This window comes from Gilvimarinus agarilyticus (genome assembly GCF_000832015.1).
In the GTDB taxonomy this organism is placed as follows: domain Bacteria; phylum Pseudomonadota; class Gammaproteobacteria; order Pseudomonadales; family Cellvibrionaceae; genus Gilvimarinus; species Gilvimarinus agarilyticus.
On record NZ_JXCJ01000001.1, the window covers coordinates 1,345,898 to 1,576,583 of the forward strand.

Annotated in this window: 208 protein-coding genes and 1 other RNA gene (1 of these 209 only partly in view); 124 read left to right on the forward strand and 85 right to left on the reverse strand. The window is 54.2% G+C overall.

Annotation, left to right across the window (positions count from 1 at the left end):
- Positions 1-145: 145 nt before the first annotated feature.
- The 7 genes from SD69_RS05810 to SD69_RS05840 form a co-directional block, all read right to left on the reverse strand.
- A complete protein-coding gene (locus SD69_RS05810) occupies positions 146-1,426 on the reverse strand; it encodes an aminotransferase class I/II-fold pyridoxal phosphate-dependent enzyme (protein ID WP_041522463.1) in 1,281 nt (426 codons plus the stop codon).
- A 101-nt stretch (positions 1,427-1,527) separates the two neighbouring features.
- Positions 1,528-3,453 (reverse strand): M48 family metallopeptidase, encoded by a 1,926-nt coding sequence (locus SD69_RS05815; protein WP_041522464.1) that lies wholly within the window; start codon positions 3,451-3,453, stop codon positions 1,528-1,530.
- 27 nt (positions 3,454-3,480) lie between these two features.
- Entirely contained in the window at positions 3,481-4,077 is a 597-nt protein-coding gene (locus SD69_RS05820; RefSeq protein WP_041522465.1) for a LemA family protein, read from the reverse strand.
- A 21-nt stretch (positions 4,078-4,098) separates the two neighbouring features.
- The gene (locus SD69_RS05825; protein WP_041522466.1) at positions 4,099-4,677 is read right to left on the reverse strand and encodes a BON domain-containing protein; all 579 of its coding nucleotides are present in this window, start codon (positions 4,675-4,677) and stop codon (positions 4,099-4,101) included.
- A complete protein-coding gene (locus tag SD69_RS05830) occupies positions 4,677-5,264 on the reverse strand; it encodes an SIS domain-containing protein (RefSeq protein ID WP_041524482.1) in 588 nt (195 codons plus the stop codon). The genes SD69_RS05825 and SD69_RS05830 overlap by 1 nt, the downstream gene beginning before the upstream one ends.
- A gap of 23 nt (positions 5,265-5,287) precedes the next feature.
- On the reverse strand, positions 5,288-5,677 hold the full coding sequence (locus SD69_RS05835) for a YraN family protein (RefSeq protein ID WP_041522467.1): 390 nt from the start codon (positions 5,675-5,677) through the stop codon (positions 5,288-5,290).
- Positions 5,674-7,680 carry a penicillin-binding protein activator gene (locus SD69_RS05840; protein WP_052480922.1) on the reverse strand — a complete coding sequence of 669 codons (2,007 nt, stop codon included), beginning with the start codon at positions 7,678-7,680 and terminating at the stop codon, positions 5,674-5,676. The genes SD69_RS05835 and SD69_RS05840 overlap by 4 nt, the downstream gene beginning before the upstream one ends.
- A 76-nt stretch (positions 7,681-7,756) precedes the next feature.
- On the opposite strand from SD69_RS05840, the gene rsmI reads away from it, so the two are divergent.
- From rsmI to SD69_RS05945, 22 genes are all read left to right on the forward strand, one after another.
- Positions 7,757-8,602 carry a 16S rRNA (cytidine(1402)-2'-O)-methyltransferase gene (gene rsmI / locus SD69_RS05845; RefSeq protein WP_041522468.1) on the forward strand — a complete coding sequence of 282 codons (846 nt, stop codon included), beginning with the start codon at positions 7,757-7,759 and terminating at the stop codon, positions 8,600-8,602.
- A 52-nt stretch (positions 8,603-8,654) separates the two neighbouring features.
- An RNA gene (rnpB, locus tag SD69_RS18280) (RNase P RNA component class A) lies at positions 8,655-9,005 on the forward strand.
- A gap of 324 nt (positions 9,006-9,329) precedes the next feature.
- Complete coding sequence (mraZ, locus tag SD69_RS05850) at positions 9,330-9,770, forward strand: division/cell wall cluster transcriptional repressor MraZ (protein ID WP_041522469.1); 441 nt, start codon at positions 9,330-9,332, stop codon at positions 9,768-9,770.
- Positions 9,771-9,778: 8 nt separating this feature from the next.
- Complete coding sequence (gene rsmH, locus SD69_RS05855) at positions 9,779-10,711, forward strand: 16S rRNA (cytosine(1402)-N(4))-methyltransferase RsmH (protein WP_041522470.1); 933 nt, start codon at positions 9,779-9,781, stop codon at positions 10,709-10,711.
- Positions 10,712-10,716: 5 nt separating this feature from the next.
- The gene (ftsL, locus tag SD69_RS05860) at positions 10,717-11,019 is read left to right on the forward strand and encodes a cell division protein FtsL (protein ID WP_052480923.1); all 303 of its coding nucleotides are present in this window, start codon (positions 10,717-10,719) and stop codon (positions 11,017-11,019) included.
- 51 nt (positions 11,020-11,070) lie between these two features.
- Complete coding sequence (locus SD69_RS05865) at positions 11,071-12,768, forward strand: peptidoglycan D,D-transpeptidase FtsI family protein (protein ID WP_084591663.1); 1,698 nt, start codon at positions 11,071-11,073, stop codon at positions 12,766-12,768.
- Complete coding sequence (locus tag SD69_RS05870) at positions 12,765-14,297, forward strand: UDP-N-acetylmuramoyl-L-alanyl-D-glutamate--2,6-diaminopimelate ligase (protein ID WP_052480925.1); 1,533 nt, start codon at positions 12,765-12,767, stop codon at positions 14,295-14,297. Before SD69_RS05865 ends, SD69_RS05870 begins: the two co-directional genes overlap by 4 nt.
- Complete coding sequence (locus SD69_RS05875) at positions 14,294-15,670, forward strand: UDP-N-acetylmuramoyl-tripeptide--D-alanyl-D-alanine ligase (protein ID WP_041522471.1); 1,377 nt, start codon at positions 14,294-14,296, stop codon at positions 15,668-15,670. Before SD69_RS05870 ends, SD69_RS05875 begins: the two co-directional genes overlap by 4 nt.
- Positions 15,671-16,753 (forward strand): phospho-N-acetylmuramoyl-pentapeptide-transferase, encoded by a 1,083-nt coding sequence (gene mraY / locus SD69_RS05880; RefSeq protein ID WP_041522472.1) that lies wholly within the window; start codon positions 15,671-15,673, stop codon positions 16,751-16,753. It abuts the gene before it with no gap.
- 20 nt (positions 16,754-16,773) lie between these two features.
- Positions 16,774-18,117: a UDP-N-acetylmuramoyl-L-alanine--D-glutamate ligase gene (murD, locus tag SD69_RS05885; RefSeq protein ID WP_232301156.1), complete on the forward strand. Its 1,344-nt coding sequence runs from the start codon at positions 16,774-16,776 to the stop codon at positions 18,115-18,117.
- Positions 18,114-19,319 (forward strand): putative lipid II flippase FtsW, encoded by a 1,206-nt coding sequence (gene ftsW, locus SD69_RS05890; protein WP_052480926.1) that lies wholly within the window; start codon positions 18,114-18,116, stop codon positions 19,317-19,319. The genes murD and ftsW overlap by 4 nt, the downstream gene beginning before the upstream one ends.
- On the forward strand, positions 19,316-20,386 hold the full coding sequence (gene murG / locus SD69_RS05895) for an undecaprenyldiphospho-muramoylpentapeptide beta-N-acetylglucosaminyltransferase (protein WP_041522473.1): 1,071 nt from the start codon (positions 19,316-19,318) through the stop codon (positions 20,384-20,386). Before ftsW ends, murG begins: the two co-directional genes overlap by 4 nt.
- Entirely contained in the window at positions 20,379-21,806 is a 1,428-nt protein-coding gene (gene murC / locus SD69_RS05900; RefSeq protein ID WP_041522474.1) for a UDP-N-acetylmuramate--L-alanine ligase, read from the forward strand. The genes murG and murC overlap by 8 nt, the downstream gene beginning before the upstream one ends.
- 11 nt (positions 21,807-21,817) lie before the next feature.
- The gene (locus tag SD69_RS05905) at positions 21,818-22,750 is read left to right on the forward strand and encodes a D-alanine--D-alanine ligase (RefSeq protein WP_041522475.1); all 933 of its coding nucleotides are present in this window, start codon (positions 21,818-21,820) and stop codon (positions 22,748-22,750) included.
- Positions 22,750-23,568, forward strand: coding sequence for a cell division protein FtsQ/DivIB (locus SD69_RS05910; protein ID WP_041522476.1), 819 nt, complete (start codon positions 22,750-22,752; stop codon positions 23,566-23,568). Before SD69_RS05905 ends, SD69_RS05910 begins: the two co-directional genes overlap by 1 nt.
- Positions 23,569-23,607: 39 nt before the next feature.
- Entirely contained in the window at positions 23,608-24,843 is a 1,236-nt protein-coding gene (gene ftsA, locus SD69_RS05915) for a cell division protein FtsA (protein WP_041522477.1), read from the forward strand.
- Between the two features lie 58 nt (positions 24,844-24,901).
- Positions 24,902-26,056, forward strand: a complete 1,155-nt coding sequence (ftsZ, locus tag SD69_RS05920) for a cell division protein FtsZ (protein WP_041522478.1) — start codon at positions 24,902-24,904, stop codon at positions 26,054-26,056.
- A 326-nt stretch (positions 26,057-26,382) separates the two neighbouring features.
- The gene (lpxC, locus tag SD69_RS05925; RefSeq protein ID WP_041524489.1) at positions 26,383-27,294 is read left to right on the forward strand and encodes a UDP-3-O-acyl-N-acetylglucosamine deacetylase; all 912 of its coding nucleotides are present in this window, start codon (positions 26,383-26,385) and stop codon (positions 27,292-27,294) included.
- Between the two features lie 265 nt (positions 27,295-27,559).
- Positions 27,560-28,492: a M23 family metallopeptidase gene (locus SD69_RS05930; protein ID WP_041524490.1), complete on the forward strand. Its 933-nt coding sequence runs from the start codon at positions 27,560-27,562 to the stop codon at positions 28,490-28,492.
- A gap of 108 nt (positions 28,493-28,600) precedes the next feature.
- Positions 28,601-31,321, forward strand: a complete 2,721-nt coding sequence (gene secA, locus SD69_RS05935) for a preprotein translocase subunit SecA (RefSeq protein ID WP_041522479.1) — start codon at positions 28,601-28,603, stop codon at positions 31,319-31,321.
- 13 nt (positions 31,322-31,334) lie between these two features.
- Entirely contained in the window at positions 31,335-32,555 is a 1,221-nt protein-coding gene (argJ, locus tag SD69_RS05940; protein ID WP_041522480.1) for a bifunctional glutamate N-acetyltransferase/amino-acid acetyltransferase ArgJ, read from the forward strand.
- 1 nt (position 32,556) lies between these two features.
- Positions 32,557-33,519 (forward strand): Nudix family hydrolase, encoded by a 963-nt coding sequence (locus SD69_RS05945; protein ID WP_041522481.1) that lies wholly within the window; start codon positions 32,557-32,559, stop codon positions 33,517-33,519.
- A gap of 159 nt (positions 33,520-33,678) precedes the next feature.
- On the opposite strand, the gene yacG is transcribed toward SD69_RS05945, so the two are convergent.
- The 5 genes from yacG to pilB all read right to left on the reverse strand — a co-directional run bounded on the left by yacG (position 33,679) and on the right by pilB (position 38,665).
- On the reverse strand, positions 33,679-33,864 hold the full coding sequence (yacG, locus tag SD69_RS05950; protein WP_041524491.1) for a DNA gyrase inhibitor YacG: 186 nt from the start codon (positions 33,862-33,864) through the stop codon (positions 33,679-33,681).
- A 205-nt stretch (positions 33,865-34,069) separates the two neighbouring features.
- Positions 34,070-34,681 (reverse strand): dephospho-CoA kinase, encoded by a 612-nt coding sequence (coaE, locus tag SD69_RS05955; protein ID WP_041522482.1) that lies wholly within the window; start codon positions 34,679-34,681, stop codon positions 34,070-34,072.
- 132 nt (positions 34,682-34,813) lie between these two features.
- Positions 34,814-35,689, reverse strand: coding sequence for a prepilin peptidase (locus SD69_RS05960; protein WP_041522483.1), 876 nt, complete (start codon positions 35,687-35,689; stop codon positions 34,814-34,816).
- Positions 35,690-35,693: 4 nt separating this feature from the next.
- On the reverse strand, positions 35,694-36,953 hold the full coding sequence (locus SD69_RS05965) for a type II secretion system F family protein (protein ID WP_052480927.1): 1,260 nt from the start codon (positions 36,951-36,953) through the stop codon (positions 35,694-35,696).
- 2 nt (positions 36,954-36,955) lie between these two features.
- Positions 36,956-38,665, reverse strand: a complete 1,710-nt coding sequence (gene pilB, locus SD69_RS05970) for a type IV-A pilus assembly ATPase PilB (protein WP_041522484.1) — start codon at positions 38,663-38,665, stop codon at positions 36,956-36,958.
- A gap of 333 nt (positions 38,666-38,998) precedes the next feature.
- On the opposite strand from pilB, the gene SD69_RS05975 reads away from it, so the two are divergent.
- Both SD69_RS05975 and SD69_RS05980 read left to right on the forward strand, forming a co-directional pair.
- Entirely contained in the window at positions 38,999-39,484 is a 486-nt protein-coding gene (locus SD69_RS05975; protein WP_041522485.1) for a pilin, read from the forward strand.
- Positions 39,485-39,629: 145 nt separating this feature from the next.
- Complete coding sequence (locus SD69_RS05980) at positions 39,630-40,112, forward strand: pilin (RefSeq protein WP_041522486.1); 483 nt, start codon at positions 39,630-39,632, stop codon at positions 40,110-40,112.
- Positions 40,113-40,298: 186 nt separating this feature from the next.
- On the opposite strand, the gene nadC is transcribed toward SD69_RS05980, so the two are convergent.
- Positions 40,299-41,159, reverse strand: coding sequence for a carboxylating nicotinate-nucleotide diphosphorylase (gene nadC, locus SD69_RS05985; RefSeq protein ID WP_052480928.1), 861 nt, complete (start codon positions 41,157-41,159; stop codon positions 40,299-40,301).
- A 314-nt stretch (positions 41,160-41,473) separates the two neighbouring features.
- On the opposite strand from nadC, the gene SD69_RS05990 reads away from it, so the two are divergent.
- The 4 genes from SD69_RS05990 (at position 41,474) to SD69_RS06005 (ending at position 46,000) form a co-directional block, all read left to right on the forward strand.
- The gene (locus tag SD69_RS05990; RefSeq protein WP_052480929.1) at positions 41,474-43,894 is read left to right on the forward strand and encodes a DUF1631 domain-containing protein; all 2,421 of its coding nucleotides are present in this window, start codon (positions 41,474-41,476) and stop codon (positions 43,892-43,894) included.
- A 118-nt stretch (positions 43,895-44,012) separates the two neighbouring features.
- Positions 44,013-44,585, forward strand: coding sequence for a 1,6-anhydro-N-acetylmuramyl-L-alanine amidase AmpD (gene ampD / locus SD69_RS05995; RefSeq protein WP_041522487.1), 573 nt, complete (start codon positions 44,013-44,015; stop codon positions 44,583-44,585).
- A gap of 12 nt (positions 44,586-44,597) precedes the next feature.
- Positions 44,598-45,506 carry a regulatory signaling modulator protein AmpE gene (ampE, locus tag SD69_RS06000; RefSeq protein WP_041522488.1) on the forward strand — a complete coding sequence of 303 codons (909 nt, stop codon included), beginning with the start codon at positions 44,598-44,600 and terminating at the stop codon, positions 45,504-45,506.
- Positions 45,507-45,517: 11 nt separating this feature from the next.
- Positions 45,518-46,000: a YajQ family cyclic di-GMP-binding protein gene (locus SD69_RS06005; RefSeq protein WP_041522489.1), complete on the forward strand. Its 483-nt coding sequence runs from the start codon at positions 45,518-45,520 to the stop codon at positions 45,998-46,000.
- A gap of 462 nt (positions 46,001-46,462) precedes the next feature.
- Here the strand turns inward: SD69_RS06005 and cysZ are convergent, their stop codons facing one another.
- The 5 genes from cysZ to gatC form a co-directional block, all read right to left on the reverse strand.
- Positions 46,463-47,209 (reverse strand): sulfate transporter CysZ, encoded by a 747-nt coding sequence (cysZ, locus tag SD69_RS06010; protein ID WP_041522490.1) that lies wholly within the window; start codon positions 47,207-47,209, stop codon positions 46,463-46,465.
- Between the two features lie 14 nt (positions 47,210-47,223).
- Positions 47,224-47,520, reverse strand: a complete 297-nt coding sequence (locus tag SD69_RS06015; RefSeq protein WP_041522491.1) for a PA4642 family protein — start codon at positions 47,518-47,520, stop codon at positions 47,224-47,226.
- Complete coding sequence (gene gatB, locus SD69_RS06020) at positions 47,517-48,965, reverse strand: Asp-tRNA(Asn)/Glu-tRNA(Gln) amidotransferase subunit GatB (protein ID WP_041522492.1); 1,449 nt, start codon at positions 48,963-48,965, stop codon at positions 47,517-47,519. The genes SD69_RS06015 and gatB overlap by 4 nt, the downstream gene beginning before the upstream one ends.
- Before the next feature lie 12 nt (positions 48,966-48,977).
- Positions 48,978-50,432, reverse strand: coding sequence for an Asp-tRNA(Asn)/Glu-tRNA(Gln) amidotransferase subunit GatA (gene gatA, locus SD69_RS06025; RefSeq protein ID WP_041522493.1), 1,455 nt, complete (start codon positions 50,430-50,432; stop codon positions 48,978-48,980).
- Between the two features lie 81 nt (positions 50,433-50,513).
- Complete coding sequence (gene gatC, locus SD69_RS06030; protein WP_041522494.1) at positions 50,514-50,801, reverse strand: Asp-tRNA(Asn)/Glu-tRNA(Gln) amidotransferase subunit GatC; 288 nt, start codon at positions 50,799-50,801, stop codon at positions 50,514-50,516.
- A gap of 438 nt (positions 50,802-51,239) precedes the next feature.
- Between gatC and SD69_RS06035 the strand changes: the two genes are divergently transcribed.
- The 6 genes from SD69_RS06035 to SD69_RS06060 all read left to right on the forward strand — a co-directional run bounded on the left by SD69_RS06035 (position 51,240) and on the right by SD69_RS06060 (position 59,909).
- Positions 51,240-52,274, forward strand: a complete 1,035-nt coding sequence (locus SD69_RS06035) for a rod shape-determining protein (RefSeq protein ID WP_041522495.1) — start codon at positions 51,240-51,242, stop codon at positions 52,272-52,274.
- A gap of 97 nt (positions 52,275-52,371) precedes the next feature.
- Positions 52,372-53,193 (forward strand): rod shape-determining protein MreC, encoded by an 822-nt coding sequence (mreC, locus tag SD69_RS06040; RefSeq protein ID WP_232301157.1) that lies wholly within the window; start codon positions 52,372-52,374, stop codon positions 53,191-53,193.
- A 6-nt stretch (positions 53,194-53,199) separates the two neighbouring features.
- The gene (gene mreD, locus SD69_RS06045; RefSeq protein ID WP_041522496.1) at positions 53,200-53,697 is read left to right on the forward strand and encodes a rod shape-determining protein MreD; all 498 of its coding nucleotides are present in this window, start codon (positions 53,200-53,202) and stop codon (positions 53,695-53,697) included.
- A 16-nt stretch (positions 53,698-53,713) separates the two neighbouring features.
- Positions 53,714-54,319, forward strand: coding sequence for a Maf family protein (locus SD69_RS06050; protein WP_041522497.1), 606 nt, complete (start codon positions 53,714-53,716; stop codon positions 54,317-54,319).
- A 57-nt stretch (positions 54,320-54,376) separates the two neighbouring features.
- Positions 54,377-55,846 (forward strand): ribonuclease G, encoded by a 1,470-nt coding sequence (gene rng, locus SD69_RS06055; protein ID WP_041524496.1) that lies wholly within the window; start codon positions 54,377-54,379, stop codon positions 55,844-55,846.
- Between the two features lie 52 nt (positions 55,847-55,898).
- On the forward strand, positions 55,899-59,909 hold the full coding sequence (locus SD69_RS06060; protein ID WP_041522498.1) for a YhdP family protein: 4,011 nt from the start codon (positions 55,899-55,901) through the stop codon (positions 59,907-59,909).
- Between the two features lie 39 nt (positions 59,910-59,948).
- Here the strand turns inward: SD69_RS06060 and yjgA are convergent, their stop codons facing one another.
- The 12 genes from yjgA to SD69_RS06120 form a co-directional block, all read right to left on the reverse strand.
- Positions 59,949-60,470 (reverse strand): ribosome biogenesis factor YjgA, encoded by a 522-nt coding sequence (yjgA, locus tag SD69_RS06065; protein ID WP_041522499.1) that lies wholly within the window; start codon positions 60,468-60,470, stop codon positions 59,949-59,951.
- Between the two features lie 73 nt (positions 60,471-60,543).
- Positions 60,544-60,816, reverse strand: a complete 273-nt coding sequence (locus tag SD69_RS06070) for an HPr family phosphocarrier protein (protein WP_041522500.1) — start codon at positions 60,814-60,816, stop codon at positions 60,544-60,546.
- Positions 60,817-61,695: an RNase adapter RapZ gene (gene rapZ, locus SD69_RS06075; RefSeq protein WP_041522501.1), complete on the reverse strand. Its 879-nt coding sequence runs from the start codon at positions 61,693-61,695 to the stop codon at positions 60,817-60,819.
- Between the two features lie 12 nt (positions 61,696-61,707).
- A complete protein-coding gene (gene ptsN, locus SD69_RS06080; RefSeq protein WP_041522502.1) occupies positions 61,708-62,163 on the reverse strand; it encodes a PTS IIA-like nitrogen regulatory protein PtsN in 456 nt (151 codons plus the stop codon).
- A 13-nt stretch (positions 62,164-62,176) separates the two neighbouring features.
- The gene (gene hpf / locus SD69_RS06085) at positions 62,177-62,467 is read right to left on the reverse strand and encodes a ribosome hibernation-promoting factor, HPF/YfiA family (protein ID WP_041522503.1); all 291 of its coding nucleotides are present in this window, start codon (positions 62,465-62,467) and stop codon (positions 62,177-62,179) included.
- A gap of 124 nt (positions 62,468-62,591) precedes the next feature.
- Entirely contained in the window at positions 62,592-64,121 is a 1,530-nt protein-coding gene (locus SD69_RS06090) for an RNA polymerase factor sigma-54 (RefSeq protein WP_041522504.1), read from the reverse strand.
- Positions 64,122-64,263: 142 nt separating this feature from the next.
- Positions 64,264-64,989 carry an LPS export ABC transporter ATP-binding protein gene (lptB, locus tag SD69_RS06095; RefSeq protein ID WP_041522505.1) on the reverse strand — a complete coding sequence of 242 codons (726 nt, stop codon included), beginning with the start codon at positions 64,987-64,989 and terminating at the stop codon, positions 64,264-64,266.
- A gap of 2 nt (positions 64,990-64,991) precedes the next feature.
- Positions 64,992-65,534, reverse strand: a complete 543-nt coding sequence (lptA, locus tag SD69_RS06100) for a lipopolysaccharide transport periplasmic protein LptA (RefSeq protein ID WP_052480930.1) — start codon at positions 65,532-65,534, stop codon at positions 64,992-64,994.
- Positions 65,524-66,060: an LPS export ABC transporter periplasmic protein LptC gene (gene lptC, locus SD69_RS18000; RefSeq protein ID WP_052480931.1), complete on the reverse strand. Its 537-nt coding sequence runs from the start codon at positions 66,058-66,060 to the stop codon at positions 65,524-65,526. The genes lptA and lptC overlap by 11 nt, the downstream gene beginning before the upstream one ends.
- A gap of 40 nt (positions 66,061-66,100) precedes the next feature.
- Positions 66,101-66,637 carry a KdsC family phosphatase gene (locus SD69_RS06110; RefSeq protein WP_041522506.1) on the reverse strand — a complete coding sequence of 179 codons (537 nt, stop codon included), beginning with the start codon at positions 66,635-66,637 and terminating at the stop codon, positions 66,101-66,103.
- Between the two features lie 38 nt (positions 66,638-66,675).
- Entirely contained in the window at positions 66,676-67,647 is a 972-nt protein-coding gene (locus SD69_RS06115; protein WP_041522507.1) for a KpsF/GutQ family sugar-phosphate isomerase, read from the reverse strand.
- A 51-nt stretch (positions 67,648-67,698) separates the two neighbouring features.
- The gene (locus SD69_RS06120) at positions 67,699-68,661 is read right to left on the reverse strand and encodes a calcium/sodium antiporter (RefSeq protein WP_041522508.1); all 963 of its coding nucleotides are present in this window, start codon (positions 68,659-68,661) and stop codon (positions 67,699-67,701) included.
- A gap of 274 nt (positions 68,662-68,935) precedes the next feature.
- On the opposite strand from SD69_RS06120, the gene SD69_RS06125 reads away from it, so the two are divergent.
- The 5 genes from SD69_RS06125 to hisD all read left to right on the forward strand — a co-directional run bounded on the left by SD69_RS06125 (position 68,936) and on the right by hisD (position 73,170).
- A complete protein-coding gene (locus tag SD69_RS06125) occupies positions 68,936-69,550 on the forward strand; it encodes an MlaC/ttg2D family ABC transporter substrate-binding protein (protein WP_052480932.1) in 615 nt (204 codons plus the stop codon).
- 132 nt (positions 69,551-69,682) lie between these two features.
- The gene (locus tag SD69_RS06130) at positions 69,683-69,925 is read left to right on the forward strand and encodes a BolA family protein (protein WP_041522509.1); all 243 of its coding nucleotides are present in this window, start codon (positions 69,683-69,685) and stop codon (positions 69,923-69,925) included.
- A gap of 12 nt (positions 69,926-69,937) precedes the next feature.
- Complete coding sequence (gene murA / locus SD69_RS06135; RefSeq protein ID WP_041522510.1) at positions 69,938-71,200, forward strand: UDP-N-acetylglucosamine 1-carboxyvinyltransferase; 1,263 nt, start codon at positions 69,938-69,940, stop codon at positions 71,198-71,200.
- 8 nt (positions 71,201-71,208) lie between these two features.
- The gene (hisG, locus tag SD69_RS06140; protein WP_041522511.1) at positions 71,209-71,850 is read left to right on the forward strand and encodes an ATP phosphoribosyltransferase; all 642 of its coding nucleotides are present in this window, start codon (positions 71,209-71,211) and stop codon (positions 71,848-71,850) included.
- A 12-nt stretch (positions 71,851-71,862) separates the two neighbouring features.
- On the forward strand, positions 71,863-73,170 hold the full coding sequence (gene hisD, locus SD69_RS06145; protein WP_041522512.1) for a histidinol dehydrogenase: 1,308 nt from the start codon (positions 71,863-71,865) through the stop codon (positions 73,168-73,170).
- Positions 73,171-73,208: 38 nt separating this feature from the next.
- Here the strand turns inward: hisD and SD69_RS06150 are convergent, their stop codons facing one another.
- Together SD69_RS06150 and SD69_RS06155 are read right to left on the reverse strand one after the other, a co-directional pair.
- A complete protein-coding gene (locus SD69_RS06150) occupies positions 73,209-74,366 on the reverse strand; it encodes a trypsin-like peptidase domain-containing protein (RefSeq protein WP_041522513.1) in 1,158 nt (385 codons plus the stop codon).
- Positions 74,367-74,411: 45 nt separating this feature from the next.
- A complete protein-coding gene (locus tag SD69_RS06155) occupies positions 74,412-74,903 on the reverse strand; it encodes a YhcB family protein (RefSeq protein WP_041522514.1) in 492 nt (163 codons plus the stop codon).
- A gap of 163 nt (positions 74,904-75,066) precedes the next feature.
- Between SD69_RS06155 and SD69_RS06160 the strand changes: the two genes are divergently transcribed.
- The 16 genes from SD69_RS06160 (at position 75,067) to SD69_RS06240 (ending at position 91,949) form a co-directional block, all read left to right on the forward strand.
- On the forward strand, positions 75,067-75,732 hold the full coding sequence (locus SD69_RS06160) for an alpha/beta hydrolase (RefSeq protein ID WP_041522515.1): 666 nt from the start codon (positions 75,067-75,069) through the stop codon (positions 75,730-75,732).
- The gene (gene zapE / locus SD69_RS06165) at positions 75,725-76,843 is read left to right on the forward strand and encodes a cell division protein ZapE (RefSeq protein ID WP_041522516.1); all 1,119 of its coding nucleotides are present in this window, start codon (positions 75,725-75,727) and stop codon (positions 76,841-76,843) included. The genes SD69_RS06160 and zapE overlap by 8 nt, the downstream gene beginning before the upstream one ends.
- Before the next feature lie 150 nt (positions 76,844-76,993).
- Entirely contained in the window at positions 76,994-77,422 is a 429-nt protein-coding gene (rplM, locus tag SD69_RS06170; protein ID WP_041522517.1) for a 50S ribosomal protein L13, read from the forward strand.
- Positions 77,423-77,436: 14 nt separating this feature from the next.
- Positions 77,437-77,829 (forward strand): 30S ribosomal protein S9, encoded by a 393-nt coding sequence (gene rpsI / locus SD69_RS06175; protein WP_041522518.1) that lies wholly within the window; start codon positions 77,437-77,439, stop codon positions 77,827-77,829.
- A gap of 306 nt (positions 77,830-78,135) precedes the next feature.
- The gene (petA, locus tag SD69_RS06185; protein ID WP_041522520.1) at positions 78,136-78,729 is read left to right on the forward strand and encodes a ubiquinol-cytochrome c reductase iron-sulfur subunit; all 594 of its coding nucleotides are present in this window, start codon (positions 78,136-78,138) and stop codon (positions 78,727-78,729) included.
- A 1-nt stretch (position 78,730) separates the two neighbouring features.
- Positions 78,731-80,761 carry a ubiquinol-cytochrome c reductase gene (locus tag SD69_RS06190; protein ID WP_041522521.1) on the forward strand — a complete coding sequence of 677 codons (2,031 nt, stop codon included), beginning with the start codon at positions 78,731-78,733 and terminating at the stop codon, positions 80,759-80,761.
- A 65-nt stretch (positions 80,762-80,826) separates the two neighbouring features.
- Positions 80,827-81,462: a stringent starvation protein SspA gene (sspA, locus tag SD69_RS06195; protein WP_041522522.1), complete on the forward strand. Its 636-nt coding sequence runs from the start codon at positions 80,827-80,829 to the stop codon at positions 81,460-81,462.
- 91 nt (positions 81,463-81,553) lie between these two features.
- Positions 81,554-81,958 carry a ClpXP protease specificity-enhancing factor gene (locus SD69_RS06200; RefSeq protein ID WP_041522523.1) on the forward strand — a complete coding sequence of 135 codons (405 nt, stop codon included), beginning with the start codon at positions 81,554-81,556 and terminating at the stop codon, positions 81,956-81,958.
- 141 nt (positions 81,959-82,099) lie between these two features.
- Positions 82,100-82,717 carry a Yip1 family protein gene (locus SD69_RS06205; RefSeq protein WP_041522524.1) on the forward strand — a complete coding sequence of 206 codons (618 nt, stop codon included), beginning with the start codon at positions 82,100-82,102 and terminating at the stop codon, positions 82,715-82,717.
- 194 nt (positions 82,718-82,911) lie between these two features.
- The gene (locus SD69_RS06210; protein ID WP_041522525.1) at positions 82,912-83,880 is read left to right on the forward strand and encodes a PstS family phosphate ABC transporter substrate-binding protein; all 969 of its coding nucleotides are present in this window, start codon (positions 82,912-82,914) and stop codon (positions 83,878-83,880) included.
- A 149-nt stretch (positions 83,881-84,029) separates the two neighbouring features.
- A complete protein-coding gene (locus SD69_RS06215) occupies positions 84,030-86,315 on the forward strand; it encodes an ABC transporter permease subunit (protein WP_041522526.1) in 2,286 nt (761 codons plus the stop codon).
- 15 nt (positions 86,316-86,330) lie between these two features.
- Positions 86,331-87,998: a phosphate ABC transporter permease PstA gene (gene pstA, locus SD69_RS06220; RefSeq protein WP_041522527.1), complete on the forward strand. Its 1,668-nt coding sequence runs from the start codon at positions 86,331-86,333 to the stop codon at positions 87,996-87,998.
- Between the two features lie 16 nt (positions 87,999-88,014).
- Positions 88,015-88,923, forward strand: coding sequence for a phosphate ABC transporter ATP-binding protein PstB (gene pstB, locus SD69_RS06225; protein ID WP_041522528.1), 909 nt, complete (start codon positions 88,015-88,017; stop codon positions 88,921-88,923).
- A gap of 58 nt (positions 88,924-88,981) precedes the next feature.
- Positions 88,982-89,716, forward strand: coding sequence for a phosphate signaling complex protein PhoU (gene phoU / locus SD69_RS06230; RefSeq protein WP_041524500.1), 735 nt, complete (start codon positions 88,982-88,984; stop codon positions 89,714-89,716).
- Positions 89,717-89,795: 79 nt separating this feature from the next.
- Complete coding sequence (locus SD69_RS06235; protein ID WP_041522529.1) at positions 89,796-90,350, forward strand: thioredoxin family protein; 555 nt, start codon at positions 89,796-89,798, stop codon at positions 90,348-90,350.
- 3 nt (positions 90,351-90,353) lie between these two features.
- Positions 90,354-91,949 carry a mechanosensitive ion channel family protein gene (locus SD69_RS06240; protein ID WP_041522530.1) on the forward strand — a complete coding sequence of 532 codons (1,596 nt, stop codon included), beginning with the start codon at positions 90,354-90,356 and terminating at the stop codon, positions 91,947-91,949.
- A gap of 96 nt (positions 91,950-92,045) precedes the next feature.
- On the opposite strand, the gene purD is transcribed toward SD69_RS06240, so the two are convergent.
- From purD to SD69_RS06290, 10 genes are all read right to left on the reverse strand, one after another.
- On the reverse strand, positions 92,046-93,335 hold the full coding sequence (gene purD, locus SD69_RS06245) for a phosphoribosylamine--glycine ligase (RefSeq protein ID WP_041522531.1): 1,290 nt from the start codon (positions 93,333-93,335) through the stop codon (positions 92,046-92,048).
- 116 nt (positions 93,336-93,451) lie between these two features.
- Positions 93,452-95,023 (reverse strand): bifunctional phosphoribosylaminoimidazolecarboxamide formyltransferase/IMP cyclohydrolase, encoded by a 1,572-nt coding sequence (gene purH / locus SD69_RS06250; protein WP_041522532.1) that lies wholly within the window; start codon positions 95,021-95,023, stop codon positions 93,452-93,454.
- 107 nt (positions 95,024-95,130) lie between these two features.
- Positions 95,131-95,448, reverse strand: coding sequence for a DNA-binding transcriptional regulator Fis (fis, locus tag SD69_RS06255; protein WP_041522533.1), 318 nt, complete (start codon positions 95,446-95,448; stop codon positions 95,131-95,133).
- Positions 95,445-96,434: a tRNA dihydrouridine synthase DusB gene (gene dusB, locus SD69_RS06260; RefSeq protein WP_157471623.1), complete on the reverse strand. Its 990-nt coding sequence runs from the start codon at positions 96,432-96,434 to the stop codon at positions 95,445-95,447. The genes fis and dusB overlap by 4 nt, the downstream gene beginning before the upstream one ends.
- Before the next feature lie 177 nt (positions 96,435-96,611).
- The gene (locus SD69_RS06265; protein ID WP_041522535.1) at positions 96,612-98,213 is read right to left on the reverse strand and encodes a DUF3426 domain-containing protein; all 1,602 of its coding nucleotides are present in this window, start codon (positions 98,211-98,213) and stop codon (positions 96,612-96,614) included.
- 97 nt (positions 98,214-98,310) lie between these two features.
- Positions 98,311-99,192, reverse strand: coding sequence for a 50S ribosomal protein L11 methyltransferase (prmA, locus tag SD69_RS06270; protein WP_041522536.1), 882 nt, complete (start codon positions 99,190-99,192; stop codon positions 98,311-98,313).
- 46 nt (positions 99,193-99,238) lie between these two features.
- A complete protein-coding gene (gene accC, locus SD69_RS06275) occupies positions 99,239-100,582 on the reverse strand; it encodes an acetyl-CoA carboxylase biotin carboxylase subunit (protein ID WP_041522537.1) in 1,344 nt (447 codons plus the stop codon).
- Positions 100,583-100,643: 61 nt separating this feature from the next.
- Positions 100,644-101,102, reverse strand: a complete 459-nt coding sequence (gene accB / locus SD69_RS06280; RefSeq protein ID WP_041522538.1) for an acetyl-CoA carboxylase biotin carboxyl carrier protein — start codon at positions 101,100-101,102, stop codon at positions 100,644-100,646.
- 43 nt (positions 101,103-101,145) lie between these two features.
- Positions 101,146-101,586, reverse strand: a complete 441-nt coding sequence (gene aroQ / locus SD69_RS06285) for a type II 3-dehydroquinate dehydratase (RefSeq protein ID WP_041522539.1) — start codon at positions 101,584-101,586, stop codon at positions 101,146-101,148.
- A 304-nt stretch (positions 101,587-101,890) separates the two neighbouring features.
- Positions 101,891-103,711: a protein-disulfide reductase DsbD family protein gene (locus SD69_RS06290; RefSeq protein WP_052480933.1), complete on the reverse strand. Its 1,821-nt coding sequence runs from the start codon at positions 103,709-103,711 to the stop codon at positions 101,891-101,893.
- Positions 103,712-103,944: 233 nt separating this feature from the next.
- Between SD69_RS06290 and SD69_RS06295 the strand changes: the two genes are divergently transcribed.
- From SD69_RS06295 to SD69_RS06310, 4 genes are all read left to right on the forward strand, one after another.
- Positions 103,945-104,652 carry a hypothetical protein gene (locus SD69_RS06295; RefSeq protein WP_052480934.1) on the forward strand — a complete coding sequence of 236 codons (708 nt, stop codon included), beginning with the start codon at positions 103,945-103,947 and terminating at the stop codon, positions 104,650-104,652.
- A gap of 75 nt (positions 104,653-104,727) precedes the next feature.
- Positions 104,728-105,216 (forward strand): copper chaperone PCu(A)C, encoded by a 489-nt coding sequence (locus SD69_RS06300; protein ID WP_052480935.1) that lies wholly within the window; start codon positions 104,728-104,730, stop codon positions 105,214-105,216.
- A 26-nt stretch (positions 105,217-105,242) separates the two neighbouring features.
- Positions 105,243-106,352 carry a DUF2333 family protein gene (locus tag SD69_RS06305; protein WP_041522540.1) on the forward strand — a complete coding sequence of 370 codons (1,110 nt, stop codon included), beginning with the start codon at positions 105,243-105,245 and terminating at the stop codon, positions 106,350-106,352.
- Between the two features lie 16 nt (positions 106,353-106,368).
- A complete protein-coding gene (locus tag SD69_RS06310) occupies positions 106,369-108,720 on the forward strand; it encodes a DNA polymerase II (RefSeq protein ID WP_041522541.1) in 2,352 nt (783 codons plus the stop codon).
- A 9-nt stretch (positions 108,721-108,729) separates the two neighbouring features.
- On the opposite strand, the gene SD69_RS18005 is transcribed toward SD69_RS06310, so the two are convergent.
- The gene (locus SD69_RS18005) at positions 108,730-109,785 is read right to left on the reverse strand and encodes a CAP domain-containing protein (RefSeq protein WP_052480936.1); all 1,056 of its coding nucleotides are present in this window, start codon (positions 109,783-109,785) and stop codon (positions 108,730-108,732) included.
- A 22-nt stretch (positions 109,786-109,807) separates the two neighbouring features.
- Here SD69_RS18005 and SD69_RS06320 point away from each other — a divergent pair, with 22 nt between their 5' ends.
- On the forward strand, positions 109,808-110,317 hold the full coding sequence (locus tag SD69_RS06320; protein ID WP_041522542.1) for a hypothetical protein: 510 nt from the start codon (positions 109,808-109,810) through the stop codon (positions 110,315-110,317).
- Positions 110,318-110,461: 144 nt separating this feature from the next.
- Complete coding sequence (locus tag SD69_RS06325) at positions 110,462-110,863, forward strand: SMI1/KNR4 family protein (protein WP_041522543.1); 402 nt, start codon at positions 110,462-110,464, stop codon at positions 110,861-110,863.
- A 93-nt stretch (positions 110,864-110,956) separates the two neighbouring features.
- Here the strand turns inward: SD69_RS06325 and SD69_RS06330 are convergent, their stop codons facing one another.
- From SD69_RS06330 to SD69_RS06360, 7 genes are all read right to left on the reverse strand, one after another.
- On the reverse strand, positions 110,957-113,056 hold the full coding sequence (locus SD69_RS06330) for a hypothetical protein (RefSeq protein WP_052480937.1): 2,100 nt from the start codon (positions 113,054-113,056) through the stop codon (positions 110,957-110,959).
- A gap of 223 nt (positions 113,057-113,279) precedes the next feature.
- Positions 113,280-115,118: a hypothetical protein gene (locus SD69_RS06335; protein WP_041522544.1), complete on the reverse strand. Its 1,839-nt coding sequence runs from the start codon at positions 115,116-115,118 to the stop codon at positions 113,280-113,282.
- Between the two features lie 104 nt (positions 115,119-115,222).
- Positions 115,223-115,777 (reverse strand): PA14 domain-containing protein, encoded by a 555-nt coding sequence (locus SD69_RS06340; protein WP_052480938.1) that lies wholly within the window; start codon positions 115,775-115,777, stop codon positions 115,223-115,225.
- The gene (locus SD69_RS06345) at positions 115,777-117,270 is read right to left on the reverse strand and encodes a phospholipid carrier-dependent glycosyltransferase (RefSeq protein ID WP_041522546.1); all 1,494 of its coding nucleotides are present in this window, start codon (positions 117,268-117,270) and stop codon (positions 115,777-115,779) included. Before SD69_RS06345 ends, SD69_RS06340 begins: the two co-directional genes overlap by 1 nt.
- Before the next feature lie 216 nt (positions 117,271-117,486).
- Entirely contained in the window at positions 117,487-119,349 is a 1,863-nt protein-coding gene (locus SD69_RS06350) for a di-heme-cytochrome C peroxidase (protein WP_041522547.1), read from the reverse strand.
- 83 nt (positions 119,350-119,432) lie between these two features.
- Positions 119,433-120,596, reverse strand: coding sequence for a glycerol-3-phosphate dehydrogenase/oxidase (locus SD69_RS06355; protein ID WP_041522548.1), 1,164 nt, complete (start codon positions 120,594-120,596; stop codon positions 119,433-119,435).
- A gap of 237 nt (positions 120,597-120,833) precedes the next feature.
- Positions 120,834-121,160: a DUF1820 family protein gene (locus SD69_RS06360; protein WP_198144062.1), complete on the reverse strand. Its 327-nt coding sequence runs from the start codon at positions 121,158-121,160 to the stop codon at positions 120,834-120,836.
- A gap of 200 nt (positions 121,161-121,360) precedes the next feature.
- Between SD69_RS06360 and miaB the strand changes: the two genes are divergently transcribed.
- From miaB to lnt, 5 genes are all read left to right on the forward strand, one after another.
- Positions 121,361-122,719 carry a tRNA (N6-isopentenyl adenosine(37)-C2)-methylthiotransferase MiaB gene (miaB, locus tag SD69_RS06365; protein ID WP_041522549.1) on the forward strand — a complete coding sequence of 453 codons (1,359 nt, stop codon included), beginning with the start codon at positions 121,361-121,363 and terminating at the stop codon, positions 122,717-122,719.
- A 152-nt stretch (positions 122,720-122,871) separates the two neighbouring features.
- Entirely contained in the window at positions 122,872-123,921 is a 1,050-nt protein-coding gene (locus SD69_RS06370) for a PhoH family protein (RefSeq protein ID WP_041524507.1), read from the forward strand.
- Between the two features lie 3 nt (positions 123,922-123,924).
- Positions 123,925-124,470, forward strand: a complete 546-nt coding sequence (gene ybeY / locus SD69_RS06375) for an rRNA maturation RNase YbeY (protein WP_041522550.1) — start codon at positions 123,925-123,927, stop codon at positions 124,468-124,470.
- Positions 124,467-125,321 (forward strand): HlyC/CorC family transporter, encoded by an 855-nt coding sequence (locus tag SD69_RS06380; protein ID WP_084591500.1) that lies wholly within the window; start codon positions 124,467-124,469, stop codon positions 125,319-125,321. The genes ybeY and SD69_RS06380 overlap by 4 nt, the downstream gene beginning before the upstream one ends.
- Positions 125,308-126,846 carry an apolipoprotein N-acyltransferase gene (gene lnt, locus SD69_RS06385; protein WP_232301158.1) on the forward strand — a complete coding sequence of 513 codons (1,539 nt, stop codon included), beginning with the start codon at positions 125,308-125,310 and terminating at the stop codon, positions 126,844-126,846. The genes SD69_RS06380 and lnt overlap by 14 nt, the downstream gene beginning before the upstream one ends.
- A gap of 9 nt (positions 126,847-126,855) precedes the next feature.
- On the opposite strand, the gene SD69_RS06390 is transcribed toward lnt, so the two are convergent.
- The gene (locus SD69_RS06390) at positions 126,856-127,752 is read right to left on the reverse strand and encodes a DUF2971 domain-containing protein (protein ID WP_041522551.1); all 897 of its coding nucleotides are present in this window, start codon (positions 127,750-127,752) and stop codon (positions 126,856-126,858) included.
- A gap of 247 nt (positions 127,753-127,999) precedes the next feature.
- On the opposite strand from SD69_RS06390, the gene SD69_RS06395 reads away from it, so the two are divergent.
- A complete protein-coding gene (locus SD69_RS06395; RefSeq protein ID WP_041522552.1) occupies positions 128,000-129,016 on the forward strand; it encodes an aspartate carbamoyltransferase in 1,017 nt (338 codons plus the stop codon).
- 20 nt (positions 129,017-129,036) lie between these two features.
- Here SD69_RS06395 and SD69_RS06400 read toward each other — a convergent pair whose 3' ends face one another.
- A complete protein-coding gene (locus tag SD69_RS06400) occupies positions 129,037-130,308 on the reverse strand; it encodes a diguanylate cyclase domain-containing protein (protein ID WP_041522553.1) in 1,272 nt (423 codons plus the stop codon).
- 152 nt (positions 130,309-130,460) lie between these two features.
- Positions 130,461-130,865 (reverse strand): YchJ family protein, encoded by a 405-nt coding sequence (locus SD69_RS06405; RefSeq protein ID WP_052480939.1) that lies wholly within the window; start codon positions 130,863-130,865, stop codon positions 130,461-130,463.
- A 185-nt stretch (positions 130,866-131,050) separates the two neighbouring features.
- Here SD69_RS06405 and SD69_RS06410 point away from each other — a divergent pair, with 185 nt between their 5' ends.
- From SD69_RS06410 to SD69_RS06430, 5 genes are all read left to right on the forward strand, one after another.
- Complete coding sequence (locus SD69_RS06410; RefSeq protein ID WP_041522554.1) at positions 131,051-132,223, forward strand: 1-acyl-sn-glycerol-3-phosphate acyltransferase; 1,173 nt, start codon at positions 131,051-131,053, stop codon at positions 132,221-132,223.
- Complete coding sequence (gene dinG, locus SD69_RS06415; protein ID WP_041522555.1) at positions 132,217-134,352, forward strand: ATP-dependent DNA helicase DinG; 2,136 nt, start codon at positions 132,217-132,219, stop codon at positions 134,350-134,352. Before SD69_RS06410 ends, dinG begins: the two co-directional genes overlap by 7 nt.
- A gap of 35 nt (positions 134,353-134,387) precedes the next feature.
- Positions 134,388-134,708 (forward strand): YqcC family protein, encoded by a 321-nt coding sequence (locus SD69_RS06420; protein WP_041522556.1) that lies wholly within the window; start codon positions 134,388-134,390, stop codon positions 134,706-134,708.
- Between the two features lie 130 nt (positions 134,709-134,838).
- Positions 134,839-135,522, forward strand: a complete 684-nt coding sequence (locus SD69_RS06425) for a DUF3313 family protein (RefSeq protein WP_052480940.1) — start codon at positions 134,839-134,841, stop codon at positions 135,520-135,522.
- 52 nt (positions 135,523-135,574) lie between these two features.
- A complete protein-coding gene (locus SD69_RS06430) occupies positions 135,575-135,931 on the forward strand; it encodes a YidH family protein (RefSeq protein ID WP_041522557.1) in 357 nt (118 codons plus the stop codon).
- A gap of 17 nt (positions 135,932-135,948) precedes the next feature.
- On the opposite strand, the gene SD69_RS06435 is transcribed toward SD69_RS06430, so the two are convergent.
- Positions 135,949-137,196 carry a multidrug effflux MFS transporter gene (locus tag SD69_RS06435; protein WP_041522558.1) on the reverse strand — a complete coding sequence of 416 codons (1,248 nt, stop codon included), beginning with the start codon at positions 137,194-137,196 and terminating at the stop codon, positions 135,949-135,951.
- 432 nt (positions 137,197-137,628) lie between these two features.
- On the opposite strand from SD69_RS06435, the gene SD69_RS18010 reads away from it, so the two are divergent.
- The 4 genes from SD69_RS18010 (at position 137,629) to SD69_RS06455 (ending at position 143,554) form a co-directional block, all read left to right on the forward strand.
- Positions 137,629-138,720: a GGDEF domain-containing protein gene (locus tag SD69_RS18010; RefSeq protein ID WP_198144063.1), complete on the forward strand. Its 1,092-nt coding sequence runs from the start codon at positions 137,629-137,631 to the stop codon at positions 138,718-138,720.
- Positions 138,721-139,021: 301 nt separating this feature from the next.
- A complete protein-coding gene (locus tag SD69_RS06445) occupies positions 139,022-140,608 on the forward strand; it encodes a chitinase (RefSeq protein WP_041522559.1) in 1,587 nt (528 codons plus the stop codon).
- A gap of 160 nt (positions 140,609-140,768) precedes the next feature.
- Positions 140,769-141,902: an aldose epimerase family protein gene (locus tag SD69_RS06450; protein WP_084591501.1), complete on the forward strand. Its 1,134-nt coding sequence runs from the start codon at positions 140,769-140,771 to the stop codon at positions 141,900-141,902.
- Between the two features lie 95 nt (positions 141,903-141,997).
- On the forward strand, positions 141,998-143,554 hold the full coding sequence (locus SD69_RS06455) for a sodium/sugar symporter (protein ID WP_041522560.1): 1,557 nt from the start codon (positions 141,998-142,000) through the stop codon (positions 143,552-143,554).
- Between the two features lie 75 nt (positions 143,555-143,629).
- On the opposite strand, the gene argS is transcribed toward SD69_RS06455, so the two are convergent.
- Complete coding sequence (gene argS, locus SD69_RS06460) at positions 143,630-145,363, reverse strand: arginine--tRNA ligase (RefSeq protein WP_041524514.1); 1,734 nt, start codon at positions 145,361-145,363, stop codon at positions 143,630-143,632.
- A gap of 175 nt (positions 145,364-145,538) precedes the next feature.
- On the opposite strand from argS, the gene SD69_RS06465 reads away from it, so the two are divergent.
- The 3 genes from SD69_RS06465 to SD69_RS06475 all read left to right on the forward strand — a co-directional run bounded on the left by SD69_RS06465 (position 145,539) and on the right by SD69_RS06475 (position 147,826).
- Positions 145,539-146,309: an enoyl-CoA hydratase gene (locus tag SD69_RS06465; RefSeq protein WP_052480942.1), complete on the forward strand. Its 771-nt coding sequence runs from the start codon at positions 145,539-145,541 to the stop codon at positions 146,307-146,309.
- A 3-nt stretch (positions 146,310-146,312) separates the two neighbouring features.
- A complete protein-coding gene (locus tag SD69_RS06470) occupies positions 146,313-147,125 on the forward strand; it encodes an SDR family oxidoreductase (RefSeq protein ID WP_041522561.1) in 813 nt (270 codons plus the stop codon).
- A gap of 71 nt (positions 147,126-147,196) precedes the next feature.
- The gene (locus SD69_RS06475; RefSeq protein ID WP_041522562.1) at positions 147,197-147,826 is read left to right on the forward strand and encodes a hypothetical protein; all 630 of its coding nucleotides are present in this window, start codon (positions 147,197-147,199) and stop codon (positions 147,824-147,826) included.
- 21 nt (positions 147,827-147,847) lie between these two features.
- Here the strand turns inward: SD69_RS06475 and SD69_RS06480 are convergent, their stop codons facing one another.
- The 4 genes from SD69_RS06480 to mobA form a co-directional block, all read right to left on the reverse strand.
- Entirely contained in the window at positions 147,848-148,216 is a 369-nt protein-coding gene (locus SD69_RS06480) for a VanZ family protein (protein ID WP_041522563.1), read from the reverse strand.
- Complete coding sequence (locus SD69_RS06485; RefSeq protein ID WP_041522564.1) at positions 148,216-149,070, reverse strand: universal stress protein; 855 nt, start codon at positions 149,068-149,070, stop codon at positions 148,216-148,218. The genes SD69_RS06480 and SD69_RS06485 overlap by 1 nt, the downstream gene beginning before the upstream one ends.
- A 20-nt stretch (positions 149,071-149,090) precedes the next feature.
- Entirely contained in the window at positions 149,091-150,575 is a 1,485-nt protein-coding gene (locus SD69_RS06490) for a SulP family inorganic anion transporter (RefSeq protein ID WP_041522565.1), read from the reverse strand.
- 331 nt (positions 150,576-150,906) lie between these two features.
- Entirely contained in the window at positions 150,907-151,530 is a 624-nt protein-coding gene (mobA, locus tag SD69_RS06495; RefSeq protein WP_041522566.1) for a molybdenum cofactor guanylyltransferase MobA, read from the reverse strand.
- Between the two features lie 295 nt (positions 151,531-151,825).
- On the opposite strand from mobA, the gene SD69_RS06500 reads away from it, so the two are divergent.
- The 9 genes from SD69_RS06500 (at position 151,826) to tadA (ending at position 165,151) form a co-directional block, all read left to right on the forward strand.
- Positions 151,826-153,274, forward strand: a complete 1,449-nt coding sequence (locus SD69_RS06500) for a catalase (RefSeq protein WP_041522567.1) — start codon at positions 151,826-151,828, stop codon at positions 153,272-153,274.
- Between the two features lie 145 nt (positions 153,275-153,419).
- Positions 153,420-154,082, forward strand: a complete 663-nt coding sequence (pdxH, locus tag SD69_RS06505; RefSeq protein ID WP_052480943.1) for a pyridoxamine 5'-phosphate oxidase — start codon at positions 153,420-153,422, stop codon at positions 154,080-154,082.
- 20 nt (positions 154,083-154,102) lie between these two features.
- The gene (locus tag SD69_RS06510) at positions 154,103-155,077 is read left to right on the forward strand and encodes an NAD(P)H-quinone oxidoreductase (RefSeq protein ID WP_041522568.1); all 975 of its coding nucleotides are present in this window, start codon (positions 154,103-154,105) and stop codon (positions 155,075-155,077) included.
- A 30-nt stretch (positions 155,078-155,107) separates the two neighbouring features.
- Positions 155,108-156,313, forward strand: coding sequence for a CaiB/BaiF CoA transferase family protein (locus tag SD69_RS06515; RefSeq protein ID WP_041522569.1), 1,206 nt, complete (start codon positions 155,108-155,110; stop codon positions 156,311-156,313).
- 391 nt (positions 156,314-156,704) lie between these two features.
- Entirely contained in the window at positions 156,705-159,989 is a 3,285-nt protein-coding gene (locus tag SD69_RS06520) for a TonB-dependent receptor (RefSeq protein WP_041522570.1), read from the forward strand.
- A gap of 165 nt (positions 159,990-160,154) precedes the next feature.
- On the forward strand, positions 160,155-161,171 hold the full coding sequence (locus SD69_RS06525; protein ID WP_041522571.1) for a cupin-like domain-containing protein: 1,017 nt from the start codon (positions 160,155-160,157) through the stop codon (positions 161,169-161,171).
- A 21-nt stretch (positions 161,172-161,192) separates the two neighbouring features.
- Positions 161,193-162,719 (forward strand): tryptophan halogenase family protein, encoded by a 1,527-nt coding sequence (locus SD69_RS06530; RefSeq protein WP_041522572.1) that lies wholly within the window; start codon positions 161,193-161,195, stop codon positions 162,717-162,719.
- 37 nt (positions 162,720-162,756) lie between these two features.
- Entirely contained in the window at positions 162,757-164,271 is a 1,515-nt protein-coding gene (locus SD69_RS06535; RefSeq protein WP_041522573.1) for a tryptophan halogenase family protein, read from the forward strand.
- 118 nt (positions 164,272-164,389) lie between these two features.
- Positions 164,390-165,151, forward strand: coding sequence for a tRNA adenosine(34) deaminase TadA (gene tadA / locus SD69_RS18405; RefSeq protein WP_084591503.1), 762 nt, complete (start codon positions 164,390-164,392; stop codon positions 165,149-165,151).
- 4 nt (positions 165,152-165,155) lie between these two features.
- Here tadA and SD69_RS06545 read toward each other — a convergent pair whose 3' ends face one another.
- Positions 165,156-165,563 (reverse strand): hypothetical protein, encoded by a 408-nt coding sequence (locus SD69_RS06545; RefSeq protein WP_041522574.1) that lies wholly within the window; start codon positions 165,561-165,563, stop codon positions 165,156-165,158.
- Between the two features lie 124 nt (positions 165,564-165,687).
- Complete coding sequence (gene mltF, locus SD69_RS06550) at positions 165,688-167,190, reverse strand: membrane-bound lytic murein transglycosylase MltF (RefSeq protein ID WP_232301159.1); 1,503 nt, start codon at positions 167,188-167,190, stop codon at positions 165,688-165,690.
- A 410-nt stretch (positions 167,191-167,600) separates the two neighbouring features.
- Between mltF and purL the strand changes: the two genes are divergently transcribed.
- The 5 genes from purL (at position 167,601) to SD69_RS06575 (ending at position 173,675) form a co-directional block, all read left to right on the forward strand.
- Entirely contained in the window at positions 167,601-171,473 is a 3,873-nt protein-coding gene (gene purL / locus SD69_RS06555; protein ID WP_041522575.1) for a phosphoribosylformylglycinamidine synthase, read from the forward strand.
- Between the two features lie 136 nt (positions 171,474-171,609).
- On the forward strand, positions 171,610-172,065 hold the full coding sequence (locus tag SD69_RS06560) for a DUF1801 domain-containing protein (RefSeq protein ID WP_084591665.1): 456 nt from the start codon (positions 171,610-171,612) through the stop codon (positions 172,063-172,065).
- Positions 172,066-172,178: 113 nt separating this feature from the next.
- Positions 172,179-172,499 (forward strand): hypothetical protein, encoded by a 321-nt coding sequence (locus SD69_RS06565; RefSeq protein ID WP_041522576.1) that lies wholly within the window; start codon positions 172,179-172,181, stop codon positions 172,497-172,499.
- A gap of 61 nt (positions 172,500-172,560) precedes the next feature.
- Positions 172,561-172,908: a VOC family protein gene (locus SD69_RS06570; protein ID WP_041522577.1), complete on the forward strand. Its 348-nt coding sequence runs from the start codon at positions 172,561-172,563 to the stop codon at positions 172,906-172,908.
- Between the two features lie 236 nt (positions 172,909-173,144).
- A complete protein-coding gene (locus SD69_RS06575) occupies positions 173,145-173,675 on the forward strand; it encodes a cytochrome b (protein WP_041522578.1) in 531 nt (176 codons plus the stop codon).
- A gap of 352 nt (positions 173,676-174,027) precedes the next feature.
- Here SD69_RS06575 and SD69_RS06580 read toward each other — a convergent pair whose 3' ends face one another.
- The 3 genes from SD69_RS06580 to SD69_RS06590 form a co-directional block, all read right to left on the reverse strand.
- Positions 174,028-175,017 carry a glycosyltransferase gene (locus SD69_RS06580; RefSeq protein ID WP_041522579.1) on the reverse strand — a complete coding sequence of 330 codons (990 nt, stop codon included), beginning with the start codon at positions 175,015-175,017 and terminating at the stop codon, positions 174,028-174,030.
- A 387-nt stretch (positions 175,018-175,404) separates the two neighbouring features.
- Positions 175,405-176,664: a PepSY-associated TM helix domain-containing protein gene (locus SD69_RS06585; protein ID WP_041522580.1), complete on the reverse strand. Its 1,260-nt coding sequence runs from the start codon at positions 176,662-176,664 to the stop codon at positions 175,405-175,407.
- A gap of 96 nt (positions 176,665-176,760) precedes the next feature.
- Positions 176,761-178,833: a TonB-dependent siderophore receptor gene (locus SD69_RS06590; RefSeq protein WP_041522581.1), complete on the reverse strand. Its 2,073-nt coding sequence runs from the start codon at positions 178,831-178,833 to the stop codon at positions 176,761-176,763.
- Between the two features lie 426 nt (positions 178,834-179,259).
- Between SD69_RS06590 and SD69_RS18015 the strand changes: the two genes are divergently transcribed.
- Positions 179,260-180,075 carry a CPBP family intramembrane glutamic endopeptidase gene (locus tag SD69_RS18015; RefSeq protein ID WP_157471625.1) on the forward strand — a complete coding sequence of 272 codons (816 nt, stop codon included), beginning with the start codon at positions 179,260-179,262 and terminating at the stop codon, positions 180,073-180,075.
- A 17-nt stretch (positions 180,076-180,092) separates the two neighbouring features.
- Here the strand turns inward: SD69_RS18015 and SD69_RS06600 are convergent, their stop codons facing one another.
- Positions 180,093-180,515 carry a helix-turn-helix domain-containing protein gene (locus SD69_RS06600; protein WP_041522582.1) on the reverse strand — a complete coding sequence of 141 codons (423 nt, stop codon included), beginning with the start codon at positions 180,513-180,515 and terminating at the stop codon, positions 180,093-180,095.
- A gap of 63 nt (positions 180,516-180,578) precedes the next feature.
- Here SD69_RS06600 and SD69_RS06605 point away from each other — a divergent pair, with 63 nt between their 5' ends.
- A complete protein-coding gene (locus tag SD69_RS06605) occupies positions 180,579-181,085 on the forward strand; it encodes a DUF2938 domain-containing protein (RefSeq protein ID WP_198144064.1) in 507 nt (168 codons plus the stop codon).
- A gap of 14 nt (positions 181,086-181,099) precedes the next feature.
- On the opposite strand, the gene SD69_RS06610 is transcribed toward SD69_RS06605, so the two are convergent.
- Both SD69_RS06610 and SD69_RS18020 read right to left on the reverse strand, forming a co-directional pair.
- Positions 181,100-181,960 carry an ion transporter gene (locus tag SD69_RS06610; protein WP_052480946.1) on the reverse strand — a complete coding sequence of 287 codons (861 nt, stop codon included), beginning with the start codon at positions 181,958-181,960 and terminating at the stop codon, positions 181,100-181,102.
- A gap of 302 nt (positions 181,961-182,262) precedes the next feature.
- Entirely contained in the window at positions 182,263-183,051 is a 789-nt protein-coding gene (locus tag SD69_RS18020) for a GIN domain-containing protein (RefSeq protein ID WP_052480947.1), read from the reverse strand.
- A 157-nt stretch (positions 183,052-183,208) separates the two neighbouring features.
- Here SD69_RS18020 and SD69_RS06620 point away from each other — a divergent pair, with 157 nt between their 5' ends.
- The 9 genes from SD69_RS06620 to SD69_RS06660 all read left to right on the forward strand — a co-directional run bounded on the left by SD69_RS06620 (position 183,209) and on the right by SD69_RS06660 (position 193,069).
- Entirely contained in the window at positions 183,209-183,988 is a 780-nt protein-coding gene (locus SD69_RS06620; RefSeq protein ID WP_041522583.1) for an EcsC family protein, read from the forward strand.
- Positions 183,989-184,070: 82 nt separating this feature from the next.
- On the forward strand, positions 184,071-184,496 hold the full coding sequence (locus SD69_RS06625) for an OsmC family protein (protein WP_041522584.1): 426 nt from the start codon (positions 184,071-184,073) through the stop codon (positions 184,494-184,496).
- A gap of 266 nt (positions 184,497-184,762) precedes the next feature.
- Entirely contained in the window at positions 184,763-185,359 is a 597-nt protein-coding gene (locus tag SD69_RS06630; protein ID WP_041524524.1) for an outer membrane beta-barrel protein, read from the forward strand.
- Between the two features lie 111 nt (positions 185,360-185,470).
- Positions 185,471-186,283, forward strand: a complete 813-nt coding sequence (locus SD69_RS18025) for a PRC-barrel domain-containing protein (protein WP_052480948.1) — start codon at positions 185,471-185,473, stop codon at positions 186,281-186,283.
- A gap of 137 nt (positions 186,284-186,420) precedes the next feature.
- On the forward strand, positions 186,421-189,111 hold the full coding sequence (locus SD69_RS06640) for a bifunctional acetate--CoA ligase family protein/GNAT family N-acetyltransferase (RefSeq protein WP_041522585.1): 2,691 nt from the start codon (positions 186,421-186,423) through the stop codon (positions 189,109-189,111).
- 443 nt (positions 189,112-189,554) lie between these two features.
- The gene (locus tag SD69_RS06645) at positions 189,555-190,940 is read left to right on the forward strand and encodes a PIN domain-containing protein (RefSeq protein WP_052480949.1); all 1,386 of its coding nucleotides are present in this window, start codon (positions 189,555-189,557) and stop codon (positions 190,938-190,940) included.
- Between the two features lie 72 nt (positions 190,941-191,012).
- Positions 191,013-191,558, forward strand: a complete 546-nt coding sequence (locus tag SD69_RS06650; RefSeq protein ID WP_041522586.1) for a DUF1444 family protein — start codon at positions 191,013-191,015, stop codon at positions 191,556-191,558.
- 138 nt (positions 191,559-191,696) lie between these two features.
- Entirely contained in the window at positions 191,697-192,566 is an 870-nt protein-coding gene (locus tag SD69_RS06655) for an HNH endonuclease (RefSeq protein WP_084591504.1), read from the forward strand.
- A gap of 38 nt (positions 192,567-192,604) precedes the next feature.
- Entirely contained in the window at positions 192,605-193,069 is a 465-nt protein-coding gene (locus tag SD69_RS06660; protein WP_041522588.1) for a DUF4265 domain-containing protein, read from the forward strand.
- A 144-nt stretch (positions 193,070-193,213) separates the two neighbouring features.
- Here SD69_RS06660 and SD69_RS06665 read toward each other — a convergent pair whose 3' ends face one another.
- The 4 genes from SD69_RS06665 to nagA form a co-directional block, all read right to left on the reverse strand.
- Positions 193,214-194,140 (reverse strand): histone deacetylase family protein, encoded by a 927-nt coding sequence (locus tag SD69_RS06665; protein WP_041522589.1) that lies wholly within the window; start codon positions 194,138-194,140, stop codon positions 193,214-193,216.
- Between the two features lie 75 nt (positions 194,141-194,215).
- Entirely contained in the window at positions 194,216-195,418 is a 1,203-nt protein-coding gene (locus SD69_RS06670) for a DUF5009 domain-containing protein (protein ID WP_041522590.1), read from the reverse strand.
- Between the two features lie 299 nt (positions 195,419-195,717).
- A complete protein-coding gene (gene nagB, locus SD69_RS06675; RefSeq protein ID WP_041522591.1) occupies positions 195,718-196,509 on the reverse strand; it encodes a glucosamine-6-phosphate deaminase in 792 nt (263 codons plus the stop codon).
- Positions 196,506-197,669: an N-acetylglucosamine-6-phosphate deacetylase gene (gene nagA / locus SD69_RS06680; protein WP_041522592.1), complete on the reverse strand. Its 1,164-nt coding sequence runs from the start codon at positions 197,667-197,669 to the stop codon at positions 196,506-196,508. Before nagA ends, nagB begins: the two co-directional genes overlap by 4 nt.
- Before the next feature lie 295 nt (positions 197,670-197,964).
- On the opposite strand from nagA, the gene SD69_RS06685 reads away from it, so the two are divergent.
- Positions 197,965-198,603, forward strand: a complete 639-nt coding sequence (locus SD69_RS06685) for an RpiB/LacA/LacB family sugar-phosphate isomerase (RefSeq protein WP_041522593.1) — start codon at positions 197,965-197,967, stop codon at positions 198,601-198,603.
- Positions 198,604-198,676: 73 nt separating this feature from the next.
- Here SD69_RS06685 and SD69_RS06690 read toward each other — a convergent pair whose 3' ends face one another.
- Positions 198,677-199,495, reverse strand: a complete 819-nt coding sequence (locus SD69_RS06690; protein ID WP_041522594.1) for a universal stress protein — start codon at positions 199,493-199,495, stop codon at positions 198,677-198,679.
- A gap of 170 nt (positions 199,496-199,665) precedes the next feature.
- On the opposite strand from SD69_RS06690, the gene SD69_RS06695 reads away from it, so the two are divergent.
- Positions 199,666-200,130, forward strand: a complete 465-nt coding sequence (locus SD69_RS06695; protein ID WP_041522595.1) for a MaoC family dehydratase — start codon at positions 199,666-199,668, stop codon at positions 200,128-200,130.
- Between the two features lie 2 nt (positions 200,131-200,132).
- Here the strand turns inward: SD69_RS06695 and rnt are convergent, their stop codons facing one another.
- Positions 200,133-200,744, reverse strand: coding sequence for a ribonuclease T (gene rnt, locus SD69_RS06700; protein ID WP_041524527.1), 612 nt, complete (start codon positions 200,742-200,744; stop codon positions 200,133-200,135).
- Positions 200,745-200,862: 118 nt separating this feature from the next.
- The gene (gene pyrC, locus SD69_RS06705; protein ID WP_041522596.1) at positions 200,863-201,903 is read right to left on the reverse strand and encodes a dihydroorotase; all 1,041 of its coding nucleotides are present in this window, start codon (positions 201,901-201,903) and stop codon (positions 200,863-200,865) included.
- A 154-nt stretch (positions 201,904-202,057) separates the two neighbouring features.
- Here pyrC and SD69_RS06710 point away from each other — a divergent pair, with 154 nt between their 5' ends.
- The 4 genes from SD69_RS06710 (at position 202,058) to SD69_RS06725 (ending at position 205,455) form a co-directional block, all read left to right on the forward strand.
- The gene (locus SD69_RS06710) at positions 202,058-203,014 is read left to right on the forward strand and encodes a MotY family protein (RefSeq protein ID WP_052480950.1); all 957 of its coding nucleotides are present in this window, start codon (positions 202,058-202,060) and stop codon (positions 203,012-203,014) included.
- Between the two features lie 190 nt (positions 203,015-203,204).
- A complete protein-coding gene (locus SD69_RS06715; RefSeq protein ID WP_041522597.1) occupies positions 203,205-204,614 on the forward strand; it encodes a DegQ family serine endoprotease in 1,410 nt (469 codons plus the stop codon).
- A gap of 150 nt (positions 204,615-204,764) precedes the next feature.
- Entirely contained in the window at positions 204,765-205,016 is a 252-nt protein-coding gene (locus SD69_RS06720; protein WP_198144065.1) for an FAD assembly factor SdhE, read from the forward strand.
- Between the two features lie 31 nt (positions 205,017-205,047).
- Complete coding sequence (locus tag SD69_RS06725) at positions 205,048-205,455, forward strand: protein YgfX (protein WP_041522598.1); 408 nt, start codon at positions 205,048-205,050, stop codon at positions 205,453-205,455.
- Here SD69_RS06725 and nadB read toward each other — a convergent pair.
- Entirely contained in the window at positions 205,433-207,064 is a 1,632-nt protein-coding gene (gene nadB, locus SD69_RS06730; RefSeq protein ID WP_041522599.1) for an L-aspartate oxidase, read from the reverse strand. The genes SD69_RS06725 and nadB overlap by 23 nt on opposite strands.
- A gap of 338 nt (positions 207,065-207,402) precedes the next feature.
- Between nadB and rpoE the strand changes: the two genes are divergently transcribed.
- From rpoE to SD69_RS06750, 4 genes are all read left to right on the forward strand, one after another.
- The gene (gene rpoE, locus SD69_RS06735; RefSeq protein ID WP_041522600.1) at positions 207,403-207,996 is read left to right on the forward strand and encodes an RNA polymerase sigma factor RpoE; all 594 of its coding nucleotides are present in this window, start codon (positions 207,403-207,405) and stop codon (positions 207,994-207,996) included.
- Positions 207,997-208,188: 192 nt separating this feature from the next.
- The gene (locus SD69_RS06740; RefSeq protein WP_041522601.1) at positions 208,189-208,884 is read left to right on the forward strand and encodes a sigma-E factor negative regulatory protein; all 696 of its coding nucleotides are present in this window, start codon (positions 208,189-208,191) and stop codon (positions 208,882-208,884) included.
- A 3-nt stretch (positions 208,885-208,887) separates the two neighbouring features.
- Positions 208,888-209,982, forward strand: a complete 1,095-nt coding sequence (locus tag SD69_RS06745; protein WP_052480951.1) for a MucB/RseB C-terminal domain-containing protein — start codon at positions 208,888-208,890, stop codon at positions 209,980-209,982.
- Between the two features lie 2 nt (positions 209,983-209,984).
- On the forward strand, positions 209,985-210,440 hold the full coding sequence (locus SD69_RS06750) for a SoxR reducing system RseC family protein (protein ID WP_041522602.1): 456 nt from the start codon (positions 209,985-209,987) through the stop codon (positions 210,438-210,440).
- Positions 210,441-210,486: 46 nt separating this feature from the next.
- Here SD69_RS06750 and SD69_RS06755 read toward each other — a convergent pair whose 3' ends face one another.
- Positions 210,487-211,563 carry an MJ1255/VC2487 family glycosyltransferase gene (locus SD69_RS06755; protein ID WP_052480952.1) on the reverse strand — a complete coding sequence of 359 codons (1,077 nt, stop codon included), beginning with the start codon at positions 211,561-211,563 and terminating at the stop codon, positions 210,487-210,489.
- The gene (locus tag SD69_RS06760; protein WP_041522603.1) at positions 211,560-212,096 is read right to left on the reverse strand and encodes a phosphatase PAP2 family protein; all 537 of its coding nucleotides are present in this window, start codon (positions 212,094-212,096) and stop codon (positions 211,560-211,562) included. The genes SD69_RS06755 and SD69_RS06760 overlap by 4 nt, the downstream gene beginning before the upstream one ends.
- 92 nt (positions 212,097-212,188) lie before the next feature.
- Here SD69_RS06760 and SD69_RS06765 point away from each other — a divergent pair, with 92 nt between their 5' ends.
- The 8 genes from SD69_RS06765 (at position 212,189) to SD69_RS18910 (ending at position 223,444) form a co-directional block, all read left to right on the forward strand.
- Complete coding sequence (locus SD69_RS06765) at positions 212,189-212,560, forward strand: diacylglycerol kinase (RefSeq protein ID WP_041522604.1); 372 nt, start codon at positions 212,189-212,191, stop codon at positions 212,558-212,560.
- Positions 212,561-212,649: 89 nt separating this feature from the next.
- Positions 212,650-213,861 carry an efflux RND transporter periplasmic adaptor subunit gene (locus tag SD69_RS06770; protein ID WP_198144066.1) on the forward strand — a complete coding sequence of 404 codons (1,212 nt, stop codon included), beginning with the start codon at positions 212,650-212,652 and terminating at the stop codon, positions 213,859-213,861.
- Between the two features lie 11 nt (positions 213,862-213,872).
- Complete coding sequence (locus SD69_RS06775; RefSeq protein ID WP_041522606.1) at positions 213,873-217,007, forward strand: efflux RND transporter permease subunit; 3,135 nt, start codon at positions 213,873-213,875, stop codon at positions 217,005-217,007.
- Positions 217,008-217,173: 166 nt separating this feature from the next.
- The gene (locus SD69_RS06780) at positions 217,174-218,337 is read left to right on the forward strand and encodes an efflux RND transporter periplasmic adaptor subunit (protein ID WP_052480953.1); all 1,164 of its coding nucleotides are present in this window, start codon (positions 217,174-217,176) and stop codon (positions 218,335-218,337) included.
- Positions 218,330-221,464 carry an efflux RND transporter permease subunit gene (locus tag SD69_RS06785; protein WP_041524533.1) on the forward strand — a complete coding sequence of 1,045 codons (3,135 nt, stop codon included), beginning with the start codon at positions 218,330-218,332 and terminating at the stop codon, positions 221,462-221,464. The genes SD69_RS06780 and SD69_RS06785 overlap by 8 nt, the downstream gene beginning before the upstream one ends.
- A gap of 46 nt (positions 221,465-221,510) precedes the next feature.
- Positions 221,511-221,825, forward strand: coding sequence for a BolA family protein (locus SD69_RS06790; protein WP_041522607.1), 315 nt, complete (start codon positions 221,511-221,513; stop codon positions 221,823-221,825).
- 136 nt (positions 221,826-221,961) lie between these two features.
- Positions 221,962-222,903 carry an oxygen-dependent tRNA uridine(34) hydroxylase TrhO gene (gene trhO / locus SD69_RS06795; protein WP_041522608.1) on the forward strand — a complete coding sequence of 314 codons (942 nt, stop codon included), beginning with the start codon at positions 221,962-221,964 and terminating at the stop codon, positions 222,901-222,903.
- A 178-nt stretch (positions 222,904-223,081) separates the two neighbouring features.
- A complete protein-coding gene (locus tag SD69_RS18910; protein WP_041522609.1) occupies positions 223,082-223,444 on the forward strand; it encodes a hypothetical protein in 363 nt (120 codons plus the stop codon).
- A 35-nt stretch (positions 223,445-223,479) separates the two neighbouring features.
- On the opposite strand, the gene SD69_RS06805 is transcribed toward SD69_RS18910, so the two are convergent.
- From SD69_RS06805 to fnr, 3 genes are all read right to left on the reverse strand, one after another.
- The gene (locus tag SD69_RS06805) at positions 223,480-224,013 is read right to left on the reverse strand and encodes a hypothetical protein (protein ID WP_041522610.1); all 534 of its coding nucleotides are present in this window, start codon (positions 224,011-224,013) and stop codon (positions 223,480-223,482) included.
- 160 nt (positions 224,014-224,173) lie between these two features.
- Positions 224,174-224,770 (reverse strand): DUF4202 domain-containing protein, encoded by a 597-nt coding sequence (locus tag SD69_RS06810; protein ID WP_041522611.1) that lies wholly within the window; start codon positions 224,768-224,770, stop codon positions 224,174-224,176.
- A gap of 17 nt (positions 224,771-224,787) precedes the next feature.
- A complete protein-coding gene (gene fnr / locus SD69_RS06815; protein WP_052480954.1) occupies positions 224,788-225,525 on the reverse strand; it encodes a fumarate/nitrate reduction transcriptional regulator Fnr in 738 nt (245 codons plus the stop codon).
- Between the two features lie 202 nt (positions 225,526-225,727).
- Between fnr and SD69_RS06820 the strand changes: the two genes are divergently transcribed.
- Positions 225,728-225,934, forward strand: a complete 207-nt coding sequence (locus SD69_RS06820) for a cold-shock protein (RefSeq protein ID WP_041522612.1) — start codon at positions 225,728-225,730, stop codon at positions 225,932-225,934.
- A 63-nt stretch (positions 225,935-225,997) separates the two neighbouring features.
- On the opposite strand, the gene SD69_RS06825 is transcribed toward SD69_RS06820, so the two are convergent.
- Positions 225,998-226,885, reverse strand: coding sequence for a glutaminyl-peptide cyclotransferase (locus SD69_RS06825; RefSeq protein ID WP_052480955.1), 888 nt, complete (start codon positions 226,883-226,885; stop codon positions 225,998-226,000).
- Positions 226,886-226,887: 2 nt separating this feature from the next.
- On the opposite strand from SD69_RS06825, the gene SD69_RS06830 reads away from it, so the two are divergent.
- Positions 226,888-227,514: a DUF502 domain-containing protein gene (locus SD69_RS06830; RefSeq protein WP_041522613.1), complete on the forward strand. Its 627-nt coding sequence runs from the start codon at positions 226,888-226,890 to the stop codon at positions 227,512-227,514.
- Here the strand turns inward: SD69_RS06830 and mnmC are convergent.
- The 4 genes in view from mnmC to trmL are tightly spaced (at most 54 nt apart) and all read right to left on the reverse strand, a layout consistent with a single transcriptional unit that may run on beyond the window.
- Entirely contained in the window at positions 227,498-229,534 is a 2,037-nt protein-coding gene (gene mnmC / locus SD69_RS06835; protein ID WP_041522614.1) for a bifunctional tRNA (5-methylaminomethyl-2-thiouridine)(34)-methyltransferase MnmD/FAD-dependent 5-carboxymethylaminomethyl-2-thiouridine(34) oxidoreductase MnmC, read from the reverse strand. The genes SD69_RS06830 and mnmC overlap by 17 nt on opposite strands.
- Positions 229,531-230,052, reverse strand: coding sequence for a flavodoxin FldB (gene fldB / locus SD69_RS06840; RefSeq protein WP_041522615.1), 522 nt, complete (start codon positions 230,050-230,052; stop codon positions 229,531-229,533). The genes mnmC and fldB overlap by 4 nt, the downstream gene beginning before the upstream one ends.
- A complete protein-coding gene (locus tag SD69_RS06845; RefSeq protein WP_041522616.1) occupies positions 230,049-230,495 on the reverse strand; it encodes a flavodoxin domain-containing protein in 447 nt (148 codons plus the stop codon). The genes fldB and SD69_RS06845 overlap by 4 nt, the downstream gene beginning before the upstream one ends.
- Positions 230,496-230,549: 54 nt before the next feature.
- On the reverse strand, positions 230,550-230,686 hold the 3' portion of the coding sequence (trmL, locus tag SD69_RS06850) for a tRNA (uridine(34)/cytosine(34)/5-carboxymethylaminomethyluridine(34)-2'-O)-methyltransferase TrmL (RefSeq protein ID WP_041522617.1). It continues 328 nt past the right edge of the window; only the last 137 of its 465 coding nucleotides appear in the window; its start codon lies beyond the right edge, outside the window; the stop codon is at positions 230,550-230,552.

Below are 230,686 nucleotides of genomic sequence, written 5' to 3' on the forward strand. Positions count from 1 at the left end.
CGGGAATCTAGTGACTATGTTATTTGCAGTCACTCCGTTCTCCGTACTCCTTTATCTGCTCCAAGTCACGCTCTGGCTTTCCCAGCTCACGTCTGCATTTATAGGGAGGGGGCACCGGCCTGCGCTGCAGGCCGGTGAAAGAGGCTTACTGTTGGCTGAGTGCCTGGCGTACCGAGGCTAACTTGACGCAGGTGACGAAGACTTCCATAGCGCCTACCACTTCCTCGACTGAGGGCACGGATGGGGCGATACGGATGTTGCAGTCGTTCGGGTCGTCGCCGTAGGGGAAGGTGGCGCCGGCCGGGGTAAGCTTAACGCCAGCTTCGGCGGCTAAGCGAACGGTTTCTTTGGCGCAGCCGGGGCGGGTGTCAAACGAGACAAAGTAGCCACCTTGCGGGGTTTCCCAGCTGCCTAAATCGGTACCGCTAAAGGCGCTGTCGAGAGCGGTCAGTACCGCATCAAAGCGCGGTTGTAGCAACTCGGCGTGTTTTTGCATGTGGGTCATCAGAGCGGCACGGTTGGGTAAAAACTGGGCGTGACGCAGTTGGTTGACTTTATCGGGGCCGATGGTCGAGGCACTAAGAAACTTCTTAATGCCCGCCAGGTTGGCGTCGCTAGCCGCCATAAAAGCTACACCGGCGCCGGCGTGTGTAATTTTTGAGGTCGAGGCAAACTGGATGACGGTGTTATCGGTGCCGTGCTTGGCACAGGCGTCAAATACCGAGGCCAGTTCAGGCCCATCGCTGTTTAAGTCGTGCACGGCGTAGGCGTTATCCCACAGTACGCGGAAGTCGGCGTGAGCGATTTTACCCAGTTGCGCGATGCGATCGACGGTTTCATCGGAGTAAACCACACCGGTTGGGTTGGAATACTTGGGCACACACCACATGCCGCGAATGCTGTTGTCGGCTTTAATCAGTGCTTCTACGGCATCCATGTCGGGGCCGGTTGCCGTCATAGGTACGGTGATCATCTCGATGCCGAGTTGCTCGCATACAGTAAAGTGGCGGTCGTAACCGGGCACCGGGCAGATCACTTTAGGGGCCGGGCCGTTTTTCCAGGCGCTATCGGGGCCAGTTAAACCAAAGTGGTGCGCGGTGAGTACGGTTTGGTACATCAGGGTCAGGCTGGCGTTGCCACCTACCAAAATGTTGCTGCTGGGTACGCCCATCAGGTCGGCGCCCAGTCGTTTGGCTTCCGTAATGCCATCGATGCCGCCGTAGTTGCGGGTGTCGGTGCCGTTGTCGGTGATGTATTGGCCTTCTAGTACGCCATCTAATGTGTCCGACAGAGACAATTGCTCGGCGGACGGTTTGCCGCGAGTGACATCAAGGTTGAGCTGTTTGGCGACAATGGCTTGGTATTGCCCGGCCAGTTCAGCTTCCCATTCACGCAGTTGTTCGACAGTGGCTTGATCCAGTTGCAAGGGGTCACCTCAATAGTTGGTTGCGGGGCGCGTCGAGCGCAAGGGGCATCATTATACAACACCGCTGCGCTCTGTTAAGTGTTGGGTACTACTTGAGAGGGTTATTGTCTTGCCAGTGGCGGCACCGGGCAGTTTAAGCTGTCGGCAATGGCGCGAAACAACTCGGCTTCGGTGGCGGTGATCTTGCCGTCGGATTCTATGGTGCGCATCATCGCTTTGAGCAGCTGCGGCTTTTGCAGCGGGCGGGTGCGGTTTAACTCGTTAAGGGCTTTATCCAGTGCCGCAATAGTCAGTTGTGACCGGTCGAGCAGTGGCAGCTCGTTCATGCGCAATAGCTCGAGCGCTTGATTAAAAGCTTGGGTGGCCTCTGCTGTGTTGTCATTGCCAGCATGGGCGAGATACGAGAGTACCAGTTGGCAGCTGTTGCGCATTTGGCGTAGTTGTTTGTGCTGGCTGTGAAAGTTGGGCTCGCCTAATTGGTGAGTAACAATGCGGCGCAAGCTCCACTCGTGCAGATCGGTTTTATTGTCGGCGCTGATGAGCATGTCCATGGCTTGTTGCAGTGTCTGTACTTGCGGCTCGCTCAATGATTTTAACGTGGGAAGGCATAGCTCCAGCAGCGCTAACCTGTCTAACTCATTGACAGTAGCAGCTTGTTTTACGGTGTCGCGCCACTCGTGGAGCAGCGCTTTGCTGTAATGATCGGCGAGTGATTGCCACTGACGTTTGCGTAAGTCACTGTTGACGGTATCGAGTAGCAGCCCAAACACAATGGCGCAGGCGCCTATGGGGGAGTGGGCAGCTTCGCGCAGGGGCTCGCCAATTTGTTGCAGTTGTTGTTGTGCCTGGGATAGGTTCTCGCTCGAGGCTTCGCCAATTTGTTCGACAGCCGCAGCGAGTACGCTAGCTTTAAAAAAACGCTCGCGATCGACGCTTGCGCTGTTTGTCTCGGCGCTGCTGTCGGGCTCGGGCGCCGCAGCGGCGACCGTGAACTCTCCATCCCAGCTGGGCTCGACGCGTTTAATGCGCTCGCTAAGGGGCGGGTGAGTGGCCATTAGGCTGTTAAAGGCTGTGCTGACGCCCTGACTAAAATACATGTGACTAAATTCAGCGCTGTGTGCGGCTTCGAGTTTGCTGCCGGCATTGGCTCCACCAATCTTTTTTAGCGCTCCGGCAATGCCGCTGTTATCGCGGGTAAATTGCACGGCCGAGGCGTCGGCCAGAAACTCTCGCTGGCGACTTACCGCCGCTTTAATGATGTTGCCGAAAAAAGTCCCGGCGTAACCAATAATAATTAAGCCGATGCCCGCAATGGCAATACCGCTGCCTTTGTTGTCGCGATTAGAGCGTCCGACGCTGCTGTACATGGCACCGCGAACCATAAAGTGGCCAATTAATCCGAGCAACAAAATACCGTTTAACAAAGCCACCAAGCGCATGTTTAAGCGCATGTCACCGTGAAAGATGTGGCTGAATTCGTGGGCAATCACACCTTGCAGCTCGTCGCGGTTTAGCTGCTCAATGCAGCCGCGGGTTATACCGATAACGGCATCTTGCGGTGTGTGGCCGGCGGCAAAGGCGTTTATTGCCGACTCCTCCATTAGGTACACTGGAGGTACCGGTGCGCCGGAAGCAATGGCCATTTCTTCGACAACGTTGAGGAGCTTGCGCTCGTTGGCGTCGCGGGTATCGGTGTTAATAAGGCGCCCGCCTAGGGATTCGGCTACCACCCGACCACCACGCCGCAACTGTTGATACTTAAAAAGCCCGCCGATCAGTACCACAGTAATAACAACCATGGAAATTCCGCTAACCGTTTGCCAATCTAGCAGCGTACCCAGGCTGGCCCAAAATCCCAGCCCGGCCGTCTCCATATGGTAGGCGCTGTTGCCGGTTTGCATGTACAGCATGATGCCGGCAAACATTGCGGTAGTGACCGCGATCAGGGATAAAACGGCAAGGATTAATAGCGCAACCAGACGCTTGGTGTTGCGCCTGGCAATGTCTTGTTGCTCAAAGAAGTTCATCGAAACTTAGTCGTCAAAGCGACTCGTTTAAAACGAGACTTTGGGTGCTTCGGCGATGGCTTCGCTGTCGTCAAACTCCAGTAAGCTGGCATCCTGCGCGTGACCAAACATGCCGGCCAGCACGACGGGTGGGAATCCCTGCTTGTAGGTGTTGTAGTTCATGACCGAGTCGTTAAAGGCCTGACGGGCAAAGGCTATACGATTTTCGGTGCTGGTTAGCTCTTCGGATACCTGCTGCATATTCGCGGAGGCTTTTAAGTCGGGGTAGGCTTCCATGACCACGTTTAGGCGGCCCAGTGCGCTGCTTAATGCGCCTTCGGCACCGGCCAGTTGGCCCATGGCGGCGGCGTCTCCGGGGGCGGCCGATGCGGCTTGCAGGCCTGACATGGCTTGGTTGCGCGCCTGAGTGACGGCCTCAAGGGTTTCGCGCTCGTGAGTAATATAGGCCTTGGCGGTCTCGACCAGGTTGGGGATTAGATCGTAGCGCCGCTTCAGTTGCACTTCGATCTGTGCAAAGGCGTTTTCAAAGCGGTTTTTGAGGGCCACCAATTGGTTGTAAACACTGATAACGTAAAGTACCAGGCCGGCGAGAATAACGAGTACAACAATTGTGCTTATATCCATGTGGCAATCCTTTATTAACAATTAGTCGATGTATTCAAATACTCGTACAACTTTTTGCACACCGCCGGTGTGACGGGCGATATCGGTAACCGTTTCGGCCTCGGCTCGTGTCACTAGCCCCATTAAAAAGACCGTGTTGTTCTCGGTAACGATTTGCACCCGGCCGCCTTCGATATCCCGGTTGGTCAATAGCTTAGAGCGAATCTTGGTGCTTAGCCAGCTATCGTTTGCGCCCGCGAGTAAAGAGATGGGCGCCTGAACCTGTAACTCATTATGTACCTGGCGCACATTGGGCATTTTACGCACGGTGTTACCGGCGAGCTCGCGGKCCTCATTGGTGGGCACTTGGCCTACCAGCAGTACCACAGCGTTGAAGCTGTGAACGCTAATAGGGGCGTTGTCCAACACGTTGCTGGCCTTATCGATGTTGACTGAGGCAATCGTTTCAATTTGGTTGTCATCGATTTTGACGCCTAAGGAGCGCTTGCCGGGGTCGATTTTAATTGGCTCGTCGGTGGTGGCGCTAATGATGCTGGTGCAGCCGCTGCCGAGCGCCAAAAAAGCACCAATCAGCAGCCAGCGAGTCAGTACGTGAGGCATTATTCGTGGCTCCCAAACAATTGTTCTTCGATTAAATCACACAGGCAAAATAGGGTGAGCAAGTGAACTTCGTGAATCCGGGCAAAGCTCGCATCGGGGGCCCGTAGCTCGACATCGCGGTTATCCAAGAGGGCAATAACGTCGTCACTGTCGCGTCCGGTTAGGGCGATAACGGTGATGTCACGATCGTGCGCGGCGCTAATCGCTTGTAGCAAATTGCTGGCGCTGCCGGAGGCACTTAATAGCACCAGTACGTCACCCGGTTGCCCCAGTGCGCGAATTTGCTTGGCGTAGATCTCGTTGTAGGTGTAATCGTGAGCAATGGCCGATTGGGTAATGACGTCGGCGCCGATGTTAATGGCCGGTAGGCTGGGGCGCTCGTGTTCAAAGCGGTTTAATAAGCTGGCGCTAAAGGTTTGTGCCAATGCCGCACTGGCGCCGTTGCCGACGGTAATAATTTTACCTTCATTTAGCAGGCTCTCTACGATCAGTTCGCTGCTGTGGGCAATCAGTGGGGCCAGTTGCTCGCCCGCCTGCATTTTGGCTTCGATACTTTCGTGAAAAAGGGTGATGACCCGCTGATCCATAATTGTCTCGTTATCGTTAGGCTTTAAACCGCGCCAAAGGCGTTTTTGATCCACTCGGGCTGTCGCTCCGAGTCCAGTGTTTGCAATGCTACCACATCAAATCGACAGGGGACTTTATCGGTGAGTTTTTCACGCTGAAGGTAGTATTGCGCAGCTTGCAGCAGTTTGCGTTGCTTGGCGGCGTTAACGCTTTCGCTCGCACTGGCAAAGCGCTGATTGCCACGCAGCCTCACTTCGACAAACACCAGCGTTGTTTGTTCGCGCATGATGAGGTCTATCTCGCCACCGCCACCACGGACGTTGGCAGCAACGAAGTTAAGCCCGGCACGCTCTAAAAATTGCCGCGCGCGCTGCTCGGCCTGTGCGCCGCGGCTGCGCTTTGATTGCAGTTTGTTTAGTGCCTGCTTAATCACTGGGTCGAACTGGCGCGTTCAATGGTGCTATTGGTGATAGGGGTGGCTACGCCGCCAATAAACTCTGCCCAAATCTGCTCCCGTACGATGCGGCCGTCTTGCTGCATGCTTAAGGTGCCGGTGGCGCCCAGTACCCGGGTTTGCGGCAGGTGTTTAAGTTGCGGCAGGCGTGGGTATAAATGATAAGCGTCGGCGCCCATGGCGTGCAGCCGCTCGTAGGCCGGTGGCGCATCGGTGTTGGCTTTAATCGATTGCGCCTCCGCCGACTCGGAAAATAACCAGGGCAAGGTGTTAAAGCGAATGCCATTTAGGTCGCGATCGGCCTTGGGGTTGTCGGTGCCGTTGTATATTTGGCTGGTGGCAAATACCGGAATGTCTCCGGCGTAATGAAACGCCAGGGTCGGTTTGATTTGCCGCGCCTGGGGCGGGTTGGCGATCAAGAAAATCATCTCCACATCTTTGCGGCGGCGCGGCTCAAAATGAGTGTTGGTGTAAATGATTTTGCGCAGCTCACTGTGGCGTCGCTCGCTATCGTCGACCAGCAGTGTACGTTTTAATACGTCCGAGTAATCGCCGGCGCCTACATAGCGGCTTAATGCCACCACTTCGCCATCGAGTTGCTGCCACTGGCCGATAAATGCATCGATGCTGCGCTCGGCCCAGTCGATATCGGGCGCTATGATCATGGCGCGGCGATGGCCCTGTAAGTGGGCGTGACGGGCAATTTGTCGCGCTTCATCTTCAGCTGCCAGGCCAAATTGGTACAGTTCCGGTGCGAAAAAGTTGTTGTCGGTGGCTGTTGCCTGAGCGGTATCGCCGTTGCCAAAAGTGGCAGAGCTGGGGCTGACGGGAATAACGCCGGGCAGTTTTGGCTGCATTTGCGGTATGGTTAATTCACCTAAATTAATGCTGGTGATGGGGGCGCTTTGTTCGCTCGATTGCTCGCGATAGTTTAGAGCCAAAACCGGCACCGTTAAGCTTGTCCGCTGTGCGAGGGCATCGACTTTTTCTTTGGCCAGCGGGCCGACAATAAGCTCTGCGCCGTCGCTGACAGCTTGATCGTAAAGCTGATTAATGTCGGCGGACTGGGTGTCGTACTGGCGAATAATCGGGTTTTGCTCGGCGCTGCGTTCGGCAAAGTAAGCCGCCAAAAAACCATCGCGCACGGCGCTTGCCGCACCGGCTAAGCGACCGCTTTGCGGTAGAAGCAAGGCGATAGAGTTGGGTTGCCGGGCAATTAACTGCCCTAGTAACTGCAGGTCACTAGGCAATTCAAGGTTGGCGGGGTGTGTGGGGTTTTGCATGCGCCATAAATCGACTCGCTCAAGTTGCCGATTAAGGTTGGCGGCGCTGTCGCGGGTGACTTGTGCAAGCTCGGCCCAGCGGCCCAGGGTGGGGCTGTTGGGGTTGCCTGCCAAATGGTTAAGCTCGCTCGCCGATAGGCTCATTAAATCCTGCCAAATTGCTTCGTTGTTTAGGTACAGCTCATCGCGCCCCAACAAATAGCCCAGCTCAACGCGAGCGGCCAAACTGGCTTGGTAGTCGCCCAGCACTGAGTTGGTTTGCGCCCTCAGCTCTAGCAGTTGACGCTGTTGGTTGGGGGTAAGGCTGCGCCACAGTTGCTCAAGCCGGTTGCTGCTTAACGCATCGCGCGCAGCAAAAAAATGATCGCTGGCGTAGGCAATGGCGCTGTAGCTTTGCAGGTACGTTAGGTACTGCGCATCACTCATCGCTTGCGGCGATAACGGTTGCAGCAACGAGAACGCCCACTCATCCTGCGCTTGCTCATGCAGCAGGTCGGCGGCTTGCAATAAGTAGGTGACGCGCTCATCGGCGCTGCCTTGCCGGGCTTTGTCTACTAACTGAGACACTTCGCGCTCGAGTTGTTGCGAGCTGTCTTCGCTGGTGGCGGGGGTGTCTGTGCGGGTGGTTTGTGGTGCGCAGGCGGTTAGGATTGCGCCCAGCGTTAAAACAGACAAAGCTCGTGCTAGGTTATTGCGCATGGTTAGACTCTTGTTGGGATGAGCAGCGGTGGCGTGCTCGCGGTGTTAAACTGCACTTTTTACATCAGGTGCAATCATGTCGCAGTCGCTCGGTACATTATATGTCGTCGCTACACCCATCGGAAACTTGGGGGATATGGTACCGCGTGCGGTGCAGGTGCTCCAGTCTGTTGCTTTGATTGCCTGTGAGGATACCCGTCACAGTGCGCGTTTGCTGGAGCATTTTGCCATAACCGGCCGCTGTGTTGCGTACCATGATCACAGTGATGATAAGCGCACGGAGCAAATTCTAGCGCAATTGCAGGCGGGCGAGGAGGTGGCGTTAATCAGTGATGCCGGTACTCCGCTGGTCTCGGACCCCGGGTACCGTTTGGTGCGTGCGGCGCGTCAGGTGGGTGTGCGAGTGGTGCCAATACCCGGGGCTTGCGCCTTTGTGGCCGCCTTGAGCGCGGCCGGGCTGCCGTCTAATCGTTTTACCTTTGAGGGTTTTTTGCCCGCCAAAGCCGGTGCCCGATTGGCCGCCCTGGAGGCACTGGCGGATGAACCGCGCACCTTGATTTTTTATGAGGCGCCCCACCGGGTGCTGGCGTGCGTACAGGATATGGCGCGCGCCTTCGGCCTTGAGCGCGAGTTGGTGATGGCTCGCGAGATCAGCAAGACCTTTGAGACTATTTACACTGCCTGCGCCGGCGATATGGCAGAGTGGATTGCGGCCGATAGCAATCAGCAGCGCGGCGAAATTGTACTGTTGGTGCATGGTGCGCCGGAGCGCAACGTTGGCATGAGTGCCGAGGCCGAGCGCGTGATGCGCATCTTGCTCGATGAGCTGCCGGTAAAGCAGGCGGCGGCGCTGGGCGCCAAGCTGACCGGCGCTAAGAAAAATGAGCTGTATCAATGGGCGCTGGCTAATCGGGCCGACTAAGGTCTGGCAACTTTGCTTGACTTTTTAGGGGGCTACGCTAAGGTGTTGGCTCGGAGTCGGCTCGGCAGTCGCTGCTCGCTTTTGCGGGTGGAGGAAAGTCCGGGCTCCATAGGGCAGAGCGCCAGGTAACGCCTGGGAAGTGCGAGCTTACGGAAAGTGCAGCAGAGAGTAGACCGCCTAAGCAGCTTCGGTTGCCGGTAAGGGTGAAAGGGTGCGGTAAGAGCGCACCGCGCGGCTGGTAACAGTCCGTGGCATGGTAAACCCCGCTCGGAGCAAGACCAAATAGGAATCCACTGGTGTGGCCCGCACTGGATTCGGGTAGGTTGCATGAGGTGTGTGGTGACACACATCCCAGATGAATGACTGTCCCAGACAGAACCCGGCTTACAGGCCGGCTCCGAACTATTCCAATCCGATTGCGCCTCTATATGCCGCGATCGCCTATATCAGATCTCCGCTTAATCCGAAATGATTCCACACTTAAAGTAACTTCTTAAGAGTTGCTTCCATCTGCTTGTTAACTAAAGAAAATCACCCTTATTGCGGCACCCCCTCCCTGCTAGATGTCGACCAGTTAACGAACTTTTCCCCTGCTTTTGTGAATTTTACCTGCATTTTCCTGTGTGCTTGCTTGACTTTGATCCCACCGGATTTATAGTGTGCAATGTGGAAAAAAGTGGGTAATAGTGGTTTTTTGTGGAAGCAGGCCCCAAATAAGTGGTGAAAAGTGTTTACAGGTAGTCATGCCATCAATATGGACGCCAAAGGGCGTATGGCGATACCGACCCGGGTACGTGAAGGGTTGGTGGAGTCGTGTGCCGGGCGTTTGGTGGTGACGGCCCACACCGAAGATCGCTGCTTATTGGTGTTTCCCGAGCCTAAATGGCAGGAGATTCTCCCCAAAATCCAAAGCTTGCCCACTATGAATAAGGCCTCGCGCCGGGTGCAGCGCTTGCTGATCGGCTACGCCTGTTCTCTTGAGATGGATGCGAATGGACGGATTCTTGTGCCGCCTACGCTGCGTTCTTACGCTGATCTGGATAAAAAACTGATGCTTGCAGGGCTTGGTGACAAGCTGGAGTTGTGGAGTGAAAGCAGCTGGTTTGCCCAGATGGAAGAGCCCGGCGACGACGACATGCCCGAAGAACTGCAGTCACTGGTGTTATAGGAGACAACATGGGTGAGCAGCCACATATTACCGTGCTTCTCGATGAGGCGGTTGACGCGTTGGTTGAGAACGCGTCGGGCTTTTATGTCGACGGTACTTTTGGGCGCGGCGGGCATAGTGATCGCATTCTGAGCCGTTTGGGTACCGATGGCCAGTTGTTGGCCATCGATAAAGATGCCAGTGCTATTGAGGTGGMGCATCAACGCTTTGGCGCGGATGCGCGCTTTGCTATTGAGCACACCAGTTTTGCCGAGCTCACCCGCCTGGTGGGCGAGCGCGACATGGCCGGCAAAGTGGACGGCATTTTGTTGGATCTGGGCGTATCTTCGCCTCAGCTGGATGAGCCCGAGCGCGGTTTCAGCTTTTTAAACGATGGCCCGCTCGATATGCGGATGGACCAAACCCGCGGCATAAGTGCGGCCGATTGGGTCAATACCGTTGCTGAAGGCGAGCTTGCCCGAGTGATGAAAGAGTACGGTGAAGAGCGCTTTGCCAAGCGCATGGCCAATGCTGTGGTGCGCGAGCGCGAGCAGTCGCCCATTACGCGTACCGGGCGTTTGGCGCATATTTTAAAAGAGGCCAACCCCGCGTGGGAGAAAGGTAAGCATCCGGCCACTCGCGCGTTTCAGGGTATCCGTATTCACATTAATAACGAGCTTGGTGATTTGGAGAGCGTGCTGGATCAGGCGCTCGAGATGTTGGCCGTTGGTGGGCGTTTGGTGGTGATTAGTTTTCACTCGCTGGAAGATCGTTTAGTGAAGCGATTTATTCGCCGCCATGAAAAGGGCGACCCAGTGCCGCGTGGCGTGCCCTTGATGGAGTCGCAATTAAACCGGCGTTTGCGCAGCCGCTCTAAAGCCGTTAAGGCGGGTGGCGATGAGTTGGGACGCAATGTGCGCGCTCGCAGCGCGGTCATGCGCGTTGCCGAAAAGCTTGCGTAATCACTGTGAGTTACGGGCGGTTAGGTGGCGTAAGTGCGGGGCGCTGGGCATTGGTGGTGGGCCTATGGCTTGTCAATATCGTCTCGGCGCTGGCGGTCGTCGCGGTCACTCAAGAGGTGCGGCGCGATACCAACGAGCTAGAAGCGTTGCGGCGCGAGTCGGCTGATCTGGAAGTTCAATGGGGTCAGTACTTATTAGAGCAAAGTACCTGGGCCTCTTATACCCGGGTGGAAAAACAAGCGAGCGAGCAGTTGGGTATGAAAGTCCCGGATGCGAGCCAAATAATTTTAATCGAGAAGGAGCACTAAGTGCGGCAACTCACGCTAAAGTCCTGGCGTTTTTACAGTGTGGTACTGGCTATGCTAGTGCTTGCTGTTGCGTTGCTTGGGCGAATTGCGTCTTTGCAAGTGTTGCCCGATGCCGACCGCGGCTTTGAGTTTTTGCAGGGGCAGGGCAATGCCCGCACTTTGCGCAGTGAGCCAATCAGCGCCTATCGCGGTGTTATCACCGACCGCAATGGTGAGCCGCTGGCGGTAAGTACCCCGGTTGAATCTATTTGGGCTAACCCGCAAGTGCTATTGCAAAAGCCACAACACTGGGCCGCGTTATCGCAAAAGCTGGGCTGGAGTCAGGCCGAGCTCGAGTCGCGCTTAGCGCGTTTTGCTAATAAAGAATTTATGTACCTGGAGCGCCACTTGCCGCCCCAAGAGGCCAATGCCATTTTAGCGTTGGGAGTGGATGGCGTTTACGCTCAGCGCGAATACCGCCGCTATTACCCCGCGGGCGAAGTGGCGGCACAGTTGGTGGGCATTACCGATGTGGATGATCGTGGTCAGGAGGGAATGGAGCTCGCCTACGATGCCTGGCTCACTGGCGAAAGCGGCGCCAAGCAGGTGATCAAAGATCTGCGCGGGCGTACCGTTAAAGATTTGGGCCTAACCAAGGCCGCCCGTAGTGGGCGGCCTTTGGCGTTAAGCATCGATTTGCGTTTGCAGCATCTTGCCCATCGCGAGCTGAAAAAAGCGGTGCAGGAGTTTGGTGCAAAAGCGGGCTCGGTGGTGGTGTTGGATGTGCACACCGGAGAGATTCTGGCGATGGTGAATCAGCCCTCTTACAACCCGAACGATCGCAACAGTATTAAAACCGCCAGTTTACGCAATCGCGCTTTGACTGATGTTTTTGAGCCGGGCTCGACCATGAAGCCGCTGGCCATGGTTGCTGCATTAGAAACCGGTAAATTTCAGCCCTACAACGTAATTGATACCACGCCCGGCTATGTGCAGGTGGGGCGCAAGGCGCTTTATGACCCAATCGATTACGGCAAATTGGACTTAAGCCGAATTATCGCTAAGTCGAGCCAAGTGGGCATGACCAAGTTGGCGTTAAAGATGGACCCTGACACTGTGCGCAATATGTATTACCGCCTAGGGCTGGGCCAGGGCACGGGTACAGGGTTTCCGGGCGAGGCCGTGGGCGTTTTGCCGTCCTATAGCAAATGGCGACCGATTCAGCAGGCAACCTACGCTTTTGGCTATGGCTTAAACCTTACCATGGTACAGCTTGCGCAGGCTTATGGCGTGCTCGCTAGCGGAGGTATAAAGCATCCCGTTTCGCTGCTGCGCAAAGAGGGGGAGGAGATTCCCGGTGAGCACGTCGTGGACGCGCAGTACACGCAGCAAGTGATGAAAATGCTACGCAAAGTGGTCGCCAAAGGTGGCACTGGCACGCTGGCTAATGTCGACTCTTACAGTGTGGCGGGTAAGACGGGTACAGCGCATAAAGCGGATGCTGGCGGTTACGCCGATAACCGTTATGTTGGGTCGTTTGTCGGGGTGGCGCCGGCGGAGGATCCGGCCATTGTGGTGGCGGTCATGATCGACGAGCCGCGTGATGATAAATACCACGGTGGCCAGGTGGCTGCCCCTCTGTTTTCCAGTATTACCGGCGGGGCGTTGCGATTACTACAGGAGCCACCTGAGAATAAAGGCGCCCGCGTGAGTGTCAGAAAACTAGAGCCAGCGCCGGCATTGGCCCAGCATGGAGGGACGTTGTTGTGATCACCGCCCGAGCCAATGAGCGCGCTATGACGCTGGCGCAGTTATTAGATGACGACTCTTTGCGTGAGCTGGACTCGGTGCGGTGGTCGGTGCTGCAATCCGATAGCCGCCGCATTATGCCTGGACATATCTTTGTGGCGCTGCAGGGCGCGACGGTGGATGGCCGTGATTATATTAATGACGCGATAAATCGCGGCGCTAGCGCGGTATTTATCGAGGCCGATGGCAAGAACAACACGTTGGAGTATCGCGGTGCGGTGCCGCTTATTGCGGTTGCTGGGTTGTCCGGTAAATTGAGCGAGATTGCCGGTCGCGCCTATGCTGACCCAAGCGCCGAGCTCAATATAATTGGCGTGACGGGCACCAACGGAAAAACGACCTGCAGCTTGCTTATTGCGCAATTGCTCGAGGCGCTCGGTGAGCGCTCGGCGGTGGTGGGCACTTTGGGTTATGGCCGGGTGGGTGAGCCGCTGCAGGGCACCGGTTTTACCACGCCCGACGCGATATCGAGCCAGGCGTTGTTACGTGATTTAGCCGAGCAGCGTATTAAAGCCGTGGCCATGGAGGTGTCATCTCACGCGCTGGCCCAGGGGCGAGTTAAAGCTGTGCGGATGTCAACGGCAGTATTTACCAATTTATCCCACGATCATTTGGATTTTCACGGCGACTTAAAAGCCTACGGTAAAGCCAAGGCGCGTTTGTTAAAAGCGCGTGATTTACAGTGCGCGGTGGTTAACCGCGATGACAGCTGGTGTAAATCACTATTGAAAAAAGCCGAGGCCTTGAGCCAAGTGTTGAGCTACTCACTGAGCTCAAAAAAGGCCGATCTCTATTTCGACGGGCTGGAGTACTCCGCCCAAGGTATCACCGGTACGATTCACACGCCTGTGGGTAGTGCGCCGCTAAGTGCATCGCTAATTGGTGATTTTAACGCGAGCAATATTTTAGCCGCTGTTGCCGTGGCGATAGCGCAAGGTTATCCGCTGGATAGCATTATGGCCGCTGTGCCGCAGTTGCAGTCGGCTCCGGGGCGGATGGAGCAGGTAACTGTGCGCGCCGATCAAGGCGTACAGGTGGTGGTTGATTATGCCCACACGCCTGATGCGTTGGAAAAAACTCTGCGTGCACTGCGCCGTCACACTGAGGGTAGCTTGTGGTGTGTGTTTGGTTGTGGTGGCGATCGTGATCGTGAAAAACGCCCGGCCATGGGGCGGGTGGCCGAGAAATCAGCCGATTACACCATAGTGACAAACGATAACCCTCGCGGTGAAGATCCAGCGAGTATCGCCAGTGAAATTGTTCGCGGCATGCACTACCCAGAGCGGTGCCTGGTGATTGCCGAACGCGATAAAGCCATCGACTTGGCCGTACAGCAAGCCCGTGCGGGCGATACCGTGCTATTGGCGGGTAAAGGGCATGAAGCCGTGCAAATATTCTCCCAGCGTCAGTTGCCCTTTAGTGATTTGCAGCAGGCGCGCACGGCCCTAGTGCGCCGGCTGGAGAAGATTGCAGCGGAGGGGCAAGCATGATTGGCACTATGTCGATTGCCCAGTTGCAGCGCGATTTTGCATCGCATTTGACCGCGGTGGCGACTGGCGCCTCGATGGAGTTTACTCGGGTGTGTACCGACTCGAGAGCGATTCAGGCGGGCGATTTATTTGTCGCTTTACGTGGTCCGCGTTTTGACGGGCACCAATATTTATCCGACGTTCAGGCTGGCGGCGCCGTGGCGGCCCTGGTTGATACGCTGGATCCAAGTTGTACGCTGCCACAGTTGCAGGTCGATGATACGGTTCTGGGGCTTGGTGAGATCGCCCGGTTAAACCGCGAGCGATTTGCGGGGCCGGTGGTTGCCATTACCGGTTCGAGCGGCAAAACCTCGGTACGCTCCATGGTTGACGGTATTTTGCGTTGCGAGGGGGATGTAATGTCCACCCAGGGCAACTTGAACAATCACATTGGTGTACCACTGACGCTGTTGCGCCTGGATGGTCATGAAAAACATGCCGTGATAGAGATGGGGGCCAGCGCCATTGGTGAAATCGCTTACCTGTGTGAGTTGGCTCGCCCGGACGTGGCATTGGTGAATAACGTCATGCCGGCGCACCTGGAAGGTTTTGGTTCAATTGAAGGTGTAGCCGACGCGAAGGGCGAAATTTATCAAGGGGTGGCCAACGACGGTACCTGTGTTATCAATATTGATGATCGGTTTGCGCCTCAGTGGCTGGCCCAGCTGCAGAACCGTTCACATCTTTGTTTTGCCCTGGATAACCCCGCCGCTGATTGTTACGCCAGTGATATTCAACAAGCCGGTTTGACGACCCAGTTCACGTTAAATCTATGTGGTGAAGCGTTATCGATTAGCTTGCCTGCCATAGGCTTGCACAGTGTGCGCAACGCGTTGGCGGCCGCCTGCTGTGCTAGGGCGGTAGGGGCGAGCAATACCTCAATCAGCACGGGGCTCAATAATTTCTCGCCAGTATCCGGACGCATGAATATCAGTGTCGGGCGCGGTGGAGTTCGTGTTATTGACGACAGCTACAACGCTAACCCAGGCTCGGTGCGAGCCGCTATTGATGTCCTGGCGCAAATGCCCGGCAACACTATTTTAGTGATTGGCGATATGGGCGAGTTGGGTGAGGAGGCTTATCTGATGCACGCCGAGATAGGCGATTATGCCTCGGAGAAAAAACTTCAGTCGGTATTTAGCTGCGGCACCTTAGCCCAGGCGGTAAGCGATAACTTTACTGGTACAGGTCGGCATTTTGATACGCACGATGAGTTGCTTGCGCACCTCAATCAAGTCGCCGTCGACAGAGATTGCACATTGTTAATTAAAGGCTCGCGTAGTGCCCGAATGGACGTCGTGGTTCGGGCTCTGACTGACGAGGAGAAACAATAAATGTTGTTATGGCTGGCCGAGCAATTACAAGAATATTTTCGCGGCTTTTTTGTCTTCCAGTACTTAACCCTGCGCGCGATATTGGGCGTGATGACAGCACTGGGTATTTCCTTGCTGTTGGGGCCATGGATGATTCGCAAACTGAATCAGTTGCAAATCGGCCAGTCGGTTCGCGATGACGGGCCTCAATCACATTTAAGTAAATCCGGAACGCCCACTATGGGCGGAACCTTAATTTTGGCGGCCATATTTATCAGCAGTTTGCTGTGGTCAGACTTAAGCAACCGTTATGTATGGGTTGTATTGGTGGTAACGGCAATTTTTGGTGCGGTGGGCTGGGTTGATGACTACCGCAAAGTGGTGCAGAAGAATTCGCGTGGCTTGCCTGCGCGCTGGAAGTATTTTTGGCAGTCGGTCGGTGGTTTGGGGGCAGCGATTTACCTATACGCCACCGCAACCTTGCCGGCAGAGACCCAACTGTTTTTACCGTTTTTAAAAAGTTTTGCTTTAGAGCTGGGTATTTTTTACGTGGTGCTTAGCTATTTTGTGGTGGTGGGGGCGAGCAACGCCGTCAACTTAACCGATGGTCTGGACGGCTTGGCAATTATGCCCTCGGTAATGGTGGCCGGTGCGCTAGGGGTTATCGCCTACGTGACCGGCCACTACGAGTTTGCCCAGTATTTGCACATTGCTCATGTTCCGGGCAGCGGCGAATTGGTGGTGTTTTGTGCGGCGTTGTGTGGGGCGGGGCTTGGCTTTTTATGGTTTAACACCTATCCCGCGCAAGTATTTATGGGCGATGTAGGTGCGCTTTCTCTGGGGGCGGCATTGGGGATTATCGCCGTTATTGTTCGCCATGAAGTGGTGTTCTTTATTATGGGCGGCGTCTTTGTAATGGAGACCGTCTCAGTGATTTTGCAGGTTGGCTCTTACAAGTTAACCGGTCGCCGTATTTTTAGGATGGCGCCATTGCATCACCATTTTGAATTAAAAGGTTGGCCAGAGCCGCGCGTTATTGTGCGTTTTTGGATTATTACCGTCATGCTCGTGCTGTTTGGGCTGGCGACACTGAAACTGCGCTAAGCGCATAGGGTATTAACAACGTGAGTAATTTGATCGCCTCAAGCAAAATGATCGCCGTAGTGGGCACCGGAGTATCCGGCTTGTCTGCGGCGCGTTTTTTGCGCGCGCAAAAATTGCCCTTTGTATTATTTGATACCCGTGAGGCGCCTCCGGCGCAGGACGTCATTGTCGCTGAGTTTCCCGACGTGCACTGCCAGTTTGGTGTGTGGGATGAGTCGCTGTTGCAAAGTGCCGACGAGATTGTACTCAGCCCCGGCCTGCCTTTAAGCATGAGTGCGATTGCCGCCGCCCGGGCAGCTGGGGTACCGGTGATTGGTGATGTGGAGTTGTTTGTACGCCATGCCAAGGCGCCGATTGTGGCTATTACCGGCTCTAACGGCAAAAGCACCGTGACCACTTTAGTGGGTGAAATGGCCACGGCAGCGGGCATTAAAGTGGCAGTGGGTGGCAACTTGGGTACGCCGGTGCTCGATCTGCTGAGCGATGATGTTGAGTTGTATGTACTCGAGCTTTCGAGTTTCCAGTTAGAAACCGTCACCAAGCTCGGTGCCACTGTCGCCTGTATTTTAAATATGAGTGCCGATCACCTCGATCGCTATAACGGTATGCCTGAATATCACCGGGCGAAGCAGCGTATCTATTTTGGCGCTCGTCATGTGGTAGTTAACCGCACCGACCCATTAACGCAGCCGCCGCTGGCGGACGATGTGACGCGCAGCTCGTTTGCCGGTAGTGCCGACTTTAAAAACATGGGCGTACGCGAGCAAGAGGGCGACACCTGGCTGTGCGATGACCTTACCCCGGTTATCAAAGCGTCTGAGTTAAAGCTGCCCGGCCGGCATAACATCGACAATGCCTTGGCTGCGATGGCTATTGGTAAAGCGGCCGGTTTGCCTATGGCTTCTATGCTGCAAACGCTGACGAGCTTTAAGGGCCTGGAGCACCGTTGCCAGTGGGTGGCGGAAGTGGCTGACGTGATTTACTACAACGACTCTAAGGGGACTAATGTCGGGGCCACGTTGGCGGCGATCAACGGCCTGGCCAATAGTCACGGTAAGTTGGTCGTTATTTTGGGCGGTGTCGCCAAAGAGCAAACCTTTACGTCACTCTTGCCAGCGTTAAAAGCCCATGCTCGCGGCTGTGTATTAATAGGTGAGGCGGCGGATGAGCTCGCCGCTATGCTGCAAGGCGAGGTCGACTTCGAGCGCGCCGGCTCAATGCCCGAGGCGGTAAGCAAAGCGCAAGCGCAAGCGCATAGTGGCGACCGTGTGTTGCTCAGCCCGGCTTGCGCGAGCTTTGATATGTTTGACAACTATCAAGCGCGCGGTGACGCCTTTTGCGCGGCGGTAGGAGGGTTGCAATGAAGCAGTCCCCGCTTGCTATTTACTCGCGCACATCGGTAGATGGCACCATGGTGTGTTTGTGGCTGGCGTTGTTGTCCATAGGTTTGATTATGGTGGCTTCGGCTTCGGTGGCATTTGCCAGCGCAACCTATGACGACAGTTGGTACTTCTTTAAACGTCATTTAATGTTTTTACTGATCAGTGCCGTGGGAGCCAGTGTAGTGTTACTGGTGCCAAGCGACACCTGGCGCCGTTTTAGTGTGCCGCTATTAATAATTGCCATTGTATTGTTGGTGGCGGTGCTGCTGCCAGGTGTTGGTAAACGGGTGAATGGTGCGCAGCGCTGGATTAATTTTGGGCTGTTTGCCGTACAAATATCCGAGATAGCAAAGTTTGCCGTACTTATGTTTTTCGCCAGCTATTTTGCTCAGCGTTACCCGCAGGGGCTAAGGGGCTGGCGAGAGTTTGGCAAGCTTATTTCGCTGCTGGCGCTGGTGTTGCTATTGCTGGTGTTAGAGCCGGACTTTGGCAGTACGGTGGTGATTGCGGCAACGGTTATCGCGGTGATGTTTATCGCTGGGCTTAAGTTGCGCTACTTTTTTCCGTTGGCAATTGGTGCGGCGGCGGTCATGGCGGCTATCGCGATTATGAGCCCCTACCGGCTCAAGCGGTTGGTGACTTTTATGGATCCCTGGGCCGATCAGTTTAACGCCGGTTATCAGCTGACCCAGTCTCTGATCGCGTTTGGCCGTGGCGAGTGGTTTGGTATGGGGCTTGGCAACAGTTTGCAAAAGTTGTTTTATCTGCCCGAAGCACATACGGATTTTATTTTTGCCATCTACGCCGAAGAGTTCGGCATGGTGGGTGGTGTGGTGCTGCTAGCATTATTTGCGGCGCTGATTCTGCGCATCTTAGCGGTGTTCCGCACGTGTATGAGCCGGGCTAATCACTTTTTAGCGTTTGCGGTATTCGGTGTGGCGGTGCTGTTTTCGCTGCAAGTGTTCATTAACGTTGGGGTGGCATCGGGGTTACTACCGACTAAAGGATTGACTTTGCCCTTTATCAGTTACGGCGGCAGCAGTTTAATTGTCAGCTGCGCGCTGATGGCATTTGTGGTGCGGGCTGATATCGAGATGCGGGCAATCCCGGAGAAAAAAATATCGGTGACTAACCCATCCCGTGTGCGCCATGCGGAGCAAAGCACAGCGGAGGTTAGCGCATGAGTCGGGTACTGATTATGGCAGGCGGTACGGGTGGACATGTATTTCCTGCACTGTCCGTAGCGCGACGCCTATCGGCCGATCAGGTATCGGTTAGTTGGCTCGGTACGCGCAAAGGCATTGAGGCGCGGGTCATCCCCGAGGCCGGCATTGATATTGATTATATTCGTATCGAAGGTGTGCGTGGCCGTGGTGCATTGGGATTGTTAAAAGCCCCATTTTTAATTTTGGCGGCGCTATTTCAGGCCATTGCCGTGTTGCGTCGACAAAAACCTGATGTGGTTGTGGGCTTTGGTGGCTTTGTGTCCGGCCCTGGCGGTTTGGCGGCTTGGCTGTTGCGTATTCCGCTGGTAATTCACGAGCAGAATGCCATTGCCGGTACCACCAATAAGATTTTAGCTCGCTTTGCGCGGGTGATTGCCTCGGGCTTTGCCGAGGTTTTGCCTAAAGCACGTTGGGTGGGTAACCCGGTGCGAGACGAAATTGTAAGCCTGCCGGTGCCCGCAGAGCGTTTTGCCGAGCGCGAGGCCGAGCCGTTACGGTTATTGGTGTTGGGCGGCAGTTTGGGAGCTCGGGCAATTAACGAGTTAATGCCAGCGGCATTGGCCGGTTGTGCTCCGGCGCTTACGTTTGATGTTTGGCATCAATGTGGTGCCCGTCATGAAGAAGCTACGGTGGCCGGTTATGTTGAGCATCAAATGAAGGCTCGGGTGGAGCCTTTTATTAAAGATATGGCTAGCGCCTATAGCTGGGCCGATGTGGTGGTGTGCCGCGCCGGCGCCCTGACTGTGGCCGAATTGGCAGCCGCCGGACTCGGCGCTTTGTACATTCCGCTGCCTAACGCCATTGATGATCACCAGACACATAACGCGGCGGTGATGGCGAGTGCCGGCGCGGGTATCAGCGTTCCTCAGGCGCAGCTAAACGCCGAGAGCTTGGCGCGGTTGCTGAGCGAGCAATTGTCCGATCGCCAAGCGCTAGAGCAAATGGCTAACGCTGCCAGAAGTTTGCATAAAGACGATGCTGCCGGTGCGGTCGCTAAGCTCACCGAGGAGCTTATCAATGGATAAAGTTATGAAGTACTACGAAGTGCCTGAAATGCGCCGCATTCGCCGCATTCATTTTATCGGCATTGGTGGCGCGGGTATGAGTGGCATCGCTGAGGTGCTCATCAACCAGGGTTACGAAATTTCTGGCTCGGATTTAAAAGAGTCCAGTGTGACTCAGCGCTTAGCGGGCTTAGGTGCAACTATCTATTTTGGCCACAGCGCCGGTAATGTTGTGGGCGCGGATGTGGTGGTTAACTCTAGCGCCGTGGATGAGGCTAACCCAGAGATGATCGCCGCGCGGGATAACCGCATACCGGTGGTTCGTCGAGCCGAAATGCTAGGCGAACTGATGCGGTACCGCCACGGTATTGCTGTGGCCGGCACCCACGGTAAAACCACAACTACGAGTTTATTGGCATCGGTGTTGGCGGCGGCCGACCGTCACCCCACGTTTATTATTGGCGGCTTGGTCAATAGTGCCGGCAGCAATGCGCAGCTGGGCGAAAGCCGGTATTTAGTGGCCGAGGCCGACGAAAGCGACGCGTCGTTTTTACACCTACAGCCGATGGTGGCGATTGTCACTAATATCGATGCCGACCATATGGACACCTACGACGGTGACTTTTCGAAGCTAAAGCAAACCTTTGTCGAGTTCCTTCACAACTTGCCCTTTTACGGGTTGGCGGTGCTGTGTGGCGATGACCCGATCGTGCAGGAAATTTTACCCGATGTGGCACGCCCGGTGACGACTTACGGCCTGGATGATGGCTGCGATTTACGTGCGGTAAACATCCGCCAAGACAAAATGTTTAGCGAGTTTGATGTGGTGAGTCGCTCGGACGAGTCGGTGTTGTCAGTGCGCTTAAATATCCCAGGCGTGCACAACATTTTAAACGCTCTAGCGGTTATTGCTGTCGCCCGGGACGAAGGGGTGAGCGACGAGGCGATAGTTGCCGGCCTTGGTAATTTTGCCGGTGTTGGGCGCCGGTTTCAGGTATACGGCGACTACCCGGTTGAAAATGGCAGCGCGATGTTGGTGGACGATTATGGGCATCACCCGCGTGAGGTGGGTGCAACGATTAAAGCAATTCGTGATGGTTGGCCCGAGCGACGCTTGGTGATGGTGTACCAGCCGCACCGCTATACGCGCACCCGCGATTTGTTTGAGGATTTTGTCGATGTTTTATCTGGCGTCGACGCTCTGGTGTTACTGGAGGTTTATAGCGCAGGTGAAGAGTCGATACCAGGCGCCGATGGCCGTCAGTTGTCGCGCAGTATCCGCAACCGTGGTCAGGTAGATCCCATTTTTGTTGAGGGTGTAGAGGGTGTGCCTGGGGTTATTAAAGATATAGCGCGCGCCGGAGATATTGTGATTACCCAGGGCGCGGGCAACGTGGGGGCACTAGCGGTAGAACTCGCTAAGCGTCAACTCATTCAGTAGTGGATGTATTAATGAAAGAACAAAACAGCCAGTTAATCAAGCAGCTTGGGCGCGTCGGCGTATTGTTTGGCGGTCGTTCGGCCGAGCGCGAGATATCGCTGCGCAGCGGTGCGGCGGTAGTTGCCGCGCTGGCTGAGCTGGGTGTCGAGCATGTGGCTATCGATATTGGCGAACACAGCATCGATCACTTGCAAAAAGCCGGTATTGATCGGGCGTTTATTGCGCTACATGGCCCCGGTGGCGAGGACGGCCGTATTCAGGCGGTGCTGGAGTATTTAGATATTCCCTACACCGGTAGCGATGTGCAGGCCTCGGCCATTGGCATGGATAAACTGCGCACCAAGCAGTTGTGGCGCGGTATAGGTGTTAATACTCCGGACTTTGCAGTGCTCAACGAGCAATCAGATTGGGCCGATGTGTTACATACGTTGGGCGGCGACGTGATGGTTAAGCCCGCTCACGAGGGGTCGAGCATCGGTATGGCTCGGGTGAGTAGTCCAGGCGCGCTAAAAAACGCTTACGTGGCAGCGGCTAAGTTTGATGCCGTGGTAATTGCCGAGCGATTGGTTACCGGCGCGGAATACACAGTGGCGATTTTGGGTGAGCGGGCATTGCCACCCATAAAGCTCGAAACAGACCATACCTTTTACGATTACGACGCTAAATATTTTGCCGACGATACCCGCTACTTGTGCCCTTGTGGCTTGGATGAGACGACCGAGCAGCAACTTCAGGCGCAAGCGTTACAAGCATTTCGCAGTATTGGTTGTCGTGGTTGGGGCCGGGTTGATGTGATGCGCGACAGTGCCGGGGTGTTTCAGATGCTTGAAGTGAATACCGTTCCCGGGATGACCGATCACTCATTGGTGCCCATGGCCGCTAAGGCGACGGGGCTGGATTTTAATGCTTTGATACTGGCGATTTTGTCGGAGAGTTTAAGCTGATGAGCAAACGAGCGGCGCGCGCCAAAGGCTACCGTCAGGCGACACCCAAAGGTGCCAGCCGCTCTTCCAGCTCGTCAGTGGTTGCTCGCCTGTTTGTGTTGGTGTCGCGGGTTTCGCTGGTGGTGTTTGTCGCTGGCATTGGCTTTGGTGTTTATCACTATGGTGGTGCCGCGGCCAAGCGGATTTTGCAGCACCCGGTCGACGAAGTGCGAGTCGAAGGCCCGTTTCACTTTGTCAGCCGTGAGGCCGCCACTGACTTAATTGGTGCGGCAATCGATAACGATTTTGTCGATTTGGATATTACTCAGCTAAAGCAAAAAATTGAGCGGCACAGTTGGATTGAACGCGCGGTGATTACCCGCAGCCTGCCCAGTGCATTGGTGGTAACACTAGTCGAGCAAGTGCCTATTGCACGTTGGGGTAACACAGGGTTTTTAAATCAGCGCGGTCAAGTTATTGCCACTCGCGAGACACAGCTGCTAAGCGATTTGCCCGAGCTGAGTGGCCGCGAAGAACAGTCAGCAAGGATTATGCAGCAGTATCAGGATTTGTCTGGTTTGCTGCGCTCACGCAATTTAACCATCGTGCGGCTATGGGTTGATGAGCTCAGCACCTGGCGCATCACCTTAAATGGCGGCGTCGAGCTGGTGTTAGGCAAAGATGATTTGGCGGAAAAAATACAGCGCTTTTTGCTGGTGTATGACGAGCATCTAGTGCCGCAGTTTGACGCCGTAGTGCGAGTTGATTTGCGCTATACCAACGGCCTTGCGGTAGCTTGGTCGGATGAATATGAAGTGCTGGTGGAAGAGGCCAGTTAACTCACACACTTTACGTATTGGGGAAAGAGGTCCATTTAAATGGCGGGCTCAAACGACAACAAAATGATAGTGGGCTTGGATATCGGCACATCCAAAGTGGTAGCCATCGTCGGCGCCATTACCCCGGACGGGGATTTGGAAATCGTCGGTATCGGCTCGTGTCGCTCTAACGGGCTGAAAAAGGGTGTGGTGGTGAATATCGAATCCACCGTCCACTCCATTCAGCGTGCGGTAGAGGAGGCTGAGTTAATGGCTGGCTGCCAAATACACTCGGTTTACGCCGGTATTGCCGGCAGTCACATCCGCAGTTTGAACTCCCATGGGATTGTCGCCATTAGGGATCGCGAGGTGTTCTCGCAGGATGTTGACCGTGTGATTGATGCCGCACAGGCGGTGGCGATTCCGGCCGATCAAAAAATTCTGCATATTTTGCCGCAAGAATTTTTAATCGACGACCAAGAGGGCGTAAAAGAGCCTTTGGGTATGTCGGGTGTGCGGCTTGAGGCAAAAGTGCACCTGGTGACCTGCGCGGTAAATGCCGCGCAAAATATTGAAAAGTGCATTAAGCGCTGCGGCTTAGAGGTTGAAGATGTCATTTTAGAGCAGCTCGCCTCGAGCTACTCGGTACTCACCGATGATGAACGCGATTTGGGTGTTTGTATTGTCGATATCGGTGGTGGTACCACAGATATCGCCATTTTTACCGATGGCGCGATCCGTCATACGGGCGTTATCCCCATCGCCGGCGATCAGGTAACCAACGATATTGCCATGGCCTTGCGCACCCCAACGCAAAATGCCGAAGAGATAAAAATTAAATACGCCTGCGCACTGGCAAAACTGACTGGCCCGGATGAAACCATCAAGGTACCAAGTGTTGGCGATCGCGCCGCCCGCAACTTATCTCGCCAGGCGTTGGCCGAGGTGGTCGAGCCGCGCTATGACGAACTGTTTACCTTGGTGCTGGCCGAGCTACGCCGCAGTGGTTTTGAAGACATGTTGCCCGGGGGCATTGTGTTAACCGGCGGCACCGCAAAAATGGAAGGCGTGGTCGAGTTGGCCGAGGAAATATTTCATATGCCGGTAAGGCTGGGTGCCCCGCAAAACATTACGGGGCTGTCCGATATTGTTAATAACCCGATTTACTCCACCGGTGTGGGGCTGTTGCAGTACGCCGTTAAGCAACATTTAGGTGAAAATCACACAACACCGGCAACGGATAGCGAACCTACTTTTTTTAGCAAACTGAAAAGAATGTTTCAGGGCGAATTTTAATTTTTTAATTTTATTTTTTAACTTTTAAATTTTACTTTACGGAAGAGAGGATAAAGCCATGTTCGAGCTCGTAGACAGCATGCCACAAAATGCAGTGATCAAAGTTATCGGTGTCGGCGGTGGTGGTGGCAACGCCGTAAAACACATGATTGAAAATAATGTCGAGGGTGTAGAGTTTATCTGTGCCAACACCGACGCTCAGGCACTTAAAGATGTCGATGCCCGCGTTGCTCTGCAGTTAGGCAACAGTATGACCAAGGGTCTGGGTGCGGGCGCTAACCCCGAGATCGGCCGCCACGCTGCGATGGAAGATCGCGAGCGTATCGCCGAGGTGCTTGAGGGCGCCGATATGGTCTTTATTGCCGCGGGTATGGGCGGTGGTACCGGTACCGGTGCGGCACCTATTGTGGCCGAAGTGGCTCGCGACATGGATATATTGACGGTTGCGGTGGTCACCAAGCCGTTCCCGTTTGAGGGCCGTAAGCGTATGCAGGTAGCGGAAGCCGGCATTAAAGAGCTGCAGGAGCGTGTTGACTCTTTGATTACCATTCCCAACGAAAAACTGCTGTCGGTGCTGGGTAAGGCCACCAGCTTGCTGGATGCCTTTAAAGCGGCCAACAGTGTGTTGCAGGGAGCTGTACAGGGCATTGCCGATCTGATCATCCGCCCCGGTATGATCAACGTCGACTTTGCCGATGTGAAAACGGTTATGTCTGAAATGGGTATGGCGATGATGGGTACCGCCCACGCCACCGGTGATAACCGTGCCCGTGAAGCGGCCGAAGCGGCTATCCGCAGCCCGCTGCTGGAAGACGTTAACCTGCAGGGTGCGCGCGGCATTTTGGTGAACATTACCGCCGGTATGGATTTGTCGTTGGGTGAGTATGGCGAAGTGGGCGAGACCATTGCCGAGTTCTCTTCCGATGATGCGACCATCGTTGTGGGTACCGTAATCGATCCAGAGCTGCAAGACGAGCTGCGCGTTACTGTGGTAGCTACTGGTCTGGGTATTGCCGAGCAAGCCGCCAAAGCGCCCACCAAAGTGGTGGTGGATAACACTCGTCGCGCCGATGGTCAGCTGGATTACTCCGCACTGGATCGCCCAACGGTTATGCGCAATGCCGGTGGCCAAGCCGCGGCCGCAGCGCCGGCGGTCGACAAGGATATGGAATATCTGGACATTCCAGCATTCTTGCGTCGCCAGGCCGATTAAACCATTAAACAGGTGTGCCCCGTACCGCGATAGTCGCGGTGTGCGGGGCGCTTAAGGCCGCACCAGCTTTGTGCGGCCACTTGTTAATGGCTGGTGAATCTGGGCATTTTTTGCTATAGTTCGCCGCTTTACGCAGCCATAAAAGATGGGCGATATCGCTGTGCGGTGGTTTTGTTGGGGCCTGACGTTTGTATTAGGGTCGAAACTGCTGTGAAAGTGACGGTTAATGTCGGAATCTTCGTCAATTAGTCGTGACTTTGCGCGATCGAGTATAACGCCTGCACGGGATGTTTGTTTACACCATCTATATAGAGCCAAACCCAACAATGATCAGACAGCGTACCCTCAAAAATGCCATTCGCGCCACAGGTGTGGGTCTTCACACCGGGCAAAAAGTTTATCTTACTCTGTTACCTGCCCCCATCGACAGCGGTATTGTGTTTCGTCGCGTCGACCTTGACCCGGTGATTGAGATTGAGGCCAAGGCCGAGAATGTGGGCGATACCACGCTGTCGACCAGCCTGATAAAGGGTGATGTAAAAGTATCCACGGTAGAGCATCTGCTATCGGCCATGGCCGGGCTTGGTATCGACAATGCGATTGTCGAAGTGAGCGCGCCAGAGGTGCCCATTATGGACGGCAGCGCTGGTCCGTTTGTGTTTTTGATTCAATCAGCGGGCATCCAGGAGCAGGCGGCGGCGAAGAAGTTTATTCGCATCAAGCGCCCGGTGACCGTACAAGACGGCGACAAAACCGCCAGCTTTATTCCGTTTGATGGCTTTAAAGTGTCTTTTTCGATCGAGTTTGATCACCCGGTGTTTCAGGGGCGGGCCCTCGAGACCTCCGTCGATTTCTCTAGTACCTCGTTTGTAAAAGAGGTTAGCCGTGCGCGCACCTTTGGTTTTATGCACGAGATTGAGTACTTGCGCTCAAAGGGTTTGGCCAAAGGCGGCAGCGTCGATAACGCCATCGTGGTCGATGAGTACCGTATCCTCAATGAGGATGGCCTGCGCTACGAAGACGAATTTGTTAAACACAAAGTGTTAGACGCCATTGGCGATTTGTACTTGCTGGGTAATAGCTTGATTGGTGAGTTTAAGGCTCATAAATCGGGCCATGCGCTTAACAATAAGTCGTTGCGTCAGCTAATTGCGCAAAAAGACGCTTGGGAAGTGGTCACCTTTGATGACGAAAATGCAGCGCCTATTTCATATATGAAACCGCTGCTCGCTGTATAGCTCTCGACTGGTTATCGTTGCGACGATAATTGGCCGTAAAATGAGGCTCGCAGATTGTACTCTGCGGGCCTTTTTTATATAGTTGGCAAAATTAATCGCGCAAATAATCAAATCGAAATAAAATCACGGCGCGATATAACCATGGTATGTACGTAAAATGGCGTAAAATGTAGCGATATGCTTAGGGTTCTGGGTGTGTCAGTACTTACTTTTTGCTAGCCGTTTAATAAAAGACAAACAAAAGGTTACCCCTAAGCAAACCGACATGAAGATTATTCTGGTCAGTAAACGCCACGGTCACGCGCGCAGCATTACGCTGGGCGGCTGGACGCGTGCGTTACTGTCGGTGTGCATTTTAGGATTGCCGGCGGTTGCAGGTGTTTTGGGTTACCACTTGCTGGTGGCGCAAAATAACAGCGACTTATTTACCGCTGAATCCCGTCGGGCCTGGGATACCGCGCTCGCCGAGCAGCAAAGTCAGGTTTTAGAGAGTCGCCAGCGGGCGCGCTCCGAAGTCGCTGCTCTGACCTTAAAAGTGGCCGAGCTGCAGGCGCGGCTGGTGCGGTTGGATGCTTTGGGCGAGCGTCTCACCAATATAGCCAAGTTAGACTCTGGTGAGTTTGATTTTAGCCAATTGCCCGCGTTAGGTGGCCCGGAGGAGGCCGAGTTAGGTGATGCCTATTCACCTCCTCGCTTTATTGATGCTATCGATGAGCTATCCCGGCAGATCGCCAATCGCGAGCAACAGCTAGAGACTCTGGATGCGCTACTGGTCAACCGGCGCCTTAAAGAAGATATTTTTGTGGCCGGCCGCCCGATCGAAAAAGGCTGGATGTCCTCGCGCTATGGGCGGCGTACTGATCCGTTTAGCGGTAAAGTGGCCTGGCATGGCGGAGTTGATTTTGCCGGCAAGGAAGGCGCCAATGTGATTGCGGTGGCCGCTGGTGTTGTTACCTGGTCGGCCGACCGGGACGGCTACGGGCATTTGGTTGAGGTTAATCACGGTGGTGGCTTCTCGACCCGATATGCCCATAACAAAGAAAACAAAGTAAAAGTTGGCGACGTTGTTAAAAAGGGCCAGGTCATTGCGTTGATGGGCTCGACGGGTCGCTCGACGGGGCCTCATGTGCACTTTGAAGTGTACAAAAATGGCCGCTCTGTCGACCCTGCCTCGTACATACATCGCACCTTGCGATAACCCTCTTTCGGTTTTCATCTCTCTCTCTATTGTGCCTGAGCTTCAGGCTGTAGCGCGGTTGTCTTAGGGCAGCGGCGCAGACGTTTATTGATTTTATGGATTTATTGCATGTTAGCTAAAGTGACTAAGTGGGTCTTGGGCTCCAAAAATGATCGCGTACTGAAACGTATGCGCAAAACCGTAGCGCGCATTAATGAGCTGGAAGAGCAAATGCAGGCCCTCTCCGACGCGGAGCTAAAAGCCAAAACTGCCGAGTTTCAGCAGCGTTTCGCCGACGGTGAAAAAATCGACGCGATTCTGCCGGAGGCTTTTGCCGCCGTGCGAGAGGCCAGCCATCGCGTTTTGGGTATGCGCCACTTTGATGTGCAGTTAATTGGTGGTATGACGCTGCACGAAGGTTGTATCGCTGAGATGCGCACCGGTGAAGGTAAAACCCTGATGGCCACTTTGCCAAGCTATCTGCGGGCGATTACCGGTAAAGGTGTGCATATTGTTACGGTCAACGATTATCTGGCGAGCCGCGATGCGGCCTGGATGCAGCCGCTGTATGAATTTATGGGGCTGAGCGTAGGTGTTATTCAGTCGGGCCAAATGACCGATGCCAAGCGCGAAGCCTACGGCGCCGACATTACCTACGGCACCAACAACGAGTTTGGCTTTGACTACCTGCGCGACAACATGGCCATGCGCAAAGAAGACAAAGTCCAACGCGAGCTGCACTTTGCTGTGGTGGATGAGGTGGATTCGATTCTGATCGATGAGTCGCGCACACCGCTGATCATCTCGGGCCCCACGCAAAACAGCGCCGAGCTGTACCAGCGCATGAATAAACTCATCGGCAGTCTGACTCGTCAGCAAGAAGACGAAGAAGAGGGCGATTACTATGTGGATGAGAAAAGCCGTCAGGTTGAGCTGACCGAGCAGGGTCATCAGCATGTCGAGCAGCTATTGATTGACGCCGAGCTACTGCCAGAAACAGACAGCTTATACTCGGCCGCTAACCTGAGCTTACTGCACCACGTAAACTCGGCACTGCGTGCTCACGCATTGTTTCATCGCGATGTCGAATACATTGTGCAAAATAACGAAGTCGTGCTGATTGACGAGCACACGGGCCGTACCATGGCGGGCCGGCGTTTGTCCGAGGGTTTGCACCAGGCGATTGAGGCAAAAGAGGGCGTGCGGATTCAAAGCGAGAGTCAAACGCTGGCCTCGACCACCTTTCAAAACTACTTTCGCCTGTACCCAACCCTGTCGGGCATGACAGGTACCGCTGATACCGAAGCGTTTGAGTTTCGCGATATTTACAGCTTGGATGTGGTGGTTATCCCCACCAACCGTCCCACCCAACGCATCGATAAAAACGATTTGGTGTACTTATCGATCCCGGAAAAATTTGATGCGATTGTGCACGATATTGAAGAGTATCGTAAAAACAACGCGCCCATTTTGGTGGGTACCGCCTCGATTGAAACCTCCGAGGAAATGTCTAAGCGCTTAAAGCAAGCCGGTATTCCGCACCAGGTGCTTAACGCTAAGTTCCACGAAAAAGAAGCCGAGATTATCGCTCAGGCCGGCCGCCCCGGTAACGTCACTATCGCCACCAACATGGCGGGTCGTGGTACCGATATTGTGTTGGGTGGCAGCTGGGAGGCCGAGGTGGCGGCGCTTGGCAACGCCTCTGAGGCACAAATAGAAAAAGCTAAAAACGAGTGGAAGGTGCGTCACCAGCAAGTCATTGAAGCCGGCGGCTTACACATTATCGGTACCGAGCGGCACGAGTCGCGTCGTATCGATAACCAGCTGCGTGGTCGTGCCGGTCGTCAGGGGGATCCGGGGGTTACCTGTTTTTACCTGTCGCTCGAAGACAACCTGATGCGTATTTTTGCCTCAGATCGCGTGCGTAATTTAATGCAAGCGCTGGGCATGGAAAAAGGCGAGGCGATTGAGCACCGCATGGTGAACAACGCCATCGAAAAAGCGCAGCGCAAAGTCGAAGGGCGCAACTTTGATATTCGTAAGCAACTGTTGGAATACGATGATGTGGCGAACGATCAGCGGCAAATTGTGTATCAGCAGCGCAACGAATTGTTAGAGGCACAAGACATTTCTGACACCGTTGCCAACGTGCGTGAAGATGTAGTGGGTGATTTGGTCAGTGCCCACGTACCGCCGCAATCCATTGAGGATCAGTGGGATATCCTAGGCTTAGAGAAACAATTAGAAGCGGACTTTGGTTTGCAGCTGCCGGTGCAGCAATGGCTGAACGAAGACGACAACCTGCACGAAGAAACCCTGCGCGAGCGTATTCAGCAAGCAGTACAGCAAGCGTATAGCGAGAAGTGTGAGCGCATTGGTGAGGTCATGCGCGAGATCGAGCGTCAGGTGATGCTGCAGGTGCTGGATAACTCGTGGAAAGAGCAGTTAGCCAGTATGGATCATTTGCGCCAGGGCATTAACCTGCGCTCTTACGCGCAGCGTAACCCTAAACAAGAGTACAAGCGCGAAGCCTTTTTCTTGTTCCAGGAAATGCTCGAGACCGTTAAGCGCGAGTCGATTAATATGCTCGCGCGGGTCGAGCCGGTTAGCCGCGAGCAAATGGAAGAAATGGAACGCCGCCGTATGGCGGAAGAGGCTCAGGCGCGTCAAAAAATGCAGCTCACTCACGATGAGGCCTCGGCCATGGGCACCGAGGGCGCTAAACGCCCCGAGGCCGGTCAGGCGGGCGCCGCACCCGTTACCCGCGAAGGCCGCAAAGTGGGCCGCAACGATCCGTGTCCCTGCGGCTCAGGGAAGAAATATAAACAGTGTCACGGTACGCTGACTTAAGAGAGTTCATAACATGGCTGTAGGTGAATATCTGTTTCCCTCTATGCCGCCGGTGGCGGGTGTTGCCATTGCCGCCGCGGGCGCCGGTATTAAAAAGCCTGGGCGCGACGATGTACTGCTGTTTGCGTTGGCGCCCGGCAGTTCTGTGGCCGGGGTTTTTACGCAAAATGCGTTCTGCGCGGCGCCGGTTAAGGTGTGCCGCGCGCATCTTGCCGAGGCCGAGGCGCGTTATTTAATTATTAACTCGGGTAACGCCAACGCCTGCACCGGCGATTCGGGTTACCAAAACGCGTTAACCGTGTGCGCCAGCGTTGCGGCGCAAATGGGTGTCGCTCAGGCACAGGTGTTGCCGTTTTCTACCGGGGTTATCGGCGAGCCACTACCCGTCGCTAAAATTACCTCAGTAATACCCACGCTGTGTCAAAGCACTTGTGAAGATGCGTGGGAGCGCGCAGCACGCGCCATTATGACCACCGATACTAGGCCGAAAGGGGCAACCCGACAGCTGGTGCTGGACGGTCAGACGGTGACCGTGAATGGCGTTGCCAAGGGCGCGGGCATGATCAACCCCAATATGGCGACCATGTTGGGGTACATTGCTACCGATGCCGCCGTGGCGGCCGATGTGTTGCAAAAGTTGGTGCGCGAGTCGGCCGGGTTGTCGTTTAACCGAATCACGATTGATGGCGATACTTCGACCAACGATGCTTGCATGCTTATGGCATCCGGCCAGGCGGGTAACGCGGTTATTAGTGATACCAGCTCAGGCGATTATGCGCTGTTGCGCGCGGCGGTGATCGATGTGGCCACCGAGCTGGCACAGGCCATTGTCGCCGACGGTGAAGGCGCCACTAAGTTCGTTACCATCGATGTGACTGGCGGCGCCAATCACGATGAGTGCTTAAAAGTGGCCTACGCCGTAGCGCACTCGCCACTCATTAAAACGGCGCTGTTTGCCAGTGACCCTAACTGGGGCCGTATCGTGGCTGCCATTGGCTATGCCGGCGTTACAGACCTGGACGACGAGGCCGTGACCGTGCATTTAAACGATGTGTTGATCGTCGAGCACGGCGGCCGCGCGGCCAGCTACACCGAAGAGCAGGGTCAGCAAGTGATGAATGGCGAGCGCATCACCATCGCTATTGATTTGGGCCGTGGTGCGGCACAGGAAACCCTGTGGACTACCGACTTATCCTACGAGTATGTGCGTATAAACGCCGACTACCGCACCTAATATGAAGCAAGTGCATGTGGCCGTTGGTGTACTGACGGATTCAGACGCAAACATCTTAATCGCCAAGCGCCCACAAACCGCTCACCAGGGTGGTTTGTGGGAGTTTCCCGGCGGTAAGGTCGAGCCGGGCGAAACCGTCCAGCAGGCGCTTTCCCGTGAGCTCTATGAAGAGCTAGACGTGCACTGCAATAAGTTTCAGCCGGTGATTCAAATTGCCCACGACTATGGCGATAAGCGCGTATTGCTCGATGTACACCGCGTACTAAACGTTAGCGGTACGCCCATTGGCAAAGAGGGGCAGCCAGTGCGCTGGGTAACGGCCGCCGAGCTTAATCAATACCCGTTCCCCGCTGCCAATTACCCTATCGTCAATGCCTTGCAGTTGCCTGAGCGAATGCTTATTACCGGGCCGTTTGACTCTGAGGCGGATTTTTTAGTGCGACTTGATAACGCGTTAACACAAGGGTTTCGCCTGATTCAGCTGCGCGCCCCACAGTTATCGCCAGACGGATTAAAGCCGTTGGCACAAAAGGTTAAGGCACGTTGCGCCGAGTATGGCGCTAAGCTTGTAATCAATACGGACATTGCGCTTGCAGCGGAATGTGAGTCAGACGGAGTACATTTAAACAGCGAGCGGTTGCACGAGTTGACGCAACGGCCCGCGAGTTTCTCGGGTTGTTTGGTGGGTGGCTCTTGTCATAATGCGCACGATATCGCCCAGGCGAATCATTTAGGGCTCGACTATCTGGTGCTGTCGCCGGTGCAGGCGACCTCCTCACACCCCAATGTCAGTCCTATGGGATGGGATACATTTGCCGAGCTTACCGCTCAGGCAAAGATGCCCGTATACGCATTGGGGGGTATGACCGAATGCGATATTAATAAGGCGCAGCTCGCCGGCGGGCAGGGCGTTGCCGCTATATCGGCGTGGTGGGGCGGTGAAAGTCTGACGTCGGACGGCTGATGTTGGAGCCAAGTTTATGGCTAGGCTCTTGTTAAATTGCTAAGGGAGTCGTCACTCTCTCGCCCTCATTGCCTGCCGAGATTCGCAATTCATCTGCAAAGCGCGCAAGCACCATTTATCTTCAGGCCTGCCGTTCGGCGTCAATCATCCGATCTTCTTTTATTCAAACTCGTCATTCTTAGCCTGGGCATCCTCGCCCGGTATACGGTGACCCTCGCTCGCCCACTCCCCCAAGTCGATTAACTTGCAGCGCTCGGAGCAAAATGGGCGGTGCGGGTACTTGTCATTCCAGTACACAGTGGCTTGGCAGGTGGGGCAGTTGAGTTTAATCACATCATCATTCATGGCCGCGATTATCCCTTGAGTTGAGCGGTGCCGCAAGTTGGCAAAGTACGGCGCGCGGTAAATCAAAGCCACTGGGCTCCCATTTTCATGGGAACGACGGTGAGATGCCGAGCCCAGCACACACTCTACTACACCGTCATCCTGGGCGTAGCGAAGCGGGGACCCGGGATCCAGGGTCTGAGAGCTTGAAATACCACGCGACAACCTAATCGAGCCTACTGCTCAAAGCCAAATAACGTTGATGCAACTTACCAACCTGCACCTCAAGGTCATCCAGGCTGCCATGATTGTGCAGTACATCCTGCGCGCGGGCCAATCGCTCGGTGCGGCTTAACTGGGTCGCCATAATCGCCTCGATTTGCGCCGGTGCAATATTGTCCCGCAGTGCGGCGCGGGCTACTTGTGACTCTGGCGGGCAGTCGATAACCAATATACGATCGGTGAGCTGGTGCTGGGTAGTCTCTAGCAGCAATGGCGATACAAACACCACATACGCCGACTGGGCATTAGTGAGTTGCTCTTTTAAGCGCTGATTGATAATGGGGTGCAGCAGCGCCTCCAGCCAGGCTTTTTGGCTGGGGTCGGCAAAAATAAGTTGCCGCAGTTGCGCTCGGTCAAGTGTGCCATCAGGCTGTATAATTGCGGGGCCAAAGTGTTGGGCGATATCGGCTAGGGCTTGGGTGTTAGGTTCGACGACTTCGCGGGCGACGACGTCGGCATCCACCACGCAAATCCCTAACCGCTCAAAGCAAGCCGACGCGGCACTTTTACCGCTTCCGATACCGCCGGTAAGGCCGATGGTTAAGCGGTGGGCCATGTGAACTCCAGCGAACGCGTTATCTTAGTTGGTGGACGGTGGACGGTGGACGGTGGACGGTGGACGGTGGACGGTGGACGGTGGACGGTGGACGGTACTGCATTAGTTCGTCACGATCCGTTCCCCGTTCCTTCACCCCACCATCGCCACTTGCAAATACTGCGCGACAATTTCATCGCCCCACAGCAGCGCAATCCAGCCGGCAATAGCTAAGTAGGGACCAAACGGAATGGGTATGTTTTTATCGCGGCCCATTATTAAAATCATGCCGATGCCAATAACCGCACCCACCAGCGACGATAAAATAATAATCAGTGGCAGCATCTGCCAGCCCATCCAGGCGCCCAAGGCCGCGAGTAATTTAAAATCGCCGTAGCCCATTCCCTCTTTGCCGGTCAGCAGCTTAAACAGCCAAAATACCGACCAGAGTGATAAATAACCAAATACAGCGCCCCATAAAGCGCTGGGTAAATCGGTGACTAAGCCAAAGTAATTAACAATCAACCCCAGCCACACCAAGGGAAGGGTAATGTCATCGGGCAGTAACTGGGTGTCGATATCAATAACCGTTAATACCAGCAGCGCCCAAGTCAAAAACAGCAGCGCACCAGAGGTGGCGGTTACCCCAAACTTAATCACAATAGCCAGTGACAAAAGCGCTGTTATAGTTTCAATAATTGGGTAGCGGGGGGATATACGTACTTTGCAGTTCGCGCATTTACCCTTAAGCAGTAAATAGCTAATAACCGGTATATTCTGCCAGGGCTTAATAGCGGCTTTGCACTTGGGGCAGTGAGAGGCCGGAAAGGCCAAGCCGAGCTTTTCTGCTGGTGTGTCGTTTGGTTGCTCTAACAGCTCGCAGCACTGCTCACGCCAAGACGCCTCCATAATTTGGGGGAGGCGCAGGATGACTACGTTGAAGAAACTGCCGAGAGTTAAACCAAATAAAACGGCAACAATATACACAAACCAGCTGTACTCGCTGGCTATAAAAGAGGCTGTCGACATCTAGCTAAATAACCTGACCGATTTGGAAAATAGGCAAGTACATGGCGATCATCAAGCCACCCACTAAAACGCCCAGTACTGACATAATCATGGGTTCTAGCAACGACGATAAGCTGTCGACTTTGTTATCCACGGCCTCTTCATAATAAGCTGCTACTTTATCCAGCATCTCGTCCAACGCACCCGACTCTTCACCAATGGCGGCCATCTGGATCAAAAGTGACGGGAATATCCCTTGGTTACGGATGGCGGTATTTAACTGGATACCGGTCGATACGTCTTCTCTTACCCTAACAATGGCGTCGGCGTAAATACGGTTGCCTGCCGCACCGGCAACGGATGTTAGTGCATCGATAAGAGGAACACCTGCTGCGAAGGTGGTTGACAGTGTTCGGGCGAATCGGGCCATTACTGATAAATATAATATATCCCCAATAATAGGGAGTTTAAGCATGTATTTATCGACTGCATAAGCCACTTTAGGGCTGCGTAGTTTAATCTCCTTGAAGACAAAAAATAGCACAATGGCGCCAAACAAAAATTGTATCCAATATGCCCTGGCAAGATCCGAGAGGTGTAATACAAATAGAGTGAAGGCGGGTAACTCAGCACCAAAGTTGCCAAAGGTTTCGGCAAACTGAGGTACTACCTTAATAAGCAAAATAGCGGTAACTACTACAGCCACCAAAATTACGGCAATCGGGTAGGTTAAAGCCTTTTTAATTTTGGCCTTTAGCGCTTCGGTTTTTTCTTTATAGGTGGCAATCCGGTCAAGCATGGTCTCAAGTGCACCGGCCTGTTCACCGGCATCGACTAAGTTACAAAACAAATCGTCAAAGTATCGAGGGTGTTTGCGCAGCGCTGGAGCAAAGCCAGTGCCGGAAGCGACCTCGTCGCGAATTTCATGCACCAGCTCTTTAACCGATGGGTTGTCCAAGCCGTCGGCAACAATATCAAATGCCTGAACCAGTGGTACACCCGCTTTCATCATAGTGGCCATTTGCCGAGAGAATACCGCGATATCGCTAGGTTTAATTTTCTTCTTACTGCCGCCAAATAAGGGTTTCGGTTTTTTCTTAACCGATTTAACAAGTAGGCCTTGCTTTTGTAAGTGAGCACGAATTAATGCCGGGCTGGTACCGCTGGTCTCCCCCTGTACCGCCTTGCCTTTTTTGTCGGTAGCTTTATACACAAAGGTCGAAGAGGTGACGGCTTTGGTTGGCCTGCGTGTTTTTGCTTTTTGTTGCGCGGTTGCGGTCGCCATGGTTAATCCTTGGTCACTCGATTGGCTTCTTCCAAGCTGGTTAGGCCTTGAGCTGCTTTGCGCAGCGCAGAAACTCTTAAGTTATTAAAACCCGCCTCGTTAGCTGCTTTGGCTATTTGAAGTGAGTTTCCCCCCTCCATTATAAGGCTAGATATCGCTGATGTGATGCGAACTACTTCATAGACGCCCACACGGCCTTTATACCCTTTTAAGCAAGAGTCACACCCAACCGGGTGGAACAGCTCAAACTCCTCCCGTGGGATGCCGATATCGTCGAACCCCTCTTCGGTCAAAATCTCCGGTGGTATATCGGTTGCCGGTTTTTTGCACTTGGGGCACAGGCGGCGAGCCAAGCGCTGGGCAATAATTAAGCTAACGCTGGTGGCCACGTTAAACGCTGGCACCCCCATATTAAGCAAGCGGGTTAAGGTCTCGGGGGCGCTGTTGGTGTGCAGGGTAGAGAGTACCAAGTGGCCGGTTTGTGCCGCTTTAATGGCAATCTCGGCTGTTTCCAGGTCGCGAATCTCACCCACCATTACAATATCGGGGTCTTGGCGCAAAAATGAGCGCAACGCCTCGGCAAAGGTTAGGCCTACCTTGGTGTTCATTTGTACCTGATTAATGCCTTCAAGGTTAATTTCCACCGGGTCTTCGGCGGTGGAGATATTGCGCTCCTCGGTATTAAGAATGTTTAAGCCTGTATACAGCGATACGGTTTTACCGCTACCGGTGGGGCCCGTGACCAGAATCATTCCCTGTGGCTGCTCCAGTGCGTCCAGGTACATCTTCTTTTGGGCGTCTTCGTAGCCCAGCGCATCAATGCCCAATTTGGCGGAGCTTGGATCCAGAATCCGCAGTACGATCTTCTCGCCAAACAGCGTTGGTAGCGTGTTCACCCGAAAATCAATGGCCCGGGTTTTGGATATTTTCATTTTAATCCGGCCGTCCTGAGGTACCCGGCGCTCGGAAATGTCCATTTGCGACATCACTTTTAAGCGTGCAGCCAGTCGGGTGGCCAAGTTAATGGGCGGGCGCGACACCTCTTGCAATATGCCGTCGGTGCGCAGCCTAACCCTGTAGGCCTTCTCGTAGGGCTCGAAGTGAATATCAGAAGCGCCAATTTTAATCGCGTCCAGCAGTACTTTATTAATAAAGCGCACAATGGGCGCCTCGTCGGCTTCGCTGGTTTCGTCATCCTCTTTTACTGCGGCCCCTTCGGTGCTTAGCCCGTCTAAGTCTTCATCGTCCAGCCCACCCAAGGCATCGCCAATGCTCTCTTCATTGGCGTTGATGTAGGCCTCGATGGCAACGGTGAGTTTATCTGCCTCGACTAACACGGCCTCGGTGTTAATGCCGGTATTAAATTTAATCTCGTCTAGCGCGTGCAGGTTGGTGGGGTCGACCACGCCGACAAACAAACGGTTGCCACGACGCATTAAGGGCAGAGCGCGGTGCTTTTCAATCAGCTTGGCATCCACCAGTTTGCTGGGCATCGATTGCGGGTTAAGGGCCTTAAGGTCAAATACCGGGGTGCCAAACTCGTCGGCGGCGACCTGAGCCAGGGTTTTGGCATCTAGCACACCGCTCTGCACCAAATAGATAACAAACGGCAATTTTTGTTTGTTTGCTTCGGCCAGCCCGCTCGCGGCTAGAGTTTCATCCAGCAAGCCATCGCTAACCAGTCGCTTTGCCAATCCGTTAAGTGCTGCCATAGGCTTAAATGCTTTTGTTCGTGTAGTAGTTTAGGTTGCAAGCTTAATGCCTTATGTATAAAGGCTCTTATCAGCGTTTACTTTACGAACTGTTGGCCTTGTTGGCAATGTTTGTGTGGTGCGACTCATTTTTACGGCCCCAATGTGACGTTTTTGGTCAATGTTGGTCGTGGGGGGGCAGCGCTTAAGGTTTTTTTAAGCTCGGCGTGCGGTTGTTGAGGCGGCATGTCGCGATCATGATTGTTGGCCCACACTTTGCTCAGGGTAGTTTAGGCTCGTAAGGGCCCGGATAGATATCTAACGATTATACTTTGAGCATTCTTGGAGGCTCTAATGAAAAAAGTACAACAAGGTTTTACTCTGATCGAATTGATGATCGTGGTTGCGATTATCGGTATTCTGGCGGCGGTTGCACTGCCAGCTTACCAAGATTACACCATCCGCTCTCAGGTTACTGAAGGTATGAGCTTGGCATCTGCGGCTAAAACTGCTGTAGCCGAAACTTATATCAACCGTGGTGTAGCGCCGGCAGATCGTACCGGGGCTGGCATGTCCGCAACCCCTACTGACACCAATGGCCAGTATGTTTCTCAGGTTGCGGTGGCAAATGGCGAAATTACTGTGACCTTTGGTGTTAATGTGAACGCCAATATCAATGGTAACACTTTGGTCCTGACTCCTTACGAGTCTGCTGACGGCTCTATCGCGTGGCAGTGTAATAGTGCCACCGCGGGCCCTGTTCCTGGTGGTGCAGCACTTTCTGGTCCTACTCTTGGCACGTTGCCAGCCCAGTACGCTCCTTCACAGTGCCGCACTTAAGATGCATTAAGTTCGGTTAGCTGAGGCTACTGACTAAAAGCCGCCTCTTGGGTAACCAGAGGCGGCTTTTTTTACGCTCGGGCTAGTTTCGTATTCGTTTGGGTTGTTGTGTCGATGAACGCTTTAGAAAATATTTGAGGCTACTATGAAAAACAATGAAGGCTTCACTCTAATAGAGCTAATGATTGTGGTGGCAATTATTGGCATTTTGGCATCGGTAGCGTTGCCAGCTTATAAAGATTACACCATTCGCTCTCAGGTTACGGAGGGGATGAGTTTGGCGTCGGCCGCTAAGTCGGCTATCGCCGAAACCTATATAAATCGTGCCGTGGTTCCGCTTGATAGGGCTGGGGCGGGCATGAGTGCGGCTGCCACCGATACCAGTGGCCAGTATGTGTTGTCCGTAGATGTGGTGGCTGGGGAAATTGTGGTGACCTTTGGTGTTAACGCAAACCCTGAGATCGTGAATAATACTTTGGTGTTAACGGCCTATGAGTCCGCCGACGGCTCACTTGCCTGGCAGTGTAGCAGCGCGTCCAGTGGGCCGCTGCCTAATGGAGTGGCGCTTGGCGGCCCAACCCAGGGAACATTGCCTTCACGCTACGCTCCGACGGAGTGTCGGGCCTAATTACAATAGTTGGCGGCTGGGGCAGGCGGGAGCTCGAGCTGGGCGCGTGCCTTTTATGAGGTTCGAATGCGGAGGAGCCGGGGCTAGGTGCTCAGCCTTGAGGTCCCGGCCCCGTGATTTCTTATGTGAAGAAGTTCCAGTGCTTCAGTTAAGTTCCTTCATCACGGCAGGCGTCCGAAGTCAGCCTTATCCGACCCGCATCGACAAATCCACCGCCCGGCAATGCTTGGTTAGTGCTCCCACAGATATCCGGCTGATATTTTTAAATAAGCTTTTCTGGGCGTTGATTTGCGCAATGTCTACCCCGCCCGATAGCTCTAGCTGTGCCGTAAAGGCTTTGCCTTCTAGGTGACGGTTTACATCTTCTAAACTCATCTCGTCTAGCATCACAATATCCGCGCCGCTGGCCAGGGCTTCATCTAGCTCGGCAAGGGTTTCTACTTCTACCTCTAGCGGTTTCTCGGCGGCGATCTCGCGGGCTTTGGTTACGGCGGCCTTGATGCTGCCGGCGGCGGCTATGTGATTTTCTTTTATCAAGAATGCGTCGTATAGGCCGATACGGTGGTTATGGCAGCCGCCACAAGCGACGGCGTATTTTTGTGCGCTGCGCAGGCCGGGTAGGGTTTTGCGGGTGTCGAGGATTTTTATGGGCAGACCCGCTACCAGCTGGGCGTATTGTTGAGCGGTGGTGGCTACCCCCGAAAGCAGCTGCACAAAGTTAAGGGCGGTGCGCTCGCCGGTAAGCAGGCTGCGGGCTGGGCCGTCTAACTCAAATAGGGTGCTATTGGCGGTGGCGCGCTGACCGTCGGCAAAGTGCCAAGTGATGGTAACGTCTGGGTCTAGTTGACGAAACGTCTCTTCAACCCAGTCTTTACCACAAAAAGTGCAGTCCTCGCGGGTAATAATGCGGGCTTTGGCGTGTTGCTTTGCGGGAATTAATAGGGCGGTAATATCGCCACTGCCGATGTCTTCGTCCAGGGCGGCGGTTACATTTTTAATAAGGTCGCGGTGCAGGCCGGGGATTTGGTCGGCGTATTCGCTAAGCATAGTAAAGCCCTGAGTGGTAAAGGGGCCTATTGTATGAGATTTGCGGCCGGTTGTTGAGTGGCTTGGTTGGCTGATGGCGGACCCGGATAGTGGCGCGATTTAGGCTTATGTTGTAATGCGTGACACCACTTATAACCAAAAATACAGTTATTTTATGGTGGCGCAAGAAAAGTTATAGTTGGAGGCTGTTTTTAGCCTTAAATGTGATAGATGCCGCAATACCGGCTTTTGTTATTGGGAGTTTGTGTTGTGCAGCATATACTTATAGATGTGAACAAGTCCTTATTTTGAGTTTCCCTTACCGGGTTATCACCATGTCCGAATCGTCTAACCACGAAAATGTTGTGTCGCTCAGGGCCGAGCGTGAGGTAAAAGCAACCCAGGGACGAGAACCCCAGGCTGTGCTGGCACGTATGCCGGCGGCTATGCACGCGCTGCGCGAAAAAGCGCGTCAGAGCCTGCAGGGCTTGTTGCGCAATTTATTTGATAAGGCCGACGATGCCTTATTTGAGCTGGCGGACCAAGCCACCAATAATCACGAACAAAACCTCTACTTTGACTCGATGCGTCAGGTGCGTCTGCACCGCAAAGACACCGAGGCGGACTTCTTTTACCAGATTGATGTGGGCTTTGCCCGCATTATGGACGCGCAAGCGTTTCCTGAGCCGAATAGTGACGACGAGTCGACCAACCTCGATAACCTTGCCTTGGTGGCCAACGACGAGCTGGAAGAGATGGTTGCCAGCGAGACCATGGTTAACCGAGCCAACGAGCAATACTCTGAGCGTGTGCAGCACTTAACTCTGCGTATGGATCAGCTGGTACCGGTTAAGGTGTATCAAAAGAACAACCCTGTGGGTTGCGATGCAGTATGTACTGCCTTTGTGACTGCCTCTAGCGGTATCGATATTGATGTAAAGGCGCGCCTGGTGTTGCTCAAACTGTTTGATCGCTTGGTGATGTGCCAGCTGGGCACATTATACGACGAGCTAAACCAGCATTTAATTGAGGCAAACATTTTACCCTCGCTGCGCGGTGGCGCGGTGGCGCGTAAGACCAAGTCCAGTGCCTCAAAATCGGCCGAGAGGCCGCAGCAGTCTAATACCCACGAGGGCGATCAAGGGCAGGACGAAAACGCCGAAGAGCTTTTGGGTACTTTGCGCGAGCTGCTAAAGGCGCAAGGCGGATCGGCGGCCCAGTCACAGGCGGCGCCTGCCGGGCCAAGCCTGTCCTCGCAAGATTTACTGAGTATTTTAACCCTGGCGCAGCAGCGCTCGGCGCCTCAGGCGAGTGCTTCGCACACTCTAAGTGCGGACGACATTAAAACCCAAGTGGGCCACCTGCTGGCGCGCGGGGGCGCCGGTGAGCGGCAGATTAACGATATTGACGAGGACGTTATTAACCTCGTGAGTATGATGTTTGAGTTTATTTTGGAAGATCGCAGCCTGGCAGCCCCCATGAAGGCGCAATTGGCACGCTTGCAGATCCCTATGATTAAAGTGGCCGTGGCTGATAAATCGTTTTTTGGCAAAGGCGGCCACCCCGCGCGGCGCCTGCTGAACGAGATGGCAACGGCGGCTTTAGGTTGGCAAGATACCGGCGAAGAAAATCGCGGTAAAGATATGCTGTACCGCCAGATCGACCAAACCGTGGCGAAGGTACTAAGCGACTTCAGCAAAGATGTGGGCATCTTTGATAGCTTATTGCTGGAGTTTCGCGCCTTTCAGGAGAAAGAAAAGCGCCGCTCAAAGATTTTGGAGCAGCGTACCATTGATGCCGAAGACGGCAAGGCGAAGTCTCAGCGCGCCCGTGCCGACGTCGATGCCGCCCTGGAAGAGGTCACCGCGGGTGTTGCGTTGCCAACAGCTGCTGCCGAGTTACTGGCCAGTGCTTGGTCGAATGTACTGTTTATTACCTGTTTAAAGCAGGGGCCCGAGAGCGAGACGTTTGCTAAGCAATTGCAAACCGCGCGCGAGCTGGTGTGGAGCACCACGGCAGTGATGACCGGTGATAACCGCCAGCGGTTGCTTAAGTTGGTGCCGCGCCTGCTGGCTGAATTACGCAACGGCTTAGAGGATATTGCCTTTAACCCCTACCAAATGGGACAGCTGTTTAAGTCACTTGAAAAGCTGCATTTAGAGATCTTGCGTAGCAAGCCTAAAGCAGCCGCGCCAGAGGCCGCAGCACCGCCCGATAAGCCGGAATCAACGCCGCCGCTTAGCCAGGAGCCTGAAGCGGTTACTCGAGCGAAACAGCCTGAGGTGCCGGCAGCTCCGGTAGTGGCCGAGCCGTCAGTACCCGATACGGTGGCCGTGGTTGAGACTTTAGAGCCCGATTACGGCAAAACGGCCGAAGAAAAACCTGAACCTGTCAGCCCGGCCGTGGCCAGTGCAGAGGTGGTTGAGCCTACAGTCGCCGACACAGCCAGCACGGATGATATTGATACCCAGCATCTCGCGCTGGTGTCTAACCTGACTCAGGGCAGCTGGTTTGAGATGGTCTCGGCCTCTGGTGAGGCATACCGTTGCCGCTTAGCGGCGATTATCAAGCCCACGGGCAAATACATTTTTGTCAATCGCACCGGTATGAAGGTCGCCGAGGAAGACCGTCCAAGCTTAGCCAAAGCCTTAAAAGAAGGGCGCATCCGGGTGCTGGATGACGGCATGCTGTTTGATCGCGCACTGGAATCGGTGATTGGCAGCCTGCGCCAGCCGCGAGGCAATAGCGGCCGCTAATGTAAGTATTTGCGGTTAACGATACAAGCGACAACGGCAGGCTTAGCTCTGCCGTTGTCGTATCTGTCTGGCGCATTGATTATACTGGGGCAACTTAAGGGCCATCAGAGTTGTACCGTTGTTAAACACTCCACAGCACATTCATATTGATGATTCCGGCTGGATTAACCCGGCGCGGCACATTTGCTCACCCAATTTTGGGGCCCGGCCCGCGGGCGCTGAAGTCAGCCTGCTTGTGGTTCATAATATCAGCCTCCCTCCCGGTGAGTTTGGCAACGGCTATATTGAGCAGTTTTTTACCAACCAGCTCGACTTTGATGCCCACCCCTATTTTGCCTCTATTGCCCATTTGCAGGTGTCATCCCACGTGCTTATAAACCGTAGCGGCGAGCTGGTGCAGTTTGTCTCGCTGCTCGATCGTGCCTGGCACGCGGGCCGCTCGTGTTTTGCCGGCGTTACTGAGTGCAACGACTACAGTATAGGGGTGGAGCTAGAGGGTACAGACACTGAGCCCTACACCGATGCACAGTATGGGGCGTTAGGGTGTTTAACGGATGCTTTGTTGGCGTATTTTCCAGCGATAACACCAGAGCGAATTACCGGTCATTGTGATATTGCGCCCGGGCGTAAAACAGACCCGGGCGAGGCGTTTGATTGGGATAAATACTATTCACACATAACAGTGCGTTAAGGCGGAGCGGCCGTGACTTTTATAAGTTTAGTGATTGTGTTGTTACTGGTGCAGTGGTGGGGCTCGGGTAAACCCCTGCATCGCGATCAATGGTTTTTTAATGGCTGGCAGAGGTTGCCGCACGCTAACGCGCGATTGGGGCGCGGCCCATGGTTGTGTGTGCTCGCGGTAGCGGTGCCGGTCGTGCTGCTGGCGGCGCTGGTTGTTTATATTGCGCTGTGCACCTCCGAGTTTTGGCTGCTGTTAATCAATATACCGGTGCTGCTGTATAGCTTGGGGCGCGGGGATTATGCCGGCGCGCTGCACACCTACACTGAGTCGGCCCACGCGGGTGACTCGGTTAAAGCGGCGAGTGTGCTCGACACGATGAACCTGGACCCGGATTTGCGCGGCAGCCGCAATAGCGATGACTGGACCGCGCTCAATCGTGAGGCGCTGCGGGTATTTACCTATCGCGGCTTCGAGCGAATGTTTGCGGTTATTTTTTGGTTTATGGTGGCCGGTGCCCCCGGGGCTTTGGCGTACCGTTTAGCGGTGTTGCTGTGGGGGCATTTGCTGGACGTCAACGACTCCCGCGCTGGCCAGGTGGGGCGTGTTTTGATGATTATCGAGTGGCCTGCGGCGCGCTTACTGGGGCTAAGCTGGGCGCTGGTGGGGCACTTTGAGTGCTGCATGGTGCGCTGGCGCCATTTGTGGTTGTCGTCGCGGACACTAACGCCGGTGTTTTTGGTGTCGGTGTTAGTGGGCGCAATGGGTGAGGAGAGCGACTGGTCTAAAAGTGGCGATGCGCGGCGTTTTCAGCCGGCGGCGCGAATCGAGCCTAGCTATTCATTACATTTGGTTGAGTCGGCGGCAAGTATGTTTTCGCGTGCGCTTTTGCTGTGGGTGTTTGCCGTAGCGGTCGTCACTTTAATGCTTTAACAGGAGATAGTATGCCTTCGTTTGATGTGGTTTCTGAGGTAGAAAAACACGATTTAACCAATGCGGTTGATCAGGTAAGGCGGGTTATTGTAACGCGCTATGATTTTAAAGGCGTTGAGGCTGATTTTGAGCTAAAAGACTACGTGGTTACCATGAAGGCGGAAGCCGAGTTTCAGCTGCAGCAGATGCTCGATATGTTACAAAGTGCACTGCTTAAAAATAAAATCGATATCGCCTGTTTGGAGGTAAAGCCTGCACGGGCTAGCGGTAAAACAACGATACAAGATGTGGTGGTGCGCACCGGTGTCGAGACTGAGCTGGCGAAGAAAATCGTTAAAATGATTAAAGAACAAAAGCTAAAAGTACAGGCGCAAATCCAGGGCGATCAACTGCGGGTGACCGGTAAAAAGCGTGACGATTTGCAGGGTGTAATCGCGTTTTTAAAAAGCTCGGATATTGAGTTGCCGCTGCAGTTTACTAACTTTCGCGATTGATGTTGGTGGGGGTGAGTGATGTGCAGCTCCTTCACTCCATCGCCGTCGTCGTTCCCATGAAAATGGGAGCCCAGTGTCTTTGGTTTATCTTACGCCGTAGCCCCCCGGGACGCTGGATCCCGGGTCTCCGCTTCGCCCGGGATGACGTTGTGGCGGATATGGTGTTGGGCTTCACGCCGCCCCCTCTCCTCGATCGTCGTTCCCATGAAAATGGGAACCCAGTGTCTTTGGTTTGTCTCACTCGGTAGCCCCCCCCCCGGGGACACTGGATCCCGGGTCTCCGCTTCGCTGCGCCCGGGATGACGTTGTGGCGGATATGGTGTTGGGCTTCACGCTGCCCCCACTCCTCGACCGTCGTTCCCATGAAAATGGGAACCCAGTGTCTTTGGGGTTAGTTGATCACCTATAGGTAAGCAACTTACTCATTATCACGTAGAAATATTCTATTAGTTCAGAGCGGTGTTATTGAGCGAGGTTTTGGTGCCGGAGTGATTCGACCCAGTACACGGTGGCTCCGGCAACGGCGATGGGCATGGCGAATATGTTAACAATGGGTATCATGCTGGCGAGCATTACCATACCGCCAAATGGGTAGCTGGTGAGTGGCGCTTGGCCTAACAGGTAGCGCATGCGGTCGAAGGGAGTTTGGTGATTGTCGGCGGGGTAGTCGATATATTGCACGGCCATACACCAAGCTGACCAGAGCGCCCCCACCACGAGAACCACAAGATTTAATCCAGGTATAAACCAACTGACTAACACGAGTAATAAGACCAATAACCCGCGTGTAATAAAATACCAAAGCTTAACCAGCTCGCGACCAAGGGTGCGGGGGATTAGTTGCGCCCAGGTTTCTTCGGGCGGTGTTACGCCGGTGAGTTTTTGCTCGATTTTTTCGGCCAGAATGCCGTAAAAGGGGGCGGCAATTAAGTTGGTGATGACGTTAAAGCTGTAGCCGTACACAAATAAAATGACACAGGCGAAAATAGCCCACAGTAGCCACGCCAGAAACTCTAGCCAGCCGGGTAGCCAACCCATTAAAAACGTTAAAAAATCGCTAAATAGGTGGATGAGTGCGACGGTGGCTAGTGTAAATACCACGATGTTAGCCAGCAGGGGCACGATGATAAATCGTTTTAACCCGGGGGAGACGAGAAGCCCCGCTCCTCGGGTTAAATAATCAACAGCATGGGCTGGGTTGCCTTTCATGCGATGGCGTACCGTTATTTGGCTCCGGCCTGCTCTAGAGCAACAATGTAATCATCGGCAATGCGATGGGTTTTGATAGTCTGTAAAAAGGTTTTTCCGTCAGTGCCTGTGGCATTAAGGTCGTAACCGGCCTCTTGAAAAAACGTTAAAAAGGTGGCGAAGTTTTCTTCGCGCATGCCTCGGTAGGCTTTCTCCAGTAAGTGGAAGTCGCGACTGACGCCTTCGGGTGCAGGGTATTGTAAAAAGCTTTTGATGCGTTCGTTGTCAAAAACTTCGCCCAGTACTTTTTGTTTGTCTTTTTTCAGTGTCATTGCTCGTTCAACTTTTTCAGTAAGATTTCATTAACCGCTTGCGGGTTGGCCTGGCCTTTACTGGCTTTCATGATCTGGCCGACAAAAAAGCCGAGCATTTTGGGGCGCTTGGCTTCGTCGGCATTCACGTAGTTTTGCACTTGCGCCTGATTGTTGGCGATCACCTCATCCACCATTTTCTCGAGTGCACCGGTGTCGCTAACCTGTTTCAGGCCGCGAGCTTCGATAATGGTATCGGCATTGCCCTCGGCGTTGCACATACCCTCAAACACTTGTTTGGCAATTTTACCCGAGATAGTGCCGTCCTTAATGCGACGGATGAGCCCGGCCAGTTGCTCGGCATTAAAGGGGCAATCTTTTAGGGCGGTATCGGTTTTGTTTAAGTAGCCTGCCAAATCGACCATTACCCAGTTGGCTGCCAGTTTAGGCTCGCCGGATTCGCGTGCCGTGGTTTCAAAAAAGTCGGCGGTGGCGCGATCGGTGGTTAATACACCGGCGTCGTAAGCCGATAGCTCGTACTCGCTGACAAACCGGTCGCGCTTGGCGTCGGGCAGCTCGGGTAGGGTGCTTTTGATGGCGGCGATGTAATCGTCGTCTAGCATCACTGGCAGTAAGTCGGGGCAGGGGAAGTAACGGTAGTCGTTGGCCACTTCTTTACTGCGCATCGAGCGGGTTTCGTTTTTGTCGGCGTCGTACAGGCGGGTTTCCTGAGCAATGCTGCCGCCATCTTCGATGATTTCGATTTGCCGTTCGGCCTCGACATTAATGGCTTTTTCGACGAACTTAAACGAGTTGATGTTTTTAATTTCGCAGCGGTTGCCGAGTTTTTCTTCACCTTTTAAGCGCACGGAAACGTTGGCGTCGCAGCGCATTGAGCCCTGGGACATCTCGCCATCGGATATGCCGAGGTAGGTAATGATCGAGTGAATTTTTTTCAGGTAGGCCACGGCCTCTTCGGCCGAGCGCATGTCGGGCTCTGAGACGATCTCAATCAGCGGTGTGCCGGCACGGTTGAGGTCGATACCGCTCATGCCTTGGTAGTCTTCGTGCAGAGATTTACCCGCATCTTCTTCGAGGTGGGCGTGGTGCAACCGTACCGAGCGGGTCTCGCCGTTGGCCAGTTCGATGTCGATGACCCCGGGGCCGACGATGGGCTCTTCTAGCTGTGTGGTTTGGTAGCCTTTGGGTAAGTCGGGGTAAAAGTAGTTTTTGCGCTCAAAGACCGAGCGCTGGCCGATTTCGGAGTTCATCGCCAGGCCAAACATAACCGCGTAACGGAAGGCCTCTTCGTTGGCTACCGGCAAGGTGCCGGGCATGGCCAGATCGATCGCGCAGGCCTGGGTGTTGGCGTCGGCACCAAAAGCGGTACTGGCGCCGGAGAATATTTTTGACTGAGTGGCGAGCTGGACGTGAATCTCAAGCCCGATAACAATTTCCCATTCCATCGTGTCGTCCTCTTAGGCGGTTGCCGGTGCCAGCTGCTGGTGAAAATCGGTCGCGAGCTGAAATTGGTGCGCGACATTCAGGAGTTTGCCCTCGGCAAAATAATTGCCGATTAGCTGTAGGCCAACGGGTTTGTCATCGACCATTCCGCAGGGGATTGATAGCCCGGGCAGACCGGCCAGGTTGGTGGCGATGGTGTAGATGTCTTCGAGGTACATTGCAACCGGATCCTGGGTTTTAGCGCCAAACTCAAACGCCGGGGAGGGCGAGGTGGGCCCCAGGATGACGTCGACGTCTTTAAAGGCGTCGACAAAGTCTTGTTTGATCAAGCGGCGCACTTGCTGCGCTTTGTTGTAGTAAGCGTCGTAGTAGCCGGCCGACAGGGCGTAGGTGCCCACCAGAATACGGCGTTTAACTTCGTCACCAAAGCCTTCGCTGCGCGAGCGTTTGTATAAATCAGCCAGGTCTTTTGGCTCGTCACAGCGGTGGCCGTAACGCACGCCGTCAAAGCGCGACAGGTTGGCCGAGCATTCGGCCGGCGCGATCACGTAGTAAGCCGGTACCGCGAGGTCGGTGTGCGGCAGACTGATTGAGCGCGTTTTAGCGCCCAGTGATTCGTAGGTTTTAATGGCGGCTTGCACGGCTTTGGCGGTGTCCGGGTGCAGGCCCTCGCCAAAGTACTCCTCGGGGATGCCGATGGTTAGCCCGGCCAGGGAATCGCCGAGGGTGGTTGTGTAGTCTTCCAGCGGCTGGTCGACACAAGTTGAATCTTTGGCGTCGAAGCTGGCCATGGTGTTTAGCATTAAGGCTGCGTCTTCGGCGGTGCGGGTGAGGGTGCCGGCCTGATCGAGGCTTGAGGCAAAGGCAATCATGCCCCAGCGCGATACGCGACCGTAGGTGGGTTTTATACCAGTAAGGCCGCACAGCGCAGCGGGCTGGCGAATCGAGCCCCCGGTGTCGCTCGCGGTGGCGGCAGGCGCCAGTAGCGCGGCAACGGCCGCCGCAGAGCCACCTGAAGAGCCACCTGGTACGCAGTTGGTGTTCCAGGGGTTTTTAACTGGGCCATAGTAGCTGGTTTCGTTAGAGGAGCCCATGGCGAATTCGTCCATGTTGGTTTTGCCCAGCATCACCGCGCCGGCGCGCTGATAGTTTTCGACGATGGTGGCATCGTACGGGGCAATAAAGTTGTCCAGCATTTTAGAGGCGCAGCTGGTGCGTACGCCCTGAGTGCAAAAAATGTCTTTGTGGGCGATGGGGATGCCGCACAGTGGCGATGTGTCGCCGTTGGCTAAGCGCTCGTCGGCCGCTTTAGCTTGCGCCAGAGCAATCTCTGGAGTCACGGTAATGAAGCTGTTGTAGCGCGAATCGAGCTCGGCAATCCGATCCAGGTAGTGCTGGGTGAGCTCGACACTGGTTATCTCTTTACTGCGCAGCGCTTTGCCGAGCTGGGCAATGGTTTTGGTGTGCATGGATTTAGTATCCTTTGGAATAACTTACCGGTGGCGCGAGCAGGCTCGCACATGGGTTAGGGCGGTGTCACAAAGGTGCGGTTATTCTATGACCCGTGGTACCAAATAAAGGCCATCTTCGGTAGCCGGCGCCATGGCCTGTAGGGTTTCGCGTTGGTTGGGCTCGGTCACTTCATCGCGGCGCAGGCGCTGCACGGCGTCCAGTGGGTGAGCCATAGGGCTAACGCCGCTGGTATCAACCGCTTGCAGTTGATCGACCAGTGCGAGTACCTCAGAGATGCTTTGCGCCACGTTGGCGGCGGCTTCATCCGAGATATCGATGCGCGACAATTCGGCCAGCTTTTCGATGTCGCTTTTGTTTACTGCCATGGGCGTGCTCCGTCTAGGGCGCCAACGCATTAAAAGCTGTCGGCGCAGGCGTACTCATCGTTAATAAGGCTAATTTTACGGGTAAATGGCCCATTGCGGCCATCATTCGCTAAAAAATAGCGAGATTACCTCAAAAGGCGGTAAAGTTATCACATTTGTGCCTTGCCCTAAATCCCCGCCGTTGATAGAGTGCCAGCATCCCCAAGGGGTCTGTGGTTAGTGGCTCTTACCCTAGTGGCCGGCGCTATGGTCAAAAGGTTACGTTAATACGCCGATAGGGCTATTAAGCACAGCATTTTTGGGACTCGTTAACTGTTTTCGGCGGGCGCTTGGGCGTTTACGCCGCCGTTTGCGTTAGTCCGTAACAACAAATAGAGCCCGGCTCGCCTGCGTTGGGGCGAGTTGAGCAAGACCAGTATCTTAAGGCCATCAACACTCATGTTTAAATATCTTCGCGGCGCGTTCTCCAATGACCTCTCTATCGATCTAGGCACAGCTAACACGCTGATTTACGTGCGCGGACGCGGCATAGTACTCGACGAACCCTCGGTTGTGGCGATTCGTCATCACAACGGGCAAAAAATTGTCGAAGCAGTAGGCATGGAGGCCAAGCGTATGTTGGGTCGTACGCCCGGCAATATCACGGCCATTCGCCCCCTAAAAGACGGTGTGATTGCCGACTTTCAGGTAACCGAGAAAATGCTGCAGCATTTTATTCGCAAAGTTCATGAGAATAGCTGGTTTGCCCCAAGCCCCCGGGTATTGATTAGCGTGCCTTGTTTGTCGACTGAAGTTGAGAAGCGGGCCATTCGCGAGTCGGCCTTAGGCGCCGGCGCGCTGGAAGTTCGCCTGATCGAAGAGCCCATGGCGGCCGCTATTGGTGCCGGTTTAAAAGTGTCTGAGGCCAACGGCTCGATGGTGGTAGACATCGGTGGGGGTACGACCGAGATTGCCGTGATCTCACTTAACGGCGTGGTGTACTCCGACTCAGTACGTATTGGTGGCGATCGCTTTGATGAGGCCATTGTGAACTACGTGCGCCGTCACTACGGCAGCATTATTGGCGATGCTACCGCCGAGCGTATTAAGCAGGAAATTGGCTGTGCGTACGCCAGCAGTGAAGTGCGCGAGATTGATGTACGCGGTCGCAATCTGGCCGAAGGGGTGCCCCGCAGCTTTACCCTTAATAGCGATGAGATTTTAGAGGCGCTGCAAGAGCCGCTGGCGGGTATCGTGCAATCGGTTAAAAGTGCTTTGGAGCAGTCGCCCCCGGAGCTCGCTTCGGATATTGCCGAGAGCGGTGTGGTGTTAACCGGTGGCGGCGCTTTGCTGCGTGATATTGATCGTTTACTGGCCAATGAAACTGGCCTGCCTTTTGTGGTCGCCGAAGACCCTTTGACTTGTGTCGCCCGGGGTGGCGGTATGGCCATGGAGATGAACGACAAACGCAATATCGATCTATTGTCTTCGTAGTTCCGCCCGGATATTGCTCGCGCGGCATTTAGGGGCCACCCTTTGAGCCGCGCCTATCGACGAGTGCGTTGCGCCAGGAGATGCCACCATTAAAACTTTGTTCACTAAAGGCCCTGCTGTCAGCTTTCGCTTTGCCTTTTTTGGCCTGATTGCTCTGGCGTTGGTGTTGATTAGCCTCTACACCGACTGGCTCGACCCGGTGCGACGTGAGCTCAGCACGTTGGCCAAGCCGTTTTATCAAATTACCGATGTACCCCGCCGTATCAGTGACTGGAGCGATGAAACCTTCGTCTCGCGCGGCGAGTTGGTGCAAGAGAAAGAGCGGCTTGCCTCCGAGCTGTTAATTCATCAGCGCAAACTACAGCAAATGGCCGCCCTGGCCGCCGAAAATGTCCGCCTGCGACAGTTGCTTAATGCCACCGAAATCCTCGAAGACGATGTTTTAGTGGCCGAGTTAATCGGTGTATCCCCTAACCCGCTCAGTCATACTCTGGTGCTTAACCGCGGTAGCGACGATGGCGTTTCGGTGGGGCAGCCGGTGCTGGACGCAAAAGGTCTGATGGGGCAAGTCATTGAGGTGGGGCCCGACAGTGCGCGGGTGTTGTTGCTTACTGACCCCTCCCACGCCCTGCCGGTGCAGGTTAATCGCAACGGTATACGTACCATTGCTGAAGGCACCGGCTCCCTGGATAGCCTGACGCTGCGCCATGTGTCGAACACCACGGATATTCGGGTAGGAGACTTGTTGGTCAGTTCGGGCTTGGGCCAACGTTTTCCGGCGGGCTATCCGGTTGCCGTGGTAGAGCACATTGAGCGAGACCCCGGCCAGCCTTTTGCGCAAATCACCGCACGGCCTATGGCTCAAATGGACCGCACACGCAACGTGTTGCTGGTGTTTGAAGCTCCTCAGGTTGATTAGCGCACTATGCTGCCCGATCGCGCATCCGTTTATATTTTAGTCGTGCTAACTGTGTTTGTGGCGATGCTGCTGGATGTTTATCCGCTGGCACTGGAGTATCGGATTTTTCGGCCGCAATTTACGCTGCTGGTGGTGATTTACTGGGTTTATATTCTACCCCAAAGCAGCAGTATGGCGCTGTTGCTGCTACTGGGCTTATTGCAGGATGTGACGGTGGGCGCCCCGCTGGGGCAGCATCCGCTGATGCTAATAATGGTGGGGTATTTGTGCCTGCGCAGTTATCGCCGCGTGCGTCACTTTGCTCGCTGGCAGGAGTCGCTCTGGGTGCTGCTGCTAGTGGCAAGTGCTCAACTGTTAGCCTATTGGGTACAGGCGCTTCACGGGCGGCAAATGGACGGCTTTGAGTTTTTGCTGCCGGCGGTTGCCAGCGCCTGCTGCTGGCCACTGCTGGCGATGGTGTTTGACCGGCTGCGGCGTCATTACCGCATCGCCCGCCAGGTGTAGCTGAGCGAATATCACTATGAGCCTTGCCTCCCCTCAATTGTTTCTCGCGTCCGGCTCGCCAAGGCGCGCCGAGCTGTTGCGTCAAATTGGCGTAGATTTTACCCGGGTGGTCATCGATGTGCCCGAGGTGCCCGCGCCTCAGGAGTCCCCTGAGGATTACGTTACTCGCCTGGCCGGCAGCAAAGCCGAGGCGGGCTGGCGTGCCCTGGAGTCAGCTAGTGGTAATCACGTGGTGCTCGGGGCCGATACTCTCGGCGTGCTCGATGGCCAGTTACTGGAGAAACCTAAGAGCCAGGTACACGCCGCCCAATTGTTGCGGGCGATGTCCGGTCGCAGTCACACGGTGATGACGGCCGTTGCTTTAACCAACGGCACAGATACAGATGTCTCATTGGTACGCACCGAGGTGTGGTTTCGCGAGCTGAGCGACACAGAAATCGCCCAATACTGGCATACCGGCGAGCCCGCCGATAAAGCCGGCGGTTATGGCATTCAGGGGTTGGGGGCGGTGTTTGTGCGCGAAATTCGCGGTAGCTACTCTAATGTGGTGGGTTTGCCGCTAGAGACGACAGCACCCCTGTTGACCAAGTACAATGTACCCTTTTGGCTTGTCCGGGAGTGAGTGCACCGCGCTTTTTGCGAGTGAGTACTGGCGGATGACACGGGTGGGATGCGCACAGTGAGTGAAGAAATTCTGATCAATGTATCTCCGGTGGAGACTCGGGTGGCGCTGGTCGATAACGGCGTACTGCAAGAGTTACACGTCGAGCGCAGTCACGGTCGCGGCTTTGTCGGAAATATCTACAAGGGCAAAGTGGTTAGAGTCTTACCGGGCATGCAGGCCGCGTTCGTCGACATTGGCCTGGAGCGTACCGGTTTTATCCACGCCCAAGAGCTGGTGCCCGAGCACGCCGAAGGTGAGCCGCGCCCATCAGAGCTGCCCGACATCCGCACTCTGGTGCGCGAGGGGCAGACGCTTCTGGTGCAAGTCAGTAAAGATCCTATCAGTACTAAAGGCGCCCGCCTTACCACGCACATCACACTGTCTTCACGTTATCTTGTTTATATGCCCAATAGTCCGCACATTGGAGTGTCGATACGCATTGACGACGACGCCGAGCGCAAGCGCTTGCGCGACGCGGTTGAGGCCAGTGTGCGCGAACAAAATATCAGTGGCGGGTTTATTGTGCGCACTGTGGCTGAGGGCATCGCCGCCGACTCGGTGGTCGGGGATATCCCCTTTCTGCAAAAGCTCTGGCAAGATTTAACTGACCGCCTGGGGGCCATCAAGGCGCCGGCGGTGATTTATGAAGATATGCCGTTGACCTTGCGTTCGCTGCGGGATTTAGCGCGCTTGCCCATCGAGAAAATTCGCGTTGACTCTCGCCAAAGCTGGTCACAAATGCGTGAGTTTGCCAATGAGTATTGCCCGCAATTGATTAACATCATTGAGTGTTATCAAGGCGAGCGACCATTGCTCGATTTATACGGCGTTGAGGATGAAATTGCCCGGGCACTGGACCCGCGGGTGCCGCTTAAGTCAAACGGATACTTGATTGTTGAGCAAACCGAGGCGATGACCACGGTGGACGTCAATACCGGCGCTTTTGTTGGGCGGCGCAACCTGGAAGAGACGATTTTTAAAACCAATATGGAGGCGGCCGGTGCGATTGCCCGCCAGCTTCGGGTGCGCAACATTGGTGGCATTATCGTATTGGATTTTATCGATATGCAAGACCCCGAGCACCAGCGGCAAGTGCTGCGTACCTTAGAAAAAGCACTCGATCGCGATCACGCCAAAACGAATATTACCGGTGTGTCGGAGCTCGGTTTAGTCGAGATGACCCGCAAACGCACCCGCGAGTCTCTGGGGCAGTTACTATGTGAGAGCTGTCCGGTGTGCCAGGGGCGCGGTAAGGTAAAGTCAGCCGAGACCGTGTGCTACGAGGTGTTTCGTGAGATTTTGCGCGAGGCGCGTGCCTACGATAACGAGAAGTTTTTGGTGTTGGCCGCCTCGGTTGTGGTCGACCGTCTGCTCGACGAAGATGCCGCCTATGTGGCCGACCTCGAAGCGTTTATTGGCCGCACCATTGAGTTTCAGGTTGAGCCTTTGTTTACACAGGAGCAGTACGACATTGTCTTGGTGTGAGCGCGCTGTAGGCAACGGATTGCGATTTTTGGTGTGGGGCGAGGTTTAACGGATGCTTCGGGCGCTGGGTTACCTGCTGCGTAAACTTTGCCTGATTTTGGCGGTGCTGGTGATTGCCTTGGCTGTTTTGATTCAGGCCGGCCGCAGCTTTTCTTACTTGGTGGCCGATTACCGACAAGAGCTGGAAGCACTGCTGTCTGAGCAAACCCAGGGGCAGGTAAAACTGGCGCAGGTAAGCGCTGACTGGAGTGGCTTGCAGCCAGTGTTGGAGGTTACCGGCCTCGAGGTAGATACCGCGACCGGTGAGCGTTTACTGGCAATGGATCGGGCGCGTTTACGCCTGGATATTATTGGCTCGGTACTCGCCTGGCGCCCGGTGTGGGGAAACGTCGAGTTAGCCGGTGGGGCGATGGCGCTGCGCCAAGACGACCAAGGCCACTGGCGCCTGCAAGGGGTTAGCAATGACGGTGTGCGCCCAAGCGGTAATCTGCACGACAAAATACTCGATATTTTATTGGCCTCCCGACGTATCGCCTTTAAAGAAACCCACCTCGATTTTTATTTTACCAGCGGCGAGCAAGTTCGCCTCGAGTCGCCCTCACTACTGCTAGAAAACAGTGGCGACTTTCACCGCCTGTTGTTGCAGCTGGATGTTGCCGAACAAGCCGGTGCTTTGTTCTTTTTAATGGAGGGGCGCGGCGACCCGAGAGACAAGCGCTTTAGCGCTGATGCTTACCTGCAGCTACGAAACTTTCCCGCTAATAACGTTATTGCCGCTGCACTCAAAAAAGCGGGGCTGGCACCCGAACAACTGTCGCCCGCTGGCAGTATTAGTGCGAGCTTATGGTTTGGTCGCAAAGCGGCCAATGCCAGTGTCAGCGTAGTGGGGGATGTTGAGCTGGCCGATGTGACGGCTGGGCTGCCCGACACGCCTACCTCGCTAACCCGTGTGCGGGCCGACGTTAGCGGGCAGTTTGCCAGCCTGGATCGCTGGCATGTGGCGCTACAGCAATCGCTTTGGGTGCTCGATGACGATACCCACCTGGAATTTGATTTTGTCGCCGGCAGGGCAGGGCCAGCAGAGCCCGTGAGCGCCCGGGCCTCTCGGTTAGATTTGGCAAAAGTAACGCGAGTATTGCAGCGCGGGCAACTGTTAACACCGTATCCGGCTCTGACCAAGTTGGTCGATAGTTTAGACGCCCGAGGTAAGCTGGAGGCTTTAGAGTTAACGGCTGTTCCCGGCTCATGGGCCGACTGGACGCTCTCGGCAGCGCTCGATACGGTAAGCGTTGGTAGCTGGAATCAGGTGCCCGCCTTTGAACGTGTCTCCGGCTTTGTAACGGCCGGCGTTAAGGGTGGCTACGTACAGCTCGATTCGCGCGATGGTTTTAGTATGGCGTTTCCGGGGGTGTATGAGCGAGCGTTAATGTTTGATTCGGCTCGCGGCCGGGTAGCGTGGCACTTAAGGCCGGAGGATAACCGCATTTTTGTCAATAGCGGCCCGCTCGATGTCACTGACGGCGCCGAGCAAGCACAGGGATATTTTCATTTGGAGATACCCTGGCAGCGCAATAGCGGGCCAATTGATTTAACGGTATATGTTGCCGCGCAGCAGATGGCTGCGGGGCAGTATAAAAAATATTTACCGGCGGTGGTGCCCGAGGATGTAACCGAGTACCTAACTCGCGGTATCGGTGATAGCAACCCGGGCGTCGCCGAGCAGGCCGCTTTTATTTATCGCGGTGCTATCAATAGTCGCGCCCCCGCCGATCACAGTGTTTCGCTCAAGCTTGATATCGATAAGGGCTATTTTAATTACCACCCGGATTGGCCGGCTGCGCGCAATTTACAGGGACGGCTGCTGCTGGATAACGCCGACCTTTACACTTCGCTTAAGCGCGGCCAGATATACAACAGCGATGTGCAAAACGCGACTATTACACTGCGCGATAATCCGGTTGATGATGGCAAAGTCTTGGGTGTCAATGGTCGGTTAGATGGCATTGCCAGCGACGGTTTACGTATTTTACGCCAGAGCGTGTTGCGCGATTACGTCGGCGACAATATGGATACTTGGTATCTGCACGGCGATTTAATCGCGGCGGTTGACTTGGCGATTCCGTTAAGCGCTGGCGCCGCCGGTAGTTATCACGATGTACAAATCGACATCGATGCCTCAAGTTTTGCACTGGATAACTACGACCTGGAGCTGGCTGATTTTAGCGGGCGAATTTTTTATAACAGCGACGACGGGCTTAGCTCCGAGAACCTGCAGGGCCAGCTGTTTGGTCGTGATGCTACGATTACGCTTGACACTGAGTATGAGGGGCCGCAAACGCGTACCGTGATTGATGTGGCCGCGGAGGCAAGTGTGAAACAGCTGGCCGAGTGGCGCTCGCAGCCGGCACTGTTGTTTGCCGAGGGGCAGGTGCCTTTTGATGTGCACGTTGCGTTGGATCATCGTTCGCGAGCCGGTGCGGACGCCGCTGAGCCGAATGAGTTTTTAGCCGATGGCGCAGCAGCGGAAGATGAACTGATTGCCGCTGTGGGGGTGACCGCCGACTTGACCCACACTAGCGTCAGCCTACCTCGGCCACTGAATAAGGCGACAGGTGTAGCCGGCGAATTAGTGGTGAATTATATTTTAGGTAAGCAGACGGCGCTGGCCGATGTGCATTATCTGGACGAGCTGCGGGCGACCTTACACATCGACCCCGAGGCGCAAAGCCTGCTTGGTGGCGCCATTGCTTTAGGTGGCGAGCCAGAATTGTTGCCGCAGCCGGCACTACATGTGAGCGGGCAAATCGATACGATTGATGTGAGCGCCTGGCAGGAGGTGTTAGCGCGACTGGAGACGTATCAGCGTGAGATGCCGGGAGCCTCCGGGGCGGTTACTGCGAACCTCGCCGATGAGCGAACACCGCTGTCTTCCCTGAATGTGCCGCTGGCGGCTGACCTGCGTATCGCCGAGCAGTCACTTGGCGCTCTTGACCTAAAAGCGTTGCGCTTGCAGCTGCGTCAGCTACCGGATGCCTGGGACTTTGTCGTTACCAGCGATCGCTTAACGGGTGAATTAAACTGGCCACTGGATTCGCAGGCCCCGGCGGTACTGGCAATCACACAGCTGCAGTTGCCCCCGGTGGCAAAAAGTGAGCCTGAGGCAAGTGCTGCGGAGCTAAGCCCGGACTCCGCTGTAACCCTGACCCCTGAAACGTTGCAGCGGTTGCGCCGGGCAGAGGTGACGATAGAGCAATTGCAGTTGGGCGAGGCGCATTATGGCCGCTGGCAATTTAACCTGGAGCCGTTTAGCAATACCTTGGTGCTTACGGACCTTGAGGGCGAGGTGCGTGGTTTATCGGTTAAGGGCCGCGAAGGCGGTGGCGGGACGTTGCGCTGGCAACTTGCCCCAGAGGTAACCGAGTTGGAGGTTGCGGTATCGGCCCACGATATGGCCGATGTTATGGATCAATGGCAAGCCCCGCAAAGCATAGAAAGCGAGTCGGCTGAATATCAATTGGCGCTGAGCTGGCCCGGTGGCCCGGCAGCGTTCGAGTTGGCTAAGCTTGAAGGCGATGTGGCGGTAGATATTGGTTCCGGGCGCTTTGTTCGCGACTCGGCGATCGCGGGCGAGGGGTTGCTGCGTTTGATGGGGTTATTTAACTTCGATTCGCTGGCACGTCGCCTGCGGTTAGACTTCTCGGATTTATACAAAAGCGGTTTAACCTTTGATGCCATTACCGGGTCGGTGCGTTTTGAGTCGGGGCAGATGGCGGTCGTCGAGCCGGTACTATTGCGCTCGCCCTCGAGCCGAATGCAGCTTACCGGCACTGTTAACCTGTTGGATCAGACGCTTGATACGCGTTTGGTGGCCACCTTGCCCATGGGGGGTAATTTGACCGTGATTGCCGCGCTTGCCGCCGGTTTGCCCGCAGCTGCGGGGGTGTTTGTCATCAGTAAGTTATTTGAAGAGCAGATGAACAAAGTGACCAGTTTGACCTATCGTATTAGCGGAGGCTGGGACAACCCGGTGACGGCGTTCGACCGGGCGTCGGAGGTGGAGTAACAATATAAGTTTTAATTGGCTGTGGTTGCGGCTCGGGGATTATTCGTGTTGCGCGAGCGTGTCGCGGATACAGCGAAACAGTTTGCGCGATTGCCCGGAGGCCTTTTCTTGTGGTTGCGATTTGCTCGCCTGACGAATGAGCTGACGCAAGTGTTGGATGTCCACCTCGGGGTACTCGCTAATAAAACGATTGAGCGCGTCGTTACCGCCGGTTAAAAGTTCATCGCGCCAACGCTCGATCAGGTGTTGCCGCTGTACGCTTAAGGCCCCCTGAGATTTTATGGCGCTCAATTGCGTCGTAAGCTGCTCGCTGTCGACTAACTGCATGAGCCGACCAATCCGCTGTAACTGACGGCGTCTCGCCTCGCGTTGGCGGATGCGCCCCATCTCGATTACCGCTTCACGCAATTCATCCGGTAGTTCCAGCGCGGCCAAGTGCGCTGCGCTTAATTCTGTGAGTTCTTGCCCGAGTGCCTGCAGCGCATGCATATCTCGCTTGCGCTGAGATTTGCTGGGGCCGTCGTAAAACTCTTCGGTGTCAGATTCAAAATCGGTTGTCATGGTGTTACGGCTGGCTCGTATTGGGTGGGCGCGGGATTATAACAGCTTGTCGGACGAGGCGCAGTGCACAGGATTATTCTTCCTGCTCGTCAAAGCCCGCCTCTATAAGTGTGCAGATGGCCTCGAGCGCCTCGTCCTCGCGAGGGCCATTGGCGCGAACACAAACCTCAGTGTCAATACCGGCGGCCAGCATCATCAGAGCCATCATACTGGCTCCGTCGGCAGATTTATCGGCCACGATCAGCTCGACCTGACAGGGGTACTCTTTGGCCAGTGCTACCAGCTTTGCGGCGGAGCGGGCGTGTAGCCCTTTGCGATTGACGATCGTCACAAATTTCTCAGGCATTTAATGGCTCTCTTTTGTTGCGTGGCCAAGCTCGCGGTGCCTGACCTGAACATTGTCCAGCTCCTGGGCAAAGTGAGCCTGCAACTTTTGGCACAGGTAAACCGAGCGGTGTTGGCCGCCGGTACAGCCTATGGCAATGGTGATATAGCTGCGGTTATTGGCTTGGTAGTGGGGCCACCAGCGCGTTAAATAATTTTTAATATCCTCCAGCATATCCTGCACCAAAGGCTGCTCATCCAAAAACGTCATCACATCCTGTTCGAGCCCGGTTTGTGCTCGCAAGTTAGGGTCCCAGTGGGGGTTGGGTAAGCAGCGGGCATCAAACACCAGGTCGGCATTGTTTGGGGGGCCGTGTTTAAAGCCAAACGATTCAAACAGTACGGCCATACCGACGGCGTTGGGCTCGGCGACGCGCTCTTTAACCAGGTCGCGCAATTGGTGCACGTTAAGTGCGCTGGTGTCGACGACTAAGTCTGCGCTATCGCGCATAGGCAGCAGTAGTTGGTGTTCGGTTTGAATGGCTTCTGTGAGGTTGGTGTGCTTATCACTGAGCGGGTGCTTACGGCGCGTTTCACTAAAGCGCTGAATAATTTTTTCGGCCCCTGCGTCGAGAAAGATTACCGTAAACGGCAGGCGCGCTGCACGTAAAGGCTCGATGGCGCTGGGGAACATGGCGAGATCCTGCCAGGCATCGCGAATATCGATGCCGATGGCAAAGCTCTGGTTGGCCGCGTCTTTGTGCAGCTGGATCTGATCGATCAACGTGGGTAATAAGCTTACCGGCAGGTTGTCGATGCAGTTATAGCCCGAGTCTTCCAGCGCGTTAAGCGCCGTACTTTTGCCCGAGCCGGATAATCCACTGACGATGACTAAGTGCATACGGCTTACCGATTAGTTGTCGTGAGCAATGGCAGCGGCGTACAGCGCCGCTGCTGAGTCTGCATCGCGCAGCGACTGGCGGTAGTCGCTCTCGTTAAGCGCGCCGGCGAGGGCTGCCAGTGTGTGTAAATGCTCGTCATTGGCTTGATCCGGGACGAGCATGGCAAACAGTACGTCTACCGGGTCGCCGTCAATCGCATCAAAGTCGATAGGGTCTTTTAGGGTGATAAGCGCCGCGATGGTGGCATCGCAGCCTGGCAACCGGCTGTGGGGAATGGCTATGCCGTGGCCGATCCCGGTGGAACCGAGTTTTTCCCGGGCAATTAAGCGGCGGAAGATGTCGTCCGCGTCCATGCCGGGGATGCTCTCGGCGATGGTGTTGGCGAGTATCTCCAGGGCGCGCTTTTTGCTGACGCCCTCGATGCGGCTTAATGTGCGTTCCGGCGATAAGATCTGTGCAATTTGCATAGTTATTGAGTCACTAACGGTGGCTGCGAAGTTTTTCTTTGTGTTTTATAAGTTGTCGGTCGAGCTTGTCGGTCATGGCATCGATCGCGGCGTAGAGGTCTTCGGATTCGGCGTCGGCAAATAAATCTTTGCCGTTTACATGTATCTTAGCTTCGGCTTTTTGCGTCAGCTTTTCTACGGATACCGTCACGTTGATGCTGGTAATTAGGTCGCTGTGATGGGTGAGCCGTTCCAGTTTAGATTCGATGTAATTATGAATCGCTTCAGTTACATCTACATGATGGCCGCTGATCGTTACTTGCATACACTACTCCTCGTCTGGCTTACCTAAATAGGCGGCCCCCGCGCCTGTGACGGGCGCGAAGGTCTAGCTTGTGGCAGAACTTCAACATAGCAAGGATTGCCAGTTCTGTCACATGGGCCTCGCCTTAACCGAGCCCTTTGCGCTCGTTGGAAGGCGGAATATTGAGAGACTCGCGATACTTGGCAATGGTGCGGCGCGCAACCCGAATCCCTTGCTCCGATAGCATTTCGGTAATTTTACTATCACTTAAGGGTTTTTTGGGGTTCTCGGCCGCCACTAGCTTTTTAATAATAGCCCGAATTGCGGTGGATGAGCACTCGCCGCCGGAGTCGGTACTAACGTGGCTGGAGAAAAAGTACTTGAGCTCGAATATGCCTTGCGGGGTGTGCATATACTTTTGGGTTGTCACCCGGGAGATGGTCGACTCGTGCATCTCGACCAGCTCGGCAATATCGTGCAGTACCAGAGGCTTCATGGCCTCGGCGCCATACTCCAGAAAGCCGCGTTGTTTTTCAACGATGCAGGTGGCGACTTTTAGCAGCGTCTCATTGCGGCTTTGCAGGCTCTTTAAAAACCAGCGGGCTTCCTGCAGGTTGTCTTTTAAAAAGGTGTTGTCGCGGCTTGAATCGGCGCGCTTAACCATGGAAGCGTAGCCCGAGTTAATGCGCAGCTTAGGCGCAATATCCGGGTTTAGCTCGACCGTCCAGCGGCCCTCTTTTTTATCGACAAAGACATCGGGAACCACATATTCGGTTTCGCTGGTGCTGATGCTGTCGCCAGGATGCGGGTTTAGGGTTTTAATTAGTGCGACGGCCTGGGCCAGCTCGGGCTCTTTAAGCCGGGTTTTGCGCATGAGTTGGCGATAATCACGGCTGCCAAGCAGGGGCAGATACTGGCGCACGATAAGCTGCGCGGCCTCGAGATACGGTGTGTTTTTGTCAAACTGTGCCAGCTGTACCAGTAGGCAGTCGACTAAGTCGATGCTGCAGGTGCCGCACGGGTCAAACTGCTGTAAGCGGTGCTGAACCGCCTGCACTTCGTCGAGCTCCAGGTCATCCCAGTTGGCGGTTAAGCCCTCGTAGATGTCCTCTATGGTACTGCTGAGCAGGCCGGAGGGTTCTACCGAGTCTATGATGGCAAGGGCGATGATCTCGTCCCGCTCGGACATTGGCGTTAGGTTGAGCTGCCACATCAGATGGTCGTACAGCGACTCCGTATTGCCGCGGCGGCTTTCAAAGTCGTTGTCATCGCCTTCATAGTTGCTGGAGGGCAGGGTGGAGGCAGAGCTCTCGTAAACGTCATCCCAGCTGGTATCAACCGGTAAGTCCTGTGGGATGGATTCGTTCCACTCGCCATCGGCCGTGGATTCGTCTGCCTCGGAAGCGGCATTGTTGCTCGGTGCATCGGCGTTGCTCAGCTCGTCCTGGCTGTTGTCGCGGCGTTCTTCTTTGCCGTCGGTGTCACTTTCCTTTTGGTCGCTACCGTTGGTGTCATCGAGGTTCTCCTCGACTTCGAGCATGGGGTTGGAGTCCAGCGCCTCTTGAATCTCTTGTTGCAGATCCAGCGTCGAAAGTTGTAGTAGGCGGATGGCCTGCTGCAACTGCGGCGTCATGGTGAGCTGTTGACCCAACTTTAGCTGTAGGGACTGCTTCATAGTATTAGCAATGGCACTCAGATTATGTGTGGTAACCGTGGAGTTTAGTCATCAACACTGACCCAAGCAAGGGTGTTAAGCAATCTTTGTGCCTGATGGGCAAAAAATAAAAAATGTCAAGGGCGACGGCGCCAGGGCGTCGTTACAGCATGAAGTTGTCGCCAAGATAGACTTTACGCACTTTTTGGTTGGCCAGAATCTGCTCGGAGCTGCCTTCGGCGATGATGCTGCCCTCGCTGACGATGTAGGCTTTTTCGCAGATGCCCAGGGTTTCCCGGACGTTGTGGTCGGTAATAAGGATGCCGATACCGCGATCTTTAAGGTGGCGCACGATGTGCTGGATATCGCTTACCGAGATAGGGTCGACCCCGGCAAAAGGCTCATCCAGCAAAATAAAGGCGGGATTAGTGGCCAGGGCCCGGGCGATCTCGACCCGGCGGCGTTCGCCACCAGACAGCGACATGCCCAGGTTGTCGCGAATGTGGGTAATGTGAAATTCGTGCAGTAGTTGCTCTAGTTGTTCGTTACGCTGCTTTTTGTTGAGGTCGCTGCGGGTTTCTAAGATGGCAAGAATGTTGTTTGCCACGGACAGTTTGCGAAACACCGACGCCTCTTGCGGTAGGTAGCCTATACCCGCCCGTGCCCGGCCGTGAATCGGCAAATGCGTAAGGTCGAGCCCGTCGAGCGTTACCCGGCCGTTGTCGGCTTTGACGAGCCCGGCAATCATGTAAAAGCAGGTGGTTTTACCGGCGCCATTAGGGCCGAGCAAGCCAACGATTTCACCGCTGCTGACCGACATAGAGACATCGGCGACAACCTGACGGCGTTTATAACTTTTGGCGAGGTTTTGTGCAGTAAGAGTTGCCATAATTATTGCGTACCAGCCCCTGCAGGAATCACCATTTTAATGCGCTCGCTAGAGGATTCGTCGCTCTGGGCGTTAATCAGCTCCCGGGTTAAGTCGTAATGGATGCTGTGGCCCTGCATGATGGCGCCGTCTTGTTCAAGTTTGGCGCTGCTGTTAAGTGTCACGGTGCGCTCGTCGTGGTTGTAGCTGATCTCCCGGGCCTCGGCAAACACCTTGCCCTTGTTGGCTTGCGGCTGTTGCTGAAAGTGCGCCGGCGAGCCAGTAGCCTCGATTTTGGCTACCGAGTTGTCGCTTTTAAAGTGGATAACAATACGGTCCGCATCGATAATCAGCGAGCCCTGCTGCAAGCGCGCTGAACCCGTGTAAGTCACCAGGCCGTTTTTTTGGTCAAACAATTGTTTGTCGGCCTGCAGCTGAAAGTCCTGCTCGCGGTCGTCCGGTAGCGCCTGTGCGGAGGTGGCAATAGTCGCCGTCGCTATGAGCGCGGCGACGTATTTAAGCAGCTCGCGCTTATTGAAGTGGCGCAAAAAGTAATTAGGGAGCATAGGTGGCTTTTACCTCGGATAACAATTCAATACGTCCGTTGTTGAGCTCGGCATTGAGGCCTATTGCACGGGTGGTACCGCGCTCGCTACGCATGGTAACAGGTTTGTCGGTATGCGCGTATTGCTGGTCAGTGTCGATAGTGAGCTCATCGGTGGTCAGGGTGACCCAGCCGTATCTACCTTTTTCGTTCCAAACCTGAACATTATTTTGCAAGGTGATGGTGTTGTTTTGGCTGCGCCCTTCTTTGGCGGAGAGCTGCCACGGGGCGGTGTCGGGCGCGCCATAAATGGTGACGTGAGGGTGGTCTACTTCACTGTTGGCGATGGCGCCATCACTGTACGAAACCGCCGAGCGGGCGACCATTTTATGCTCTAGGATGCCGGCGTTGCTGTAAGTGCGATCAACGACGCCCACCATGTACGATTGCGGGTAGCGCTTCTCGTTTGACTTGTCTGCTTCCGGTGCGAGCATCTCATGGGGTGAGTATTGCAACGCGCCATAAATCAAGGCGCAACACAGAGACATGAGCAGGATCCAGGATTTTGGTTGGCGGCGCCGCACGGCACTAGCCCTCTGTTGTGATAAATGAAGCAAGCATATCAGCGTAGGTGCCTTGGGCTTGCATGATTAGGTCACAAGCGTCGCGTACCGCGCCTTCGCCGCCACGGTTGTGGCTGATCCAGTGGGCGCGCTCGGTAACCGCGCTGTGGCCATTGGGTACCGATAGCGCCAGGCCTACCCGGGTCATAATTGTCAGGTCGGGCCAGTCATCGCCCATGTGGGCGATTTCATCGGGGGCGATATTCATGCCTTCGATCATCTCGCCCAGTGCTTGCCATTTGTCTTCGCGGCCTTGGATGAGTAATTCAATACCTAGCTCTCGAGCGCGTCTGGCAACCAGGGCGCTGGTACGGCCGGTAATGATGCCTACCTTAACGCCAGATTTTTGCAGCAACTTAAGCCCTTGTCCATCGAGTGTATTAAAGGCTTTTAGTTCATTGCCGGCGTTATCGAAGTACAGTTTGCAATCGGAAAGTACGCCGTCTACATCCAATAATAAGAGTTTGATGCGGCGTGCTCGTGCGAGAGTGTCTTCAGTCATAAGTCTACAGCTGTATTGGGGTTAGCAAAGCGGCGCGATTAAATCACACCGGCGCGTAATAAGTCATGCATATGCACAACACCGGTGGCAACGCCTTGTTCATCGGTTATCACCAGCGCGGTAATCTTGCGCGTCTCCATTAAATTAAGTGCCTCGGCCGCGAGCGTATCCGGGCCTATGGTGGTGGGCGTGGGGTGCATGATTTCGTGCATTTCGGCGGAGTGAATGTCCACGCCGCGATCGATGCTGCGGCGCAAGTCGCCGTCGGTAAAAATGCCGGCCAGGGTGCCGTCGTCATTGACGATGGTGGTCATGCCGAACCCTTTGGAGGTCATTTCAAGCAGCGCCCGCGCCAGGGTGTCTTTGGGTTTTACGGCGGGCAGGGCGTCGTCATCGTGCATGACGTCGCTAACCCGTAATAACAGCTTGCGTCCCAGTGAGCCGCCCGGGTGCGAAAACGCGAAATCCTCGGCGGTAAAGCCTCGGGCCTCAAGCAGCGCAATGGCAAGTGCATCACCCAATACCGTGGTAACGGTGGCGCTGGAGGTAGGGGCGAGCGCCAGCGGGCAGGCTTCGCGCTCCACCGCGATGCTTAAATGGACCTCGGCGGTTTGCGCTAGCACCGAGTTGGGCGCGCCGGTCATGCTGATCATCGGGACGCCCAGGCGCTTGATCAGTGGCAGTAATGCCAGCAGTTCGGGAGAGTTGCCCGAGTAAGAGATGGCAATGAGTAAGTCGTCTCGGGTCAGCATGCCTAAATCGCCATGGCTGGCTTCACCCGGATGCATAAAAAACGCTGGGGTACCGGTGCTGACGAGGGTGGCCGCTATTTTTTTGCCCATATGGCCGGATTTGCCCATACCTGAAACGATCACGCGGCCGCTGCACTGTAAAATTTGCCGGCAGGCGAGCTCAAACTGCTCGTCGATATGATCGCGCAGTTCTGTTACCGCCTGCGCTTCTAATTCAATGGTGCGCAGCGCTGACTGAGTAAAGTCGAAGTCGGTCATGATCCCTTAGGCGTCTCAAAGCATTTTTTGAATGGGCGCTAGTATAGTGGATTAACCCAGCAGTAGGGCGTAATAGCCCACATACAGCACAAGCAACAATACGCCCAGCGGTTTGCCCAGGGCCGCACCACCGCTATTGCGGCGCATGAGGTAACTTATGTAGAGGGCGAGAGCCAGCACCAACGTTAGGCCGCCCATGGCCATAAAATCGCGGTTAAAGACGGCCGGCTCCATATCGAGCGGTGCGACGATGCCGGGTATTGCCATCACGGCTAATAGGTTAAACAGGTTGGAGCCAATCACGTTGCCAATGGCGATGTCATAGTGGCCTTTTAAAGCGCTGACTACCGAGGCCGCCAGCTCTGGTAGGCTGGTGCCTACCGCCACTACCGTCAGGCCGATCACTAGTGGGCTGACGCCAAACGCCAGGGCTAATTCGCTGGCGCCTCGAACCAGCAAGTCGGAGCTGATGATAAGAATCACCAGGCCGATAACGAACCACGCAATCGAGGCAATCCGGCTCATGACTGGGATATCATCTTCTACCTCTTCGGGGTGATGGCGCTTACTCCAGATGATCAATCCCATGACGCAGGGTAGCAGGGCCAGCAGGATCCAGCCTTCGGCACTGGAGAGAGTGGCGTCACTCAGAAACCACCCGGCGAGGGCGGTGACCAGTAATAATATTGGCAGCTCGATTTTTAGCAGGTGGTTTTGCACGGGCAGAGCGGCAATTAGCGCCGTGGCGCCCAGTACCAGCCCGATATTGGCCAGGTTGGAGCCTAGGGCGTTGCCGATAGCAAGGTCGCCGGCGCCTTTGAGTGCGGCATTTAGCGACACGACGACTTCCGGCGCCGAGGTACCGAAGGCGACGATGGTGAGACCAATGATCAGTTTTGATATGCCAAAGGTGCGCGCCATGGCCGCGCTGCCGGCCACAAATTTATCGGCGCTCCAGATTAAGCCGACAAAGCCGACCAAAACTAATAGGGCGGGGATCCAAAGCTGGGTCATAAAGTGGTCTCGGTAGAATGCTGACTGATTTTTTTACTAAGGGTTGGCACCATTTTACTGAGCGGTTGTCAGTAGGTGGGCGCGGGGCTAAATGGTATAGTGTTCCGCATCGCACAGCAATTAGATGCGGCCAGCTTATGGTTTGTTTAATGTGAATCCTAACGCTGGGTAATCCGGCGAGCTCTGTAGGACGTATCTTTGTTATTAGTCAGGCTCGTACATGGCGTCGGCTAGGGAAGAGTTTGTGGTAATTTACTCGTTAAGGAATGGAAAGATGACTCGATTTTCGTTACAAAAGCCGCTGCAGGTTGCTGTGGTGTTTTTTATGTTTATGTCACTGCTGGCTCGCGCCGAAAGCGCCGACCCTTACCAGGTAGTAGATGACGTAACCAATAAATTGATTAGTGCGGCGCAGGAGCATAATAAAGGCGGTGATAAGGCCACTTTTGATGCTCAGGTCATGGCGGCGCTGGAGCCTGTGGTGGCGTTTGATTACATCGCCCGTGTGGTGATGGGTAACTACTACGGTAAAGCGACCGACGAGCAAAAGCGTGCATTTGCCGATAAATTTCAGTCTGACCTGGTGAACACCTACGCCAAAGGTATCGCGACCTACGCTGACAGTAATATTCAACTAACCCCCGCGTCTGAGCCGGCGGGCGATGCGCGTCGTGTCACCGTCGAGCAGCAAGTAAGCCACGAAGGCTCTACTCACAAGCTGTCCTATACCATGGGTAAAAACCGTGAGGATCAGTGGAAGCTGATCAACGTAGTTCTCAACGGTGTGAATCTCGGCCGCTCGTTCAGCAGTCAGTTTGAGCAGCTGGCCAACAAGTACAATGGCGATATCGATCGGGTTATCAGCCATTGGGACTCGTCAGAAGGCTAAAGATCCCCTGTCAGTAGCGCTCGTGCGCCTTGGAGGTGCGCGGGGCGCTACAATCCGGTAATATTCCCGCCTTGAGATTCCAATTTGTTGGCCCGCTTTGCGCGACGGCCAACCCAGCCCTATGGGAGAGCTATGCAAGCCCACGAGATTCAAGCACTTATAGAAAGCCACATCGCCGATAGTCAGGCACAGGTCACTATTGAAGGTAGTCATGTGCACCTGGTGGTCGTGAGCCCAGCTTTTGCCGGTGTTAGTCCTGTTAAAAAGCAGCAGATGGTGTATGCCGTGCTGACGGATCAAATCGCCAGCGGCGTGATTCACGCCGTACATATGAAAACGCTAACTCCCGAAGAGTTTGCCCGCCAGTCCAGCTAACAGGTAGCCCGCATGGATAAATTGATGATTCAGAGCGCTGGCCCGTTGGCCGGCGAGATTCGTATTTCCGGATCAAAGAACTCGGCGCTGCCTATTCTTGCCGCCACGTTATTGGCCGACACACCGATCAACATCTCGAACTTGCCGCATCTGAATGACATTACCACGATGTTGGCGCTGCTGCGTTGCATGGGGGTGGGTGTGACGGTGGATGAGCGTATGTCGGTTGAGATCGACGCCAATGCCATTAACGATTTTACCGCTCCCTATGAGCTGGTAAAAACCATGCGCGCCTCTATATTGGTGTTGGGCCCGATGCTGGCGCGCCACGGGGTGGCCAACGTGTCCTTCCCGGGTGGTTGTGCCATTGGCTCGCGCCCGGTTGATATCCATTTGCGCGGGCTTGAAGCCATGGGCGCTAATATCGAAGTCGACGAAGGTTATATTCGCGCCACGATGGATGGTCGTTTAAAAGGTGCCCATATCTTTATGGATACCGTAACCGTAGGTGGCACCGAGAACTTACTGATGGCGGCGGTACTCGCCGAGGGCCGCACAGTGCTGGAAAACGCTGCGCGCGAGCCCGAGGTGGTGGATTTGGCGAACTGCCTGGTGGCCATGGGTGCCCAGATCGAAGGCATCGGCACCGCGACCTTGGTGATTAACGGGGTTGAGCGCCTAAGCGGTTGCCATTACAACGTTATGCCCGACCGTATCGAGACCGGCACCTACTTAGTGGCTGCCGCCGCTACCCGTGGCAGCATTCGCGTTAAGGACACCCGCGAGGATATTCTTGAAGGTGTGCTGCTAAAACTGGAAGAGGCCGGTGCCCACATTCGCACGGGCAGCGACTGGATTGAGTTGGACATGAAGGGCAATCGCCCCCGTGCGGTGAGCTTAAAAACCGCGCCTTATCCGGCGTTTCCTACGGATATGCAGGCGCAGTTTACCGCCATGAACGCGATTGCTGAGGGTTCAAGTTCGGTTACCGAAACGATCTTTGAGAACCGTCTGATTCAGGTGCACGAACTCAACCGCATGGGCGCGGATATTACCCTGCAGGGCAATACCGCCATGATCCGCGGGGTGGAGCGGCTTAAAGGCGCGCCGGTGATGGCGACCGACTTGCGGGCATCGGCAAGCTTAGTGATCGCCGGCCTTGTGGCCGAGGGTGCGACGTTGGTGGATCGTATTTACCACATCGATCGCGGTTACGAATGTATTGAAGAAAAGTTGCAAATGCTGGGCGCAAATATTCGCCGGGTTCCCAACTAGGTTAAATTATGAGTGACATGATTACCATTGCCCTAACCAAGGGGCGGATTTTGGAGGAGACGTTGCCACTGTTGGCGGCGGCGGAGATTCTCCCGGAAGAAGATATCAATAAAAGCCGCAAGCTGGTATTTGCCACCAATCAGGCTGACGTTCAGTTACTGGTGTTGCGCGGCGCTGATGTGCCTACCTATGTGCAATTTGGCGCAGCCGATATGGGCATATCCGGTAAAGACACGCTGATGGAGAACGGCGCTGAAGGCTTGTACGAGCCTTTGGATTTGCGTATTGCCCGCTGCCAGTTAATGACGGCGGCCATTAAAGGCGCTGCGACCAAGCCTGGCCGAATCCGCGTGGCAACCAAGTACGTAAATATCGCCAAGCAATACTATGCCGCGCAAGGACGTCAGAGCGATATTATTAAGTTGTATGGTGGCATGGAGCTCGCGCCGATAATGGGGCTGGCTGACGAGATTGTGGATATCGTCGATACCGGTAATACCCTTAAGGCAAATGGGCTTGAGGCCCGTGAGTTTATTGCCGACATCAGCTCGAGGCTGATTGTGAACAAGGCCTCCATGAAGATGAAGCACGTGCGTATTCAGGCCATTATCGACGGTATTGCCCAGGCGGTAAACGCTGGCAACGACTAAGCAGAGAGTACTATGACTGACAACTCCATGATCGCTCGTCTCGATGCGTCCGAGGCTGACTTCTCCGCCCAGCTCGATGAGTTGCTGGCCTGGGACTCGGTGTCTGACACTAAGGTGGCCGATATTGTGGCCGAGATTATCGCGGCGGTAAAACAGCGCGGTGACGCGGCTGTTATAGAGTACACCAATCGCTTTGACCGGCGCAGCGTCGCCGCGATGGATGAGCTGGTGGTACCGGCCGAGCGCATCGCCACGGCGCTCGAGAGTATCTCACGAGCCCAGCGCGAGGCTCTGGAAACCGCAGCCCAGCGCGTGCGCAGCTATCACGAACATCAAAAGCAGGCCTCTTGGCGCTATACCGAGGCCGACGGCACGGTATTGGGGCAGCAGATTACCGCCATGCAGCGAGTAGGGCTGTACGTGCCGGGTGGCAAGGCGTCTTATCCTTCATCGGTGCTGATGAACGCTATCCCCGCTAAGGTGGCCGGCGTTGATGAGTTAACGATGGTCGTGCCCGCTCCCGACGGCGAGCTTAACGATATGGTGTTGGCGGCGGCGGCAATTGCCGGCGTCGATCGCGTTATTACCGTGGGTGGAGCGCAGGCGGTGGCGGCACTTGCCTACGGCACTGAGACGATTGCCCGGGTGGATAAAATTGTCGGGCCGGGCAATATCTTTGTCGCGACCGCTAAGCGAGCGGTATTTGGTCAAGTGGCGATCGATATGATTGCCGGGCCCTCCGAAATTTTAGTGCTGTGCGATGGCGAAACCGATCCTGACTGGATTGCGATGGACCTGTTTAGTCAGGCTGAGCACGACGAGCAGGCGCAATCGATCTTAATCTGCCCTGATCAGCAGTACCTCGATAAAGTGGCAGAGTCGATGTCGCGGCTGCTGCCAACGATGAGCCGAGAGGCTATTATTCGGCCGTCTCTGGCCAACCGTGGTGCGCTTATCAAAGTGGCCGATATGGACGAGGCGGTTGAGCTGTCGAACCGAATCGCTCCGGAGCATTTGGAGCTGTCGGTAGCTGATCCGGAGGCTTTGCTGCCCAGTATTCGCCATGCGGGTGCTATTTTTATGGGCCGTCATACCCCTGAGGCGCTGGGGGATTACTGCGCTGGGCCCAATCACGTGTTACCCACGTCGGGCACCGCACGGTTTTCGTCGCCGCTTGGGGTGTACGACTTTCAAAAGCGCAGCTCGATTATTTTTTGCTCACCCGAAGGGGCGTCGGTGTTGGCCGAGACGGCCTCTGTCTTGGCGCGCAGCGAAGATTTAGAGGCGCACGCTATTTCTGCAGAATACCGCAAACGTTAAGTTTGCCACCGCTGGGGTTGCCCGGCGGTGGTGAGCTATTAAGTGCGGTTAACTTCCAGATTGTCGGGGCGCTCGCCCACAGTAACTTCTATTTCCAGTTCTTCGGGAAGCGAGCCGTTGGTGTGCGGGCGCAGTATTCGCACAGTGACTTTTGTGCCGGGAGATAAGTCGGCCACTTCTCGGAGCCCCTGTCGTTCGTTGCCGATGGGTTGGTCATTAATGTGGGTGATGACGTCGTTGGGGCGAATGCCGGCAATGTGAGCCGGGTTGTTGAGAAACACGTTGGTCACTCGCAGCCCGCTCACGTTTCTCAACCCTAATGCCGCAATGGCGGCCGGTGTTAAGCGTTCGGCGTCCAGCCCCAGCCAGCCGCGGACTACGCGCCCATACTTTATTATGTCTTTGAGCGACTTCATCGCATCGTCGGCCGGTACGGCAAAGCCGATACCAACCGTGTCAAAAATAATCGCGGCGTTAATGCCCAGCAAGTTGCCGTGGTTATCGATCAGCGCGCCGCCCGAGTTACCTGGGTTGATCGCGGCGTCGGTTTGGATGTAATTCTCATAGCTACTGATGCCTAAGCCATAGCGGCTAAGTGCGCTGATGATCCCTTGAGTAACGGTTTGTCCCACACCAAAAGGGTTGCCGATGGCCAGCACCACATCGCCTACGCGCGCTTTGTTGGGATTGCCGATAGTAATGGGGGTCAGGTTATCCAGCTCAATTTTCAGTACGGCCAGGTCGCTGCCGGGGTCGTTGCCAATAATGGTGGCGCCGGCCCGGCGCCCGTCGTGCAGCAGCACTAATATTTCATCGGCGCCCTCAATTACATGGTTGTTGGTCAGCAGGTAGCCCTCGGTGCTGACAATCACCCCCGAGCCCAAGGCGGACTTAACGCGCTCTTGCTGTCCCGAGTTACGAAACATTTTTTCGTACAGGGGGTGGTCGGCCAGTGGGTGGCGACGGGTCTCGATGACCTTGCGCGAATAAATGTTAACCACCGAGGCGGCCGCCCGGTCGACGGCGTGAGCGTAGGATAGGTTGGCAAACGAGTCTTCTTTGGCGTTACTTGCCAGTGTACTTGAAGGCCAGCCTGCCGGGCGCAGCTCAGGGATGGTTATTAGTAGCAATAGTGCGGCCACTAAACCGACCGCAACGGGCCAGGCAAAAAAACTCAGCAGGCGGCTGGGGCGCATGGGGGCTCCTCTTTGGACGCTCTTGTTGTTGCTCGGTGAGTCGTCTTATTTATGTTCAGAGGCAGAGTGCGGCTCGGGCGCAACTGTGTCCGATGCGTCTGAGCTTTGCTCATCCAGGCCGTACTCTTCGCTCAGGGTGGGCTTGTGTCCCTGGCGTTTGGGGGCCCAGTCGCGTGGCGCCTGTATTTGTTGCTCTTGCAGCTCGTGGTGTTTGCCACCGGGCAACTGATGCTCAGCATCGGCCAACAGCTGGCGGCTGATTTCTGGGGTGCTGAGCTTTAACGCGCTGCTGGCTAAGTGCTCGTGCATATCGCGGTAGCTCTCGTTCAAGCTGTTGACCAGTTCGGTGGTGCGGGCAAAGTGGTCGGTAACATCGCGCTGATAATTGTTAAGGGCTTCTTCTGCGTCTATCAGGCGTTTCTCTATATCGGCATTGCGAGCGTTGCCTGGGCGGCCGCGGGAAAACACGTAGCCAGCTATACAGCCTGCAAGCAGGGCGATAAGGGCGCTTATAATGACGGTAGCGAGTGAATACACAACAGCTCTCCTGAAGTAGCCGGATAAAAGAGTCGCAGGTCTTGGCGTGCAAAACCTACCTTGCAGTCGGTATTATACGGTCTTTTAGCTGTCAACGTGAGGTGTCCGGTCATGCTGTCACGAAAAAGTTGTCAGCGTCATCCTAATTTGGTGAATTGAGTTTATGGTAAACGATGTGTTTGACCGCGATCAGCTGCAAGCGCTGGCCGGTCCCGCTGGTTCGCTTGAGGTTTCCGTTAGCGCCGCTGCAGAAGCAGGCACTCTGAAGAGCGCAGCAGGGATCGCTATTGTGTGTCACCCGCATCCGCTGCATGGCGGCACGATGGACAACAAGGTGGTGACCACCTTGATGCGTACTTACCGGGATTTGGGGGTTGCTGTGGTGCGCTTTAATTTTCGCGGTGTGGGTGCCAGTGAAGGGGACTACGCCGAGGGCGTTGGCGAGCGAGATGACTTGCGCGCGGTGGCGGATTCTGTGCGCCGCGAACGTCCGCAGGCGCCGTTGTATATAGCGGGCTTTTCATTTGGTGCTGCCGTGGTGGCAAACACCTGCGGTCAGCTTGGGCCTTTACAGCATATTGCTTTGGTGGCGCCGCCGGTGCCGCGCTATGAACTGTCGCAATTAACAGAGCTGGGTGCCCCTGCCAGTGTGTTTCAAGGGGGGCAGGATGAGCGAGTGGTGGCCCGTGACGTCGCCGACTGGAGTGCGTCACTTGCGGGAGAGGTTAGTTATCACGAGTTTGCCGATGCCGGGCACTTTTTCCATGGCAAACTGAGCCAGCTAAAAGCGGCACTTACTCAGGCGGTACTGGAGGTGGCCGATGAATGACCGGGCTGAAAGTAAGCCTCTGAGTCCGCAGGCGCGTTATCAAGAGGACTTAAAACGGCCGGGCTTTGTCGCCGATGCGACTCAGGCCGATGCTGTGGCCCGGTTGCAGCGCTTGTATGAGCGGCTGCAAGAGCCGGAAACAAAGCCCGGTCTGTGGCAGCGCCTGATGGGACGCGAGCAGAAAGAGCCGGTCGTCGGGTTGTATTTTTGGGGCGGGGTTGGTCGCGGCAAAACTTACTTAATGGACAACTTTTACGAGAGTTTGCCCTTTGAGCGAAAAATGCGGGTGCACTTTCATCGCTTTATGCGCCGTGTGCACGGTGATTTAAAGCAGCTTGCCGGGCGTAAAAACCCGCTGGAGCAGGTGGCGGCAGGGATCGCCGCCGAAGCCCGGGTTATATGTTTTGACGAGTTTTTTGTCAGCGATATTACTGATGCCATGATCTTGGCCGGGCTGCTGCGCGAGTTGTTTGCGCGGGGCGTGACTTTGGTGACCACCTCCAACATCGAGCCTGCGGGGTTGTATCGCGATGGCTTACAGCGCGAGCGCTTTTTGCCGGCAATCGGTTTGCTGCAAAAATACACTGAGGTCGTGAATGTAGATGGTGGTGTTGATTACCGGCTGCGGGCGCTAAGTCAGGCCGAGTTGTATTACTCGCCGTTGGGGGCGGATGCCGAAGCGGCGCTTAGAGCAGCCTTTGAGCGCTTGTTGCCGCCGGGGGCACAGGTGCGCGAGAGCACGACCATCGAGGTCGAGCAGCGCCGCATTAGCGTGCGCAAACAGGCTGATGATGTTGTCTGGTTTGATTTTGCGGCGCTGTGTGACGGGCCGCGCTCGCAAAACGACTACATTGAGTTGGCGCGTGAGTTTCACGCGGTATTGGTGAGCGATATACCGGTGCTCGGTGGCGATAAAGACGATCAGGCGCGACGCTTTATTAACCTGGTAGATGAATTCTACGATCGGGGGGTGAAGTTGATAGTGTCGGCGGCGGCACCACTGACCGATTTGTACGCTGGTGGGCGGTTGGGGTTTGAGTTTGGTCGCACCGAGAGCCGGTTGCTGGAGATGCAGAGTCACGAGTATCTGGCGCGGGAGCATCAGCCCTAATGAATGTTGCGCTGGCGCGAGTTTCGTTGCGGGTTTGAGTGGTCTGCGAAAGCCTGCAAAAAACTTCAAAAAAGGCTTGAATTGGTGCGGCGCGTTATGTAGTATTCGCGCTCTTTTTGTGGGAAGCACCACCTAGTAGGCAGGTATAACATGAAGACATATAGTGCTAAAGCAGAATCAGTCGTTCGCGATTGGTTCGTGATTGATGCAGAAGGTAAGACTCTGGGCCGCATGGCTGCGGAGATCGCTACTCGTCTGCGCGGTAAGCACAAACCTGAGTACACTCCCCATGTTGACACCGGCGACTACATCGTAGTCATCAACGCGGAGAAAGTTCGCGTTACCGGCAAAAAAGCGACTGATAAGATGTATTACCATCACACCGGCTTTGTCGGTGGCATCAAGTCAATCAGCTTTGAGAAGTTGATCGATAAAGCTCCGGAGCGCGTGATTCAGCGTGCTGTTAAAGGCATGTTGCCCCGTGGCCCACTCGGTCGGACTATGTTCAACAAGTTGAAAGTGTACGCAGGTAGTGAGCATCCGCACACTGCTCAGCAGCCGCAAGAACTTAACCTCTAAACGGAAAGCTGATTATGGCAGTTACTCAATATTACGGTACCGGCCGTCGTAAGACCTCGACCGCTCGAGTGTTCATTACTCCCGGCACCGGTAAAGTTACGATTAATGATCGTTCGCTAGACGAGTATTTCGGTCGCGAAGTGGCACGCATGGTCGTGCGCCAGCCTCTGGAGCGCGTCGAGCTGACGGAAAAATTTGATGTTAAGGCCACCGTTGCTGGTGGTGGTAGTTTCGGCCAAGCCGGTGCTATCCGCCACGGTCTTACTCGTGCCCTGATGGAGTACGACGAGACCTTGCGTCAATCGCTGCGTGGAGCAGGTTACGTTACCCGTGACTCGCGTGCGGTTGAGCGTAAGAAAGTTGGTCTGCGTAAAGCACGTAAGAAGCCGCAATTTTCCAAGCGTTAATTCGGCTGTGCCTGGCCTGTCGGTTTACCGGCGGCAGCTGGCTTTTAAAAGCGCTCAGGGTTACCCCTGGGCGCTTTTTCGTTTGTGGGGTGTTGTTTTGCTACCCGCTCGCCGCCTCGGCCAGTGGTTTTCCGGCTTAGCCGGTGCCGCTGCAGCCCTTACGCCACGTGGCCTCGCGTGGTTATTCTTGTAACAGGCGCACAATTTCTTTAAGATTGGCCAATTTTTACAAGACAATAACACGATTCTAAATCGTTGAAATTCAGTGATTTACTGGCCGTTGATGCTGTTAGGGGAGAAGTCGTCATGACCAATGACGTTGTCAATAAAACGCGCCGTCGCGTACTCACCGCCGCTACCACAGTGGTGGGAGCGGTAGGTGCGGTAGGTGCTGCGGTGCCATTTGTGGGTTCCTGGAACCCAAGTGCCAAAGCCAAAGCGGCTGGTGCACCGGTAAAAGTAAATGTCAGTAAGATTGAGCCGGGCGCGATGATTACTGCCGAGTGGCGTGGTCAGCCGGTTTATATCGTGCGTCGTACCGAGCAAGCCTTGAGTACTCTGGAGGGTAACGACGAATTCCTACGTGACCCAGCCTCTGAGAACCCGCAACAACCTACCTACGCGCAGAACCCTACCCGATCTATTAAGCCTGATTACCTGATTTTGGTCGGCCTGTGTACGCATTTGGGGTGCGCGCCCTTGTTTCGCCCCGAGGTAAACTCGGTAGATCTCGATGGCGGCACTTGGCAGGGCGGGTTCTTTTGTCCCTGTCACGGTTCTAAATTCGATCTCGCTGGGCGTGTTTTTAAAGGTGTTCCAGCACCAATTAACCTTCTGGTGCCACCGCATAAGTACGATAGCGATGCTGTGGTGACCATCGGTGTGGATCAGGAGGCATAACATGAATTGGATGAAAGGTTTGTGGAACTGGGTCGATGCGCGTTTGCCGGTACAGCGCGCCTGGGATACCCACATGGGCAAGTACTACGCGCCCAAGAACTTTAATTTTTGGTATTTCTTTGGTGTTTTGTCGCTGCTGGTGCTGGTTAATCAGCTATTAACCGGTATTTGGCTGACCATGAATTACAGCCCCACTCCAGACGGTGCGTTTGCCTCCGTGGAGTACATTATGCGCGATGTCGACTATGGTTGGCTGCTGCGCTATATGCACTCGACCGGCGCCTCGGCGTTTTTTGTGGTGGTGTATCTGCACATGTTCCGCGGTTTGATGTACGGCTCGTATAAGGCCCCGCGTGAGTTGGTGTGGATCTTTGGTATGACGATCTACCTGGCTTTGATGGCGGAAGCCTTTATGGGTTACGTACTGCCTTGGGGGCAGATGTCTTACTGGGGCGCGCAGGTAATTGTGTCCTTGTTTGGCGCGATCCCTGTGGTGGGCGATGGCCTGGTTGAGTGGATCCGCGGTGACTACCTGATCTCGGGTATTACACTGAACCGCTTCTTTGCGTTACACGTGGTTGCCTTGCCCATTGTGTTGCTCGCCCTGGTGGTGCTGCATTTGTTGGCACTGCACGAAGTGGGCTCTAACAACCCTGACGGCATTGAGATTAAAAAGAATAAAGATGAGAACGGAGTGCCTAAAGATGGCGTGCCTTTCCATCCGTTTTACACCGTGCACGACTTGGTGGGCATTGCGGTCTTCTTGTTTGTGTTTTGTTTTGTGTTGTTCTTTATGCCAGAAATGGGCGGCTTCTTTTTGGAGTACGCCAACTTCGAAGAGGCGAATAACCTCAAAACGCCAGAGCATATTGCGCCTGTCTGGTACTTCACGCCGTTTTACGCCATTTTGCGAGCGGTACCCGATAAGTTCTTAGGTTTGGTAGCCATGGGCGCGGCGATTGCGGTGCTGTTTGTGCTGCCTTGGCTGGATCGCAGCCCGGTTAAATCCATGCGTTACAAAGGCCACATTAGCCGTATTGCGTTAATTGTGTTCGCCGCCGCGTTTGTGATTTTGGGCTACTTAGGGGTTAAGGCTCCTACCCCAGGGCGTACAATTCTGGCGCAGATTTGTACTGTGTTGTACTTCCTGTACTTCTTTGCCATGCCGTTTTGGACGAGTCGGGAAAAAACCTTCCCTGTGCCTGAGCGTGTTACCAGCAAAGGTTTGCCAGCTTACTTGGTCATATCAGGATTTATCCTGTTTGCCATCCTGGTGGTGTTGCCCATTAAGGCCGTGGGTGCCGAGAGCCACTTTGCCTGTGGCTCTATTCCCTGTGACGAGATCGAAACTGACCTGTCAGATAAAGCCTCGTTGCAAAGCGGTGCTAAATACTTTGTAAACTACTGCATGGGTTGTCACTCGGCTAAATTCTCACGCTTTGAGCGCGTTGCTGATGACCTGGATATTCCCCACGATTTAATGCTGGAGAATATGATTTTTGCCGATAAGCGGATCGGTGAGCTGATGGAAATCAGCATGAAGCCCGATTTAGCAAAAAAGTGGTTTGGCGCTTCGCCTCCGGATTTAACACTGGTGGCTCGCTCGCGTTCACCCGAGTGGTTGTACACGTACCTGCGTAACTTCTATAAAGACGATGCCCGCCCACTGGGCGTGAACAATCGGGTATTCGCCAACGTGGGTATGCCCCACGTGATGCTGGAGCTGCAAGGCCTGCATGAGTGTGGCGCGGGTCCTAAGCTTGATCACCACGGGCACGCCGAGCGCGATAATCTGGGCAACCCGGTAATGAACGAGCACTGTGGCGCACTGGTTGAAGGCGACATTAAGGGCAGCATGACGGACGAAGAGTTTGATAAGGCGATTTACGACTTAGTTAACTTTTTAGAGTATGTTGCCGAGCCCTCTCGCATGGATAGTGAGCGCATTGGTATTTATGTGCTGCTGTTCTTGTGTGTATTCTTTATCTTTGCCTACCTGTTAAACCGTGAGTACTGGAAAGGTATTCACTAAGTTTTTTTAAAGCGGGCGATATTGTGTCGCCCGCGTCCTATGTTTATAACTATTGAGGTGCCCTAATGGGTGTTGTGACCAAGCGCTCATCCATGACTTTTTTCTCTGACGCCAGTGACCACTATAGTCACCGGGTGCGTATTGTGTTGGCTGAAAAAGGTGTTTCTGTTGACTTAGTGGATGTCGATGTCGATAACAAACCGCAGGAATTGGCGGACTTAAACCCCTACAACTCACTGCCTACGCTAGTGGATCGCGACTTGTCGTTGTATGAGTCGAAAGTAATGATGGAGTATCTGGATGAGCGATTTCCGCATCCACCGTTATTACCGGTCTATCCCGTCGCGCGTGCTCAAAGCCGTCTATGGATGTACCGCCTGGAGCGCGATTGGGCGCCGCTGGTAGATTTGATTCGCAGTAGCGATGACAAAACCATCATCGAAAACGCCCGCAAAGAGTTAAAAGATAGTTTGCTGACTATCGCGCCGATATTTGCTGAAATGCCGTTCTTTATGAGCGAAGAGTTCACTATTGTCGATTGCTGCTTAGGCCCCATTTTGTGGCGCCTCAAGTCTTTGGGTATCGAGTTTCCTAACACCCGTCAAAGTCAGCCGCTGAAGCAGTATATGGAGCGGTTGTTTTCCCGCGAGTCATTCCAGGAAAGCCTGACCGAGTCTGAGCGGGAAATGAACCCCGCTTAATTCGCAGCGGATACGGCTAGCCGGCCGTATCTGCTCGCCCTGGCTACATCAGCAGCTAGGGCGCTCATGCTTTGCGCCGAGGAGAGAAGCCATGACAATGACCTCTAGTCGACCTTATATGATTCGCGCTCTGTACGAGTGGATCGTGGATAACAACTGCACGCCCTATTTGTTGGTTAACGCCCACGCCACTGGCGTTGAAGTGCCGCAAGAGCACATTAACAAAGACGGACAAATTATACTGAATATTGCTCCTGCTTCGGTGGCCGAGCTTAATATGTTGGATGACAGCGTATCCTTTAGCGCCCGGTTTGGCGGTGTGCCACGGGATTTATTCATCCCTTGTTACGCCGTGCTGGGTATTTACGCTCGCGAGAACGGTCAGGGCATGGTGTTTGAAGCCGAGGCCGAGCCCCCAGAGCCGCCCAAGCCGCCAGCGCCTTCTGGCAGCGATGATAGTGATGCCAAACGACCCAGCCTGCGAGTGGTGAAATAAACCACTCGTTCGCTATATTCGGTTGCGCATTTAGTAACCGGATGTATATAGCTAATACTTCTTTGCGGCATTTGCCAGCGCCTTGTTATCTTTGACCTACAGATCCACTGAATAATAAAAACTCAGACGTAGGAGAAGTATATGGCGATGTTGCAACACACCTTAGGCATCTTCACCAACCCCGACCGCGAATGGCAACGCATCCGCAACGAAGAGCACAGCTTTTTTAAGGTCTACTGGACCCATGTGCCGCTATTAGCACTTATCCCCGTTGTATGCGCCTACTTTGGTGTTACTTACCAAGGCTGGAGCATAGGCAGCGGCGGGATGGTTAAACTGACCTCCGAGAGCGCCCTTATCCTCTGCGCTTTTGCCTATCTGGCTGAACTTGCGGCGGTTTACGTGCTGGGCGAATACATTAATTGGATGAGCCAGAGTTTTGGTGTTGATGACGAAGCCAGTAAACGCCATTACGAGGGAACGGCACTGGCAGTCTATTCGGCGACCCCCATGATGCTTGCCGGTATTGTACTTTTGTACCCTGAGTTATGGTTGGTGGCTGGGGTGTTTATCGCTGCGGCTTGCTATTCAACCTACCTTATTTACGAAGGGATACCGATTTTGATGAACATTCCCAAAGAGCGCGGCTTTATTTATGCCAGCTCGGTGATAACCGTAGGGCTCGTGCTGGCGGTGGTGGTGATGGTGGCTACGGTCATCGTCTGGAGCTCTGGTATGGGGCCAATTTACGTAAGCTAAACACTCAATTTGAGCAAAAAAGCGGCTACGGCCGCTTTTTTTGTGCCCGTCAGCTCGTCGATAAGTAAGCCACGCTTAAATATTTCTATTTGGTGACAGTTTTCTTACAGTCTGTCACATAACTGTCATACAGCCTCGATAGAGTGCGCCCCATATCAACATTTTCATGAATGTCATCAATCGAGGAGCGCTCCATGAAAGCCAACACTCTATTTCGCGGTTTAGCCTTGGCCGGGGCACTGTTTAGTGCCGCAACGCAGGCCGACGTCGACCCCAAGCTGCCTAACTATGAAGCTGCCTCCGGCGTTTCAGGCAATGTGAATAGCATTGGTTCTGACACCCTGAACAATCTAATGACCTTATGGGCGGAAGAGTACGCCAAATACTACCCGAACGTGAATATTCAGATTCAGGGGGCGGGCTCGTCCACCGCGCCGCCAGCGCTTACCGAAGGCACAGCCAACTTTGGTCCTATGAGCCGCGAAATGAAAGCCTCCGAGATTCAGTCTTTTGAGGCTCACTTTGGTTACAAGCCCACGGCTGTGCCCGTCGCCATTGATGTGGTTGCGGTGTACGTCAACAAAGATAACCCGATTGAAGGGCTGACCATGGCGCAGGTGGATGCTATTTTCTCGGCCACCCGCAGCTGTGGCTACGGCAAAGACATTACCCGCTGGGGTGACGTAGGCCTTGAGGGTGCGTGGGCGAACCGTGACTTCACGATGTACAGCCGTAACGCTGTATCCGGTACTTATGGTTACTTTAAAGACGTAGGTCTCTGTGGTGGTGATTTTAAAGCCAGCATCAATGAGCAACCGGGTTCGGCATCGGTCGTGCAAGGCGTTAGTGAGTCTATTAACGGCATTGGCTACTCCGGTATCGGCTATGTCACCTCAAGCGTACGGGCATTACCCCTGGCTCCTGAAGAAGGTCAGCCCTTTGCTCCGGCCGATGCCGAGCACGCGGCGGATGGCACCTACCCGATGGCGCGCTTTCTTTACGTTTACATCAACAAGCACCCCAATCGTCCGTTGAATCCACTGCAAGCCGAGTTCTTAAAAATGGTGTTGTCCAAGCAGGGCCAGGAAGTGGTTGTACGCGATGGCTACATCCCACTACCTGCAACGGTTTCCGAGCGTGTTAGCGCTGAGTTAGGGTTGTAATAGCGGCTCAATTCAGACCCGCCGTGGAGTGTTGCGAGCAGCGGGTCAATCTTCGTAAATAGTCTTTAAAATGTGTGGGCTCCGATTGCTTTTAAGTGCGCTTGTTAGCACCGGCCTGCCCGCACATAACACCATCAGGATTACGCATTATGAGTGAGACAACTCCAGCCGTGGCGGGAGGGGAGAGTCTAATGCCCAATGCCCAGCAGCGAGCCAAACTGCGCAACACTCGCCGGTTGAAAGATAAATTTTCACGTTGGGGAGTAGCGAGTGCAGGTCTCGCCGTGGTGGGCGCGCTGGGGCTGATCTTCTTCTACCTTTTCTCTGAGGTGGCGCCTTTGCTAAAAGGGGCCGATGTTGAGGTGTTGGAAACCTATCCGCATACGCAAACTTCACAATCTGAGCGCTCAGAGCACTTGGTTTTAGAGCGTTATGAGCAAATTGGCGCGACCTATACGGCCTCGGGTCAGGTTCAGTTTTTTGTCGCCGATAATGGCAAGCCGATCAGCGTGTTTGATGTCCCTAAAAGTGACGGCGCGAGCTTTAGCAGTATCGGTTACGGCACGCCGGTAGATGGCTTGGTTGCCTACGGTTACAGCAACGGTGAGCTGATGCTGACCCAGCTTAATTACCGGTTAAGCTACCCCAATGACACTCGTAAAATTACCCCCGAGATTCTCTACCCATTAGGCGACGAGCCTGTGGTACTGGATGACCAAGGACATTCACTCGCCCATGTGGCGGTGCAAAAAACCGCACGCGGTTACGCTGTGGTTGGTGTCACCGACGACGGACGCCTGCGTTTTGGGCGCTATAGCACACGTGAAAATATGATGACCGGTAAGGTGACCACTAGCGGCCGTGTGGATGCGTTGCCGGCATTGCCAAACGGCGCCAAAGTTCGTTTTGTCCAGGTTGATAAAACGGCCAGGCACCTGGTAGTGGCCGATGATCAGGCCCGATTGCATATTTATGATGTCTCCGATGCGGCTAACCTAACACTGACTGAATCGGTGCCCACCGGTCGGGGGCAGGTAACGGCGATGCAGTATTTAGTGGGTACCGGCTCGCTGGCGGTAGGCACTGATACCGGCGCGGTCAGTCAATGGTTGTTGGTGCGAGACCCGGACAATGTCTTTCGTTTGCAGCTAGTGCGTGATTTTGAATCACTGCCGGGAGCGATTACCACTATTAGCCCAGAGTATGCTCGCCGCGGCTTCTTGGTGGGAGATGAGCAGGGTTCTTTGGGTATTTATTACGGCACCTCGTCGCGCACACTGTTGGTCGCGAAGGTGGCCGATAATCCCATCGAAAATTTGGCCATATCGCCCATCAACGGCAAGTTACTTATTTACGACACGTCAGGCCAGATTGGTGTGGCCAGCGTCTGGAACGAGCACCCGGAAGTCTCGTTTAGCTCGCTGTGGCAAAAGGTGTGGTACGAGGGGCGCTCTGAACCTGAATACGTTTGGCAGGCCTCTTCTGGTGGCGATGGATTCGAATCAAAGATGAGCCTGGTGCCGCTATCGCTGGGTACCCTTAAAGCGGCGTTCTTCGCCATGCTATTTGCGATTCCTCTGGGCATCGCCGGTGCACTTTATACCGCTTACTTTATGACCCCTAAAATGCGCGGTTTGGTGAAGCCCTCCATTGAAATTATGGAGGCTTTGCCAACGGTGATTCTGGGCTTTTTGGCGGGCCTATGGCTGGCGCCGTTTTTAGAAAATCACTTGCCGGCGGTATTTAGTATTTTAATCTTTATGCCGTTGATGATGGTGATGGTGGGCTTTGGCTGGAGCCGGCTGCCCCAGGCAATTCGCACTCGCGCGCCTGAAGGTTGGGAGGCGGCCATTTTGATTGTGCCGATACTCTTGACGGGTTGGTTGTGCATCGAGCTGAGCCCTCATATGGAGGTATGGTTCTTTGGCGGCAGCATGCGCCAGTGGTTTACCGATTACGGCATTAGCTACGACCAGCGCAATGCGTTAGTGGTGGGCATCGCAATGGGGTTTGCGGTTATTCCGACTATTTTCTCGATTGCGGAAGATGCGGTATTTAACGTGCCGCGTCATCTTACTCAAGGCTCCCTGGCGCTCGGGGCGACTCGTTGGCAAACGGTGGTTGGCGTGGTGCTGCCTACCGCTAGCCCCGGTATTTTCTCGGCTGTAATGATGGGTTTTGGCCGCGCCGTGGGTGAGACCATGATTGTGCTGATGGCTACCGGTAACAGCCCGGTGGTGAACTTCAATATCTTTGAAGGCATGCGCACGCTATCGGCTAACATCGCCGTCGAGCTGCCGGAAACTGCCGTGGCAAGTACACACTTTAGGGTATTGTTTTTGGCGGCTTTGGTGCTGCTGGCATTGACCTTTATCGTCAATACCTGCGCTGAAATTATTCGTCAGCGCCTGCGCAAACGCTACAGCAATTTGTAATTGGGAGTCGAGACAATGAAAAACTGGTTTAAAAGTGGCGCTCCCTGGGTTTGGTTAAACGGCGGTGCAGTGGCGCTTTGTATGGTGATGGTGGTGGGCTTGATAGGTCTGATTGCCATCCGTGGCTTTGGCCACTTTTGGCCTGCAGACGTGGTGCAGCTGACGGCCGTAGAGCGCGATGGTACAGAGCAGCAAGTGTTAGGCGAGATCGTCCGCTCTGAAGTCGTCCCGGCGGCCGTGGTGCGCGATAGCGGCTATGAAATCGCTCCTGAGCAAGAGTTGGTTACTCGCTATTTAATAAAACGAGGCAACCGCGACATAAGCGCGCGGGACTTTAACTGGTACCTCGAAGTCGGCATGAGCGAGTGGCAAAATCCGATCGATGCCATGGTGATTGAGCGCCGCGAGTGGGGTAATTTTTACGGCTACCCGGTATCGCTAAAAGAAAACGGCGACGTTATCGCGCGAGTACAAGACGCCGACTTTTGGCCTCAGGTGCAAGAGCGTATCGAACGCAGCCTGGATTTACACGATGAAATTAATCACCTCGAAAAAGTCGAGATCGGGCGAATCAACCACAAGTTAGAGCGTCTGCGGTTAGAGCGCCGCGGACTTGAGCTTGACGGCGTCGATGCTGCAACACTTGCTGCAGCCGATGCTGAGTTTGCCGCTGAGCGCGCTGAGTTAGACGAGCAATACCGCGTAGTAAAAGCCGAGCGCGATGAGTTGTATCGCCAGTTAAAGCGCGACACCTTAACGGCCGAAGTTATCGACGGCAGTGAGGTTACCATTACTCTGCAGAATATCGTGCGTTTAACACGCCCCAATGCCATGGGGGTATTTGCCAAAATGGGGCAATACCTTGAGCGTTTCTGGGAGTTTTTATCGGACGAGCCCCGCGAAGCGAACACTGAGGGCGGTATTTTTCCGGCGATTTTTGGCACGGTCACCATGGTGATTGTCATGTCCATTATTGTGACGCCGTTTGGTGTGTTGGCAGCCATTTATTTGCGGGAATACGCAAAGCAGGGGCCGGTACTGCGGATTATTCGTATCTCTGTCTATAACTTGGCGGGTGTTCCCTCCATCGTCTACGGTGTGTTCGGCTTGGGCTTTTTTGTCTACTTTTTAGGGGGGAGCCTCGACGAGTTATTTTATCGCGAGTCGCTCCCGGCGCCGACGTTTGGTACTCCAGGTTTGTTCTGGGCATCTTTGACCTTGGCGCTTTTGACCTTGCCGGTGGTGATTGTTTCTACCGAGGAGGGCTTATCGCGTATTCCCAGCACTATCCGGCAGGGCTCGTTGGCACTTGGCGCCACCAAGGCAGAAACCTTGTGGAAGGTCGTTGTGCCTCTGGCGACGCCGGCGATGATGACCGGTTTAATCCTGGCTATCGCCCGTGCTGCCGGTGAAGTGGCGCCACTGATGTTGGTTGGGGTGGTGAAGCTAGCGCCATCGTTGCCCATTGATGGCAATTACCCCTATGTGCATTTAGATCAAAAGATTATGCATCTGGGCTTTCATATTTACGATGTGGGTTTTCAAAGCCCTAACGTTGAGGCCGCCCGCCCGCTGGTATATGCCACTGCACTTACTCTGGTGCTGCTGATTATTGTCTTAAACCTGGCGGCCATCCGAATCCGTAACAGTCTGCGTGAAAAGTACCGCAGCGCATCCGATTGATAACGGGAGTGATATCATGTTAGAACAAACCGATGTTGTCGAGCACCGCGACGCGCCCGCGCCCAGCGCCGCTACAGCGAGCACGGATAGTCTATCCGGTGAGACCGGCGCACAGGCGCCAAACCATAAGCAGACCTTTGATCAGGCAGAACCATTAGCTATGGAAAACGAGAAAATCAAACTTGAAGTGGAAGGCCTAAAACTTTACTACGGTAATGATCAGGCGTTAAAAAATATTAGCCTGCAAATACCCGAAAAGAAGGTGACGGCGTTTATTGGCCCTTCAGGTTGTGGTAAGTCGACCTTGTTACGGTGCTTTAACCGTATGAATGATTTGGTGGATAGCTGCCGCATCGAAGGTAAAATTTTGCTCGATGGCGATAATATTTACGATCCGTCGGTCGATGTGGCCGAGCTGCGTCGTCAGGTGGGGATGGTGTTCCAAAAACCTAACCCATTTCCTAAGTCGATTTATGAAAACGTTGCTTATGGTCTGCGATTGCAGGGCGTTAAGTCTAAGCGCATACTCGACACCGTGGTTGAAAACTCTCTGCGCGGCGCAGCCCTGTGGGATGAAGTGAAAGATCGCTTGCACGACAACGCCTTTGGTTTGTCAGGGGGGCAGCAGCAACGTTTGGTGATTGCCCGGGCCATTGCCATTGAGCCAGAGGTTATCTTGTTGGATGAGCCTGCTTCGGCGCTCGACCCTATCTCGACACTCAAAATTGAAGAGCTAATCTACGAGTTGAAAGACAAATACACCATCGTTATTGTGACCCATAATATGCAACAGGCGGCGCGGGTATCCGATTACACAGCCTTCATGTATATGGGTGATCTGGTGGAAGTGGGCGATACTGACCGCCTCTTTACCAACCCGATTGAAAAACAGACAGAAGATTATATTACTGGCCGCTACGGCTAGTGTGAACGCAGAATTTGCTGCGTGTTAGCGGCGTTATTACGGAGAGACGGTTATGGCTATGGATATTACCAGTCATACACACCATATTTCCCAGCAATTTAACATTGAGCTGGACGATATCAAAACCCACCTGTCAGAGATGGGTGGCATGGCCGAGCGCCAGGTTAACGATGCCATTATGGCGATGATTGAGGTTGACCTGGATAAGGCCGAACAAGTGGTTCGCGGAGATCACAAAGTAAATTCAATGGAGGTCTCCATTGACGAAGAGTGCGTGCGCATTTTGGCTAAGCGTCAGCCAGCGGCCGGCGATTTGCGCCTGGTGATTGCTGTCACCAAGGCCATTACTGATCTTGAGCGCATTGGCGACGAGGCGGCGAAAATCGCCCGTCAGGCGATGGCGCTTGGGCGCGATGGTGCGGCACCTCGCGGCTATGTGGAGGTGCGCCATATTGGTGAGCATGTCTCGCGTATGCTACACGATGCACTGGACTCGTTTGCACGGCTGGATCTCGATGTTGCCTTGAAGGTTGTACAAACCGATCGCACCGTCGATATGGAATACAGCACAGCCATGCGAGAAATGATCACCTATATGATCGAAGACCCGCGTAGCATTACCCGGGTGCTCAACGTCATGTGGTCTCTGCGGGCGCTAGAGCGCATTGGCGACCATGCCCGCAATATTGCTCAGTACGTTGTGTACCTGGTGATGGGGGCCGATGTGCGTCACGGTAGTATTGAAGAGATTGAAGAGCAGATACTGCAGGAGCAAGACGACACCGGGGAATAAGGGCCGTTTTTGCGCGGGTTTTACATTGGGCGCCTCACGCGCTTTAATGACACTGTGCAAATAACAGAAGGAAGCATTTATGGCTCGTACCCCCTCCAATATGTTGCCACTGGGGACCACTCTGCCACAGGTAGAGCTCCCCGATGGGGCCGGTGATCTCTATAATATCAGCGCTAATCTCGGCACTAACGGCCTGGCCGTTATGTTTATCTGCAATCACTGCCCGTTTGTGCTGCATATTGCCGATTTTTTGGCGCCTCTGTCGCGTCAACTCTCCCAGCTGGGAATCGGCTGTGTCGCCATCAGCTCCAATGATGTCGTTAACCACCCGGAAGACTCTCCAGAATATATGGTAGCTTTTGCCGCCAAACACGACTTCCCTTTCCCTTACCTTTACGATGAGACACAAGCGGTGGCCAAGGCGTTTGAAGCGGCTTGTACTCCGGATTTTTATTTATTTGATGGCGATAAAAAACTCGTCTATCGCGGTCAGTTGGATAATTCCCGGCCCGGTAACGATGCGCCTGTTGATGGTCACGATTTACTGACTGCCGCCCATGCTCTGGCTCAGAAAGAGCCAATATCAACCGAGCAAAAGCCAAGTTTGGGTTGCAACATTAAATGGAAGGAATAGCGCTTGAAGGGAATCATAGCTCGCCTACTACTGTGTATAGTCGCGTTACTGGCGGTTAATAGTTTCGCACAGGATCCTGATGTCACCTTAAAAGATATCGTTGAGTCAAATGTACAGGCCGCGGAAGAAGCCGCGCAAATCCAACGCGAGCAGCCCATGTCAACGCCTTTGGGCGCGGTGCTTTTGATTCGTGATGCCGGGCTTCGCCAGCAGTGGGAGCGCATGGCCGAGTACGCTGACTTTCGCTACGTCGAGCCCGATGTTTTGGAGCAGGGACCCGGTAACCTGATGCGCAAGCTGGCCCTGATGTGGGAGCAGTACCAAATTTTTGAGCTGACTGCCATCAACGATACCGAAGAGGGTAACCTTAAAGATGGCCTGCCGCCGTACCGGGAGCTATTGGGTAGCCTCAACCAGGGCTCCGAGCAGTTTGACATTTTGTTGCAGCGCGTCCCCGACGCTAACGGCAATAAAGTCTGGAAAATATCCAACGCCACCGTGGCGCAAATCCCACAGATGTGGGACAACTTTGGCTACCCGCCTCAGCTAGAGCAACTGGAGCAGTGGCTGCCTGAGTTTCGTTTGTTTCATATGCGCAATTGGCAGGTGTTAATGCTGGTTGTGATTGTGGTAGCGGGTTGGTTGATAACGGCGCTTATCCGCTGGATCTTGCTAAAAATTGTCACTCATATCTCTATTTATGGCGACACCATGCAGCGGCTTATTCGGCAGCCGCTGCGACGTTTTTTGTTTTTTTGTTTCGTGAATTGGGCTGTATACCAGTTGGGCTTGCCGTTAAAAGTGCGAGTTATTTTTGATTCGGGATTTTTAGCGTACTTGGCCGGTATGTTTTTAGTGCTGGGTATTGTTGAGTTCTGGCATGCTGTATATATCGCCCGAGCGATGGCTAAAGATGAAAACTTCAGCCCCGGTTTTATTCGTCCATTAGTCACTATTGTAAAAATCCTTGTCATTATTTTTGCTGTACTGCTTTGGCTGCAAAACGCCGGCTACAATATGGCCACTATTTTGACGGGTTTGGGGATTGGTTCGTTGGCGGTGGCGTTGGCGGCGCAAAAAACTTTAGAGAATGTGTTTGGTGCGTTTACGCTGTTTATTGCCCGGCCCATCAAGCCGGGCGACTTCTGCCGTTTTGGCCCCATTTTGGGGACAGTGGAAGAGATTGGTTTGCGCTCTACGATGTTGCGTAAGCTGGACCGCACTTTGGTCAGTGTGCCCAACTCGATCTTTTCGGTAGAGGTGTTGGAGAATTTATCGAAAATCGATCAGAGGTTGTATCGCCAGAGTTTTTATTTGGCGACGGATGTAGAGGCCGGTAAGCTCGAGTCTTTATTGGCTGACATGAACTCGGTGCTCGAGCAGCACGAAAGGGTGTTGTTTGACGCCCGGCGGGTGCGTTTTGAACGTGTCGAGCGCGAAGGGTTTGTTGTACAGGCTAACGCCTACATCAATACCGATGACTACTCTGTGTTTTTGCAGGTGGCCGAGCAGCTGAATCTACAACTGCTGGCGGTGATCGAGCAGCACGACATTACCCTGGCGCGCTGGTTACCAGAGGTGGACGGCGCACGAGCTTAACAATCAGCCACGGCGCAATTCCCTCGCGACAGAACGCAAAAAGCCCCGACTCCTCGGGGCTTTTTGCGTTTACGCCTATAAGGTTAACCGGGCAGGTTAACTTTGTTGCTCGCGGGCGATGGCGCGGTAGGCGATATCGGTACGATAGTTCACCCCATTCCACTTAATACCGCTGGCAAGCTTGTAGGCGCGCTCTTGTGCCTCTTGCACGTTATTGCCCAGTGCGGTGGCGCACAGTACACGACCGCCGTTGGTGACAATGTCATCACCCTGACGGCTGGTGCCAGCGTGGAATACTTTCTCGCCAGCAGTTTCGGTGGTGGGCAGGCCGGAAATCGCATCGCCTTTATTGTAGCTGGCGGGATAGCCGCCGGCGGCTAGTACTACACCTACCGAGGCGCGCGGGTCCCACTCGACGCTGGCGCTGTTTAGCTCGCCTTTGAGGGCCGCGAGGCACAGCGCGACTAAATCAGATTTAAGACGCAGCATAATCGGCTGGGTTTCCGGGTCGCCAAAGCGGCAGTTGTATTCAATCACCTTGGGCGTACCAGATTCGTCAATCATTAAGCCCGCGTATAGAAAGCCGGTGTAGCGATTGCCTTCAGCGGCCATGCCTTTTACCGTTGGATAAATCACTTCATCCATAATACGTTGGTGTACTGCATCCGTGACAACCGGTGCGGGAGAGTAAGCGCCCATGCCGCCGGTATTGGGGCCGGTGTCGCCGTTGCCGGCGCGTTTGTGATCCTGGCTGGTGGCCATGGGCAATACGTTCTCGCCGTCGACCATCACGATAAAGCTCGCCTCTTCACCGCTGAGAAACTCTTCAATAACGACGCGACAACCGGCGTCACCAAAGGCGTTGCCCGATAGCATATCGCGTACGGCGTCTTCGGCTTGCTCAAGAGTCTCTGCCACAATAACGCCTTTACCGGCGGCCAAGCCGTCGGCTTTAACCACGATAGGAGCGCCTTTTTCACGTAAGTAGGCCAGTGCCGGCTCTACTTCGGTGAAGTTTTGATAGTCGGCGGTGGGAATTTGATGACGCTCTAAAAAGTCTTTGGTAAACGCTTTTGAGCCTTCCAGTTGTGCGGCACCTTTGCTGGGGCCAAAGCAGGCGAGATCGCGCTCGGTAAAATAATCGACCACGCCTTCAACCAAGGGCACTTCGGGGCCGACGATGGTCAGTGCGACTTCTTCGGCTTTAGCGAAGTCCGCCAGTGCGGCAAAGTCCAGTACATCAATATCGACATTTTTAAGTTTGTCGTCTAGCGCGGTACCGGCGTTACCGGGTGCGAGATAAACGGTTTCGACTTGCTGGCTTTGCGCCGCTTTCCAGGCCAGTGCATGCTCGCGGCCACCGCCGCCAATGATGAGAATATTCATTTTTTGGTACACGGTGAACGGGGAACGGAGTACGTTCCGGCGTTCTGCCGATCCTCCAGAATTTTGGTTGTCGTTAGTCGGGAGTCGGCTCCGTGAACCGTCTCCCGTTACCCGTCTTAGTGCCTAAAGTGTCGCATGCCGGTAAACACCATGGCGATGCCAGCTTCGTCGGCGGCGGCGATGACTTCCTCATCGCGCATGGAGCCACCTGGCTGGATTACCGCGGCGATACCTGCCGCCGCAGCGTTGTCGATACCGTCGCGAAACGGAAAGAACGCATCCGATGCCATCACCGAGCCGGGTACGGTAAGGCCGGCGTGCTCGGCTTTAATGCCGGCGATGCGCGCCGAGTTGACGCGGCTCATCTGGCCGGCACCAACGCCCACGGTTGCGCCGTCTTTGCCGTAGACAATGGCGTTAGACTTAACCATCTTTGCCACCTTCCAGGTGAACAACAGGTCACGCATTTGCGCTTCGGTGGGCACCTGTTTGGTCACCACTTTTAAGTCTGACTCGCTCACAGTGCCATTGTCTCGATCTTGCACTAACAGGCCACCGGCAACGCGTTTGTAATCGTAATCGGCGGGGCTGGTGCCCCATTCGCCACACTCTAACAAACGGACATTCTTTTTCGCGCTCACCGCCTCAATAGCAGCCGGCTCAATGCTTGGGGCGATAATCACCTCGACAAACTGCTTGTCCACAATGGCTTTGGCGGTAGCGGCGTCGAGCGGGCGGTTAAAAGCGATGATGCCGCCAAAGGATGACTCGGGGTCGGTAGCAAAAGCGCGTTCGTACGCCACTTGTAAAGAGTCGGCACTGGCTACGCCGCAGGGGTTGGCGTGCTTGACGATCACACAGGTCGGGGCGTCGAACAGTTTAACGGTTTCGAGCGCCGCGTCGGTGTCGGCAATATTGTTGTACGAGAGCTCTTTACCCTGCAGTTGTTTGCTGGTGGCAATGGTGCCGGGGGCCGGGTTTTTCTCGATAAAAAAGGCGCTTTTTTGGTGAGAGTTTTCACCGTAACGCAGAGTTTGGACCTGCTGAAACTGACTGTTAAAGGTGCGCGGGAAATCTTCGTTACCACCTTCGACCATGCGACCAAAATAATTGGCAATCGCGCCGTCATAGGCGGCGGTGTGCTCGTAAGCTTTAATCGCTAAATCAAAGCGGGTCTTGTGCGTGGTAGAGCCACCGTTGGCTGACATTTCGGCCAAAACTTTCTCGTAATCAGAGGCGTTAACCACGATGTTAACCCACGCGTGGTTTTTAGCCGCCGCGCGCACCATAGTCGGGCCGCCGATATCGATATTCTCGATGGCGTCTTCCAGGCTGCAGCCTTCTTTAGCTACGGTGTTTTCGAACGGGTAAAGGTTAACCACAACCATGTCGATGGTGCCAATACCGTGTTCACTCATAACGCTATCGTCTTGTCCGCGACGCGCCAGAATGCCACCGTGCACTTTGGGGTGCAGCGTTTTAACCCGGCCGTCCATCATCTCGGGGAAGCCGGTGTAATCGGACACTTCGACCGCGGGAATATCGCTGTCTTTAAGTAAGCGGTAAGTGCCGCCGGTAGAGAGAATTTCAACACCTTGCTGGTGCAGGGCGCGGGCAAAATCTACGATGCCTGTTTTGTCGGAGACGCTGATCAGGGCGCGTTTTACGGGCGCGAGGTCGGTAGTCATGGGGACGCTTCCAGTTGTGGTTAAGCTGAGGTCAAGATTAAAATCTTACAAATAAAAAAGGTGGCCCTGAGCCACCCTTGGGTGCCATGGGCACCAGCGCTTAGCGTTTACAGTAAACCGTATTGCTTAAGCTTTTTGCGCAAGGTGCCACGGTTTAAGCCCAGCGCTTGTGCGGCGCGAGTTTGGTTGTGACGGGTGTATTTTAATACCACCTCAAGCAAAGGTGCTTCGACCTCGGCCATCACCATGTCGTAGACATTGCTCACAGGCTGTCCGTCTAAGTGCTGGAAGTAATTTTCCATAGCCTGCTCGACACTGCCGCGCAGCGATTGTGCCTGCGTAGCGGGTGCCTGTGGTGCTTGCGTGCTCAGTGACTCTTTGGGAGTAATGGACGCTTCGGTGATAAAAGTTTCTACTGAATTCATGCCGCTTTTTCCTCTCTTTCTAACAGTTGTTCGAAGTAGTCCCGAACACTGGCATATTGATCTTGGGCGTTTTCTAACTGGTTGAACGTGGCGCGAAACGGCCCGCTATCGGGCAGAGTTTGCAGGTACCAGCCGAGGTGCTTACGCGAAATGCGCGGCCCCATGACCGGCCCGTAAAATTCGGCCAGTTCTCCCAAATGGGTACAAAGAATATCCCTGATGTCAGTCAGGGGTGGTTCAGCTAACAGTTCACCAGTACGTAGGTAGTGGTCAATCTGTCGAAAAATCCAAGGGCGCCCTTGAGCGGCGCGTCCTATCATGACGGCTTGCGCACCAGTGTGTTGCAGCACTTGTTGTGCTTTGGGCGCACTGTCGATATCGCCATTGCACAGCACCGGAATCGATACGTTTTGCACAACTTGTGCAATGGTGTCGTACTCGGCCTGGCCACCAAAGCGGCAGGCTCGGGTGCGGCCGTGAACGGCCAGCGCTTGTATGCCGCTGTCTTCGGCGAGCCGGGCGATGGTCACGGCGTTGCGTTGCTCGGGGCTCCATCCGGTACGTATCTTTAGAGTCACCGGCACATCGACAGCGCTGACCACGGCATGCAGTATGTCGGCGACTAATGCTTCGTCGCGCAACAGGGCAGAGCCGGCGGCTTTTTTGCAGACTTTTTTGGCCGGGCACCCCATATTGATATCAATGATCTGGGCGCCGTTATCTACATTAAGGCGGGCGGCATCGGCCATCATGGCCGGATCGGCGCCGGCTATTTGCACGGCTATTGGCCCGGTTTCACCCCGGTGATCTAAGCGCTGTCGGCTCTTGCGGCTATGCCAGAGCGACGCGTCAGAGGTGACCATTTCTGAGATCGCAAGCCCCGCTCCCTGTTGCCGGCAAAGCTGGCGAAAGGGGCGATCGGTTACGCCTGCCATAGGCGCCAGAATCACTGGTGCATCGATGTGATAGGGGCCAATCTGGAGCATTGTCAACTACCTTACCGACAGTTCTGCGTATAGCGATTCATTAAATTTCTAGCGGCAGGGCCGGTCGAAAAAGGCTGGCTATGATACCTTTTTGCAACCGGATTGGGAACGCAGATTTCGCACAGATTGGCTTTTTTTTAAGCGAACTTTGGACTTTAATCCCGGTGCCTGAATCCTCTAAGGAATAACCAAGCTGTAATTGATAGCGTTTGCGCCTGGATCGGCCAGCTCAAGGCTTAGGTGTACGGGTTGGTTGGGGGGCATAATCGAGCGTCCACTAAGCTCACCTCGCAGGTATTCCTTTGGGGTAAAGCGGCGCGAGGCCACGGGCTTGTCGTTAATGTCACTAAAAGAAAGCTGTAGTGCGGGGTAGGGCTGCTCGAACTCGGCGTCGTTGAGAATAATGGCGTCGACCATTAAGGCGTCGCTGCGCTCTGGGTGCTGGCGTACTACCAGGTTATAAGCGCGGACCTTAGATGTGTCACGCAGGATGGGCAATTGGCAGCCAAGCACTTGGCAGGCGCTTTGGTAATAACTGCGGTAGGGCTCAATGCGGCTAAAGCGATCCACTTGTAACCAAGCCACTTGCGCCGCCAGAGCAAGAGTCGCCAGGACACACAAACTGCCCCACAGCACGCGCTTGCGCCAGGGGCGATGATGGGCGCTGGCCATTTCGACTGGTTCTGGATCGATACCCATTAACAGCGCGCTGCGCTCGCTGTCGTAGGCACGTAAGTGTCCGGCAAATGCGTTGTGTTCCGGGTCGCTGTCGTCTGGCGCGTCTGAGCGGTCGGCCTTAATGGCGCCCTCGTCTGCGGGGTCGTCCAGCAGGGCAGTGTCCAGCTCGTAACTTTCTGTTGCAAAATTATCTGGCTCATAGTCGTCTGCTTTGCTGCCGCCGTATTCGTCGTACGTCTGCGGGAGCTCATCGTAATCGTTGTCTTCGGGCTGTGACTCGTCATTGTGCTCCGGGTCGCCTGGTTCAAAGCTTACCGACGGCGTTTCACGGGTGATGCTGAGTGGGTTGTCGAATGTGTTGATGTTTTCGCGGCGGCGGGTATCCTCCGGCGAGTCTTCTTCCAGCAGGCTTTCGGCCCAGGATTCGTCGCTGTCATCGACAAATTCGTCCTGCTGTTGTGGTTTTTGGCGCTCAAACAGCGAGTGATCGTTAGTGCTTGGGGCGACGTATAGGTGCGCATCGCCTGAGGAGGGAGGCGCGCCCATGTCGTCGCTGATTAAGATATCGTCATCGAGCTCGCTTTCGAGGTCGATTTGCGCTTGATCAAAACGCAGTAGGCCGCCTGATTCGTTTTTGCTGTCGGCCTCTGAGGTTTCTGGCGCGGGTGCCTCCGAAAGCTCGCTTGCGGCGTCGGGCTCGCTGGGCGGGGCGGCGCCCTGGCTCTGAGTTTCATCGGCCGTTGGGAGTGTTGCCGCCGGTGTGATATCGGGTTCCACCGGGTGCTCGGGCTCTGTCGCCGTACTGGTGAGATTTTCTTGAGGGGCGGCGGGTTGGCTAATCGCCGGTTCAGGGTTTGGCACCGGCTCATCGCTAATGGGTAGTTGCGCCTGGGTCGGGCCGGGCGCCTGCGGGGTGCGCTTGGCAGGTTTACTACGGCTTTCAATTGGCTTGGGGGTGCCGCCGTCGATAAGGTTGTGCTCGGCGTTAAAGATATGCAGGCACGAGCCGCAGCGCACAGCGCCGCGGGCTTTTTGAATTTGCGCAGGCGTAATCCGGAATGACGTACTGCATTGCGGGCAGCGAGTAACCAATTGGGTCATAGCAAACGCGTTTTCCTTGCTGTCACGGGAGAGCTTTCCCGAGCACACTCTAGGGGCAGTTTAGTCGCAAAGCCTGCACGGGTAAATGCGCCACAGTTTAGCGGCTTTTGGTGCCGGTAATACGGACCCATTCGTCTTTTTGTGCGATCGGATCAAACTCAAAATCGTCGCTGTAGGCGGCCATTACGGCTTCGGCTTGTGTCGCCAAAATGCCTGATAAGCATATTTTTCCGCCAGGGCGGGTGAGTCCCGACAGTTGCGGCGCAAGCTCGGCGAGAGGCCCGGCCAGAATGTTGGCGAGCACAATATCCACCTGATCGGACGGGGCTTTGGGGGGCAAGTACACGGGCATGGCGTTCTCGGCCAAATGGTTACGCTGTGCGTTATCACTGGTGGCGATCAATGCTTGTGGGTCGATGTCGACACCCACTACGTGGCGCGCGCCCAATTTTAACGCGGCGATGCCCAAGATACCTGAGCCGCAGCCGTAGTCCACGAGGGTTAAGTCTTCCAGTGGTTGCTGGTCCAGCCACTGCATGCATAAAAAAGTCGTGGGGTGGGTACCGGTGCCAAACGCTAAGCCCGGATCCAGCAGGATGTTGACCTTGTTGGGTTCAGGGGGCGCAATCCAGCTGGGGCAAATCCACAGGCGCTCGCCGCAGCAGATAGGATGATAGTTGCTCATCCATTCCCGTTCCCAGTCTTTATCCTCCAGTTGTTCCCACTGGTACGCGGGCAACTCAGAGTTTAAAGCGTTATGGATTTCGTTGGTGGTGGTGCGGGTATCGATACTGGCGTCAAACAGTCCGGTTATGCGTACTTGATCCCACAGCGGGGTCTCGCCAAGTCCGGGCTCTAAAATTGGCTGGTCGGCATTGTCCTGCAGCGTGACCGAAACAGCGCCGGCGTCCAGTAGGGCATCTTCGAGCTTTGGAGCCTGCTCGCGCACCGTATTAACTTTGATTTGTAACCAGGGCATGGGAATCCGAAAACGTAGGGCCCGACGGGTGCCGGGCCCCGCAGAGTTAACCTTCGAGTTTTTTCTCGAGGTAGTGAATATTAACACCGCCTTCACGGAAGGCTGGGTCGCGTACTAAACGCTGCTGCAGCGGAATGTTGGTGCGAATACCGTCGATAACGGTTTCTTCCAACGCGTTGCGCATACGGTTGAGGGCGATGGTGCGATCTTCACCGTGGGTAATGATCTTGGCGATCATCGAATCGTAGTTAGGCGGTACGGTGTAGCCGCTGTACAGGTGGGAGTCTACCCGTACGCCAAAGCCGCCCGGGGCGTGAAAATTGTTGATGGTGCCAGGGCAGGGCATAAAGGTTTTGGGGTCTTCGGCGTTGATACGACACTCAAACGCGTGCCCGCGAATCACCACATCTTCTTGCTTGATCGAGAGTTTCTCGCCGGCGCAAACGCGAATTTGCTCGCGAATAATGTCGACGCCAGTAACCATCTCGGTAACCGGGTGCTCCACCTGAACACGAGTGTTCATCTCGATAAAGTAAAAGCGGCCGTCTTCGTACAAAAACTCAAAGGTGCCCGCGCCTTTATAGCCGATATCGATACAGGCCTTGACGCAGGCGGCAGCGGTGGATTCGCGAATGTCGTCGGGAATGCCCGGAGCCGGCGCTTCTTCCAGTACTTTTTGGTGGCGACGCTGCAGCGAACAGTCGCGATCACCCAGGTGGATGGCGCTGCCCTGGCCGTCGGACAGAACCTGAATCTCGACGTGACGAGGGTTCTGCAGGAATTTCTCCATGTAGACGGTGTCATCACCAAACGCGCTTTTCGCTTCATTTTGGGTGATTTGGATCGAGCTCATCAGCGACGCTTCTGAGTGGACGACGCGCATGCCACGGCCACCGCCACCAGCGGCTGCCTTAATAATAATGGGGTAGCCAATGCGCTTGGCGGTAGCTTGGCAAGCGGCACTATCTTTAGAGTCCAGCGGGCCATCAGAGCCAGGTACAGTAGGTACGCCGGCCTCTTTCATGGCGACAATGGCCGCGACTTTATCGCCCATGGTGCGGATAACGTCCGGGTCTGGGCCAATAAAAACGAAGCCGCTCTTTTGCACTTGCTCGGCAAAGTCGGCATTTTCGGCCAAAAAGCCGTAGCCTGGGTGAACCGCAATTGACTCGGTCACTTCCATAGCGCTGATAATCGCCGGGATGTTCAGGTAGCTTTGGGGTGATGGGTTCGGCCCGATGCAGACCGACTCGTCGGCCAGTCGCACGTGCTTTAAGTCACGGTCAACCTGCGAGTGCACGGCAACGGTTTTAATGCCCATTTCTTTACAGGCGCGCAAGATCCGCAGGGCAATCTCGCCGCGGTTTGCAATTAGTATTTTCTCAAACATGACACCAACTCCTCGTGTTTAACGGCGCAATGCGCCTAACAGCTGTGCTTAACGATCGTGGTTAAACGATGGTTACCAAGGGTTGGTCAAACTCTACGGGCTCGCCGTCTTCTACCAAAATGGCTTCGATAATGCCTGATTTGTCGGCTTCAATTTGATTCATCATCTTCATCGCTTCAATGATGCAGACAACATCGCCGGCTTTAACCTGTTTGCCTACTTCCACAAACGATGGCGAGCCTGGGCTGGGTGAGCGATAGAAAGTACCGACCATGGGGGATTTGAGCGCGTGACCGGCAGGGCCTTCGGCCTCAGCTGCCACAGGCGCCGGGGCTGGAGCGGCTGCAGGAGCGGGCGCGGGCGCCGCTGCGGGGGCGTAGACCTGTTGTGGTTGCGCGGCAGCGGCGTGGGTAGAGTTACGGCTGATGCGTACTGACTCTTCGCCTTCTTTAATTTCCAGCTCACCGATGTCAGACTCTTCGAGTAGCTCAATCAGTTTTTTAATTTTACGAATGTCCATGTGATCCTCTCTTATGTACCGGATTCAATTTAAACAAATAGGTTTACGACGAGCTGCGAGACAGTGCTGCCGTTAGCGCCAGCTCGTAGCCCTGAGCGCCAAGGCCGCAAATCACGCCCTCGGCAATATCAGAAAAATAAGATGTGTGACGAAACTCTTCGCGTTTATAAACGTTGGAGATGTGTACCTCGATAAACGGAATCCCCACGGCCAACAGCGCATCGCGCAGGGCGACGCTGGTGTGCGTAAACGCGGCGGGGTTGATAATAATAAAGTCCACGCCCTCGTTGCGCGCTTCGTGTACGCGGTCTATAAGTTCGTACTCGGCGTTGCTTTGCAGGCTTAGCAAATGGTGGCCTTGCTCAAGGCAAATATCACTGAGGCGGTTATTGATGTCGGAGAGTGTGGTGGCTCCGTAGACGCCCGGCTCACGAGTACCCAGTAAATTAAGATTGGGGCCGTGTAACACCAGTATGCTCGCCATGAGGAATCCTATGCTGCCTGTGCCAATGATAGGCGGGAGCTGTTCTCCCAGCCGAGTATAAGGCGCGAGTTTGCCGCAAAAAAGCTGATGTGTCCATGATGTGCCGGTATTTTTCTCGAAATCCCGAAAAATGTCGACACGTTTGCGGCCGTTAGTAGGTATTTGTCGGAAGCTGACTGTTTGTTGTCCGGCTTAAGGGCTAAGTTTTGACACGATAGGGGCAGTAACCCTCGGAATGGCGTCCACTTGGTGCAAAGTTGAACATCTTCGTCTAATTTGCAGCTAACGTCGCCCAATGGGCGGTTTAATTGCTATAGGCAGCCGAAAACTCATCCAGCAAGTGCTTTTTACGGAGCAACTGCGGCAAAATGACGGCTTTGCCCGGTGTATCGGGTGCAAACCATAAATAAAGAGGTACGCCGCTGCGGTCGTACTCTTGCAGTAGCGCCGTGATTGCTGGGTCGCCATTGGTCCAATCACCTTTTAAGGTGGCGATGTTATGGGTTTTAAACGCCCCGGTTATCTCGGCGGTACTCAGTACCACCGCCTCGTTGGTTAAACAGGTGACGCACCAATCGGCGGTTAGGTTGACGAAAACCCCACGGCCCTCGCGGCGCAATTTCGTCAGTGCGTCGGCGCTGTAGGGCTGCCAGTGGCTGGTGCTATCCGTTGTTGCGGGCTGAGTTTTGAGGCTGGCCACGGGCAATATCAGCGCGAATGCTACCACAGCGATGGCAAGCAGGTTGATGGCTATTTTTGCTGTGCAGCGCGCTGGCCGGTGTTGGCGCAACCAAAGAGCAAAGCTAAACAGTAGGGCACCCAGCAGAATGATGATAATGCCGTCGCTGCCAGTCTGATGTCCGAGCACCCAAAGTAGCCATAGCGCCGTGAGGTAAATCGGAAACGCGAGCAATTGCTTCAGGGTGTCCATCCAGGGGCCTGGAGCTGGCAAGTGCCGAATCAGGCGCGGGGCATAGCACAGCAATAGCAGCGGTAGTGCCATGCCAAAGCCCAGCGCGATAAACACCAATAATGCGATAGGGGCGGGCTGGGTCAGGGCATAGCCCAGGGCTACTCCCATAAAAGGCGCGGTGCAAGGGCTGGCAACGACGGCGGCCAGAACGCCGGTAAAAAACGAGCCAGATAAGCCCTGGCTCTGGGTTAGCCGCTGGCCGACCCCCATTAGGCTGCTGCCCATGTCTATTAGCCCGGATAACACCAACCCCATTAAGACAAATAGGTAAACCAGTGCGGCGATGACCAGAGGGGACTGTAGCTGAAACCCCCAGCCGGCTGCTTCGCCACTGGCACGGGCCACGAGCAGCAAACAGGCAAAAGCGGCGAAGCTCACTAAGATGCCGGCGGTGTAGGCCCAGCCGTGATGGTGGGCGCTCTGGCGATTGGCCCCGGTAAGGCTTAACACCTTAATAGAAAGCACGGGAAACACGCAGGGCATTAAATTAAGAATCACCCCGCCGGCCAGTGCCAGCGCTAATATGGCCCACAATCCGCGGTTGTTGGCAGCTGTCGTGGGGGGCGTGGTGCCCCCGTCGCTTGCGCCAAGGTTAAAAGTGTCGGCCGTAATTGCGTCGGCGGACTCTTCGGCCGGGTCGATACGCAAATAATCGTCATAGGGGGGGTAACACAGGCCGGCTTCGGCGCAGCCCTGCGACTGAACCTTAAGGTTAAATGGCCTGGTGTCGGCCGGTAGGGGCAAGGTTAACGTGGCTGAGCCAAAGTGCAGCGCCATATTTTTTTCAAAGTACTCGTCGTACTTCTCGACGCTTTCGGAAAATCTTGGTGCCAGCTCGCGGCCCGCGTCAGTCGTAAGCTTAAAGCTTTGCTGATAAAGGTAGTAGCCCGGCTCGATATCCCAGTGCAGGATAAGCGAGCCATCTCTCACCCAGCTGCTTAGCATGTAGGCTTCGGTAACCGGTAAAAACTCGGGTTCGGCCTCTTGTTTAGAGCTGCCTAGAGAGAGGCCATTAGCGGGGCTGGCCGATTTTGGCGGGACCAATTCGAGGCTGTCGGCGCTATAGGCTAGCGCCGACATGCACAGAGCGAGTAACAATAACAACTGGCGGGCGGTGGCCAAGGTGAAGCAGCGGGTTAAGGTGTCAGTCATTACGTGGTGTCAGCTCGCAAACAGAGAATCGAATGAATTTGGTCGCCTATTCTCGCGCCGGTCGCGATCTTTTACAAATATCTCGACCCGGATGCTGGCAACAGGCGTCAGACCGCTCGGCTGGGGCGTGGTTCCACTGCGTTGCCGCCGGGCAAGTGACCGGCTACACTGGCCCACAGAAACCTTGGCTGGTAATTTTAATGGTTTAAAGCGCTTGTGGAGATTTGGTGGTAATGAAGTGTTCAAACGGCTTGGCAGTTTTGGGTATTCTTGTGGCGCTGGCCGGTTGCTCGAGCACGGGCAGTAAACCGCCGTCCCCAGCCCCGGAGCCAGCGGCAGCCAAGCCCACCGTAAGCCCCGAGCAACAGCGAGCCCGAACCATAGCTCGGCTATTGTCGCAGGCAGAGCGCGCACTCGCCCAGGATCGGTTGTTAATGCCCGCTTACGATAACGCTTACGATCGCTATGCCAGCGTGCTACAGCTGGATAACAACAACGAGGCCGCCGAGCTGGGGATGCAGGCTATCGTCTTGCGCTATTTGGATATGGCCCGGGATGCGGCGCAGCGCAGCCGCTATGAGGATGCGCACTCCTACCTCGATCGGGCGGCGAGCATTCTGCCCGATAACGCCGCGGTGAACGCGATGATCAGTGAGCAGCGCAACCAAACCTTACAACCGCAAGCCCCCGTGGTTGCGGATAACGCCGTGATGCTTAATGTGGGCGAGCTGCAAGCGCGCAGCGATACGTTAAAAGTCCAATTAAAAGACCTGGCGCTGCGGGCGCGACGGGACGATCAAATGGTGTTGATCGTTACCGGCAGTGATGCTGAGGGGCGCTGGGTATATCAAACCATGCGCGAAGCGGTAAAAGGCTACTTGTTGCGCGGTGATATAAAAGTCGGCTCGCCCGTTCGCGTAGAGTTTTTGTCGCCGCCCTAGCGAGTGGTTGCGGCCGCTTCAGTCTGCCTAAAAACCAAAGCTGATAAATCTGTTCATCTACTTAAGGAGTCCGTCGTGTCGCTTTTTATAGCTCCGCGTTTAACACGTCTAGTGCGGTCATTATTTGCCTCGTGTTTATTGTTGGCCGTTGCGGCTCAAACTTCAGCGGCGCCCGCTCTTAAGGTGAGTGACGCTACCCTGCAGCTACCGATACCGGGTACGCATAACAGCGCCGTGTATTTGCGCTTGGTCAATACCGGTTCTGAACCGGCCACTTTGGTGGGGGTGACGACCACCATTGCCGAAAAGGCCCAATTGCATTCGCACACTAATATTGACGGCATGATGCGTATGCGGCCAGTGGACTCGCTGACTATCGCACCGGGCGAAACAGTGGTGTTTGAATCGGGCGGTTACCACATTATGTTGTTGGGTGTGCAGCCATCGCTTGCCTCTGGCGATACCGTAGAATTAACCCTTAAATTTGACGACGGCAGCACGACCTCGGCTATGGCGCGTGCCGTAAGCCGGTACGATCGTGCTGACCACTCTCACCATCACTGACGCGTTTTTTCAGGAGTATGACGATAATGGAAAGTCTAGGACGAAGCTGGCGCAAGTTAACTCGCCGCACGAGCGCCGAGGGTGAATCGGCGTCCTTTGGTACGGCTGAAGCCCGCGATGATGAGCCGAGCGCTGCTTCGCCCGAGTCCGAAAGGGGCCCCTGGAAGATATTGCTGACGGTGCTTGTGCTGATATTTCTCGCGTTACTGGCGCTTGGTTGGTACTGGAGCCTGATGCCGTCCACCTTTAATGTTAATGCCCGTACCGAGGCCAAGCTGCACGAGATGGATACCCCGCCGGTGGTGGGCGCCACCACCACTATCACCTTAATGAGTGTTGCCGAGACACTACTGGAAAAGCCGGGTGGTTACCTGAGTAATGATGTGACGCCGCCCAGCTGGTGGCTCGACAATATGCCCAACTGGGAGTACGGCGTACTGATTCAGGTGCGTGACATGAACAAAGCCATGCGCGAGGCGTTTAGTCGCTCACAGTCGCAATCGCTAGAAGATAAAGACCTGGCGCTGGCTGAATCGCGTTTTAATTTTAATAACGATAGCTGGCTGTTTCCTCCATCGGAGAAACAATACCGGCAGGGTATTGGGCACTTGCAGGGTTACCTTGACCGCTTGGTCGACCCGGCCCACAAAGATGCGCAGTTTTTTGCCCGTGCCGATAACCTACGTTACTGGTTAAAAACCGTTGAAACCCGCTTGGGTAATTTATCACAGCGTTTAAGTGCCAGTGTTGGGCAGCAGCGGTTGAACACCGATTTGGCGGGAGATGCGGCGGCGACTGCCTCGACCCCTAAACCGGGTGATGAGTATGTTAAAACCCCTTGGTTGGAAATCGATGATGTTTACTACGAGGCGCGCGGCGCCGCGTGGGCGTTGCTGCACCTGTTGCGCGCGGTGGAGCGGGACTTTGCCGATATTTTAATTAAGAAAAATGCGCTGGTTAGTGTGCGACAAATTATTCGCGAGCTTGAGGCGACGCAAAGCACGGTGTATAGCCCGATGATTTTAAACGGCAGCGGGTTTGGCGTGCTGGCCAACCACTCGTTGGTTATGGCCTCGTACATCTCCCGCGCCAACGCCGCGATTATTGATTTGCGGGAGTTACTCGAGCAGGGCTAACCTGCACCGACGCGCCATGTTGAATGCTTTTTTATTGACGCGCGGCTGGCGCGATACCTCTCGGGGGCTCGAGTTAGAGTTTCACTGGGCAACCGAGGCGGGTGCGGTGTGTACTCGTTTTAGCGGGCAGGAAGCGGTTTTTTTTATCGCCACCCGTAAATGCTCACAAGCCGTTGAGATTTTAAAATCGCTACCCGGATGGCGGCACCGCGATTTATCCTTAAAAACCCGAGACGGCAAAGCCGTTAGCGCTTTTTATTTTCGTACGATGGCCGCCGCCCGCGAGGCCGAAAAACGCCTAACGTCACACACCATTCCCTGCTGGGAGGCGGATATTCGCCCGCCAGAGCGCTTTTTAATGGAGCGCTTTATTACCGCGGGTGCCTGTATCGAGGGCGGCGGCAATAGATCCGGCGCGCTCTACAACCCCAAGCTTTCCCCCGCCGAGTATCGCCCCAATTTGCGCCTGGCCTCGATCGACATCGAGACCACCATGGACGCGCAAACGCTTTACTCTATTGGTGTCTATTCCGCGCAAACACGCTGTGTTTTTATGGTGGCCGGGCAGACCCGAACCCAGCCGCTGGAGGACGGCACAGAGCTTATTGAGTGCGTCGATGAAAAAGCGTGCTTGCAGGCTTTTTTAGATTGGTTAAAACGTGAAGACCCGGACGCCCTGATCGGCTGGAACTTAGTGCAGTTTGATTTGTGGGTGCTGTGCGATATTGCCGCCCGGCTAAAAATGGTGTTGGATTTAGGGCGTGGCGGCGCGCGCGCTTTTTGGCGCGAAGAAAAAGGCGAGGGCGGTCGCCGATTTGTATCTATTCCGGGGCGCGTTGCACTGGACGGTATCGAGCTGCTTAAGCAAGCCAATTATCAGTTCGATAGTTTTGCGCTGGACAATGTGGCCGCTGAGTTACTGGGTGAGGGAAAGTTGCTGCACGGCGCCGGCCGCGGTGAAGATATCTCTCGATTGTTTGAAACAGATAAACCCGCCCTCGCGCGTTACAACATCAAAGATTGTCAGTTGGTGTGGGATATTTTTGTTCGCCAACAACTATTGGAGTTTGCCATCGAACGCAGCCAGTTAACGGGCTTGTTGCTCGATCGTATTGGCGGCTCCGTCGCGGCGTTTGAATACAGCTACTTACCGCGTTTGCATCGCCGTGGTTTTATCGCGCCCAATCTCGGGGAGCTGCGTACCGATATCGTAAGCCCCGGCGGGTTTGTTATGGACTCCGACCCAGGCATTTACCATCACGTACTGGTGCTGGATTTTAAAAGCCTGTACCCCAGTATTATCCGCACTTTTTATATCGATCCCTGTGCCTTTTGGTGTGCCGAGCTATCCAGCAGCAAGCGGCATTTGGTAGAGGGGTTTAATGGTGCCTCGTTTGATCGCGATAACGCTATTTTGCCCGACATGATTGAATCTTTGTGGCAGGCGCGCGACCGAGCTAAGGCGGTTGACAATAAGCCGCTGTCTTACGCCATTAAAATTATTATGAATTCGTTTTACGGTGTGTTGGGGTCTACCGGTTGCCGCTTTTTTGACCCCCGTGTGGCCAGCTCTATTACGTTGCGTGGACACGATATTATTCAATCGAGCAAACGATGGATTGAGCAGCAGGGTTACCGGGTGATTTATGGCGATACCGACTCGGTGTTTGTCTGGCTTTGCAGCGATGAGCCAATGGCGGACGCCAGCGCCACCGCCGTGGGTAAAACATTGGCCGAGGGGTTAAATCGCTGGTGGCACGAAAAGCTCGAGCGCGAGTTTGCCATTGAGTGCGCGCTAGAAATTGAGTTTGAAGCGCACTATAAAAAGTTTTTAATGCCCACGGTGCGCGGCTCTGACGAGGGCAGTAAAAAGCGTTACGCCGGTTTGGTGGGGGAGGTCGGATCCGAAACATTGGTGTTTAAAGGGCTGGAGTCCGCCCGCAGTGACTGGACATTATTGGCCCGAGAGTTTCAGCACGAGCTGTACCGCCGGGTATTTGCCGATGAGCCTTATCAGGCGTATGTGCAATCGTGTGTGCGCGCGCTAATGCGCGGTGAGAGCGACGCCAAGTTAGTGTATAAAAAACGGCTGCGGCGGCGCTTAAGTGAGTACCAAAAAAATGTGCCGCCCCATGTGCAGGCCGCGCGCAAACAAAAGGAGTGGGGGCTGGGCGAGCTAAAGCGAGGCGACTGGGTAAGTTACGTGATTACTTTGCAGGGGCCGGAACCGGTCGCGGGGCGGCGCAGTGAACTTGATTACGAACACTACCGAACCCGACAACTAGCCCCGGTGGCTGATTCTATTTTGTACTTTTTAGATGACTCGCTGGCGGCGATAACCGACCAGCAAATGTCACTGTTTGGTTAAGCGAGGTGGCTACCATTGCTGCAGTTGGCTGCTACTGCCACTGACAATAACATCCACCTTTTTATTGGCGTTGCTAAGGGTTACCACGTCACTTACCAAATCGACGCCCGGGCCAAACGCCGCGACGGTATAGCCACCGCTGGACCGGGCAATGGTGTAGGCGCCCGCGCCATTTGTCATCGTACTGGCGTCGCCCACACTGACGGTGACATTGCCAATCCCCTCTCCCGCACTGTAGCGGCCATTGTTGTCGTCATCGCGGTACACCACCCCTGAGACAAAGTAGTCGCTGCCGTGGCGGGCAAATTTTTGTGTAATCATCGAACTTGGTAGAGCGCCATAGCCCTCAAACTCAAATTCGCCGACACGCTGGCCAACGCCCAACTCGCGGTAGCCACTATTAAGAATATTCTGTCGGTGCCCCGGCGACTCAAATAACCCCTGGTGCTGGCTTATGGCAGCGGCGGTTACGTCGGGTGTGCTGCTGGCGCCCGAGACGGAGATGTTTTCGCCCGCCGCCCAGCTACCGCTTAAGCTGTAACCTTCGGCCGCGATTCGCTCAGCGGCACTGCTATCGGCGACGCCTGTGTGCGAGAACGTATCTGTGTCTAACATCCACTGGCTGTGGCCACGCGCGGCCCGTATTAACAGCTCGTTATAGGCCAGCGGGGGGCGCTGTTCAGCGCTGAGGGTTCCGGGGGCGAGCCCTTCATTTAAATCGATACCAAAGCGCGACGCCTCGGCCGCGGGTGCAAACCGCGCACGATTGACCAGCTCTAGCATCATAGCTTCGCCGGCGCTGACACTAAGCGCTGCGCTCGGTTGTGAAGGCGTGGCGCTGAGCTCGGAGCTGACATCGCCCGCGTTATCGCCAAGCGTGGCGGCTACCACAAAGTAATAGGTTTTTTGATTGCTCAGGCCGCTGATGGTGAGCGGTGGTTGTGCCACGCTTTGCCAGTCGCCATCTCGGTATGCGCCGATATTCTCGGGGGCAATGCCGGCTTCGGACGCATAAAAGACTTCATAGGCTTCTGCCCCCGAAACTGGCAGCCAGTCGAGTACCACTTGATTATTTCCGGCGCCTACCTTGAACGCACCTGGAGCTGGCATCACACTGCTAGAACTAGAACTAGAACTAGAACTAGAACTAGAACTAGAACTAGAACTAGAACTAGAACTAGAACTAGAACTAGAACTAGAACTAGAACTAGAACTAGCGCTGGGTTCGCTGCTACTGGAGGATTGCGAAGAGCTGCTGATCACGCCCGAACTGCTCGATGAGCTGTTGGCGGGCGAGCTGGAGCCCTCAGAGCTCGCGGTACTTGAGCTGGACACTGAACTCGCGCTGCTGCTAGGTGACGATTCCGCGCTGCTGGAAGAGCTGTCGGGTGTCGAGCTGCTGGCTATTGAACTGCTCGATACAGAACTGCTGGTTTCGGCGCTGCTGCTCGAAGCGCTAGACGCGAAGCTGCTTTGTGGCTCGCTGGCGCCAGTGTCGGAGCTGCCCGAGCCGCCGCAGGCGCTGAGCAGGGTGATGAGTAAAAGGGGAAGGAGCGGTTTCACAAGGTACTCTCGGGTTGGGTTGGTACGGTTATAACTGAACATTGGTTATATTCTAACCGGTTGTTACGTAAAATAACTGTAACTGGCACGCAAAAATCACCGGTACGAGCGTGCTTGTACCATGCTCTGGGTGGCGGTAGCATTGCTACCCGATATTAGGTCATGCAACGAGAGAAACATGGAAGACGTACTGGATGAATTACGCGAGCACAATGTCAATGTTCCGGTACCGCTGGAGCTGCCCGATGACGATGCTCTGGTGGTGGTTGAGGAGGAGTTGCTGCTGCCTTTACCACGGGACTTGCGCGATTATTTACTGCAGGCGAGCGATGTGATTTATGGCTCGTTAGAGCCGGTTACCGCCGCCGACCCCTACTCACATACCTATTTGCCCGAAGTGGCGGCCGTGGCCTGGGCTCAGGGTATGCCACGACACCTGGTACCACTGTGTGAAACTCACGGTCACTACTATTGTGTCGACCCAGATGGGGAGGTGCAGTTTTGGCGTGATGGCGAGCTTAGTGACGAAACCTGGGCCTCGGTGTGGCACTGGGTACGCGACGTTTGGCTTGAAAGTTAAGCGGTAGCGCTTATCGCACCGCTGACAAGCGGCGGGTACAAAAAAACCGAGCCTGAGCTCGGTTTTTTTATGGGCTGATGGTGTAGGCCTTTATCAGTAAATGCTTACCGCGCCTGTGGCGTCAGCGCTATTATCCGTTGGCTCCGCATCCGGGCCTTGGCCCGCTTCGCGGTAGGCACTGGTGGCGAGACGGGCACCGTCGCTGGACAACGCAAAGGCACGGCCCAAGCGATCTTGTGAATCGCTAACCGCGGCTTTGACGTAGCTTAGCTGTGACCATACGCCGCCGGCGCCCCGGCCAAGCATATAAAGGGCGCCACTGTTTTCGGCGCTGTTGTCGGTTTCATCGCCATTGATACCTACGGCGGCGCTGTCTTCAAAGTAGGCGCCTACCACAAGATAGGAACCATCCCCCGATAATCGTACCGTGGTGCCAAATGTGTCGCCGGGGCCGGTATTCGAGGCTTTGATGTAGGAGGTTTGCTCCCAGCCGTCCGTTAAATCTTCAAAAATATAAGCCGCGCCGGAGCTAAAAAAGGACTCCATATCACTGCTGTAATCCGGGTCGAGCTCGGTGTAATCTGACGGGTCACCATTGACGCCGGTGGCACGGCTACCCTCACCGGGCGCACCTACCGCCAAGCGCTTGCCATCACTGGATAGATCCACACTGGCGCCAAAACGTAAGCCACTTATGTACGAAAGATAGCCACTGCTGTTGTAGTAGGATAGGCGTATTGAATAACCGGGTTTGATGTAGGCGGTCTGAGCCCACTCACCGGCGCTGCGGTTAAACACAAATACCGCACCGGAGTCTGGTTTTGCCGCCGCATCGGTAGGAATCTCCTGGTTAACGCCGTTGCCGGGCACGTCTTCTCCGTTGGCGCCGACGGCCAGGGTATCGCCGGAGTAGTCGAGTGCCACCGAGAATCCGAATTGATCATCGGCGCGGGGCGTTTCTGCTTTAACGTAGGCTTGCTGCGCCCAATTAGTGCCGTCGTTGGCAAAGACATACACAGCACCGGGGGCGCTAATATCGTTAAGGCTTTCGTCGCCATTAATGCCACCCGAGCTGCTGTCTTCGCCGATGGCGCCGACCGCCAGGGTTTTGCCATCACCCGAGAGTGCGACACTGTGACCAAAGCGGTCACCGGCGGTGGTGGAGCCCACGGATGAGACACTTGAAGACGAGCTGGTGTCTTCACTGGATGAGCTGGAAGAAGAGCTGCTGGAGGAGTCCTCTTCTTCTGGCGTGTTAGAGGCCTTGACGTAAGCGGTTTGTGACCAGCTGCCGTCGCTGCGTTCAAATAAGTAAACGGCGCCAGCGTTTGCCGCGGAATTATCGGTTTCATCACCATTGATACCGGTGGCGTTGCTGTCCTCCAGCAGGGCACCTACCGCGAGTGTGTTGCCGTTATCTGACAAAGAGACTGAATAACCAAAGCGGTCGTTAGAGCGGACTAATTCGTTGCCGTCATCATCCTCAAAGGGTGCTTCGGTGTTCGAGGCTTTCAGGTAAGCTTGTTGTTGCCACTCACCATTGTTGTGGATAAAGACATACACGGCGCCGGCGGCCAGTGTGCTGTTATCGCTTTGGTCGCCATCAACGCCTTGAGCCATAGAGTCTTCTTGCAGGCCCCCGACGGCGAGTGTGGTACCGTCGGCGGATAGATCTAAGCTCCAGCCGAACCAATCATTGGCTTCGGCGTTAGACGCTTTTAAGTAGCCGATGGTGTCGAGCATCGCGTTTATCGCGGTGGCCTCGTTAGAGTTGCTGCAATCGTTGGCGCTGGCGCATGCCTCCACCATGTAGCGAGCTTCGGGCCAGTTGGTCAGGTGCGTGCTGATTTGGTCGTAGGCCTCCGGGGCTGTTAAGTCGTCCCCCACCTGGCTAAAACCGCTGGTGCCATCCGGGTCTTTATACAGGCGGTAAAAACTGGTGCCCTCTACCGCGTCCCAGCTGATGTGCAGGGTGCCGGCACCGGCGCCTTCGATATTCAGGTCGGGCCACTCGCCGTTTCCGGCTGGGGTGGACGAGCTACTGGAGCTACTTGAGGCACTGCTTGCTACGCTGCTGGAGCTGGTTGTGTCATTATCGTCGTCATCGCTGCCACAGCCAACGAGTACCAGTGACGCCACAAGGCAGGGTAATAGGCTACATTTTTTAACCGCGTGCAGAAGCTCGTAACTCATTCAATCGATCCTGAAGTTTATCGTGTGCGGGGGATTCTGTCCGGCCCTGACAGGTGTGTCAATGCAAAGGCGGAAATTAGGCGATAAGCCGCTGTTATTAGTATCCCATAAATAAGCGGGGTTTTGACCTTTAGGGAGGCTGAGGGTTCCTTCAGTTGTACCTAGTGCGGAGCGTACATCAGAGCCCTGATAGAGCTCTGATGTTTAGCGGTGTTGCCGGTTTTTAGTACAGAAAGACTGCGCCACTGTCGATGGTACTGTTATCGCTGCTGTCGCCCGTAACACCCGTGCCGCTGCCGTCTTCGCCGGAGGCCGTGATGGCCAGCGTTTGGCCGTCGCGGCTAAGGGCAAGCGTACGACCAAAGGTGTCGTTGGCATCGGTGTTACTGGCTTTAAGGTAGTTGCCCAAAGCCCAGTGGTCGCCGGTCAGCTGATACACGTATGCGGCCCCGGCGCTGGGCGCCCGATTGTTGTCCCAGTCGCTACCGATGGCCAGAGCGTCCGAGTCGTCGCGCGGGGTGCCGGCTACTAAGGTATTGCCGTCGCCCGATAGCATCACTTGCCAGCTAAACAAATTATCTTCGTCATTCTCTTCGGCTTTTAAATATTGCTGTTGCTGCCAGCTGCCGTCGTACGTAAAGACGTAGGCGGCGCCGGAGTCGGCTTCACCAATAACCTCTGCGTCTGCTTCAGGGCCTGCTTCCGAGCCGTCTTCGTAGGGGGCGCCTACTGCCAATCGGGTGCCGTCGCTTGAGAGCGACAGGCTCAAACCAAACTCGTCGTTGATGCCGGGAACCGCCGCTTTAATATAGTCGCTATGGGCCCAGCCGGCGTCTGTGTAACGCAGGATGTGCACTGCGCCCGAACTGCGGGCTTTAAAGTCTTCGGCATCGCCATTGATGCCGCCGCTGCTGGAGTTATCGCCGGGCGAGCCAACCGCGAGCATGTTGCCGTCATCGGCAAAAGCGAGAGAGTAGCCAAAGCGCGAGGGGGTGGTCGAGTAGCACTCGATACCCGGTGGACGCGGGTCAAAGCACGGGGAGTCGTGCCAGGAGGGAACGCTGGGTTTGATATAAGCTTGTTGGCTCCAGCTGCTGTCGGCCTGCTCGAACAAGTACACGGCGCCAGCTAATTCGACGCTGTTGTCGTCCTGATCGCCATCGATACCTGATGCCTCACTGTCTTCATAGGGGGCACTGGCGGCGAGCCTTGAGCCGTCGGCCGAGAGCGCTACGCGCACACCAAAAAAGTCCTGTTCTTCGGCATTGGAGGCTTTTAAACGTGCCTGTTGTTGCCAGCCGCTATCTCCGGCTTGGTAGACGTACACGGCACCGGAGTCGGCGGTAGAGTTATCGCCGGCTTCGCTGTTTTTTGCACTGTCCTCGTAGGGGGCGCCGATGGCCAGAGTGGTGCCATCCTCAGACAGAGCTAGTGAGTAGCCAAACAGGTCGTCAGAGCCCATGTCGGGCGCGGGGTTTTGCAGCGTGTGGCTGAGTTCCCAGTCGGCGTCACTGGCGGTAAAAATAAAGACGGCGCCACTGTTGGTGCCGGCGTCTTCTGCAATATCAAAGCGAGGTGCACCGACCGCGAGTGTTGCGCCGTCGGCCGAGATGGCCATGGCGAAACCAAATGTTGCTTTTTGTTGCGCTGAGCCGGCCTTTAGGTAACCGATGGCGTCGCTGACCTGATCGTCCAGGTAAATGTCTGAGCCGGCGCTACAGCCGTGGCTGTTACAAGCTTCAACCAAATAGCGGGCGTCGCTCCAGTTGTTCAGGTGAGCGGCCAGCGGGGCCTGAAACTCAGTCGCTTGCAGTTCGCCGCTGATGTCGCTAAAGCCGCTGTTGCCGTCCGGGTCGTGCGAGACACGATAGTACTCGGCGCCACTGACACTGCTCCAGCTGAAGGTTAATGCTTTGGGGGCGACCGCGGCGCTGGCATTGGGTGCGCCGGGAGCTTGGCCGCCGTTATCGTTGTCGTCATCACTGCTGCCGCAGCCGCTCGCGGCCAGTGCGCCAGCGATGCTTAGGCACAGGGCTGTGCGGGGAAAAAATGGCTTAGGCATAGGGTGCTCCGGTCTCTACGGTGTTTGTTCTGTGGTTTTAAGGTAACCAGAGCGCAGACTCTATGCCAGTGGTAAATTGTTAAAAATATTTACCTTTTTGTGCATTAAGGGGTTTGGTATTCGATGCCTTTGATCTTCTCACCCCAAAACTTCAACTTATTGACGCCAGTGGGGGCGGCCTTAAAGGTCAGCCCCGCGTTGCCATAGCCCTGAAAGTAGCGCAGCGTAAGCTGGTGTGGGCCTGCGTTCAGCTGGTGCATACAGGTGTTGCGCCGAAAGGGGCGGTCGCGTTTGTACTGGCAAATAACTTCGCCGTCAATCTCGAGCTGATAGCCGTCGTCGCTGCCCACCTCAAAACGATAGCGCGATGGCTCGGTCACGGTGAACGAGGTCGTGATATCCGCGTAAAAATATTCGCTCCAGCCTAACACGCCGAGTTCTGGGTGCTTAAAGTTGTTGTTTGCGTTTAGCTCCACGCGGTCGATCATTAGGGTGCGGCTGTCGGATATTTGCCGCGGCTGATCGATCTGGTTAATTTGGCCTCTGCTTTTACTCAGTACCATTTTTAACACCGGATCTACCGATGGCGGTATAAGCTTATTAATGGTCAGGGCAATAAAAGCCAACAGCAGTGCCGAAAATATTGTGTTTTTAAGCATTAGCGCACCACCTCTAACTTCCAGTAGTCAAACCAGTCCCTTACTTCAAACTGCGCTTCGGTCAGCTCCCAGCTGTAGGTGAAAGGCGCAAAGATAAAAAACACGCCCACCGTAAAAGCGATAAACACGGCTAAGTTTATATAGGTGTGTCGGCTGGCGGCGAGTAATTGCTCGCGGAAGATATAGCTAAAAACCAGCGCGAGATTAATAATGCCAAACACGAGTGGCACTAAGTAGTGATACATATACATCACGCGCTCGATTTGTAAAATCGCGATCATGTAACTGACGTACAACCCCGTGAAGGCGCAAATCCAGTAGAACAGGGCTGTGTCTTTGACTGGGTTGTTGTACACAAAGCGGCCGATGATGAGCCCGGCGGAAAGAATGATACCTGCCGCTACGCTAAACCACACCACGGGGTTGGCCACCAGATTGTGGTAGCGCACATGGGTGGTGCCATCGATGGTGCGCTTAGACCAGCGATAATTGATGGTTTTGGTGCCCAGCGGCCAGCCGATGGCGGCGCTGCCGTTTTCGCCCTCTTTACAGACATCCAGGCGAGGCACGCCGTCGGCGTAGTTGGACATATACTTGAGGTTATCTTGCATGGCGATAACAAAGGTGCCGGGCGCCCAGCTGTCGCCGGCTTTGATTTTTTGTTGGTACTCGGCGCTCGCGCTGTAATCTTTGTGGGGTGAAATTTGTTGCCCCAGCCCTATGTGGATATAAAACACCGCCAAAAATGTCAGTGCCAGCGGAATCACGCCGGCCGGTACTGTGGTGCATAATCGTTTTAATAGGTCGAGCAAGTTAAACGATTTAATGGCCTGCCATTGATCGACGCCGTATACCATGACAAATAGCAGCAGTAGTACTAACGCATTTACTTTTACTGCCACCGCCAGACCTATGATGACCCCCAGTAATGCGTACTGAGTGAGTGTCGGGCCCCTACTTGATGTGACGATACGTACCGCGTAGTAAATGGCGGCGAGGATAAAAAATAACTGGATGCCCTCGAGCATGGCCGAGCGCGCGTGAATAACCAGCGCATTGTCAAAAATTAAAAAGCAGCAAAAGGCCAGAGCGATATGCGGGTTGCCGGTAGTGCGCCGGATAATGCCAAATAAAAACAGTACCGACAGTGCCATTAGTACGGTGGACGGCAGGCGGTAGCCGTAAAAGCTGATGCCGCCTTGTGGCATATCCGAGTCACGCACATAGTCGGTATTGGTAAAATTTGATTTGTCTTTGTCAGCATTAACCCCAAGCAAGGCCTCGCTGCCGGCCATGAGCAATTTGCCCAATGGCGGGTGAGGCTCCATGTACATCACCCCGTCGATGTATTTTTCGGCGGATGAGATGTGATAATTCTCATCCCAAAACAGCGCGTTTGGCTGGCCGTAGCCGATGATGTATACCGCGGCCGATACCACAAGCAGTAGTAATACATAAATCTTTAGCAGGTGATGTTTTACAAATGAGCGCATAACAGAAATTTAAACCGTTGTTGATATTCTGCGTTATTAAACGTTTATTGTTTTACGATGCTAGCGCCGCTGTGGTTACCAGCCTACGCCTTTTTTTGCGAGCGCCGATCCGCGCGCGATCGCATTGCCGGGCCAATCATACCCCAACAATTTGTAGCTGTCTGGCTCTTGGCGGCATTTTGCGTGTCGCGACACGGTCGTCACTGCGACCTTGAGCTAAAGCGTTTTTAAATACTCCACTAAAGCCAGCCGTTGGCTGTGGTCCAGTGGCGACAGGCGCTTTTCGATCAAATGGCCCTGGCCGTCGCGCAGTGGTTTACCCGCCGGGTCAAACTGCGGTACCGGCGTTACTCCGGCGGCATACTCGTGACCTTGGTTACTGTTGCCCGGCAGAGAGGCATCAAAGATAAACAGCTCGCTATCGGCTGGCGCAGCGGGTTGGCTAAAACCGACCTCGATTGGGTCAAACGCCAACTGCCCGACACTAAAGCGCGGGTGGCGGCAAAGTTGCGCATCGCCTGACTGTTGGCAGCTGGGTAAAAATAACTGGTACAGGCTGCTTACCGAGCCATTGTGCATAAAGGGGGCGGTGGCCCAAATGCCGTTCAGTGGTCGGCCCTTGTACGCCATTAGCGCAGCGGGGCTCAATTCATCAACCTGGTCAAAATCGAGATGTTTACGTGTGGCGGCGGCCGCCTCACTTGAGGCGCCGGCCGGTTTTGCAGCATTGCTCTGCGCTAACGCGCGCTGAATAACGCCAGCGCTGGCGGCACTTAGGGCCGGTAGTGCGGCCGTGGTATCACCAAAGCGAGGCCCGTTGGGCTGCGTAACGCTTTGCGGCAAACCTTTAAAGTAACCCGATTGCCCACCATAAATTAACGCGTTGCGCGCAGCGGCCGGGTCGGTGCCGAGCCGTTCGACCGACGCCATTTGCGCGATGACGCGGCGGTTGGGGTCGGTTCGATCAATGGCTTCATGGCAACGGTGGCACTGGTATTGGAAGTAAAGCGAGCGGCCCTGCTCGGCAAGCTCTAGGTCGATTGGTGGCAGTACTCCGCGCTCGGCCAGTTCGCTCCACTGAGGCGACCATAATTTACTAAGGCGCGCCTCCAGTGCTTCAAGCTCGGGGATTTTTGCCGATGAGGCGAAGCCCGGTTGCGAGGGGTCCGGCTGCAAACTAAAGCTGGCAAACACGCCCAGCACCTCACCGGTGTTACGCGCTAAAGGCCCGAGCCCGGCATTGTTGCCCACGCCATTCCACTGCACAAAATCGTGTTGCGGGGTATCCCATAAAAAAGGGTAGCTGACCGGTGCATTGGGCGGGTTGTGATTGTCCTGGCCGGGGGTTAAGTGACCAAGAATCCGGTTGTAGATGCGTCCAAATGCATCGAGCCGGGCGAAGCCGTAAGGGATACTGGTGGCGCCGTTTAACGAGCGATTGCTTCGGTTGTACTGCGCTATTTCTAGCTGCAGCTCACGCACTTGTTGGCGTAATTGCGCCCGCGCTTGCGGGCCACCGCCGGTGTTAAGCGCGGTGGCCAGGCGGGTTAGTTTGTCGGGCTGTTGCCAGGTGGCGCCAAGCGCTTGCTCTAGCTCTTGCAGCATGGTGTCCATGTCGGCCATCGCGGCGCCGCCGTCGATGCGAATACCAACACCTTTATAATTAAGCTGTGAGGTGTGGCAAGCCGCGCACGTCAGGCCAATATAGTCTTTACCTTGATGATGCTCTTTAACCCAGCCAACCGGCAGGCCTTGCGGGTTGGTGGCGCTGGGATGCTGGGGCAAGTAGCGGTAGCGCCGCATATTAGCCTCGGCGCGAAACAGCTGTTGGCTGTCGGCTTGCTCTAATTGAATAAAGATATCGTAGGGGATTAGATTGGAGCCTTGTGGCGCTGTGTAAAACCACTCGCTGTCTGCCGCGCTCCAGTTTTGCTCGGGGTAAATAATGCGGCTGGCGCTATCGCCAAAGTAATCCTGCTCTGTCGCCATGGCCGCGCGCGTGGGCTCAGGTTCTTGTTTGATGTCGCTGCAGGCACTGGCAATAACGACCAGGGCTGTGAGTAAATAAAAAGGCTTCATGGTTCGATCCCTGAGGCGACGGCTCGCCGGGTCGCGCAATCTTTATGGCGCTATTGTTAAAGCAACGGCCCGCTTTGGCAAGGCTAGCTAACCGGTGTTAGCGCCAGGGTTCGGGTATCGGCACGTCGCGTGCGCTGGGGGAGCTGTGGCGCGAGTTGTTCTAGGGTTTGCTCGGCGGTGGCGCGGTACGTGGTCAGCTTGCCGCCCATTAATGTAAAAACCCGGTTGTGGGAGCCGAGCTCCATAATGGACTCCCGACTGCGCCCAAACGCCTGCTCCGAGCTGCGCGGTAGCACCCGTAAGCCGGCAAAACTCTCGGCGCTGCTGGGTAAAATGTGTAAGTCGGGGAAGTAGTGTTTCAGCACATTTAATAGGTAGTGCATCTCATGGGGGTGGCAGTGGGCGTTTGCCGGCTCCCCGGTGTGGGGTGTTTCGGTGGTGCCTAATAACAGCTTACCTTGCCAAGGTAGGGCAAACACCGCCCGGCCATCACTGGGAGACTCCAGGTAGTAGTGGTGCTTTAGCTGCGGCGGTAGCAGTAAATGCGCGCCCTGAATCAGCTCGATCTCGGGGAGTGCGGGGGTGGGCGATATCAGCTGGTTTACCTGCGGCGCCCAGGGCCCCGCGCAATTGACTAACATAGCCGCCCGGGCTTGTTGTTCACGGCCGTTGTGCCGGTAGCGCAAATCGCAAAACTCCGGTGTGGTTTCGGCGCCGCAAAAGGTGGCCGGCAGCGCCAGCTCGGCTCCCAGCTGTTGCGCCGATTGGACGACAGCGGCTGTTAATGCCCGATCGTCGGTTTGTGCTTCTTGGTAGCGAAATACCGCTTTCAGGTGCTCAGTATTGATGCTATCGAGTTCTGGCCACTGGTCGGGCTTAAGCCGTGAGAATCGGGTGGAGCTGTCAAACCCACTGAGTAGCCGGTAAAGGCTGAGCCCCGCGGCAATGGTCAGCGGAGCCCGCTGTGAGTTGCGATACACCGGGATATGCAAGTTCGCGAGTTTGACCAGCTCGGGGGCGAGCTTAAGCAGCAGGGCGCGCTCGGTCAGGGATTCGCGAACCAACGAAAACTGCGCGCTCTCGAGGTACCTGAGACCGCCGTGGATTAATTTACTGGAGCTGCGCGATGTGGCGCAGGCAATAGCCGTTTGCTCCAGCAGCAATACCTTGTAGCCGGCGGCCGCGGCTGCCTGAGCGACGCCGGCACCGCTAATGCCGGCGCCGATAATGGCGATGTCGTAATCCATGACAATTCTCGTTTGCGAGCGTTTGCGGGCTAATGCCCGGTTCGGGGTTGTGCAATGCTAAGGTAAAGCTAATCGGGTTCAGCTAAAGCCTGCCATTGCAATGAGGCGGCCACCGCCAGATTTATGTAAGGGATAGGCGACGTCGCAGGCTTCTGCAATAGTGGTTAGCAGAAGCCTAAGCTAAAGCGGCTGGCGAGTAAATCGCCAGTGCGGTGCGCGGGGGGGAAAATCGAGTGGTTAGTCGCCGCTGGGGGCCATGCCGCCATAGGGAAAGGGGGTAACTTTATCGCCTTTGGATTCGCGTACTTTGGCCGCGCCCTCTTTTTCTACCTCATCGATGCGGATAATCGAGTGCATAGGGATGTAGGAGCGCTTTACGCCCGAGAACTCACCCTTGAGCTTTTCTTCACCCGGGTCCACCAGCAATTGGCTGCGCTCACCAAAAACAAACTCCTCTACTTCAATAAAGCCGTACATTTCGCTCTGGTATATGGCCCGGGCGAAGACCTCGTACACTTGATCTTGATTGTGAAAGATAACCTTATAGATGGGTTTGCCGATCATAATGCCTCGATGGAATGATGTAACGTCGCTACCGATGGCGCCTGCCGGCCATCAGGGGCGCGAAGAATAGCATATTCTGGATAAATGCCAACAAATTTGCACAAAAAGTAGCCGCTTTTGGGCCGGTGGCCCTGTGATTTGGCTATTGAGATGGCTATAATGCGCAGCCAATTTTATCGTCCCGCAAAGGTTTTCAGCGAATGTCAGCAACCGAAACACCGGTTAAAAAGCTTTATATCAAAACCCACGGCTGCCAGATGAATGAGTACGACTCATCTCGCATGCGCGATTTGCTGGGGGAGTCGCACCAAATGGTGGCGACCGAGAACCCGGAAGAGGCCGATGTACTGCTGATTAACACCTGCTCGATTCGTGAAAAGGCGGCCGATAAGCTGTTTCACCAGCTGGGCCGCTGGAAGCAGCTTAAAGAGAAGAACCCCAACATGATTATTGGCGTGGGCGGCTGTGTGGCCAGCCAAGAGGGCGAGGCCATTGCCGAGCGCGCGCCTTTTGTCGATTTGATTTTTGGCCCCCAAACCTTGCACCGGCTGCCCGAGATGATGGAACAACCGCGCGACAACGGCGCCGTGGTAGTGGATATCAGCTTTCCCGAGATCGAAAAGTTCGACAAGCTGCCCCAGCCCGATGCCGATGGCGTGAGCGCTTTCGTCTCGATTATGGAGGGCTGCTCTAAGTACTGCACGTTTTGTGTGGTGCCTTATACCCGTGGCGAAGAGGTTAGCCGGCCCATGGCCGATGTCATGGCCGAGGTTGTCCATTTGGCCGGCCAGGGGGTACGGGAAATTAACCTCTTAGGGCAAAACGTCAACGCTTATCGCGGCGAATCTGACGATGGCATCGTCGATTTGGCCGAGCTGATTACCTACGTTGCGGCCGTGGATGGCATCGACCGTATCCGTTTTACCACTTCGCACCCAGTGGAGTTCTCCGACTCGCTGATTGACGTTTACGCGGAGGTGCCCGAGCTGGTTAGTCACCTACACCTGCCGGTGCAAAGTGGTTCGGATCGTATTTTGATGGCCATGAAGCGCGGCCATACCGCGCTCGAGTACAAATCTAAAATGCGTCGTATTCGTGCCCATCGGCCTAACATCAGCTTTTCGTCTGACTTTATTATCGGCTTTCCCGGTGAGACTGAAGACGACTTTGCCAAAACCATGAAGCTGATCGCCGACATTGGCTTTGATATGTCGTTTAGCTTTATTTACAGTGCGCGCCCAGGTACGCCGGCAGCGGATTTGGCCGATGACACCCCAATGGAGGTGAAAAAGCAGCGCCTGAAGATCTTGCAAGATCGCATCACCCAGCAATCCCAGCAGATTAGCCGCCAGATGGTAGGCAATATCGAGCGGGTATTGGTGAGCGGTTACAGTAAGAAAGACCCGGGCCAGCTGTCGGGCCGTACCGAAAACAACCGGGTGGTTAACTTCCGTGCCGACGATCCGGCCTTGATTGGCAAGTTCGCCGATATTCGCATTGATGTGGCTTTGCCCAACTCTTTGCTGGGTACGTTAATTAGCTCAGAGTTAGACGATTAAGCGGAGCCCTGTTAGCCGCACAGGGGCAGGTATAACTGGTGGTTTTTTAGCTGAGTGTATTAATAAGCAAATGACCGGTTACTTGCCTTCCCCCAGCGGCGCTAATGGTTTACGCTTTGTTTAATGAACGCGAAAAGAGTGCTTACACATCCTTGAATAAACACGTCACCCCCGAAACCTCACAGGTTACCTGCGAGGTCACTCTGGAGCCCAATGATAACCGTCGCCTCGCCAGTCTGTGTGGTCAGTTTGACCAACACCTGCGTCAGATCGAAAATCGCCTCGATATCGAAATTAGCAACCGCGGCAACCAGTTTGCGTTAGTCGGCGAGCGCGCTGTGACTGCGGCGGCGGCCGCTGTATTGCGCCAACTGTACCGCGAAACCGGCAGCGGCGAGTTAACCCCTGATGAAATCCACCTCGCCTTGCAAAGCGCAGGCATAGAGGAGCTTATGCAGCAACAGAGTGTGTCCGATACGTTAGTCACCGAGGCGGATGACGATCAGCCGATGCCCGCGGGCACGGTACTGATTCGTACCAAAAAAGCCACCATCAAGCCCCGTGGTGCCAATCAGCAGCGTTACGTGCGGGCGGTGCAAACCCACGACATTAATTTTGGCGTGGGCCCGGCCGGTACGGGTAAAACCTACCTGGCGGTGGCCTGTGCGGTCGAGTCGCTGTTGCGTGACGACGTCGAGCGTATTTTGCTAGTGCGCCCCGCGGTCGAGGCTGGTGAAAAGCTTGGCTTTTTGCCGGGCGATTTGGCGCAAAAAGTGGACCCTTATTTACGGCCGCTGTACGACGCGCTGTTTGAGATGCTAGGTTTTGAAACCGTCGGTAAGCTGCTCGAGCGCAATGTCATTGAAGTGGCGCCTTTGGCTTACATGCGCGGTCGCACCTTAAACAACTCGTTTGTGATTCTGGACGAGAGCCAAAACACCACCTGCGAGCAGATGAAGATGTTCCTCACTCGTCTCGGGTTTGGCTCAACCGCCGTGATCACCGGTGATCCGTCTCAGATCGATTTGCCTCGTGGGCAAAAGTCGGGGCTGAAGCATGTGATTGAGGTGCTCGACGGTGTAGAGGGCATCAGCTTTACCCACTTTGGCGCTAAAGATGTGGTGCGCCATCCCCTGGTACAGCGTATCGTGCAAGCCTACGATGCCTTTGAGCAAGCCAACCCCACGGGTGACGAGCGCTAGCGTATGACTCAGGTTCACGTCGATATCGACAGGCAAGTTGACTCCGAGGCAGTGCCCGGTGACGACGAGGTACACCGATGGGTAACGGCTGCTTTGCGCAACGAGCGCGAGGTAGCCGAAGTCAGTGTCTGTATCGTCGATCCGGCCACCAGCGCCGATCTCAATCACCGCTACCGCGGTAAAAATTACCCCACCAATGTGTTGTCTTTTCCGGCCGATCTACCCGCCGAACTCGGCTTGCCTTTACTGGGCGATCTTGTTGTGTGTGCCGATGTGGTTGCGCGCGAGGCGCGTGAGCAAGGCAAAACGGCCGATGCACACTGGGCCCATATGCTTGTGCACGGCACCTTGCATTTGCTAGGTTACGACCACATTGAGGAGCACGAGGCCGAAGCCATGGAGGCGCTCGAGACAGACATAGTTACCGCGCTGGGTTTTGCCCCGCCTTACACCGAAATCACTCAGGGCCAGGCGACATCGCCCGCCCCACAAGCGACCTTGTCCACACAGGAATCAACATCGCCCACACAGGAATCCACAGTGCCATGACGGACGACCCATCGAGTAGCAGCTCAACACGCACTCAAGAGCGCTCTTGGTTAGAGCGATTGCTACATACGTTTTCCACCGAGCCAAAATCACGTGACGATTTGCTCGAGATTATTAAAGACGCCGCCGAGAATAAACTACTCGATCAAGAGGCGCTTAATATTATTGAGGGGGCGCTGGACGTCTCCAGCTTGCAGGCGCGGGAGATTATGATTCCTCGCACGCAAATTGTAGCGGTTAAACTGGACGATAAGCCGCAGGATTTTTTGCCTAAAATCATCGAGTCCGGGCACTCGCGCTTTCCGGTGATTGGCGATTCGATCGATGACATTAAAGGTATTTTGCTGGCTAAAGATTTGCTGCGCATGATGCTGGAAGGTACCACTGATTTTAGCCTCGACAGTATTATTCGCACTGCCAATATCGTGCCCGAGAGCAAGCGGGTTAACGTACTGCTGCGTGAGTTTCGCGAGCAGCGCTATCACATGGCGCTAGTTATTGACGAGTATGGTGGCATCTCCGGCCTGATTACAATTGAAGATATCCTGGAAGAAATCGTCGGTAATATTGAAGATGAAACCGACGAAGAAGTCAGCGATGAACTGATTAAACGGGTCAGCGATACTGATTATGTGATTAAAGCGCTAACCCCGATCGATGATTTTAACGATTACTTCAATGCCGGCTTAAGTGACGAAGATTTCGACACCATGGGCGGGATTTTAATGCAGTCGTTTGGTCACCTGCCTAAGCGTAACGAGGTGACTGAAGTGGGCGGTTTTACCTTTCGGGTGCTTTACGCCGATAACCGACAAATTCACTTGGTAAGACTCACACTTGATCAGCAGTGAAACCATCATTACCGGCCAGGTAAGGCGCGGACTCAACCGCTTGCGTAGTTATAACGCCGCAGCGGCCGCATTGCTGGCTGGGGCGCTGCAGCCGCTGGCGCTGGCGCCTTTTAATCTCTGGCCGCTGGCGTTGATCGGTCTCGGCGTCTTTGCCCTGTTGCTATTTAAAGTTTCTCGTCGCCGCGCGGCATTGGTGGCGGGTTGTTTTGGTGTCGGCTTATACGGGGTAGGCGTTTCCTGGATTTATGTTGCTATTCATCAGTTTGGCGGCGCCTCTATGTTGTTGGCGGGGTTGCTGACGCTGGTGTTTGTGCTGGCAATGGCCGCCATCTACGCACTGCCTTTTATTCTCAGCAGTAAACTGCTTGGTTATGGGCGGCTCGGCATCTTAATGGTGTTTCCGGCCTGTTGTCTGTTGGGTGAATGGCTGCGCTCCTGGCTGCTAACCGGCTTCCCCTGGCTCTATACCGGATATGGTCACATCGATACGCCGCTGGCCGGCTGGGCGCCGCTGCTGGGGGTGATGGGTGTGGGTTACCTGGCCGCGTTTAGTGCCGCTACCGTAGCCGGCTGGTGCTTTTTTGTGCGCCCCTCGGGGAACTTGATTGTTGCCAGTGTCATGGTACTCGGTATTTGGTTACTGGGTTGGCAGCTGCAGGGGGTGCAATGGACACGAATGAACCACGATACCCCTATCGCGGTAGCTATGGTGCAACCCAATATCGCCCAAGAGGTTAAGTGGGATCCAGCACAGGCGCAGCCAACATTAGAGCGCCTGCAGCATTTAAGTGAGCCTCACTGGGGCGCGGACTGGCTAATTTGGCCCGAAGCTGCGGTGCCGCTTACCTACCACCGGGCGCTGGACTTTTTAAACACGGTCAGCCGCCGTGCGAGCGAAACCAACACGGGCTTAATTACCGGCATTATTTACGATGAACAGCAACAGCGGCGCTATTACAACTCGCTGGTGGGGTTGGGCGATGCGCTGGGCATTTACCACAAACGCCGCTTAGTGCCCTTTGGCGAGTACGTGCCTTTGGAGCAGTGGTTGCGCGGCTCGATTGAGTTTTTTGACTTGCCCACCTCGTACATCAATATAGGTCCAGAGCAGCAAAGTGGATTGGTGGTGGACGGTATCGCCATCGCCCCGACCATTTGTTACGAGGTGGTGTATCCGTCGCTGGTGGCCAGCAGCGCTCACAATAGCAATGTGTTGATGACGGTCAGTAACGATGCCTGGTTTGCCGACTCGATTGGCCCCTTGCAGCATTTGCAAATGGCGCAAATGCGCGCGCTGGAGACGGGCCGCTATATGATCCGCAGTACTAACAATGGTGTTAGTGCGATTGTCGACCCGCAGGGGCAAGTGGTGGCTAAAACGCCGCAGTTTGTCGCAACCACATTAACCGGAACGGTGTATCCGGCCTATGGCCAAACGCCGTTTATGCGCTGGGGCAGCGCTCCCTCGGTAATGCTCGCACTGTTGTTGCTGGTGGGGGTTTATACCGCCCGGCGACGTTTTTAAACGTGCGTATTACAGCCGGGTAAATTCGACCTCGTACTTGCCCGCTACCGGCTGGGCCTGAAAAACCTTTGTGTCCGGGTAAGCTTTGTGTAGGGCACTGAGTAGTGCTTTTTTATCGGTTACCGGCATAAAAGCGCCCAGGTAGACGGCTTTTAGTTCGTCTTTTGCGAAGGGGCGATCGACATACCAGTGTTGTTCGTCGTTGTCCCGCACACCGCCTTCGTCTTGCGCCAGGGTAAAGCAGCGCCACTCCTTCTCGCCTTTGGCGCTTGGCGGTTTATTTAAAAACTTTTCTTCAAACGACTCCTGCGGGCGCAGCGGCTGATTGTGCAAAACGGCGTTGAGCTGATCTTTAAGGCTCGAAATCTCGGGGCGAAAGGGGTTGTAGTTAACCGGTTTTGGTTGGGGCAACGAGGTGTGCTCACCACAGGCAAACTTAAGCACCGCCCCGCGATGGCAGTCGGCGTAATATTGCCAGGCGGCCAGATTGTCGGCCTTGGTGCTAAACGAGCAAATACGCAGGGCGCGGGTGTACTGGCGCCAGTCGCTGAGCATTTCATCTATATCACTTTGGCGCTGATCTACCATACGCGCCATCAGTTCGTGCAATGCCTCTTCGGCCTCTTCGGGCGAGGCAAAGCGCTCCTCGTCGCGCCAGCGGCGAATAACCGTGGACAGGGGGGAGTTACCGCGGGGCTCGTCGCGCGCGAAAATCATCCCGCAGGCGGCGCGAATTACGCTGTCGAGTAACGAGTGTGGGTCAAACGCCAGTGTGGTGCGATGGTTTAACTCAAACGGGTCGGCAAATAGCGCGGGCGCGCTCCAACGCATTGTCTGGGTGTCGACAATACTAAGGGCGGTGTGGGCCGGGCAGTATTTTGCCAGTGTGTCTGGGTGTTCGGGCACGGTTTGTCCTTATTATCGTTGCAGGCTGAGGCAATCATGCCTGCCGAATCCTGTTGTCTGAGTGGGTTATAGAATCATTATCGGCCGAGGGCCAGATTTATAAAGGCTTTTTCACTTCCCGGCAAGGCGCATTTTTCATTTTTTGTGGAAACTCTTTGTTTTGCCGTTTGCCATCGCGCTCTTGAGCGTTAAAATAGCCGCGGCAATCTTCTACCACCCACCTGCGGCCCCGCCCTGAGGATTCATCGTGATATTTACCGGCTCTCATATTCTTTCTATTGCACAATTTGACCGCGCGGACATACAGCGTATTTTTGAGGTGGCCGACGCGATGGCCCCTTATGCCCTGCGCCGCCGTGTCACGCGGGTATTAGAAGGTGCCATTTTAGGCAATATGTTCTTTGAGCCAAGCACCCGGACCCGCATCAGCTTTGGCTGCGCATTTAACCTATTGGGCGGTGAAGTTCGTGAGACGACCGGGTTTGAAAGTTCGGCGATTACTAAGGGCGAATCGCTGTACGACACCGCGCGGGTGCTCTCGGGGTTCTCGGATGTGATTTGTATGCGCCACCCGCAAGAGGGATCGGTGGCCGAGTTTGCGGATGCCAGCCGCGTACCTGTGTTAAACGGCGGTGACGGGGCCAACGAGCACCCGAGCCAGGCGCTGCTGGATTTGTACACCATTCGCAAAGAGCTGGCCTCTAAGGGGCGCGAGATCGACGGGTTGAGAATCGCGCTTATTGGCGATTTAAAGTACGGCCGTACTGTGCACTCGCTGTGTAAGCTGCTGTGCCTGTTTAACAATATTCATATTACCTTGGTGTCGCCGGTAGAGCTGGCTATGCCTGGGTCGATCATCGAGCAGATGCGTGAAGCTGGCCACACCGTGGTTGTTACGGACGATTTAGCCCAGAGTATCTCTAGTGTGGATATTGCGTACTCCACCCGTATTCAGGAAGAGCGCTTTGCTACTAAAGAGGAAGCTGACTTGTACCGTGGGCGGTTTCGTTTGAATCAGGCAATCTACACCGAGTACTGCGAGCCCAATACGGTGATTATGCACCCGCTACCGCGCGACTCGCGCGCCGGGGCCAACGAGCTGGATAACGATTTAAACCAAAACCCCAACCTCGCTATTTTCCGCCAGGCCGATAACGGCGTGCTGGTGCGCATGGCGTTGTTTGCGTTGGTGCTGGATGTTGTGGATCAGGTGGATCAGTGCTCGCGCGAGGTTAATTGGTACAACTCATTGCGTACCCTGTAACCGGCGCTAATTCTCAACGATTAGCCGCCGTCGATGAGGCGGCTGGCCATTACCGGTAAGCGTGACAGCTCGCTGGGCAGCGATAAGGATGCGGTGCCGGGCGGGGTATCAAAGATACTGTCGTCACTGAGTATAAACAGCAGCGGTGTGCCCTGAGTGCGCGGTGTCTCGGCTAAACGCTGGGTTAGGGTACGACCCGACTGGTCGGTCATCGCCGGGCTGCACACGATCAGGTCGGGGCGAATGTTAAGGGATAACTCCAGCGCCTCGTCGGTGCTGTCGGCGGTAATCAGGTTGTAGTGAGGCTGCAGCGCCTCGCAGGCTTGCATTTGTATTTCGGTGTCGGGATAGGCCACCACCACAGTGCGGTGGGCGGTCATTTCATCTAGCTCAAAGCAATCGCGGCCCGAGTGCTTTGCCCGGTACAGTGCCCGGTCGGCGGCTTTAATGACCTCCTCCAGGTTGTAACCGCTGGTTTGCGAGCAGCTTGCACCGCCAATTGATACGGTTACGTGGGCGCTGGTGGGGGAAACCTCGTGGGGCACCGCCAATTTGGCCACGGCGCGGCGGATCGACTCACCCACCCGGGTAGCGCCGTTGCCGTCGGTGTCGGGCAGTAGCACAATAAACTCTTCGCCACCGTAGCGCCCCAGTAAATCGAAGGGGCGTTTTAAGCAGCTTTTAATGGCCTCGCCCACGCTCACTAAACAGCGGTCACCGGCGGGATGGCCGTAGTGATCGTTGTACAGCTTAAAGTGGTCCACATCCAGCATTAGCACACAGGTGTGGGTGAGCTGGCGCCCGGCCAGTTGCCACTGCTTTTGCGCGTATTCGTTAAACGTACGGCGGTTGAGTAGCTGGGTTAGGCTGTCGAGCTGGCTTAGCGCTTCTAACTCACTGTTGAGTTTATTGAGTTGGTCGCGCATGTCGGCGATGCGCTCCATCGCCCGGATCTTGGCGTGGATGATCATCTTACTGACGGGCTTGATCAGGTAGTCGTCACCGCCGGCCTCGATTCCCTTACGGTAATCTTCATCGTCGCTCATGCCGGTAACAAAAATGATGGGTATCCAGTGACTMCCCAGCCACTCGCGAATCAGAACCGTAGTTTCAAATCCGTTAAGGCCAGGCATCTCGACGTCCATGATAATCATGTCCACCGGTGTGTCTTCTAACAGTTGTAGCGCCGCCTCACCGCTCTCGGCCACCAGTGGAGTGTGGCCGGAGTCGGTGATGTACTGGCTCATTGCGTGGCGCAATGTCGCGCTGTCCTCAACCAACAGAATTTTCATTCAATAACCCAGAGTGCCCGTGTGCCGATAGCGGCACCCAAAGTAATAGTGTAACGATTGTTGGCGCCAAAAACATCATTCTGTGTCACAGAAATAGGTTGATTTATCAGCCATCGATATCCGGCTTGCCCCTGTAACCGGCGCGCAAAGCTTTAATCGGCGTGGCGAAGGTAGCGCCAAACCCCCGCTTCTCGGCGAAACAGGGATTTCTCGAGGTGATGCTGCTCACGGCCTCCCAGGCGATAGCGGGCGCAAAAGGTCACGCTGCCCTCGTTATCATGTGCCAAGCCGGCCTCGCAGGCGAGTATCTCCAGCCCTAGCCACTGGCAACTACTGGCCCATTCGCGAATGGCCTCGGGCGAGCTGGCGCCGCGCTCCTCTGGGCTCCAGGTCTGCCATAGGTAATCGATGGCCAGCATCGTGTGCGCGGTGTAGCGCGAGCGCATTAACTGCTCGGCGGTTTGCGCCTCACCGCCGTGTAGTATTAACCCGGTACAACAATCCAACGGGCGGTTGCCCGAGCCACAGGGGCAGGATTTAGTCGCTGTGAGTGGCATTTTGCACCTCTTTTGGGTATGTTGTGCGGCTTATTCTACACGCTGGCTTTGGCTTGTTGGCAGCGCTTGGCGCAATTGCCCGGCTTTTTGATCATAACCGGTTAGGTTACCCTGTTCGATGAGCTTTGCAAACGATCGCTGCGCGTGCTTCCTAGTAACCTTGACTGACCACCCGATAATTGCCCATGACTGATTTTGACGATATTCGCCCCTACAACGACGCCGAAGTGCGCCCTGTGCTCGATCGTATTTTGGCTGATCCGGAGCTGGCCGAGGCGGTCACTCGTTTAAAGTTTCCGCGCTTAGCGGGGCCCTTGGGTTTTGTGTTGCGCCCACTGGTGGCCCGGGTGATGCGCCGCCAACTGGCGGGTGTCAATAGCGTCGACGAGTTTCAGTTGGTGGTCGAGAAGTACATGCGTCATATGATCGAAGAGACCACCACTAAAATTACTCACTCGGGGTTGGATAAGCTCGATCCGAGCCGCGCCTACTTATTTATCAGCAACCATCGCGATATTGCGATGGATCCAGCGTTTGTGAACTGGAGCCTGTATCACTCGGGCTTTAAAACACTGCGTATAGCCATTGGTGACAACCTACTGACCAAAGAGTATGTGTCCGATCTAATGCGATTAAACAAAAGTTTTATCGTAAAGCGTGGGGTTAAAGCGCCGCGAGAAAAGCTCAAGGCGGCAAAAAAGCTATCGGCTTATATTCACCACTCGCTCACTGAAGACAAAGCCAATATTTGGATTGCCCAGCGTGAAGGTCGCGCCAAAGATGGCAATGATTTAACCAACTCGGCAGTGGTGGGAATGCTGACGCTTAATCGCCCCAAGACGCAGGATTATGCTGATTACGTGCGCGAGCTTGCCATTGTGCCTGTGTCTATCTCCTACGAGTTGGACCCGTGTGATGAAGCCAAAGCCCACGAGCTGCATCAGCAGCGCACGTCGGGCCGCTATGAAAAAGGTGACCAGGAGGATGTGCAGAGCATCGCCCGTGGCATTGCCGGGCAAAAAGGGCATGTCCATGTGGCCTTTGGTGATGTGTTGAGTGGCGATTTTGCCGATGCAGATGCGGTTACCGCTGAGATCGATCGGCAAATATGGAGCAACTATGTGTTGCATCCCAGCAACTGCATCGCTTTTGATCAAGACGGCGAAGAGGCGCGCTCACTGCCGTACTCTGACAAAGCCTTGCCGTTTGAGCCGAGCAGCGTCAGTGAAGAAAGAGCCAGCTTTGATTTGCGTCTGCAGGCTATTCCGTCGGATTACCGGGACATAGTGAAGGCCATGTACGCCAACCCGGTGCGGCACAAACTAGCGGCAACGGGCGGTCAAAAGCGCGAATGCTAACCGACGATTTAAAGCAAAAAATACAGCAAACCTACTCGGCGTTTTTACAAAGTCGCGAGTTGGGCCCGCGCCATGGGCAAAAGCTTATGATTGCCGAGATTGCCCGTACCCTTGGCGGTATTGGCAGCGATGCCGAGGGGGTGCGTAATACCGGCGCGCATGTGTGTGTGGTAGAGGCGGGCACGGGTACCGGTAAGACCATCGCTTACTTATTACCGGCCATTATTATCGCCAAAGCGTTGGGTAAAAAGCTGGTGGTGTCGACGGCGACCGTTGCCCTGCAAGAGCAAATCGTGCACAAAGATTTGCCCGAGTTGCGCAACCACACAGATTTATCGTTTAGCTTTGCCCTGGCCAAAGGCCGGGGGCGCTATTTGTGTTTGTCTAAGCTCGATAACTTAATGAGTGAGTTTTCGACCGCGGTAGATCCGGCTCGCGCGCTTTACGAAGACGAGCTGCCCAGCGTCGATGCCGAAGGCGTAAAGTTGTACGAGTCGATGATGGATGCGCTGGCCGCCAACAAGTGGGACGGCGAGCGCGACTCCTGGCCCACGCGGCTGGAGCCGAACGACTGGGCGCGGGTGACCACCGATCACCGCCAGTGCACGGGCCGGCGCTGCTCCAATGTGTCGGCCTGCAGCTTTTTTAAAGCGCGCGATGCGCTGCACACGGCTGACTGTATTGTTACTAATCACGATATGGTACTGGCCGATTTAGCTCTGGGCGGCGGCGCTATTTTGCCCGACCCGGAAGACACCATTTACGTGTTTGACGAAGGTCATCATCTACCTGACAAGGCGCTTAACCACTTTGCTCACCACAGTCGCATGCTCTCGACCAGTCGTTGGCTGGAACAGTGCAATAAAGGCTTAGGGGCGGTGCTGGGGCAAATAAGCGGTGCCGGTCGGGTCGATGATTACGCCGAGCAACTGCCCGGTCAGTTGATAGAGTGTAAGCGCGAGCTGGATATGTTGTATCCCTTGCTCGATGAAAAAATTCAATCGTTGCAAGATAACGCTCGCGACTGGAAAAACAATCACTACCGGTTTGTCGGCGGAGTGGTACCGGACAATATTGTCAGTCAGGCCGAGCAGCTGCACTCGAGCTTTGACCGGTTGACGGATTTGCTCACAAAAATTGCCAGCGAGCTGAACGAAGCGATGGAAGACGCCCATTGCCGGGTGCCTAAGGTGGACCTTGAGGCGAATTACCCGCTTATTGGTGCCTGGCAGGCGCGGGCCGAAGCCAATGCAGGCCTATGGCTAAGTTATGCCCGTAGCGACGGCGATAAAAGTGTGCCTAAAGCGCGTTGGTTAACCCTGATCGATTTTAACGGCAACTACGATATCGAAGTTTGCTCCAGCCCTATCTTGGCGGCGCGTACGCTGGAGTTTAGTTTGTGGAATCGCGCCTACGGCGCCGTGCTTACATCGGCGACCTTGACGGCACTGGGAAAGTTTGACCGGTTACAGATGCGTACCGGCACGCCCGATGACAGCCGCTATGCGGTTGTGCCGAGCCCCTTTGACTTTTCGAAAGGCATTTTGCATGTACCTAAAGACGCCGTCGATGCCGGGGACAGCCGCGCTCACACGGCGGCGCTGGTAGAGCAACTGCCCGAACTCTTGCAGCCGGATGAAGGTTCTTTAGTGTTGTTCTCCTCGCGCCGGCAAATGCTGGATGTGTACGATGAATTACCAGCGTTTTGGCAGAGTAAAATTTTGCTGCAGGGCGAGAGCTCTAAGCAAGAAATGCTGGTGGCGCACCGCAAAAAAATTGACAAAGGCGAGGGCAGTGTACTGTTCGGTTTGGCAAGTTTTGCCGAGGGTGTCGACTTGCCGGGCGATTACTGCGCGCACGTGATTATTGCTAAGCTTCCCTTCGCTGTGCCCGACGACCCGATCGAGGCCTCGGTAGCCGAATGGATTGAAGAGCGCGGCGGAAATGCCTTTATGCAAATCACCATCCCCGACGCCTCGTTAAAATTGATTCAGGCCTGTGGTCGGCTGTTGCGCACCGAGGGTGATACGGGACGCATTACGTTGCTCGATCGCCGCGTCGTCACCAAGCGCTACGGTAAGGCGATACTCGACTCTCTGCCGCCATTTAACCGCAAAGTCGAGGCGTAAGTACTTATTGCGAGTATGCTGAGAAAGGGGAACGTATGACTGACAAGCACATTGCGGTTGCCGATATTCTGCTCGATCTTGAGGCGGCGCTGCGTGAGTTACACCTATGGCACAGTGAATCACCAACGCCCGAAGCACTGGCCAGTGTCGCGCCGTTTGCGGTTGACACACTCACCTTTACCCAGTGGTTGCAGTTTATGTTTTTACCTCGGATGCACACGCTGGTTGTCGAGCGCGGCACGCTGCCTGCTAATAGTGCCATCGCCCCCATGGCTGAAGAGTATTTTCGCCCCCAGAGTATCGATGCTACAGCGGTCATCGTACAGCTACAACGAATTGACACATTGCTCCGTTAATCTCGGTGAGCAACGCTTGTGGTCGTTTGGCCCCTGAGCTACATTTAACCTGTTACCTTATTGAAACAGGGCGGGTGCATTTAACCCCGCGTACTTTTTGCCGTTGTGATGGTTGCGTAATGGAGGCTCTATGAGTGCTTTTAAAGTTAAAGCAATGTTAGTTGCAGGTGCGGTTAGCGCACTATTGTTGGCTGGTTGTGCCACGCCACCACCGGCGGTTTCTCACGACGGGCTACACCTGGTGCCGCAAAAGTCCCTGGATGAGGTCTATCTGAAGCCCGGTGTGTCGCTCTCGCAGTTTACGGCTATTCGCCTTGCGCCGTGTACAGTGGCGTTTCGCGCCGACTGGATGCGCAACCAAAACTTTAATCGCTCGGCTGGTACCTCGCGGGTAACAGAAGAGGACATGCAAGTGATCACGGATCGGTTGGCGCGCTCATGCGATGAGCACTTTCTCGAGGCGCTGGAGCGTGAACCTGCCTATCACATTGTGGGCGACGAGGTTACCGATGAGGTCGTGCTTGAAGTACGACCCAGCATCATCGATTTAGATGTCACGGCACCGGATATTAACGAAGTGGGAATCTCTCGAACTTACACGACGTCATCGGGTGAGATGACTCTGTTTTTGGAGGCATTTGACGCAGCCAGCGGCGAGATTATCGCCCGAGTCGTCGATGAGAAAGAGGACTACGATGATATGCGCCTTGAGTGGACCAATCGCGCCACCAACATGGCCGATGCCAACCGCTATCTGCGCAGTTGGACGAAATCATTGCGTGAGAGTTTAGACGTGGCTCGAGCGCAGCAGTAATGCATACAGCCGCGGCGCAACGTTTGATTGCGCCGCATTGCGGATAGAGTTCATGCAAGATCCCCGGGTATTGTTAGCCGCTGAGCGAACCTTGTTGGCCTGGAGCCGCACGGCACTGGGTTTGATTGGTTTTGGTTTTGTGCTGGAGCGCGCGGGGCTGTTAATGAGCGCGTTTGGCCTGGCGTCAACGGCCGACCAATCTTTGACGGCAGCACTTGGACTCGCGTTTATTTTTTTAGGCGTTGTGGCAGCCGTTGGCGCGGCGATTAGACACGCCCGTTACGTGCGTTACCTGTTGGCGCGCGATGGCCCGGCGGATTACCGCTCGCTTTACAGTGTGGCTTTGACTATGGCGCTGGGGTTACTTGGGCTGTTATTGCTGGGGGTGCTTATTTTTATCGGGCATTAACAGGGTTACTAACAGAGTTACGCCGCATTGTTATCCGCTCCGTCGTTTCCCTGATGCAGTGGCCGTAGAGTCAGCAACAGCGCGACGCTAAAGACGACCGAAATTAGCATTACCACCATCACAGGCTTTAAAGTCCCGTCGTAAAAAACACTGCCCAACGCACCCATCCCAGAGCCCAACACAAACATGGACACGGTTTGAATAGCCGCCGCGCTGCCGCCACGGTGGGGCGGGAACATCGCCATAAATCGTGTCATGCCAGCGGGGTTGCTCACCCCAACGCAGCTGACACTGAGAATAATCAGCGGCACCGCTAAGGCTAACGAAAGGGTCTCGAGCCACGCTAAGATCGTTAGCAGCACGACCACCACCGCTTGTACCAGTACACTAATCGCGAACAGTTTCATGGCGGGCATAACGCTTAATAAGCGCGCACTTAACGAGTTGGCGGCAATCAAGCCGATGGCGTTTAAACCAAACAGCAACGAAAACGCGGTCTCGCTAACACCAAAATAACTCATGTACATAAACGATGAGTGGGTAACAAAAATAAGCAGCACACCGGCGGCCGAGCCAATACACAGGGCAAAGCGCAAGGCCAGTAACTGGCCTTGGTAGCGGTGCAGCAAAATGGCGCGATACTGAGAGACGACCCGACCGAGGGAAAGCTTTTGCCGAGGCTCGGTTAAGGTCTCTGGGATCATGCTCAACATAATTACCAGCATTGCTAGAGCATATAGCACCTGAAAAATAAAAATGCTGCGCCAGCCAAAGTGCAGTAGCCCGGTGCCAATCAGCGGTGCTATGACCGGCGCGATCATCATCACCATCATCACGGTGGCAAAACGTCTGCCGATTTCTTCGGCGGGGTAGCTGTCGCGCACTTGTGCCATGGCGGTAATGGTGGCAAAGCCACCACCGAACGCTTGCAACAAGCGCCACAGGTTGATGACTTTGGCTGAGTCGGACAGGGCAATGGCGCCGCTCGCGATAATAAATAAACCCGTGCCCACCACACACACGGTTTTACGCCCTACCTGATCGGAAATAGGGCCCCCCATGAGCTGGCCCAACGCAAAGCCTACTAAAAATGTACTGATTGACGCGTTAAGTACGGCGATGGGCACCCCGAGGGCGTCTGCCATGGAGGGCAGCGCCGGTAGGTAAGCGTCCATCGCCACCGGGCCCAACGCGACCAGGGCGCCCAGATAAAGTAAAAAAAAGCGCGGTAGAGCGCTGGACGGGGTGGAGTTTTGGGTTTTCATACAGCGCGAGCGGATTAGTTGCGGGATTTATTAAAGTGTAACGCACAAGTGCCGCCCGAGGGTGAACAAAAGTGTACCGAAAGGTAAGCATAAACCGTTGTCCAGCAGGCTGTTGTAAAACCCCTTGCATGCTCAGCGTGGCCTGAAGCGTGCAGCTGCTGTGCATTGTCTCGACGGACAGGGTGGCTCCCTTTGCTAGAGACAAGGTGCGGAAGAGGTGCGCTTCAGACCTCGCACTACGGGGCTTCCAGGCTGGTCCGTACTCGTCGTTGCCACTTTTCGATGGGTGGACACACATCTTCAAAATGGCGCCTAGATTACGAGCCAGCCTGAAAGCCTGAGTACGTAAGGGGTTTTTCAACAGCCTGCTAATGGCGTTTTTGAGTAAAGCCGTTAAGCTTAGGGAATAGCTAATGGATTCGGATGAAACTTATGCCGCTAACCGACTGGTTGTCCGGCGTCAACCGCACCACAGCCTTTGCCATTATGAACCCGCAAGGACGTAAGCACGCGGTATTACAAGTTGCCGCGCTGGTGGGGTTGGTGTTGCATATCGCCCTGGCCGGGCTGTTTTCACTACTACAGACTAAGACGCTGATGTGGGTCAATATCGGTAGCATTTGTCTGTGGTTGCTGGCCTGGTTTTGGTTGCGTCATCATCGCGACTCCCGGGCCGCCTATTTGATGTTTGCAGAGCTGGTGGGCCACAGCATAGTGGTTACTGTATTACTTGGGCCCAGTGCTGGGTTTCAGTTTTACCTTTGGCCCGCCGCTTGTCTGGTGGTGGCAAATCCCGGGGTCAGCGTGCGTTATGCCGGTTTCGCCGGCGTATTGTGCATTGTGCTGTTTGCGACACTAGAGCTGTGGGGCGGTGCCGTGCCTTTTACCCGAGCCTTTGGCGAATATCAGCACTGGGTTTACGTGGCCAATGTATTGTTTGGCGGCATTGCCATGATGCTGGGAATAATGAGCGTGCGAGTGGTCAACGAACACCAACAGCGGCAACTTATCGCACTGGCGACCCACGACCCGCTAACCGGTTTGTTAAACCGGCGTTACATGACTGAGCACATGGCGCAGTTAAAAGCGCACGCCGATCGCGAACAGGGCGGCTTTTGTGTGGCTCTGGCCGACGTCGATTATTTTAAGCGTGTTAATGATACCTATGGCCATGATGTTGGCGATCAGGTGCTGCAATGTATTGCGCTGGTATTAAAGGCGCGGCTGCGCAGTATCGATTTATTGGCCCGCTGGGGTGGCGAAGAGTTGTTGTTGGCCCTGAGCAATACCGATGCACAGCGAGCGCTGATGTTAATGGACACTTTGCGCCAGCGAGTGGCCGATTCCAGTGCGATTAAACCCTTGTGTGGCGGTGTTACCTTGAGTTTTGGTGTTGCCGAGTATCAGCCCGGTGAGTCTATTCACGATTTAATCCGACGGGCCGATGTAGGCTTGTATCGGGCCAAGGCTCAGGGGCGCAACCAAGTGGTGCTTGAAGCGATCCAAAAGCCTGCCACCGGGTAGCACTTATCACGTTTAGTTTTTCTCTTCTGTTTTTATATTTCTATTTGAAATCAAAACCGGTACTGCTTCACACCTTGTGACAGCTGGTTTGTTTTAGCGCGTGTCGCGTGGTACTTCTTACGCTGACAACGTTGTCCGAAAGATCTTGACTGTTTTGGTTATGACGACGTAAGTCGATATCAACATTGCGCATGACGCGCTCTTGTCGGGCAGGACTCCCACGCTAGCTTATCGCTACATTGACTCACCGGTTCGCTAATACAGCTTGCGGTGTTGTTAACACAATAAAAGAGGGATACCTATGTACCATAAAAAGTTACTGTCGCTGGCGGTTGTTTGTGCCGCGAGTGCCGTTCTTAATGCGCAAGCGCAAACGCTAAGCTGTGCCGGGCTAAACGACTGGAGTGCGAGTACGGCCTATACCGGAGGCATGCAAGTAAAAGATGCCGGCAGCGCCTACGAGGCTAATTGGTGGACGCGCGGTGATATACCGGCCCAGCACTCGGGGCAGTATCAGCAGTGGACGTCTTTAGGTGTCTGTGGCGATAGCTCCAGCTCATCGAGTAGTTCTAACACGTCCAGCTCATCGTCCAGTAGCTCGTCATCGATCTCTTCCAGCTCGTCGTCGGTGCCCACGGGTAGCTGCGGGTCGCCGGGTTACTTAGCTGGCACCAGCTACAGCGTCGGCGACTTGGTTGATAACCTGGGTAATGAGTACCGCTGTGATATTGCCGGCTGGTGTTCGTCCAATGCGGCCTGGGCCTATGAGCCTGGTGCGGGCGCCCACTGGCAGGATGCCTGGTCGCTGGTGCAAAGCTGTGATGGTGGCTCATCGAGTAGCTCGTCCAGCAGTAGCAGTTCAAGCTCTACTAGCTCGTCCGTCAGCTCGGTTCCCGGCGGTGGTTACACCGGTAACTTCCCCCGTCATGCGTTGGTGGGTTACTGGCATAACTTTCAAAACCCGGCAGGGTGCCCCATTCCGCTATCGCAAATTTCCGATGCCTGGGATGTGATTGACATCGCCTTTGCTGACAATGACCCGGCCAGTAACGGAACGGTACATTTCAACCTGTTTGACGGTTCAGGCTCTAGCTGCGCCGGCTTAGACCCCGCGCAATTTAAGCAAGATATGGCGGCCATGCAGGCGGAGGGKAAGATCTTTGTGTTGTCCCTTGGTGGCGCCGAAGGAACCATTACCCTGAACACAGACGCCGATGAGGCTAACTTTGTTAGCAGCTTAACCGACCTGATTAACGAATGGGGTTTTGACGGTATTGATATCGACCTCGAGAGCGGCTCGCAGCTGTTGCACGGCACGCAAATTCAGGCGCGCCTGCCAGGTGCCATTCGCGCCATCGATACCAACGTTGGCGGCATGGCCTTAACCATGGCGCCGGAGCATCCTTATGTGCAAGGTGGCCACACCGCCTATGGCGGTATTTGGGGCGCTTACCTGCCGATTATCGATCAAACCCGCGACCTGCTCGATCTGTTGCATGTGCAGCTGTACAACAACGGTGGGCTGCAAACGCCCTATGCGCCGCAGTCTTACCCGGCAGGCTCGGTGGATATGATGGTGGCCTCGGCGCGTATGCTGATTGAGGGCTTCCAAACCGCAGGCAATGTTTATTTTGAAGGGCTTGACCCGCAGCAAGTATCCCTGGGGTTACCGTCTGGTCCCGCCTCGGCAGGTTCTGGTCAGGCGACCAATCAGGCCATTATGGATGCGCTTGATTGTATTACCCGGGGCACCCAGTGCGGCTCTATCGATGCCGGTGGTGTCTACCCAGATTTTAGCGGGGTAATGACGTGGTCGATTAACTGGGATATTTACGACGGCTACATTTTTTCGGGGCCTATTGGCGATAAAGTCGACAACCTTCCTTAATACTTTGGTTTACTTTCCTCTCTTTAGGCGGCTGTTAATCAGCCGCCTTTTTTGTGCTTGCCGTCGAGGCTAAAAAGGCTGTAGCCATAGACAGGGCGCCGGAGCTGGGCGACAATCTCTCAATAACATAATTGTCTAAATGACTATAAAGCGAGGTCCCATGCTGCCACTATCCGCCCACCGTATATTTTGCTGTATTCTTTTAACACTCTTAACAGCGCCTGCCCTATCGGCGGTTGTGGTCAGTGAGTTTGGTGAGCTCGGGGACGGCCGTACCGCTCAGTTATACAGCCTAACCAATGCTAGCGGCAGCCGGGCCGATTTAAGCGATTTAGGTGCTCTGTTGGTTAGCCTGACTGTGCCCGATCGCCAAGGAAACTACGCTGATGTCGTGTTGGGCTTTGATAACCCCAAACAGTACTTAACCGATAGCCCATTCTTTGGCGCGACGATTGGCCGTTTTGCCAACCGTATCGCCCGTGGCCGCTTTAGCCTACACGGTGAAGACTATCAGTTGGCCAATAATAACCCGCCCAATCAATTGCACGGCGGCGCCGTGGGTTTTGATAAACGCCTCTGGCAGGGCGAGGTGGTGGATGACTCGGCGGAGCCTGCAGTACGCTTTAATTTGTTAAGCAAAGACGGCGACGAGGGCTACCCCGGTAATTTACGTGTGTCCGTAACCTATCGGTTAACCGCCGACAACGCCTTGCAAATTGATTATCACGCAACATCCGATGCGGATACGGTGGTTAATTTAACCCATCACAGCTACTTTAATTTGTCTGGGCACACCTCGGGCGATATTCTCAATCACCAGCTACAGATTAACGCTGATTTTTATACTCCGGTTGATGAGACTGCCATCCCCACCGGTGAACTCTTATCGGTGCGCGATACCGTGTTTGATTTTACCCAGGCCAAAGCCATAGGGCGGGATATCAACGCCGACAATGCTATGCTCAAAGCAGCGCTTGGCTATGATCATAACTGGGTGTTGCGCCGAGGGGCGTTTGCCGGTGACATGACGCTGGCAGCGACGTTAGCCGACCCTGCCAGTGGGCGTGTGATGCAAGTGCTGACCAGTGAGCCGGGCCTGCAAGTGTATACGGGTAATCATCTAAACGGTAAGACCGCAGCTAAAGGTGGCGCGGCCTATGACAAGCACGCCGGAGTCGCGCTGGAGCCACAGCATTTTGCGGACTCCCCTAATCAACCGCACTTTCCGCGTACTACCCTAAAAGCGGGTGATCGTTATTCCTCGCGTACGGAGTACCGGTTTTCGACCCTGTAGCGAGCGCTCGTGGTTGTAGTCAGAGCCACAAGTAGCGGGCAATCAGGGTATGGCTTGTTGGCAAAATAATAGTAAAGGTTTGAAAGGTTGAGTCCATGGCTATAAATAGTATCGATGTCGGTGTGTTCGTCATCTATTGTGTATTTCTTTTAGTGCTGGCTTGGTGGGTATCACGGGAGAAGTCCGGCCACACCAAAAACAGCTCGGATTATTTTTTAGCGGGTAACGCTTTGCCCTGGTGGGCCATTGGCTCGTCGTTAGTGGCGGCTAATATATCGGCGGAGCAAATCATTGGTATGTCGGGCTCCGGTTATGCCATCGGCCTGGCGATTGCGTCTTACGAGTGGATGGCGGCAATCACGCTGATGGTTATCGGTAAATGGTTTTTACCGATACTGTTAGAGAAAAAAATCTACACCATGCCGCAGTTTTTAGAGCAGCGCTTTGACAAGCGCGTTCAGCTGGTAATGGCGTTCTTTTGGTTGGCGGTTTACACCTTTGTGAATTTAACGGCGGTGCTTTATTTGGGCGCACTGGCCATTAAAACCATCGTCGGTGTCGATATGCTGTATGGGATGTTGTTTTTGGCCGTGTTCTCCATGGCTTACTCACTCTACGGCGGATTAAAAGCGGTAGCACTTACCGATATTGTGCAGGTGACACTGCTGGTGTTAGGTGGTTTATTGGTGAGCTATCTAGCGCTGGTAGAGGTTTCTGGTGGTGCAGGTTTTATTGCCGGGTTCCAGGTGTTGCTGGATAAAACGCCAGAGAGCTTTGATTTAATTTTGTCGCCCGATCACGAGGACTACATTAGCTTGCCGGGTATTTCGGTGCTCATCGGTGGCATGTGGATTATGAACCTTTCCTACTGGGGGTTTAATCAGTACATAACCCAGCGTACTTTGGCCGCTAAAAGCTTACGCGAAGCGCAAAAAGGGGTAGCTTTCGCCGCGTTTTTAAAGCTGTTGATGCCTGTGTTAGTGGTCTTGCCCGGTATTGCCGCCTTGGTGCTGGCGCCGGATTTAGAACGCCCCGATATGGCCTACCCAGAGATGATGAAGCTGGTGCCCACCGGGCTTATGGGCCTGGCTTTTGCCGCGCTGGTTGCGGCTATTGCCTCGTCGCTTAGCTCCATGGCCAACAGTGTTTCCACGATTTTTACTATGGATATTTACCGCCAGTTGCACGGCGGGGTTAACTCTGAGAAAAAACTGGTGATGATCGGCCGGGTAGCGGCTGTGACCGCCATGTTGGTCGCCATGATCATCGCCGAGCCTTTATTGGGGAAAATGGATCAGGCCTTCCAGTATATTCAAGAATTTACCGGCTTCTTTACTCCCGGTGTCGTGGCGATTTTTATTTTGGGCTTTTTTGTTAAACGGGCCAATGCTAACTCGGCACTGTTGGCTGCGGTTTCTTCTGTTGTGTTGTCGATCCTCGCGCGGTGGCTGTGGCCCGAGTTGCCGTTTATGGATCGTGTGGGTTTGATTTTTATTGTTTGTATGGCGCTAGGGCTAGCGGCTTGCTCTAAGAAAAACAGTGATAAAGCCATTGACTTGCAGCAAGTGGACTTTTCTACCAGCGGTGGGTTTAAAATTGCCGCCGCTTGTATTGTGTTGATTTTAATCGCGCTGTACGCCACCTGGTGGTAAGCGTTATTAATGAGTGAAAAAAAGCCCGGCTGCGCGAATGGCAGCCGGGCTTTTTAATGGTGCTAGAGCGCGAGTTTACATGCGCTCGCTGACCTCAATGCCCAGCATGTCCAAACCGGTTGCCAGGGTACGCGATACCGCGTGGCACAAACGCAGGCGGCTGGCGCGCAGCTCGGCAGGCACATCCGATTTTAAAATCGGGCAGGCCTCGTAAAAACGCATATAGAGGCTGGCCAGGTCGTACAAATAGGTGCATAACAAATGCGGCATGGCATCGTGCGCGACTTGCTCTAATACTTCGCCCAATTGCAGTAACTTGATGGCCAGCGCTTTTTCCTGCTCGCTGCCCAACACGATGTCGCCCGTTAAATTGTCTGGGTCAATCTCGGCTTTGCGAAAAATACTTTGAATACGCGTGTAAGCGTACTGCAAATAGGGCGCCGTATTGCCCTCAAAACTGAGCATGGTGTCCCAGTTAAACACGTAATCGTTGGTTCGCGTTTTGGATAAATCCGCGTATTTAACGGCGCCGATACCCACTTTACGGGCGATGTCATTGGCGCCTTCCAGTTCGGGGTTTTTCTCGGTTATAACAGCTGCCGCGCGCTCGACGGCTTCGTCGAGTAGCGCCGATAATTTTACCGTGCCGCCCGAGCGAGTTTTAAACGGCTTACCGTCGGCGCCCATCATAGTGCCAAAAGCGTGGTGCTCTAAGCTCACGTCGCTGTCGACAAAGCCGGCTTTGCGGGCGAGGGTAAACACCTGTTGCATATGCAGGGACTGACGCGCATCGATAAAGTACAAAATGCGGTCGGCACCCAGCTGGCCAGCGCGGTAGCGAATGGCCGCCAAATCAGTGGTAGCGTATAAAAAGCCACCGCCTTGCTTTTGAATAATAACCGGCGAAGGGTTGCCTTCTTTATCGGCCAGTTCTTGAAGAAACACCACTTGGGCGCCCTGATCTTCAACGGCCAGCCCTTGCGCTTGGAGCTCGTGCAGTAGCGGTGCTAAGTCTTCGTTGTAAAAGCTCTCACCGCAGACGTCAGCATCGGTTAGGGTGACGTTGAGCTTGCGGTAAATATCGGCGCTGTGCTCCAGCGAGACCTGCTTAAACTGTTCCCACAACTTCAATACTTCAGCGTCGCCAGATTGCAGCTTAACCACATAGTTACGGGCTTTATCGGCAAAGGCCTCGTCGGCATCAAAGTGTGCTTTTGCCTGCTGGTAAAACACCTCTAAATCCTTTAGAGCCATGGCGGCACTGGCGTCCGTTTGCAGGGTTTCTTCCAGCTCTGCGATCAGCATGCCAAACTGCGTGCCCCAGTCGCCCACGTGATTTTGCCGAATCACCTTGTGGCCCAAACGGGCAAGAATACGCACCAGGGCATCGCCAATAATACTTGAGCGCAAATGGCCTACATGCATCTCTTTGGCAAGGTTGGGGGATGAGTAATCCACCACAATGGTCTGCGGCTGAGGGGCGGGCTTGATGGCCAGTGCCGGATCTTGCTCGGCCTCGCCGACACAGCAGGCCAGCCACTCGGGCTTTAAGTGAATGTTGATAAAGCCTGGGCCGGCGATCTCTAGCTTCTCGGCGATATCGTCCAGCTCAACCAGCTCGACGATTTTGGCCGCTAACTCCCGCGGGTTGGTACCCATCTTTTTGGCGGCGCCCATGGCACCGTTGGCCTGGTAGTCACCAAAACCTGCTTTTTTGGCCGCGGCCACCATGGGGCGACACTCGATAGGGATGCCGGCCAGCGTCATGGCGGTTTGAATTCGGGAGGTTAGCTTTTCGCGGATGTTCATAGTGCCTAAGTCTGTCATTGGGTGAGGCGCAATTGTACCGGTCAGGCGCGAGGGTGTCATCTGTACAAGCCCGATCTGCGGGCCCCAAAGTGTGACAGCCACAGGTTTCGGCCGGGCGATGGAAGGTCTACACTCAAGGGGTATCGTATGAGGAACCAAAACTTTGGAGGTGAGAGTGAATCTGCCGTTGCAGCTGTGTCAGGAAGTACACGCCGAATGTACTCGTTCGGTGCTTAAAATCCAAATCAATCGTCCCGCCCAGAAAAACGCCCTGTCGCTGGCGATGTATCAATCCCTCGCGGACGTTTTAGTGTGGGCTGAGACTGCCGACGAGGTTCGGGTGGTGCGCATTACCGGGAGTGGCGACAGCTTTACCGCAGGGAATGATTTGGCTGATTTCATGTCGGCGCCGGAGTTAACCCCGGAGCATCCGGCGCGCCAGTTTATGCATGCGGTTATGGGGCTGCAAAAACCGCTGGTGGCCGAGGTGAATGGTGCTGCGGTCGGCATTGGTACCACGCTGTTGCTGCATTGCGATTTGGTCTACGCCTGTGAAGATGCGTTCTTTCAGTTGCCGTTCGTCAAGTTGGGTCTGTGCCCCGAGTTTGGCGCGAGTGCGTTATTGGCTGAGCGGGTGGGTGTGGCACGCGCGCGTGAAATGCTCATGTTGGGTGAGCCGATACCTGCGCCGGAAGCTCACCGGTTTGGTTTGATCAATGAGGTATATAGCGATGAGCGCCTCGAAGGCGAAGTCGATTGGGTCTGTCGCGAGCTGGCTAACAGGCCGCCTCAGGCGTTGGCGGTGACTAAGAATTTGCTGCGCGCTGGCGATCAAATCGACCTTGAGGCGATTATAGAGGCCGAGTTGGTCGAGTTTGCCAAGTGCTTGAGCGGCGACGAGTGCCGCGCAGCGGTACAAAAATTAATGTCCGGAAATAAGGGGTAACACGTGTCTGTAACCATTGATTGTGCAGGAAAAACCGTATTAGTGGTGGGCGGCACCAGCGGTATTTGCCGTGGTATTGCCGAGCGCTACGCTAGCTGCGGTGCCAGCGTGTGCGTAATTAGCCGCTCACAGGACAAAATCGACGAGACCGTCAAAGCGCTGAAAGAGCAGGGGGCGCAAGACGCCTGCGGCTACAGCGCCGATGTGCGCGATGGCGAGGCCGTGCGGGAGGCCGTAAGCCAGCTCAATGCGCGTTGGGGCGCGCTCGATGTGGTGATTTCGGGCGCCGCCGGTAATTTTCCGGCCCTTGCGCGGCAATTATCGGACAACGGTTTTGGCGCGGTGGTGGATATCGACCTAAAAGGCACCTGGCATGTAATGAGCGCGGTGTATCCGTATTTGCGCAAACCGGGTGCTTCCATTGTGAATATCTCGGCGCCGCAAGCGCAGCTGGCCATGGCTGGCCAAATTCACGTCTGTGCGGCCAAGGCCGGTGTCGATATGATCACCCGTACGTTAAGCATTGAATGGGGCGCCGAAGGCGTGCGGGTGAACTCCATCATTCCCGGACCCATCGAGGGCACCGAGGGTATGGACCGCTTGGCCCCGGGCGAGCAAATGCGCGATAAAATCCTGCAAACCGTACCGCTTAAACGCATGGGCCGGCCGCGAGATATCGCCGATGCCTGCTTGTTTTTAAGCTCCGATTTGGCCGGCTTTATTACCGGCGCGGTGATTCCGGTGGATGGTGGTTGGCAGTTGGGTGGGGCGGCGTCTATTGGAACCGCATTGGGGAAAATGCTAGAAGATAAATAATACGAGGGGTACAGCACAAAGCCTATACCAGTGGGCTTTGTGTTACTTTCCGCTGGTGGTAAAGACGAATAATGACAATTAATTGGTTTTATACTGTATATCCCCGTGTTGTTGATGGGCTGCTTATCTTTGTTGCTTTGATCGCGATATTTTTTCTAGCTGTGCTAGTGAGTTTTTTTGTAGAGCGTGACTCACAAAAAATGACCAGGCTTACAGTGGTTACGATGTTTGCATTTCTTTCTTCTACGTTGTTTTGGTCAGTTTTAGATCATTTTAAAAAGAAGACTATTGCTGAAGAAGTGTTTGAGCTCGTGAACTCGTCATCGACAAAAGTTTTTATCAACGGGTGCGTGGCTGACAAAGAATGGCTGGTAATGGCGCTGGAGAATATTTTTTTTATTAAGCTACATAGTGGTTCTAGCCCAGCCGAAAGCTACAGAGTAGTTCTGAAAGACGATAGGACAGAATTGGAGTTGAAGCTTGCCCGCGACTCGAGGCAGAAAGACATGTTTTGGGTTAGCCTTCCTAGAATTGAAGGAGGGTCACCTGGTGAGTTTTACTTGATCACAGAATTAGGTGGTTGGACAAGTGTATCGTGTAAGGAGAAAATGATACAAATTGAGGTTGAGCGTGCGCGGGACTTGCTAGGCGCCAGCGATGGGGGCAAAACTTTAAGTATGAGCGGCACTAATACGCATTAACGTTAATTCGCCCGATGTTATTTATTTTAGCGCTCGCCTAACAATCAAAGATACTAGCCACCAAAGCAACAATCCCAACACTATCCCAACGGTATTAGCCGCAATATCGCGCACATCAAAGCTGCGCCAGGGCAGGGTGTATTGAAAACACTCGATACCGGTGGAGAATAAAAACAGCACTAAAAAGCGCCATGCCGCCGAGCGTTTACCAAAGGCAAAACCAATGGATATGCCGGCTACCACGTAACCGCTAAAGTGCATCAGTAAATCGTTAAAATCGCCCATCACGGCGCCCGGATTTTTTGCCACACCAAAGCCAATGTAAATGGCCAGCATGACAAAAAATTGCGCAACACAGAGTGTGCGCCACGCGCGGTAAAACGATGGCATTAGCGCAACACCAGTAATGAGATACGCGTGCGGCAAATCATCGCGGTGGTGGTGGAGCCGACAATAAAGTGACGAATACGCGAGTGGCCGTAGGCGCCCATAATCAATAGGTCGATACCTTGTTGCTCTTGGTAATCGGCCAGAGCTTTTTCCGGGTCGCCGGTGATGAGTGCTGTGGTGGTGTCGAAGCCCGCGGCCTGCAGGGTGGCTTGCGCCCGCTCGAGCGGCTTGCGGTTTTCGGCGGTATCGGTTGCCGCCATCACCAGGTGGCAGGGAATGCCTTTAAACAGAGGGCTGGCGGCTACCATATCGACGCCTTTAAAGGCTGTCTCGCTACCGTCAAAGGCAATCATAAACCGCGTCGGCGCACTAAAGCTTTGTTGTGCGATCAGCACCGGGCACTGCATAGCGCGGATGATGCCCTCCAGGTGGCTGCCAATGTGGCCGTGGGCGCTAGCGGTATCGGCGCCGCGCTTGCCCACTACCAGCATGCGGGTTTCTTGCTCCAGATCTTTTAACGCGTCCAGCAGCTCGCCGTGGCGCTGACGTGACTCGGGCTCACTAATGCCGTTGCTGATGACCCGCTCCCGGGCGGCCTGCAGCATCACTTTACCTTGCTCCAGAGCAATTTTACTGCGGCGTTCATCCAGGCTGGCCAGCTCTTCGAGCAGCGCCTCTTGCGAGCCGAGGCCAATGGTGCCGCTCAAGTTGCTGCTTGCTTTGGTGGGTAACTCATCCAGCACGTGCAGTAAGCTTAACGGGGCATCCATTTGTTTGGCCGACCAGGCGGCGTAATCACACACCGCCTGAGCGTATTGCGAGTCGTCGATACAGGCGATTACTTTATTGCGCATGCGGATCATCCTTTTTATCGTTAGTGGCCCATTAACTGATCGATGGCTTCGGGCTTGTCGTGTACCGCGAAGCGATCAACCAAGGTCGCGCTGGCTTCATTCAGGCCAATCAGCTCCACCTGAGTTCCCTCGCGACGAAATTTGAGTACCACTTTGTCCAGCGAGCTGATGGCGGTAATGTCCCAAAAGTGAGCGCGGTGTAAATCGATGGTAACTTTATCGACGGCTTCTTTGAAGTCGAAGCCGGCGATAAACTGCTCGGCGGAGGTAAAAAATACCTGACCAATGACCTGATAGCTTCGATGCTCGCCGGCATCATCCATGGTGCTGCCAATGTACAAAATATCCCCCACTTTGCGCGCAAAAAAGAGCGCGCTGAGTAACACGCCCAGTAGTACACCCAGTGCCAGGTTGTGGGTGGCTACCACCACAGCAACGGTGCTGACCATTACAATAGACGAGCTTTTGGGGTTGGTGCGTAGCGCGGCTACCGACGACCAGCTAAAGGTACCAATGGATACCATAATCATCACCGCAACCAGCGCAGCCATAGGGATACGGGCGACCCAGTCACCTAAAAACACCACCAAAATAAGCAAAAATACACCGGCCACTAAAGTGGATAAGCGGGTACGACCGCCGGATTTAACGTTGATGACCGACTGGCCGATCATGGCGCAACCGGCCATGCCACCTAAAAAGCCCGAGGCGATGTTGGCGGTGCCCTGACCGACACACTCGCGGTTTTTATTGCTTTCGGTATCGGTTAAATCATCGACGATGGTAGCGGTCATCATAGACTCAAGTAAGCCGACCACCGCCATAGTGATGGCGTAGGGGAAGATGATTTGCAGGGTTTCAAAGTTCAGTGGAATATCCGGCAACAAAAACACCGGCAAGCTATCGGGCAGCTCGCCCATATCGCCTACCGTGCGCACATCGATACCAAAGTAAATGGCCACGATGGTTAGGCTGACAATACACACCAGCGGTGAGGGAATGGCTCGGGTTAGATAGGGGAACAAGTAAATGATACCGAGGCCAGCGGCCAACAATGCGAACACCGGTAGGGTGGCGTTGCTGCCGGTAATCTCAGGCAGTTGGGCTAAAAAGATCAGTATGGCCAGAGCGTTAACAAACCCTGTGACCACCGAGCGGGAAACAAAGCGCATTAAGCCGCCAAGCTTAAACACGCCGGCAATGATCTGAAACACCCCGCACAATACCGAGGCGGCCAATAGGTATTGCAGGCCGTGCTCTTTTACCAAGGTGACCATCAGCAAGGCCATGGCGCCGGTGGCGGCGCTGATCATGGCGGGCCGGCCACCGGTAAAGGCGGTGACAAAGGCAATACAGAATGACGCGTACAAACCGACTTTGGGGTCGACCCCGGCGATAATTGAAAATGCGATGGCTTCGGGGATAAGGGCGAGGGCGACGACGGTGCCCGAGAGCACATCACCGCGAATATTGCCAAGCCAGTGTTGGCGCAAATGGTTCATCATGTTTCTGGTATCCGTGTAGTCAATACTGGCGTGCGTTGAAGTGCGTCGCCGTACTGCATTGTTTTAAACATTAGGATGGCTATCTAGCCTAAGCATTAGCTCGGGAGCTGCCAGATCTAAATCAGGCAGGAGCTTTTGGGGTGCCTCTTTTAGCAGAGGTCTATGGTGGAGTGATCATCGGGTACATAGCAACCGCAGGTTAATCGCTTGGGGTCAATTAATAAGCGCCGCAGTGTAGCAAAACCGGCGGGCTTTGTCCCTTAACGGGCGAGGGTGGCTGCGTTTGCTTTACGTAAAGGCGGCTTCGCTACATGGAATTGCCACGACAGAGCTAGCCTATTTGGCTGAGCAAGTCTTGTGCGTGATACAAATCGGCCGGCGCATTGATATTGATAAATGGGTCGCATGGCTCGCTGGCAAACTCCACTACTGCGTGAGGGCGCTCAGCAATCCAGTGTTGTAGCCAGGGAATGTCGCCACCGGCCGTTAGGGTTGCCGCCAGCTCTGGTAGCAAGCTGCGGTGCCAAAGAGCAAATACCGGTTGCATGTGTCCGCCGGAGCTTGCCACAACAATGGTGGTGGCGCCGGTGCGGGCGGCTTCGAGCTGGGTAACCATATCGGTGGGGAAAAAAGGAGTGTCGCAGGCAAAGCTGGCCAGCCATTCGTTGTCGCCGTCGTGCTCTTGCATCCAGCTCATAGCCGCGTGTATGCCGGCCATAGGGCCAGGGTTGTCGGCGAACACGTCGGGTATAACGGGTAATTTGGTGCGGGCAAAGCGCAAAGCATTGCCATTGGCGCTCAGCAACAGGTGTTTTACCTGATGTTTAGAGCGCTCGACACTGCGAGCCAGTAGCGTTTTGTCTCCTAGCGGTAGAAGGCACTTGTCGCCGCCACCCATGCGGCGGGCAAGGCCTCCGGCCAAAAGGACACCAACGGGTTTGGGATGTTGGCTCATGTCACCTCTGTATTGTAGAAATAAGCGCCAATTATACGGGCGCTAAACGCTGCGCGATAGCCATTTGTACCTGCGAATTCGCACTTCGTCCAATCCTGTTCATTATAGAGCGGTAACCGGGTGTTTGGTTCCGGCAGGCGATAACTTAATACTATCTAATCTATTCAGACAATTAATTTATATTACTGTTGGTGGTTTTCTAGAATGGACACATGCAGCTTGTGATCAAGCTTCTATACTAATGTTCGAGTCTAAAACTCTCGTGTTACAGGCCTAGTTATAAGGAATAGCAACCATGAGCAAAACCACTTTAACCACGTCCGCAGGGGCTCCCGTTACGGATGACAATAACAGTATCAGCGCTGGTGAACGCGGGCCGCTGACTTTTGATAACCATTACCTGTTTGAAAAGCTTGCGCATTTTAATCGCGAGCGAATTCCGGAGCGTGTGGTTCACGCCCGTGGCACAGGTGCCTATGGAACCTTTACGCTGAGTAAGAGCTTAAAAGATCATACCATTGCCGATTTTTTACAGTCTGAGGGCGAGCAAACCGAGGTGTTTTTGCGTTTCTCGACCGTGGGCGGTGGGCAGGATTCGAGCGATTATGCCCGAGACCCACGTGGTTTTGCCGTTAAGTTTTACACCAAACAGGGCAATCTTGATGTGGTGGGAAACAATACCCCGGTGTTCTTTTTGCGCGACCCGATTAAGTTTCCCGACTTTATCCACTCGCAAAAGAAAAACCCGCGTACTAATCTGCCCGACCCACAGGCCGTATACGAGTTTTGGGCCAATCACCCGCAGTCTCTGCATCAAATGACTATTTTGATGAGCGATCGGGGGATTCCTGCCAGTTATCGCCATATGCATGGCTTTAGTTCACACACTTTGAGCTTTTGGAATGCGCAGGGCGAGCGTGTGTGGGTGAAGTGGCACTTTAAATCGAATCAAGGTATTAAAACCCTAACCGACGACGAGGCGATGACACGTCCGGCGTTTGGCGCGCAGCAGGATTTGGTTGAGGCCATTGACCGGGGCGACTACCCAAGCTGGGCGGTTAAGCTGCAAATTATGACCGAGGAGCAGGCGGCGAGTTACCACATTAACCCGTTTGATTTGACTAAGATCTGGCCGCACAAAGATTTTCCACTGCAGGAGGTGGGCACCTTAGAGCTTAACCGCAACGTCGAAAACTACTTTGCCGAGACGGAGCAGGCCGCTTTTGCCCCCAGCAACTTAGTGCCCGGCGTGGGCGCCTCGCCTGATAAAATGTTGCAGGCGCGGTTACTGGCCTATCAGGATGCGCATCGCTACCGGGTTGGGGTAAACCACAATCAGTTGCCGGTAAACAGCCCGCGTTGCCCGGTAAACAACTACCAGCGCGACGGCCAAATGGCGGGCTGCCCTTATCACAGCGGCAGTGTGCAAGGCTCCGGGGCCAACTTTTACCCTAACGACCGCGCCGCCGACGGTGCCCCCGATGTGAGTGATCACGTACCCGAGCCGCCACTGGCGTTGTCGGGTGCGGCAGCTACTCGCTACGATACCTCGGACGATGACCACTTCACGCAGGCGGGCGATCTGTACCGTTTGATGAACGACGATCAAAAACGTCAATTGGTGGGCAACATCGCCGGTGGCTTAAGCCAGGCGGACGCCTCAGTACAAGAGCGCATGGTGGCCTTGATAAGCCGTTGCGACGCCGACTATGGTGCTCAGGTTAAAGCGGCTATCAACGCCTAAGCCGTACCGTTTTAGCGGCTACCTAAAATACCCGCCTCTGTGAGGCGGGTATTTTTTTGTCTGGCAGGTTGCCGCTAAACTTTGGGCCGGCTCAGCGCGTATAATAGCGCTGTGTCCACGCCTGATAATTCGAGATAAGTAACTAATGAATCAAGACCCAAAGCAGCAGCAAAAACTTGAGCAAATGCGTCGCGAATATACCCGTGGCGGTTTGCGCCGACCTGACTTGGCAGCCGACCCACTGGAGCAGTTTCAGCGCTGGTTTGATGAGGCGGTGGTCGCTGGGCTTGGCGATCCTACGGCGATGGTGCTGGCAAGCGTTGCCCCAAGTGGTCAGCCATCGCAGCGCATAGTACTGCTTAAGCGCCTTGATGGTCAGGGTTTTGTGTTTTACACCAATCGCGCCAGCCGCAAGGGGGGTGAGCTTGCCGGCAACCCGCTGGCCAGCGTGTTGTTCCCCTGGCACCCGCTGGATCGCCAGGTAAAAGTAGCGGGCCGGGTTGAGGTACTGGGGCAGGACGATGCCGAGGCTTATTTTACGTCTCGCCCCCGTGACAGTCAGTTGGCGGCCTTGGCGTCAGCGCAGAGCCAGGTAATTGAATCGCGCGACGCGCTAATGGCCGGGTTTGAGTCACTCAAGCAGCGCTACGCCGAACAGCCAATCCCGTTGCCCGAGCACTGGGGGGGGTATCGGCTGGTGCCTATCGAGGTTGAGTTTTGGCAGGGTGGTGCCCATCGCTTGCACGATAACTTTCGCTACCAGCGGCGTGATTCTGGTGAGTGGCATATTGATCGTCTGGCGCCCTAAAGCGAACTACTAGAGGTTTTATGAGTTTACCCACGCGCATCAACGCCCAAGCGATTGTCGATCAGCAATTACAGCGGCAAATCATTGACTGCCCTCGTGCAGGGGCTGAAGAGGTGCTGGTCAAAGTAGAGGCGGCGGGAGTCAATCGGCCCGATGTGATGCAGCGCCAGGGGCTGTACCCGGCGCCGCAAGGGGCGTCGCTTCTGCCAGGGTTGGAAGTGGCCGGCACTGTGGTTGAGTGCGGTGCACACGTTAGTCGCTGGAAAAAGGGTGATCGCGTATGTGCGCTGGTCAATGGCGGTGGTTACGCCGAGTACTGTGTCGCCCCTGCCGGCCAGGTGCTGCCCATACCTACCGGGTTTAGTGCGGTACAGGCGGCCGCCTTGCCCGAAACGTTTTTTACCGTTTGGCACAATGTGTTTCAACGCGGCGCACTGCAGGCGGGCGAAACACTGTTGGTGCACGGTGGCACCAGTGGCATTGGTACTACCGCTATCATGCTCGCTAAAGCCTTTGGCGCCCGGGTGCTGTGTACCGCCGGCAGCGATGAAAAGTGCCATGCCGCGCTGCAGTTGGGGGCCGATGTCGCGATTAATTATCGCACCGACGATTTTGTTGCCCGGGTAAAGGCACAGGGCGGCGCCAATGTGATACTCGATATGGTGGGTGGCGATTATATCCCCCGCAATATTAAAGCGGCGGCACGCGATGGGCGCATTGTTAATATTGCGTTTTTATCGGGCAGTAAGGTCGAGCTGGACTTTACTCCGGTGATGCTCAAGCGTTTAACGCTAACCGGCTCAACCTTGCGGGCGCGTTCAGACGAAACCAAAGCGGCGTTAGCGCAGGCACTAGAGAATCAGGTTTGGCCACTGTTGAACCGTGGCCAAATAACGCCCTTAATTGCCGCCGAGTGGCCGCTGGCCGAGGCGTCCGCCGCTCATGAGTTAATGGAGTCAAGCCGGCATATTGGTAAGATCGTGCTAACCGTATAGAAGCGGCGCTTACAAAAATAAGGAAGGTCCATGAGTCAGTCTGACTCCCGTCCTCTGACGGGTATTCGCATTATCGAGTTTGGCCAGTTAATCGCCGGGCCTTTCGCCGGCTGCCTGTTGGCTTACTTTGGCGCCGAGGTGATTAAAGTCGAGCCGCCCGGTAAAGGCGACCCGATTCGCGGTTGGCGAGCGGTGGAAGAGGGTACCTCGTTTTGGTGGCGCAGTATTGGCCGCAACAAAAAAAGCATCACACTCGATTTAAAAACCGAGCGAGGCCGCGAGTTGGCCCTGCAACTTATGGCGGGCGCCGATGTGGTGATTGAAAACTTTCGCCCAGGAGTGATGGAGGCCTGGGGGCTCGGGCCGGACGAGGCCAAAGCCGAAAACCCAGCGCTGGTGTACGCGCGTATTTCTGGCTACGGCCAGACCGGCCCGTACGCGAGTAAGCCCGGCTTTGCCTCTGTATGCGAAGGCTTTAGCGGTTTTCGCTACGTTAATGGCCATCCGGGCGAGGCGCCCGTTCGGCCCAATCTAAGCATTGGCGACTCGATTGCCGGGTTGCACGCCGCTTTTGGTATTGCGCTGGCACTGCTTGGGCGCCAGCGTGATTCTGAGTCCGCCGGTCAGGTGGTAGACGTGGCCCTGTATGAATCCATGTTTAACTTGATGGAAGCGGTGGTACCAGAATATTCCGGTGCCGGGATCGTGCGCGAGCCATCCGGCAGCACGGTGACGGGCATTGTGCCCACCAACACTTATCGCTGTTTTGATGGTAAATATGTTGTGATCGGCGGCAATGGCGACTCAATATTTCAGCGGTTGATGACAGCGGCGGGACACCCGGAAATGGCCGCCGACCCACGTATGGCCAGCAATACCGGGCGTGTAGCCTGTGAAGAAGAAATTGACCGCGCGCTGGCGAGTTGGTGCGCCGGCCAGGATAGTGCCGACGTGCTAACAACCCTAGAGGCGGCACGTGTTCCCGCCGGCCCCATCTACAATGTTGTCGATATGTTTAACGATGAGCACTTTAATGCCCGGGGCCTGTTTGAACGGGTGGATATTAACGGCCGGCCACTGGATATTCCGGCTATGGTGCCAAAGCTTGCGGAGACACCTGGCCGTACTGAGTGGCCCGGTGGTGAGGTCGGCAGCCATACCCATCAAGTACTGCAACAAGTGTTGGGCTTATCGCCCGAGGAGCTTACGCAACTGCAGCAGCAAGGCGTTATCTAGCGTAAATTACCCTCGCCCCGAGGTGGCTATTCACTCGGGGCGGCATTTTATTGATTATTTGACCTGCTCCATTTTCCTGCCTTTTATTTCCTTAAGTAATTGAAATTAACGCATTTAGCTGGGCTTGTAAGTCCTCGGGTAAATTGCGCTTGTGAGACTTTCGTCGCAAACTCTTGACAACGTTGTCCCTGTCGAGGTAAAACAAATATCTGAGTTTTCCTGAATTTGTGATAGTTAATAACATTTCAGGTGTGCTTTAAAGATAGCGCGCAACTTGGGTCACCTCATTTGGGTAAGTAGTGGAGCGATGGAGTGACGCGGAAACGACAGGGCTTGGGCGCTGAGAAATCTCGTTTCTATAACAAACAATTCAATAGGGGATTAGCTGGCTATGCAATTTCATAAAAAATTACTAAGCATCGCAGTCTGTGCCGCAGCAACCGGGGTAACATTACCCGCGGCCGCTCAGGAACAAGATGTGGACTCACCAGAGCTGGTTGAGGAGGTCGTTGTTCGCGGTATGCGCGTGAGTATCGAAAACGCACAAGACATGAAGCGTTACGCCGATACCGTTAAAGACGTTATTACCGCTTCTGATATTGGCGCTTTGCCAGATAAAAGTGTGACCGAAGCGCTACAGCGTGTTCCGGGCGTCACTATCGAGCGCTTTGCCTCTTCGAGCGATCCAAAGCATTATGCTGATGAAGGTACCGGTGTACTGGTACGTGGCCTGGATCGCGTGCGCTCAGAAATTAACGGCCGCGACGCCTTCAGTGCTAACCCCTATGGTGGCCTAAGCTATGAAGATTTTCCGGCTGAGCTGTTGGGTGCTGTTGAGGTTGTTAAAAACCAAACGGCCGATTTGATCTCCGGCGGTATTGCCGGCACAGTTAATCTAATTACCCGTAAGCCCTTTGACTCTGATGAGCAGCTGATCTCGTTTACCGCTAAGGCAAACTACGGCGATTATCGTGAAGAGGTTACGCCGTCTTTCTCCGCCCTTTTCTCTGATAGCTGGGAAACCGATATTGGTAAATTTGGTTTCTTAATTTCGGGTGCTTACTCAGAATACAAAACCCGTGGTGATGGCGTTGGTATGGGTAATTTCCACAGCCGTGGTTTAGATGAAACACCGGCGGCGAGCTGGGATCTGTGGGGTACTCCGGTAGGCCCGGGCGCTGTAGAGGGTAATTACGATAGTCCTTGTGTGCCTAACGCGCTTGCCGGTGGCTGGGCGCCAGCAGACTGCGAGGGCCCGGCTAATATTATTACTGCGGAAGACGCTTATCAGTCGCCGTACGAAGGTTCGGCGCTCACCGGCCAACCGGCCGACACGACTTGGCACACCCCCGCTAGTTTTCATATGAGCACGGCCGATAATGACCGTGAGCGGACAGGTTTTACTACCTCGCTACAGTGGGCGAACAATGATGAAACCATTGTTGCCACCCTAGAGCACATCAATTCAGAAGCTTCACTGGAATACATCGAGCGTCAAATTGGTCAGGCTGCGCAAGGCTTTAAAAGCTTTATGGCCAGCTCACATGACTGGGTGGGTGACGAAGAAAATGGTTACCCGCGCACAATTGATGAAAATGGCTTTTTGACCTCAGGTATTGCACTGGGAAACAATATCGAAGTGCCTTTAAATTACCGTACCCGCTGGAATTACAACGAAAATACGGTTGAAGATACCTCGTTTAATGTGACACTGACCCCAACAGATCGTTTAACGGTCGAGCTGGATTATCAGCACATCGATTCAGAGCAGATCGTGCACAACTATGGTATGTCTGCCCAAACCCGTGGCGGCCCTGTTGCTGATGTGTCGCCTTATTTTGTCGATTTGCGTGGTGAGCGCCCCACTATCGAGTATCTGAGTGATGCCATTCAGAATCCGGGCTGGGCTCGGGATGCCGATGGCAACCCTCTTGTGAATGTTGAGCCAAACCTGTTTCTGGGTTCCGGTATGGAACAAGAAGAGCACAATACGGCTAAGGCCGATAGTTTTCAGTTAGATGTTGGCTATGCGTTTGACGGTGTGATTACAGGTATTAAAGCCGGCGCTTACTACTCGGATAAAGACTTAACGGTTCGCAACACAAACTACGAAGGTTGGTCTGCCATCGGTACTCCTTGGATTGAGGCCGATCGTGTCGCTGCGGCCTCAATCAATAGCCCTGAGCTATTTGAAGCTGTAGATTTTTCAGATTTTTATGATGGTGAAGTTCTGCAGGGTAGCGTTAATAGCTTCTTGTTCCCAGAGCAAGAGCTTGTTAAAAACTACGCTGAATCCCTGCGCCAAGGTTGTGCAGAAGGCTGGCATAATGCCACTAGCAGTGCTGCTAACGGCGGCGTTTGTGATGGTGTTTATGTGCCTTACACCGATAAGCCTGATCGAGTAGAGGGGCCCTATGCCGCTCATAATATTAGCTCGTCCAACGAAAAGCGCACTGAGTTTTATGTTCGTGGTGACTTTGATTTTGACGATCTGGCTGTACCTATCAAAGGTAATGTTGGTTTACGTTACGTTGGCTACAAGTTGGAGTCTACCGGTGCCTTTGTAAAACCGCCCGCGTCAACTCGTGGTGAACCGGGTACCTCATTGAACGAGGTGATGCAGAACGACTACCCGGATCTGTACAACCTTGCCTCGGGAGAGTCGGTGCTGAGCACTGTTGATGGCACCGATTACGACACGGTGTTGCCAAGCTTAAACTTGAGTTTTGGCGTTGCAGAAGATGTCGTGGTGCGTTTTGCAGCGTCTAAAGGGCTGTATTACCCAAGCTTGGTTGACACGCGAAACATCACTGTGATGAGTATGGATTTTAACCGTGTATTAGAAGATCCAGATTCACCTCAAGACGACGTTACCAACCCGATCGTTGCACTTGAGGATATAAACCTCACAGCATTGGCCAGCAATCCCTATTTGGAGCCGGAAGAGTCAGTTAACCTGGACTTGACTACTGAATGGTACTTTGCTCCAGCGGGCTCTGTGACAGTGGGCCTGTTCCATAAAAAGCTGGATAATATTATCCGCAGTAAGCAGTTCGATCTGGAAGTGGAAGATGGCGGGGCAAGCCATTACGTCTCTGCGTACGGCCCGGATAACACCGGCTCGGGAACTATTCGTGGTGTGGAGTTCTCGTACTCGCAGTTTTACGACTTCTTGCCCGGAGCCTGGAGCGGTCTAGGCTTGCAGTTTAACTTCACTTATATTGATCAAGATGACCTGGAAGATCCAAATGAAATTGCTGCCGGAACTTTGGGTTTTACTGAAGACGGTAGCCGAATTGAGGATAGTCGTAACACCTTCCGCGTATTCACGGATTTGCCATTGCAAGGCTACTCCGACGAAAACCTGAATATCGTGGGTATGTATGAATACGACGCTTACTCGGTTCGTTTGGCATACACATGGCGCTCTGAATACTTATTGACATTGCGCGAGTCTGAGGAATATGTCCCTGCGTATGCTAAAGCTCAAGGTATGATGGACGCTAGCTTCTACTACACGATCAACGACAACTGGAAGGTTGGGCTGGAGGCCAGCAACTTGTTAGGCGCAGATACTGAGACTATGTATCAAATGAACCAAGAAGGTGTTAAAACCGATGCGCTTAACTTTACAACTGACCGCCGTTATGCGTTGGCAGTTCGCGCTACTTTCTAATAGAGGCTTTTTAATAGAAGCTATTTAGTAGAAGGTTTTCAGGAAGGCGCGCAGCAGAAATGCTGCGCGCTTTTTTTGTTATGTTAACGTGTTTATAATCTAAATTGTGGTGTTGCTAGCTGGGATTCTTATGCGGTGGTACGTAATGTCGTTAGTGGGGGTGATATGACAGATTATAAAAACATTCCGGAATACAGCGATCTATCGCCGAGTCAGTTTTTTGAAGATATAGTTCCGCAGCAGAAGCCTATTGTTATTCGTCGGTTTGCGAGTCATTGGCCGCTAGTGAGTGCGGCAAAAAAATCTCCTCAGGATTTTGTGTCATATCTCGTAAGTTTTTATTCTGGGAAAAAGGCTAGAGTTTTACTGGGTCACCCGGATATAAAAGGCTATTTTTTTTACAATGAAGATATGACTGGCTTGAATTACATCGCGGGTGAAGAGCGTTTGGATTTGTATTTGGGGCGACTATTAGAGTTAAGTGCTAAAGACGTTTATCCCTCTGTGTCGGTTCAGAGTGTATCACCAGACGAGTTTTTCCCGGGGCTAATTGAAGAGAATAAAGTCGATTTTTTTCCGGATGTAGAACCTCGCATGTGGATTGGGAATCAAGTAACGGTTGGTGCGCACTTTGATGGTTCCGACAATATTGCTTGTGTAGTTTCCGGTCGTAGAAGATTCACTCTTTTTTCGCCCGAGCAAGTCGCTAATTTGTATCCAGGCTCGATTAACTTTAACCCTGCGGGTGTTCCGGTAAGTTTAGTGAACTTGCATGATCCGGATTTTGAGCGTTACCCACGGTTTAAAACAGCCCTTGAAAATGCTTACTCGGCAGAGCTTGGACCCGGGGATGCCATATACATCCCTATGCTGTGGTGGCACCATGTGGATTCATTAGGAAAGGTTAATGGATTAATGAATTATTGGTGGAGTGGTACGCTGGCCAAGGGCGCGGTTCAACCTAAGCCGTTGGATTGTTTGAATATGGCGATGCTGGCAATGCGTAATCTTACGCCTCGTCAGCGTGATGCTTGGCGAGCCATGTTTGATCATTACCTTTTTAAAAAAAATGTCGATCCGGCCTCTTACATTCCAGAGCAGTGCCAGTATGCGATTGGAAAAATAACTCCGAAAGCCGAAAGAAAGCTCAAAGATGATTTTATAGAAAGATTAAAACAGTAGTTTCTCGTTTTGGACGATGATATGAAAATAAAACGCATAGCGATTGTGGGAGGAGGTAGTGCTGGCTGGCTTAGTGCCAATCACCTTGGGTTAGAGTTGTTGCGTGATTCGGAAGTTGAAATAACTCTGATAGAGTCGGTCGATATTCCAGTGATTGGGGTTGGCGAAGGAACTGTTCCGGCTTTGCGTGCAAGTCTACAGAGCTTTGGTATCCGTGAAGCCGATATTATTTTACAGTGTGATGCCACCTTTAAAACAGGTGTTAAATTTGTTGATTGGATGACGGTTGATAAGCGGGAAAAAGACAACTTTTATTATCACTCCTTTGATTTGACTTACCCTGGTGGCTACGATGTTACGCCGTATTGGTTGGGCAGTAAGAACGTCGAATATTCTAAGCTGTCTTCAGCGTATTGTTTGTCTGAAGAGAATCGTTGCCCTAAAAGAAAAAGCTCCCCATCATATCAAGGCGTTATTAATTATGCCTATCACTTTGATGCCGCTAAGTTTACGACGCTTTTATCTGATAACGCGAAAAAAAGGTTTGGTATAAGGCACATATTTGAAACCATCAAACAGGTTGCTTTGCATGAAGACGGCAGCATACAAGGGTTTTATTATGAGTCAGGTGAATATGAGGAGTTTGATTTTTATATTGATTGTAGCGGCTTTTCGTCTGTGTTGTTTGATAAGGCCCTGGCTGTTCCTTTTGTTGATAGGTCGGATCAAATATTGACCGATTGTGCACTGGCGTTGCAGGTGGCAACTGACCCCCGAGAGGAGATCTTTCCTTATACTAAGGCGACGGCACATGGCTCGGGGTGGGTGTGGGATATTCCACTCACTACGAGGCGTGGTACTGGGTTTGTTTACTCATCACAGCACATGAGCGATGCCGAGGCTATAAGTGAGTTTTCAAAGTATCACGGTAAAGATCTTGAGGACACGGACGTTAGAAAAATACCGATGAAAGCGGGGTTTCGGGAAAAGCTCTGGGAAAAGAACTGCGTCGCCCTTGGCTTGGCTGGCGGTTTTGTTGAGCCGCTCGAGGCAACTTCTCTTTATGTTACGGATTTCTGTGCAAGTATGGTTGCCAAGAGGATCCCGGTAACCCGAGAGGAAATTCCCTTATACGCTAAATCATGTAATGCGATTGCACGTTTGATTTGGGACCGGGTGATTGACTTTATTCGGGTTCATTACGCCGTATCAAATAGACGAGATACATCGTTTTGGCGTGATGTTACTGAGGGGGTTGGTTTATCTGATGTTTTGGCTGAGCGTCTCGAGCTATGGCGGTACTCTATACCTCAGCGTACAGACTTTCCTAGTACGTACGACTTTTTTCTTGTTGAGAGCTACTTAATGGTTCTCTATGGTATGGATTATCCCACCAGAGTTCCGGCGATGACTGAGCGAATAGGGAATTTGTCAAAAAATGCTATTGTTGAGCACCTGAGTCGCTCTTCTGAGTTAGCCGATTCACTGTTGTCACAGAGGCAATGGTTGACAGAATTTAAAGAGTATTCGGCTACCCATAAGTCATGATGACTAATTACAAATGACCTTTCTGTGAGACTGTAAGATGAGCTTTGATGCAAAGAAGCCCAAAAAAATCCTCATTGTGGGTGGTGGCACGGCCGGGTGGATGGCTGCAAACTTAATCATGGCTCATTGGGGCGATGTAGAGGTTTGTCTGTTAGAGTCCAGCGATATTGGCGCTGTTGGTGTGGGTGAGGGGTCAACACCGCATTTGAAGTTATTTTTTGATGCTATGGGCGTTTCTGAGTCGGAGTGGATGCCTCGCTGTAATGCAACCTACAAAAATGGTATTTATTTTTCTGATTGGTCTTTTGTACCTGGCCATAAAGAGTACTTCCACCCCTTTCCCGCGCAGGTTGACGACCTGACCGTGCCGATGTTTTTTCACAATGTTAAAGCACGCATGCAAGGAGAAGAGGCGCAAGCCCACCCGGATCACTACTTTCTTGAATCTTATCTGACCCATAACAATCTTGGACCATTGGCCGCAGAGTGCTTTCCGTTTTCTGTGGGGTATGGGTACCACTTTGATTCAGGCCTTTTAGGCCAATTTCTTGCTGAAAAAGCAATTGAGAAAGGGCTAACTCGAATCGATGGTACCGTGACGGAGGTGGTGCTAGATTCAGAGGGACACATAACATCGGTTAGGCTGGGCGACGATAGCTTACTGGATGCCGATTTTTTTATCGATTGCTCGGGGTTTCGATCGTTACTTTTGCAGGGAGCATTGAAGGTTTCCTTTAAAAGTTACAAAGAGAACTTATTTAATGATGCTGCAGTCGTCCTTCCTACCGAAATATCGGAGGTTATTACGCCGGCGACAAGATCCACGGCACTATCAAATGGTTGGGCCTGGAAGATTCCTCTGGTTAACCGTTATGGTAATGGTTATGTTTATAGCAGTAATTATATCAATGCAGACCAGGCAGAAACGCAGTTGAGGCAACATTTAAATCTAATGGAGGTCGATGTCGACGCTCGACACTTAACCATGAAAGTTGGCCGGGCAGAAAAGCATTGGGAAAAAAACTGCTTGGCGGTTGGTTTGTCTCAAGGCTTTATAGAACCGTTGGAGGCAACGGCTCTTGCGCTTACGTTTGACACAGTCATGTTGTTTATGCGGCATTATGAGGACGGGCATTTTACAAACAAATTTGAGCGTGAATTTAATGATGCTATAAACGTAAAGTTCGAGGCGGTGCGAGATTATATTGTGTGTCACTATAAGGCCAATCAAAGAGTTGATACCGAGTACTGGCGTGATAATGCCGCCAATACGAACTTGTCGGAGCGGCTGCGTGCAATTTTAAACTTGTGGGCCAGCAGTGAAACGTTTGCTAAAGACATGCGCGCGCAGAATCTGGACGTGGGTTATCAGGCCAAATCATGGGCCTGCTTATTGGCTGGGTATGGCGCCTTCCCCCGACAGCGACCTAATAAATCACAAGCCCGCGCCAGCTCCCACGCTGATATGGAGCAATTGGCGGACTTTATCCGTCGGTGTGGCTTAAACTTTAGGGATCACAATGAGTTACTAGCTCACATGTTACCTGAGTGAGTGGGTTTAGCCGTACAGGTCAGTTTTCTTGGGAGCGGTGGTCGTTAGCGGTAGGAGTTGCCAGTGTAATTCGGTCGCAATCCCATTAAAATGGCTGTTTTGACCACAGAGCATTGCTATGCAAATCAGCCCCGGCCTTTACCGCCACTACAAAGGTGGCGAGTATTTTGTTTACCGTATCGCCACTCACAGCGAAACCCGCGAGCCTTTAGTGGTGTATCGCTGCCTGTATGGCGATTTCTCGTGGTGGGTACGGCCCCTCGCTATGTTTACCGAGACGGTTGAGCGAGACGGGCAGACACTGTTGCGCTTTGCTTTTGTCGCGCCTATGAGCCTGGTCGAGGCTGAACGGCTCGCTCACGCTACCGACAGCTGTATTGCACACCGCCCAGAAGATCTGCGTTGGATGCAGGAGGCTCAGGCGCTGGCAGAGCAAGCGGCTGATAACGATGAAGTGCCGGTGGGGGCCGTGGTTGTGCGTGACGGTTTAATTGTCGGGCGCGGCTACAACCGCCCCATTGGCGGTTGTGACCCCACGGCCCATGCCGAGATGATGGCACTGCGCGAGGCGGCTCGTCAGCTGGGCAATTACCGTCTGAACGACTGCACGCTCTATGTGACCCTAGAGCCCTGTACTATGTGTGTGGGTGCCATGGTGCACGCGCGAGTTGGGCGGTTGGTGTATGGCACCACCGAGCCTAAAGCGGGTGTGGTCGAGAGTCAGGCGCAGCTGCTGGATGCGCCTTATTTTAATCACTCAGTGCAGGTGACGGGCGGAGTGGCACGCGAGGCGTGCCAGCAACAGTTAAGTGCATTCTTTAAGCGCCGCCGACACGAGCAAAAACAGCAGCGGCAGTTGCGCGGCGACGCCGACGTTTAACCGCTTAATCGCTGCCTTGGCGCTGCGCCACTGGGGCAATCGCGCGCGTGGCGTCATTGCCGCGTATCGGGTTGCAGTTTTTGATACTGACTTTGCCCTGCAACACGTTGCCTTTTGAGTATTCATTAAAGTGGCACGTGTTGGTCTTGGGGTCGTAGTTCTCAATCCAGAGGTTTTCGTCCTTCCAGGTGGCGGCGATATGCTGCTGGCCATCGGGTACACTGACACTCATTACGCCGCCGTATTTTTTGACAAACACTTGTTCAAAGTGAAAGTAATAAGCGCCCCAGCCCACTAAAAATACCACCACAGAGCTAATCAGTGCGGCTTTCCAGTAGTTGTATTTGCCAAGGCCAATCAGCAGTGCCATGGCTATTGCGATGACGGCGGCCCAATAAAGGTAAGTAATCATGGGTGTTGCTCCGTTGCGAGAAGGTAATGGCTAAAGTGTCTCGCTGCGGCGGGAGTGCTGTCAATAACGTTCTACTCGATCGGTGCCGGGCAGCACAGGCCGCAGCTTGAGTAGTCGGGCTAGGCTACAGCACTGAGGTGGGCATGCTACCGTTGTCGTTGCGCTCGGTTTTGGCCTCGCTTGACTCGTCGGGGGTGCTGTCGGCATTGGTGGCCATGGCTAAACGGCGCTGCTCTTGTTGGTCGTGCCAGGCAATAATGTCGCGAAACCGCAAAATATTATTGACGTACTGAACGGGCTCCCAACCCCGGGCGTAACCGTGTTTTAACGTGCGGTAGTATTTGCGCTTGGCCAGTAGTGGTAGGTATTTTTCCACGTCTTGCCATTTATCCGGGTTGCCGCCGTGGCGCTGGGTTAAGACCCTGGCGTCCTCTAAGTGGCCCATGCCGGTGTTGTAGGCCGCCAGGGCGAGTAAGGTGCGATCCGGATCTTCAATGCGCTCGGGCAGCCGGGAGTACAAATCTTTTAGGTAGGTGGCGCCGCCGCGCATGCTCTGCTCCGGGTCTAGCCGGTTTGTCACGCCCAGCTCTTTGGCGGTGGTGCGCGTTAGCATCATTAGGCCACGTACGCCTGTGTGGGAGCGTGCCTCTGGGTTCCAGTGCGATTCCTGATAGCTGATCGCGGCTAATAACTGCCAGTTGAGGCCCACTTCGTCGGCTACTTGTTGCATCAGTGGTTGCCACTGAGGCAGGCGTTTTTCTAAGCGGTGTGTAAACAGCAGGGCTCCGCCGGTACTCACCGGGTCATCATTGCTAAAAAACTCTGTGACCAGCGAGTCCAGCACGCCATTGTCCTCAATGTGCGCTAAATAAGCCTGTGCCCGCTGGTACAGGCTGCGATCGGCCCTGCGCGGAAACGCCCAGCCCAGCGTCTCGGGCTCGCCTACATCAAACGCCAGTCGTGCCCGGGGAAAGGTCTGGGCGTTGATGTGATAGGCGTTGGAGTCGACGATGGCGTAATCCACCTCACCGCGGTGCACCATCTCCAGCAGGTCGATCATCTCTAGGTTGGGCTCTTCACGCCAGCTGAGCTCGGGGTAGTCGGCTTTTAGCTGCTCCAGGCGCTCCACATGAGATGAGCCGGCAATCACCAGTAAGTCGCCCCCGATGACGTCCTCGATGGATTGTGGCTTGTTGCCACCGCGGTGGTAGACAAGCTGTTGGGTAACCTCTAGGTAGGGCGAGGTGAACTGAACCTGCCGTTGCCTTTGTGGGGTAATCGTGAGCCCGGCGGCGGCGAGCTGGCCGTCGCCATCGGCAATCATATCGAGCATGGTGCCCAGATGTTCTTGCTCGCGAATTTCGAGCGTAACGCCCAGAGAATCGGCAAAACCCTGTAACAGGGCGTATTCAAATCCAGTAGTGCCGTTGGGGCCTTCGTAATAGGTGGTGGGGCCGTTGCGTGAGATGGCTACCAAGGTGCCGCTGGCCAGCACTTGCTCCAGGGCGGTGGGTGGGCGGCTGGCGACCAGGGCGCCACAGAGCATAATCAAGAGTACGCCAAACAGCGTGCGCTTAGATGAAAAGCGCTGCGGCAGCTGCCGTGCGTATTGCCCGAGTTTGCTCATCACCATCAATACCTAACCTTGCCGTTGCCGGCTTTTGGTCGGTGCTGCCACGAGGGGATTACCCCCTGAAGGCAGGTCAGCCGCACAAATTTCGCGCGATTTTAACCATTCTAACCGTGATGTACCACCGAAAACTTGTCAATAAACGTTCACGGGGTTGATTGAATAGTAACCGATGCTCCGGTCGGCGTCCATTTGACGAGCCGCTGCCGTCAGGCATGGCGGTGCTCTCATTGCTCAAATTTTGCCTCTCTAGTGCTGCCAAGGCTGATCAATTGCAGTACAATACCGGCCCTCTCAGTATCGCCTAAAGTCGGCGTCTTCGGTGGTATCGGTAAGCCCGAGTCGAAGTGTCAGGCGGTAAGACGCTCAATCCATCCAACCCCGCAAGCTTGAGGTTGCAGCCTACTATGCTCATATTGCCCGGTGCCCCGGCACTTTCACCGTTTCGCTCACAAAAATTGCTCGCCAATTTGCAGGCCGTTGCGCCCGGTATTACCTCGGTTGCCGCCGAGTTTACCCATTTTGCCGACCTCTCGGCGCCCCTGAGTGAACAGGACCAGCAGGTGCTGGCCCAGCTGTTAACCTATGGCCCGCGTATGGATGAGGTCTCTCACGAGGGTGAGCTGTTTTTGGTATTGCCGCGGTTGGGGACGATTTCGCCCTGGTCCTCTAAGGCCACCGACATCGCCCACAACAGTGGCCTGTTTGAGGTAAACCGCTTAGAGCGGGGCGTAAGCTACCACGTGCAGGGTGATTTTGATGCCAGCGCGCGCGAGGCGATTGCGGCCTTGCTGCACGATCGAATGGTTGAGGTGGTCTTCTCCAGCCTTGAGGCCGCCGGTGGCTTGTTTGATCACGCCGAGCCTGCGCCACAAACCAGTGTTGATGTGATTGGCGGAGGCCGCGAAGCGCTGGTCGCTGCTAACAGTGAGCTGGGGCTGGCTCTGGCCGACGACGAAATCGACTATCTGGTGGAGAATTTTCAGGCGCTGGGGCGCAACCCGGTCGATGTTGAGTTGATGATGTTTGCCCAAGCCAACTCTGAGCACTGCCGCCATAAAATCTTTAACGCATCCTGGACGCTAGACGGTGAAGAGCAGCCGCTAAGTCTGTTTAAGATGATTAAAAACACCAACGAGCTCGGTGGCGAGAATGTGTTATCGGCCTACTCCGATAACGCCGCCGTTGTGGCAGGCCCCGAGGCCGGGCGCTTCTACCCCGACCCGGAAACCGGTGAGTACCGTTATTCGTCCGAGGCGATCAACCTGTTAATGAAGGTTGAAACTCATAACCACCCTACGGCTATCTCCCCGTTTTCTGGTGCCGGCACCGGTGCCGGTGGTGAGATTCGTGACGAGGGGGCGGTGGGGCGCGGCTCGAAGCCTAAAGTCGGGCTGACCGGCTTTGCCGTGTCCAACCTTAATATACCGTCTTACATCCAACCGTGGGAGCAGGACTACGGCAAGCCCGAGCGCATCTGTAGCGCGCTGGATATTATGCTCGACGGCCCCATTGGCGGCGCGGCGTTTAATAACGAGTTTGGTCGGCCCAATATTTGTGGCTACTTTCGTACCTTTGAAGAAAACCACGACGGTGAGCGTCGCGGCTACCACAAGCCCATTATGCTGGCCGGTGGCTACGGCAACATCCGCACCGAGCACGTCGACAAGCCGCCGTTTCAGCCCGGCTGCAAATTAGTAGTGCTGGGTGGGCCGGCGATGTTGATCGGCCTGGGCGGCGGAGCCGCCTCCTCGATGGATTCGGGCAGTTCATCCGCCGATTTAGACTTTGCCTCAGTACAGCGGCAAAACCCCGAGATTGAGCGCCGCTGCCAAGAGGTCATCGACCGCTGCTGGCAGCAAGGGGCACAAAACCCCATTGCGTTTATTCACGATGTGGGCGCGGGTGGCTTGTCTAACGCCTTCCCCGAGCTGGTAAAAGATGGCGGTTGCGGCGGTAAGTTTGAGCTGCGCGACGTGCCCAACGACGAGCCCAGTATGAGCCCGCTGGCCATTTGGTGTAACGAGTCGCAAGAACGCTACGTACTGGCCATCGCCCCGCAAGATCTGGCCCGTTTTGAAGCCTTGTGCGAGCGTGAGCGCTGCCCCTACGCGGTAGTGGGTGAAGCCACCAGCGAGCAGCACCTGTTGGTAAACGATACCCACTTTGATGCCAAGCCGGTCGACTTGCCTATGTCGCTGCTGTTTGGCAAGGCGCCTAAAATGCACCGCGAGGCGAGCCGTTACACGCCCACGACCGATTCATTTGCCACCGCCGACATCCACATCAATGAAGCCGCCGAGCGAGTGCTTACTCACCCGAGCGTGGCCAGCAAGAGCTTTTTGATTACCATTGGCGATCGCTCGGTAACCGGCCAGGTCGCACGCGATCAGATGGTCGGGCCCTGGCAGGTGCCGGTGGCCGATTGCGCGATCACCACCGTAAGCTACGACTCCACCAAAGGTGAAGCCATGAGCATCGGTGAGCGCACGCCGGTTGCGTTGCTGGATGCCCCGGCCTCGGGTCGGATGGCCATTGGTGAAGCCTTAACCAACATCGCCTGCGCGCCTGTTGCCGATATTAAAGACATCAAACTGTCGGCCAACTGGATGTGCGCCGCCGGCCACAAGGGTGAAGACGAAAAGCTCTATCGCACCGTCGAGGCGGTGGGTATGGAGCTTTGCCCAGCCCTTGGCTTGACCATACCAGTGGGCAAAGACTCTATGTCGATGCGCACCGCCTGGCAAGACAACGGCAAAGACAAAGCCGTAACGGCGCCCCTGTCACTGGTTATCTCGGCTTTTACCCCAGTTACAGACGTGCGTTTGGCGGTAACTCCGCAGCTGCGCACGGATAAAGGCGCTAGCGATTTACTGCTGATCGATTTGGGCGCCGGCAACAATAGATTGGGCGGTTCAATTTTGGCGCAAACCTACAACAGCCTGGGCGATACCCCGGCGGATGTTAACGATGCGGCGCAACTAAAAGGCTTTTTTGAGGCCACGCAAAAAGCACTGGCCGAAGGCTGGTTACTGGCGTATCACGATCGCTCCGACGGTGGTTTATTTGCCACCTTGGCTGAAATGGCGTTTKCTGGCCATTGCGGTATCGATGTCGACATCGACGGTTTAGGCGAGTGCCCGTTAACGGCTCTGTTTAATGAAGAGTTGGGCGCGGTAATACAAGTGAAACGCGAGCACGCCGAGCAAGTTAAAGCGCTGTACGCGGCGGCAGGCCTTGCTGAGTGTACTCATAAAATCGGTACGCTTAACGATGACGATTGGCTGCGCATCTCTCAGGCCGGCGAGCTGGTGTTTGATCAATCGCGTGTTATTTTGCATAGCTTGTGGAGTGAAACCAGCTATCAAATGCAGTCACTGCGCGACAACCCAGAGTGCGCCCAGCAGGAATTTGACGCCTTGATGGCGAGCGACCCAGGCCTGTCGGTTGAGCTTAGCTTTGACCCCAGCGACGATGTTGCCGCGCCCTATATTAACAGCGGCAACAAACCGCGTATGGCGATACTGCGTGAGCAGGGCGTTAACGGCCACGTAGAGATGGCGGCGGCATTTGATCGCGCCGGTTTTAGCGCCGTAGATGTACACATGAGCGATTTGTTGGCTGGCCGGGTAAGCCTGGAAAACTTTAAAGGCTTGGTTAGCTGTGGTGGTTTCTCCTACGGTGACGTTCTGGGGGCTGGCGAAGGCTGGGCTAAAACCGTATTGTTTAATTCGCAAGTACGCGATCAGTTTGAGCAGTTCTTTCACCGCGACGATACCTTTAGCTTAGGCGTATGTAACGGCTGTCAGATGATGTCCAACTTAAAAGATCTGATTCCCGGTGCGGATCACTGGCCGCGTTTTGTGCGTAATTTGTCCGAGCAATTTGAAGCGCGCTTCTCGCTGGTTAAGGTTCAAGAGTCGCCCTCGGTGTTGTTTAAAGGTATGGCCGGCTCACACTTACCGGTGGCAGTTGCCCACGGTGAAGGTCGCGCCGAGTTTGCCGATGGTTCGGCATTAAGTAGCTGTGATACCAGTGGCTTGGTGTCCATGCGTTACCTGGATAACAATTTAAACGTTACCGAGACGTACCCGGCTAACCCTAACGGCTCGCCTAACGGTATTACCAGTGTCACCAGCCAAGACGGGCGCGCCACCATCATGATGCCGCACCCGGAGCGGGTGTTCCGCACCGTGAGCAACTCCTGGCACCCAGATGACTGGCAAGAAGACGGCGCCTGGTTACGCTTGTTTAGAAACGCACGGGTGTTTGTCGAGTAATAGGACGCTGTTGTGTGTTGCATAAAAAAGGCGAGCCAATGTGCTCGCCTTTTTAATGGCTATTGCAAAACCTATAAACAGGGTAACGTTAAGTGTCGTAACGTTTGGGCCGATTTATTGAATGAGGGCGGTTAAGATGTCTGTGCACAATACACCAAAGGCAGAAGCCTCAAACCTTACTCCTTTTTTATCCGATGAGGTTGAGGACAGGTTTTCCAGCTACCCCGTCAAGGTGTTACCCGTTATGCTCGCTTTGCGAGAGTTGCTATTCTCAACTGCAAAGAGGCTTAACCTTACGCCGGTGGAGGAAACGTTAAAATGGGGCGAGCCTAGCTACTTAGTAAATGGCGGTAGTGCAGTACGAATGGACTGGAAGGCAAAAACACCTGACGAGTACTTTTTGTTTTTCCATTGCCAAACCAAACTTGTGGATACTTTTCGTGAGTTGTACGCAGGCGAATTGGTGTTTCAGGGCAATAGGGCAATTGTATTGCCCCTTGATAAACCCTTGCCAGAACAAAAGATTGCACATTGTGTGGAGCTGGCACTGCGCTACCAAAGCCTTAAGAGCTTGCCTTTAATGGGGGCATGAGCTTTAACGTGAGACGTTGTTAATAAGCACGATAACCTAAATCTTAATATGACATATTCGTTTTCTGCGATTGGTATGTCAGAACGGAAATTTATAAAGAAGGATTCTAGACCATGGAGATTCAAGATTGCTGCTTAGAGTGTGGCTCCGAAGCCTTTTCTAAGGTTAATAACTCCGGTTTTGGTGAAACTGTTTTGTGTGAGAGCTGTAAGACGATGTTTAAGGTGAAAAAAGCCGTGCCAAAAATGGCTGTTTATTGCTATTTAATGGTCGTCATCGTCGTGGTGGCAATTATAGTGAGTAATACGTTCGGTGTTTTTATTCAGGATTTAACGGTTATTGTGGCTGTGGTCTTTTGGGTATTTTCTAGCGTGTTCTTTCTTCTGTTTGTTTATAAAGAAAAACGCAGGTTAGTGCGTTTGGTTAACGTTTAGTCGTCTTCTATAAGGTTTCTTCGGCGTGAAAAATTCTGCTCGCTCGGGCAAAGGAGGCATAATGCAAGTCAGTGATGTTAGAGTGTTTATACCGAGCAAAGATTACCAAGCGTCGCAGTCATTTTATCAGGCGCTTGGTTTTAAAATGTCAAAGGCGTCGGATGATCTTTCGATCTTCGAGTGCGGTGATAGTACCTTTTTTCTGCAGCGATACTATAACAAAGAGTTCGCGGATAATTTGATGTTGCAACTGATCGTGCCGAATATAGAAGAGGCTTACGCCACGATATCGGGTATCAAAAATCACGATTTCAGGTTTGAACCGATAAAAACAGAGGGCTGGGGCAAGGTTATTTACCTTTGGGGGCCGTCGGGTGAGCTTTGGCATATTACTGAACTGCTCGGCTAAGGCTCAATTAGATCTGACGGCAATGCGGAATACAGTGGACGTGAGCGAGCTTTAAGTGATGTAGTGCGCGCCGGGAACTGCGTATGTTAGCCGGTTATGTCTTAGCGCGAAGGCTGTCGGAGGAAAATACGTAAACCTCCGTAAATAATGCTGTCTGGCATCTAGTGTGTCGTAAGAATCTTCTATACTACTGCTATAACATTGGCGTTAGCCGAAATCTTGCAGGAGAGTACTTGATGCCAATTCGCGATAATCAAATGCGCTACGGTAGCGTAAGCCGCTTTTTTCATTGGTCGATGGTCGCTGCTATCTTGTGGCAGTTTACCAGTGTGTTTGCGCATATTTTTCTGGAAGATACGGGGTTTGACGAGTTTATGTGGGGCACTCACAAAGCGGTGGGCTTTTTAATTTTTGTGCTGGCACTGCTGCGGTTGTTGTGGGCTTTAAGCAGCCTGGGCTCTCGGCCGCCTGAGCTGAGCCTTGCCTCGCGCTTGGGGCATATAGGTTTGTACGCTTTGTTTCTTGGCGTGCCGGCGGTGGCGCTAATGCGGCAATATGGCTCTGGGCGGGCTTTTGAACCGTTTGGACTTGTGGTGTTTACCGGTTTTGACTCTGGCAAAATCAGTTGGATGACGGATCTCGGCAGTTTGTTACACAGTAATCTTGGCTGGGTGTTGCTGGCGGCCGTTGTCGGCCACGTGAGCATGGTGATTTGGCACCGCCGAAAAAATACAAAACAAGACGTACTGCCAAGAATGTTGGGCTAGCAGGCTGTTGAAAAACCCCTTACGTACTCAGGCTTTCAGGCTGGTTCGTAATCTAGGCGCCATTTTGAAAATGTGTGTCCACCCATCGAAAAGTGGCAACGACGAGTACGGGCCAGCCTGGAAGCCCCGTAGGGCGAGGTCTGAAGCGCACATCTGCCGCGCCTTGTCTCTAGCAAAGGGAGCCACCCTGTCCGTCGAGACAATGCACAGCAGTTGCACGCTTCAGGCCACGCTGAGCATGCAAGGGGTTTTACAACAGCCTGCTAAGCACACTCGTTACCGCAGGCTACCCGCCGGGTAAATCCCGCGACGTTAATGGTAGGGCGCTTATTAACGTCGCGGGGCTCCTCCATTAAGAGCCGGTTTGGCTCATCAATGTGTGTCGGGGTGGGGCGAGGTAAAATTCCAGGCGCTCATTGATCGCGCTTTCGCTGTACATCTTCTCAACGGTTTCGCGCGCCGCTAAACCCAGTCGTAGCCGTTCGTTGCTGTCATTGGCTAAACGTTTTAGCAGCGCCTTGGCCTCGTCGTTATTATCAAACAGCAAGCCGTTGTGGCCGTGTTTGATCCAATCTGAATAGCCACCGTGGCGGTGGCACACCACCGGCAGGCCACAGGCCATCGCTTCAAATACGACCCGGCCGAAGGTTTCTACGGCGGTATCCGTTTGATAGTAAAAAATATCTAAGCTGCGTAAAAATTCGGCGGCACCAAGGGTGCCGGCTGCGGTTAGGTGTACCGACGGGTGGCTGATGTTTGATGCAATGCACTCGGCTCCTTGCAGGTGCCACTCTACCCCCTCGTCGGCTAGATCGCGGTAAAGCGCTATGTCGAGTGGATTGTGTTTGTCGCTGGTATCACGGCTCATGCGACCCATACGCAGCGGCCCCGCCGCGCGAGTTTGTGCAGGTGTGAAACGCAGCAAGTTAATAGGCGAGGGATGTATGGCGGCGGGCACACCGAGCAAGCGACGCTGAAAGTCTGAGATCATTACATATTCGGGTTTGGGCCAGCCCGGCGGAACCTTCGCTGTGTTCTCCAGCACGTTGGGGAGCATTGTGTTGTACACATAAATAAGGCGCTCGGGAGGCGCGGCCAAGCGCGGCCATAATTTACCGCGCCAGTGGGTGCCCACAAATATATAAGTGCCGCCGCGGGGTAGGTAGCCAGGTATAGGTCGAGTACGCCGGGCGTTATTTTCACCTATGAGTGTCGGGCAGCCCCTGGATGATGCGGCCCATAACCGGGTAGTTGTCTGTTGCGAGAGTAGCCGGTACAGCTGTAGGGTTTCTTGTTCGCTGCCGCCATGGGCTGAGTGAAAAGCGTTAAACAGGTGAATCATGGCGCACAGTGTCCTTGTGGTGAATCTTGTTTCTCGTTCGAAGGCCACTGCCGCAAGCCGAAAAATAAGGCCAATATTCACGTCACTACATTAACCATCGCTCTGGGCGAGCGGGGCTTAATGCCAGCATTAACGTGTATAGTGGACGAGTTGCGGTGGCCTTATTTTAAGTTTCGGGATGATACCTAGCTGAATATGGCGGGTCAACGGTGTAACGCGCCAAAAAATTGCGCGTAAAGACTAAATACGCGCTTTAACGCGTAGATATTGATTGAAGGTTAGTCGTGCTCGGTGACAATTTAATGTAGGGTTCTTAAGCATTTAAAAAAGGCCGATCAGTATTGCTGATCGGCCCTTTTTTTATTTGTTGTGACTGTGCGGTACCACTTAGGTTGCGCTAGCAAGTTTTTGTTGACGCGCCTCGGCGATGCGGCGCTCTTTGGCTTTATGTTTGCGATACCAAATGATCACTCCCGTGATACTAAGCGCGGCTACAACAACACCCATAATCGAGATTAAGATGCGACCGGGTAAGCCGAGAATGCGCCCGGAATGTACCGGAAACTGCGCCTGGACAAAGATGTCGGCGGCGGTGCCTTCCCAGGGGACAAAGTCGCCCAGTACCTCACCGGTATGGCCGTCAAAAAATATGGCTTCGTGACCCACGCCGCCGGTACCGTGGCTATCGCCGCCGGCAAAGTATTCAACCCGGTATATTCCCCAATCGCGGGCATACCAAATAGAACCGACCGGCTGATCCCAGCCAATGGCATCGGCCTCTTGGCGGGCGATCTGTGACACATCGGCAAAGCTCAATGTCGGGGTGATCGGGTTGTCGTGATCGTTAGGGGCGCGCTCTTCCAGCGGCGACGGCGTTACATCTGAGATCGTCGACATAATCGGGAAGAATACTTCGCGATAGAGGTTGAGCGAGAATGCGGTAAAGGCGATAACAAACAGCAGGCCCCAGGTCCAAAGCCCAAGAGCGCGATGTAAATCAAAATTAAACCGAATCGGCCCGGCGCTGCGTCGCACCTTCCAGGAGGGTGACCAGCGCTTCAGGTAACTGCGGCCATTTTCACGCTTTTTACGGCTGCCACCTTTGGGTAGGGTAAGGTAAGCGCCGATAAAGCAGTCGAACGTCCAGATCAGTGCGATAACCCCCAACAGCCAGATGCCCCAGTGGTCGATACCCCAAAACTCGGGAATGTGCAGGCTAAAGTGCAGCTTGTACAAAAACGACATAAAGGTTTCGCGGGTAATGGGCCAGACGGCGCCCCATTCACGCTTGCCGATGATGTCGCCGCTGACGGGATCAACGTACACCTGATTAAACTCGGATTTGTACAGGTGGCCCGTCTCGGGGTTGACGCGTGGTTGCACCCAAAAATACTGCGAGTGACCGGGTTCCGGGGCCAGCTCAAAGTAAGTAACTTCAACCTTGGGGAATTCGGTCTCTACTTTTTCGGCCAGGGTAAAGACGGAGAGCGGTTCACCGGTGGTGTCAATCTCATTGAGGTGAGGGTTTAACCACTCATCCAACTCGTGATCCCAGGAGATGATGGCGCCGGTCAGCCCCGTCACCACAAGAAAAGCGGCAATGGTTAGCCCCATATAACGGTGCAGGTGAAGCATTAAAGAGCGCATAGTACTAATCCCGGTAAAAAAAGGCGCAATATGATAGCGCCGTATTATAAAACAAAACCCCCGCTCTTAATGGCGGGGGTGTACTGTTGGCTGGCTTTAAAAGCTCCAGGTTACCGAGGCAGATGCCTGCAGCGGAGCGCCATAGTAAGCTTGCGTCCAATATAAGCTGTTCCAGTATTTCTCGTCGGTGAGGTTGCTGACGTTAAGTGCCAGAGCTACATCGTCGGTGAGTTTGTAGCGGGCAAATACATCCAGCAATGCGTAACTGCTTTGGCTAACCGGCACGCCGGCATCCGAGGTCGTTGAGACCGTATCTTGCCAGTTTACGCTGGCGCCAACGACCAGTTTGGGCAGCATAGGTACATTGTACGCCGCCGCCAACTTTACTAAGTTGCGTGGTACGTAAGTGCGTACTTCGGCGCCGGTTGTGTCGGTGATGTCTACCCAGGTGTAGCCAAAGCTCATATTAAGGTTGTCGGTTACCGCACCGCTTAGCTCCAGCTCGGCGCCTTCGCTGTCGTAGGTTTTGCCCAGATAAGTATTGACGCCATCCACGCGGCCTACGTATTCACCAAGGTTGCTTTGCTCCGACTGAAAAAAAGCCAGTGTACCGGTGGCCTGGCCGTCGTTAAGTTGTACCTTAAGCCCGACCTCTGAGTTGTCGCCCTGGGCCACTCCCAATGGCTGAAATTCCGGCGTAACGAATGACTGCGGAGTAAACACTTCACTGTAGCTGGCATAAAGCGAAACGTTATCCAAAAATGCCCAGGTAAAGCCGTAGTAGGGCACGGTCTCATCGGCGTACGTATCGGCGTTCACACCGTAACTGTAACCGCCTTGGGTGACTTCCATTTGCCGCGCGCCCAACAGCACAGAAAGCGAATCGAGCAGGTTGAGGCGTGTGGCAAAGTACAGTGACTCATGCTCTTGGTTGTCCTGACTGCCGTCGGTAAAGGTGTCGTACACCTGCAAATCGGGGCGCGGAGTATTGCCCTCGGCCCAATCACTGCCGAGTACCGGGTAGCCGTTTACATGATCGTAGAGTGACTGCCCCACCAAATCGATATCGGCTTTGTTGTAACCAAACACCAGGTCATGCTCTTGTCCAAGCAGGGGGAAGGTGCCGTTGATAAACACATCCAACACTTTTTGTTTTTCATCCGCCCGGTAACCGCTGGCGAAACCCAATAAACCGATCTCGGTTTCGCGCTCGGGGGTTCCGTAGACGTAAAATAACTCTGAATCTTGCTCGATGTCGTTTTGTGTGTAGTGCGCGTTAAAGCTCCAATTAGTGCCCAGTTGCTGGCGTAACTCGACAAATGTTTGGCGGCGCTCAATATCGCGAAATGCCCAGTCCGGCGCTGTGCTGGTATCCACGTCGTAATCGGTGGCGCTGCCGTCGGTGTAGTGCATAGGTAAAGCACCCGATAAACTGCCGCGAATATCGTTTTGGTTTTGGCTGTAACCCAGAGTGAGCAAAGTGGTGTCGGTAATATCCCCTTCGATGACACCGTAAAATACGCTGTTGTCATTTTCATTCCGGTCAAGGTAAGACTCGCTATCGTCTTTGGCCATCACCACTCGTGCCCGAACCCGATCGGTAATCGACCCGGAAACATCTGCCTCCAGGCGGTAACTGCTTTCGGGGCCGGCCTGCAGAGAAACGTAGCCACTTAGCTCGGCGGTGGGCCGTTTGCGAATGTAGTTAATAGTGGCCGATGGGTTGGCAAGGCCGGTAATTAAACCAGCGGCGCCTTTAACCACCTCGACTTGCTCAAACACGGCGGTATCCTGATGCCCCTGAGAAAGGCCCGCCGAAAAAGGCACGCCTACACCATCGTACTGAAAGTTGACGATATCAAAGCCGCGCGCGGTGAAGTACGTGCGATCTGTCTCCACGCTTTCGACGGTTACCCCGGGCGTGTAGCGCAGCAGGTCGTTGATATTATCGAGGGCAAAGTCGTCGATTTGCGTGCGCGATATCACCGTAACGGTTTGCGGTGTCTCGTAGACTGAGAGATCCAGCTTAGTGGCGGTGGACGATTTTTCTGGCTCGCCGTAAACGTTAACAACTTCGATCGGTACAGGCTCGTCATTGGTTTGGGCAAAAACGGGTTGGGCGGCGCTGGCGGCCAATAAGGCGGCCAGTGACAATCGCTGAAGCTGCATTGAAACCTCTTTGGAGGGATAGGGTTGTAGGGTGGGTCTGAGACCGGTTTCATGCGGGCGATAATATCAATAAAAAAACTAAACATCAATCGTTCTCATTCGTGTTTTGGTGTCAGTAGGTTCTGGTCTCAATGCGCAGTGCTTGTCCGGGCTGCGGTGTTACCCAGTAATCGCCTGTAATCGACAGCCGTTGGGCTACCGGCTAATGTCTGGGTTTTGGCCAGTGCAAGCGTTTGTAAATAACGTGATTTGGCAGCCCCACAACGGGGTGTCTGATCTTACTCAGCTTAAGCGCACTGTATTATTGGTATGAGCTGTACGGGGTAGTCTTTTAAGCACCTACGGCAAGAACTGGAGAGCAGCACAATAACAAGTTCCGGATTAACCCAAGCCATCCCTCGGTTTGACTTTAAAGCCCGTTACCTTGTGGCAGCGTGGTTGTTGTCGTTTGTGTTTGTGCCTGGTTATAACCTGCTCGCCGGCTGGCTTCACGTTTACGACGTGCCTTGGTATTGGTACGACCTAAGCTATTACGCCTGTTTTTACGGCCTGCTTTGTCTGGTTATCGTTATTCAGTGGTTGCGCGGTCAGACACAATGCAAAACGATGTTTGCCCGCCCGACCAAGCGCAGTTGGCGCCCTTCGTTGCTGCTAACGGCGCTGAGCTTTATCTTTTCTACCGCAGCGTTTTATGGTGTTTTTATTCCGTTGTCGTACCTGTTGCCCGAGTTTGTGCAGTACTGGGTGATCGAGCTGCCCTGGCTTATCTACTTCACCCCAGAGGGCGACTTCCCGCTTGTGCCCAACGTGCTTAATGTATTGTTTTTGGTTGTGATTCCGCCATTGGTGGAAGAGTTTATATTCCGCGGGGTTTTGCTGCACCGCTGGGCCTATAAGTACGGCGTTCTTTGGGCTGTATTTTGGTCGTCAATTATTTTTGGCGCGCTGCATACCGATCCGCTTGGTGCGGCTGTGTTTGGCGCGATCATGTGCTTTATTTACCTAAAGTCTGGCAGTTTATGGGTGCCGATTGTTTGTCATGCGGCTAATAATCTTGTTTGTTGGTTGTGGGATACCGCCGATTTGGCACGCCTGGGGCTTGATTATGTATACACGCTTAACGCGTTTCGCGATGAATGGAGTTGGGGGCTTATAGCTGCCGTTATGACGTGGGTGTTGTGGGCCTTGTACCGCAAATACGGCTTTGCCAAAGGCATCCCAAAGCTGCCAGCGGGTGGTTGAATCGCGTTGTTTGACTCTTAAGGCCGCCGCGGCTGGCTTTTGCGTTTATGCTGGTAAGTCGCCGCCGTTATCAGGCGCAAAAAGCTTGGGCATTCCAGATGGCTGGGGGCCTCGCAGCGAGCGACGCTGCGCAAGCCATCGCGCACTGCGCTTAACCGGAGGATGGTTTCGTCCAGCTCATCGGCTTTGTGGTTTAGCCGTTCACGATCAATTTGCGGTTGGCCGTCGGCGGCAAACATCAATTTTATCTCTGCCAGGTTAAGTCCCGCCGCGCGCCCCAGGGTAATAAGCCCGAGAGTTTGCAGCACGCTCGGGTGATACTGGCGGCGCAAGCCATGGCGCCCCACCGGGTGAATCAACCCCAGGCTTTCATAGTAGCGCAAAGTCGATGCGGGCAAGCCCGATTGCGATGCTACCCTTGCAATGTCCAAATCGCTCATGGGTCTTGACCTCAAGTGAACTTCAAGTCGTATTCTAACCAAAACGACGAGCTGGAGGTGATTATGAATCAAGAGATGTTTACTGTGGGGTTTACTTGGGCTGCGCTATGTATAGGAGTTGGGGCCACCGCTCTTATTGATGTATGGGCTTTATTGTTACGCCGCTGTTGGGGCGTGGCCTCATTGGATTTTCGTTACCTCGGGCGCTGGCTTGGCCATTTGCGCACTGGCGTACTTGTCCATAACAATATTAAGCAGAGCGCGCCGGTCAAGGGCGAGTTGTTGACCGGGTGGGGGCTACATTACGCAATAGGCGTTGTTTTTGCGGCAGTGCTGCTACTGGTAGCCGGCCCCGTGTGGTTAGCTCGTCCCACGCTGGTGCCCGCGTTATTTTTTGGCGCAGTAACGGTCGTATTTCCCTATTTTATTTTGCAACCCTGCTTGGGGGCGGGGGTCGCTTCGCGGCTTACGCCACACCCGCTTCGCGCCGGCTTAAAAAGCTTGCTTACTCATGTTTTATTTGGCGTGGGGCTATATATTACCGCGTTGCTGTACTCTGTGGCCGGTTAAAAACCTTAAAAGATTCATTTGGATGGCGGCGCGCTCGCGGGTAGTTGTTCGCCGCAGTGTTTACAGTGTATCGCGTCAGCCTCGTGCCCGGCGCGGGTGCATTTGGGGCAGTTGCGGGAGACGCGCTCGCGCTGCATCTCCTGGGCGAGCTCGGCGGTAAGAATACCGGTGGGTACGGCGATTATTGAGTAGCCCGTTAACATGGCCAGCGCCGAGATGATTTGCCCCAATACTGTGTGCGGTACGATGTCGCCGTAGCCGACCGTGGTGATGGTCACAATGGTCCAGTAAATACTTTTAGGAATGCTGGTAAAACCATTCTCGGCCCCCTCGACCATATACATTAACGAGCCAAATACGGTAGATAGAATTAGCACCGAGCCAAAAAATACTAAGATTTTTCGCCTTGCTAACATCATGGTACGCGCCAGTAAGTTGGCTTCGCCGAGGTAGCGCACCAGTTTGAGTATCCGAAATATCCGCAGTACCCGCAGCATACGGATGATAAGCAAATTGTTGGCGCCAGGAATAAAAAACGCAAGGTAAGAGGGTAAGATTGATAGCAAATCGACAATGCCGTAAAAGCTTTTCACGTACCGCCAGCGGTTTTCGCTGCAGTACAGGCGCACTAAGTACTCGGCGGTAAACAGTAAGGTAAACGTCCACTCGGTCGCCCTTAGCAGAGGGCGATAATTAATGGCAATCCAGTCGACCGACTCGAGCATTAGCACTAAAACACTGATGCAAATTGCCCAGATAAGTAAAATATCAAAGCGCTGCCCAGCCGGCGTATCCCAGCCAAAAATAATGCGGTTGAGTTTTTGGCGCAGAGTTTCGTCCTGCGTAGGCTTGGTGCTGGCTTCTGGCGATGACATGCGCGCTTCCTTTTGCCGTCGGGCTTTACTATGTGTGCCTGTGCAGATTAAACCGAATTATGGCCCGATTGCCAATCGATTGAAATACAAATCCCCTCTGTCTTTAAGTGCTTAAAATAACACTCGTTAGCTGAATGAACATTCTGGCTGCGTTTTACGCTATAAGTCACATTATGGCGCTCGACTAAAGCTAACCCTAAAGTTAACGCGAAAGTAGCGTTACTACTTGGCTATCGGCTCCGTATACGATAAGGCGGCGGTGATAATTCTCGTAAATGGCACCTAATCAGAGTTTATGCCGCTCAGAGTTTGTTGATACTGCTTGCCCCAGAGGTGTTCACCTGAAGTTTCGGGTCACCGTTATACGCAAGCGACGAGGCGCCACTGACGTTGGCCGACAGCTCTTGGCTGGCTGTCACTTTACTATGTGATGCGCCCGATACATCAGCTTTAACGATTTTGGCCATAACCGCCGCGCTGTTAAAGTGGCTTGCGCCCGAAACGTCCAGTGTTTGAGTGGCGAGGTTACCGCCATCGGTAATGTGTACCCTTGAGGCGCCAGAAACATCGGCAGATAACGCATGAGATTTTATCTCGGCCAGGGTAAGCGTCGAGGCGCCGGATAAATCCAGGCTGACGTGCTGTGCTTCTACGACATGTGCCGTAAGCTGGCTGGCGCCACTTAAATCGATGGTTAATTGGTCGGTACTCATGTTGTGTGCGGTAATGTCAACGCTGCCGCTGGCGTCGATACCCTTAAGGCTTGAGATTTTTATATTGATGCGAACTTCGCTGCTCTTATCGGCTTTAAACCATGACCAAAACCCCCGGCCACTATTACCAATCCATAAACTATCCCCCTCTTGCTCTATATCAACATTCTCTAACTTACCCTTGTCGATAAAAACGTGAGCGCTGTTTTCATCGGATTGCGTTAGGGTGACCTTCACATCGCCACTAAAATTTAAATGGTTGATGCCAGCCAGCGATAGTCGGGTGTTCGGTGCCTCTGACGCGCTAGTGTGTAATGTGCAAACTAACAAAAGTGCTGCGACGGCCAATTGAGAAGGGTAAGTAAAGAAGCGGCTCATAGTGTAATCCTTGTGTGTTGGGCTCGAGCTGAGATTTATGAAGCACTGAGGATAAGACGCCGCTAGGGTAAAAATAGATGCAGCGGCGTGACAATTTACAAATGAGGTGCCGGGTTGTAGCGTAGCGGGTACTACTCGCTTCTATTTAGGTTTAACGATGCACCCAGACCACCTGCAACAATTGACGCAAGCCAAACGCTTGCTTGAAAGCCCCGGTATCGCTGCGCGACTTTCCAATGCCTTGGGCACGCCCATCGAAAAGGCCATTGATTTGCTCCCCAAGGGCGCGAGTGAACTGGTAACAACGGCCACCCGTAAGGCCCTAGAGGCTGCTATGAGAGCCGCCCTTACAGGGATGAGTGATGAGTTAAAGCCACCGTCTAAGCGTTGGCACAAGTTCACGGTGGCCGCCAGCGGCGGTTTAGGTGGCGCCTTTGGTTTGCCCGCACTGGTGCTCGAGTTGCCGGTGTCTACCACAGTAATGCTGCGCGCCATTGCCGATATTGCCCGCAGCGAGGGAGAGGTGCTAACCGAGCGCGAGGCGCAACTCGCCTGTTTAGCTGTATTTGCCCTGGGTGGGCCCAGCGCTTCGGACGATGGCGCTGAAACCGGGTATCTTGGTGTGCGTGCCGCTATGGCTAAAGCGATGTCCGATGCGCTAGCTCATGTATCGCGCCATGGCATGGCGCAACAGGGTGCGCCGTCGATGGTGCGCTTTATTGCGCAAGTAGCCGCACGTTTTAGTATTCCGGTATCCGAGAAAGTGGCCGCCCAATCGGTGCCTGTGATTGGCGCGGTAGGCGGCGCGACCGTTAATACCTTGTTTATGGACCACTTTCAAAAAATGGCCAGCGGTCATTTTGTCGTCCGCCGGTTAGAACGCCTTTATGGCGCAACCGAGGTGCAGCGCCGCTACGCGCTTATTGCGTTGCAATAGCGTTTTACACACTGGCAAGCTCTGTGCTTCGTACCAAGTAGTGATATTCACTCAATCGGTTTAACGCAGTAAGGAGTAACTTATGCAAAAGTATGCAACAGCACATTGGCAGGGCGGCTTAAAAGACGGTAATGGACACATCTCTACCGAAAGCGGCGCCCTTAAGGATCAACCCTACGGCTTTAACACACGCTTTGAAGATAAGCCCGGCTCTAATCCAGAGGAGCTCCTGGGTGCCGCTCACGCCGGATGTTTCTCAATGGCGCTGTCCGGGCAGCTCGCTGAAGCGGGCCTTGTCGCCAAGAGTATCGACACGAAAGCAACCGTCCTGTTGGAGAAAGACGGCGAGGGGTTTGCCATTCCAGAAATCCAACTTGAGGTTAAAGCTAATATCCCGGATGCGGATAAAGCGGCTTTTGAAAAAGCCGCCAATGCAGCCAAAGAAGGTTGCCCCTTATCGAAAGTGATCAACGCTAAAATCGTGATGACGACAGAGTTAGTGTCTTAGTTGTTTCGTTTTTAGTCCAACAAAAACCGCCATTCTGGCGGTTTTTTTATGTGTAAAGATCACGCAATCTTTGTAATTTTTACCGGTTCAATTCGCTGCTTTATCACACTCAGAAAAACTCTGTGATCTGGTTAAAATAATTGCTCGGAGTTGCCGCAAGAATTGTGACCCAGTTGCTTATTTTAGCTGATGCCAAATTTTGGCACGGCCGTTGCGATAGCCCTTGTACCATTGATTATGGCAACGTTATTAATTGGAGAAACATCATGGTTAAAAGTATTTCATCAGCAGTTCTGTTTTGTGTTTGTTCTACCGCGGCGGTCGGCTCGCTGGCGCAATCGGATGGTGAAAATGGCTGGCGTTTACAGCCTGAGTTTTCAATTGGGGGTGGTTACGGTGTAACGGCCCTTAAAGACGAAGATTTTGATGAGGATGAGGCCGCCAAAAAAGCGTTTGCCTTGGTTAAGCTCAACGAGTATATCGGTCTGGAAACGGCCTATATCGATTTTGATGAGGCGCGCAACGGTCAGGCTGAGTTTGATGCAGAGGGGGTTACTCTCGGTCTTATTCTTGAGGCGCCTATCACTCAGATGTTTTCTGTGTACGCCAAAGGTGGCCAAATGTGGTGGGATGCCGACGCCACTCTGGATCTTGAAGTAACTGAAGCAAGCAATAGCTTTGACGGTGATGAAACCTTTTGGGGCGTGGGCACCAAGTTTCAATTAACAGAGCATTTAGATTTAAAGCTTGAGTACGAGCGCTTTAACTTTGAAGTGTCACGCGATGAAATTGACGTGTTGCAAAGCCGTGATGTGAATATGGATGTCGATTACGCCAGTGCCAACTTACAGTTTACGTTCTAACAGCGCCGGACAAGGCGACCATATTAAGGTGCGGGCAACCGCACCTAGTAAGCGTTAGGGGGATACCAGCTCGTTGTACAGAGCTTAGTTAAATACTATGAGGACAAGACAATGAGTATCCAAATGAAGTTTAGTGATAAACACGCCTTTCAGGGTATGACGCATACGCCGCTCGCGGTAGTGTTGTCATGTTTACTGGCTACCGCACCTCAGGTGTTGGCCGATGACGGGCCCACAGTGGTGGATGAAGAGGTACGTACCAGTCAAGTGTTGCGCGCCCCCACCTTTGATCAAGTCGATGCCGACGGCAGTGGTGAGTTGAGTGCCGAAGAGCTGGCCAGCTACTATCAGCAACAGCTGGATAAAAATGGCTGGACTGACGAGCAGGTGGTCAGTCGCTATGACGCCAATGCCAGTGGTGGGCTAAACCCGCCAGAGTATGAACAGTTGTTAAGCACAATGCTTGATCAGCACATTGCGGACATGAAAAACAGTGCGCAACAACGACAAATGAAAACCGAAACCGAGATGCAGGCATCCGCCGGTGAGATGCGCACCACCAACGATAACTCGATGCAGGGCAGTGATGACGCCCCACGAGGGTTTCAGGCCGGTGAGAGTGTCACCATAAGCGAAGCAAAGCAACTTCAGCCTGACCAGTTAGACGGCTTAGATGTGGTGAACCGTAACGGGGATGATATTGGTGAGGTTGAAAAAGTCATTACCGAGAACGGCCGGGTGACCGAGGTTGTTGTCAGCGTCGGCGGGCTACTGGGTATTGGTGATAAAGAGGTATTGGTTGATGCCGACAATCTGCAGGTGACGGGTAACAAAGTAGTTTGGAATACGCCCATGGATAAAGACGCAATTGATAACCTTCCCGAATATAAGGAAGGCGATAAGTTGAGCTCCAGCGGTCACTAGTCACTTACGACACCCGTTAACAATAGGTTGGATGTGTCTTAGGCTGTATCCACGCACTGTGCTAAAGCGGTCTCTAATCGACCGCTTTTTTGTGGCAACCTCATGACTAAGGCAGTGCCTTACGCTACTATTGAGTCATGAGTCAAAACCATATTCAGCAGTTGCTGTGCCCCAAATCTGTTGCCGTTATCGGCGCCTCTAACCGGCCCAATCGACCGGGAAATGCGGTAATGCGTAATTTGTTACGCGCCGAGTTTGCTGGTCCTATTATGCCGGTCAACCCCAAATACCAGTCGGTTAGTGGCGTATTGGCCTATTCCTCGGTTGCGCAGTTACCCGCCGTTCCCGATTTGGCCATTATTTGTACCCGGGCCGATCGCGTGCCGGCGGTTATTAACGAGCTGGGCGAAAAAGGCTGCCGCAATGCCATTGTGATTGCGGCCGGGTTGCATGTGTCACAGGCGGACGGAGTTAGCTTGCAGCAACACATGCTCGATAACGCGCGTCACTGGCAGATGCGCATTTTAGGCCCCAATAGCCTGGGGTTGATTGTGCCCGCGATCGGCCTTAATGCCAGTTACGCTCATATAGGTGCATTGCCCGGTAAAATCGCCTTTGTTTCGCAGTCGTCATCGGTGTGTACCACCATTCTCGATTGGGCCGAGCGGCGCCAGATTGGTTTCTCGCATTTTATTGCTCTGGGTGATGCGGCCGATATCAATTACGCCGAGCTGCTGGATTTTTTGGGGCAAGATGGCAAAACCTCGGCCATCTTAATGTACGTCGAGTCGATCCGGCAGGGGCGGCTGTTTATGTCGGCCGCCCGCGCCGCCTCAAAAAATAAGCCTATTTTGGTCATTAAAACCGGCCACGCTCTGGAGAGTATTGAAACCGCCACCGACGCCCGCCGCGCCGATATTGGCGCCGATGGCGTTTACGATGCCGCGTTTCGCCGCGCCGGGATGTTGCGCGTAGGTGAGCTGCGCGAATTGTTTGCGGCGGTAGAGACGCTCGCCCACGGCAAGCCGATAAAAGGTGAGCGGTTGGCTATTTTAGCCAACGGTGTCGGCGCCAGCCTTATGGCGGTCGATACGCTGGTTAACAACGGCGGCCGACTCGAAGCGCTCTCGGAACAGACCCAAGATAAGCTGCGTGCGCTGGTGCCGTTGGGTGGCCATGCCAATAACCCGGTTAACTTGCTGGGCGACGCGTCCCCCGAGCTGTATCAAAACGCGCTAGAGGTGTTATTGGACGCGCCGGAAGTGGATAACTTACTGGTGTTGCACAGCCCCTCGGCGCTGGTGAATGGCGACACCTATGCGGCAAAAATCATTCAAACCGTTAAGCGTCGCAGCGGTCGGGTACCTAACTTGCTAGTGGCCTGGACGGGCGAAAACGCCTCTTTGGTGGCGCGCGAGCGATTCTCTAAAGCGGGTATTGCCTCGTTTCGCACACCCGAGGGCGCCGTGGGCGCCTTTATGCATATGGTGCAGTACCGTCGCAACCAAAAACTTTTAATGGAAACTCCCGAGTCGATACCCGCAGGCGTGCCGGACGATTATCTGGCCGCGCGACAATTGCTAGAAAGTGCACAGCAGCAGGGGCTACATTACCTCGACACCCACCAATCCACCGAGCTTTTAGCCGCCTACGGTATTCACACTCTGGCGACTTTGACGGCGAGCGACGCCACAGAGGCGGCCAGCCAGGCGGATAAACTGGGTTATCCTGTTGCGTTAAAAATAGTGTCGCGGGATATTCCTCATAAATCGGATGTAGGCGGCGTGGTGCTCAACCTACACTCGCCCGATGAAGTGACCTTAACCGCCGGCAATATGCTTGCCCGAGCCCGCGAAACTTACCCCAATGCTGTTATAGAAGGTTTTACCTTACAGAACATGGCGCGTCGGGCCGGCGCCCATGAATTACGCATTGCGGTTAAAAACGATCCGGTGTTTGGTCCGGTTATTTTGCTGGGTGAGGGCGGCAGCGAGCTGGACACCGAGCGCCACTCGGTGGTCGGTTTGCCGCCGTTAAATATGGCGCTGGCACGTTACCTGGTGATTCAGGCCTTGGCAGAAGGTAAGCTGCGCGACCGACAATTACAGCAGCCGCTCGATCGTCAGGCGTTGGCGGTACTACTCACCAAAATTAATCAAATTATTATCGATAACCCAGCGATTATCGAACTGGATATCAACCCGGTACTAGCCGCCGGCCCCGAGCTTACCGTGCTGGATATTAATGTTACGCTCGGTGACCCACAAACCCGCAACCTTGTGATTCGCCCCTACCCAAAAGAGTTAGAGGAGCACCACACTCTGGCATCGGGACGGGATATTTTGTTGCGCCCCATTCGGCCAGAGGATGAAAATACTCACCGAGAATTTGATTTACAGCTCACCGGGCTCGACCGCTACAATCGTTATTTTGCCGAGCTGCCCAAATTAGGCCACGAGCAACTGGCCCGGCAAACGCAAATCGATTACGACCGCGAAATGGCGTTTATTGCTAGCGCTCAAAAAGACAACGGCGATTGGGAAACTCTGGGGGTGGCCCGGGTTCTGATGGACCCGGAAAATATAGAAGGCGAGTTCGCCGTTATCGTGCGCGGCGATATGAAAGGCCAGGGCCTCGGTAAGCGCCTACTGAGTAAATTAATTGAATACAGCCGTCAGCGGGGCTTGAGTTACTTGACCGGCGAGACCATGCCGCAAAATCGCGGCATGGCCGGGCTTGCCAGAGCGTTGGGTTTTAGCGTTAAGTATCAGCGCGAGGAAGGTGTTGTGACGATGCGCTATGATTTTTTGGTGACGGGTGACGGGTGACGGGTGACGGGTGACGGGCATCGAAATACGATTGCATTGGTTGTTTTCCATCCAAAACAAGCCTGCGTTCGGCTGGCATCACGGGCCCCAAAGGCGGCGCTTCGTCGTTGGCTGTGAGTCTAAGAGTCGGTATTGAATGATTAGCTCAAGAGAAACCCTTGAATCCTGAGTGCGGATGTAAGGTTTAAGAATGATATTTCTAAATAATTCAATAAGTTAGTAGAGCTTGCACGGTAGAATAAAAAAGATTAAATTAAACTCTCACTTAACATTAGTCGCACTTTCCCCAGACAAGGAGCTGTCAAAAAATGTCTATTTTTTCTTATTTTTCAAGCATCTCCGAGCATACTTTAAGCCAGCTTCTAGCGGTGATAGGGTGCCGGGACAAAGTGCGACTTAGTCGCATGAATTAGCTGTTACATGCACGAATAAATTGAGGGAATATGAAGAATATATTCAAAGGCTATTATCATTTAGATAAAGAAGAATTTAAGTCCCTTTGGGAGAGTTCCCTATTTATATTCGATACAAATGTCCTTTTAAATTTATATCGCTATCAATCATCTACGAGAGATACCTTGCTAAAGGTTATGGAGAAGCTGGGTGAGCGTGTCTGGATACCCTACCATGTTGGCTTAGAATTCCAGCGAAACCGACTAAAGGTTATAGCAGAGCAACACAAACGCTTTTCCGAGGTAAGGGGAATAGTAAGTAAATCAATATCTGGAATGAAAAACGAATTTGATGGGTTGCAGCTTAAAAAGAGACATAGCCATATCAACCCTGATCAGTTGTTGGCCAATATAGAGAAGGTTCAATCTGATTTTTTTGAAGAGTTAAATAAACTCGAGGAAAAAAGTATAAGTGTAAATTCTGATGATGAAATCAGAAACCGAATAGATAGCCTATTTGGGAATTCCATTGGAGCGCCCCCAGAGGATCAAAAATCAATCGATGAGTTGTTTTCTGAAGGGGAGAATAGATACAAAAACAACATTCCGCCAGGATATAAAGATTCGTCTAAAGATGATAAGAATCCCGATGAATTTACGTACTCAGGTCTGACCTACAAAAGAAAGTATGGAGACTTGATCATATGGAAACAAATAATATCTCATGCCGCTAATAATGACCTGAAGAATATTATATTCATCACTGACGACAACAAAGCTGATTGGTGGTGGAAAGTTGATAGTGGAGGTTCTAAAACTATTGGCGTTCGACCAGAATTAAAAGACGAAATATATCGAGAAGCAAAAGTCGAAAATTTCCATGTTTATAATACGGAAGGGTTCCTAAGCTACGCTAACGAGCAACTCAATGCCCAAGTAACAGAGGAGGCTATCGAAGAAGTAAGAGAAATATCAGACGAAAGACAAGAGGCTATGTTGCGCCACCGCATGCTAAGACAGATGTCGGAATCTACGGAAAGAGCAGTTTATGAATGGCTCTCGCATAATTTTTCTCATCTTGAACATCATAGGCACAGAGACGGTGGGTTAGACTTCATTGGATACCGAGATGAGCATAAATATGGTTTCGAGGTTAGATTGGTCCAAAATCCCAGAGCAGTCATGCACCGGCTACAGGAAAAGATTTTTAGGTCTTACTATTTGTTAAATGAAGAGCGCTTTTATGAGGTGGCCATCATATTTGTGGTGCTGAATGAAGAAGCCATTCCTGAACTTGAACACCATATACGTAGACGAATGCCTGAAGTTCAGGGAAATTTGAGGATAATAATTGGTAGAGCCGAATACAGTGAAGAAGAGGGATATGTGTATGGGTTTATTCCATATACAGATTTTCAACTTGGCCATCGCATGTAACAAGGCGCTGCTGTCGGACAATTTTTCCGCTGCGCTTCAAAATTTCCGCAGAGCGCGGCGTTAGGCATCAGGATGAATATCGAAAACTCAATCGCATATTTCAAACAGACTTTTTACAGTGATGTAAAGTTAGATATGGAGCTCGATAAAGAAGATGCTCTGTACTGTCTTGATTACAGCGATGATTTTTCAGTGTTTTTCCTCTGCGATTGTGGTGATCACTATACAGTCATGCAGGAGAAGCACTTTAAAGATTCAAATTTGAGTGACGATGAACTGTTTGATATTGGAATAAGAAATTTAAGGGCGGTCGCAGAGAAAATTAAAATAACCCAGAATGAAGGGCTTCTCTATTTTTCTGGAAGCGGCGATTTTGAAGCTAGTTTACTACTTGTTTCAGAGATATGGAGTGACTGGCTGGTTGAATACTGCCCCAATGGTTATGTGGCCGCAATACCCGCACGGGATATTCTGGTCGTGTCCGATAAACGCGATGAATCAGGAATAGAAAAGCTAATTTCAATTATTGGGAGCATTTGGCCAGATGGAGACCATCTACTAAGTAATAGTTTATATCACCAAAGTGGGAAAAAATGGGTTCCATACAAAAATGCCTAACAAGGCGGTCAAGCCTGACGGCTATTCCGTCGCTTGTTTATGTGTCGGTCGCTACGCTGCCACAACACAATCAACTACATAGCCGCAGCTTACCGCGGCGTTAGCTCTCAATCGGATTAATCAGACAAAGGAGTATTAATGTCTATTCCTGAAAAAACAGTCGCTAGTGTTCTAGTGAAGTGTGCACGACATTGCAGTATTTGTAGAAGGTTTTCACCTTTACAAATTCAAGTGCACCACATTATCGAACAATGTGATGGCGGCACGCATGATGAAGACAATCTTTTGCCTGTTTGTATCGGTTGCCATTCGACAATTCATACGAAAACGCATATGACAAAAAATTTCTCTTCTAATGAGCTTAAAGGTCATAGAGATGAAGTTTACGACATGGTCGCGAAAGGGAAACTTCCTGCACAAGCACAAGTTACTAGCGGAGAAATGCATGCGTTATCTGTGACGATAATGGCGACACTTAAGGCTCAGAACGAAGATACAAAGTTATCGGAAACAGCTGCCGAACTCTTACTGGCAGCTGCATGTGAAGAAGATAAATTAAAAGTCCAAAAATTTGAGCATTCTTTTCATATAGCTGTAGGTGGTCAAAACTTTTTCTTGAAGGCGGATGAAAAAGAACAATTCCCAAAAGAAATACTTGAGTTGTTAAACAAAGGCTATGTGACTGTCGGGGGTGACTATGCAGAAATATCTGACTCCGGGATATCGCATGTACAAGAGCTTGTGAAAACCACTGCGAAATTCATTGAAAAGAAGGTTAAGTGTTTAAAATGTAGTCTGCATTCCACTATACATTCTTGGAATCCTGACTCTCATAGAGCAAAAGATTTACATTGCCCTGAGTGTGGCCAATCTGAAGGCGTTTTCGTAGTGTGGGCCCAACAAAGATTTGGCTTTATATTTGAGCAAGTTCCTGGCAATGCCTCACCTTGGGATATTGGTGACTTAAGTAAGCAAAGAGCTAACAAGCAAAGTCAGCCGGACGCGTAAACGCGCCGCTGCTTTGGGCGTTAGCTGAAAATAAACTTATGACCGACGAAAAGTTAACAAAAATTCATCTCGATATACCAGGAAACAATGAAGTGGCTGGAGAGTCATTTTGGGCTGAAAATCTCGATAATAACCTATATCGGATGCGCAACACTCCATTTCATGCATATGGCATTAACTTTTACGACATTGTGTATGCGGAGTCGGACTCGGAAGAGCTAACGCCTTCAATTCAAAATGTGCATAAGTATTGCGGGCATAAAACACTTCGCGTTATCTTTCTTGATGACGCATCCGCCGAAGAGCGTTCGGCAAAGTTATCCACTCTTAATGAGTTAAAGGCATACAATGAAAATGCAGATGGAACTCTGTTCGCAATAGATATTGAGCCGGAGGGTGATTACGGTGCAGTCTGTGATGTCCTTTATAAATGGGAAAATGAAGGTATATTGTCCTATGAAACCTGCGAGGCAAGGGAGGGCTTCGGCTTCGACGCCGAGTAAGCAGCTAACAAGCGACTGTGGTAAAAATAAAGCTTAAATCAGCGTATTATTTTTTACGCTTTATCCCAAGCTTTTTATTGTACCCCGTACCCCGTACCCCGTACCCCGTACCCCGTACCCCGTACCCCGTACCCCGTACCGCACTCACAACTTCGCCATAGCCTTAACATGCGCCACTACACTGCGCCCCAGCGCGGGCAAATCGTAACCACCCTCTAGCATCGAGACGATACCGTGGCACTGCTCGTGCTCGTCCACATAGGCGCGCAGTTTTTCGCTGACCCATTGGTAGTCTTGCTCGGTTAAGCTGATCGACGACATATCATCCAGCAAATGAGCATCAAACCCCGCCGAAACCAAAATTAACTCTGGGGCGAAGCCTTCTAGCGCCGGTAGCCAGTGTTCGCTAATGGCTTGTTGAAACTCCGGGCCTTTGGTTGTGGCCGGCAGCGGTACGTTGACGATGTTGGGGCGATTTACATCAATGTCGGTGTCTGGGTAAAACGGGTACTGAAAGCTTGAGCAAAACAGTACCCGGGGTTCATCGAGGAAGATGTCCTGTGTGCCGTTGCCGTGGTGCACATCAAAGTCGATGATGGCAATGCGCTTTAACCCGTAAGCGTCCAGCGCGTGATAGGCGGCGACGGCAATGTTGTTGTACAGACAAAAACCCATGGCGCGGGCGCGCTCGGCGTGATGGCCGGGCGGGCGTACATTGCAAAACACCACTTTGGTGGTGCCCTGCATGACTAAGTCGACACCCTGGGCGCCACTGCCGGCGGCGTAGCGTGCAGCCACTAAACTTTGCGGACTTAAAAAGATGTCATCGCCCAGGCTGATGCTGCGCTCAGCAGGTAAATGTTTTTTTAACCAGAGCAAATATTGTTGGTCGTGCACGCGGGCTAGCTGTGCGTCGGTGACCTCTATGGCGTCTCGTTCGCCCAGTACAAAACCCAACCCGCTGCTAAACAGTTGGTTGTGAATAGCCTCTAAGCGCTCGGGGCACTCGGGGTGGCCGTCGGGCATCAGGTGCTCTAGGCAGGCGGGGTGGCTGATAATGATTGCGGTCATAATTATTATTGTTGCACATTTTTAAAGACGGGGTTAGCGGCGGATTTGAGGGCGCCGCTAACCGGGTTTGAATGTTTAGAGTTTGAGCTTTATGCCTGCCCGGGTGAGTAGGGCGGTGATGCCCATCATGACAAACGCAAAAGCGAGTGACCAACTGATACCGGCCAGGCCGCTGTCGAAAAAGGCTGGGCGATAGTGAACCCCCGCCAGGCTTGCCGCGGCAATCAGAATGTATGGCAGGATGTACACCAGTAGCGGGTTTGCCGCCGCCGGTGCAAACAGTTGGCACCAGCGAGTGCGGCCGCGCACATCGACCATCCAGTAAGTGGCCGCAAATATAACACTGCAAAAGAAAATACTGAACAGCGCCCAGCTCGGCGTGGCCCAAATTTTTGAGATAGGCGAAACCTGCCAGCTGGCGAGCGCCAAAAGCCCGCTAACGATACTGAATGTCACCGCGCTGCGCAGTTTTAACGCACTAAGCTGAGCGTTATAAAACAGTGTGGACAGCAGCGCGCCGGCCAACACGATAGCGGCGTGTGTGTGGTTGCGGTTGTTTTCAATCACAAAGCCAAGTACCGCTGAATCGCTATTGATGGTCCCTAAAAGAAAGAATAGGCCGATAAAGGCGATAGTCGCGCCGGCTAAAATAGCGACGTGAAAGGCTGCGCTGGTTGCGTTAAGAGCCAATAGGTAAACGGCGCTGGCCAGCAAATAAGCCCAGCCGATTAACCCCAATATGCCCCACCACTGGGGTGACATACCACCGCCACCGCTGCTGCGGTACAGAGCCCAGAGCATTATCAGTAACGCCACGCCCATAAGTTTGGCAGCGGTGCTGGTAAACCGACCGGCATGCCTGGGGTACTGACACCAAATTAACAGTACGGCGGCGTACATCAACAGTGTCCAGGCTGGCATTGGTAGTGCCATGGCCGATTGATTAAAGCCCGCCTCGCTGTTCACCATGAACACGCCAATAATCATTAAGCTTAAGCTGCGAATGAGTACGTGATTAAAAATTCCGGGTAAGGTGGCGCCCTTGTTTAAGCGCGCGGCACTGGCAAAGGGGATGGACATACCCACAATAAACAAAAAGGCGGGGAACACTAAATCGACAAACGTCATACCGTCGACATCGGCGGGTAAGTGCTTCATCCAGCCGGGCACATTGCTAACGCCCGCCAGCTCGTTGACAAACACCATGGTCAGAATGGTGATGCCGCGAAACACATCGATCGCCAGTACTCGCTTGGCGGCAATAGCCAGTTGATTCATAGTAGCCCCTATTATTGTAAGTATTTAACAGGCTGTAGAAAAACTATCTGCGTGGTCACGGCAGCGTTAAAATCAGGCTCAAAATGCTCATTTATCGACTATAAGCTCGGCTTTGGCTTCCTGCGTCGCTCGAACACCTACATCCTTGTAGGCGTCCGCTTTTTCGCCCAATGTTGCCTTGTATTGTCTGCCTCGAAAACGTTTTTCAACAGCCTTTTATGCGAATGAATTGCACGCTGGCGAACCTTTCGCTGTTCGCCCGTCGGCTTTTATGGAGCGGGCTGCATCTAAGGGCCGAGTTAACGGCCCAACAGTTGCTCGAGCTTTTGGTTTTCGGTCTCGATGTGTTTGTAAAAGTCGGTATCGCCCAGCAGCGAGGCGGCAGCCTCATCAATAATAATCACGGCGTCCGGATGCATTTGCAAAGCCGACGCGGGGCAAGCGGCGGTGAGTGGCCCCTCGACCGTGGCTTTAATGGCCTCGGCTTTGGCTTCGCCGGTGGCGAGCAGCACCGCTTTTTTCGACTCTAAAATAGTGCCGATGCCCATGGTGATGGACAGTTGCGGCTGGTACTCGTCGGGGCCAAAAAAGCGCGAGTTGTCATCGATGGTTTCTTTGGTGAGCGTTTTAATGCGCGTACGCGAGGCCAGTGACGACGACGGCTCGTTAAAGCCAATATGACCGTTGCGGCCAATGCCCAGCAGCTGTACGTCAATGCCACCGGCTTTTTTAATATCTTGCTCGTACTGCTCGCAGGCGGCACGCGGATCTTTGGCGTTACCCGGTGGTACGCAGGTGTTGGCTTTGTCGATATCTACGTGATCGAACAGGTTGACGTTCATAAAGTGGCGATAGCTTTGCGGGTGATCGTCGGCAAGGCCGAGGTACTCGTCCAGATTAAAGCTGCGGGTCTTGGCAAAGCTCACCTTGCCGGCCTGATTGCGGGCAATCAGCTCTTTATAAAGTGCAACCGGGGTCGAGCCCGTTGCCAGCCCCAACACTGAATCGGGCTTTTGTGCGAGTTGTTTGCTAAAAATATCGGCGCCGTAGGCGGCTACGGCGGCGGCATCTTTTAATATGACGACTTTCATGTTGACTCCACAGAATTATGAGATTGATGAGCCCCGGMAACCCAGGTGTTGCGCACGTTAAAATCACTCTCAAAGTGCACCAGATCGGCACGCATGCCGGTGGCAATGTGACCGAGTAAGTTGTCTAGCTGTAAATACTGCGCCGGGTAGAGCGAGGCCATGCGCAGGCACTCGCCCAGCTCGACGCCAACGTCCTGATGGCAAATGCGCACGGCGTCGATCATGCCAATCGCACTGCCGGCGAGCCGGCCCTCGGCATTTACCAATGCACCGTTTTGCTCGTAGATAGTTTCGCCGTAGATCTCGAAGGATTTTTGTTCACTACCTACCGTGGACATCGCATCGGTGACTAAATACAGTTTGCCGGTGGGCTTGGCGTTGCGTGCCGCTCGTACCGCCCCAGGGTGAACATGATGGTTGTCGCAAATAATGGCGCACCAGGTGTCGTCGCTGTCGAGTGCCGCGCCGACTACGCCGGGCTCGCGACCGGTTAGCGGGCGCATGGCGTTGTATAAGTGGGTAAAGCCGCTAATACCCTCCTCAATACCCGCCATCACTTGTTCGTACTGGGCGTTGGTGTGGCCCGCGCAGACGATTAAACCGGCATCGACCAAGGTTTTAATCTGGCCCGGATGAGCGTGCTCGGGTGCCAGTGTAATCATGGTTTTAAAGTTGCCGTCGATCTCGGTTAGCCAGGCGGTGTCGGCTGGCTCCATCTCGCGGATATAGCGGGCATTGTGGGCACCGCGTTTTTCCATATCAAAAAACGGCCCCTCGATATGAATACCCAGCACGCCGTGCATGCCTTGAGCTACCGCATCGCGCACGGCGCTAACGCCCGCCTGATGGGTGTCGCGGGTATCGCTAATCAGCGTGGGCAGCATGCTGGTTGTGCCCGTGGGGCGATGGCCATTAAGCATAGTCTGCAGCGCGCTTACGCTGGTATCATTGGTAAAGAACGCGCCCCCTCCGCCGTTAACCTGCAGGTCGATAAACCCCGGGGCGAGAATGCCTCCGTTGAGATTAATAATCTCACACTCTTGGACAACGTTGTCATTTTCGGCCATTAAAACCAGCTTTTCGCCGTCGATAATCAGTGCCTGATTGTCGATAAACTTGTCGCCTGTAAATATTTTGGCGCCTACAAGTGCTTGTTTCATAACAATATTTACCTTTTTTGGTGGTAAACAAGGGCGGCGTATGCGCTACCTTAGGGCTTGCTCTTTGCCCTATTATTGATCGTTTTAGGCCTGAGTTGCAATCCATAGTGGCGATTTTCACTCAGTGCTGAGGGAGCGGAGGTCATCCAGTATGATTGGTATGACCAGATGGGTTGACCAAATAGGGTGTGGCGGCTAGACTGGCGCCATTAACGCTTTACCCATGCGGGTCGAGGCTCTGAGTCATACACGGTATGCCAGAGTGTCAGATGTCCACTATTCAGAGAGTCCTATCATGAAAATTGCACTGATGAACGAATTCAGCCAGGCCGGCAAAAACCCCATTATCCTTAAAGAGCTGGAAGACGTCTCGGCAGAGCAAGGTCACAGTGTCTTTAACGTGGGTATGTCGGGCGACAATGATCACCGCCTGACTTATATTCACTTGGGCATTATTGCCGGCTTACTGCTTAACTCTAAAGCCGTTGATTTTGTGGTGAGCGGTTGCGGTACCGGGCAGGGCGCCTTGATGTCGTTGAACGCTTACCCAGGCGTATACTGCGGCTACTGCATCGACCCGGCCGATGCCTATTTGTTTGCGCAAATTAATAACGGTAATGCGCTGGCGCTGCCTTTTGCCAAGGGCTTTGGCTGGGGCGCCGAGCTCAATGTGCGTTACATTTTTGAAAAGGCGTTTACCGGTGTAACGGGGCAGGGTTACCCGCCAGAGCGTCGTGAGTCGCAAGTGGCTAACGCCGGAATCTTAAACGGCATTAAAGAGGCGACCGGCAAGAGCTTTTTGGACGGCCTGCGGACAATCGACCCTGAGCTTGTGAAAACCGCCGTTGGCGGCGAGCGCTTTCAGCAGTGCTTTTTTGATAACTGTCAGGACGCCGAAATTGAAGCGTTTGTGCGCGAGGTGTTGGCCGCTTAAGCTGGCGTTACCGCCCATAAAAAAAGCCCAGCTTATGCTGGGCTTTTTTTGTGTCTCGGGTGCCGCCGAATGATTAACCGTGGTTAATCACCATAACGTCTGTATCCAGGGCGTCGATCAAGCGCTCAGCGGTATTGCCGCGGCGGGKTTTTGTCATGCCATTTTGTCCCAGGGTCCCCATGACCACCAGGTCGGCACTCAGATCTTCGGCAACTTTAGACACCACGTCCGAGGTGTAGCCGTTGTCTACGTGAATTCGCTCAGTAGGCACACCGGTCTCGTTGGCCAAGCGGCCGCGATCGGGGTAATTCAAGGAGTCCATGTAGCCATTCACCACGTGCAGCTCGGCGTTGTACACCTCGCAAAAGTGGCGGGCAGCGGCCAAAATTTTCTCGTTGAGCTCGATTTGCACATCGCGTACTGCCTGAAAGTTAACCGCAGCCAGAATCTTTTTACGGGCCGTGTGAGCACTTGGGCGAATCAACACTACCGGGCAGGCGGCGCCTTTTAACAGCTCCCACTTAGACTCGGTAAAGAAGAAGCGACGGCTGGCGGTTTTGGCGTGCACCGGAATATAAATTAGGTTGGCGTTGGCGCGCTTAGCGGATTGCATAATCGACTCTTGCCACTCAGATGACCAAGAAACCTCGATTAAGTGTTCCACACCGGCGTTGTTAAGAACACTGCGAATTTGTTCTTCAAACCAGCCCTGATCGCGTACCAGGTTGGCATTGTAGGCGCGCGTGTCTACCGCGTCGCCATCGACAGCGACAAACACATGGACAAAGGGCTTAACCTCTTGCAGTTGTGATGTCAGTGCGACACGCTCCAGAGCGACGTGTTGCTCGTCGTTGGGATCCACTACTACAAACATTATTTGCTGCTTGGACATGGGTTCTCCTACTGTTTCCCTTTGATCGTACCATTTGTTATTGATTATCGCGCATTAGTGGCGCGTTGTCAGTGGCCAAGCATAGCAAGTTGGTCGGCGCGTGAATAGCGGCGTACCTCCCAAGTTACGGTACAATGGCTAAGTTATGTTGACTATTTAGGAGTGGGCGTATGCCGCAATTGATTTCTACCGGTTTTGATGAGTTGAGCTTAGGGCAGGAAGAAACCTTTGAGCGCACCTTAACCGCCGAGGTGATTCGTCAGTTTGCCGTTGTCAGCGGCGATGTAAACCCAGTACATTTAGACGCCGAGTACGCTGCCGGTACGGTGTTTGGCGAGCCTATTGGTCATGGAATGTGGCTGGGCGCGCTGGTTTCGGCGGCTATTGCGACCCGGTTACCCGGGCCCGGCTCTGTGTATCGCGCTCAGCAGCTGCAATTTAAGCAGCCCATTAAAGTGGGGGATACGGCGGTGGTGACCTTGACGGTTAAAGAGCTTAAGGCGCGCATGCGCCTGGTGGTGATCGACTGTAAAGTACACAACCAGCAAGGTACGCTACTGGCGCGCGGAGAGGCCGAGGTGATTGCACCGGCGGCGAGCGGCCGCATCGATGCGCCGGAGCTTTCGCAGCTTTAACTTTAGGCTTCGGATGGCATCCAGCCGCCCAGCTCTTGCCAGCGATTAACAATTAGGCAAAACAGCTCGGCCGTTTTTTCGGCATCGTAGGCGGCGGAATGCGCGGCGCTATTGCTGAACTCGATACCGGCCAGCTGACAGGTTTTGGCCAACACCGTGTGACCGAAAGCCAGGCCCGATAGTGTTGCGGTATCAAAGCATGAAAACGGATGAAAAGGATTGCGCTTGATTTCGCAGCGGTTGATCGCGGCATTGATAAACCCCAGATCGAAGTGAGCGTTATGGCCCACCATCACCGCGCGGGTGCAGCCCTGCTCTTTTACCGCGCGCCTTACCCCTTGTAGCAGCTCTATCATGGCCATGGGTTCCGGGTCAGCAAAACGGTCGGGGCTGTCTAAGTCGATCCCCGTGAAGTCGAGTGCCGACTGCTCGATATTGGCGCCATCAAACGGCTCGATATGATAGGCGAGGGTTTGGTCCGGCAGCAGCAGGCCATTGTCGTCCATGGTTAGGGTGACTGCGGCCACCTCCAGTAGCGCATCGCGGCCACTGTTAAAGCCCCCGGTTTCCACATCGACTACCACGGGTAAAAAACCGCGAAAGCGCTGGGCCATAGGCGAGCTGGTGTCTCGGTCAAACTCGGGGGGCGTGGGGTTCACTTGGCTTCCTTAAATATAGGCTCTGGTTCGTGTCAGGATTAAAGCTCTGGTGCGCTGAGCACACCAGGGGTGTTTACTGGCTGGATTTGATCTGCCAGTTAAGGGTTTCACTGGCGCACAGTGGGACAATATTTTCATCTAAGTATGGCAGCGTGGCGGGTAGTTGCCACGGCTGTTTTACCAGCGTAATTGTCTGTTGGTTACGCGGCAATCCATAAAAGTCGGCGCCAAAGTGGCTGGCAAAGCCTTCGAGCTTATCCAGCGCTCCGGCGGCGTCAAAGGCCTCGGCGTAAAGTTCGATGGCGCTGTAGGCGGTGTAACTGCCAGCGCAGCCACAGGCCGCTTCTTTTTTACTTTTGGCGTGTGGTGCCGAGTCGGTGCCTAAAAAGAACTTGGGGTTGCCACTGATAGCGGCCGCCATTAAAGCCTCTTGGTGGCTTTGGCGCTTCAGGATCGGTAGGCAATAGTAGTGTGGCCGAATACCGCCTGCGAGCATGTGGTTGCGGTTGTAAAGCAGGTGGTGAGCGGTAATGGTCGCCCCAACGGTGGGGCGGGCGGCTTTTACAAACTCGGCAGCGTCGCGGGTTGTGATGTGCTCCAGCACGATTTTCAGCTCGGGAAAATCATCCACAACTTTGCTTAGCGAGCGCTCGAGAAAGGTTTTTTCACGATCAAAAATATCGATGCTCGAGTCGGTAACCTCGCCGTGAATTAGCAGGTAAACCCCTTCCTCTTGCATGGCCTCCAGCGCCGGGTACAAGCGCGCAAGGTCGGTCACCCCCGAGTCGGAGTTGGTGGTGGCACCCGCCGGGTAGAGCTTGCCGGCTACCACGCCGGCAGCGCGTGCGGCGCGGATATCCTCGGCGCTGGTGTTATCGGTTAGGTAGAGCACCATCAGAGGCTCAAACTTAACGCCGCTGGGCGCGTGTGCAAGAATGCGCTCGCGGTAGGCCATTGCCTGAGAGGCATGCAGTACCGGCGGTACCAGGTTTGGCATGACAATGGTGCGGGCAAATTGCCGTGCAGCATCGGGCACGGTCCGGGCCAGCGAGTCACCATCGCGCAGGTGAATGTGCCAGTCGTCGGGGCGAGTAATCGTCAATTCTTGGGTCATGGTGTGAGCTTTTGTCGGTAAAGGCTCGCATCCTAGCAAAAATGCCGCTAAAGCGCAGCCGTCTTGGGCCGATACCCCCTACAGACTTGGTGTTTAGAGTGCGACCGTTGTTTGGCGGGCGATTGTAAGGGTGGAGATTTGAGGTGATGAGCTAATGGTGTTGTGTAAGGCCCGACAGCGGTTTGTCTCGCTCGCCGCGCTATTGGCGCTGGCGCCAGCGGCGCTCGCCATTACCTTTGAGGCGCCTATGGAGCTGAGCCGCTGGCAGGTTGATGCCAGCGCGTTTGCCTGTAAGCTCTATCAGCCGCTTAATCGCTATGGCGAGGCGGTGTTTTTACGCCGTGCCGGTGAGCCTCAGCGTTTTTACCTGCGCGAGCAAAACCGTCAGTTTGCCGGAGGCGAGGCGCAGTTGTTGGCCCAGGCGCCGCGCTGGGAGGGCAGTGGTGTACAGCGCCAGCTGGACTCGGTGCCGGTGGTGTCGGGCGACGAACCTATTCGTATGGATTGGCTCGAGTCTCAGCGACTTATTGGCGAACTACAACAGGGGCAGCAACTCATGTTTGCCCACTACGCCTGGTACGAAGAGGCCACCCCGGTGAATGTCGTGTTAGAGCCCATTCGGTTCCGTTTGGCGTTTGAAGAGTTTCAGCAGTGCCTGGGTGGTTTGCTACCGGTTAACTACGATCAGGTGCGCCGCAGCAGTGTTGCGTTTGTGGGCGGTGCGCCGGAGTTTGAGCCCGATCAGCAGCCGCTGCTGGATAATATTATTCAGTATATCTTGGCCGATGAGTATGTCACCACTGTGGTGATCGACGGCCATACCGATGGCCAGGGCTTGCGCGCCGATAATTTAGAGCTGTCTAAAAAACGCGCCGAGTTTGTCGCCGCCTACCTCAAAGAGCGTGGGGTGACGGAAGATATGGTGCAGGTACGTTGGCACGGCGAGCGTTACCCTATCGGCTCCAACCGTACGGCAGAAGGTCGCGCAGAGAACCGCCGGGTGACCTTACGAATTGATCGGTTTGAGCCTAAAGGCCAAACGTTGGAGGCGCGCCGCCAAGAGCCTGTATCGGAGCCATCCCAAGACGAATCCGAGTCGTCGCAGTCGTAACTCGCCGTATCCGTCCCCTGTTATTTCGCACGACTTTAATCCGGGTAATTTTTTAACGCCCCCGGAATCTTTGCCTCCTGTGTGTGTCCAAACGCCCGTAACGTAAGTCGGCCGCGCCCCGCAGGGCGGCTGCTGATCGATTGGCTGCCAGCAGGCAGTTCGCAATAGTAAGCACAGAGGTGATACGTAAATGCAGCAAGTAGTATTAAATGCCCGCGCATTAATGGCGGTACTGATGTTGTCCATGGTGGCGCTTACAGCACGCGCGGCCGCATTGCCGGAGTTTACCGATTTAATCGAAAAGAGCGCCCCGGCCGTGGTGAAAATCACCACCAGTAAAACGGTTAGCAGTGGTGGTCCAAGTCTCGATCAGCTGCAGGATCTTCCTGAGGCATACCGCCATTTGTTTCCCCAGCCCAGCCCGCGTGATCGTCAGGCACAGTCTATGGGCTCCGGCTTTATCATCAGTGAGGATGGTTATATTCTGACCAACAACCATGTGGTGGATTCGGCCGATGAAATTAATGTGCGCTTGTTTGATAAGCGCGAACTGCTGGCTAAGGTGATCGGGGTCGATCCATTGTCGGATTTAGCGCTGCTTAAAGTGGAGGCAGAAGATCTTCCGACCTTGAGCCTGGCCACAAATGACGACTTAAAAGTTGGCCAGTGGGTGGTGGCGATTGGCTCACCTTTTGGGTTGGATTACTCGGCGAGTGCAGGCATTGTCAGCGCCATGGGCCGCTCGATACACGCCAACGACAGTCAATATGTTCCTTTTATTCAAACCGATGTGGCGATTAACCCAGGCAACTCTGGCGGCCCACTGTTTAACCTAAAAGGTGAAGTGGTAGGGATTAATTCACAAATATACAGCCGCTCCGGTGGCTCAAACGGTTTGTCGTTTTCGATTCCCGCCGATGTGGCCTCCGAGGTGGTTGCCCAGTTAATGGATAACGGCTCGGTGCAGCGCGGTTGGTTAGGCGTGGCTATTACCGATGTGAGCCGCGATGTGGCCATCTCGTTTGGCCTGAGCAAGCCGATCGGTGCCCTGGTGAATGATGTAGAGCCAGGCAGCCCGGCGGAGGAAGCGGGTATTAAGCCAAGTGATATTATTGTTGCTTTTAACGGCGCGGAAGTGCTGGACTCGGGGGTACTGCCACAATTGGTGGGGCGTATGGCGCCGGGCAGTGAGCTTGAGCTAACCGTTATGCGTGGCGGCAAAAGAAAAACCTTGGATGTCACGTTGGGCGAGCGCGAAAGCGACCCTGAGGCCGTTGCCAGCATGGGCGGACGCGACAGTAATGTCAGCGGTGTGGATCGTTTGGGCCTTAAGCTCGAGGATCTATCCGAACAATACCGCGAGCGCTCCAATCTGGACGGCGGGGTTTTGGTACGTCAGGTAGAGCCTAACTCGGCAGCGGCGGCCACGGGGTTACGCCCTGGCGATGTGGTTGTTCAGCTAGGCTACGATGAAGTGCAAAGCCTGGATGAGTACCGCGATTTGGTGAAGAAGCTGGATGAAGACAAGCTGGTGCCCATTCGCTTTTACCGCCGTGGTCAGTCGATGATTCGCACCATTAAAATCGAGACCGACGAGTAACGGTTGTTTGAATAAATGTTGTAATTAAAAAGAGGCAGCTTAGGCTGCCTCTTTTTTCTCTATCGATAGCCGGTATGCCCTGTGGGCGAGCGTGGCTCTGGGGTATACTGCGCGCAACAATCGATGATCGAATTGAGACGAGGTCAATACGTGGAGCGCAATCGCTTATTTTGGGGCAGCCGACGGGGCATGCTGGAGTTGGATTTAATTCTGCTGCCGTTTTTAGAAAATGTGTACCCGAGCCTGGAGCCCGAAGACAAGCTACGTTACCAGCAGCTGCTAGAATGTGAAGATCAGGATATGTTCGCCTGGTTGCTACACCGCCACGAGCCCGAAAACCCCGAGCTGCAAAGGATTGTTCAAATTGTTCGCGACAACACCGGTATGCCCGACGACGCCTAATCGCCCCGCTTTACGGCGGGCTGAACCACGTGTGCTGGTTGTCAGCCCGTCACGCTACCTGCGTTACTTTTACCTTGCCACTTACGGCACGCTAATACTTTTATTTCTCGGGTTAACAAGCCGGGGCGGTGGTTATGGTGCTTTGGCGTTGGCGGTAAGTGGGTTGGTAGGCTTACTGTTGTTAGCCCGGTTGCGTTGGCAGCGCGCCCAGCATTGGCGCATCCAGTACGATGCCGACGGCTGGTGGATAGCTCGGGTGGGCAGCGAGCTAACACCGGCCCGGCTGGCCGGTGGGGTTAGGCTTTGGCGTGCGGTGGTATTTTTGAGCTTTGCCGACGAGAACGGCTTACATCATATGGCCTTGTGCCCAGACAGTGCTCCCGCTGCGGATTTACGCCAGTTACGGGTGTGGTTGGTTACCCATCGGTGCGTTTGCTAACAATAATATCTTGTCCGGCAAAGTTGGTTGGTACTAGCATAGTGTCACGTGCAATGGGGCTCTGCTCCGGGTGATCCAGCGAGTAGTGTAGGCCCCGGCTCTCTTTGCGCTCCATGGCCGAGCGGATAATCAGCTCGGCTACCGTGGTTAAATTGCGCAGCTCAATGAGATCGCCGCTGACTTTGTAGTTGCTGTAGTACTCGGCGATTTCTTTTTGCAGCAGTTTAATGCGGTGGGTGGCGCGCTCTAGCCTTTTGTGGGTGCGTACAATGCCCACATAATCCCACATAAAACGTCGCAACTCGTCCCAGTTGTGCGAGATAACCACGTCTTCGTCAGAGTTAGTTACCCGGCTTTCGTCCCAGTTGGGCGAGCGGTCCGGCTCGTTTAAATCGGCCATTTTTAGCAGAATATGCTCGGCCGCCGACTGAGCGTACACGATGCACTCCAGCAGCGAGTTAGAGGCCATGCGGTTGGCTCCGTGCAAGCCGGTAAACGAGGTCTCGCCAATGGCGTATAGGTTTTGCAAGTCGGTTTGGCCGTTGCGATCGACCACCACGCCGCCACAGGTATAGTGGGCGGCCGGTACGACGGGGATCGGGTCGCAGGTGATGTCGATGCCGTATTCCAAACAGCGGGCTTTGACCGTGGGGAAGTGCTCGGCGATAAACGCCTCGGATTTGTGCGAGATGTCGAGATACACACAGTCGCAGCCCAGGCGCTTGATCTCGTGGTCGATGGCGCGGGCGACGATATCGCGAGGGGCGAGCTCGGCGCGCTCGTCAAACCGTGGCATAAAGCGCTCGCCGTTGGGCAGCCTTAAATAGGCGCCTTCGCCGCGCAGGGCCTCGGTAATCAAAAAGGTTTTTGCCTTGGGGTGATACAGGCACGTGGGGTGAAACTGGTTAAACTCCATGTTGGCCACCCGACAGCCGGCGCGCCACGCCATGGCGATGCCGTCGCCACTGGCGCTGTCTGGGTTGCTGGTGTACAGGTACACTTTACTGGCGCCGCCGGTGGCTAACACCACAACCTTGGCCTGAAACACGTGCACATGGTCCGCTTTGCGCGACAGGGCATAAGCGCCACTGCAGCGCAGCTTGCGCGAGTCGGCGTCGGCCTGGCTGATCAGGTTAAGCGCGACATGGTGCTCGTAAATTTCAATCGAGGGGTGGCTGCGCACCCGGTCAATGAGCGTGCTGTGCACCGCCTGACCGGTAGCGTCGGCGCTGTGAATAATACGCCGGTGGCTGTGGCCGCCCTCTTGGGTTAGGTGATAGTCGCTGGAATCTTGTTCGCGGGTAAAGTTGACGCCTTGGTTAATGAGCCACTTGATGGCGCCCCGGGAGCGCTCGACGGTAAAGCGCACGGCGTCTTCATGGCATAGGCCCGAGCCCGCTACCAATGTGTCGGCGACGTGGGCGTCCACTGAGTCCTGATCATCCAGAACCGCCGCTATGCCGCCTTGGGCAAACCATGTGGAGCCTTCGTTAATAGCGCTTTTACTCAGTACCGCTACGCGGGCGTGATCGGCTAGCTGCAGCGCCAGCGTGAGCCCCGCCGCGCCCGAGCCGATGATAAGCACATCGTGACTATAGTGTTGGTTCATAGTGTGGTCTTTGCTCCCAGAAGGCTGGCAGTATATCAAGGCCGCGGGGGTTTTGGGGGAGTCTGTGGTTTCGACCCGGCGGCATCAGGGTGTGGCGTTAGTGTACACAGTTATAAACACGTATAATCAACACGGAACTTCTTATAGTGGCCTTTGGTCTATTGGGCACTAAATTCGACATTGCCGGATCCGTTTGAGGCAGTGCTATATAATGGCGACGTAACAGGCGCTATCGGCGTCGCACGACCAGGCCTAAGCCGGCATCGGTTTGGCGGGTTGATCTTGCGCACAGTTTTGTATGCCACCTCGTGCGAGCGGGGTGTTTTGGGGGTTAGACGATGACAGCGCAATCTGCGCCGGATACAGATCAACAGCTAGTCGAGCGCGTGCAAAAAGGCGATAAGCGCGCGTTTGATCTTCTGGTGGTAAAGTACCAACACAAGATATTTTCTATTATCGGGCGTTATATCCGTGACCACGCCGAGGTGCAGGACGTGGCCCAGGATGCGTTTATCAAGGCCTACCGTGCCCTGGGAAATTTTCGGGGTGAAAGCGCCTTCTACACCTGGCTGTATCGCATCGCTATTAACACCGCTAAAAACCATTTGGTGTCGCGCTCGCGCCGGCCTCCGTCGTCAGACGTGGAGGTGGACGATGCCGAGTATTATTCGGGCTCCGATTTATTAAAGGATGCCGATACCCCAGAAAGCAATCTTCTGTGCGATGAGATCAAAGCGGCGGTGGATGAAGCTATTTCGGGCCTGCCGGAGGATCTGCGTTCGGCGGTAACGTTGCGCGAGATGGAAGGCTTGAGCTACGAAGACATTGCCGCGATTATGGATTGCCCAGTGGGTACCGTGCGCTCGCGTATCTTTCGCGCGCGGGAGGCAATTGATAAGCGTATTGCCCCGCTGTTGGATCGGGCGGAATAAAAAATGGTGCGAACCTGAATCTTGGCTGAACCTTTTACCAAAAGCTGTGTCAGACACGGTAAGAAGGATGTAAATCTTTGTAATCTCGGCCGACGTGGGGTATGTTTAGCAGCCCTAATACGTTGTACTCGGCGAGCTTGGTTGTCACCCAATTGGCCCTTTTATTGGGCATATATATAGGTAAACGCGAGCATGACAGAGCAGTCTTTAGATACCCAGTTGGCGGAATCGTTATCGGCTCTATCGGATAACGAGGCGTCCGAGCTAGAACTAGCTCGAATTCTTAAAGCCAGCGAGGGCGACGCGCTCCGCGCTAAGTGGTCCCGCTATCAGGTAGCCCGCTCAGCTATGCGCGGTGATTTGCCCACTGAACTGGCCCCTTCCGGCTTTGCCGACCGCTTAAGTGCGGCGTTGGCCGACGAACAAACTCCGCAAGTAGATTCCGCTCCGGCTACCTCTGGCGCTCAAGGTTCTGGCCTGTCGCGTTGGTGGCTTGGCTTGGGCCGCGTGGCGGTAGCTGCGTCGGTAACCGGAGCCGTGGTGATCGGTGCCCAGTTATATCAGGCCGATGATTCGGATGCCGGTATGAGCAACATGACCGCTGGCAACGAGCAAAAAACCATCAGCGCCCCCGATAACTCACTGCCTATTGGCTATGGTGCCCCGGCGTTGCCGGCGCAACAAGTGAGTGCCGCTGTTGGCGGTTATCAACCTCAACGCTCCCGGCAAGTCGTGTTTGAGCCTCGCCGTGCCGATGTTAAAGTATCTAACGAGCAAATTCGTGCTTATTTAAACCAGCTGGTCGAAGAGCACACCGACCACGCTGCGGTTAATAGCGCTCAGGGTATGCTGCCCTATGCGCGAGTTCCTTTAATCGAAGAAGAGTAGTGTATGTCGCACCGTCGGTTCGCCGGCTTCGTGCTGTTACTGTTAAGCCCGCTAGGGCTTGCCCAAGTTCAGAACGAGAGCACCTCCCCAGAGCCGCCACCGGCGGTAACTTCTAACGATACCGAGGCGGCCCTCTCTAGTGAGTCGCCTGATCAAGACAGTGGGCCTGTGCCCGAAGCTGGGCTCGACGCGAGCGCGCATCAACTGCCCTCGGTTCGCGAGCTGCTTGAGCGTATGTCCGAGCGGCAACAAAGCCTGAATTATAAGGGCACCTTCACCTACCAAAACAATGCCGGTACCGAGAGCTTTCAGCTGCAACATTGGGTGGACGAAGGAACCGAGCATCAACGCCTGTACTATTTAAACGGCCCCGAGCGCGAGGCCGTAATGCGCCATACCACTCAGTGTCAGACGCTGGCTGAGCGGCTTATTGCCGGTAAGCTCGGTGGCCTGGCGGATAATTTTACCAGTCTGGATCGCTTGTACAGTTTTTCTGTCCGAGGTGTTGAGCGTGTCGCGGGTCGCTTGGCGACGGTCTTGCAAGTGGTGCCACGGGATGCCTTCCGTTTTGGTTATTTGTTTAGTGTCGATCGTGAAACCGGACTGCTGTTAAAGACCTTGTTGGTGGATGAAAATCAGCGCGTGGTCGAGCAGTTTCAGTTTATCGATTTGCAGACCGGCCTTGCGGTTGAAGATTTTGCTAGCGACCGGGAAGCCAGCATCACCCACAATGTGGATGCCGATCAGGTTTCCGGGTGCGAGCAGCCCGTCGCTGCGGCGCCGTCTGAATGGGCGCTGCATTGGTTGCCTGCGGGTTTTGCGTTTTCGGGCCAGCGAGTTGTACACACAGATATGCATATGCTGATGTATACCGATGGCTTGTCGACCTTTTCGATATTTCTTGATCCGGTAGAAGGTAAGCTGGTGATTGAGGGGCGTGCTCAGCGTGGCGCCACTAATTTTTATATGCAGGGGCTGACCCGTGAGGGGCAGACTTACCAAGTAACGGTGGTAGGAGAAATCCCGCTGGCGGTAGCCGAAAAAATGGCGCAGTCTATAGGTTCTGTTGAATCTAAATCGGCGCTTCCCGGAGGCTAGTTATGTTAATTGAGCCTGGCACTATTGTAGCCGTCGAGCCGGATGGCTTGTGGGTTGAGACAATTCAACGCTCCACCTGCGGCAGCTGTGCGGCGCAAAAAGGTTGCGGGCAAAGCTTATTGGCAAAGCTGGCGGGGCACTCAAGTTATCTTTGGGTTTCTCTGGCTGGTCGCGACGCCGATGAGTATCGTATCGGCGATGAGATTCAACTGGGTGTGCCGGAAGCCGTGGTCGCCAACGGCTCGCTTATTGTGTACTTTACGCCGCTGCTGAGCATGCTCGCGGCCACCATCGTTGCGCATTATGCTCACGCAGGTGAAGGTGTTACTGCGCTGGCGGCCATCGCCGGTTTAATCGCGGGTGGTGGCTTAGTGCGCTGGCATGCCTTTAAGCATCGTCACGATAGCCGCTTGCAGCCAGTGTTGGTGGATGATCGCCAAGTGGTACAGCTGGTGTAGGCTTTACCTGCCTAGCGCTCCCTGCCAGACAATTCTTCCTGCTACTCTAACAGACTTGCTCTGCCCGCAGAGTTGAGCGGCCAATATTCGGCGGTGTAACCCCGGGCACTTGCTGCCATAGTGTTCGGCTGAGGGTTTCAAGGTCTTTGGCGCCATCTTTGCAAATCCACTGTACGATCGCATCCGATACATCCGGATAATGGATGGCTTCTGGCATTGGCAATTTCAGCCACTGTTCAATGACGCCCCGCTCGAGCGGTGAGGCGATGGTCGCATAATCGAGCTGCTCTAGCGCCACCGCGTTGGATTGCTGCTCCATTTGCCGTACTACGGGTTCGGCCAGAATTTTTTTACCTAAACCTAAGGCCTCACTTGGCAGCTCAAAACCGGCGCTGCAAATCACTCCTTCACAACTATGCAGGTGATCCTGAAAGCCGCTGCGTGAAAACGGCCGCAAGTGCAGATGGCCGCGATCAACTGGCTGCTCCAGCTTGTGGTAGATGTAAAAATCCACGCCCGAAATCGGCTCTAGTAAAGCCACAATATCATCGAGCTCGGCAAACGGTAGGTACACCAGAATACGCCCCGGAGTTACGCTAACCGGGTGGCTCGAGGGCTCGACAATAGGTGGCAGCAACGGCTGATCAAAGTGATGCCAGTGAACACCTATCGGTGTAGTGCAGGGGGCAAAGCTGCGCATAAACAAATCGGTAAACACGTTGTTGGCGCGCTTGGGGATAGGATGCAAAAAAGAGCTTTGGTGCGATACCCCGAGGCTGCGTACGCCGGCACGCTTGGCCGCCCAGGCGCTCACTGGCTCAAAGTCGCTAATCACTAAATCGTATTGCTGACAATTAAGTGCCCGAGTGTCCCGGTATAGCTGTAACAAGTCGCTCTTGAGCAGGGTCTTGGACATGTTGACCTTGCCCTTAAATGTTTGCAGCGTCATACCTTTAAACAGCTGGTAGTCGCCAAAGGCTTCCATATCAAAAAAATCCCCTCGGGCTCTACCAGAGAATACCCAATCGACCTCGATCTGGTGTCGCGCAAAGGCGCGGGCCATAGAGCGAGCGCGGGTTAAATGCCCGTTGCCAGTTCCTTGCACGCCATACAGAATTTTCACCCAAGTACTCCCGCATACAGCAAGCTGCCCAGTATGGCGCAGCCAGTGCCTAGCAGCGCGCCGGCTAATATGTCGGTGGGAAAATGCACGCCCAACAGCACTCGGGAGACGCCTATCAGCGTCGCCATAACATACGCCGGCACGGCGAATAGCGGGTAAAAGGTCAGTACCAAAAAGGCAAAAACAAATGCCGCGGCGGTGTGACCTGAGGGAAAACTAAACTGATCGGACGGTGTAAACCAGCCCTCGTAAATATCGATAGCGGCGGCCGGTCGGTCGCGCTTGATTACGTTCTTTAGTAGTAAATACAGGCTTACGTCCAGCAGGTAGCAGGTCAGCCCCATATACAGAAAGGTTTGGCTGTTAGGCACATCAAAGGCGACCAAGCTCAATGCTATCAGGGTATACAGCGGGCCGTCGCCGCAACGCGAAATCCAGCGCACGGTGCGTCGGTAGGGGAACTGCTTGGTAACGTGTAGCCAGACAAATGCGAGGGTATCTATCTGGTGGACTCTTTGCAAAAAAGCATTCATAGTTTCACCCGTTTTCGCCGATCCGTTTGGGTTGGCTAAGAGATACCACCGGACTGTGACGTTCGTGTGACACAGTGAAGGAGTTTTATTGCATGAATAAGCCCGGCAAGCGCGGTTTCACACGCTTGAAGCACGCCACCGTATACTCTCTGCAAGGCTTAGCGGCCGCTTGGCGGTATGAAGCGGCCTTTCGGTTAGAGGTTGTATTAACGTTGCTCGGGTTACCGCTCGCGTGGTGGCTGGCCCAGACCCATATTGAATTGATCTTACTGGTGTCTAGCTTGTTTTGGGTGCTGGTGGCCGAATTGGTTAATTCCGCGGTCGAGGCCGTGGTCGATCGGACTGGCTCTGAGCTGCACGAGTTGTCAGGCCGGGCTAAAGATATTGCATCGGCGGTCGTGATGGTCAGTTTGGGGGTGTGTATATTCGTCTGGGCGGTTATTGCCTGGCACCGTTTTATGTAGTGCGTTTACATTCGGCCTCAGTCGGTTGATGCGGTTATTTTCTGCATCTGGACTATCATAACGGTAACAAAATACAAATGGATTGGTATATGAAGGATATAGCTGGGGTGACGAGACTCTTGGGTATGGCTCACGCGGTTACTCGTGTTGCTATGGCTCTTCTGATGGGCGGCGCCATTGCGTTAGCGGTGGGCTGCTCGGAGAAAGCAGAGCAAACCACCGGTGCCCCCCCGCCTGCGGTAGTGGTTTATGAAGTCGCAACCAAGCCCGTCGGTACTTACCGTGAGTTTGTCGGTCGCACTGAAGCTTTTAGAGATGTGAATTTAATGGCTCGCGTCGAGGGAGAGTTGATGGCGAGACACTTTGTTGAGGGGGCAATGGTGACTGAGGGGCAGGTGCTCTACGTCATTGACGATGCCCCTTTTGTGGCGGCTGTGCAGGGTGCCGAGGCCGAGTTAGAGCGGGCGCGGAGCGAGGTTGAGCGCACAGCCAGCGAGTTAGAGCGAGGGACACAATTAGCTCCTGAAGGCTTTTTAAGCGCTCAAGATTTAGACAAGCTAAGAGCGGCCGCGAGCCAGGCGCAGTCGGCAGTTAAAGCGGCCGAATCGCAACTAGAGACCGCACGTATTAACTTAGGTTATACCAAGATAACCGCGCCCTTTACTGGGTTGATCGGTAAAACTCAATACAATGTTGGCACTGTAGTCGGGCCTGGCAGTGGCACATTAGCTCAGTTGTCCGCAGCCGATCCGATTTACGTCAACTTCCAGCTTGAAGAAAGCGCCTATATGTCTTACCTGCAAAAGCGTCAAAATGAAGGTGCTGGGGTTTCCAATCCGCCTTTGGATATATCTATGCGGCTTCCCAATAATGAGGCGTTTGGTCAAGAGGGCAGTTTGACTTTTGCTGATACTCAAATTGATGCCACCATGGGGGCAGTCAATTTACGAGCAGAGTTCCCCAACCCCAGCGGCGTGGTGGTGCCAGGAATGTTCGTGACCTTAATGATAGAGGGGCGTGAGAAACAAAACAAAGCCGTAATCCCTCAGTCTGCGGTGCAGTCGACGCAAGAGGGTTACACGGTTTTGAGCGTTGATAAAGACAATACTGTGTCACAAAAACTGGTAAAAATGGGGCGCCGCATTGGGCCAATGTGGGCCGTGGACGAGGGGCTCGGCGACGGCGACCGAATTATTATTGATGGTTTGCAGAAGGTGCGGGTAGGGGTAGAAGTTGCACCGGTTACGGGTATGGTGGACCCAGTAACCGGCGCTGTAGCACCCATTGAAAACGGTCAGTAAAGGATTCGGCCATGATCAGTAAAACGTTTATCTACCGTCCCAAGTTTGCCTTTGTTATTTCGATTGTTATCACCCTGGTGGGGTTGCTGGCGATCGCTAACCTCCCTGTCAACATGTACCCCGATATTAAACCGCCTAAAGTTCAGGTGAATGCGGTGTACCCCGGGGCCAGCGCTCAAGTGGTGGAGGATTCAGTTTTACGGCCATTAGAGGAGCAGATTAATGGCGTAGAAGACATGATTTATATCGAGTCTTCAGCGTCTAACAATGGCTCTGCCAATATTACCATCACCTTTGCTACGGGCACCGATATCGATATGGCCCAGGTGAACGTGCAAAACCGGGTGTCACTCGCTGAGCCCTTTTTGCCTGAAGAGGTAAAGCGCCAGGGCATTAACGTGCGCAAGCAGGCCAGTGACATGTTGATGGGCATTAACCTGTTGGCAAAGGAAGGCCATGAGCACATCGACACGTTGTACCTGAGTAATTATGCGACCAACTTTATTCGCGAGCCCTTATCGAGGGTTCCGGGGGTGTCCGATGTCAATGTGATGGGTGATAAAGCCTATGCCATGCGGATTTGGTTAAACCCAGACAGGATGAGTGCGTTAAATATTACGGTCAGCGACATCGCCGCTGCATTGCAAGAGCAAAATGTTATTGTTGCAGCGGGGAAGTTTGGTCAAGCGCCAGTACCAAAATCTCAGCCCTTTGAATACAGCATTCAAGCCCAGGGGCGCCTGATAGAAACCGAAGAGTTTGGCAATATTATCCTGCGTGCCGACGCCTCAGGTTCTATGGTGCGTATGCGTGATGTAGCAAGATTAGAGTTGGGGTCGAAAAGCTATGGGATTAACGCCAAGCTTAATAATCAAGAGACCGCATTCGTCGTTATTTATCAGCTTCCCGACGCGAATGCGACTGAAGTCGCCGCGGCGGTTAATGCAAAAATGGACGAGTTGGCGAGCACCATGCCCGACTCGTTAAGGTTTAGCGTGCTGTATGATTCTACCCGGTTTATTGAGCGATCTATTCACGAAGTTTTTATCACTCTGCTGCAAGCGGTTGTTTTGGTTGTTTTGGTGGTCTTTGCATTTTTGCAAAACTGGCGGGCCACAATTGTACCGACGGTTGCTATCCCCGTATCACTGATCGGTACCTTTGCCTGTATGTTGGCGCTGGGTTTTTCGATTAACACCATTACCTTGTTTGGGTTGGTGCTCGCCATTGGGGTGGTGGTGGATGATGCGATCATCGTCATTGAAAACACCGAGCGGATCTTAAAAGAAGGAAGTTTGACGGTCCAGCAGGCCGCGCTCAAAAGCATGAAGCAAGTGACGGGCCCCGTTATTGCGACTACCTTGGTGCTGTTGGCGGTGTTTGTGCCGGTGGGTTTTATGCCGGGCATGACGGGTGTGTTGTACAAACAATTCTCGGTGACTATTTCTTGCGCCGTTATCATTTCGTCAATCAACGCGCTCACCTTAAGTCCGGCGTTGTGCGTTGTTTTACTGCGTAAGGACTCTAAACCCATCAGCTGGATGGGACCTTTTGAGCGAGGTCTAAACTGGGTGATCACGCTCTACCAGAAAACGGTTGGCGGTATTTTAAAGCGCGCCGGTCGTGCTGGTTTGGCAATGGTAATGATCGTTGGTGCCTTGGTGTGGTTGTTCACCAGTGTCCCTTCAGGGTTTGTTCCCTCGGAGGATCAAGGTTATTTGTTTGTCGATGTGCAGCTGCCCGATGCCGCTTCCAGTGCTCGCTCTGAGGCGGTAATGGCAAAGGTTACCGATATTGTGCGCGATGACCCCGGGGTGATTGATATCATTACTGTGGCCGGATTCAGTATTCAAAGTGGGGTAGGCTCTAATACGGGCTTCGCTATTGCGGTTCTCGATGACTGGGACAATCGCACCACACCCGAGTTGAGTGTGGGCGCTATTCAACAGCGTTTACAGGGGCAGTTATGGCAGCTGTCTGAGGCGCAGGCAATGATCTTCAACCTGCCGGCCATACCTGGCCTCGGGGTGTCCAGCGGCTTTGAGTTTCGTTTGCAAGACATGGAGGGGCGCTCTCCGGCTGAGTTGGCTCAGGCCATGAGTGCACTCGTGTATAAGGCCAACAGTGCCGACGAGTTAACGCAAGTGTATTCGACTTATCGCGCTAACGTACCTCAGTACTTTGTCGAGGTGGACCGGCTTAAAGCAAAAGCTCAGGGGGTGGCAATCAGCGATGTCTTTTTGACATTGCAAGCCAACCTAGGCTCCTTGTACATTAACGACTTTAATCAATTCTCTCGTACTTATCGGGTTATGATTCAGGCCGATAGCGAGTTTCGCTTAAGCCCGGATGATTTGCGGCACTATTATGTGCGCAATGCCAAGCAGCAGATGGTGCCACTGATGACCTTGGTGTCGGTGGAGCCCATATTGGGGCCAACCACTATCAATCATTTTAATTTGTATCGCTCCGCTAAAATTAACGGCTCGGCGGCAGAGGGTTTAAGTTCCGGCCAGGCTATTGCTGCCATGACAGAGCAGGCGCAAAGCTTGCCCGACGGCTTTATCTACGAGTGGTCGGGCCAGTCTCGTCAGGAAATTGAGGCGGGCAATTTGGCCCCGGTTCTAATGTCTTTGGCCATGCTGTTTGTCTATTTATTCTTAGTGGCCTTGTACGAAAGCTGGACGATACCCATTGCCGTTTTACTGTCTGTTCCAATTGCCCTGTTTGGCGCGCTAGCAACATTAAAAATAGCGGGCCTGGATAACAATATTTATGCTCAAATTGGTCTGGTGTTGCTGATTGCGATGTCGGCAAAAACGGCAATCTTGATTGTAGAGTTTGCCATGGAGCAAAGGCGCGAGGGTAAAAGTATTTTTGAGGCTTCGCTGACGGCCGCGCACCTGCGCTTTCGCGCGGTATTGATGACGGCGCTGTCATTTGTGCTGGGGGTGATGCCTTTGATGTTTTCGTCCGGTGCTGGTGCTGCATCGAGAATTTCTTTGGGGGCTACGACGTTTGGCGGTATGCTGGCGGCCTCATTACTCGGGCCCTTGTTGGTTCCGCTGTTTTATTTGGCTGTTCAGCACCTGAGAGAGCGCTTTGGAGGGCCATCTAAGTCGGGTCAGCCCGAGGTCCAGGTGTAGAGCTTAGGGCGGGCTCTGTTGGCGCCCGTTTCTTAACCTTCCCTTGCCGCGCCGGGAACATTTACAGTTCCTTACGTGCATTGCATGTAACTTCTCATTCCCGCCCGTAAAATAGTTGTATTACTAATAATGCCCCATGATAGTGGGTGTAGCTTGGAGTGCCTCTGTGCCCAATACCATTTCTATTGTCAAACCTTACTACCTACTACTGGCGGCTGTTTTCTTGGGGAGCCTGGTCGGCTGCAGTGACGATGCGACGTTACAACCCGGTGCCGGCGGGGCGAAAGCGCGCCCGGTTATTGCCGCCAAAGTAGCCGTTAGCCCCGAACAAGTGAACGTGGAAGCGGTGGGCACCTCGCGTGCATTGCACTCGGTGGCCATTCGTTCACGCGCCGCCGGTCAGGTGACTGAGGTCAATATTAGCCCCGGTCAGTCGGTTGCCGAAGGGCAGGTTTTGCTGCGGTTAGACGATCGTGATGAGGCTTTGGCCTTGCGCAAGGCCGAGGTGGAGCTTGCTGATGCTGAACGTTTATTAACCCGTTACCGGCAGACCAAAGGCAGTGGTGCGGTTACTGAGTCGGCTCTGGACGATGCCGAAAGTATGGTAGCTCGCGCGCAAATCGCCGTCGACCGCGCCCGCGTTAATTTAGAGTACCAAAACGTTGTGGCACCGTTTGCTGGCCATGTGGGGCTTAGCGATATCGATCCGGGTGCTTGGGTTGATACCGATACCGTGATTACCACGATCGACGACCGCAGCCTGCTGTTGGTGACCTTTGAATTGCCCGAATTATTATTGGGCCAAATTCAGCCGGAGCAGGAAATAGAGCTTTCGACGTGGCGTACCGACTCGGTAGTGGCTCAAGGCAAAGTGGTTGCCATCGATAGCCGGGTCGATGAGAGTGAACGAACGTTTAAAGTGCGGGCTCATGTAAACAACAGTGCGGACCGGTTGCGCCCGGGGATGAGTTTTCGTATTGGCCTCACGTTAACCGGCAACGACTACTATCTGGTGCCGGAGGTGTCCCTACAGTGGGGGGCGCGCGGCTCCTTTGTCTGGACCATTAAAGACGGTATTGCCCGACGCGAGTTGGCAACCATTGTCCAGCGCCGTGCTGGTCAGGTCTTGGTCAGCGGCGCTCTGCAAAAAGATAGCTTGGTGGTGCTTGAAGGTATTCAAATGGTTCGCGAAGGGCAGCCGGTTAAGGTGGCTGAGGTGCGCGAGCTTAACGTTAAGGCTCAGTCGTCCGAGAGCTCAGCAGCCAATGAGGCCAGTGTAAGTTCTGTCGTGCCTGCCTCGGCCCGTGATGGCGAGGTGAGTGGTGAGTAATACCCCCGAGTCGCTTCACAAAGAAGATCTGGCGAGTCTGAGCATTCGGCGCCCGATTTTAATTCTGGTGCTGAATTTATTGATCACTATCGCGGGCTTGGCCGCGGTTATGGCGGTCGAAGTGCGCGAGTTGCCGGACGTCGATCGTCCGGTTGTTTCTGTGCGCGGTGTGTATCCCGGCGCTTCACCTGAGACCATGGATGCGGAAGTCACCAGTATTGTTGAGGGGGCGGTGGCCAGGGTTTCGGGTATACGCAATATTCGCTCCTCCAGCGAAGAGAATAATTTTCGCCTGCACGTCGAGTTTTCGCCCGATGCCGATTTAAACAGCGCCGCTTCGGATGTACGTGAAGCGGTAAGCCGGGTGGAGCGGGATTTGCCTGCGGATATGGAGTCTCTAACGGTTGTTAAAGCCGACCCCGACGCTAACCCGATTATTAATTTGGCGTTGGTTAGTGAGCAGATGGATGAACTGCAGCTGACTCGCCGTGCTGAAAAAGACCTAATACCCGAATTAGTCTCTATTGATGGCGTCGCCGATGTCGTGCTATTTGGTCAGCGACAAAAGGTGTTGCGGGTTGTAATGGACCCCATCCGCTTGGCGAGTTTTGGCTTAGGTGTCACTGATGTTGCCGACGCCTTGCGCCAGGCTCCGTTCGACGTGCCCTCGGGCAGCTTCCGTTCTGGCGATTTAGAGCTGCTGGTGCGAGCCGATGCCTCGGCGGTGACGGAACGAGAACTACAGGGCATCGTCATTGAGGGCACCACTCGTTTGGCGGATGTGGCCCAGGTGTTTTTTGCCCCAGAGGATGCCGAATCTTATGTGCGGCTCGATGGCCTCCCAGTGGTGGGCATGGGGGTGGTGCGGCAGTCGCAATCTAACACTCTGGATATTGCCGAGCGGGTGCACTTGGCCGTAGAGCGTTTAAACGAGCGCTTCACCGATTTTGATTTAGTGGTCACCGAAGATAGCTCCAAGTTTATTAAGGGCTCGATGAGCGAGGTGTTATTCAGCTTGCTGCTTACGGTCACCATCGTGATTATCACTATTTGGCTATTTATTGGTTCGTTGCGGGTCACGTTGATTCCCAGTGTCGCCATACCCGTGGCGCTTATTGGTACGGTTGCCGCCATTTGGGCTATGGGTTTTTCCCTAAACATTCTAACGTTACTTGCGCTAGTGCTGGCCACCGGCCTGGTGGTGGATGACGCTATTGTGGTGCTCGAGAACATTCAGCGTCGCCGCGATCAGGGGTTAGGTGCACGGGCGGCCGCGGTACTGGGTACTCGCCAGGTGTTTTTTGCCGTTATCGCCACCACAGCGGTGTTGGTGTCGGTGTTTGTGCCGGTGGCTATGCTCCCCAGTACCGCCGGGCGCTTGTTTCGCGAGTTTGGTTTTGTCTTGGCGTTTGCCGTCGCTATCTCATCGTTTGTGGCCTTGTCCTTAGTGCCGGCGATGGCGGCGCGAATCGTGCCCGAGCGAAGCGATAAGTCGCACCCGGTGCGCGATCGTTTACAGCGCTTTGGCGGTCGTATCGCCAATGGGTATTCACGCACATTGGGCTTTGTGCTTAAACACAGTGTTATTGCCGTTGTTGTGGCGCTGCTGGTTATTGTCGGCTGTGGGCTGTTGTACCAGTTTATTCCCCAAGAGCTGTTGCCCGAGGAGGATCGCGGTGTTATCTACGTGGATGCTACCGGGCCAGACGGCACCGGGCTTGAATATACCGAGCGGCAGGTAAATGCCATGGAGGCTCGTGTGCAGCCTTTGCTCGATTCTGGAGAGGCGACTCAATTGTTCTCGATAGTAGGGCGCTACGACCCCAACCGCGGTCGGGTGATTTTGCCACTGGCCGACTGGGAGGCCCGCAGCCGTACTCAGCAAGAGATGATGCAAGAGTTACAGGGCCCGTTAAGCGAAATTCCCGGTGCCTTTGTCAGGGTATCCAGTACCAATAGCCTAGGAGTGAGGGACGGCGGCGGCGGCGTAGACATCGCATTGGTGGGGAGCGATTACGATGAAATTTTTGTCGCCGCTGAACATTTTGCCCGCGCGATTGAGGAGCAGCTGCCCCATCTGTCGCAGCCGGATATTCAGTTTCAGCCGACGCAACCGCAATTGTCCGTCACCATCGATCGGCGCCGGGCGTCTGATTTAAATATCCCGCTAGAGAACATCTCTGCCACGCTGCGTGCCATGGTGGATGGTTACGATTTGGTGGACCTGAGCGTCGAAGACGAAGCGATTCCGATTATTCTTGAGTCTTCCGGCAACCAGATTAACGACCCCGGTGATTTGGTTAACTTATTTGTCAGTACCCGGGATGGCCGCTTGCTACCACTGTCGTCCGTCGTCACCTTAAGTGAGCAGGCGGTTGCCGCCGAGCTGGATCGCCATAAGCAACGCCGTGCGATTGAAATTGATATGAATCTCGACAGCGGCTATCCGCTGCAGTCGGCGGTGAATGATTTGCGCGGTTTGGCCGAGCGCGAACTGCCACCTGGCATTGGCATCATCTTTTTAGGCGAGGCCGAAACACTGAATGAAACGGCACATGAAGTCACTATGACTTACATCATTGCGTTAGTCGTCGTGTTCTTGGTTCTGTGCGCACAGTTTGAGAGCTTCACCAGCGCGTTGATCGTGATGATAACGGTGCCTTTTGGTATTGCGGCCGCTATTGTTGCCCTCTTGCTTACTGGCACCAGCATAAATATTTACTCGCAAATTGGGCTGGTCATGCTGATTGGTTTGATGGCTAAAAATGGCATCTTACTGGTAGAGTTTGCCGATCAGCTACGCGACCAGGGACGCTCGGTGCTGCAGGCGGTGCAAACCGCCGCCGCTGTGCGCCTGCGCCCCATTGTTATGACGATGATGTCGACCGTGTTGGGCGGCTTGCCGCTGATACTCAGTGCCGGGCCCGGCGCCGAGGCACGGCGCGCTATTGGCTGGGTGGTGTTTGGCGGGCTGGGCTTAGCGGCCATCTTTACATTGTTTTTAACGCCGGTGGTATATCTGCTGGTGGCACGATGGTCTAAGGCTCGGGCTGAGGAAGGGTTAAAGCTGGAGACAGAGCTGGATGCCGCTGCTGACATTCCTGACGATCACGGGGAGTACCGCTAAGCTTGCTTGCGGTACAATGCCTGCTGCATTTTGAGTGGAGTAACCCATGAACTCTGTACAACACAGCATTGAAACCACCTTAAGCGAGGTGTTTGCCCCAGAGCATTTGGCCGTTGTAAACGAGAGCCATATGCACAGCGTGCCGCCCAACTCGGAAACCCATTTTAAGGTAACTTTGGTGAGTGAGGCGCTGACGGGTAAGCGGCAGGTGCAACGTCACCAATTGGTATATGGCGCGCTGGCTGAGCAGTTACAGGGCCCCGTGCACGCCTTGGCGCTGCATACCTTTAGCCCCGATGAGTGGGCGCGCGAACAACAAGTGCCTGACTCGCCGCATTGTTTGGGTGGCGGCAAGCATTAACAGCGCTAAATGTTTGCTAAATTTGCTCTAAATCAAACCAAAGGCAAAAATACTGGCTGTACAAAAAACAAGCGGTTATAATGCCCGCGTTTTCAATCTGCCCGTTCTGGGCTGCATTTAGGTAAATGTTTTTCTTATGAATCAGTATGTTGTCGCTGCGCTGTATAAGTTTGTTGAGCTCCCCGATTACGAGGCTATTAGCACCGGGCTAAAAGCCGAGTGCGATCGACTGGGTATTAAAGGCACATTGCTGTTGGCCGCCGAAGGCATCAATGGCACCGTGTCAGGCTCGCGAGCAGGCATCGATGCTTTACTGAATTACCTGCACAGTGACCCGCGTTTTGCCGATATTGAGCACAAAGAGTCGCTCTATGATGATCAACCGTTTTACCGCATGAAGGTGAAACTCAAAAAAGAGATTGTCACCATGGGTGTCGAGGGGATCGACCCTAAGCAGATCGTGGGTACTTACGTAAAACCCACCGATTGGAACGCGCTGATTAGCGACCCTGAGGTCGTTGTGGTGGATACCCGAAACCATTACGAGTACGCCATTGGTAGCTTTGAGCGAGCGATTGACCCCGAGACTGAAACGTTTCGCGAGTTTCCCGCCTATGTGAAAGAAAACCTCAACCCGGTGCAACACAAGAAGGTAGCCATGTTTTGTACCGGTGGCATCCGCTGTGAGAAAGCCACCGCCTACATGAAAGAGCAGGGCTTTGATGAGGTGTATCACCTGGAGGGCGGCATCTTAAAATACTTGGAAGAAGTGCCCGTCGAAGAGAGCCTGTGGCGTGGAGAGTGCTTCGTATTCGATAATCGCGTGGCGGTTAATCACGACTTGGAGCGCGGCTCATTTGATCAGTGTTATGGTTGCCGGCACCCCATTACCGAAGAGGAAATGGCTTCGGAGCTTTACATGAAGGGCGTATGTTGCCCTCGTTGCCATCACAGCTTAACCGATGAGCAGAAAACGCGATTTGCCGAGCGACAAAAACAAATTGAGTTGGCAAGCGCCCGCAATGAGGTTCATTTAGGGGCCGAGCCGCCAGCGCGTCAAAAGCGCAATGCTGGCTGATTGAAAGGCACTTAGCGCGTCGCAAAACCCGCGCATGGGGCGCGGTGCGCCTACGGGCTAGGCAAAAACTCTAGTGTGATTGTCGTGAAAATGTCACAATTGCCCGATACCCTCTTCCATCCCCCAGATGCACCGCGTGTCTGGCGGGGGTTTATCTGTAGCAAAATAGGTCGAGACAATGGACTTTAAATCCTGGGACGTGGACTTGGCAGCCGGTGAGGCGCGCCATGCATCTGGTTGTATCATCCGAGTTGAGGGCGATCCGCGCAACCCGTCGTCTGTTGATCCGAGCCACTTTCCCAAAGAGTTAAACTTTATCGATCAGGCCCGGCTGTTGCGCTGCGGTGTTGAGGCGTTAGCCAATGCCGCCGCTGATGGGGGCTTTGCGGTGCCGCGCGAGCGCGACGACAGCGCCAGCGTGAAGATCAAAAGCCGAACCGTGCGCGATTTGGAGCAAAAAGCCAAAATGTTTGCCGATAACCCCGACAAGCCCAAGCGCGCGGTGTTGTCACTGAAAAAGCGCGAGCCCGCCGGCGACTAAAGTCACCCGCGAGAAGCTTGTAAGGCGCAGCTTACCTAGCGAATCACCAGCTGGCCGCGCAGCTGCAGGTTAGTTTTATGTTGATCCAGAGTGCTGAGCATTTGGTCAAAATCCTGCTCGGCGATATCCAGGCCATTGCTCACAATCACGTCCTGACTGCCGTTGTACACCAAGCCGTTTAGCTCGGCGGTGACTTTGTCGATCGCGGCAAAAATGCTCTTGGTGGTCTCGGCGTTGTAAAATACCCGCCCTTGTTCTGTCAGGCGAAGATAATCGTCGCACTCGATTAACCACTCTTTGCGTTGTTCCAGCATCTTGCGAATATTGTTCATACCACCTTTGTGACCAGTGGGTAAGCGCTCATTGCGGTATTTTTCCAGGCTGGCGTAGTCACGCAGCAGAAAGTCGACACTGGTGGTTTCGCAAAACTTCGCGTTTAGGTAACTGGGAAACTCTACATTGTGCTGATCCATAGCTTGCTGGCGCTTACAGTCCTCGTCGCACGCATTTACCTGATTGCCGAACAGCGCTAGCAGCACCAAAACCGACGGTAGTAGCAAGTTTTTCATAAGACGGCCTTTCTGTTTATCATTTTTGTTATGACGATCACACTTTTTGTATAAAGGAGATTGAGGCTCAGGTCAAGTGTTGGATGTAAATCCGTGCATTTTTATAGTGCACTGTTTTTTTTGGGGCGTCTTCTATTCACTTTTGTTGTAAAAGGCTGCTTCACGCAGCCAGAGCTTTACCCACCAATTGTTGTAAGTGTGGTGCTAAGTTGATCTGCAAGGCGTGCTCATGGCCTTTTTCTGACATCTTGTTCCAGGTTTTGCGGATGATATCGATCAGCTTTTCGTCGCTGTGCTTGGTGGCAAAGTCCTCCAAATAGTGGCGGATAAACACCAGGCAAATCACATCCTCCAGAGCCTGCACTTCGGCGTCACGCTTGAGCTGCTTTTTTTGCAGCATGGTGGCAACCCGCTCGCAACTGGCGTCGTTGTACCCGTGTTCACGCATAATGGCGCTTGCGCGCTCGGCGTGATGCTGCCCCAGTGCGGTACGCCAGCGCTTATAGCCGGAGCGGTCCATGGGGTAATCGGCCCGGGGAATAACCCAGCGCTCGATATGCTGCGCTCGCGCCGCCAGCTGCAACTCGGCACTAGCCTCTGGGTCGAATTGTGCAAGTTCGGTACTCATACGCTGGGCGTACAGTAGCTCTTTGGGGTGCGATTTACCTTCTCGGTCTTGATCTAGGTTTGGATCCTGAGAGTTTGCATCGTCAAACGCGTTAAGTGTGGCGGTTAACGGGTCGGCTTGGTTAGTCATGGTTTAATTCCTAATATTTATTCGGTTTGGGCGAGATGATGAAGCTGCTCAAGGTCAATGACGGTGAGTTGTTTACCCGAGCTTTGTAAAACGCCCAGCTTTTGTAATTGGCTAAAGGTGCGGCTCACGGTTTCGAGCGTCAGCCCTAAAAAATTGGCGATGTCGCCGCGGCTCATAGGTAAGGTAATGTCTGTCGCAGAGAGCTGATGGCGGTGTTGTCGGGTGGATAAATCTAGCACAAATGTCGCGACCCGGGTTTGCGCCGAGGCACTGCTAATCAGACGTAGTTGATGTTGCTCGTGCACAATTTCGCGGCTAAGCAGTTGCAGTAGGTTGCGCTGCAGCCCCGGCACCTGACTGCCAAGTTGCTCAAGTTGGTTGAAGGGCAATTTACATACCGAGCTGGTTTGCAGCACTTGAGCGCTATTGCTGTGGCGATTGTCGGCCGGGCCGTCGAGCCCGGCAATGTCCCCCGGTAAGTAAAACCCGGTGATTTGCTCGCGGCCATTGCTGCTGGATGTCCAGGTTTTAAGCGCACCGGCACGCACGGCGTAGATGGCGGTAAAAGGGTCACCGGCGCGATACAGCATCTCGCCCGCCTGCAGCGGCTGGCGGCGCTGGACAATAGCGTCGAGCTGGTCGATGTCCTCAAGACTTAGGCTTAGAGGTAAGCAAACGGACTTAAGTCGGCAGTTGTTGCAATGTGAGCGCGAGCACAGCGCCTGTGCGGATCGAGCGAGGGGAGTGTGTCCCATACTGGCGCAACCTGATAGTCGTTTGAGGTGCCACTATATTACGTCATCCGTGTCTGTGTTTTAACCCCGCAAACCACAAGCTTTGTGCCTTTACAGCTACTAAATAGGCGGTTTATAGTAAGTTTCTCGAACTTGCGCAGATTAGCGGGTTTGAGCTTTCTATGGAGCATAATCCGGCCTGGGCCGGCAAAAGGTTATTGTTATGTCAAAAAGTACCGGTGTGGTTAAGTGGTTCAATGAGTCCAAAGGGTTTGGTTTTATTGAGGGCGAAGGTGGTCAGGATGTGTTTGTGCACTTCTCGGCGATTGTCGGCTCTGGTTTTAAAACGTTGACCGAAGGCCAAAAAGTTACCTTTGAAGTAACACAGGGGCAAAAAGGCCCACAGGCTGAAAATGTAACGCCCGAATAAGAAATCCAGTATTCCTTAAAATAGCGCCCTTTACGGGCGCTTTTTTATGCCCGCTCCACATCGCTATGGTTTGTTCAATGGTTGGGTGTTGAGTTTTAATTGGTACAGGTTGGACCAGTGTTTGCCGGTCACCCAAAACGTATCGTCGCGCGCATCGTAAGCAATACCGTTGGTCACGGCGTTCGGGTCCGGGTTGTGGGTTCGCTCGCGCCGGGCTAATTCTGCAACGTCTAGCACCGCCACGACGTGGCCTGTGGCCGGGTCAATGGCGATAATCTCGCTGCTAAACCAGATGTTGGCCCAGATAAGCCCGTGGGCAAATTCCAGTTCGTTGATATTTTTAACTGCTGTGCCACGGCGGGTGACGGCTATTTGTCTGTCGATGGTCAATGTGGTGGGGTCGTGAAAGTACAGGGTGTCGCTACCGTCGGAGCGAATCAGGTGTTTGCCGTTGTTGCTAAGCCCCCAGCCCTCACCTTGGTATGTGCTGCGACTACGAAGTTTGCCGCTGTTTAGCTCAAAGCGCCACAGGGTTTGTTCGCGCCAGCTTAGCAAATAGACAGTATCATCTAATACTGTCAGCCCTTCGGCGAAGTAGTTTTTGGGCAGCGCCTGCTGCCAGGACAATTTAGCGTCAGGTGATTGTGGCTCGGCGTTAAGTGGCCGGCTCACCAGTTTGGATTTGCCGTACAGCCCAGAGCTTTGCAGCAACTGCCCCTGATGGATCTCCAGCCCCTGAGTAAAATAGCGTGCGTCCTGCGGGCTGCTTTGCAGTAAAGTGTAGTGCAGTGAGGTGGCCTTAAGTGCGTCGGCACAAGCTGGCTGCACCAGCCCGAGCAAGGCCAGTAACAGCAAGTAATGTCGGTGTGCCGGGCGACATAAATTGTTTGCTCTGAAACGATTGGCCATAATAGCCGGCCGGCCGGTTGTTAATATTTTACTAAGGTTCACTTATGTCTCGCGTTCGTTCGTTTTTGGTGCTCACCCTGCTGGGTGGTTTGGCGGTCGTGCTGCCAATGACCATTTTTGTCTTTTTACTGCATTGGCTGGCGGGTATCTTGGGCAAAGCCATCGATCCGCTCAGCCGTTGGTTGGCTAACTATATCACCGTCGGTGAACACAGTGCGGACGTGCTGAGTTTAGCGCTGGTGTTGTCGGTGTGCTTTGCCATTGGCCTGTTGGTTAAAACAGGAATCGGGCGCTGGATTCACAGCAAACTGGATGCGTTGTTCTCTCGTTTAGCGCCGGGCTACAGCACGATTCGCGAGATGGTGACTCAGGTGATGGGTGGTGAGGGCAATGCCTCACTGCTTAACGGCAAGGTATGCCGCGCTTATATTATGGGTGCGACTAGCCCGGTATCGGTTACCGGTATTGTCACCGCCGAGCACGCCTCGGGCGAGTACACTGTGTATGTGCCTACCGCACCCATTCCTACCTCTGGGTTTGTTTACCACTTGCCGGCTGATTGCGTGGTTTTGCTGCCTGAGGTGACCGTCGAGGCGGCGATGCGCACGGTGGTTGCCTGTGGCAGTGGCTCGCAGATTATATTGCCGCAGCCGCCTAGCGCCCCCGAATAAGATCTCGCAAGGCAAAACGCGCCGGATGCAGCGCCTGAGCCAGCTCAGCATCCAGTGGCGCGCTGTCGCGGTTAATAATATCGCATAATAGCTGTGCACTGATGGGGGCGTAAGCCAGGCCGCGTGAGCCGTGCCCGCAGTTGACATACAACCCGTCGTGGTAGCTCGGTTGTGTGTTGATTACGGCTTTGGCGTTGCGGCTTAACTCCGCAAAGTCGTGCTTAAGCGCTGCGTAATCTGGCACTGGGCCTACAACTGGTAAGTAATCGGGTGTGGTACACCGAAATGCCGCACGCCCGTCTGTAACTTGCTCGAGGCCTGGGTCGCTAAATAGCTCTGTCACACCTTGCCCTAATTCCGCCAGATGTTGCAGGTTGCGCAGGTGATCCTCGTTATTTAAGGCGAGGTCATGCTCCCCTAAATTAAAGGTTGCCCCCAAGCTATGGCTACCCTTGTTGGCCGGGGCTAAATATCCGTGACCACACAGTGCGGTCTTGAGCTTCTGACTGGCGCTAGTGGCCGCAAGAGTACTGACTTGACCGCGTATTGGTTTCAGCGGTAGCGGTTGCAGCTGCGCAAGCTCCGCACTGCGCTCGGCACAGGCAACTACGGCAATGGTGGCGCTGGCAATGGTGTGGTTTTGCGCGGTTAGAGCGCGCCAGTGGCTCTCTTGCTGAGTTAATCGGGCGACAGTCTCGCCACAGCGCAATTGGATATTGGCATGATTGAGCAGCCAGCGACACACAGTGCGAGGGTCTAACCAGCCACAGTTTGCAAAGTACAATCCCGACTTATTTAGCGGGACACCGCTCAAGTTTGTGGCCTCGGTTGTACTAACGTACTTTACCAATGAGTCGGGGTAATCAAGCGCGGTCACTACCTGCTGTTGTGCGATGGCTTGTTTCTCGCCGCTGGCCAGTTGCAGTAGCCCACAGCGCTGGCCGGCCTCTGGGTGGTCGCGCCACAGGCGTTGATAGTGGCGCTGGGCGTACATCAGTGCGTGTAAATTAAACTGGGGTAGGGTTTCGCGGCGATGACTTAAGCGAGCGTACAGCAGCCCCTGCGCATTGCCCGAGCCGCCGCTGGCGGGAGAATCTTGTTCGATGACGATGACCTGCCAACCGGATTCGGCCAGCGCCCGCGCGCTATGACAGCCGGCTAGCCCCGCACCAATCACCAACGCCGTTTTCGGCCCCGGTGCCTGGGTTGCGCACTGCAGAAAGCCTGCCGAGCGAGAGGGCGTGATATGGGCCCCAGTTGGCTCCGCTCTGCTTGCCGTTATCATTTCTCGTTTGCGACCAAAGCCGGGTACTTTACTAACCGTAAACCCCGCACTGAGTAAGCCGCGTTTTACCACGCCGGCCGCGCTAAAGGTGGCGGCGGTGGTGTGGCGACCCGATAGCTCGGCGATGCAGGCAAACAGTTCATTGCTCCACATACCGGGGTTTTTACTGGGGGCAAAACCGTCCAAAAACCACGCATCAACTCTGGGTTGTATATTGGCGTCGGCGCTCGCGTGATTGGGCCATAGTAGCGAGTTAAAACCGGCGGCGGCTTCATCGATAATTAATGTCAGGCTGACGTTGTCGCTAAAATGCAGGCGCTGAAGACCGCGCCCGACAAACTCCGGGTACTGCGCCGTCAGTTGCTCGCTTAAGGGGGCGAGCTCGGGCCACAAAGCCAGAGCGCGGGTTAGGTCGGCCAGTGCCAGTGGGTGCTTTTCTACCGAGATAAAGTGTAAGCGGTTATTGCCGCGCGGTTGCTGGCGCCAGAGTTGCCAGGTGGCTAGAAAATTAAGGCCGGTACCAAAGCCAGTCTCGGCAATGGTAAAGGCAGTGCTGGCGCCAGGCTCAAGTGCGGCAAAGCGGGCGGGCAGTTGGTTGGCCGCAATAAAAACGTGGCGAGTTTCGGCCAAACCATCGTGGCGAGAAAAATACACATCACTGTAGGCACTCGATAGCGGTTGGCCATCGGCATCCCAGTGCAGTTGCGCCGGGCTTGTGTCCGGGGTGTCGGTCACTGGGCAAACTCGGCCTTAACTTGCTCGCACCATTGGGCAATGCGGCTATCGGTTAGGTTAAATTCGTTTTCGTCGTCGAGTGCGAGCCCGACAAATAACGTGTCATCGGCGATCAGCGCTTTGGAGGCTTCGAACTCGTAGCCATCTACTGGCCAGTAGCCGCAAGGAATCGCCCCAAGCTTGGCCACTTTTGCGTGCAGGTATCCTAAGGCGTCTAAAAACCACTCGGGGTAGCCAATTTGATCGCCCAAACCAAAGTGGGCGACTTTTTTGCCCTGCCAGTTTACCTGATCAATTTCGTCCCAAATTTCATCCCAGTCCTCTTGCAGCTCACCGTAATCCCAGGTGGGAATGCCAAGAATTACTTTTGTGTAAAATTCTGCTTCGATAATAGAGGTGTCGGCGATATTAAACACATCGACCTGGCCCTCACCCATCTGGGCGCGGATTTTCTCGGCGCAAATTTCGGTGTAGCAGGTGGAGCTGCCGTAAAATAAAGCGATGGGTGCTCGGCTCATAGTTGCGCAGTCCAGTTGTCGAGCCACTCCAGCGCCAGCTCCGATGGGTCATCACCGCTGCTGGCATCCAACACTAATGGCTCGCCAATACGGCTGGCGCCCAGCTCGCTCATGGCGTGATCGATGGCGCGCCCAGCCTCACCGAAAGTGGTGTAGCTGCTGTCGCCCAAATTGATCACGCCGTAACGGCGACCGGCAATTCTGGGAAAGTCGCGCACCAGCGACAGATAAAGCGGCTGAATATTGCCCGGCAAATCGCCGGCGCCGGTGTTAGAGGTGCAGATGAGCAGCGTATCGTCTGGGTGATCGAGCAGGTCATCAATCTCGGGTAACGGGTTGACGATATTCTCGATGCCTTTGCTGTCGAGGCGGTCTTTGATATCGCTGGCAACGGTTTCGGCGGTGCCCATCTCAGAGCCGACGAGTATTTGCACACGTGTCATAACGTTTACCTGTATTGGTAAAAGGGCGCTATTGTACGGTGTTGATGCGCGGTTTTAAATCGCGCCTGGGTAGTCCAGCTGACGCCACGCCTCGTACACCATAACGGACACCGCGTTGGAGAGGTTCATACTGCGGCTGCCTTCACGCATGGGGATGCGCAGAACTTGCTCAGGTGGTAAGGACTCGCGCA

Coding starts and splice junctions, on each gene's coding strand:
- SD69_RS05815 (WP_041522464.1), bottom strand. CDS start 3,453: ATGAACTTCTTTGAGCAACAAGACATTGCCAGGCGCAACACCAAGCGT.
- SD69_RS05820 (WP_041522465.1), bottom strand. CDS start 4,077: ATGGATATAAGCACAATTGTTGTACTCGTTATTCTCGCCGGCCTGGTA.
- SD69_RS05830 (WP_041524482.1), bottom strand. CDS start 5,264: ATGGATCAGCGGGTCATCACCCTTTTTCACGAAAGTATCGAAGCCAAA.
- SD69_RS05840 (WP_052480922.1), bottom strand. CDS start 7,680: ATGCGCAATAACCTAGCACGAGCTTTGTCTGTTTTAACGCTGGGCGCA.
- rsmI (WP_041522468.1), top strand. CDS start 7,757: ATGTCGCAGTCGCTCGGTACATTATATGTCGTCGCTACACCCATCGGA.
- SD69_RS05865 (WP_084591663.1), top strand. CDS start 11,071: ATGCTAGTGCTTGCTGTTGCGTTGCTTGGGCGAATTGCGTCTTTGCAA.
- SD69_RS05875 (WP_041522471.1), top strand. CDS start 14,294: ATGATTGGCACTATGTCGATTGCCCAGTTGCAGCGCGATTTTGCATCG.
- mraY (WP_041522472.1), top strand. CDS start 15,671: ATGTTGTTATGGCTGGCCGAGCAATTACAAGAATATTTTCGCGGCTTT.
- ftsW (WP_052480926.1), top strand. CDS start 18,114: ATGAAGCAGTCCCCGCTTGCTATTTACTCGCGCACATCGGTAGATGGC.
- murG (WP_041522473.1), top strand. CDS start 19,316: ATGAGTCGGGTACTGATTATGGCAGGCGGTACGGGTGGACATGTATTT.
- murC (WP_041522474.1), top strand. CDS start 20,379: ATGGATAAAGTTATGAAGTACTACGAAGTGCCTGAAATGCGCCGCATT.
- SD69_RS05905 (WP_041522475.1), top strand. CDS start 21,818: ATGAAAGAACAAAACAGCCAGTTAATCAAGCAGCTTGGGCGCGTCGGC.
- SD69_RS05910 (WP_041522476.1), top strand. CDS start 22,750: ATGAGCAAACGAGCGGCGCGCGCCAAAGGCTACCGTCAGGCGACACCC.
- ftsA (WP_041522477.1), top strand. CDS start 23,608: ATGGCGGGCTCAAACGACAACAAAATGATAGTGGGCTTGGATATCGGC.
- ftsZ (WP_041522478.1), top strand. CDS start 24,902: ATGTTCGAGCTCGTAGACAGCATGCCACAAAATGCAGTGATCAAAGTT.
- lpxC (WP_041524489.1), top strand. CDS start 26,383: ATGATCAGACAGCGTACCCTCAAAAATGCCATTCGCGCCACAGGTGTG.
- SD69_RS05930 (WP_041524490.1), top strand. CDS start 27,560: ATGAAGATTATTCTGGTCAGTAAACGCCACGGTCACGCGCGCAGCATT.
- secA (WP_041522479.1), top strand. CDS start 28,601: ATGTTAGCTAAAGTGACTAAGTGGGTCTTGGGCTCCAAAAATGATCGC.
- argJ (WP_041522480.1), top strand. CDS start 31,335: ATGGCTGTAGGTGAATATCTGTTTCCCTCTATGCCGCCGGTGGCGGGT.
- SD69_RS05945 (WP_041522481.1), top strand. CDS start 32,557: ATGAAGCAAGTGCATGTGGCCGTTGGTGTACTGACGGATTCAGACGCA.
- yacG (WP_041524491.1), bottom strand. CDS start 33,864: ATGAATGATGATGTGATTAAACTCAACTGCCCCACCTGCCAAGCCACT.
- coaE (WP_041522482.1), bottom strand. CDS start 34,681: ATGGCCCACCGCTTAACCATCGGCCTTACCGGCGGTATCGGAAGCGGT.
- SD69_RS05960 (WP_041522483.1), bottom strand. CDS start 35,689: ATGTCGACAGCCTCTTTTATAGCCAGCGAGTACAGCTGGTTTGTGTAT.
- SD69_RS05965 (WP_052480927.1), bottom strand. CDS start 36,953: ATGGCGACCGCAACCGCGCAACAAAAAGCAAAAACACGCAGGCCAACC.
- pilB (WP_041522484.1), bottom strand. CDS start 38,665: ATGGCAGCACTTAACGGATTGGCAAAGCGACTGGTTAGCGATGGCTTG.
- SD69_RS05975 (WP_041522485.1), top strand. CDS start 38,999: ATGAAAAAAGTACAACAAGGTTTTACTCTGATCGAATTGATGATCGTG.
- SD69_RS05980 (WP_041522486.1), top strand. CDS start 39,630: ATGAAAAACAATGAAGGCTTCACTCTAATAGAGCTAATGATTGTGGTG.
- nadC (WP_052480928.1), bottom strand. CDS start 41,159: ATGCTTAGCGAATACGCCGACCAAATCCCCGGCCTGCACCGCGACCTT.
- SD69_RS05990 (WP_052480929.1), top strand. CDS start 41,474: ATGTCCGAATCGTCTAACCACGAAAATGTTGTGTCGCTCAGGGCCGAG.
- SD69_RS06005 (WP_041522489.1), top strand. CDS start 45,518: ATGCCTTCGTTTGATGTGGTTTCTGAGGTAGAAAAACACGATTTAACC.
- cysZ (WP_041522490.1), bottom strand. CDS start 47,209: ATGAAAGGCAACCCAGCCCATGCTGTTGATTATTTAACCCGAGGAGCG.
- SD69_RS06015 (WP_041522491.1), bottom strand. CDS start 47,520: ATGACACTGAAAAAAGACAAACAAAAAGTACTGGGCGAAGTTTTTGAC.
- gatB (WP_041522492.1), bottom strand. CDS start 48,965: ATGGAATGGGAAATTGTTATCGGGCTTGAGATTCACGTCCAGCTCGCC.
- gatA (WP_041522493.1), bottom strand. CDS start 50,432: ATGCACACCAAAACCATTGCCCAGCTCGGCAAAGCGCTGCGCAGTAAA.
- gatC (WP_041522494.1), bottom strand. CDS start 50,801: ATGGCAGTAAACAAAAGCGACATCGAAAAGCTGGCCGAATTGTCGCGC.
- SD69_RS06035 (WP_041522495.1), top strand. CDS start 51,240: ATGTTTAAATATCTTCGCGGCGCGTTCTCCAATGACCTCTCTATCGAT.
- mreD (WP_041522496.1), top strand. CDS start 53,200: ATGCTGCCCGATCGCGCATCCGTTTATATTTTAGTCGTGCTAACTGTG.
- SD69_RS06050 (WP_041522497.1), top strand. CDS start 53,714: ATGAGCCTTGCCTCCCCTCAATTGTTTCTCGCGTCCGGCTCGCCAAGG.
- SD69_RS06060 (WP_041522498.1), top strand. CDS start 55,899: ATGCTTCGGGCGCTGGGTTACCTGCTGCGTAAACTTTGCCTGATTTTG.
- yjgA (WP_041522499.1), bottom strand. CDS start 60,470: ATGACAACCGATTTTGAATCTGACACCGAAGAGTTTTACGACGGCCCC.
- SD69_RS06070 (WP_041522500.1), bottom strand. CDS start 60,816: ATGCCTGAGAAATTTGTGACGATCGTCAATCGCAAAGGGCTACACGCC.
- rapZ (WP_041522501.1), bottom strand. CDS start 61,695: ATGCACTTAGTCATCGTCAGTGGATTATCCGGCTCGGGCAAAAGTACG.
- ptsN (WP_041522502.1), bottom strand. CDS start 62,163: ATGCAAATTGCACAGATCTTATCGCCGGAACGCACATTAAGCCGCATC.
- hpf (WP_041522503.1), bottom strand. CDS start 62,467: ATGCAAGTAACGATCAGCGGCCATCATGTAGATGTAACTGAAGCGATT.
- SD69_RS06090 (WP_041522504.1), bottom strand. CDS start 64,121: ATGAAGCAGTCCCTACAGCTAAAGTTGGGTCAACAGCTCACCATGACG.
- lptB (WP_041522505.1), bottom strand. CDS start 64,989: ATGGCAACTCTTACTGCACAAAACCTCGCCAAAAGTTATAAACGCCGT.
- lptA (WP_052480930.1), bottom strand. CDS start 65,534: ATGCTCCCTAATTACTTTTTGCGCCACTTCAATAAGCGCGAGCTGCTT.
- lptC (WP_052480931.1), bottom strand. CDS start 66,060: ATGTCTCTGTGTTGCGCCTTGATTTATGGCGCGTTGCAATACTCACCC.
- SD69_RS06110 (WP_041522506.1), bottom strand. CDS start 66,637: ATGACTGAAGACACTCTCGCACGAGCACGCCGCATCAAACTCTTATTA.
- SD69_RS06115 (WP_041522507.1), bottom strand. CDS start 67,647: ATGACCGACTTCGACTTTACTCAGTCAGCGCTGCGCACCATTGAATTA.
- SD69_RS06120 (WP_041522508.1), bottom strand. CDS start 68,661: ATGACCCAGCTTTGGATCCCCGCCCTATTAGTTTTGGTCGGCTTTGTC.
- SD69_RS06125 (WP_052480932.1), top strand. CDS start 68,936: ATGACTCGATTTTCGTTACAAAAGCCGCTGCAGGTTGCTGTGGTGTTT.
- SD69_RS06130 (WP_041522509.1), top strand. CDS start 69,683: ATGCAAGCCCACGAGATTCAAGCACTTATAGAAAGCCACATCGCCGAT.
- murA (WP_041522510.1), top strand. CDS start 69,938: ATGGATAAATTGATGATTCAGAGCGCTGGCCCGTTGGCCGGCGAGATT.
- hisG (WP_041522511.1), top strand. CDS start 71,209: ATGAGTGACATGATTACCATTGCCCTAACCAAGGGGCGGATTTTGGAG.
- hisD (WP_041522512.1), top strand. CDS start 71,863: ATGACTGACAACTCCATGATCGCTCGTCTCGATGCGTCCGAGGCTGAC.
- SD69_RS06150 (WP_041522513.1), bottom strand. CDS start 74,366: ATGCGCCCCAGCCGCCTGCTGAGTTTTTTTGCCTGGCCCGTTGCGGTC.
- SD69_RS06160 (WP_041522515.1), top strand. CDS start 75,067: ATGGTAAACGATGTGTTTGACCGCGATCAGCTGCAAGCGCTGGCCGGT.
- zapE (WP_041522516.1), top strand. CDS start 75,725: ATGAATGACCGGGCTGAAAGTAAGCCTCTGAGTCCGCAGGCGCGTTAT.
- rplM (WP_041522517.1), top strand. CDS start 76,994: ATGAAGACATATAGTGCTAAAGCAGAATCAGTCGTTCGCGATTGGTTC.
- rpsI (WP_041522518.1), top strand. CDS start 77,437: ATGGCAGTTACTCAATATTACGGTACCGGCCGTCGTAAGACCTCGACC.
- petA (WP_041522520.1), top strand. CDS start 78,136: ATGACCAATGACGTTGTCAATAAAACGCGCCGTCGCGTACTCACCGCC.
- SD69_RS06190 (WP_041522521.1), top strand. CDS start 78,731: ATGAATTGGATGAAAGGTTTGTGGAACTGGGTCGATGCGCGTTTGCCG.
- sspA (WP_041522522.1), top strand. CDS start 80,827: ATGGGTGTTGTGACCAAGCGCTCATCCATGACTTTTTTCTCTGACGCC.
- SD69_RS06200 (WP_041522523.1), top strand. CDS start 81,554: ATGACAATGACCTCTAGTCGACCTTATATGATTCGCGCTCTGTACGAG.
- SD69_RS06205 (WP_041522524.1), top strand. CDS start 82,100: ATGGCGATGTTGCAACACACCTTAGGCATCTTCACCAACCCCGACCGC.
- SD69_RS06210 (WP_041522525.1), top strand. CDS start 82,912: ATGAAAGCCAACACTCTATTTCGCGGTTTAGCCTTGGCCGGGGCACTG.
- SD69_RS06215 (WP_041522526.1), top strand. CDS start 84,030: ATGAGTGAGACAACTCCAGCCGTGGCGGGAGGGGAGAGTCTAATGCCC.
- pstA (WP_041522527.1), top strand. CDS start 86,331: ATGAAAAACTGGTTTAAAAGTGGCGCTCCCTGGGTTTGGTTAAACGGC.
- pstB (WP_041522528.1), top strand. CDS start 88,015: ATGTTAGAACAAACCGATGTTGTCGAGCACCGCGACGCGCCCGCGCCC.
- phoU (WP_041524500.1), top strand. CDS start 88,982: ATGGATATTACCAGTCATACACACCATATTTCCCAGCAATTTAACATT.
- SD69_RS06235 (WP_041522529.1), top strand. CDS start 89,796: ATGGCTCGTACCCCCTCCAATATGTTGCCACTGGGGACCACTCTGCCA.
- purD (WP_041522531.1), bottom strand. CDS start 93,335: ATGAATATTCTCATCATTGGCGGCGGTGGCCGCGAGCATGCACTGGCC.
- purH (WP_041522532.1), bottom strand. CDS start 95,023: ATGACTACCGACCTCGCGCCCGTAAAACGCGCCCTGATCAGCGTCTCC.
- fis (WP_041522533.1), bottom strand. CDS start 95,448: ATGAATTCAGTAGAAACTTTTATCACCGAAGCGTCCATTACTCCCAAA.
- dusB (WP_157471623.1), bottom strand. CDS start 96,434: ATGCTCCAGATTGGCCCCTATCACATCGATGCACCAGTGATTCTGGCG.
- SD69_RS06265 (WP_041522535.1), bottom strand. CDS start 98,213: ATGACCCAATTGGTTACTCGCTGCCCGCAATGCAGTACGTCATTCCGG.
- prmA (WP_041522536.1), bottom strand. CDS start 99,192: ATGCCCTGGTTACAAATCAAAGTTAATACGGTGCGCGAGCAGGCTCCA.
- accC (WP_041522537.1), bottom strand. CDS start 100,582: ATGTTTGAGAAAATACTAATTGCAAACCGCGGCGAGATTGCCCTGCGG.
- accB (WP_041522538.1), bottom strand. CDS start 101,102: ATGGACATTCGTAAAATTAAAAAACTGATTGAGCTACTCGAAGAGTCT.
- aroQ (WP_041522539.1), bottom strand. CDS start 101,586: ATGGCGAGCATACTGGTGTTACACGGCCCCAATCTTAATTTACTGGGT.
- SD69_RS06290 (WP_052480933.1), bottom strand. CDS start 103,711: ATGACTGACACCTTAACCCGCTGCTTCACCTTGGCCACCGCCCGCCAG.
- SD69_RS06295 (WP_052480934.1), top strand. CDS start 103,945: ATGAAGTGTTCAAACGGCTTGGCAGTTTTGGGTATTCTTGTGGCGCTG.
- SD69_RS06305 (WP_041522540.1), top strand. CDS start 105,243: ATGGAAAGTCTAGGACGAAGCTGGCGCAAGTTAACTCGCCGCACGAGC.
- SD69_RS06310 (WP_041522541.1), top strand. CDS start 106,369: ATGTTGAATGCTTTTTTATTGACGCGCGGCTGGCGCGATACCTCTCGG.
- SD69_RS06325 (WP_041522543.1), top strand. CDS start 110,462: ATGGAAGACGTACTGGATGAATTACGCGAGCACAATGTCAATGTTCCG.
- SD69_RS06330 (WP_052480937.1), bottom strand. CDS start 113,056: ATGAGTTACGAGCTTCTGCACGCGGTTAAAAAATGTAGCCTATTACCC.
- SD69_RS06335 (WP_041522544.1), bottom strand. CDS start 115,118: ATGCCTAAGCCATTTTTTCCCCGCACAGCCCTGTGCCTAAGCATCGCT.
- SD69_RS06340 (WP_052480938.1), bottom strand. CDS start 115,777: ATGCTTAAAAACACAATATTTTCGGCACTGCTGTTGGCTTTTATTGCC.
- SD69_RS06345 (WP_041522546.1), bottom strand. CDS start 117,270: ATGCGCTCATTTGTAAAACATCACCTGCTAAAGATTTATGTATTACTA.
- SD69_RS06350 (WP_041522547.1), bottom strand. CDS start 119,349: ATGAAGCCTTTTTATTTACTCACAGCCCTGGTCGTTATTGCCAGTGCC.
- SD69_RS06355 (WP_041522548.1), bottom strand. CDS start 120,596: ATGGATTACGACATCGCCATTATCGGCGCCGGCATTAGCGGTGCCGGC.
- SD69_RS06360 (WP_198144062.1), bottom strand. CDS start 121,160: ATGATCGGCAAACCCATCTATAAGGTTATCTTTCACAATCAAGATCAA.
- miaB (WP_041522549.1), top strand. CDS start 121,361: ATGTCAGCAACCGAAACACCGGTTAAAAAGCTTTATATCAAAACCCAC.
- ybeY (WP_041522550.1), top strand. CDS start 123,925: ATGACTCAGGTTCACGTCGATATCGACAGGCAAGTTGACTCCGAGGCA.
- SD69_RS06380 (WP_084591500.1), top strand. CDS start 124,467: ATGACGGACGACCCATCGAGTAGCAGCTCAACACGCACTCAAGAGCGC.
- SD69_RS06405 (WP_052480939.1), bottom strand. CDS start 130,865: ATGCCACTCACAGCGACTAAATCCTGCCCCTGTGGCTCGGGCAACCGC.
- SD69_RS06410 (WP_041522554.1), top strand. CDS start 131,051: ATGACTGATTTTGACGATATTCGCCCCTACAACGACGCCGAAGTGCGC.
- dinG (WP_041522555.1), top strand. CDS start 132,217: ATGCTAACCGACGATTTAAAGCAAAAAATACAGCAAACCTACTCGGCG.
- SD69_RS06420 (WP_041522556.1), top strand. CDS start 134,388: ATGACTGACAAGCACATTGCGGTTGCCGATATTCTGCTCGATCTTGAG.
- SD69_RS06425 (WP_052480940.1), top strand. CDS start 134,839: ATGAGTGCTTTTAAAGTTAAAGCAATGTTAGTTGCAGGTGCGGTTAGC.
- SD69_RS06430 (WP_041522557.1), top strand. CDS start 135,575: ATGCAAGATCCCCGGGTATTGTTAGCCGCTGAGCGAACCTTGTTGGCC.
- SD69_RS06435 (WP_041522558.1), bottom strand. CDS start 137,196: ATGAAAACCCAAAACTCCACCCCGTCCAGCGCTCTACCGCGCTTTTTT.
- SD69_RS18010 (WP_198144063.1), top strand. CDS start 137,629: ATGCCGCTAACCGACTGGTTGTCCGGCGTCAACCGCACCACAGCCTTT.
- SD69_RS06450 (WP_084591501.1), top strand. CDS start 140,769: ATGCTGCCACTATCCGCCCACCGTATATTTTGCTGTATTCTTTTAACA.
- SD69_RS06455 (WP_041522560.1), top strand. CDS start 141,998: ATGGCTATAAATAGTATCGATGTCGGTGTGTTCGTCATCTATTGTGTA.
- argS (WP_041524514.1), bottom strand. CDS start 145,363: ATGAACATCCGCGAAAAGCTAACCTCCCGAATTCAAACCGCCATGACG.
- SD69_RS06475 (WP_041522562.1), top strand. CDS start 147,197: ATGACAATTAATTGGTTTTATACTGTATATCCCCGTGTTGTTGATGGG.
- SD69_RS06480 (WP_041522563.1), bottom strand. CDS start 148,216: ATGCCATCGTTTTACCGCGCGTGGCGCACACTCTGTGTTGCGCAATTT.
- SD69_RS06485 (WP_041522564.1), bottom strand. CDS start 149,070: ATGCGCAATAAAGTAATCGCCTGTATCGACGACTCGCAATACGCTCAG.
- SD69_RS06490 (WP_041522565.1), bottom strand. CDS start 150,575: ATGATGAACCATTTGCGCCAACACTGGCTTGGCAATATTCGCGGTGAT.
- mobA (WP_041522566.1), bottom strand. CDS start 151,530: ATGAGCCAACATCCCAAACCCGTTGGTGTCCTTTTGGCCGGAGGCCTT.
- SD69_RS06500 (WP_041522567.1), top strand. CDS start 151,826: ATGAGCAAAACCACTTTAACCACGTCCGCAGGGGCTCCCGTTACGGAT.
- pdxH (WP_052480943.1), top strand. CDS start 153,420: ATGAATCAAGACCCAAAGCAGCAGCAAAAACTTGAGCAAATGCGTCGC.
- SD69_RS06510 (WP_041522568.1), top strand. CDS start 154,103: ATGAGTTTACCCACGCGCATCAACGCCCAAGCGATTGTCGATCAGCAA.
- SD69_RS06515 (WP_041522569.1), top strand. CDS start 155,108: ATGAGTCAGTCTGACTCCCGTCCTCTGACGGGTATTCGCATTATCGAG.
- SD69_RS06520 (WP_041522570.1), top strand. CDS start 156,705: ATGCAATTTCATAAAAAATTACTAAGCATCGCAGTCTGTGCCGCAGCA.
- SD69_RS06525 (WP_041522571.1), top strand. CDS start 160,155: ATGACAGATTATAAAAACATTCCGGAATACAGCGATCTATCGCCGAGT.
- SD69_RS06530 (WP_041522572.1), top strand. CDS start 161,193: ATGAAAATAAAACGCATAGCGATTGTGGGAGGAGGTAGTGCTGGCTGG.
- SD69_RS06535 (WP_041522573.1), top strand. CDS start 162,757: ATGAGCTTTGATGCAAAGAAGCCCAAAAAAATCCTCATTGTGGGTGGT.
- tadA (WP_084591503.1), top strand. CDS start 164,390: ATGCAAATCAGCCCCGGCCTTTACCGCCACTACAAAGGTGGCGAGTAT.
- SD69_RS06545 (WP_041522574.1), bottom strand. CDS start 165,563: ATGATTACTTACCTTTATTGGGCCGCCGTCATCGCAATAGCCATGGCA.
- mltF (WP_232301159.1), bottom strand. CDS start 167,190: ATGAGCAAACTCGGGCAATACGCACGGCAGCTGCCGCAGCGCTTTTCA.
- SD69_RS06560 (WP_084591665.1), top strand. CDS start 171,610: ATGTCTGTGCACAATACACCAAAGGCAGAAGCCTCAAACCTTACTCCT.
- SD69_RS06565 (WP_041522576.1), top strand. CDS start 172,179: ATGGAGATTCAAGATTGCTGCTTAGAGTGTGGCTCCGAAGCCTTTTCT.
- SD69_RS06570 (WP_041522577.1), top strand. CDS start 172,561: ATGCAAGTCAGTGATGTTAGAGTGTTTATACCGAGCAAAGATTACCAA.
- SD69_RS06575 (WP_041522578.1), top strand. CDS start 173,145: ATGCCAATTCGCGATAATCAAATGCGCTACGGTAGCGTAAGCCGCTTT.
- SD69_RS06580 (WP_041522579.1), bottom strand. CDS start 175,017: ATGATTCACCTGTTTAACGCTTTTCACTCAGCCCATGGCGGCAGCGAA.
- SD69_RS06585 (WP_041522580.1), bottom strand. CDS start 176,664: ATGCGCTCTTTAATGCTTCACCTGCACCGTTATATGGGGCTAACCATT.
- SD69_RS06590 (WP_041522581.1), bottom strand. CDS start 178,833: ATGCAGCTTCAGCGATTGTCACTGGCCGCCTTATTGGCCGCCAGCGCC.
- SD69_RS06600 (WP_041522582.1), bottom strand. CDS start 180,515: ATGAGCGATTTGGACATTGCAAGGGTAGCATCGCAATCGGGCTTGCCC.
- SD69_RS06605 (WP_198144064.1), top strand. CDS start 180,579: ATGAATCAAGAGATGTTTACTGTGGGGTTTACTTGGGCTGCGCTATGT.
- SD69_RS06610 (WP_052480946.1), bottom strand. CDS start 181,960: ATGTCATCGCCAGAAGCCAGCACCAAGCCTACGCAGGACGAAACTCTG.
- SD69_RS18020 (WP_052480947.1), bottom strand. CDS start 183,051: ATGAGCCGCTTCTTTACTTACCCTTCTCAATTGGCCGTCGCAGCACTT.
- SD69_RS06620 (WP_041522583.1), top strand. CDS start 183,209: ATGCACCCAGACCACCTGCAACAATTGACGCAAGCCAAACGCTTGCTT.
- SD69_RS06625 (WP_041522584.1), top strand. CDS start 184,071: ATGCAAAAGTATGCAACAGCACATTGGCAGGGCGGCTTAAAAGACGGT.
- SD69_RS06630 (WP_041524524.1), top strand. CDS start 184,763: ATGGTTAAAAGTATTTCATCAGCAGTTCTGTTTTGTGTTTGTTCTACC.
- SD69_RS18025 (WP_052480948.1), top strand. CDS start 185,471: ATGAGTATCCAAATGAAGTTTAGTGATAAACACGCCTTTCAGGGTATG.
- SD69_RS06640 (WP_041522585.1), top strand. CDS start 186,421: ATGAGTCAAAACCATATTCAGCAGTTGCTGTGCCCCAAATCTGTTGCC.
- SD69_RS06645 (WP_052480949.1), top strand. CDS start 189,555: ATGAAGAATATATTCAAAGGCTATTATCATTTAGATAAAGAAGAATTT.
- SD69_RS06650 (WP_041522586.1), top strand. CDS start 191,013: ATGAATATCGAAAACTCAATCGCATATTTCAAACAGACTTTTTACAGT.
- SD69_RS06655 (WP_084591504.1), top strand. CDS start 191,697: ATGTCTATTCCTGAAAAAACAGTCGCTAGTGTTCTAGTGAAGTGTGCA.
- SD69_RS06660 (WP_041522588.1), top strand. CDS start 192,605: ATGACCGACGAAAAGTTAACAAAAATTCATCTCGATATACCAGGAAAC.
- SD69_RS06665 (WP_041522589.1), bottom strand. CDS start 194,140: ATGACCGCAATCATTATCAGCCACCCCGCCTGCCTAGAGCACCTGATG.
- SD69_RS06670 (WP_041522590.1), bottom strand. CDS start 195,418: ATGAATCAACTGGCTATTGCCGCCAAGCGAGTACTGGCGATCGATGTG.
- nagB (WP_041522591.1), bottom strand. CDS start 196,509: ATGAAAGTCGTCATATTAAAAGATGCCGCCGCCGTAGCCGCCTACGGC.
- SD69_RS06685 (WP_041522593.1), top strand. CDS start 197,965: ATGAAAATTGCACTGATGAACGAATTCAGCCAGGCCGGCAAAAACCCC.
- SD69_RS06695 (WP_041522595.1), top strand. CDS start 199,666: ATGCCGCAATTGATTTCTACCGGTTTTGATGAGTTGAGCTTAGGGCAG.
- rnt (WP_041524527.1), bottom strand. CDS start 200,744: ATGGCCCAGCGCTTTCGCGGTTTTTTACCCGTGGTAGTCGATGTGGAA.
- pyrC (WP_041522596.1), bottom strand. CDS start 201,903: ATGACCCAAGAATTGACGATTACTCGCCCCGACGACTGGCACATTCAC.
- SD69_RS06710 (WP_052480950.1), top strand. CDS start 202,058: ATGGTGTTGTGTAAGGCCCGACAGCGGTTTGTCTCGCTCGCCGCGCTA.
- SD69_RS06715 (WP_041522597.1), top strand. CDS start 203,205: ATGCAGCAAGTAGTATTAAATGCCCGCGCATTAATGGCGGTACTGATG.
- nadB (WP_041522599.1), bottom strand. CDS start 207,064: ATGAACCAACACTATAGTCACGATGTGCTTATCATCGGCTCGGGCGCG.
- rpoE (WP_041522600.1), top strand. CDS start 207,403: ATGACAGCGCAATCTGCGCCGGATACAGATCAACAGCTAGTCGAGCGC.
- SD69_RS06740 (WP_041522601.1), top strand. CDS start 208,189: ATGACAGAGCAGTCTTTAGATACCCAGTTGGCGGAATCGTTATCGGCT.
- SD69_RS06745 (WP_052480951.1), top strand. CDS start 208,888: ATGTCGCACCGTCGGTTCGCCGGCTTCGTGCTGTTACTGTTAAGCCCG.
- SD69_RS06750 (WP_041522602.1), top strand. CDS start 209,985: ATGTTAATTGAGCCTGGCACTATTGTAGCCGTCGAGCCGGATGGCTTG.
- SD69_RS06760 (WP_041522603.1), bottom strand. CDS start 212,096: ATGAATGCTTTTTTGCAAAGAGTCCACCAGATAGATACCCTCGCATTT.
- SD69_RS06765 (WP_041522604.1), top strand. CDS start 212,189: ATGAATAAGCCCGGCAAGCGCGGTTTCACACGCTTGAAGCACGCCACC.
- SD69_RS06770 (WP_198144066.1), top strand. CDS start 212,650: ATGAAGGATATAGCTGGGGTGACGAGACTCTTGGGTATGGCTCACGCG.
- SD69_RS06775 (WP_041522606.1), top strand. CDS start 213,873: ATGATCAGTAAAACGTTTATCTACCGTCCCAAGTTTGCCTTTGTTATT.
- SD69_RS06790 (WP_041522607.1), top strand. CDS start 221,511: ATGAACTCTGTACAACACAGCATTGAAACCACCTTAAGCGAGGTGTTT.
- trhO (WP_041522608.1), top strand. CDS start 221,962: ATGAATCAGTATGTTGTCGCTGCGCTGTATAAGTTTGTTGAGCTCCCC.
- SD69_RS18910 (WP_041522609.1), top strand. CDS start 223,082: ATGGACTTTAAATCCTGGGACGTGGACTTGGCAGCCGGTGAGGCGCGC.
- SD69_RS06805 (WP_041522610.1), bottom strand. CDS start 224,013: ATGAAAAACTTGCTACTACCGTCGGTTTTGGTGCTGCTAGCGCTGTTC.
- SD69_RS06810 (WP_041522611.1), bottom strand. CDS start 224,770: ATGACTAACCAAGCCGACCCGTTAACCGCCACACTTAACGCGTTTGAC.
- fnr (WP_052480954.1), bottom strand. CDS start 225,525: ATGGGACACACTCCCCTCGCTCGATCCGCACAGGCGCTGTGCTCGCGC.
- SD69_RS06820 (WP_041522612.1), top strand. CDS start 225,728: ATGTCAAAAAGTACCGGTGTGGTTAAGTGGTTCAATGAGTCCAAAGGG.
- SD69_RS06830 (WP_041522613.1), top strand. CDS start 226,888: ATGTCTCGCGTTCGTTCGTTTTTGGTGCTCACCCTGCTGGGTGGTTTG.
- fldB (WP_041522615.1), bottom strand. CDS start 230,052: ATGAGCCGAGCACCCATCGCTTTATTTTACGGCAGCTCCACCTGCTAC.
- SD69_RS06845 (WP_041522616.1), bottom strand. CDS start 230,495: ATGACACGTGTGCAAATACTCGTCGGCTCTGAGATGGGCACCGCCGAA.